Raw genomic sequence first — 228,271 nt, forward strand, 5'->3', positions numbered from 1 at the left:
GCGTCGCAGTTGAGCACGGGTTACATCGTCGGTTGCCAGGTGAGCATCGCCGATGACGCGATTTCCGCGGGTGTGTCGGGCAGTGTCAATCTCAGCGGCGCGAGCGCCGGTGGTTCGATCGGTATCAACCTGGGCCCCGGTGAGGTCAAGTTCGTTCAGATCGATTACAAGGACATTCTGAAGCCGGGTGTGTACGCGGTGGAGTATCAGGATGCCGAGATTCAGATCCAGGGTTGCGCGGGTTACGCGCAGGCGCGTTCGTACACGGTCGTCGAGATCATCGGTGATCACTACTCGAAGACCAGCCTTTACGGGATGCCGTTCAGCATCGGCTAACGCCGGTCGGATCCGTCAAATCTCTTTTCGCTGAAGCGAACTCGATTCTTTAGGGGAATTACCGTCATGTTCGATCGTAAAATGCCGGCGCGCGCGGCAGGGCTGTGCGCGTCCGCGGCCATCGCGGTAGGTCTGCTCTCGACGGGTGCGGCGAACGCCGACACCTTCGTCCCGCTGCCGGGCGGGGAGTTGACCAAGACGCTGTCCGACGGCACCGTCGTCACCATTCGCTTGGTCGGTGAGTCGGCGACCATCAACCCGTCCATGGGTGCTACGCCGTTGCACCGCAACGCCTGGGTCTCCGGAAGCGCGCAGGTCGAGCTCTCCGGTGCGGCGGGCGGCAAGATTTTCCCGGGTTACACCGTGGGTTGCCAGGTGAACATCGCCGGTGGCGGTGCGACCGGTGGTGTGGACGGCAATGTCGACTGGAGCGATGGTCAGAACGTCACCGGTGGCGTCGGTGCCAACTCCGGCGGCAACCTCTCGCTCGGCCCCGGCCAGGCGAAGTCGTTCTATGTGCTGGATCTCGAGCAGGCTGATGACTACGGCAACGAGGCGCACAAGACTCGTAATGCGTTCAAGGGCACCAGTGGTTCGGTGACGTGGGCCGATGAGACCATCGGTCTGAACGGTTGCGCGGGCTATGCCCAGGCGCGGGCGTTCGTGAGTGTCGAGGTGGAAACCGACAATGTCATCACCTGGGTGACGTTGTGGGGGCAGCCGTTCAGCCTCGGCTGAATGAACGGCGGGTGAAAAGCCCGTAGCCACTGATGAAATGGACCCCTGCATCGCGGTGGGTCCATTTCGTCATGAATTCATTTGTGCCGCAAGGCCGCGTGATCCTAGTCGGATCCATTACTTCCCGAGACGAATTGCCCGAATTTCCGGAAAAGTCTGGTTGATACCGAATAGCATTGTTTCGTCCGAGATCGCTCGATGACGCGATGGTCGGCGGAACGTCTGGTGGACAACCCATTCCACCGCGTACCGCCGGCTTTGGAGGGACACGTCCCGCCTCGACACCCTGGGGCGGGCGGATGCAACCTGATGAGGAAAAACATGAGCAAGTACCGCATCAACGGTCTGTCTCGAGGCGTCCGCGTCGCGGGCGCCGCCGCTGCGGCGGCCGTAGCCACCGGTCTGTTGTCGACCGGCGCCGCCAATGCCGATGTCTTCGTGCCGTTGCCGGACGGTCACAGGGCAGGACCCGGCGTGAACATCTCCCGCACGGGGGAGCGCGCCCTGATCTCCCCATCCCTTGCCGCGAACGGTGCCGGCCGTGTCGTGTGGGTCTCGGGGAACGCCATCGCCGATGTAGCCGTCACCCCCGAGGGGACGGTCGGGCCGAACAACGGTCCTTCCGGGAACCCGGGAACGAATAACTCGTCCACCCACGGTGCGTCGCAGTTGAGCACGGGTTACATCGTCGGTTGCCAGGTGAGCATCGCCGATGACGCGATTTCCGCGGGTGTGTCGGGCAGTGTCAATCTCAGCGGCGCGAGCGCCGGTGGTTCGATCGGTATCAACCTGGGCCCCGGTGAGGTCAAGTTCGTTCAGATCGATTACAAGGACATTCTGAAGCCGGGTGTGTACGCGGTGGAGTATCAGGATGCCGAGATTCAGATCCAGGGTTGCGCGGGTTACGCGCAGGCGCGTTCGTACACGGTCGTCGAGATCATCGGTGATCACTACTCGAAGACCAGCCTTTACGGGATGCCGTTCAGCATCGGCTAACGCCGGTCGGATCCGTCAAATCTCTTTTCGCTGAAGCGAACTCGATTCTTTAGGGGAATTACCGTCATGTTCGATCGTAAAATGCCGGCGCGCGCGGCAGGGCTGTGCGCGTCCGCGGCCATCGCGGTAGGTCTGCTCTCGACGGGTGCGGCGAACGCCGACACCTTCGTCCCGCTGCCGGGCGGGGAGTTGACCAAGACGCTGTCCGACGGCACCGTCGTCACCATTCGCTTGGTCGGTGAGTCGGCGACCATCAACCCGTCCATGGGTGCTACGCCGTTGCACCGCAACGCCTGGGTCTCCGGAAGCGCGCAGGTCGAGCTCTCCGGTGCGGCGGGCGGCAAGATTTTCCCGGGTTACACCGTGGGTTGCCAGGTGAACATCGCCGGTGGCGGTGCGACCGGTGGTGTGGACGGCAATGTCGACTGGAGCGATGGTCAGAACGTCACCGGTGGCGTCGGTGCCAACTCCGGCGGCAACCTCTCGCTCGGCCCCGGCCAGGCGAAGTCGTTCTATGTGCTGGATCTCGAGCAGGCTGATGACTACGGCAACGAGGCGCACAAGACTCGTAATGCGTTCAAGGGCACCAGTGGTTCGGTGACGTGGGCCGATGAGACCATCGGTCTGAACGGTTGCGCGGGCTATGCCCAGGCGCGGGCGTTCGTGAGTGTCGAGGTGGAAACCGACAATGTCATCACCTGGGTGACGTTGTGGGGGCAGCCGTTCAGCCTCGGCTGAGCGCCGGATCCACACACGATCACGCGAACGGGCTCGTCACCGACGGGCCCGTTTTCGCTTGCGGCACGGTCGGAATCAGAATTCGTGCCTGCCGCCCGAGCTGGTCTGGCCCTCGGCGAGCAGGTCGCGGATCTGGATCAGCACCTCCGAATCGGTGAGCGTGGTGTCGTCGGGCCGGAAGCGCTTCTTCAGGCGGGCGGCGGGCAGCACGAGCACGAAGAACAGCACCGTGGCGATGAGCAGGAAATTGATCACGGCCGTGATGATGGGACCGACCTGCACGAAGGTCGCCGGTTTGTCGGCGACCAACCGGAACCCGAGGCCGATGTCGCCCGGCCCGCCGATGACGGCGAGCAGCGGATTGATGATGCCGTTGGAGATCGCGGTGATGATCGCGACGAACGCGGTACCGATGACCACGGCGACGGCCAGGTCGATCACGTTCCCGCGGAACAGAAAGTCTCTGAACTCTTTGAGCATGGCCGGTGTCTCCTCTGTTTCGTGGAGCTGGGCAGTCGTGCTCGGCGGTACCCGCGCGCCGGTAGGCCCGATGCTAACGAGCCACCGGCGAATATCCGCCGAAGCAGGATCGGCGGGTCAGTGGAAGACGACGGTGAGCGCGGTACGCAGCGACGCGCCCGCCACGGCGGTGGCGTGCTCGGCGTCCATCGCGACCAGGACCACCCGTTCCGCGGCTGCGCGGCCGGTTCCACCGCCGGAGACGAGGACGACGGCGGCGTCGGTGGCGAGGGTACGGGCCGGCCGGGCGCCGGCGCCGCCCGCGTCTTCGGCGCCTATCACGTCGACGCGATCGCCCGCGCGCAGGATGTCGGCGACCGCGGTGTCGGCGAGGCGGACCGGCACGATCCGCGCCTCGCGGGCGCCGGCCGCCGCCGCGGCCAGGCGCGGCCCGACGACGCGCAGGTCGGTGAACATCTCGCCGCGGCGCATCGCGCCGGCCAGCGTCGCGCCGACGATCACGGCGGGGTCGGTGACGGCGCCCGCGGGTAGCGTGCCCGCTTCGCGCGGGGCGGCGCGCAGGTCACCCGATTCGAGGAGTCTTCCTGGCGCGAGGTCGCGTGCCGCGACGAGCACCGTCGTGCGTTCGGTGCCGGGATCGCCACGAAGGAAGAGGAACGCCGCGAGTGCGGTGAGAGCTGCGGCGAGCAGTCGTCGGAGGAGGACGGCGTCGGCCCAGGGCGGGCGCTGCCACCCGGCGGGATTCCAGCCGCCACGGCCGAGATCGGCGAGTGCGCGAGTCATGGCGGCAGCCTATGGCCGGGCTCGCGCCGGCCCGGCCGGGATCACGGCGGGTTGTGGATAGGTGACCGGCTGTGGAGAACCGGGGAATCAGCTGGCTACGGCCGTGCTGGTGGACGCGGTGGACCCGCTCGACGAGCCGGAGTCGGACGCGGAGGACGAAGACGAACTCGAGCCGCTGTCGGACTTGGCGGGCTCGCTGGCGGTGGAGGAGCCACCGCGGCTGTCGGTGCGGTAGAAACCGCTGCCCTTGAACACGATGCCGACCGAGTTGAACAGCTTGCGCAGCTTCCCCGAGCACTCCGAGCACACGGTCAGCGCTTCGTCGGTGAACGACTGAACGATGTCGAAGCGGTTGTCACACTGGGTGCACGCATACGAGTAAGTAGGCACAGGATCCTCCGCGGTGTTCGTCGATCTGGCACTCTACAGCCGACAGTGCCAACACCGCCAATCGGTGTTTCATTCCCCAGGGTAATCGCCGCCCAGTCGGCGCAGTCCGCCGCGCGGCGTCAGCGCCCAACCCATGCGCAGGTCGTGCGTCTCCTCCGGCAGCCGGTCGACCAGTTCATCGTCGCGGACCACCGCCACCAAGCGCGCGTCCGGCCGCGCGGCGGGCAGCGTGCGGTCGTAGTAGCCGGCGCCGCGGCCGAGCCGTACACCGCGCAGATCCACCGCGAGAGCCGGGACGAGAATCAGGTCGGCGCGGGTGATCGCCTCCGGGGGCAGCGCCGCGCCGGTGGGTTCCAGCAATCCGTAGCGGGCCCGGCGCATGGCGCCGGCGCCGGTGTACTCGGCCCAGCTCAGCGGTCCCGGCGGCCCCGTGACCGGAACCAGCACCCGCGCCCCACCGCCGCGCAGCGCGTCCAGCATCGCGGTGGAGCCCGGTTCGCCCGCCACCGGCACATACGCGCAGACCCACCCGCGGACTCCCATCGTGCCGACCGTCGTGGCCAGGGCGAACGCTTCCTTTTCCCGCTCCGTGGCAGGCATCACAGCCCGGCGGGCGAGTAGTTCCGTGCGCCATGCATGTTTATCGCGCTCGCCGGGCATGTTCACAGTGATCACCATAGGCTCACCCCGGGACCGGGTCGGCGACGCCGATCCGGCGGCGTGATGGATGGATAGGGTATGCGTATGACAGCAAAGGCCGGACAGCCCGGTGACGCCGCGGAGGTGTCGTGCTTCCGCACGGCCGTGGTGCCCGCGGCCGGGCTCGGAACACGGTTCCTGCCCGCGACCAAGACGGTGCCCAAGGAACTTCTTCCTGTGGTGGACACACCCGGCATCGAGCTGGTCGCCGCCGAGGCGGCCGGCTCCGGCGCCGAGCGGCTGGTGATCGTCACCTCACCCGGCAAGGACGGCGTGGTCGCGCACTTCGTCGAGGACTTGGTGCTGGAGAGCACGCTGGAGGAGCGCGGCAAGTTCAAGCTGCTGGAGAAGGTGCGCAAGGCGCCGGGACTGCTCGATGTCAGCTCCGTGGTGCAGGAGGAGCCACTCGGGCTCGGGCACGCCGTGGCCCAGGCCGAGCAGGCCCTCGACGACGACGAGGACGTCATCGCCGTCCTGCTGCCCGACGACCTCGTGCTGCCCCGCGGTGTGCTCGACGTGATGTGCCGGGTGCGCCGCAAGCGCGGCGGAACGGTGCTGTGCGCCATCGACGTCCCCAAGGACGAGGTCAGCGCCTACGGCGTGTTCGACGTCGCGCCGGTGCCCGACGCGGTGAATCCGAATGTCCTGCGCGTCAAGGGGATGGTGGAGAAGCCCGCGCTCGCCGACGCGCCGTCGACGTTCGCCGCCGCGGGCCGGTACCTGCTCGATCGCGCGATCTTCGACGCGCTGCGCCGCATCGAGCCCGGCGCGGGCGGCGAATTGCAACTCACCGACGCCATCGCACTGCTGATCGCCGAAGGACATCCGGTTCATGTGGTGGTGCACCGTGGGTCGCGCCACGATTTGGGCAACCCGGGCGGTTATCTTCGTGCTGCGGTCGATTTCGCACTGGAACGAGAGGAATACGGCCCCGCTCTGCGGGAGTGGCTGCAGCATCGGCTGAGCCCGGACTGGGATCCGCAGCTGACGACCGGCGACTGACGGACCCGGCCGGGGTTTCGCCGAGAGTGGACCGTCGGGTACGAATGATGGTTCACCGCGGTGCGCGCGCGAATGCGCTTGCGCCGCGGCGGGATCGCGCGCCCGTGCGGGCGAGCCGGATGGAGTGCGGAGAGGATCAGGAAGGGCTGGATGCGCTCGGTTGAGGATCAGCAGATCAAGGTGACCGCCGCGGCGGTCGCGCCCCGGCCGGTCCGGGTCGCGATCTCCGAGGCCCAGGGCCTGCTGTGCGCCGAGGATGTCGTGACCGAACGGCCGCTGCCCGGCTTCGACCAGGCCGCCATCGACGGCTACGCCGTGCGCAGCGTGGACGTGGCCTCCGCCGGGGCCGACATCAGGGACGAACAAGGCGAACTCGTCGACCTGACCCTTCCTGTGGTCGGCGAGGTGGTCGCCGGTTCCCGGCAGCCGATTCGCTTGCAACCCCGCCAGACCGTCCGGGTGGACACCGGCGCGCCGATGCCGACGCTCGCCGACGCGGTGCTCCCCCTGGACTTCACCGACGGCGGGCGAGCCAGGATCAAGGTGTACGAGCCGGTGCGCTCCGGCGACTACGTGCGGCGGATCGGTGACGATGTGCAGCCGGGCGATGTGGCGGTGCGCGCGGGGACCATCATCGGCCCCGCGCAGGTCGGCCTGCTCGCCGCGGTCGGTCAGGACAAAGTGCTGGTGCACCCGCGTCCGCGACTGTCGGTGCTGTCCGTGGGCGGCGAGCTGATCGATATCGACCGCACGCCGGGCCCAGGCCAGGTCTACGACGTGAACTCCTACGCGCTCGCCGCGGCCGCGCGGGACGCGGGCGCGGACGTCAACCGCGTTGGCATCGTCAGTTCCGATCCGCGCCTGCTGCGCGACGTGGTCGAGGGACAGTTGGTGCGCTCCGAGGTGGTCGTCATCGCGGGCGCGGTGGGCGGCTGGGCCTCCGAGCAGGTCCGGGAGGCGCTGGAAGGGCTCGGCGAACTCGAGATCACCCGCGTCGCCATGCATCCCGGCTCGGTGCAGGGTTTCGGGCGGCTCGGCCGCGACGAGGTGCCGACGTTCCTGCTGCCGTCCAACCCGGTGGGCGCGCTGGTGGTGTTCGAAGTGATGGTGCGGCCGTTGATCCGGATCGCCTTGGGGCGCAGGCATCCCATGCGCCGGATCATCAGCGCGCGGACCATCACGCCGATCAGTTCCATGGAGGGGCGCAAGGGGTACCTGCGCGCGCAGCTCATGCGCGACGAAGCCACCGGGGAGTATCTCGTGCAGCCGCTCGGCAACGGCAATTCGTCCTCGCACCTGCTCGCCACGCTCGCCGAGGCCAACAGCCTGATCGTGATCGACCCCGACGACACCGACATTCGCACCGGTGACGAAGTCCAGGTCGCCTTCCTCGCACAGCGCGGCTGAGACGTGGAAGCCATGAACGTCTTCCGGGCGACGCAGCATCCGGGATGGCCCGCGCGACTGGGTCCGGTCCGGGTCGCCGCCGGACAGGTGACCTTGCGTCCGGTGCGGTTGCGCGACGCGGCGGCCTGGAGCCGGATCCGGTTGCGGGACAGAGCGCATCTCGAGCCGTGGGAGCCGACCGGCCGTGGGTCGTGGGAAGCGCGCAACCACGCCTCCAACTGGCCCTCGCTGTGGTCGAGCCTGAAGGCCGAGGCCAGGCGCGGTGCGATGATCCCGTTGGTGATCGAAGTCGACGGCACGTTCAGCGGGCAGCTGACCGTGGGCAATATCGTGCGCGGCGCACTGCGTTCGGCCTGGATCGGGTATTGGGTGGCCAAGGATCTCAGCGGGCAAGGCGTCGCGACGGCGGCCTTGGCGCTCGGCCTCGACCACTGCTTCGGGCCGGTGGGCCTGCATCGGGTGGAAGCGACCGTCCGGCCCGAGAATCTGGCCAGTCAAGCGGTATTGCGCAATGTCGGTTTCCGGGAGGAGGGGCTGCTGCGGCGCTACCTCGACGTGGACGGCGCCTGGCGGGATCACCTGCTGGTCGGCATCACCGTCGAGGAAGTGGCCGGAACGGCCCTGGACCGGCTGGTGCGAGAGGGGCGCGTCACCCTGCTGTAGAACCGGCCACCGGAGCGCGGTGACATTGGTGGGAATGTGACAGGTGTGGCGGATGTGCACGGCGCGCCTGCCGGAACTTGGTGCTACCCGGAATTAGCCTACGGACGTCGATGGTGCGTCTTGCGCCATCGGCAGTGAGCCTGCGAGGGGATCGGCGTCCGCGCCGTCGCGTCGGACGGGGGCCGACCGAGCGCGGGGCGTGTGACGCGCCGCTGGCGGGCCGAGCCGGAGGAAACCCAGGCGGGACGGAGGTGCTGACGCGATGCCGAATTCGATCCTGTGGATCGGTTTGGTCGTGCTCTGGGTATTCGTCCTGTTCCCGATCCTCGCCGACCGTCACCCCAGAATCCGCCGCACCACCGACGCCGCGCTGGCCACCAGAGTCCTGCACCGCGGCGGAGGCAAGCGACGTCTCAAAAAGGGCCCGGCTGCCGGGCACGAAACCGATCCGAACTGGCGGCCCCGTGGGCGACCCGATGGACGCCGCGTACCGAGAGAGTATTCCCACAGCGATGATGCGGAGGACCGGATGACAACACCGGCCGACGAGCCCGCCACCGAGACCGACGAGGACAGCACACCCGCGGCCGACGACGCCGTGGCGTCCGACATCGCTGACGCCGGAACGGACGACCTCGAGGACAGCGAATTCACCTCCGCCGCACCGGAGGACGAAGCCGACGACGAGACGCGCCACGACGTGCCGGACGACGAGACGGGCCACGACGTGCCGGACGCCGACGAAGGCGCCGAAGTCGCTGCGAAGATCGACGCGGAGACCGATGATGACCGCGTGGGCGCACACCACCCCGAGCCGGTCGCGGCCAGAATCCCGCCTGCGCGCTCCACCGCGCCCGCCCTCGTGGACTACGACGAGTACGACGACTACGACGACGCGGGCCACGACGAGCAGGATTTCGTCCCCAGCCGCCGTGGCCGCGGCGGTTACGACCCCGAGGCCGACGCCATTGCCCGCGCGGCCCGCTACACCTTCCGTCAGCGTGCCGTGCTCGGCCTGCTGCTCACCGCCATCCTCTTCGGCGCCGTCGCGCTCGTGCTCACCCCCCTGTTGTGGTGGGGCTGCGGGCTCGCCGTCACGGTGCTGGTGACCTATCTGGCCTACCTGCGCAAGCAGGTGCGGATGGAGGAGGAGATCCGCCGCAGGCGCGCCGCCCGCCTCAACCGCGGCCACCAGGCCGAAGCCGACCCGCGTGCGCGCCGGGGCCGCGCACCCCGCGGCGCGATGGACCGCGACACCGCGCGCGCGATCCGCCGCCGCTCCACCTTGGTCGATCCCGACGACGAAGACCCCATGTTCGCCCACCTCGACCCCTTCGACCCCGCGACCGCCCGCGCCCTGCGCACCCGCGCCGGCCGCGACATGCGCCGCGCGGCCGGCGCATGACCCGCCCGCATCTTCGCAGGTCAGGGTACCGATTCGGAGACTAGGGGGATGGCCTGATACAGTGTCACAGCGCGGTTCCCCGGAGCCGCACGGGGCTATAGCGCAGTTGGTAGCGCGTCTCGTTCGCATCGAGAAGGTCAGGGGTTCGATTCCCCTTAGCTCCACAAAACGGCGAAGCCGCAGGTCAACGACCTGCGGCTTCGCTATTGCGTGACATTGTGCGAACACATCGCGGTGATTCAGCGCCGCTTGTTTCGAGCCAGGGCCTTCAAGGCCCGACACACTCGGGCAGTTGGGGTAACGCTCGCTCAGCCGTCTGCCCATTCTGGGGGACGGTCAGAGTGCGTCGGCACCATCTCCGCAGTCGACTCAGGTTTGGGGTGGATCACCTCCCGAGTCGCGGCAGGACGAGTTGTCTCCAACTGCGCTCCGTAGCGTTGCGCGCCATCTTCTGTCGACGATCTTCGATATCGAAACCTGTCTGCGTCAGCAGCAGTCGTGTGCCACCACCCTGCGGCTGCAGCGTCCAGTCGACAGTGCACCGGGCGCGATGCTCAGGCTGCGGGTACATCCAGCTGTACGTCAACTGCTTGCACGGCGGGGCCGCTAGCACCTCGCAAATGATCTCGTTGCGTCGGGGATTTTCTAGAAGTACGGCAACGCCCATATTCGGTGCGGCGTCGACCTGTGACTCGAAACGGGAGGAGGCGGGCCGAGTAGGCACCGGCCTGTAGTCCGGCCACGCTCATTCGATCGGTACTTCCGGCTCGCATTGACGATATCGGCGTTCCCGCGGAAACGCTCGGCTGGGATACCCCAGCCGAGCGCCCGGCCGAGTTCGTGTGCACTGTCGACCGGCAGCGGTGTCGCGCCCGGAAGCTCTTTGGCGACTGGTAGGGAACTACGCGGCGATGGTGGTGATGCGCAGGTGGGCCTCGATGTCGGTGGGTGAGCCGGTGTAGTGGAGAGTGCGCAGGCCGAGGGTTGCGGCGGCTCGGCAGTTGTCGGCGCGGTCGTCGATGAACAGGACGCGGGTGGGGTCGCTGGCTCCGGTGGCGGCGAGTGCGTTTCGGTAGGTGTCGGGGTGGGGTTTGTTCATGCCGAGGCGGGCGGAGTAGAGGGCGTCGGTCATCAGTGTGCGCCAGTCGGAGGCGTCGAGGGCATCGCTGACGGGGTGGGGGGCGTTGGACAGCAGCACCATCGGGAGAGCGGACCGGCGGGCATGGTGCAGCAGTGCGACGACGCGGTCGTCGGTCCGGGTCCACAGCGAGGTGTCGACGGCGCGCAACTGGGTGAGCAGTTCCGGGGCCGGGCGGTGGCCGAGCACGGCGGTCCAGAAATCCGCGTCGTCGAGTTCGCCGGAATCGTAGGGTTCGCGGGCGCTCCAGAACGCGTTCTGGAAGGGGCCGAGCTGGTCTGTGGGCCATCCGGCGAGTTCGGCGAGCCTGCTCCACATCGGAATGGTGGGCTGCAGGCCGATGACGCCGTTGTAGTCGAAGATGACCGCGTCGAGTTCCGCGGGCTGGTGAGGTAGGGCGATTGTCACCGGATCTCCAAGGCTTGATGGGCAGGACAGCCACGCCTGCGGCGAGCAGGGCGGGCGACATGGGGGCGGACGGCGGCGATAAGTCGCGCGCGTTCCGAATTCGGCGCGATGGTGCGTGTGGAAAAGCTCCATGCGCCATGGATTTCACCGTCGTGAACGAAATCGGCTGCGTGGGTGTGACGATTCCCGCCTGTTCCATGACGAAGCAGGCGCACAAATGTGGATCGAAGGAACGTTTCGCGTGTCGAAGACTGAAGGTGCGGCGCGACGCTGCGCGAACAAGCCGAAACCTACCAAGGGGTACGGCGCGTCACCACTCGGAACGGGCGTTGGTGATACGCTCCACAAAGTGCGGCTCCAAGGTCTCACCGGCGTCGTAGCCGAGATCGCCCGCCGAGGTCGGGCGGCGCGGACCGCCAGGCAGCCTCGCCGTATGACTCGGCACAGCTCGGCATTCGCCTGGCGCAGGAGAAGCACTGCTGCTCAGAGAGTTACGCTGGTCGGTCGTCCCGTTGATCCGGCGGAAACTGCTGTCGGGTGATCTACTTCTCGCGGTGTCGCGGGTAGTCCGCCGCCGGATCGGTCTGCCGAGAAGCGGTGAAGCCGCAGGGTGCCCGCCGCGGACTACACTGACCTCGCCGTCGTGGCGGGCGCATGTTTCATCAGCCGAGCAACAGAACGGCCGGGCGCTGTCACGTTGCCGCGCACTGTCCTGTCGTCGCCGACGCGGCCGTCCGGTCCGGACACACATAAATGCCCATGACATGCATCAATGCGTCTTTCCGCCTCGCATGTGATTGCCATCAGGCGTGCAGTCGGCCTAGGTTCGCCTTATCGGAAATTTGGATCGAGCGAGGGTATCTCGGTTCGCGGGAAGAGTACTGGGTGGCGGAAAGGTGATTGTCTAGCCTGCGGATTTATGAACGCGTAGTTCGGGGGGCGGTATTCGGCGTGGTAGTCGCCTATTCGCGCGGATCGGAATAGTCCGACCGGGCGGAGCGTCACGGAGTGATCCCACTTCGACTTCGACGAAGACTTCTCCGGTGGAACCGGATTCGCGTGTAGTCGATGGGATGGGCAGGGATCGCTAGCCGATTTCGCAGTCATATCTGGCTTTCGGCATCCGGGGATCATATCGAGGACGAGATAGTCCAGTTCAAGAAAGGCTTTGGGGGGTCACATGATCCTGACTGGCAGTGAAATCGAGTCACAGGTGGCGCAGGGTCGGATCATCATCGACCCCTTCCAGCCCGAGCAACTGAACCCGAACAGTTACAACTTCCGTCTCGGAAACGTTCTGAAGGTCTACAGCGAGGCCGTGCTCGATGTACGCAAGCCGAATCCGGTGCAGACAGTGTATCTTCCGGAGGACGGTATGGTCCTACAGCCTGATCGCATCTACCTCGGCTCCACCGTGGAAGTGATGGGCAGTGACCACTATGTCCCCATCATCCGCGCTCGATCGGGCGTGGCGCGGCTCGGGCTTTTCATCCACATCACGGCCGACCTCATCGACATCGGATCCGTGAACCAATGGACGCTCCAACTGCACGCGGTTCAACCGCTGCGGATCTACCCGGGGATGCTGCTCGGTCAAGTCACCTTCTGGCGTACCGAGGGCCCCGTGACTCTTTACTCGGGCAAGTACCAGGGCAGTATGGGGCCGCAGGAATCCGCTATTCATCTGGACTTCGACAAGTCTCCCCGCGAAGCGATGGCGGGGCTTTGAAATGGCGAAGCAAGTGCGATTGGCACTGTTCGGAGCATCCGGCGCCGGCAAGTCGACGACGTGCCGACTGATCTTGGACGCCGTCCAGCGGCAGGGACGCACCGGTGCCGTAGTGAAACTGGCGGAGCCACTGTACGACCTGCAACGCCTCATCTACTCGTTGTGCGGTCAGCCGATCGCCGAACCGTACCGGCAGGACGGCATGCTGCTGAGTTCGCTGGCAGACAATTTCCGGCGCATCGATCCCGAATCGCTGACCCGTCTGTTCGCGGCACGTGTCGCCGACGCCGAGAACTCGAATGCCGAGGTCGTCATCTGTGACGACGTACGTCGGCCGGACTACGAGGCCCTGCGGAAGATGGGGTTCCGGTTCGTACGGATTTCCGCACCTGACGAACTGCGAATCCGCAGGCGGGCGGAGCGCGGTGATCTCGCACCGGTCTCCGATCAGCATGTCGCAGAGGTTCCCATATCCCTGGCGCCGGACTTCGAGGTGCTCAACGACTCCACCATCGAGCACCTCGCCAGACAGGTTCAGGCCCTGACCGACGTCGTCGCAGGCACTTGGCAATCGGGGCTGGTCGCCGAGTCTCCCACCACGGCCGGTTCGATCGCGGGCGGCGCGCAGTGACCACAGCCGACCAGGTCCGCACCGGCTCGTCGCACGCCGGCCTCGGCCGCGGACCTTCCACGGATGCCTCCGGAGGCGGTGCTGGCGAACACGGAAGCAATTTGCCCACCACCGTCGGCCAGGCCGTGACCGACGCGCTGGCATGTCTGCTGGAAGGCGGTCAGCTGGTCCAGACATCGGGCGGCAAAGCATGGCGAGAGTTGCTGGGGTTCAGTACGGGAATGAGCCGGCCGCGCTGCCGAATCTTCATACCGGCCACGGGAAGTTTCGACCTCATCGGTGCGGTCAGCAGGTTTGTCTGGATGATGCGCGGTGACGAGGCCACTTCGACCATCGCCTACTACGTGCCTCCGGCCGCGAACTATTCGCCCGACGGGTTGACGCTGCCCGGCTCGAATTATGGGCACCGGTTGCGCCGGAGCCTGCCCGGCGTCGACCAGATAGACGGCGTCATCGCGAGATTGCGGGAATCGCCGCAGACGCGTCAGGCGGGCACGGTGATCTGGAACCCGATGGATGCCGTCCGCGAGGCGATCGACGTTCCGTGTGCGATGGGCACCTTGTATCACGCGCGTGTCGACGGCCTGATCGCGACGACGATGATGCGATCGAACAAGCCGCTGACCCTCATGCCGTTCAACTTCTTCGAATTCTCGATGCTGGGGGAAATGATCGCGGCCGAGACCGGAACTCCGTTCGACTCGTATCGACATTGGATCGCGGCGATGCAACTGCCCGAGCCGGATGTCGCGAGAGCCGGAGCGCTTCTCGGCGGCGAATCCTACAGCGTCGAGATGCCGGTGATGCCGACCGATCCGGCGCCGCTGCAGCAGGTCCGGCAATTGTGCCTTGCGGAAGAGCAAGTACGGACCGCTTCGTCGTTGTCCGAAATGATGACGTGCCTGGCACGCGCGGAGGACCTCTTGCACCCGTACTGGATGGCGCTGCTCGGCGTGCTGTCCGTGCGTTGGCTCGACAGACACGGCGAACACCAGCACGCCCAGCGGGTACTGAGCGGGCTACCGAACCATTTCGGTGACCCGCTCACGGTCGCACGCGCTCGGAGGCTGTTGGCCGATGCGGGAAAGGCGGGACGATGATCCGCGAGGACGCGAGCGCGCTCGAGGAGGTCGCCCGCTCCCTGATCGCGCGGGCCGATCAGCTCATTCGGCGACACTATCTCGAAGAGCGCCACCAGATCGGCGCCGTGGTACTCGATCCGGACGGCCACTATCACGACGGAATCCATCTCGAAGCGATGATCGGCCGTGCTTCGACATGTGCAGAAGCATGCGCACTGGCGAATGCGATCATGGCGGGCGCCCGCGGTCTGTCGATGGTCGTGGCGGTCCGGCATCCGAAGCCGTCGGAACCGGAACAGGTACCGAAGATCGTGCCGCCGTGCGGCCTTTGTCGCGAACTCTTGCTCGACTACGCGCCGGACATCCTCGTTGTACTCCCTGATGCGCAAGCATTTCAGATCGTATCCCTCGGCGAAATGCTGCCGCACAAATACATCGGGACCAAGTGGAAGCACGAAGGTGCGACTACTGGGTTGCGGCGGTCCGACGCACGAGCTGTGCCCGCAGGGAGGGGCGCATGAGTGCGGAGGTCGGTGGCCGATGGTGGGAAGACGCGCTCACTCATGTGCGCCGGGTCTGCGGGTTGGCCGACCATGAGGTTCGCATGGCCGAGATCGGTCATTGCGCGAGCTTCGCGGTGCCCGATCGCGCATTGTTCGTTCGTATCGGCCGAGTGGGCAGCGAGGCCCAGGCCATCAATGCCGTTCGGTTCGCGAAGACGTGCTCGGATATCCCCGGAATCATCGAGCCGGCGGCAATGGCCTTCGAGCAGCCGTTATCGACCCCGAGCGGCCCGGTCACCTTCTGGCCGTTGTTGGATTCGGTCGGAGGCGACATCGATTACGCGTGGTTCGGCGCCACCCTACGCGGCATTCACGACCGGGACGACGCGCCGATAGTGAACGAGCACCGACAAACAAACCCGAACCTTGCGGCCGCGCGGTTGCAACGATTGCGGCGGGCATCGTATGCCGGCGACGAAGTCGTCGCGCACTGCGCCGACATGATGGCGCGGATCCAAACACTGCGAGAGCGGCTCCTGCCTGGTCTGCGCACCGGGCTGATCCACGGTGACGCATACGCGGCCAACGTGGTCAACACGCCGCACTGCCCGTTCCTGGTCGACTATGACACTGCCGGGCGCGGACCGCTGTACTGGGATCTTGCCCCGATCGTGGTCTCGCATCGCCGCTTCGGCACTCCTGCGGCGGCTGTGGACGAGATGTTTGCCGCGTACGGCCGAGACCCTCGCAGCGATCCGGCGTTCTGGGACGTCGTGCGCGTTCGTGAGTGGGGTGCGATCACCTACCTCATCGACCTCGCGGCGGCCGACGAGAGCTACTACCGCGAGCTCGTGCGGCGACTACGGACCGGCGACGGAACCGGGGTCTGGCGAGGCCTCGATGAACTTCGCGCCGAGCGCACTCTGCCCGCAGGCATCAGATAAGGAGAAACCGCATGACCAGCTTCGGTGACCCGCACTTGGACAAACTAGCTGAAAAAGTAATTCCGACAACGCATTTCGAATTCGATCCCGCACTTCTTCGTGACTCCATCTTCAATACCGACCGGATGCTCGTCGTCAAACAGCGGATCTTCGAGCAGTACCGCGTCTCCGGTACGCCGCTGGCCGAGCACCTCCTGTCCTGCCTCCAGTTGACCGGCGACGAGGCACTACTGGATCTCGGCTGCGGTAACGGGGTGCAGTTGGAGATGGTCGGGCGACACCTGTTGAGCGGACGCATCGTTGGCTTGGATATCGCGCGGGGAGTGCTGGCCGCCGCCCATGCGCGCCTGTCACGGATCGGGTTGGATTGCGAGCTCATCGAATCCAGCGCAGACAACTTGACGATGTTCGCTACCGACAGTTTCGACCGCGTCATGGCCAACTATATGCTGCATTACGTGCCGGACCTCGGGCACTGCATCGCCGAGGTGCGCCGCATTCTGCGTCGCGGCGGCAGGTTCGTAGTGACCACGAACAGCACGCGTTCGATGGTCGAAATGTACGACTTGCACTTCGAGGCACTGCGTCGTATCGGCGCGCCGGAGTATTTGTTCAAGGCCAGCCCGAAAGGCCGGATATCCCTGGAGAACGGCGAAGACATGTTGTCGGCGCAGTTCGATCGGGTGGAGTTGCGCCGCCGACCGGACATTCTGGAATTCCGAACTGTCGATCCGTTCCTGGAATTCTATGCGATCGGCCACAACTATTGCTCGGCGGCGTCGCGACCGGATCCGATGCTGGACGAGGCCTTCTTCGCCCGGTTGCACGGCGAGATCCGATACCTGGCCGAGCGCACGATCAGGACCGAAGGACGGCTCACGATCACGAAACTCACCGGCAGTTTCGTCTGCGAGTGACATGCACACCACTTTTCCGTCCGCAGTGCTGTTCGACCTCTACGGCACGCTGATTCCTGCGCCGGATCCACGTCTGCGACTCCGACGGCGCCGGGAACTCGCTCATCGTCTCGATTGCGACGCGGAGGCCTTCGTGGACGCGTACGCGTCCACGAAGGAGACGCGGTTGGCAGGGAGATTCGGCTCGGTCCGCGAGGCGCTCGGCGCGATCGCGGAACTCGCCGGCGGCCGCCCAGCCGATACGGCCCTGTCCGAAGCCGAATGCGAGTTGCTGCGGTGGACGCGTTCGGATCTGTCGCTGGGGCCCGCGCACAGTCGATTCCTCGCCGGTCTGCGATCGTCGGGGATGCGGCTCGGCTTGGTCAGCGACTGCGAGGCCGAGGTCGCCACGGTGTTGTTCGACCTGCCGCTGGCCCGCTACTTCGACGCGGTGACGTTGTCCTGCACGACCGGTGTCCGTAAACCGGCGGCCACCCAGTACGAGCATTGTGCTGTCCAGTTGGGCGTCGAGGTGGCGCAATGCGTGTTCATCGGTGACGGAGGCAGCCGCGAACTATGGGGTGCCGAGCGTGCGGGAGCGACGCCGATCCACTTCTGCGACGACGGACTGAACCCGTCGATGGGCCGGGGGGAGTGGCCCGGCCTCTGGGCGGACTCGCTGGACGCCCTTTCGACGACGATCAAATTGTGTTCGATGGGAGCGCCATAAATGGGGAGAAAGACGAAAAGTTTGTGGGGACCCGCCCCCGCGCGGTATTACGCACTCCTACGCCGCGTCGCGCGGACGGTGCACGGCAGGCCGCCCACCGCCGCGATTCTCGGCTGCGCCGACGGCAAGTTCGTGCTGCCCGCCGCGCGGCGTGGATTCGACGTCGTCGCGGTCGATATCGATGAGGTCGCGCTCTACGGTGGCATGACGAAAGCGGCGGACGGCACGCCGATCGAGATGCCCGGACTGCAATGGCGGCTCGAGACCGAGCAGCTCGAACAGCGCGTGACCATTGTCCGCGGTGACCTCGCGTCGGTGCGGATCGCGCCCTGCGACTTCGTGTTCATCAGTGGGGCGCTGCAGTATTCTTACAACCTCAAGCACCGGCTTGTGGACACTATGTCGCACGTGCGATCCCTCGTTGCGCCGGGCGGTTTGGTCGCTATCGAGTACATGCTGCCGGTTACCGAGGCTCATTCGATGCTGGACACACATCCGAGCGCCGACCATTGGCCGTCGTTCTTTCCCACGCCCGAGTGGACCGTGCTCGCCAACCGGGTGGCCGATCCGGGGCCCGAACGCAGGCCAGGGGCGAGTGTCCTGGGCACACACCAATTTTTGCAGTGGGGCTACATCACGGCCCAGAAAGGGGGGTTCGTCGCATGAAGGTGGCGGCCGCAAGCATCTTCTTCCCGCGTGGAGGCTCCGCGCAGGTTCTGCGGTATCTGGCGCCGCGTCTGCGAGACCTCGGTGTGGATTACTCACTCACCGCCGGTTCGACCAGCGCGGTCGCGAACGGCGACGCCGTCGCGTTCTACGGGCAGCATGTCCGGCACGTCGTCGACTACGACGATGCTTTCGATGCGTACGTACGGGGCGTCGATCCCATGCTGGTCGCGCAGCCGGTTCACCCCTCCTACGAGGACAAGGATGGCGTCCCCGATCGCTCCTTCGGTCGTGTCTCACCGCAGGCGACCGCTCATCTGGAGGCCTGCTGGTCCGAGCGGTTTCGCGAATTCCATTTCGGCTCCGCCGATGTCGTGCATCTGAATCACCTCACTCCGATGCAGGGAGGGATGGCCCTCGCGTACCCCGACATACCCGTCGTCGCGACGATGCACGGCACCGAGATCAAGTTCTGGCTGAGCCTCCTGGCCGAAGCGGATGACAACCCGGCGGCCGGGCGTCTCGAGTACGCGAAGTTCTGGCGGGACGCGATGGCCGGCTACGCCAAGCTGTGCGAGCGAATCGTCGTCATCTCGAGTGTCGACAAGGCCACCATGACCGATCGCTTCGGCGTCGACAGTGCCAAGGTGCGCTACATTCCACACGGCGTCGATACCGTGCGCTTCAAGCCTGCCGAGTTCACTCCGGCCGACGATGCCGCGCTGTGGCAAGAACTTCTCGTCGACGACTGCCGCGCCGCGGAGGTGGGGGGCGAACCGGGTTCACTCTCCTACCGCCACGCCGACTTGGCACGACTGCATTTCTCTGACCGGAGCAAGAGCATCCGCCTGATGTGGTTGGGCCGCTTTCTTACACAGAAACGGCTCAACCAGCTGTTGCACGCGTTCGAGCGGCTGACGCGACAGCGGACGGAAGATGTCAGCCTCGTCGTCTGGGGCGGTTTCCCCGGCGAACACGAGGGCGTCCACCCGCTGGAGCTGGTACGGGAACTCCGAGTGGATGACCGTGTGTTCTTCGTGGGTTGGCGTGGACACGATGATCTCGCCAGGGCACTGCCCGCCGTGGACGCCTTGGTGGTCCCTGCCGTGAACGAGTCGTTCGGCCTGATGTACCTCGAGGCGATGGCTAGTGGCATCCCGGTACTCGCGACCGAGACCGGCGGCCCGCTCGATTTCGTCGTGCCCGCGGGGGACGATGCCAACGGATGGCTGGTGCCGCCTGACGACGACGATGCCCTCCTGGCAAGGTTGACCGAGATCGTCGCGAATCCGGTGGAACGGCGCAGGCGCGGCAGGAATGCGCTCGAACGCGCGGTGAACGACTTCGCCTGGAGTTCGGTAGCGCGGCGCTATCGAGAGCTGTTCGCCGAGGTGCGAGCTCCACAGGTCGCTCGGGTCCGGTCCACCGCTGGGAGCGACCGATGACCGACCGACCTCATGTCATCTCCGTAGGCTTCTCCCAGGCGCACCGGGCTTCGTACGACTTCGATCGGTACCGGATCAGCGTGCTCCTGCACGAGAAAGCGGTACCGGGTCTGCCGTCGGATCTGCTGTCGCAGTTCGCGGATCTCGCGATCATCGACGCGAGCGGTCCGAGCAGTGCCGATCTGGCCGGATACGACCGAGCCGCCGATCAGATCCTGGCTTCCTGCGAGGATCTGGTCGCACGGCACGGGGTCCCCGCCGGTGTTCTCGGGCTCTTCGAGAACTCGGTGATTCCCGCCGCCATGATCAGGGATCGGTGGCGCGTCCCCGGCGTGAACGCGGCGACCGCCCGCCGGTTCCGTGACAAGATCACCATGAAGGAGGCGCTGCGCGGCACGGGCATTCGACTGCCGCGTTTCTGGAAGGTCGGCCCGGAAACCCCGTCGGAACTCATCGATGACATCGTGGCCACTCTGCCGGGCAAGGTCGTGATGAAGCCGATCGACCAGGCCGCGAGCGTCGGGGTGCAAATCTTCGCCGATGGCGCGGAGTTCGCCCGGTATGTCCGTGCGGAGGGGCTGGCCGAGGATGTCGACGTGGAGGAGTTCATCGAAGGACAGATCTGCATGTTCGACGGTGTCGTCCGCGACGGCGTCATTCGCTTCTTCAGCGCTTCCAAATACCTCAACAGCGTCTTCGACTACCGAACTGCCAGCGCGCCGGTCGCGGTGGTGACGCTCGACGATCCGGACGTGATCGAGCGATCCATGAGCTTCACCCACCGGGTGTTGAGTGCTCTTGGCCTTCGCGACAGCTCGTTCCACCTGGAGGCGTTTGTCACCGACGACGACGAATTCGTCTTTCTCGAGGTGGCATGCAGGTTCGGCGGCGCCGGCATCAGCGCCCAACTGAAATCCGTATACGGCGTCGATATCGTGGATGAATCGATCCGTGCCTGCCTCGGCGAACCCTCGCAGCTGACGGGGCCGCCGACAATGCTCGATAAGGCGGGTGTCGGAGCATCCGGTTTCATCTGGTTGGCGCTGGCCGAGCAACGTCCCTGCGTGGTCAAGCGGATACGGGGATTGGATACGTGCCCGGACAGTGTGCTCAGCTCGGAGATTCCCAACATAGGTCAGATGCTGAACGGAAGCCTCGGAGTCTGGCCGTCATCCGGCAAGTTCATGCTCGCCGGACCGAGCACGTCCGCAGTGGAGGCCGACATGATCACGATTGCGGACTCCTACCGCCTCGACTTGGCTATCACTTAGCCGCTTCGGGCACGTCACTCGGTCGGTCGGCTGTCACTGGGTACAGGGAAGGCGCTTGCCGGGTTCACAGTGCTGGACTATCACCATGCTGGGTGTCATCGGTGGCGCGATATCGCCGTCGATGACACCGGCCGACCACGGCATGTAGTGCGACAACAAAACGTCAACGGCTCAAACACGTTGAGCGGAAACCTTTCTTGTGATTTGCCGTCCGATGCTGCTGGTGCAAGAGTGAAGCCGAGCATTGGACACGTCGAACCGACGAAACCGCCGGCCGCTTCCGCATCGAGTCGCCAAGCGCTAGCCTGAGACCGCTTACGCTGACCTGGTGTGAAAGTGATCCGCAACCTCAGCCGATAGGTTCATCCACCAAGGAGCACGCCGACTCATGACCGTTCGCAAGGCAGTCATCGCAGCCGCTGGATTGGGTACACGCATGTACCCGATCACGAAGACGATCGACAAGGCGATGTTGCCCCTTGGTCGTCGGCCGGCGATCGACTACATGATCCGCGAGTGCGCGCGGGCTGGTGTCGAGCAGATCGCCATCGTTGTCCGCGAGGGAAGCACTCAGATCCAGCACTACTACGGGTGCGACAGCGATCTCAGGGAGTTGCTTGCCTTGCGCGGCTGGGAAGACAAGGCGACGGCGCTCGACGAGACGGCGAGCGTGCCCGAGTTGGTTTTCCTCGAGCAGTCGCTGAAAGAAGGATACGGCACGGCCATTCCCGTGTTGCTGGCTCGCGAATTCGTCGGCGACGACAGCTTCTTCTACCTGTCCAGCGACGACCTCCTCGCCGACGAATCAGGTGCGTCGACCCTCGCTTCCCTCGCCGAGACTGCAGGCGATTCCTACGGGATCGTCGGCCAACCGGCGACGCCCGAGAATCTGGGCCGGTACGGTCTGCTTGCGACCGAAGAGATCGGTGGAGCGCTGTACCTGCGTGGCATAGCGGAGAAGGCGAAGGAGATTCCGGACGACGGACGACCGTTGCTGATCAATATCAGCCGCTACGTCTTTCCGGCGACGTTCTTCGCGACGCTGGCGTCGGTCGAAACGGACCCGGGTTCCGGCGAGATCTACCTCACCGACGGCCTTGCGGCGGTCTCGAGTGCGGATCCGGAAGCGGTTCGCGTGCAGCGTTCACACGGCGACTATTTCGACCTCGGCAGCGTGGACGGGCTTGTCGCCGCCGTCAACTACTTCTCGACAGCCGAGCGCGAGGCCGAGAATTCCTCGATGTTGAGCCCGGTGTAAGGCCTCGATCAGTCCGGGACGACCTCGACCACGTGCGGGCTGCACGTGGTCGGGTTCAGTAGCACCGTTCATCCCGGGACGACAGGGGCGGGTAGCTGCCGTCAGGGCGGCCCCGGAGCCTTCCCTCGCGCCGCGGTGGTCAGTTCAGCTGGCCGGGGCGGGGCAGGACCGCCTCGGAGTAGCTGCCGAAGTATCCCTCGTAGGTGGTCGTCCGGTCGCCCGTAGGCATCCAGAACGAAACCTGACCGACCGTCATACCGGCGTACAGACGGACAGGCTGGCACACGACGATCTCCAACGTCCACTGGTGGACAACGCCCAGGTTGCCGAGATCCGCCGATATCTGCAGGAACACTCCCAGCCGACCCATCGACGATCGGCCGATCAGCGAGGGGACGTACCTGTCGCTTCCGATGACCTCGACAGTCGTACCGAGGTAGACCCGTCCTGGTTGCAGCACCAATCCTTCATCCGGTATCGGATGCTCCGCGTATTCGGTCTTCCCGCGGGCGTCCACGACCTCGGACTCGAGGGTGCGTAGCGTTGCGCCGAGACGGTAGTTATAGCTGTTCGGATTCACCGCGGCTTCATCGAAGGGATTGATTACTATTTCCCCCTTGCGAACAGCTTCGATGATTTTCCGGCCCGTCAGCACCATGCGATTTTCCTCCCCGAATCGAAATCTTGCAGCACTCGGCGTCGACGAGTCTTCTGTCGCGAAACGGCGTCATTCAAAGTGTGTCCGTCGACAGCTGCCATCCGGCGGCACGGTCGGTGACAATGCTGCGCCAGAACGCGGTCGAGTATAGCTCTGTGCTCGGCAAAAGTGCCAGCGGTGTATTTCTACCGGCTATGCGGCACCGATCCGGCGTCCGGTCCGGACAAGATTATCCTGCCGGTGACATGCGCCTATGTATCCGTGGAGTCCGGGCGCCATTGCAGATCAATGATCGATCGACATAGTGTTCAGATGCGCGATATCGCCTCCAGGGGTACTCGCAAGCGAAACGATCAGAGGGGGAATCATCAACGCTGATATGCCAACGGGGGTTGTGCTCTGACTGGCAGGCGATGATGTCGCACCATCGAGCAGGTGCGTGAACCGACGTACACAGTTTTACGTCGATAACGCTCCGGGTAGCGATGTCGAAGCCTTGTGTCCGAATGAGGTCATGAATGCGATAGCGCCGTGGCCGAACATTGTGCGCGTGCGGTTCGAGCAGGCGGAATCAATCAACCGCCTGCGTCGTGAAGAAATCACACTCGTGCGCACGTCGCACTCCCCAGGTCTTCGCGAAAAGATCGCGGAGTTAAATGAAGAGGAGTATCACATGAAGACCGAGACGAAGCAGAAGGCCGCCGTTGCGCTGATCGCCGGCGCTGCCACCGTCATGATCGGCGGTCAGGTCGCGCAAGCGGCCACGCTGCACAGCGAGCGTTCTGCTTCCGACACTGCGGTGGTCGCCGTGTCGGATCAGGTGGTCCGCCCCGGCGTTGCTCTGTGGTGACAGCTGAACCGCTGGCCTAGGGACCCGGGCTTGGGGCAGGTGCGGCCTGCCCCAAGCCCGGACACAGAATAGGAGGGTTTCGTGTCTCGGGACCACGAAGCGTCGGCCGCTCCGATGAAAACGCGAGTCGTGATCTTCGGCGACACGCCCAGCGTCGTGCGCGAATTCTTGCACGATCATGCCGATATTTTCGATCCGATGGTCTTCGATTCGGTCGGTGACATAGCGAACCGACCCGCCGAAGTAGCTGGGGCAGTGATCGCCCCACCAGCGTACTTGGATTTCGATCGTCTCAGTGATGTCGTCTTCGCGTGCGCCGAAGCGGAGTCGGAGATCGGATTCATCGCGACCTGGATGGGTGAGACGACCACCCGTGCCCAGTTGTCGAAGTTGCTCCAGGACAGCCCGGTAGCTCATCCGATGAGGCCTGCTCTCATATCGAGCCAGTTCGGCTTTTCGCAGTTTCCGCTGCAATCGACAGATCGGGTGGAGGTGATCGAGTTCGGGTCCGCGGCCCTCCTCGAGGCTGTCGGCGCCGCTCGTGACATCGTCGCCGTCGTCAGTCATGCCAACGGTATGAACGCGCCACTCGGCGGCGCCGTCCTGTGTTCCACCCTGGATCAGGACTACCATTCGGAAGGCCCCGGGTCATTGCCGTGCGCTGACGGCGGACCTTGTGCCCGCGGGGTCAGGACTGAAAAGGCGCATGTACCGCCTACCCGAAGTCGGCCGGATATCTTTCATGCGGAAATTCTCCTCTGGCAGGTCTGTAACGGCAGCATGGCTTCGAATGGCATGTTCTCACCGAAGGTTTCGCTCGGCCAGCGTCTTCTAGCCTCTGATTCGTTGCGTAACCTGCTGACGACGTACGAGCCGCTCATCGGTGACGACAGGGTCGCTCTGCGTGGTGTCGGACTGTTGATGGCTGGAGAATCGCTCGGTCGGACAGCCGTGGAACTGAACAGGTTGTCCTTGCGTGAGTTCGGTGCGGCTCCATGGGTGCTCTACGGACTACCCGGACGTCGTATTCGTGCAGCTGCGGAGTCAGGGGCGCCTACGAACTCGAACGCGTGGGAGGTTCCCGCCGGGGAGATCAGATCGTTCGAGGTCGATCTGGACGGGAGGGATCTTCGATACTTCCGATTCGACTCGGATAATTGCGTGGGATCGGTGCACTCCAAAGGTGGCGTGGTCACCGTGTTCAACCATGGCACCGAGCCGATTCGGGAACCCGTACTGTTCTATGAGCCGCCTGACGTGCCACCGCAGGTCACGGAAGTGGTCGATTACTGGCAGAGCGCGCCGAGCCTCGGCTTCACCAGGATGATGCTCGACACGGTCGTGAAACATGTGGCGGGCACTGATCCCGGAGCGCTGGACGAACCGCTTGCCCTGTATCAATCCGTGGTCAACGAGATCGCCCGTATCACCGGGCTGCTGGAGAATTCGGGCGTTGATCGTGCGATTCCTCTGCCGGGCAGTCTGTCGCGACTGGCGGATATCGCGGCGGACGAGACAGCGCGGTGGCAAGCGATGAGTAAATCGATCGCGGAGGTGTTCTACAAGGCGATGGCGGCAGGACCTCGGAGGATGACCCATGTCGATGTCGGCGGGGTGCGGGTCCGAGAGTACTACAGGAATCGTGATAATCGTTGTCCCTATTGCGGGTCGGTGCTGAATTCTGCCCGCTGCACATATTGGCTGTCCGAAGTGACGCGAATCGACCGGACATGTCATCGCTGCGGGACGATCTACGACGTCGGTCATCCGGTAACTGCACTGTCCATCGCGGGGCCGGACAGCGTCGCCCGTGGAGCCTCCGTCCGCTATACAACAGAAGTCTCCATAGACAAAGAGAACCAGAGCACAGTGTTTCTTGCCGGCATGGTGCATCTGGAATGGCAGCCCTGGGATACAGGGGCCGGGACCGAAGTGCGCTACCTCGCCGCGCAAAGTCATACTTCGGAGGCATCCTTGGTCAACGGGATGTTGCATATACCGGAGAACTTACCCCGCGGCAGGCACAGCCTGAGGGCGATTGTTGTTGTGAACGGATGTCCGTGGTTTGCGACAAGGCCGATAGACATCATATGAGTCAGCAGGAACATAGCTGTCGCCACCACTGCATCTTTCAGTCGTGCGGCCCGGAAGGGCGAGGGGCCGCCGAGCTGCTGTAGTAGCTGCATTGCGCCCGCTGTGACGGCCCTGCCTGACGCTCTGCCCGCCCATACCTACCGGGCAGTCCCCTCATACCCTGCTCCGGTAGTCGGCACCGCCGCTGCCTCCGACCGACGAATTCCCAGTCCCGGCGAGGCGGCGGCGGTCGCCGTGTCGGTATCCGAAGGTTTTCCCGCGCTTGGATTCACGCGCGCGGAGGTGCGGTTTCGGATTGTCCGGACCGGTCACCTCGTAACCCTTTCCGACCTGGTGAAATACAGAAAATCATCGGTTCGCCATTGTGATCGGCGGCGGTGCCGACTCATACTCGATAGCGGCCGAAAAGGTCTGATAATAAACGACAAGCAGACAGGAGATCTGTTATGTTTCTGGTGAATATTTTCCGCCCTGGCCCCGATCATAGCCTGTGCGACATCCTGGTTCCTCCTCCGTTCTACTGCCCGTCGCTGTAGCCGAGGATTTATCGGCGCCAACAGACACCGGCGTGGCTATCTGTCAGCCGTTCGTCCGACTCGATTCGCGGATCAACGCGGCGCCTTGCGTCTCTGAAATCGGCCGTTTCGTAGAACCGCCCGCGGGCGGTTCGAGGGCGAGTCGGTCGAACGGCGGACACCGGAACGCTGCCCGTTGTGACGATTCATGCCGAGTCTTGCCGAGGTGGCTGCCGCGTCGATTTGGGAGAGAGGGATGACCTCGCTGGGACCGATGTCGGAGTTCCTTGTGGGCCTCACGCGGTCGCATCCGGCCCCTTCTGCGACTCGATCAGCGCCGACTCGGACCAGTTGGTGACCCGCTTCGGCCGCTGGACCGCCCAAGGCTCGACGGCTGTGATGCCCGGACCCACGCCAGTAGGCGACCAGCATGGAATCCGCCCTCTTCCGCCGTCTCGGTCGACGGTGGTTCGCGGCGGTTTCCCAGTGCCGGGGATGATCAATACTTGAAGCGGGCAGCTGCGGACTGGGCCGCGCAGTGGCCTCACAGTCCTGTAGTGAGCAGAGGATGCGATGGCGGTACCTGAGATGCGGATTCCTCGATGACGGAGCGGTACGAAGTGCCCAAGATGCCGTATCCCGAGGGGGCGTCGGAGGGGCTGAAGCACTTCATCGAGTGGGGCAGGTCGGCGATCCAGTCGCTGGTGGAAGTACTCGGCTCGGGGGACACGACTATTCCCGACTACGCGAAGCAATTGGAAGGTGACGGCAAGGTCGTCGACATCGACGAGGAATCCGGCTCCGTGATGGTCAAGGACTACAAGGCCTTGGCGAATACGGTGGACGCCGCGAAAAAGAAGATACACATCAGCGATCGAGGCGTCGACACCTCCGCTTTCGCGACATCCAAGATCGTTTCCAACGCGTTCGGCGACATCAAGGACTATGTCGCTGAACTCAAAACGACGTTGGAGAACGCGCCCGAGCCGATCCGGCCCAAGGCGACGAAAGAGAATCCGCACCCTGCCCCGTACTTGTCGCCGGACGCCAACGCGTCTCTCATGTCGGCCGTGTCCAAGGCTGTCGACCAGACCCACGACGAGGTCGTGGACGCGCACGACAAGATCCAGCAGCAGGCCGAGAAGATCGGCGGCTCGGCTCCCACCTACAAGGGCAGCGGCGCTCCGACGAATACCGGCTACAGCGGCCCCAGCTACAACGGCTCCGGCTACAACGGCTCCGGCCCCGGCTCGGCCGACTACTCCAATTACGTCGGTTCCGCCGCGAATGCCGAGCCGATCAGCAGCGGGCAGAAGGCGAAGGCGGAGGAAATCTATCGCTACCTCCGGGACAAGTACGGCCTGACACACAACGAAGCGGTGGCGATCCTCGGCAATATGCAAATCGAATCCAGCTTCAACACCGGGGCCTACAATTCCGCGGAAGGCGCCATCGGCTTGATCCAGTGGGAAGGCGGCCGGGACGACGCGCTGCGAGCCTACGCGGGCAAGAATGTCGGCAGCTGGAAGAAGCAAGTCGACTTCATGATGCATGAAATGAACACCAGCGAATCGTCGGCTTACGCGAAATTCAAGGCAGCCGCCGCGAGATCGCCTTCAGCGGGCGCCGCGGCCTTCGATCAGTACTACGAAAGAAGCGCCGGTACGAGTCGGCAGAAACGTATGGATGCTGCGGAGGCGTTCGCGGACTCCATTCCCGATACTTCGAAGACCTCCGTGTCGGCGTAGTTCGCCTATCAGCCCAGGCGTGCCGGACTCGCGAACCCGCTGCCTGATCCGCGAACGCTCAGGCGGTGGCGGTGCGCAGGGCGAACCAGCCCCGGCCAGGATCCGCGAAACCGTGGTACATCAAGCGGATTCGCTGATCGACCTCGAACAGGCGATAGACCGCGAGCATGGCGCGGGCGGTCGCTACTTGCTGGAAGTCGTCGATCCGGCGGTAGCCGATCGAGTGTTCGGGCAGCAGTGCCAGGCGGGTGAGTTCGGTGGGGTCGCCGACGTCCAGGCCCATCGGGGCGACGTCGGTGATGTGGTGGTCGTGCAGGATGTCGTGCACTTGGTGCGGATCGGGGCGGCCGGGACGGAATTCGTGGACCTCGGTGCGCAGTGCTGGACCGGTGGGCTCGGTCTCGACCAGACCGATCAGCTCGGGATCGACGCCGGGTGCGCCGGTGTCATCGGCGATCGGGGTTTGTTCGACCAGGTGCAGCATGTTGCCGCCCGGAATCAGTGGCTCGGGTGCGAGGAATACGGTGACCGTCGGGCAGACGCAGCCCTGGCCGAGCAGACAGACGCGCATGTGGAACGAGTCGGGCATGCGGCCCTCCTCCATCGGGACGGGCCGCGGTAGGCGGCCCTTGCTGATCGGGACATCTGGTTTTGCCGATCGCGGAAAATGCCGTGGCATTTCCTGCGGTCGACCGCGCCGCAGTTCTCCAGTCTAGGAGCCGGGCAATGCCCGCGCACCGGCGCTATGTGGATCGGCGGAAAGTCAGGACATCGGGTCGCATGCATGCGGTGAGGGCGGAGAAGTTGTGCGCAGGATGGCGGTCAGCCGGGCAGATGACAGAGTCCGAGGGTTTTGCTGCGCAGGGCGCCGAGGCTGACCTTGTCGCCGTCGGCGCCGGTGGCCCGTAGGGGCTCGATGTCGGCGAATCCGGCATGAGAGGCGTTGTCGTTCAGGGCGTAGACGGCGCCGTCCGGGCCGATGAACACGGCCAGGTCACCGGGGCGGCATTCCAGAGTGCCCCGATCGACGGTGAGCGGCCACAGGTAGCCCAGGTTCTCGCTGCTTATCGCCTGGCTGCTGGAAGTAGGCGCCGGGAGGGGCGACGGTGTGGGGTGCGCGGGATGCTTCGGGCCTGATCCGCCGCCACATGCCGAGGTCGCCAATGCACCGGCGATGGCGCAGGCGGCCAGTATTCGCGCGACATATCCTGCGCGACTCTCGAGAGCGGTGCGTTCCTTTGACACGGTCATCCGTGCTCCCCCCTTTTTGTTGCGCCGTCCCCAGGCGCTCCGCAGGCAGCTTACTGGTCGAAACCCTCTCGGCGCGAGCGATATCGAGATCGGGTGAGGTGATTGGGAGATTGGGCACTGGTTCCCAGCAGCAGATGTCGCCGAAGGTGTGGATCACTCCGCGAGCACTCTCGGACGGCCACCCTGCCTCGTTCGTGCCGGTCGCGGTTCGATTCCAGGCACGTCGTCGTATGCCGACCGGGCCCGCGACCGGTGCGCGGATGCTTAGCATCGGAACGTGGAGCGAGGATCGTTGCTGAAGGCGCGGGCGGGCGGGAAACTGCACGGCGGCAATCACGGGATCGCGCCGGAAGAGGTGGTGGCCGCGCAGCGGTCGCGCATGCTGGTGGCGATGATCGAGGCGGCCGCGGACAAGGGCTACGCCGCGGCGACGGTGGCGGACGTGCTGAAGCGGGCCGAGGTGTCCAGGATGACCTTCTACCAGCACTTCGCCAACAAGGAGGCGTGTTTCCTGGCCGCCTACGACATGGCCGTGGAGATCGTGATGACCAGGATCGCGGGCGCACTCGCGGCTGACGGTGCGCCGCTGGAGCGCATCGACCGGGCGCTCGACGCGTATTTCTCCACCCTCGCGCAGGAGCCCCAGGTCGCGCGGGTCTTCTTGGTGGAGGTGTACGCGGCGGGAAGGCCGGTGCTGGAGCGGCGGCTGGCCACCCAGGCGGCTCTGGTGGACGGATTCGCCGCCGCCCTCGGCGCGACCCGCCCGCATCAGCGGCTTGCGGGTGAAGCGGTGATCGGCGCGGTGGTCGCGCTGGCGACCAACCGTGTGGTCGCGGGCGACTTCGCCGCGCTGCCCGGCCTGCGCGAGCCGCTGATGTCCTCGCTGATCAGGAATCTGGTGTGAGGCCGGACAGCCGTCCGGCGACCGCGGGCAGCCGATCCAGCATCGCCACGGTGAAATCGGCCAGCAATGCGATAAGACCGTTCCGATCCACGTCGAGACCCCCGTCCAGCCAGACCAAGACCAGCTCGGCCGCGCCGCCGGTGATCAGCTGGGAGGTCGCGGCGATCGCGGTGTCCTGTCCCTCCGGCAACTCGAGCACCAGGCGGGTCTGCTCGATGATGACGTCGGCGACCTGGCGCATGCCCGCGAACCGGCTGCGCATGAGCGCCTCGTCGCCATAGGTCTGGGCGAACGCCACTTTCGCGCGCCGCGGATCGTCGGTGAGTTCGACGATGAGGGCCGCGACCCCGGCGCGGATGCGGTCGGCGGGCGTGCCCTGGGTCTCGGCGATCGCGGCCTTCGCCCGATCCAGCGCCGCCTGCTGGATTTCTATCAGCACGCCGGAGGCGAGCGCGTCGCGATCGGGGAACGCTTCGTAGAAGAACCGCGGACCGACCTTGGCGTGTTCACACACCCCGCGCACGGTCAACGCCGACAGCCCCTGGGTGCCGATGATGTCGAGCGCGGCGTCGAGCAACCGCCTGCGCCGGTCCTCGCGGCGCTCGGCCGTCGACGCCCCGCGGTAGGTGCCGCTGACGGTTCGGGTCACCAGGTCAGCTTGGCACAGCCAAAATTGGGAAACAAATGTTTACGGAAACGGTCGTTTCCTCTATCGTCGGACTATCGCAGTGTCGCGAAGGGAAAGACGGTCATGAGTCTGCTTGTGCCCCAGTCGCTCGACGAAGTCTCCGGCACGATCCGCCAGGCGCGGACCACGTGGGCCTGGCACGCGCAGCGCGCCGCCGCGCGGGCGGTCGCGCATTACCCCGCTCCGGTGCGTCCGCTCGCCGATCCGCCGCCGGGCAGCGGCCTGAAACCGGTGCCGGGCGACTTCGGGCTCCCCGGGATCGGGTACACCGTGCACGCGCTGGCCGATCCGATCGGATTCGCGCGAGCGCGATTCGATCGACTCGGACCAGTGCAGTGGATGGGCATGCTCGGTCGCCGGATGGTCACCTTCGGCAGTCCGGAGGGGTACGAGGCGGTGATGCTCGACCGGAACAAGGTGCTGTCGGCGCAGCGCGGCTGGGAGTGGCTGATCGGCCCGTTCTTCCGCGGCGGCTTGTTGCTGCGGGACTTCGACGACCACCTCTTCCATCGGCGTGTCATGCAGCAGGCCTTCACCCGGCCACGGTTGATCGGCTACCTCGACATGACCACGCCTCGGATCACCAGCGCCATCGCGCGGTGGGAGCCCGCCGAGGACTTCCGCGTCTACCGGGCGATCAAGAAGCTGCTGCTCCAGCAGGCCACCGAGGTCTTCGCGGGCGCGGAACCCAGCGCGGACGCCGCACGCCTGGAACGCGCTTTCGAGGACGCGGTGCGCGGCGGAGCGGCCCTGATCCGGGCGAACGTGCCGGGCGGGGTGTGGGCGCGCGGCGTGCGCGGGCGCCGGGTGCTCGAGGAACACTTCCGCCGCGAGTTGCCCGCCAAGCGCGCCGGTGACGGCAACGACCTGTTCAGCGTGCTGTGCCGGGCCGGCACCGCCGACGGCGAGAGCTTCACCGACGCCGAGGTGGTCGAGCACATGATCTTCGTGATGATGGCCGCCCACGACACCAGCACCATCGCGGCCTCCATGCTCGCCTACGAGCTCGGCAGGCATCCCGAATGGCAGGAGCGGCTGCGCGCCGAATCCGTCGCGCTGGGCAAGCCGGCGCTGGACTACGACGATCTCGACCGCCTGCCCTCGCTCGACCTCGCGTTCAAGGAGGCGCTGCGGGTCTATTCGCCGGTGGCTCAGCAGGTCCGCGAAACCATCGCAGACACCGACATTCTCGGCTACTACCTGCCGAAGGGAACGTTCATCCTCTGTGGCACGTACGGGCTCATGCGCAACGCGGAGTACTGGCACGATCCCGACACCTTCGACCCGGAGCGTTTCGCCGAGCATCGTCGCGAGGACCGATCGCACCGCTTCGCGTGGGCGCCTTTCGGCGGCGGGGCGCACAAGTGCATCGGCCTCTACTTCGGCGGCATGACGGTGAAAGCGGTGATGCACCAGATGCTGCTGCGGTATCGCTGGAGCGTGCCGGACGGCTATCAGCTGCCGCTGGTCGCGGGGACCGGGCCGGTGCCCGCCGACGGCCTGCCCATCCGGTTGGAGCGGATCGGCCGATGAGGATCATCGCCGACCGCGCCGTGTGCGCCGGTCACGGCATGTGTGAAGCGCTGGCGCCGGACCTGTTCCAGGTCGGCGCGGACGGAGTCGTCGTCGCGGCCGACACCGAAGGGGCCGACCGGGAGTTGCTCGAGCTCGTCGTGGACAGCTGCCCGGTCGGAGCTCTGCGCTTGGGCTGAGGTCTTCCGGATCGTTTCGCGCGCACGGCACTGGGTACCGCGAACTGCGATGCTCGAGCCCATCGACGCGAGAGGACCACAGCTCATGGCCACCTGCGACACCTGCGGAAACGAGTACGACAAGACGTTCACCATCACCCGTGACGGCCAGTCCGCCACCTTCGACAGCTTCGAATGCGCGATCACCGCCATGGCCCCGACGTGCACGCACTGTTCCTGCCGGATCGTCGGTCACGGCGTCGAGGCGCGCGGGGACTACTTCTGCTGCGCGCACTGCGCCCATGAAGCAGGTCATCCGGCCCTGGTCGATCACGTCTGAACCCGCTGCCGAGCGGCGATGCGCGCCCGGTCATCCGCGCGGCGCGTGGCTGCGCCGCACCTCGAGCCCCGCGGCCAGCGCCGCTTCGGCCAGCACCGCTTCCAGCATGGCCGGGGTGAGTCGTCCGGTGAAGGTGTTCTGCTGACTGACGTGGTAGCAGCCGAACAAGTGCAGCGGAGCGCGGCCCGCCTCGGACGCCGCCAGTTCGACGTGCGCGCCGTGGCCGAATTTCGGTCGCGGGCGCGGCACGGCCCAGCCGGCGCCCGCCAGCACCGGAAGCAGGGCTTGCCAGCCGAACGCGCCGAGCACCACCACCGCGCGGACGGTGGGCGTCAGCAGGCGCAATTCGGTTTTCAGCCAGTGACCGCAGCGATCCCGCTCGGCCGGTGTCGGCTTGTTGTCCGGCGGCGCGCAGTGCACCGGGGCGGTGACGCGCACGCCGTGCAGCCGCAGACCGTCGTCGGCGCTGACCGCCGTCGGCTGGTTGGCCAGACCCACCGCGTGCAGCGCCGCGAAGAGCACGTCGCCGCTGCGGTCGCCCGTGAACATGCGGCCGGTGCGGTTGCCGCCGTGTGCGGCGGGTGCGAGGCCGACGAGCAGCATCCGCGCGTCCGCCGGACCGAAGCCGGGTACCGGGCGGCCCCAATAGGTCTGGTCGCGGAAGGCGGCGCGTTTGTCTCGCGCGACGAGTTCACGCCACGCGACCAGTCTGGGGCAGGCGAAGCAGTCGGCGACCGCCGCGTCGAGTTCGGCGATGGTCCGGCACACGTCAGTGGCCGTCCGGGGTGGTTCCGGCGCGACTCCCGGGCGCCGGGATCGGCCGAAGATCGGCGTCTCGTGCATCAGAACTCCGTTCGGTGCTGCCACGGGAGGGACGAACCGGACGATCGCGCTTCGAGGCGACCGGCCGGTGCCGTTGCCCGTTGATCGGTCCCGTCCGGACCGTACCGCTTCGGACATCCGTCCAGTTCAGCGGGGTGATCGAGCGGTCACCGACGGTGATATGTGATCGGTACCACCCGGTCCGGGTTGGTAGCATGGCGGTTCCGACCGACCGGATGCGGTGGTTCACCTCCGGCTTCTTTCGAAAGAGTCTTTCCATGCAGTTTGAGATCGTCGAGCGGGACGAGACGTGGGTTGCCGGGCTGCCGGTACGCAGCCCCAAACGCGCGCTCGGGGAACTGCGTGACCGCGATCTGGAGGCCGCCTGGGCCGCGGTGCTGCACCAGGAACTCGGCGGCCCGCTGGCCAGCGCCTACACCGATTACACCGGTGAGCTGGGCACGTACAACACCCAGATCGTCGGGTATCAGTGCGCGTCCTTCGGTGAAGTCACCCGCGGTCACCTGGTGGCCCGGCTGCCGCGCGGCGCCTACGCCCGGTTCTCCTCGGTGGGCAACTTCCCGCAGGTGATGACCGACCTGTGGACGCAGATCGCCTACGCCGAGGAACACAACCAGATCAAACGGACCTACACCGGCGATTTCGAGTGCTATCCGCACGCCTACAAGATCGATCTGTACCTGGCGGTCGACGCGCGATGAGCTATGCGATCGTGGTGCGGGCCGAGGCGATCTACGGCGGGCTGGTCGTCCCGCGGGTGCGCCCGAGCTTCAAGGTCAGCAACAGCGACCTCATCGAGTTCCTCAAGGACCGGCTGCGCGACCGGGACGGTGCCGACCGTCCGATGTACACGGTGTACGTGCCGGACCCGGCCGGGAACTACAACGCGGTGGTGTGTTTCGAGTATCCCGCGCCGGACGCCGTGCCGGTGGGCGACGTCTTGGTACGCGTCCCCAAAGGCGTCTATGCCCGATTCGCGCCGAACGGCGACTATCACGATCCGGTGGAGGACGTCTGGGCGCAGGTCGACGACGCGACGGCATCCGCGGAGATCACGCGGGCCTACCGTGAAGAGATCGAGATCTGGCACGGCCCGGAATCGGTCGAGTTGTTCATTTCCATCCTCGTTTAGCTTGCTGATAAGTAACTAACCCCGAACCAACTGGTCTCCATGTTATTTCCGATATGGAATACATTCGGTTTGACCTGCGAAGATATCGCGTGTACCGGAGAGTTTTCGGAAGATTAGCCGGACGGCTGGTCAATTCCTGTCCGATGACGGATACTGCCCTGGGCAACTTCGTCTCGGCTCGGGCCGTGGGGGGCTGCATCGGGCTGGACTATCGCGCATGGCAGCGCGGCGATGGAGTAGGAACAACATGACTGTGGATCTGATTGCAGTCGTGCCGAGGAACTCCCGTGGGCGGGGAGTGCGACGGTATTACGACGCGCAATCCGAGTGTGCGTTCTTTGTCTCCGAACCGGACGTGCAACCGGAACTCTGGCGCCGGTATCTGCACGGGGCGCGGGAGGTCTACCGGCGTTTCGGTGTCGAACAGGCGCTCGAATACGAATCGGTCGCCGACGGGGCGTCGTCGTCGCTGTTCTTCGTCGCGCTCGACGCCGGCGGCGAGATGGTCGCGGGGGTGCGGATGCAGGGCCCGTACACCGACGCGCGGCAGGCGCACGCGCTGGTCGAGTGGGCCGGTCAGCCGGGCGCGGACGACCTGCGGCGGATGATTGCCGACCGGATACCGCAGGGCGTGGTCGAGGCCAAAGGCGCGTGGGTCGCTCGTGACGCCGCCCACCGGGGCGAACTCAGTGCCGCGATCTCACGCACCGTGCTGCACGGCGCGCGCCTGCTCGGCGCCCGCTACGGTTTCGCGACGGTGGCCTCCTTCACCGTGGCCCGCCACGAGGCCTGCGGCGCCGTCGCGGCCGAACACATCCGCGCGGTGCCGTATCCGGACGAGCGCTACCGGACCGTTCCATTGTGGTGGGACACCCGCGGCCACGCCGCGATAGCCGAGGAGTCGCAGCGATTCCTGACGCGACGCGAACAGGACGAGCTCGGCCTGCCTGCCGAGCATCCGGCCGACCTGCGATGCGGAATCGGGCGGGCGACGGAGGGCCGGCGCGGACATGGGCGATGACCGCAGCCGAGCGGCGGATCACCGGCCACTGATCCTCGACCCCGCCGAACCCGAGGACGCGCGGACACTCGCCGCGCTACGCGCCGACCCGCATATCGTATTCCGCGACCTGCGCGCGTCCTTGCGGTCCGAACACGACAGAATGGTGGCCGCGCCGGATTTCACGGAGGGGCCGGAAGCGGATCGCTGGATCTACTATCCCTGGCGCGCCGCGGTGGTCGCATTGCCGGGGCCGCACACTTTCCGGATGATCCGGCTCGATCGCAATCGCAACAAACTGACCAGGGCCGAACAGGAACGTCTCGCCGGACGCGCCATCGGGATCATCGGACAAAGCGCAGGGCACGCGATCGCGCATCTGCTCGCACTGGAGGGCGTTTGCGGGGAACTGCGGTTGGCCGACCTGGACGATATCGAGTTGTCGAATCTGAACCGGGTCCCTGGAACGCTGTTCGACATCGGCGTCAACAAAGCGGTGGTAACCGCGCGCCGGATCGCCGAGTTGGACCCTTATCTCCCGGTGCGGATCTTCGAGACCGGAGTCGATGAGAATTCGGTGGACGAGTTCGTGGACGGTCTCGCGATAGTGGTCGAGGAATGCGATTCACTGGATATGAAACTCGTGGTTCGCGAGGCGGCGGCGCGGCACCGTGTTCCCGTACTGATGGAAACCAGCGACCGCGGTTTGCTGGACGTCGAGCGTTTCGATCTCGAACCGGGACGCCCCGCGTTTCACGGATTACTCGGCGAGGTCAGCGCGCAGGATCTGCGCGGGCTGACCTCGCGCGAGAAGGCGCCGTTCGTGGTGCAGCTGCTCGGCGCCGCCGGGCTGTCGCCGCGGCTGGGGGCGAGCCTGGTCGAAGTCGGCGAGACGGTGAACAGCTGGCCGCAGCTGGCCGGTGACGTCGCCCTCGGGGCCGCGAGCGTGGCCGCCGCGGTGCGCCGCATCGGTCTGGGCATGAAGCTGGATTCCGGCCGTGTCCGCATCGATGTGGAAGGGCATCTCGACGAGCTGGCCGACCCGCCGCCGAACGACGAGCCGGTGTGGGCCGACGCGCCGCCGGAGCCCGCCTGCGGGCCCGTCGAAAGCGTCCTCGCCTGCGCGCAACGGGCTCCTTCCGGGGGAAACATGCAGCCGTGGTCGTTGCGCGCCGGGCCCGACGACATCTCCATCGAGCTGGCGCCGGAGTACAGCACGGCGATGGACATCGGCTATCGCGGCAGCGCGGTGGCGCTCGGCGCGGCCGTGTACAACGCCCGGGTCGCCGCGGCCGCGCACGGCATCCTCGGCCCGCACGAGTTCGTCGAGGGCGCCCCTGGGTCCGGTCGTCTCCTCGCCCGCCTGCGGCTGGGGAACGATCGCAATGCCGAGCTGGCGGCCGACTATCCCGCTGTGCTGCGCCGCGAGACCAACCGCAGGGCCGGTACCGGGGCCAGGCTGGCCGACGGCGTGCTGGATGAGCTCACGGCTGTCGCCGAAGCGGCCGGTGCGCATCTGCGCGCGGTCGTGGAACCGGAGGACATCGAAGAAGCTGCGCGTTTGCTGGGGGATTCCGATCGCATTCGCTATCTCACGCCCCGTTTATACGAGGAAATGCTCGCCGAAGTCCGCTGGGCCCACGACGACCCGGAGACCGGAATCGACGCGCGCAGCCTGGAACTGACCGGCGACGAGCGAGCGGCGTTCGAGATCACCGCCCGCGCCGACGTCATGGCGCAGGTGCGGTCCTGGTCGGGTGGTTCGGCGCTGGGGAAATACACCGGTGACCGGGTGCGGTCCAGTTCCGCCATTCTGGCGGTGACCTTCGACGCGATCGACCCGCGATTGACCGACTACGCGGCGGCGGGCGCTGCGGTCGCGCGGGTTTGGGTGCGGGCCGAGCGCCTCGGATTGTGCGTGCAGCCGATTTCGCCGGTATACCTCTACGCCCGACGCCATGGCGAACTTGCTGCGATTTCCCCCGACTTCGCGGATACACTAGCGTCACTTCAGGGCCGTTTCCTGGACCTGCTGGAAGTGCCTGAGCATGAGACCATGGCGTTGGTGCTTCGCCTGAGCTACGCCTCCGCCGCCACCGTACGCAGCAGGCGGCGTCCGGTGCTCGGTGTGGACACCAGTAGTTAGCGCGATCGGAGACAATGTGCCACGGCGGACACTCGACTCGTTGGTGACCCAGGTCGCCTCTGAGCTCATGGGTGTGGACGCCACGACCATGGTCGCCGCCACCGAGCGGGTGCTCGCACAACTGGTCGAGTACTTCGACGTGGATTTCAGCTACGTGCGCCACACCGACCGCGAACGCCGGGCAACCGTGCTCATCGCCGAGTGGCCGCACCGCCAGAACATTCCCGATCCCGATCCGCTCGGCGTCATCTATTTCGACGGCGCCGACCCGGTGTTCCGCGCCCTGGAGAACGCGACCGAGCCGATGGTCGCGCGCCCGACCCCGGAATTCGCCGATTACCAGGAGACCGTTCGCCGCGGCTCCGGCATCGTCGGGGTGACCTCGGCGGCGGTCCCGCTGCTGTCGCGCGGCGAGCCGACCGGCGTGCTCGGGTTCGTGAAGTCGGGTGATCGCGAGTGGAGCAATCGCGAACTCAACGTGCTCAAAGCCATCGCGGCTCTGTTCGCGCAACTGCAAGCGCGGGTGGTCGCGGAGGAACGTCTGCGATATATCGCGCTGCACGACGACCTGACCGGGCTGGCGAACCGGCGTGCGCTGCTCGAGCACATGGAGGAGCGATTACGCGCGGGCAGTCCCGGCCCGGTGGCCGCGTTCTTCCTTGACCTGGATCGCTTGAAAGCGCTCAACGATTTCCTCGGCCACACCGCGGGGGACAACTTCATCCGCACCTTGTCGACGCGATTGCGGGAGAACCTGGACCCGAACGACATGATCGCGCGACTAGGGGGCGACGAATTCGTCATCGTCCCCGCCAAGCCGATGGACGCGGTGGCCGCCGAGTACGAGGCGAACCGCATCCAGCAGTTGATCGCCCGGCGCGTCACCGTGGGCGGCGAGTCGGTCAGCCGGGGCGCCAGCGTCGGCGTCGCGCTCGGCTTCCCTGGGGAGACCACGGTCGCCGATGTGCTGCGCCGCGCCGATCACGCCCTGTTGTCGGCGAAATCCGGCGGCGGCAACGGCGTTGCGGTGTTCACCGACACCATGCGCGCGCAGTTCGAACTCCAGGACGACGTGGAGCTCAACCTGCGCGGCGCGGTGTCGGACGGCTCGCTGCTGCTGCACTACCAGCCCGAGGTGGATCTGCGCACCGGCCGCATCGTCGCGTTGGAGGCGCTGGTCCGCTGGCTGCACCCGACCAGGGGGTTGCTGCCGCCCGCCGCGTTCGTCACCGTCGCCGAGGCGACGAACCTGGCCGGTGAACTGGGGCGCTGGGTGATCCGGTCGGCCTGTGCGCAATTCGCCGAATGGCGCAGGCGCGGCCTTGCGGGCAATGTCGTGATGCGGATCAACGTCTCGCCGGTGCAGTTGGTGAGCCTCGATTTCGTCGAGCGCATCGAGGACATCCTGCGCCTGTTCGGCATCGACGGCAGCTCGGTGTGCCTGGAGATCACCGAGCACGTCGTGGTCCAGGACCTGGCCAGGACCCAGGTCACGCTGCGCGGGCTCAAGCGGATGGGCGTGCAGATCGCCATCGACGATTTCGGCACCGGCTACAGCTCGCTGTCGCATCTGAAGGCGCTGCCGGTGGACGCGGTGAAGATCGACCGGGGTTTCGTGCAGCGGCTCGGCGCCAGCACCGACGATCTGGCCATCGTGAAATCCATCATCGGTCTGGCCGGCTCGTTCGGGCTGGGCGTGGTCGGTGAGGGCGTCGAGACGGCGGTGGCCGCGCGCACCCTGGTCGGCCTCGGCTGCTACCGCGCGCAGGGCTTCCTGATCGCGAAGCCGATGCCGGCCGAGCAGGTCGAGACGCATCTCGCCGCGGGCCGGATTCCGCTGGATCTCGATCTGCCGCGGGCCGGTCGCGGGCTGCCCGCGCACTGAGATCACGGCCTCCGCCGCCGGTTATCCCGTTCTTTCACGGCAGTTCATGCGGCGTTGGGCGCGGGTAACCCGATCCGCTGCACGATCGGCGACGTGCGCATAGTTCAGCTTGCGAACTTCTACGGCCCGCGGTCGGGTGGGTTGCGCACGGCGCTGCACCACCTGGGCGAGGGTTACGTCGCCGCCGGACACGACGTGGTGCTGATCGTGCCGGGCCCGCACCGGTCGGAGGAGATCCTGCCCACCGGGGTCGTGCGGATCACGCTGCCGGCGTTGGCCATTCCGTGGACCGGCGGTTACCGTGCCGCCGATCCACGCCGGGTGGCCGACGTCCTGGACGGATTGCGGCCGGACGTGCTCGAGGTCTCCGACCGGTTGACGCTGCGCGGCTTCGGTCGCTGGGCGCGGCGGCGCGGCGTGACCGGCGTGATGATCTCCCACGAGCGGCTCGACCGCCTGCTCGGTCAGGTGCTGCCCGGTCCGATGGCGCGGCGGTGCGCCGACGTGGCCAACCGGCACACCGCCACCGATTACGACATCGTCGTGTGCACCACCCGCTTCGCGCGGGAGGAGTTCTCGCGCATCGGCGCGGAGAACGTCGAGCTGGTCCCGCTCGGCGTCGACCTGGAGCTGTTCAATCCGCACCGGCGTGATCGCGGGCTGCGGGCCGATCTGGGGGTCCCGGGTCATCCGCTGCTGGTGCACTGCGGCCGGTTGTCGGTCGAGAAACGGGTGGATCGCAGCATCGAGGCGGTCGGCGCGTTGCGGGAAGCAGGCATCGAGGCGCGGTTGGTCGTCGCCGGGGACGGTCCGCGCCGGGAGGCGTTGCGGCGGCGGGCCCGCGCGCTGGCCCCGCTGCCCGGCGGGGTGCCCGCCGTGCACTTCACCGGTTTCATCGCCGAGCGCGCGATGGTCGCCACCCTGCTCGCCACCGCCGACGTCTCGCTGGCGCCGGGCCCGCACGAGACCTTCGGCCTCGCGGCGCTGGAGGCGCTCGCGGCGGGCACGCCCGTGGTGGCGAGCCGATCCTCCGCGCTGGCCGACATCGTGACCGCCGACTGCGGCGCGGTGGCCGCCGACCATCCCTCCGCGTTCGCGCGGGCGGTCAGCGACGTGCTCGCCATGCCGCAGGCCCGTCGGCGCAGCGCCGCGCGCAGTCGCGCCGAGCAGTTCACCTGGCCGCGCGCCGTCGCGGGCATGCTGGAGGTACTGGGTCGTTGACGGCGTCCCGGTCGGCGGCCGTCCGCTGGACTACCCTGCGGAGAACCGATTCGGCGATTCGAGATGGGATGCGCAGTTGCTGGGTAGAGGTCGCGGGCGAGCGGGTCGAACGACGGTGCGCGATGCGAAGGTGCTGGTCACGGGTGCGGCGAGCGGCATAGGCCGGGCCACCGCGCTGGCCGCCGTCGCGCAGGGGGCGCATCTGGTGCTCACCGACATCAACGCCGAGGGCTTGGACGCCACGGTGGCGGACATCCGCGCGGCGGGCGGGGACGTCGCCGCGGCGCGAGCGCTGGACATCACCGACTACGACGCCGTGCGCGCCTTCGCCGACCGGGTGCACGCGGACCTCGGCAGCCTGGACGTCGTGATGAACATCGCGGGCACGTCGGTCTGGGGGACGGTGGAGAACCTGGAGCACAAGCACTGGCGGCGCATGGTCGAGGTCAACCTGATGGGGCCGATCCACGTCATCGAGACGTTCGTGCCGCCCATGGTGCGCGCGGGCAATGGCGGTGCGCTGGTGAACGTGTCGTCGGCGGCGGGCCTGCTCGCGTTGCCGTGGCACGCGGCCTACAGCGCGGGCAAATTCGGCATTCGCGGCGTGTCCGAGGTCCTGCGGGTGGATCTGGCGCAGCACGGCATCTCGGTGCACTTGGTGGCGCCCGGCGCGGTGAACACTCCGCTGGTGCACAGCGTCGAGCTGGTCGGGGTGAACAAAGAGGACCCGAAGATCAAGCGGCTCACCGCGGCGTTCACCGCGCACGCGGTGCCGCCGGAGCGGGTGGCCACGGCGATACTGCGCGGGATCGAACGCAACCGGTTCCTGATCTACAGCTCGTTCGACATCCGTTTCGGTTACTGGTGGAAGCGCAAGTTCGCCTTTCCCTACGAGTTCCTGATGCGGCGCACCAGCGCGCGGTTCAGCAGGCTGCTGGCTTCGACGGGCAGTTGAGCTGCACGTCGAGCACCCGCGCGCCGGGGCCTTCGGCGCCGAGCCGGTCGTGCTCGTTGACCAGGCGGCAGGTGCCGAGGGACAGGCAGCCGCAGCCGATGCAGCCGGTGAGGCTGTCGCGCAGCCGGATCAGCTGGGTGATCCGGTCGTCGAGGTCGGCGCGCCAGGTGGTGGACAGGGTCTCCCAGTCGCGCCGGGTGGGCGTGCGGCCTTCCGGCAGTTGATCGAGGGCGGCGCGGATCTCGCTCAGCGGTATGCCGACGCGCTGGGAGATGCGGATGAACGCCACGCGGCGCAAGGTCTCGCGGGCATATCTGCGCTGATTCCCGCTGGTGCGTCTGCTCGTGATGAGCCCTTCGCGTTCGTAGAAGTGCAACGCGGAGACCGCGACTCCACTACGCTCGGAGAGCTGCCCGGGGGTCAGCTCTTTCGCCCGCCAATCGGCTGCTGTCGACATGCACGCTCCTCCCAATCACCTCAACAATACTTGAGGTTAGGGTGTGCCGGACCGGATTCGCCGATCGCATGGCGATCCGCACGCCGAAGCCGGAATTTCCGTGCTCTCCCGGCCGCGGCGCACTACGGTTCGATCATGGGAGCAGATGCTGTGTCCGCGCGGGAGGGCGCGCGTTTGGCCGTGACATCCGAAGTCGGCACGCTGCGTACGGTGCTGTTGCACCGGCCTGGCAACGAACTGCGCAGGCTGACCCCGCGCAACAACGATCAGTTGCTGTTCGACGGCATCCCGTGGGTGGAGCGCGCACAGCAGGAGCACGACACGTTCGCCGACGTCCTGCGCGGCCGCGGCACCGAGGTGCTGTTGCTGTCGGACCTGCTCGCCGAGACCATCGAGGTCAGCGGCGCGGCGCGGATCCAGGGCATCTCGGCCGCCGTCGACGCGCGCAGGCTGGGACACACGCTGGCCGACGAACTGGCCGCCTACCTGCGCGGCGTGCCCGCGCGGGAACTGGCCGAGATCCTGATGGCGGGGATGACCTTCGACGAGTTGCCGTTCGGGCCCGACGCCACCTCGCTGGTGCGCCGCATGCACCACGGCGGCGACTTCGTCATCGATCCGCTGCCCAATCTGCTGTTCACCCGGGATTCCTCGTTCTGGGTGGGGCCGCGCGTCGCGATCACCTCGCTGGCGCTGCCCGCCCGGGCCAGGGAGACCTCGCTGACCGATCTGATCTACGCGTTCCATCCCCGCTTCCTGGGCGTGCGCCGGGCGTACGAATCGCACACCGCTCCGATCGAAGGGGGCGACGTGCTGCTGCTGTCGGACGGTGTGGTCGCGGTGGGCGTCGGCGAGCGCACCTCGCCCGCGGGGGCGGAAGCGTTGGCGCGCAGCCTGTTCGACGACGACCTCGCTCACACCGTGCTGGTGGTGCCGATCGCGCAGACCCGAGCGACCATGCATTTGGACACGGTGTGCACGATGGTCGACGCCGACGCCATCGTGATGTATCCGGCGGTGCGTGAATCGCTGTGCGCCTTCACCATCCGCAAGGCCGACGACTACGGCGGACGGCTCGGCAGCGGCCGGGTCGACATCAGCGGCCCCGATCCGTTCCTGCCCGCGGCCGCCGAGGCGATGGGCATCGGCAAGCTGCGGGTGATCGACACGGGGCTGGACGGCGTCACCGCCGAACGGGAGCAGTGGGACGACGGCAACAACACCCTCGCGCTCGCTCCTGGCGTGGTCGTCGCCTACGAGCGCAACGAGATGACCAACGCCAGACTGGAGGACGAAGGCATCGAGGTGCTGCGCATCCCCGGCTCGGAACTCGGCTCCGGCCGCGGCGGCCCGCGCTGCCTGTCCTGCCCGCTGTCGCGCGACGAGCTGTGAGCGCGGGCATGTTCACCATCACGGTCTCGCACGACTCCGCTGTGCCGCCCTATGAGCAGCTACGCCTCGGCATCATCGCCCAGGTGCGCTCCGGCGAGCTGACCGCGGGCACCAAGATCCCCACCGTCCGCGCCCTTGCGGCCCAACTCGGCCTCGCCCCCAACACGGTGGCACGCGCCTACCGCGAGCTGGAGGCGGACGGGGTGGTCGAAACCCGGGGCAGGCAAGGTTCGTTCATCGCCTCCTCAGGAGACCCGACCCGCGACGTGGCGGGCCGCGCGGCCACGGCGTACGTCGCGACCGTGCGCAGACTGGGTTTGGACGACGCCACCGCCCTCCGCTACGTGCAGGCGGCGCTGGAAGGTTGAGGTGTCCGGCCGTCTGCCCGGGCTGATCGCCGTCTTCGCGACGGGCTGGTCACACCTCTCACCTCCAGCTGGGCAGCCAGAGGTGGTCGTGCCAGTTGGCCGGGGTGATCGGTAGCGCGGTGAGAATCGGCCACAGCCAGATGAAATTGGCGATCACCAGGCCCAGGTAGAGGCAGACCGCGAGGAGGCCGAGGCTGCGGCGTTCGTTCGGGGGAGCGGGCAGGTAAGTCCCGGCGGGGCTGCGTGGGATGGTGCTCGCCCGCGCGGGGCCGAGCACGTCGCCGAGCACCAGCGCCACGCCCATCGCCAGGAACGGAGCCATCGGGACGGCGTAGAAGTAGTACATCTGGCGGTCGAGGGTGGCGAACCAGGGCAGCAGCGCGGCGCCGTAGCCGACCAGCACCGCGCCGTGGCGCCAGTCGCGCCGGACCACGGCGCGCCACAGCATCCAGGCCAGCACCGGGAAGGCCACCCACCAGATGGCGGGCGTCCCGATCAGCATCACGGCCTTCACGCATTGGGTCTGCCCGCACCCGGTGACGCCGCTGTCGGCGTAGTAGTACAGCATCGGGCGCAAGCCCATCGGCCAGGTCCACGGCTTGGATTCCCAGGGGTGATGGTTGCCCGCCGAATTGGTCAGTTCCGTGTGGAATTCCAGCGATCTGGCATTGAAATACCAGAGCGAACGCAGTGCGCCCGGCACCACGTGCGACCAGAATCCTCCGGTGCCGATCGGATCCGTCGGCGCGGACGGATTGCCCGGCATGTACCGGTACACGCCGGTCTCGCTCGCGAACCAGGCCCAGTAGCTGGCCAGATAGACGCCGAGCGGCACGAGCACCAGCGCGTACAGCGCGGGCCCGATGTCGCGCAGCGCGACCCCGAGCCAGGGACGGCGCACGCCGTAGAGCCGCCGCGCCGAGAGGTCGAAGTAGACGCTCATCAAGCCGAAGGCGGCGATGAAATAGATCCCGGACCATTTGGTCCCGCAGGCCAGCCCGAGCAGCACGCCGGCGCCGAAGCGCCACCAGCGCACCCCGAGGCGCGGCCCCCAGTCGGTCACGCCGATCCGGCCCTCCGCGTCGGCGCGCGCGAACCGGGCGCGCTCCTCGTCGCGGTCGACGATCAGGCAGCCGAAGGCGGCGGTGACGAACAGCGCCATGAAGATGTCCAGCATGCCGATGCGCGAGGAGACGAAGGTCAGCCCGTCGGCGATCAGCAGGATGCCCGCGATCGCGCCGATCAGCGTCGACCGCGTCATCCGCCGCGTGATCCGGATGACCAGCAGCACCAGCAGTGTTCCGGCGAGCGCGGCGGTGAACCGCCAGCCCCAGCCGTTGTAGCCGAACATCGCCTCGCCGATCGCGATGAACTGCTTGCCGACCGGGGGATGCACCACCAGCCCGTAACCGGGGTTGTCCTCCACCCAGCCGCCGGTGAGCATCTGCCAGGCCTGCGGGGCGTAGTGCTTCTCGTCGAACACGGGGGTGCCCGCGTCGGTCGGGTAATTGAGCATGGTGAAGCGCGTCACCGCCGCGATCGCGGTGAGGAACGCCGTCACCAGCCAGCCGCGCGCGCGGTCGGTCGGCCCGAAGTCGCGTGGCGGCCGCAGCGGTCCCGGGCTCGACCAGGAGGGCACGGACGTGAACCGTGCGGTCGCGCGCTGGTCGGTCACCTGGGTCACGCCTCCGATCGTATGCGGCCTCGCCTCTGCGGGTCTTCAGGCCGTACCGGTTGGGTGGCGCCGGACGGGTTGCCGGTGCGCCTGCCCCTCGTTGCCGCCGGTATCTGCCCGGGTCGCGTCGGTGGATAGGCTGCGGGTGGGGCGGTTACATGATGCGGACAGGAGTGCGGTGGTCAACGAGACGGCGGGCGGGCTGGTGCTCGCGGCGACGCCGATGGGCGATGTCGGTGACGCCTCGCAGCGGCTGCGCGATGCGCTGTCCACGGCCGATGTCGTCGCCGCCGAGGACACCCGTCGCACCAGGTCGCTGGCGAAGGCGCTGGGCGTGGAGATCTCCGGCCGGGTGGTCAGTTTCTACGATCACGTCGAGACCGCGCGGATCCCGATGTTGCTCGACGAGATCGCCGACGGCCGCACGGTCCTGCTGGTGACCGACGCGGGCATGCCGTCGGTGAGCGATCCCGGCTACCGCATGGTGGCGGCGTGCGTGGAGCGGGACCTGCCGGTGACCTGTCTGCCGGGGCCATCGGCGGTGACCACGGCGCTGGCCCTGTCGGCCCTGCCGGTGGAGCGGTTCTGCTTCGACGGTTTCCCGCCGCGCAAATCCGGCCAGCGCCGGGAATGGTTGCGCAGCTTGGTCGCCGAACCGCGCGCCTGCGTCTTCTTCGAGGCGCCGCATCGGCTCGCCGACTGCCTGGCCGACGCGGTCGAGATCCTCGGCGCCGACCGCCGCGCCGCCGTGTGCCGTGAGCTGACCAAGACCTACGAGGAAGTGATCCGGGGGACGCTGGCCGAACTGGCCGAGTGGGCCGTCGAGGGCGCACGCGGCGAGATCACCGTGGTGCTCGCAGGCGCCAAGCCCGCTGCCGTGGACCCGGCCGACCTGGTGGACGCCGTCGAATCCCGCGCCGCGACGGGCCTGCGCCTGAAGGACGCCTGCGCCGAGGTCGCCGCCGCGCACGCCGTCTCCCGGCGCGAGCTCTACGACGCGGTCCTCGCCGCGCGCCGCACCTCCTAGCCGCCGCGGATTCCTCCGCGCGGGGTGGTCGACCCGGAGCGCGGGCGGCGGGCATGATCATCGGTATGACTTCTCTGGAGAGCAAGGCCACGACGTTTCTCGGGTTGCACGTGCCGGGTGATCCGGGCGTCTTCCCGACGGTGTGGGATGCCTGGTCCGCGAAAGTCGCCGTGGCGGCGGGCTTTCCGGCCTTGACGGTCGGCAGTCATCCGCTGGCCGATTCGATCGGCCGCTCGGACGGGGAAGGGATGACCTTCGACGAGTCGCTGACCCGGGTCCGGCAGATCACGGCGGCGGTGGACGTTCCGGTGTCGGTCGACATCGAGTCGGGCTACGGGCAGGAGCCGGCGCGACTGGTCGACGGCCTGCTCGAGGCGGGCGCGATCGGACTGAACATCGAGGACACCGTGCACAGCGAGGGCAAGCGCCTGCGCACGGGCGAGGAACACGCCGCCCTCGTGCACGGACTGCGCGAGGCCGCCGACGCCGCGGGCGTGCACCTGGTGATCAACGCGCGCACCGACCTGCTCCTGCGCCAGGACGGGGACGAGGCCGACCGGGTGGACCGCGCGATCGAGCGGCTGAGGCTGGCCGCCGAGGCGGGCGCGGACGTGTTGTTCCCGGTGGGCAGGCACGCCGACGCCGACATGCGCCGCTTGACCGGTGAACTGCCGCTGCCGATCAGCGCGACCGTACTCCCCGATCAGGCCGACAAGGCCGCCCTCGCCGACCAAGGCGTCGCGCGGATCACCTTCGGCCCGTTCTTGCAGGCCGCGCTGACGAGGGAGATCAATACCCTGCTCGACCGCTGGAAGTGAGAAACGCTCTCGCGATGAGCCCCACCGGGCGACCGGTGGGGCGGGCGGCGCACCGGCCGAGCGCACACGCCGTCTCGATCAGGACGGAACGGGCAGTCCGAGCGCGCTCATGACGAACTGGACGAACAGCGGCGCCAGATCCGGGACGCGCGCCGGTCCGTCGGAGACGATCACTCGCCGCGTCCGCTCGCCGATCGCGTCCGGGATGAGGGCGATCAGGCCGTCGGACAGCTCGGGCAGCGCCGGGTCCGTCGCGCGCGCCTCGTCGTAGAACACCCGGTACAGCTGAGCGAAGCGGTCGACGGCCAGATCGCGATAGCCGACGGCCTCCTGGTTCACCTTGAACGACTCCACGAGCACCAGCCTGGCGAAATCCGGCTCGGTGGCGACGGTCTGGCAGAAGGTGACGACGATGGATTCGATCTTCGCGTAGGCGTCCGCGTCCGGCGGCAGCTGGGCCAGCTCGTCGGCGATCCTGGTCGCCATGATGTCGACGCCGGTGTGCACGGCCTCGGCGAAGCACTCCTCTTTGTTCGCGAAGTGGTCGTAGAAGGTCGTCCGCGAAACCCTGGCTCTGGCAACGATGTCGGTGAGGGTGGTGGCCGGATAGCCCTTGTTGTCGACCGACTCCACCATGGCCTCGACCAGCCTGCCGCGCTGCGACGTGAGCACGGCCTCGCGTGCCGCCCGATGCCGTTCGGCGAAACCGGACCGGTGAACGGATGCCGTCGCGTGCTGCTGGCCCATAAGTGCCCTCTCTGTGCCGGAACCGATTCCGAACGGAACGTCGTCGTACCGATCGCACACGGTCCGGGGCGTCGCCAGGCCGCGAACCGGTGTTTCATTATCCGACAACGCATTCCACGGCGGGAAGGCAGGTGGATCCACCCGTGGGCATGCCGTCGCGGAACACCGGAAAGCGTTGTGCGCGTTGCCGTTACGGCAGGCGAAAAGGGGTCAGTCCTTCGGTTCGACGTACTTCGGGAACACCGGTTCCGGCGCGGGCAGCGTCAGCCCCGGCTCGATCGGCGTCGCGATGTCGGCGAACGTGCGGCTCTGCTGCCCCAGCTGGTCGAGGATGCGGCCCGCCGATCCCGGCATCACCGGCTGGACCAGGATGGCGACGATGCGCAGCACCTCCAGCGTCACGTACAGCACGGTGGCCTCGCGGGCGAGATCCTCCGGGGTGCCCGACTTCGCCAGCGCCCACGGCGCCTGCGCGGAGAAGTACCGGTTGGTCTCGCCCAGGGTCAGCCAGATCGCCTCCAGGGCGAGATGCATCTGCTGCGCGTCGAATTCGGTCCGGCAGCGCTCCAGCAGGCCGCCCGCCAGATCCAGCAGGGCGCGGTCGTCGTCGGTGAACTCGCCCGGCGTCGGCACCACGCCGCCGCAGTCGCGCGCGACCAGCTTGGTGCTGCGCTGCACCAGGTTGCCGAACTCGTTGGCCAGGTCGCTGTTGATCCGGCTCACGATGGCCTCGTGGCTGTAGCTGCCGTCCTGGCCGTAGGAAATCTCGCGCAGCAGGAAGAAGCGCACCGCGTCCAAGCCGTAGTTCTCCACCAGCTCCAGCGGGTCGACCACGTTGCCGACGGACTTGGACATCTTCTCGCCCTTGTTGTACAGGAACCCGTGCACGAACACGCGTTTCGGCAGCTCCACTCCGGCCGAGAGCAGGAACGCGGGCCAGTACACGGTGTGGAACCGGGTGATGTCCTTGCCGATGATGTGCACGTCGGCGGGCCAGAACTTGCCGAAGGCGGCGGAGGAGGTGTCCGGGAAGCCGACGCCGGTGAGGTAGTTGGTGAGCGCGTCCACCCACACGTACATGACGTGGTCGGGATGGCCGGGCACCGGCACGCCCCAGTCGAAGGTGGTGCGCGAGATGGACAGGTCCTTCAGGCCGGCCTTGACGTAGCTGACGATCTCGTTGCGCCGGGTGGCCGGCGCGATGAACTCCGGATGCTCCTCGTAGAGCGCCAGCAGCTTGTCCTGGTAGGCCGACAGCCGGAAGAAGTAGTTCGACTCCTCGGTCCAGGTGACCGGCGTCTTGGACTCGGTGGAGATGCGGGTGCCGTCCTCCAGCACCGTGGTCTCCTCGTCGGTGTAGAACGCCTCGTCCCGCACCGAATACCAGCCGGAGTAGTTGCCGAGGTAGATGTCGCCGTTGGCCAGCATCCGCTCCCAGATGGCGACGCTGGCCTCTTGGTGGTCGGCGTCGGTGGTGCGGATGAAGCGGTCGAAGGAGATGTCGAGCGTCTTGTCCAGCGCCTCGAACACGTCGGAGTTGCGCGCCGCGAGCTCTTCCACCGGAATGCCCTCGGCGGCCGCGGCCTGCTGCATCTTCTGGCCGTGCTCGTCGGTGCCGGTCATGAAGAACACGTCGTAACCGTCGAGGCGCTTGAAGCGGGCGATGGCGTCGGCCGAGATGTACTCGTACGCATGCCCGATGTGCGGCGCGCCGTTCGGGTAGGCGATGGCCGTGGTGATGTAGAAGGCGGGGCGGTCAGCTGCGCTCATGGTGTGTCTACTGTAATGCGCGTGCATTCTTTCGCTCGCGTGAATATGCCCGTCGCCGCTTCGCGCGTCCCACCGTCCGTGTGGCGGGGTGGCCGCCGATGAGCGCGAAACGCGCCGCGCCGGAGCTGCCCGAGCCGCTGTCGCCGATCGTGGACGCGCACACCCACCTGGACGCCTGCGGCGCGACCGACGCGGCGTCCACCGCGGCGATCGTCGACCGGGCCGCCTCGGTCGGCGTCGGCCGGGTGGTCACCGTCGCCGACGACCTGGATGCCGCGCGGTGGGCGGTGCGGGCCGCGCAGTGGGACGATCGCGTGTTCGCCGCCGTAGCGCTGCATCCGACCAGGGCGAACGCGCTCGACGACGACGCGAAGGCCGAGCTGGAGCGCCTGGCCGACGACCCGAGGGTGGTCGCCGTCGGCGAGACCGGCTTGGACTACTACTGGCCGGGCAAGCTGGAGGGCTGCGCCGACATCGAGACCCAGATCGAGGGTTTCCGCTGGCACATCGACCTGGCCAAGCGGGTGCGCAAGCCGCTGATGATCCACAACCGCGAAGCCGATCACGATCTGCTGACCGTGCTGCTGGACGAGGGCGCGCCGGAGCGGGTGATCTTCCACTGCTTCTCCTCGGACACGAACATGGCGCTGTCGTGCGTGGCCGAGGGCTACATCCTGAGCTTCTCCGGGACGGTGAGCTTCAAGAACGCGCACGAATTGCGCGAAGCGGCCAAGGTGGTGCCCGACGACCAGATCCTGGTGGAGACCGACGCCCCGTATCTGACCCCGCACCCCTTCCGCGGGGCGCCGAACGAGCCGTATTGCCTGCCGTACACCGTGCGCGCGCTGGCCGAGTTGCGCGAACAGGATCCGCTGGAATTGGCGAAGATCACCACCGCCAACGCGCGGCGCGTCTACCGGATCTGAGCGGGACGCCCGCCGAGTCACACGCGTCCGCGTGGGGCGTCACGGATGCCCGTAATGCATCGGTGTACACGAAATGTGTCCTATGTCACTTTCGGCGTTCCGTTTCGTGATTTACCTGCGGGGTCGATATTCGATCGTGATATTGAAAAGGCGCTGTTCCGGAGCTTGCTGTTGTCGGCGCCCTACCCCCTCGTTATCGTGCTGTGACCATGTCCCCCTTCACGCGGATCAACCAGTCGCGTTCGCCGCTGCTGCACATCGCGGTCGGCGCGCTGCTGCTGACGCTGATCGTCGGCGCCGGCCTCGCGATCGTGAATCGCAAGACGGTGACCGTCGTCGTGGACGGCGAGAAGCTCTTCCAGACCACGATGTCGCGCGACGTGCGCGGCGTGCTGAAGGCCGCGGGCTTCGCCGTGACCGACCGGGACAAGGTGGCGCCGGCCCTGGCCGCGCACATCGCCGACGGCGCGACCATCACGCTCAACCGCGCGCGTGAGGTCGATCTGTCGGTCGACGGGTTGACGCAGAAGGTCTGGACCACCGGAGTGACCGCGGGGGAGGCGCTCGAGCAGCTGAAGATCCCGAAAGAGGTCTACGTCTCGCCCGGCCGCGACGAGCGGCTCCCGCTGCAGGGCGCGTCGTTGACGATCGCGACGCCGCGGGTGGTCTCGCTGGTGGACGGCATCGGCAACCCGGTGGACGTGCGCGCCGCCGCACCCACCGTCGGCAAGTTCCTCGAGGTGACCGGCATCCCGCTGATCGAGCAGGACTCCGTGGAACCGGCCGCGTCCACGCCGCTGACGAACGGCCTGCGCGTCACCGTGACGCGCAAGCGGGTCGAACAGCGCACCGAGACGCTTCCGCTGGATCCGCCGGAGAACGTCATCGAGGACCCGACCATGAACATGAGCCGCACGGTGGTGGAGTCCCCCGGCGCTCCCGGCGTGCAGAACGTCACGTTCGCGGTCACCATGGTCAACGGTCAGGAAGTCGACCGGCAGGCCGTCGGTTCGACGGTGACCGTGGCGGCGCAGCCGAAGACGGTCCGCAAGGGAGCCAAGCCGGGCACCGAGGTGCCCCCGGTGCGGGACGGCGACATCTGGGACGCGCTGGCCCGCTGCGAGTCCACCGGCAACTGGTCGATCAACACCGGCAACGGCTACTACGGCGGCGTGCAGTTCGATCAGGGCACCTGGGAGCGTCAGGGCGGGCTGCGCTACGCCCCCCGCGCGGACCTGGCCACCCGGGAAGAGCAGATCGCCATCGCGGAGATCACCCGGCAGCGGCAGGGCTGGGGCGCCTGGCCCGCGTGCACCGGTCGCCTCGGCATCGGCTGACGCGGGGGAGACGCCGCGCTGCCGGTTGATAGATTCTCGAGGTGTCCGAACCTGATATTTCCGCTCGTGGGAGTGCGGCGCTGCTCGGGCCCGCCGAAGTGCGGGTGCTCGCCGAGCGGTTCGGGGTGCGGCCGACCAAGCAGCTCGGGCAGAACTTCGTGCACGACGCGAACACGGTGCGGCGGATCGTCGCGGCCGCGGGCGTCGGGCGCGGCGATGTGGTGCTCGAGGTCGGGCCAGGTCTCGGTTCGCTGACCCTCGCGCTGCTGGACGTGGTGGACTCGGTGGTCGCCGTGGAAATCGACCCCGTGCTGGCGAGCCACCTTCCGGTGACCGTCGCGGACCGGGCGCCGGAACTCGCGTCGCGCCTGTCGGTGGTCGTGGCGGACGCGCTGCGCGTCACCGCCGCGGACCTGCCCGCCGCGCCGACCGCGCTGGTCGCCAATCTCCCGTACAACGTGGCCGTGCCGGTGCTGTTGCATCTGCTCGCCGAACTGCCCGGCATCGCGGTCGCCCTGGTGATGGTGCAGGCCGAGGTGGCCGATCGCCTTGCCGCCGAGCCCGGCGGCCGTATCTATGGCGTGCCCAGCGTGAAGGCGGGCTTCTTCGGGAAGGTCCGGCGGGCCGGGGCGGTGGGCACCCAAGTGTTCTGGCCGGTCCCGCGAGTCGAGTCCGGTCTGGTCCGGATCGACCGCTTCGCCGAGCCGCCGTGGCCGATGGACGACGAGCATCGCCGCCGTGTTTTCGAGGTCGTCGACGCCGCCTTCGCGCAACGCCGCAAGACGCTGCGCGCGGCGCTCGCCACTTGGGCCGGGTCGCCCGCCGAAGCCGAGCGCCGCCTGCTCGCAGCCGGCATCGCTCCGACCGCGCGCGGCGAAACCCTCGACACCGCCGCGTTCGTCCGGCTGGCAGCCCAGGCGTAGCGCTGTGGGCACGGCAGCGGCCCCGCTACCGGCCTGGGCCGGTGCGCGGAGCCGCTGGGTGCGACCGGGTCAGACGGCGACTTCGTAGCCCGCTTCGTCCACGGCGGCGACGATATCGGCGTCGGCGATCGGCGCTGTGCTGTCGACGCGGACGGCGCCGCTGGCGAGATCCACCTCGACTCCGGTCACGCCGTCGATCTTGCCGATCTCGGTCTTGACGGAGCTGACGCAGTGCCCGCAGGTCATCCCGGTGACGGTGTAGGTGGTGGTGGGCATGTCCGACTCCTTCGCATCCAGTTCTTCATACGGCCGGGGGGTACCCGACACTCGAAAGATACCCCCTGAGGGTATATGCGGGCAAGGGTGCCCGCGCGGGCTCCGGAGTGGCACATCCCTTCCTGAGCCCCGGTCCTGCTGGGCGAGCCGAGGCTCACACGCCGTCGGCCAGTTCCAGCCAGCGCTCTTCGGCCGTTTCCTTCTCCGCGAGCACCTGCTTGAGCTCCGCGCCGAGGGTGACCAGCTTGTCCGGGTCGGTGGCGGCGTCGGCCAGCGCGACGTGCAAGCGCTGCTCGCGCTCGGACAGCTTGTCGATGGCGCGTTCCAGCCGGGTCAGCTCCTTGCGGGCCGCGCGGTAGGCCGCGGAGTCGGTGGCCGGGGCGTCGGCGGGCTTGGCCTCCGGTGCGGCGGCGCGGGCCTGGTTCGCGGCGAGGGCCGCGCGCTTGGTCAGATACTCCTCGATGCCGCCGGGCAGGTTGGTGAGCTTGCCGTCGCCGAACAGCGCCCAGGTCGAGTCGCAGATCCGCTCGATGAGGTACCGGTCGTGACTGATCACCACCAGCGTGCCCGCCCAGTTGTCGAGCAGGTCCTCCAGTTGTTGCAGGGTGTCGATGTCCAGGTCGTTGGTCGGCTCGTCGAGCAGCAGCACGTTCGGTTCCGACATGAGGATGCGGGTCAGCTGCAGGCGCCGCCGCTCGCCGCCGGACAGGTCGCCGACCGGCGTGCGCTGGCGGGCGGGGGTGAAGCCGAGCCGCTCGGCCAGCTGTCCGGCGGAGATCTCCTTGTCGCCCAGCATGATTCGCTGCGCGATCTGCTGCACCGCTTCCAGCACGCGCAGGTCGGTCGGCAGGTCGTCGAGTTCCTGGCGCAGCCAGCCGATCTGGACGGTCTGGCCTTGAATGCGCTTGCCCGCGGCCAAGGTCGCGCCGGTGTCTCCCCCCAGGGTGCGCAACAGCGTCGTCTTGCCCGAGCCGTTGACGCCGACCAGGCCGACGCGCTCGCCCGGCGCCAGCCGCCAGGTCAGGTCGCGGACCAGTTCCCGGCCGTCCGGCGTGGTGAGCGTGACGTCCTCGAGTTCGACGACAACGCGCCCGAGGCGTTTGCGCGCGAAGGCCGCCAGCGAGACGTTGTCGCGCGGCGGCGGCACGTCGGCGATCAGGGCTTCGGCGGCCTCGACCCGGTAGCGCGGCTTGGAGGTGCGCGCCTGCGGGCCGCGCCGCAGCCAGGCCAGTTCCTTACGAGCCAGATTGCGCCGCCGGGCCTCCGACGCGTCCGCCTGGCGGGCGCGCTCGGCCCTGGCGAAGATCCAGTCGCCGTAGCCGCCCTCGTAGCTTTCCACCTTGCCGCCGACCACCTCCCAGGTGCTGGTGGCGACGGTGTCGAGGAACCAGCGGTCGTGGGTCACAACGACCAGCGCGCTGCGGCGGCCCAGCAGGTGCGCGGCCAGCCACTGCACGCCCTCGACGTCCAGGTGATTGGTCGGCTCGTCGAGCACGAGCAGGTCGAGTTCGCGCACCAGCGCGGCGGCGAGCGCGACCCGGCGACGCTCACCGCCGGAGAGGTTGTCCACCGAGGTGTCCATGCCGAGGCCCGCGATGCCGATGCCGTCCATCACCGAGCGGATGCGCGGGTCGGCGGCCCATTCGTGTTCGGCGACCTCGTCGGTCATCGCGTCGTCGGCCAGCCCGGCCAGCACCACCGAACCGACCGTCGCGCCCGCGGGCAGCGTGCCGCGCTGGGTCACCACCGCCATGCGCAGGCCGCCTAGCCTGCTGACCCGGCCGCTGTCGGGTTCCTCGATGCCGGTGAGCACCTCGAGCAGGGTGGTCTTGCCGCCGCCGTTGAGGCCGACGACTCCGATCCGTTCGCCGGCGTGCACGCCGAGCGAGACGTTCTCCAGCAGCGGCTTGATCCCGAAGCTCTTGTGGACCTGTTCGAGATTGATCAGGTTGGACATGGATCCTTCCGTGTCTTGCGGGGGCGGTCCGATAACGCCCCGGGCCAGCGTACCGACCTGGGTGGACCGTCTGCCGTCCCGGCGAACGACGGCGAGCTTGCGTCGACGAACGGTGTTCGTCTAGATTGGCCGGTAGAACGAACGCTGTTCGTTCGATGACACCGAATCGGCGCTCCCCAGAAGTACAGCCGCAGAGTGGGACGCCCGCCTCGAGCAGAGGCGTCGGCGGGCGGCTCCATCCCATTCCGCATGTTCTCTGGAGGATTCCCATGCACGTCGGCCTCGGCCTGCCCATTTCCGATCCCGCCGCGCTGCTCGACTGGGCCCGGCGCGCCGACGCGGGCCCGTTCCGCACGCTCGGCCTGCTCGATCGGCTGGTCTACGACAATCCCGAGCCGCTGATCGCGCTGGCCGCGATCGCGGGTGCGACCAGCCGCGTCCGCGTTCAGACCGAAGTGCTGCTCGCGCCGCTGCGCGACCCGGTGCTGCTCGCCAAACAGGCCGCCACCCTGGACCGGATGTCCGGCGGACGGTTCGTGCTCGGTCTCGGTGTCGGCGGTCGCGCCGACGACCACTCGGCCTCCGGTACCGACCTGCGCACCAGGGGCCGCCGCCTGGACGAACAGCTCGCGCTCATGCGCCGCCTGTGGGCCGGTGAGCCCTACGGCGACGAGTGTGGGCCGATCGGCCCTGCGCCGCTGCGCCCGGAGGGGCCCGAGATCCTGTTCGGCGGTTTCCAGCCCGCGGCGCTCGAGCGCGTCGGTCGTTGGGGCGGTGGGTTTCTCGCCGCCGCCCCGCCCTCGTGGGCGGGCAAACTCTTCGACACCGTCCGCCTTTCCTGGAAGAACCACGGCAGACCGGGCGAACCCAGGATCGTCGCCCAAGTCAACGTGGCCCTCGGTCCGGACGACGTGATCGAGGACGCCCGCGCATCGATGGGCGCTTACTACGAGTTCAGCGGCTATACCGAGGGCATCCTCGCCGGCCTGCTCACCACACCCGCGCAGATCCGCGCCGCGCTGGCCGAATTCGATGATCTCGGCGCGGACGAGGTGATGTTCTATTGCTACGGGCGCGACGCCGATCAAATCGATCGGCTGGCCGACCTGCTGCCCTGAGCAAGGCCGCGCATCGGCCGTGCGGGGCGCTCGGTGATGCCGAGCGTTCCCGCTGGATCGGCTCGGCCTGCGTCGTGTGCGGGTCGAGCCCTTCCGTGATGCCGAGTATTCCCGCCGCGTATCGGCGGCAGGCCACGGATATTCGTGCGCGCCGCAGTGTCATCGCAGCATCGTGCAGTGGACACCCCATCGGAACTCGAGCCGTTCGGCCGCGCCCGCCCGGATCGTACGGCGCGGCCGACAATACGCGGAACCGATGCGTTGGGCCGCGCGGTGGACGAACGCGTTCGCGACTGCGGTGTAGTTGCCGGCACCGTGGTGCTGCGCGCTTCGGCCGGGGCGCGCTCGGGTGGCACTCGGCGACTTCCCGCGCCGGAAGCCGCATCTGTCCGCGGCCTCCGGCGGTCAGTGCTTTCCCGGCGCGTCGCCGCTGAGGACGCGCGCGCCCGGCACGGGTCCGCTGGCCGTCCGCACGCTGCGGCAGACGCCCGCGCCCGCGAGTTCGGCGGCCACCGCGATCGCCGATTCCTCGCTCTCGCACAGGAACGCGCAGGTGGGTCCGGAACCGGAGACGAGTCCGGCCAGCGCGCCCGCGCTGACGCCCGCGCGCAGCGTGCGGCGCAGTTCCGGTTTCAGCGACACCGCGGCGGCCTGCAGATCGTTGCCGAGCAGCGGGGCGAGTTGCCGAGGGTCGCCGGAGGCCAGCGCCTGCATCAACTGCTGCGGCTCGCCGAGCCGGGGCGGTTCGCCGTGCTCGCGCAACCGGTCGAGTTCGGCGAACACCGCAGGCGTGGACAATCCGCCTTTGGCGAAGGCGAGCACCCAGTGAAACGTATTGCGCGACAGCACCGGTAACAGGCGCTCGCCGCGTCCTGTGCCGAGCGCGGTGCCGCCGTGCAGGGCGAACGGAACATCGCTGCCGAGTTCGGCGGCCACCGCGCTCAGTTCCTCCCTGGACAGTCCCAGATCCCACAACTCGTTCAGCCCGACCAGCGCCGCGGCGGCGTCGGCGCTGCCGCCTGCCATGCCGCCGGCCACCGGAATGCCTTTCGTGATGGCGATTTCCACCAGGGGAGCGCGGCCGCCGAGATGCGCGAGCCGGACGGCGGCTTTCCACACCAGATTCGTCCGGTCGGTCGGCACCTCCGCGGCGCCTTCTCCGGTGACCCGGACGGCCAGCGAGCCGGCCGGCGCGATCTCCAGATCGTCGCTCAGGGACAGCGCTTGGAACACCGTGGTCAGGTCGTGGTAGCCGTCGGCCCGCAGGTCGCCCACTCCGAGATGGAGGTTCACCTTCGACGGCGCCCGCACGGTGACGGGACTCGGCACAACTGACAGCACGGTGCTCAAGCGTAATGGGTGCGGTCGGACGGAGTCCGTCTTCAGCCTGCGCACGGAGTCCGTCTTCAGCCTGCGCATGGCCGGAGCGAAGGCGGAGGTACGCCTGATGGGTGCGGTCGGACGGAGTCCGTCTTCAGCCCGCGCATGGCCGGAGCGAAGGCGGAGGTACGCCTGATGGGTGCGGTCGGACGGAGTCCGTCTTCAGTCCGCGCACGGCCGGAGCGAAGGCGGAGGTACGCCTTATAGCAGCGCGCCGCCGGTGGCATCGATCCATTGCCCGGTCACCCAGCGTGCGTCGTCGGAGGCGAGGAACCCGACGACGTCGGCGACGTCGGCGGCCTGCCCCACGCGCCGGAGCGGGGACATCGTCGCCACCGAGGCCTGCGCTTCGGCGTTGCGCAGCCAATTCGCGTTCATGTCGGTGTCGATGATGCCGGGCGCCACCGCGTTCACGGTGATGCCGCGCGCGCCGACCTCCTTGGCCAGCACGCTGGTGAAACTGTCGATCGCGGCCTTGGTCATGGTGTAGGCGATCAGTTGCGGCATGTGTGCGCCGTGGGTCAGTCCGGTGGAGATGTTGATGATGCGCCCGCCCGTGCGCAGGCGGTCCAGGCCGAGGCGGGTGATGAAGAACGGGGCTTTGGCGTTGACCGCGAAGACCCGGTCGAACGCCGCTTCGTCGGTCCCGGCGATCGGCTCCCTGATGCCGTCGATGCCCGCGTTGTTCACCAGGATGTCCAGTCCGTCGGCGTGCGCGTCGAACGCCGCCCACAGCGCCTCCGCGTCGCCGGGCACGCCCAGTTCGGCGCGAATCGCGAACGCCGCGCCGCCCGCGGCCTCGATCGCGGCGACGGTCTCCTTCGCGGCCTGTTCGTCGCGGTGGTAGTGCACCGCGACGCGCGCGCCGTCGCGTCCCAGTCGTTCGGCGATAGCCCGTCCGATGCCCCGGCTGCCTCCGGTGACCAGTGCCGTCTTGCCCGTCAGTGCGCCCATGACGCCTTCCTTTCTCTAGCGACCGCTACAGAAAGCAAGGTAGCACATTATCTAGTGAGCGCTATAGAATTGCGCCATGAGCACGACGACCCGAGGGCGGCCGCGGTCTTTCGATCGGGACGCGGCGCTGGAGAAGGCCATGCGGCTGTTCTGGGCCCGCGGGTACGAGGCCACCTCGATCGGCGACCTGACCGCGGCCATGGGCATCGGCGCGCCAAGCCTGTACGCGGCGTTCGGCGACAAGAAGACGTTGTTCACCGAGGTGGTGGCGAATTTCGGCGCGCGCTACGGCGGATTCGTCGCGCGGGCGCTGGCCGAGGAGGACACCGCGGACGCGGCGGTCCGGCGGATCCTGCGCGAGGCCGCGACGGAGTACACCCGGCCGGAATGTCCGCACGGCTGCCTGGTGATCAGCGCGGGCGTGAACACCACCAGCCCCGAGATCGCCGATTTCCTGCGCGAGCTGCGCAATCGGAACATCGACACGTTCGCCGCACGCATCCAGGCCGACATCGACGCGGGCGTGCTGCCCGGCCATCTCGACGCGCGCGCACTGGCCCGCTACGTCGGCACGGTGATGCAGGGCATGTCCCAGGCGGCGCGGGACGGGGCGAGTCGCGCCGAACTCCAGCGCGTCGCCGAGATGGCGCTGCGCGGCTGGGCCACCTAGTGGCCCGAGGCGCGTCCGTCCTGCACGACCACCGGCAGGCAGGTGCGCACGAAGTCCGCGCCGAAATCGGTGAGCACGACGCTGCGGTAGATCACCTTGGTGCCGAAGCCGGAGCGCTTCAGCATCTCGCGCACCGGTGACTGCGCCTCCAGCAGCTGATACCGGTTCGGGTTGCCGACCGGCTCGCGCGCGTGCTCGATCAAGCCGAGCCTGCGCAGGTTGGTCAGATACTGCTGGATCCGGTTCGGAAAGCGCAGGCCGGCGTGCTCGCCGATCAGCGTGAGCATCGAGCCGAGGCGTTCGGAGCCGAGCGCGCGCGGGCGGCCGGTGCGGATGTCGATCGAGGGCTGCGGCCCGTCCAGATGCAGGAAGCGCAGGATGCGCGCCTCATCCGGGGTCAGCTCGCCGAGCATGCCCGCGAAGGCCGGGTGGTTGTCGTCCTCGCCGTGCGGACTGGCCGACAACCGCAGCAGCGCGGCGCCCTGTTCACGCAGCGTCGGCACCGCCTCCTGCGCGGCCGGTTCCGTGGCCGCGGGCATCCCGAGCGCCTTGCGCATCGCGTCGCGAACCTCGGACTCGGCTTCGGCCAGCACTTCTCGCGGCGGGGCTCCCTCGATGCTGCGCCGCACGACGGTCGAGGTGACGCCGACCGCGGTGCCGACGCCCCAGGACGTCACCCCCGTGACCGCCGTCCACGCGACCCGTGCCACACCCGTGGCGGCGCGCACCGTGGCCAGGGGAACCGTTACCCGTCTTGATGATTCGTCGGTGTGCGCGATATCCGAAGCCGGCCGCCGGGCGATCTCCTGCGATGGCTCGGCATCCGCCGTCGCCGCGCCGAGGTGCTCGACGGCCTCGATATCGCCGTCGTCCGGACCCGCTACAGCCATGATGTCGCCACTCCCGTTCCGAAGATCAGGATATGAGCGTATCCGGCGAACAGCCCCAACACGCCGCCATGGACGAAAAGGAGCCATTCGTCCTGCTTGATGGCCGCGCGCAGCATGTCGACGAAGTCCGGCGGCGACAGCATCGCCATCTGCCGCGCGATGTACTCGTTGATCTGCCTGCCCTGGCGGACGTTGAATTCCGGGTCGGCGAACGCGATCGGCGCGATGGCCATGGCTTCGCTGGTGAAGGTCGACTGCAGCGAGTCGTATTCGCGGCTGCCGAGCATGAACTTGACCGCGGGGCGCGCCGGCCCGAGCGCGCGGTCGGCGGCCGGGCGCAGCGTGTCCTCCAGCATCTGCATGGTGCGGTCCGAACGCGGGCCGTTGAGCAACTCGTCGCCGATATTCGCCACGGTGATCACCTGGCTGGAAACCAATTCCGCGTATCCGTCGGTGATTTCGGACTTCCGTTTGATCAGCAGGCCCTGCCGCCACGGGACCCACCACTTCGGATATGCGGGCGCGAAGATCATATTGATGCCGATCCAGTTGACCACCCAGCCGATGATGACGCCGCCGATCGGCAGCACCGCCAGACTGGGCCAGCCGGTCAGATGCAGGACTGCGACCAGCAACACGCCCATCGGCGCGCCGAAGTAGAAACCGAAGTTCTGCATGAAACGCAGTTCCTTCGCGCCGAGCACCTGGAACAGCGTGTTGAGCAGATGCGGCCTGGCCTGGAAGTAGCGGATCACCATCTGCTTCACGTCGAGCAGCTGATCGATATTCGCGCCCAATTCCTCGGTCAGCTCGCGCAGGATCTCCGGCAGCTGCTGGCGCACCCTGGCGTGCACCATGTCGCGCACCTGGGCGGGCAGGTTGTACCAGAGTTGCGGGTGCTCGCGGCGCAGGATGTCCTCGACGATGTCCTTGATCTGCACGTCGGCGATGCTCGCGAGATGCTCGGCCAGCTTGTCGGGCTCGAGCTCCCGGTAGAAGTCCGAGACGCTGCCCAGTTTGGCCAGGCCCTTGTCGACCGCGATGCTGGCCATCTTGTCCGCGCGGGACGGGACGATGCCCTGCCACCCGAACCGGCCGTCGTAGCTGAGCAGCGGCAGGACCTGAATTCGCTTGGGAAGGAAGGGATACAGCGCGCGCAGGCCGGGAACACGGACGCCGTGGAAGGCGACCGGCTTGAACAGCATGAGCACGCCGGTCCAGTTGGTGATGTAGCCGATCACTCCGGTGAAAAGCGGTATGGTCACGAGCTCGAGGAGGATCGTCGGGTGGATTCCGAAAACACTCTCTAACACGACACCCTCCTGCCGATACACCGGTGATCGCCGCCTCACCGGCACCCAAAACTAGCACCCCCTCGGCGAAGAAACCTTATTGCGCGCCGTGTGCCGGTCGCACTGTCCGAGTCAGACGGTGCGAATGCCCCGCCACCCAAGGGGAAGTAATCTGTGGGACGGATTCGTTCCCCCGGCGATATCGGAGAAAACGTGGCAGACGACAGGACCGGACAGGACGTGGCGCGGCCAGGTTCCCGCGCCGTCGAGCGCAGTTCGGATGTCGAACAGCGGCAGATCAGCAATGAGGCCCGGCTGATCCGCGGCGTGTTCCGCGCGGCCGGAGTGGCCGCGGGCACCGTCGTGCGCGGGAGCCAATGGGCGGTCGGCACGACCTATGAGGTCACCAAGGAGATCACCCAGGCCGCTCTGGACGGGGAGTCCTCGGCGGAGATCGCCGAGCGGACCGGGAACGCGTTGCGCTCCATCGCCCGTAGCGCGCTCGGCGTCACCGAGGGATCGGTCCGGGAGATCGTCAGCTATGTCCCCACGTCCAACGGACCCACCTCGCAGCAAGCGCTGGCCGTCGGGCCGTACCTGCGCTCGGCGAGCACGGAGGAGTTGCGCCGCCGCGGCGACGCGCTGCTGGCCAGGTCCGCCGACGTCTACTTCACCGAGGACGTGCACCCCGCCTACGACCGCATCCTCGACGAACTCGCGCCCGACGAGGCGCGCATTCTGCGCTTCATGGCGCTCAACGGCCCGCAGCCGTCGGTCGACGTGCGTACCAACCGTCCACTCGGCATCGGTTCGGAACTGGTGCAGGGCGATCTGACCTCCGTGCCCGAGCAGGCGGGGGTGCGCTACCCGGACCGGGCGCGGTCCTACCTGATCAACCTCAACCGCCTCGGGCTGACGCTGACCTCGGACGACCCGGTGGTGCTGAGCCGGTACATGGTGCTCGAGGTGCAGCCCGTGGTGGAGGCGGCGCTGAAGAAGGCGGGCCGGGCGCCGAAGATCGTCCGCAAGAGTCTCCGGTTGACCGAGTTCGGCGAGGACTTCTGCCGCACCTGCTTCACGATCAACAGCTGACGTCCCCGAAGTTGATCTTCACGGGAATGTTGCGGCTCGTCGTGATAGCAATCTGATACAACTCTCCCAATCCGGCACTCGGGATGGGATTGTTGAGAGTATGGATCAGCGAACCGGCGGGCAGGGGCGCGGCGACCCAGGGTTGGGCATCGCCGGGCAAACGCGTAACGACCGGGGCAAGGGTCCCGGTAATCCGCAGCGCGACGACTCGGGATTTCCCCCGGGCCGCCAGGAGCGCGGCGGGGTGGACATAGATTCGAGCGGGCCGGAGCCCGAGGAGCGAGACATCGATCCGGCCGCTTCCGGGCCGAGCCGCGGTCAGCGGGCGGCGAGCACCGGCGAACGCGATCCGGGCGACCGGCGTTCCGACGACCGGCCGCGCTTCGACGCGGGGCCGATCGACTTCGGGCGGGTGCGAGACGATCCGCGGTCGGCCCGCGGTCGCGACGAGGGCCGCGAGCCCGACGACGTATCGGCGATCTCGCGGCTGAAGTACCGGTATCTGCGCACCCTCGACACCAAATCGTGGGATGACTTCGCCGACACCATGGTGCCCGAGGCGACCGCCACCTACAGCGAATACCTCCAGTTCGAATCGCGCGAGGCGTTCATCGCGTTCATGCGCAACACGCTCGGGCCGCACGTGATCACCGAGCACCGCTGTGATCACCCCGAGATCGATGTCGACGGCGACACCGCCACCGGCACCTGGTACCTCGCCGACACGGTGCTCATTCCGGGCCACAACATGCTGCTGCGCGGCGCGGCGTTCTACACCGACCGCTACGTGCGCTGCGACGACGGGCGGTGGCGGATCTCGCACACCGGCTACGAACGCACCTATGAAGTGGTGCTGTCCCTCAGCGATCTGCCGAGCCTTCGCCTGACTTCCAGCCGTTGGGGCCTGATCGCCAAAGAGGACGGCATCTCATCGATCGAACGCGACCCCGGCACCGCGCCGCCGCGACCGGAGTCCGAGGCCGGCTGACTCAGTCGGCGGTAGCGACTAGGGGCTCCAAGGTGAGCGCCGGGTGCTCCTTCTCGATGTATTGCAGCCGCCACTTGTCGCTGAACAACGCCAGCAGCGCACCGTCTGAGCGAGTGAACACCTCCACCCCGCGCTGGCGCCCGAGTTCGTCCGCCGACGCGGCGTCGGTGCGCCGGGCCAGCGTGTACCCGAGGTGCTCCATCGTGGTCTCGACGTTGAACTCCGCGAGCATGCGCGCGGTCACCACTTCGAACTGCATCGGGCCGACCGCGGCCAGCACGGGGGAGGCGTCGCCGCGGATGTCGTTGCGCAGCACCTGCACGACGCCTTCGGAATCGAGCTGGTCGACGGCCTTGCGGAACTGCTTGTACTTGCCCGCGCTGCGTGCACGCAGCACCGCGAAATGCTCCGGGGCGAACGACGGGATCGGCGGGAACTCCACCTTCTTGTCCACGAACAACGTGTGCCCTGGAGCCAGCGCCGTCGCGTTGACCAGGCCGACGACGTCACCCGGGTAGGCGGTGTCGACGGTGGCGCGCTCACGGCCGAACACGGTCAGCGCGTACTTGGTGGCGAACGGTCGCCCGGTCTGCGCGTGGGTGACCACCATGCCGCGTTCGAATTCGCCGGACACGATCCGCATGAACGCCAGGCGGTCGCGGTGGGCGGCGTCCATGCCCGCCTGCACCTTGAACACCACCGCGCTGAACGGGTCACCGGTCTCGCGCGGCTTGCCGTCGATGTCGCGCCGAGGACCCGGCGCCGGCGCGAGCGCCACCAAGGTCTCCAGCAGCTGCCGCACGCCGAAGTTCAGCATCGCCGAGGCGTAGATGACCGGCGATGTCTGTCCGGCCAGGAACAATTCCTGGTCGTGGTCCTGGCCGGTGGCCGAGAGCAGCTCGCTCTCCTCCGCGGCGGTGCTCCACGCTTCTCCTTCGCGCGCCTCGGCGGCTTCGGGCGTGAGCGACTCCTCCGGCGCGATGGTGGCGCCGCCCGCGGTACGGGTGAAGTGGATGTATTCCAGCGCGGCGCCTTCCGGGCCGCGGCGCAGGAGGCCGCGGAAGTCCCCCGCGATACCGACCGGCAGGAACAAGGGGGTGGGGGTGAGCCCGATCCGCTCACTGATCTCGTCGAGCAGTTCCAGCGGCGCGCGGCCCGGCCGGTCCCACTTGTTGATCACGGTGATCACCGGGATGCCGCGGTGGCGGCAGACCTGGAACAGCTTCAGCGTCTGCGGCTCCAGGCCCTTGGCCGCGTCGATCAGCATCACCGCGGCGTCGACGGCGGTGAGCACCCGGTAGGTGTCCTCGGAGAAATCGGAGTGGCCGGGAGTGTCCACCAGGTTGATGACGCTGTCCACGTCGGAGCCCGCGGCACGGTAGTTGAACTGCAGTGCGGTGGAGCTGACCGAGATGCCGCGCGCCTTCTCCATCTCCATCCAGTCCGAGACGGTGGACTTGCGCCCGGCCTTGCCGTGGATCGCGCCCGCCTCGGAGATCATCCTGGCGTGCAGGGCCAGCGCCTCGGTGAGCGTTGACTTGCCCGCGTCGGGATGGGAGATCACCGCGAACGTGCGCCGGCGGGCTACCTCGGCGGATAACCCACGGGATGCGGGCGCGACAACACCCTCAGGGGAGGCGCTCAACGCAAGACAACCTTTCGCAGACGACCGATCGGCAACCACGCCAGCGTACGCGACGCGCTCGAGCGCGAGCCGAACCGCCGGTGACCACCCGATTCAAAGAGCGCCTCTGCGCTGGGGTATGGTGTTCGGGTTGTCTCGGCGAGGGTGACCGCAGACCAGTTTTGCGACACCGTGATCGACGCGGCGCGGCTTCCGGCCGTCCCTGTTCGGTCTTCGCCCCGACGAATAGACCATCCGTCAGGTGTGCAGCACCCCTGACGTGTAACTGACAGCCCGGAAGAGCCGTAGGAGTAGATCCAGTCATGTCCGACGTCAACCTTCTCGAAGCAGCCGTACGCACGGAGTTCGGCAAGGGCGCCGCGCGCCGCACCCGCCGTGCGGGCAACGTCCCCGCCGTGCTGTACGGCCACCAGTCCGACCCGCAGCATCTCTCGGTGAACGCCCAGGCCTTTGCCGCCATCCTGCGTGAGCACGGCACCAACGCGGTGCTGAACCTGGTCATCGACGGCAAGAAGCAGCTCGCGCTGACCAAGTCCGTCGTGGTGCACCCGATCCGCCGCTACATCGAGCACGCCGACCTGCTGATCATCAAGCGCGGCGAGAAGGTCACCGCCGACGTGAACGTCACCGTCACCGGCGACGCCGCCCCCGGCACCTTGGTCACCCAGGAAGCCACCACCGTCTCCGTCGAGGCCGACGCGCTGAACCTGCCCGAGGCCATCGAGGTCTCCGTCGAGGGCGGCGAGGCGGGCACCCAGATCACCGCGGGCGAGCTGCGGCTGCCCGAGGGCGTCAGCCTGGCCGCCGATGCCGAGACCCTGATCGTCAACGTCATCGCCGCCCCGGCCGCCGAGCCCGTCGAGGGCGAGGGTGCGGCCGAGGCCGAGGGCGAGAGCGCTGAGTAGTACCGAATCGTCCGCCGGGCCCGCGCTCGTCGTCGGACTGGGCAACCCCGGTCCCGAGTACGAGCGCACCCGGCACAATGTCGGTTTCCTGGTCGCCGACGTGCTCGCCGAGCGCGTCGGCGGCCGTTTCGCTGTGCACAAGAAATCCGGCGCCGACCTGCTGCAGGCGCGGCTGGACGGGCGTCAGGTGCTGATCGCCAAGCCGCGGTCGTTCATGAACCTGTCCGGCAGGCCGGTGGCCGCGCTGGCGAAATTCTTCTCCGTGCCGCCGACCGAGGTGATCGTCGTGCACGACGAACTCGACCTGCCGTTCGGCGCGATCCGCCTCAAGCGCGGCGGAGGTGAGGGCGGGCACAACGGTCTTCGCTCCGTTTCCAGCGCCCTGACCACCAAGGACTACCTGCGCACCCGGATCGGCATCGGCCGCCCGCCGGGCCGCCAGGACCCGGCCGATTACGTGCTGAAGCCGTTCTCGGCGCCGGAGCGCAAGGAAGTCCCCGTGATCGTCGAGCAGGCCGCCGACGCGGTGGAACTGCTGCTGCGCGTGGGGCTGGAGACCGCGCAGAACCAAGTGCACTGAGCCGGGAACGAGCCGGCCTTCGCCAACGCTCGCCGTGGGGGAGCGATCGCGCTGCGGCGTCCCGGCCGCCCAACCCGTCGGACGGGCGGGGCGACGCCAGGGCGGCCGCTGACAAGCGGTTCGGCGACCGGTGCTCCGGATCCGTTCACAGATGGATCGCGGTCGCCGCCCTGCGCAGTTTGCCGGAGGACGTCTTCGGCAGCGCCCCCGGGCCGAGCACGGCGACGGTGCGCGGCCGTGCGCCGACCTCGGCGAAGACCGCGTGCACGATCTCGCGCTCGATGCGCTTGACCTCTTCGGGATCCTGGTGGGAGCCGCTCTCCACCACGACCGCGAAACTCTCCCGCTTCTGGCCCGCGTCCAGGCGCACCGCCACCGCGTTGCCGGGCCGCACGCCGTCCACCCTGGCCGCCGCGCGCTCGATATCGGTGGGGTAGATGTTGCGGCCACCCATGATGATCACGTCTTTGATCCGGCCGCACACCACGATCAGTCCCTCGTCGGTGAAGTAGCCGATGTCGCCGGTGTCCAGCCAGCCGTCTTCGTCCTGGGCCGATTGGAATCCGTCCACCGTCAGGTACCCCGAAGTGACTGCGGGACCGCGCAATTCGATCACACCCACCGAACGGGCCGGGAGCGGTTGACGTTCGCTGTCGACGATCCTGCCCTCCAAGTTGTCGACCAGGTAGCCGAGGGTGGGCAATCGCCGGATGTTCGCCGGTTGGCCGTGTTCCTCCGGAACCGGCACCGCCTTGCCGATCGCCTCGAGCAGGTCGGCGTCGATCACGTCGAGCACCTGTCCGTGTCCGGGATCGGGGATCGACACGGCGAGCGTGGTCTCGGCCATGCCGTAGACCGGGGTGAGCGCCATCGGGTTGAGGCCGAAGCGCTTTCCGGCGTCGGCCAGCGCCTCCATGGTGTCCGGGTCCACCGGTTCGGCGCCGTTCCACATGTACCGCACACTGCTGAGGTCGAACGCGCCGTCGTCGGCCTGCCGCAGCCGCCTGGCCAGCAGCGAGTAGGCGAAGTTCGGTGCGGCGGTGACGGTTCCGCGGTACTTGCTGATCAGCTCGGCCCACAGCAGCGGCCTGGTGAGGAAGTCCAGCGGCGTCACGCACACCACTTCGGCGCCGATTTGCATGGGGACACTGAGGAATCCGACCATGCCCATGTCGTGGAACAGCGGCAGCCAGCTGACCATCACGTCGTCGTCGAGCTGGAATTTCACCCGATCGAACATGGCGTAGGCGTTGACGAAGAAGTTCTGGTGCGTGATCCGCACCGCCTTGGGCGAGCCGGTCGAGCCGGAAGTCAACTGCTGCAAGGCGATATCGTCCTCGGCGGTGGGCACCGGGTCGATATCGGGGCCGTCGGGCAGCTGGTCGATGCGCACGACGGTGATGCCGCGTTCGCGCAACAGCGGCTCGGCCGCCTCGAACGGCGCGCCGAGCACGACCGCGCGCGCCTGGATCATGGTCAGCACGGTTTCGGTGTCGCGCGCCCAGACCACCAGGTCGGTGCGCGGAGTCGGCTGATGCAGCATGGTGATCGACGCGCCGCGCATCCAGACGGCCTGGCAGGCGGGCGCGATGTCGACCGGCATGCCCGCGAGCACGCCGACCGCGTCACCGTGCCCGATGCCTGCTTCGGCCAGCCCGCCCGCCATGCGCCGGGCGATTCGGTGGATCTCGGCCCACGTGCGCCGCAGCGGGGCGCCGGGCTCGCCGGTCACCAGTCCGCGCTCGGAGGTCTGTGCGGTCGCGTACATCTCGTCGGTGAATCTGCTCAAAGTCCCAACTCCTCCATCACCCACCGTTGCCGGGGACCGGCCTCCCCCAACTATCACGCCATAGTGGCTCAGCGTTAACCCCATTTCCAGGGGCGCAGGTCAGGGGCGCGAAACAGCCGCCGGAAAGGTTGCGGCGTAACGATCGACGTAGCAGCGTCCCGAGCGGGCGGCCAGTTCGCGCATCAACTCGTCGGTCGCGGCGCGCACCTGGTGACGCTGCGCGGCGGGGGGATAACGGCGCTGCGCGCCGAACGCGATGCGCACCTTGCCGAAACGCAGCAGGCGGCTGCCGCGCGGATTCACCCGATCGGTGCCGGAGATGGTCACCGGAACGACGGGCGCGCCGGTGGCCATGGCGACCCGCAGCGCGCCGGTGCGGCCGCGATAGATCCGCCCGTCGGGTGAACGGGTGCCTTCGGGATGAATCGCCCAGACCCCGCCGTCGGCCAGGATGCGAGTGGCGGCGGCCAGCGCGGCGGCGGCCGCGTCACCGCCGGTCCGATCGACCGGCACCTGTCCGGAGACCGAGTAGAACCAGCGGTTGATCCGGCCGCGCAGACCTTTTCCGGTGAAGTACTCCTGTTTCGCCAGGAACGTGACGCGCCGTGGCACGACCAGCGCGAGGTAGAGCGAGTCGATGACGGCGAGGTGGTTGGCCGCGATGATCACCGGCCCGGTGCGCGGAATGTTGTCCAGTCCTTCGACCACGGGCCTGCCGAGCAGCCGCAGCAGCGGACCGAGCAGGACGTACTTGAACAGCGGGTACCACACGACGAAGACCTCCAGGAGAGTAAGCGTAGACATTGTCTACCCGATCTCGTAGACAGTGTCTACGCCCGGGTGCGGTGGCGCGGCGGCAGCTGTGGACAATGTCCACATGGCCGAGAGCGAGTCGCTGCGAGATCGACTGGTCGACGTCGGCGTCGATCTGCTCGAAGAGGTCGGCGCCGCCGGGCTGGGACTGCGGGCGATCACCAGGGCCGCGGGCGTTTCACATGGTGCGCCGCGGCGGTATTTCCCCACCCATCGCGCACTGCTGGCCGCCATCGCCGCGCGCGGGTTCGCCGACCTCGCGGACCGGTTCGCCGCGGTGGACGCCGGGGCGGCGCGCGACCGTCTCGCCGGGATGAGCGCCGAGTACATCGAGTTCGCGGCGCGGCGGCCGGAGATGTTCACCTTGATGTTCCGCCACGACCTGCTCGAAGGCTCCGGCGAGAATCTGCGGTCGGTCAGCCTGCCGCTGTTCGCGCGGTTCGCCGAGCTGGTCGGCGCGGCGGCGGGATCGAGCGCGATCGACCCGCGCCACCGTGCGATCGCCCTGTGGACCAATGTGCACGGAATCGCCACCGCCCGGGCCAATCGCAGCCTGCGTTTGGTCGATCCGGAAGCGGACGCCGCGGCTCTGGTGGCCAGGGCACTGGCCGTGCACCTGGCCTGAGGTTCCCGGCGGCTCAGGCTCGCAGCCGCGCCACCGCGTCGACGAAGCGGTCGAGTTCGTCGAAACCGACGAAGCAGTGCGGCGAGGCGCGCACGACGGAGGCGAGGCCGCGGCCGGTCATGTCGAGCAGGGTGGAACTCGCGTGACTGACCGTGACGGTGATGTCCTGCGCCAGCAGCCGGTCGCGCACCGCGACGGGCTCCACGCCGTCGACGGTGAACGACACGATGCCGCTGTGCCGGATGCCGAGATCGCGCACGGTGACGCCGGGAATCTCCGGCAGCGCCTTGCGCAGGTGCTCGGCGCGGGCCGCGATCGCGGCGTAGACGTTCTCCGGGCCCAGCTCGAGCAGATAGCGCACGGCGGCGCCGAGGCCGAGGCGGGCGGCGACGTCGCATTCCCAGAACTCGAAGCGACTGGCGTCCGGCGCGAGCCGGTAGTCGTGCGGGCCGGTCCATTCCGCGCTGTGCAGGTCGAGCCGTCCTGGTTGCATCGAACGCGCCAACTCCGGCCGCACATACAGGAAACCGGTGCCGCGCGGGCCACGCAGCCACTTGCGGCCCGTGGCCGACAGGGCGTCCACACCCAGCTCGGCCACGTCCAAGGGCAGCTGCCCGGCGGACTGACAGGCGTCCAGCAGCACCAGCGAGCCGACCGAGTGCGCGATCCTGGTCGCCTCGGCGGCCGGGTTGACCAGTCCGCCGTTGGTCGGCGCGTGCAGCACCGAGACCAGCTTGACCCGTTCGTCGACCAGCGCGGCCAGGGCGTCGAGGTCGATCTGCCCGCTGCCGTCGCTGGGGATCCTCTCCACCGTGGCGCCGGTGGCGCGGGCGCGCTGCAGGGCGGCGATGGCATTGCTGGCGTAGTCCGCCTCGGAGACCAGGATGCGGTCGCCCGGCGCGAGCGGGACCGAGTAGAAGAAGTCCGCCCAGGACCGGGTGGCGCTGTCGCTGAGCGCGATGCTTTCCGGCTCGGCGTTGATCAGCGCACCGATCGCGGTCTTGACGTCGGCGAGGTCGTCGAGCCGCTCGTTCGCGGCGCGGTAGCCACCGATCTCCGCTTCGCGCCGCAGATGCGCGACGACGGTGTCGGTGACGACCCGAGGCGGCAGCGACGATCCGGCGCTGTCGAGGAAAACGGGTCCGGGTTCCGGCCCGGATGAGCATCCGGGAGTGTCGGCTCGTACGCGGGCGTCATCCAGCATGGAGCCGACCTTATCGGGTGAATTGTTCGGCTTCATGTCGGTTTCTTGTCGGTCGCCATGGCTACGCTGGATGGATCGCCGCATCGGAATTCCGGCCGGGGAGTGGAATACCACCGCGCCGAATGGCGATAACCAAGAACAGCGGACAACGTCCCGACGCCCACTGGAGGTTGGCATGGCGGTCACGCTCGAGAGTCCTGAGTCGGCCGGTTGTGCCACCGAGCAGGGGGAACTGTCCTCCCGCGCGGCGGCGGAAGCCTATATCGGCGGAGTGTGCTTCAAGCTCGGGCCACCCGCGCTGATCGGCGCCGAACTCGAATGGCTCACGGTGCAGGGTGAGTGTTCGGCGTCGGGTCCTTCGGCGGCTCCCCGCCCCCAGCTGTCCGCGTTGGCGGACGCACTCGGACCGTACGCACCACGGTCCATCGCCCCTGATTCGCAGGCGCTCACGTTGCCCGGGGGCAGCCGGGTCACTCTGGAACCCGGGGGTCAGATCGAACTCTCCAGCGCTCCCTACGACGCTGCCGCCCAGCTGTGTGATCGCCTGGGCGACGATGCCCGCCTGTTGCGGGAACTTCTCCAATCCCGGTCCATCCGCACCGTTTCCGTCGCCGCCGACGCGGACCGCCGTCCCAAACGCTTGCTTCAGCTGCCGCGCTATCGCGCGATGGAGCGCTCCTTCAGCGGCATCGGGCCGTTCGGCAAGCTGATGATGTGCAATACCGCGGCCACCCAGGTCAGCGTCGACGCGGGCGCCGATCGCGCGGAGGTCACCGCGCGGTGGACCGCCCTGTACGCCGTCGGCCCCGCGCTGCTGGCCGCCTTCGCCTGTTCACCCGCCCTGCGTGGCGCGCCGCCGGGGTCGTGGGCCTCCCAGCGCATGCGAGCCTGGCTGCGGCTGGACAACACGCGCACCCGTCCGCCGGTGCTGGACTGGACCGACCCGGTGGCCGCGTATGGCAGATGGGCGCTGGACGTGCCGCTGCTGTGCGTGCGCGGGCCCGGCGGCGAAGGGGAATGCGGCGACGGCGCGGAGTGGTCGGCGCCGCCGGGGGCCACCTTCGCGGACTGGCTGTGCGGCGCGCTGGACGACGAGGTGGGCCGCCGCCCCGATACCGGCGATCTCGACTACCACCTCACCACGCTGTTTCCGCCGGTGCGCGCGTCCGGCCACCTCGAGGTCCGCTACATCGACGCGCAGCCCGGTGACGCGTGGACCGTTCCGGTGCAGGTGTTCGACGCGCTCATGTCCAGCCCCTCGGTGGTCGCGGAGGCGACCTCGATCGCGGCGCCGCAGGCCGGGCGCTGGGTCGATGCCGCCCGCTACGGATTGGCCGATCCGGACATCCGGGCCTGCGCCGTCGCGCTGCTGCGCCTCGCGGCCGAGCACACCGCGACCGACGAGGCGGCGCGCGCCGTCGCATCCGCCGCCGAACGATGTCGCCGTGGTCGCACGCCGACCGAGGACACCACCGAGCACGACCTCGATCCGCAGCCTCCGGAGGCCGTCACGTGACCAGCGTGAAGCCGCGCTTTCCCGATGGCGACCCGGTCCACCGGACCGGCGTGCGCCCCATCGGCGGCCGCACCGAAGCCGGCCGCGCCGACGCCGATCAGCACGAATCTCGGAGACGTTTCCCGTGACCACTTTCCATCCCGCCCCCACCGACAACTCCGGCACCGAACAGCTCAGGGACCGGATCGCCGACGTTCTCACCCGCGCCAGGCAGCGAACTCTCACGCTGACCGACTGCCTCGACGAAGCCGAACTCGTGGCCCAGCATTCCCGGCTGATGAGCCCACTGGTGTGGGATCTGGCGCACATCGGCAATCAGGAGGAACTCTGGCTCGTGCGCGACGTCGGCGGACGCGAACCGGTGCGTTCCGACATCGACGAACTCTACGACGCCTTCAAACACGCTCGCGCGAACCGGCCCGCGCTGCCACTGCTCGATCCCGCCCAGGCGCGCGACTATGTCGGCACCGTGCGCGACAAGGTCTTCGACGTGCTCGAGCGCAGCGACCTGCGCGGCCGTCCGCTCATCGACGGCGGATTCGCCTTCGGCATGATCGCCCAGCACGAGCAGCAGCACGACGAGACCATGCTGGCCACCCACCAGTTGCGCACGGGCGCCGCCGTGCTCTCCGCGGCGGACGCGCCGTCCGCCGCGGCGACGGTCGGCGGGGAAGTCGTCATCCCGGCGGGGGAGTTCACCATGGGCACCTCGACCGACCCGTGGGCGCTGGACAACGAGCGCCCCGCCCATCCGGTCCAGGTGGCCGGTTTCGCGATCGACGCCGCGCCGGTGACCAATGAGCAGTACCTCGCCTTCGTCGACGACGGCGGCTACGAGCGCCCCGAACTCTGGTCCGAGCGCGGCTGGGCGCATCGCGTCGAGGCGGGTCTGGTCGCGCCGCAGTTCTGGGAGCGCGATCCGTCGGGGCGCTGGTGGCGGCGGGTTTTCGGGGTGATGACCCCGCTGCGTCCTCGGCAGCCGGTCGTGCACGTGTGCTGGTTCGAGGCCGAGGCCTACGCGAACTGGGCGGGCAAGCGCCTGCCCACCGAAGCGGAATGGGAGAAGGCGGCCAGATTCGATCCGGCCACCGGCGCGTCGCGCCGATTCCCTTGGGGCGACGCCGATCCCGATGACGCCACCGCGAACCTGGGGCAGCGGCACCTGGAACCCGCCGAGGTCGGCGCCTATCCGGCCGGTGCGTCGCCCGCGGGCGTGCACCAGCTGATCGGGGACGTGTGGGAATGGACCGCTTCGGGTTTCGAGGCGTACCCGGGGTTCCGCGCGTTCCCGTACCGGGAGTACTCCGAGGTGTTCTTCGGCGGTGACTACCGCGTGTTGCGCGGCGGTTCGTTCGGCACCGATCCGGTGGCCTGCCGCGGCACCTTCCGCAACTGGGACCACCCCATCCGCCGCCAGATCTTCGCCGGATTCCGCCTGGCGCGCGATCTGCGACCGGGAGAAGGGGAGTGAGCGACGCCGGTCGCGCCGGGCGATGGTGCGTGGTGGTCGGCCCGCGCCCGGCGACGGCGGGTGCGGATGTGTAGACACCTGGGCTACGTCGGCCCTCCGGTGCGGGTGGGTGACATGGTGACCCTCGGTTCCCATTCACTGCGCACCCAGGCGTGGGCGCCGCGCGACATGCGGCACGGCGGCACCATCAACGCCGACGGTTTCGGCGTCGCCTGGTGGCGCGGCTCGGAACACGACACGGTCACCGCCAGCCGTTACCGCAACGCCGCGCCGATCTGGACCGACCCGGCCGTGGAGGAGGTACTGCCGCAACTGGAGTCGGCCGCGGTGCTGGCGGCGGTGCGCTCGGCCACGGTCGGCATGCCGGTCGAGCGATCGGCGTGCGCGCCGTTCACCCGGGACCGCTGGGCGTTCAGCCACAACGGCGTGGTGCCCGACTGGCGGCGCACCCTCACCGGCGTGGCGGCCGAGTTCGCCGTGGTTGCGAGCGAACTCGGCGCCGCGGACCTGTTCACTCCGGCGCGGCTGCTGGAGGCGGAATCGGCCACCGACGCGGCCACGCTCTGGGTGCTGCTGTGCGATCTGCTGTCCACCGGAGCACCCGACGGCGAGTGGTCGGCGGCTCCGGCGGCGCTGCGGCTGCTCGTGTCCGCGATCCTCGACCGGGAGCCGCAAGCGCGCCTGAACCTCCTGCTCTCCGATGGTGCGCAACTGTGGGCGACCACCTGCCACCACTCTTTGTCGGTGCTGGTCACCGATGATTTCGCCCTGGTGTCCTCCGAACCGTTCGACGACGACCCCCGCTGGCAGTCGATCCCGGACCGCAGCCTGGTGAGCGCCAAGCCCGGTGTGCTGTCCGTCGACCCCCTCCTCTGAAAGGCCGGTGCCATGACCGCAGTCACGCTGGACATCCACCTGACCGAAGACGACCTGAACACCGCGCTGCGCTCGGACGCCGAGCTCGGCCTGACCTCGAACCCGAAATGGTTGCCGCCCAAGTGGTTCTACGACGCCAAGGGCAGCGAGCTGTTCGAGCGCATCACCGAGCTGCCCGAGTACTACCCGACGCGCACCGAGCGCGCGCTGCTCGAGCGGGTGGTCGACGAGATCGCCGACGCCGCCCAGGCCGAGGTGCTGGTCGAACTCGGCGCGGGCTCGGCGGCGAAGACCCGCCTGCTGCTGACCGCTCTGAGCGCGCGCGGTCCGTTGAAGAAGTATGTGCCGCAGGATGTCTCCTCCACGGCGCTGCGCGCGGCCGCCGATCAGGTCGCGGTCGAATTCCCCGGCCTCGGGGTGCACGGTGTGGTCAGCGATTTCACCGACACACTGGACAATCTGCCGCGCGGCGGACGCCGGATGATCGCGTTCCTCGGCGGCACCATCGGCAACCTCGTCCCCGAGGAACGGGCGGAATTCCTCAGCAGGATCCACGACGTGCTCGAGCCGGGGGAGCAACTGCTGCTCGGCGCCGGGCTGGTCACCGACCCGGCGGTACTCGTTCCCGCCTACGACGACGCCGCTGGCGTCACGGCCGAGTTCAACCGGAACGTGCTGCATGTGCTGAACGCTCGCCTGCGCGCCGACTTCGCGCCGGAGAAATTCCGGCATGTCGCGGTCTGGGACGCCGAACGGGAGTGGATCGAAATGCGGCTGGAGGCGGGCGAGGACATGACCGTCACGGTCGGCGAACTCGGCCTCACCGTGCGCTTCGGCCGCGGCGAACAGATGCGCACCGAGATCTCCGCCAAGTTCCGGGTCGACAGCCTCGCGGCCGAACTCGCCGCCGCTGGCTTCGCCACCGGACACGTGTGGACCGATCCGGACGATCGCTTCGCACTGCTGCTCGCCGGGCGGCGCTGACCGCGGACCTCCCGGCGGCGCTCACCACGATGGAGCGCCGCCGACCACCGCGCCGAGCCACTCGACCAGCGGCCGCATCGTCTCCCAGGCGGCGCGCACCTCCTTCGCGGTGCGCGGCGTGTCCAGCCAGGCGGGCGCGCCGAATTCCCGGCCGCACGTGATGGACTTGTGCCGCAGCAGGTCGATGCGGGGGTGGTCGGCGTCGTATCCCTTGGGTTTGGTCTTCAGCTTCTCGCCGCCGATCGTGAAGCCCGCGTCGGTGAGGTCCGCCAGGATCGCCGCCAGCTCGGGTCCGCGCACCTCGTCATCGATGGTGGCGCGCAGCTGCGCGAGTTGCTCGGGCGAGCCCTGGTAGAAACCGCCGCCGACGAACAGGCCCGCGGCGTTGATCTGGACGTACCAGCCGACTCCCGCCGCGGCGCGCACCACAGCGCCCTGCGCGGTCTTGTACGGGGATTTGTCCTTGGCGAAGCGCACGTCGCGGTAGGGCCGGAAGATCTTGGCCGTCCCGAAGTCCGGCTCCAGCTCCGCGACGAGCGCCTTCATGGGCGCGAGCACCGACTCGTCGTAGATCTTCTTGTGCGCGGTCCAGAACGCCTTGGAGTTGTCGGCCTCCAGGTCCTCGTAGAAGTCCAGCCCAGCCAGCGGAAAACCCGCGAATCCGGTCATGCCCGCACACCCGCCGCGCTGATGTCACCCGATTGACGCATACCGAAAACCTACGTGGTGATGTCTCCGCCGAACACCGCGAATCCCACGATGAGGCCGATCACCATCCCGACGGCCGCCGCGATCGCTGCCCATTTGCCGAGCGATTCGCCCTTGTTGCGTCCGATCAACCCGAGGATTATCCCGGCCGGACCGAACAGGATCGGGCAGAACAGCACCGCGGTGATCGCGCAGACGAATCCGATGATCGAGTACACCTGGCTGCCCGGCTGCTTCGGCGGGGTGCCGTAGGGCTCGTATCCCTGCGGCGGATAGGGCGGGTACCCGTACTGCGGCTGCTGTGGGCCGGACGCCGGATAGCCGTAGCCACCACCCGGCGGGTACTGCGGCTGCCCGGTCGGCGGATAGGGCGGTTGTCCGCCCGACCCGTACTCCGCGTGCTCGTCCGGCGTGAACCGGTTCGTCGGTTCGTCGGCCGGCGACTGCGGCTCGAAAGCCGACGAGGGCGTCCCGGGCGCGGCGGGCTCGGCGCCCCACGACTGCTGTTCACCACCGCCGTTGGCGCCCCACGGGCGGGGTTCGGCGGGTTGGCCGCTGGGCTCGGCGCCCCACTGGCCGCCCAGCGGTCCGGTGGACGCCGGGCCGCCGGACTGCCACCATTGATCGGCCGCGCCCGGCTCGTGCTCCTGCGGTCGTGCGGCGGCGGGATCGTGCTCGGTGGGCTGCCCGGCGCCGGTCGCGGGCTCGGCGGGCTTGTCACCGGAGGTCTCCCTGGTCGGCTCCGATGACGACGCCGGCGGCCGTTGCTCGTCGTCGGTGTGGTCCGGATCCTTCGGCGTGCTCATCGCACCCTCCTCGTGTCGTCCCGGTCACGCAACCTATGCCTACCACGGCGAACGCCCGGCCATAGCCGATTGCTACAGGCGCGTCGGGAACGGAGCGGGCTCAGAGGTCATCGTCGTCGACGATCTCGATCGCGGCCACCTCGGCGGACCGGTCGTCCGCTTGGTCCTCGGCGCGCGTGTCACGGGCCGTCCACTCCTGATCCAGCTCGTCCTCGATGCCGATCGCGCCGTCGTCCTCGTCCTCGTGGTAGCGAATGCGCAGGTCGTCGGGCGGATCCTCGATGTTGCGCCGGTACTCGCGGATCTCGTCGTCCTGGTCGTCGTCGCCCATGTCGGTCTCCAACGGGTCACGGTTCATACCCTCGGTATCCCCATTGCTCGCCTGGGCTAACGCGGCCACGAAAACGGCGGCCCCGGCCGAAGCCGGAGCCGCCGTTCGCGCGCTAGGAGTCCTATGCGTTGCCGTTGAAAAGACCGGTCACCGAGCCGTTTTCGAAGACCTCGCGGATGGTGCGGGCCAGCAGCGGCGCGATGGAGAGCACGGTCAGCTGCGGGAACTTCTTCTCCTCGGTCAGCGGCAGGGTGTTGGTCACCACGACCTCCTTGGCGCCGCAGTTGGCGAGGCGCTCGGCGGCCGGCTCGCTCAGCACGCCGTGGGTCGCGGCGATGACCACGTCACCCGCGCCCGCGTCCTTGAGCACCTTGACCGCGCCCGCGATGGTGCCGCCGGTGTCGATCATGTCGTCGATCAGAATGCAGGTGCGGCCCTCGACCTCGCCGACCACGCGGTTGGACTTGACCTGGTTGGGCACCAGCGGGTCGCGGGTCTTGTGGATGAAGGCCAGCGGCGAGCCGCCCAGCGAGTCGGCCCACTTCTCGGCGACGCGCACCCGGCCGGAGTCGGGGGAGACGACGGTGATGTGCTCGAGGCTGTAGTTGGTGCGGACGTACTCCGCCAGCTGCACCTGCGCGTGCATGTGGTCGACCGGGCCGTCGAAGAAGCCCTGGATCTGGTCGGTGTGCAGGTCGACGGTGATGATCCGGTTGGCGCCCGCGGTCTTCAGCAGGTCGGCGACCAGTCGGGCCGAAATGGGTTCGCGGCCGCGGTGCTTCTTGTCCTGGCGGGCGTACGGGTAGAACGGCAGCACCGCGGTGATCCGCTTGGCCGAGCCGCGCTTGAGCGCGTCGATCATGATGAGCTGTTCCATCAGCCACTGGTTCAGCGGAGCGGGGAAGCTCTGCAGGACGAAGGCGTCGGAGCCGCGCACCGACTCCTCGAACCGGACGAAGATCTCGCCGTTGGCGAAGTCTCGCGCGACCTGCGGGGTGACGTGGACGTCGAGTTCCTTGGCGACCTGCTCGGCCAGCTCAGGATGGGCGCGTCCCGAGAAGAGCATCAGGTTCTTCTGGTTGTCGATCCATGACGCGGTCACTGCTGATTGCCATCCTTTTGCTCTATTGCCTGACCCGACATCTCCTTGGCCGCGATGGCTTCCGCCGCCGCGCGCGCCGCGTCCGTCCCTGGACGGTGTCGCTGCACCCAGCCCTCGATGTTCTTCTGCGGTCCACCGGACACCGCGAGAGCTCCGGGCGGAACGTTTCTGCGCAGTACAGTACCCGCCGCCGTATAGGCCCCGTCACCCACCGTCACCGGCGCGACGAACATGGTGTCGCTGCCGGTGCGCACGTGCGACCCGACTACGGTGTGGTGCTTGCTGACGCCGTCGTAGTTGACGAAGACGCTGGACGCGCCGATGTTGCTGTACTCGCCGATGGTGGCGTCGCCGACGTAGGTCAGGTGCGGGACCTTCGAATGCGCGCCGATCGAGGCGTTCTTGGTCTCGACGAACGCGCCGAGCTTGCCCGCGTCGCCCACGATGGTGCCGGGACGCAGGTAGGCGAACGGGCCGATGGTGGCCTTCGGGCCGATGGTGGCGCCCTCGCCGTGGGTGCGGACGACCTTCGCCCCGTCGCCGACGATCACGTCGGTGAGCGTGCTGTCCGGCCCGACCTCCGCGTCCTCGCCGACAACCGTGTTGCCGAGCAGCTGCACGCCGGGCCGGATCACCGCGTCCCTTCCGATGCGCACGCTGGCGTCCACCCAGGTGGAAGCCGGATCCATGATCGTGATGCCCGCGCGCATGTGACGTTCCAGGATGTAGCGGTTGAGCGTGCGTGCCGCCGAGGCCAGCTGCACCCGGTCGTTGACCCCGGTGACCTTGGCCGCGTCGACCAAGCGCGCGCCGTGCACGGGGTGACCGGCTTCCCTGGCCAGGCGCAGCACGTCGGTCAGGTACAGCTCGTGCTGGGCGTTGGCGGTGGAAAGGCGGCTGATCATGGTGCGCAGCACCGCGGCGTCGAACGCGTACACGCCGGAATTGACCTCGGTGATCGCGGCCTGTTCCGGGGTGGCGTCGGCGTGCTCGACGATCTCGGCGAGCTGGCCTTCCGCGTCGCGGACGATGCGGCCGTAGCCGTTGGGGTCCGGCGGCACGAAGGTCAGCACGGTGACCGCGGGGCGTTCGGCGTAGCTGCGGTGCTCGTCGAGCAGCGCGGCCAAGGTGTGCCCGTCCAGCAGCGGCACGTCGGCGGAGGTGACCAGCACGTCGCCGGTGAAGCCCACCGGAAGGGCGGCCAGCGCGCACTGCACCGCGTGACCCGTGCCGAGCTGCTGTTCCTGGATCGCCGGGGTGATCTCCCTGGCGAGGTCGTCGGCCACCGCGGCCACCGCCGCGCCGACCTGTTCGCGATCGTGCCCCACCACGGTGATGAGGTACGCGGGGTCGATCTCGTTCGCCGCATGCAGCGCGTGCGCGAGCATGCTCCGTCCGGCCAGCGAATGCAGGACCTTGGGGGTCTTCGACCGCATTCGTGTCCCGGCACCGGCTGCGAGAACGACGACGGCGGTCTGCTGTGGCATGGATCTCCCTCGGCTGCCTGTCCTCGTGCTGGGCGTCGTCGTGCTTGGTCAGCGATGTGCGGGCCAACGATAAGTCATCGTGCTCTCGAGCTCCGCCGCCAGGACTCGAACCTGAACTCTCTGAACCAAAATCAGATGTGCTGCCATTACACCACGGCGGATTGCCACATCGGCGGTTGGCGAAACCCCCGCCGGTGTGCCACGGCACGGGATGAATCCTCGCATACTCGGCCGCCTCCCCGCGAATTGTTCTCCGCGTCGCATCTGGTATTCGCGCCCGACCAGCGGAGGAGCGCCGGCGTCCTCCGACCGGGCAGCTCGGATCGCGGATCGCCGGAGACCGCCGACTCCGGCGGAGCTCGCCCCACGCTGGTCGGTCGCCGCAGCCGCCGGCCGAGCGCTGCCCGCCGAGCACTGCTTGCGGCGACCACAGCCGGGCGCTCGACGGCTGGATTCCGGCAATCAACCGATCCGTCAGGTGACCCCCTGATTCCGCTCGGACATGGGTAACTCACCGGAACGTCCGAAAGCCGAGCGGCACCTCACGTAGGACCTGCACGCGAATCGCGCGCTCGCCACCTGGTACGGCCCGCAATACGCGGCGAGGCGGTCTGCCGGAATACACGGAGAGGCGGTCTGCGCGCAGAGGCGATCTGCGCGAGCCCCGGAGAGGCGGACCGCCGACCGGTCTGGGACAGTGGTATCCGAATGTCGGTGTCGTGCGTCGGAGCCGATGCGACGGCTGACTCGGCACGCACGAGGGCAATCCGCCGGGCCCCGGCTGCGACTGTCGGCTCGGAGGGACCGTCGCGGCACTCACAACCGGCAACAACGCGGGAAGGGCGGAGGAGCAGGGGTGTCTTCGGGTGAGTCGCATCGAGTGTCCCGGCCGCGGATGACCGGCACCCAGCGGCGTCAGCAGCTGATCGAGATCGGGCGCGCGCTGTTCGCCGAACGCGGTTACGACGCGACCTCCATCGAGGAGATCGCGCAACGCGCCCAGGTCTCCAAACCCGTGGTGTACGAACACTTCGGCGGCAAAGAAGGGCTGTACGCGGTCGTCGTCGATCGGGAGATGTCCATGCTGCTGGACATGATCACCTCCTCGCTCACCCGCAACCGCTCGCGCATCCGGCTCGAACAGGTCGCGCTGGCGCTGCTGACCTATATCGAAGAACGTACTGACGGGTTTCGAATTCTGGTGCGCGATCAGCCCGCCGCCGCCGCCGAGGGCAGGTACTCCAGTTTGCTCAACGAGGCGACCAATCAGGTGGCGCACATCCTGGCCGGGGATTTCGAGCGGCGCGGGTTCGACACCAGTCTGTCGACCTTGTACGCGCAGGCGCTCGTCGGGCAGGTCGCCACCGCCGCGACCTGGTGGCTGGACGAGCGCAAACCGTCGAAAGAGGTTGTGGCGGCCCACTTGGTGAACCTGTGCTGGAACGGGCTGAGCCATCTCGAGGCCGATCCGCAGCTGAGTTCGGAATGGCGCGCGGGCGCCGGTGAGTGACCCGGATTGTTAACCAGCAAATTGCGCGGCGGGTCTCGCCGAATGCTCGAATTGGCTGCCGGGCGCGCGCCTGGTGGTACGGTTCACCCATCCTTTGGGTGCTGTTCGGGCGGTAAGTCGGTCAACTTCGGGATGTCGGTCTACTTCAGGATGGCTGGTTTTTGGGATGACAGGCGGATCTGATGGCTAGGCAAGCGCGCGCGGAGATCACCCGCGACTCCGTCCTGGCAGGCGCTGCCGATGTCTTTCTGCGCTTGGGGTATGCGAACGCGAGCCTGAGCGAGATCATCGCGCAGTCCAACGTGACCAAGGGCGCCTTGTATTTTCACTTCGGCTCCAAGGAAGAGTTGGCGCGCGCCGTGGTCGACCAGGGCAACGAGCGGCTCACCAGCTCGTGTCAGGGCTTCTTCGATCCCAGGGTGCCCGCGCTGGAGGCGTGCATCGGCATCACCTATGTCGTCGCCGATCTATCGATGAACGACCCGATGGTCGGCGCGATGCTGAAGCTCAACCACCAGATCGGCGACTACCGCGGCGCCCAAGGCGACAACATCGCCAAGAACTGGGGCGACACCTACCGGCTGCTCGCCGAGCGGGCTATCGCCCAGGGCGACCTGATCGCCGACCTGGACGCGGAGGTCATCGGCCTGCTGTGGCAGGAGATGGCCGCGGGCGTGCACATCATCGCCGTCGGCACCGAATCCATCGACCAGATGGCGGTCCGGATGGAACGTGCCTGGTACTTCCTGCTCCCGGCCATCGTTCCGGCCGAAAAACTGTCGTACTTCCGGGAATTCGCGGCAAGGCGGTTGCGGCGCTACGTGCCGTAACTTTGGCCGCGACTTCGTCGCGGCGTGTTCGCGGCCCTCTTGTGGCTCGCGTGTGCGCGACCGCCGCTTGCTCCTTCGTCGCGTACGCGGCGGCCGCGCACACGCGAGCCGGGCCGCGAACGGCGGATGCTCGGTCTCGCTTCGCTCGAAAGTCGTGGTTGTGGTGCGCTGGGCACGTTGGTGACCAAGCTCGCTACCCGGGTACGCAATTGCGCGTGGGCAGCTGTCGGGCCGCCCGAGCGACCGCCGCTTGATCCCTCGTCGCCTACACGTTCGCGGCGCGCACGCGCGAGCCGGGCCGCGGAACAGGCTCGGTCTTGCTTCGCCCGAAACTGGGCGCTGAGGTGCGCTGGGTGCGACGGTTGCCGAGCTCGGCATAGGGCGCGCGTTGGTCGGTGGTCGCTCTGTGTGGGCGGTGGACGTGGGAATGTGGGCGGGCGCGAATGGCGCTTGGTTCATTTCGCTAAACGCCGAGGGTTCGGTTTGTGTGGGTTGCGCTGGTGCCCGTGTCGGGGCAACGTTCGGCTGTCGAGTCACGGGGCCGGGCCCGAGGGATGGGTAATCTCGCGGCATGCATCTGCATCGGACCTTCCACAATCCTCCGGCTCTGCCGCATGAGGTGGTGATCGCGGTATTGGAGCGGGCGCTCGGAGACCGGGCGTACGAGGGCGAGGCGGCGGATGCTCTGGTGGGCAGCGCCTTGAACGACGACGATCGGGAGTTCGTCGAGCATTGGTGCGTGCAGGTCGGAACGCGAGCTGTTTCCGGAAGCCCTCTGCTCGGGCTGGCCGGGCTGTGCCTGGGACATACCGCTCGGCGGTTCGGGCGGCTCAGCGATGAGTCCGTCGCGTTGGCGCGCTCCTTGGCGGCACGTGCCGAGGCGGATCCGTCGGATGTGGACGGGCGGGCACTCGACGGCCTCGATGACGTCCGGAGTTTTCTGCACCTCTGGTGAAGCAGGCCCCCGCAGTGTGGGTCGGGCGAGGTCTTGGGGGCTCGCTTTACCGCCGGCGGGAGCCGGAGGGCGGCCGTGTCGGCGACGAAATCGGTCGCGGATGGTCGCTCCGGCGCAGGGCAGGGGCGGCAGTCTCCTCGCGGCGGCGCGGGCGCTGGAGAAACGGGATGCGCGCTTCACTAGACTCGGTTGGCCGCTCGAAACGTGTCGCCTGCGCTCAGGAGTTGTCGATGTCCACCCACCGCCCCCCGTTGGCGGGACTGGCCGCCGCGGCCGGTGCCGATGCCTCGCTGCGGACCGTCGCGGAGCTGATCGGCACCTCGTCGGTCGAGTTGGTCGCGCCGTCGGCGGTGCGGCCGTTCGTCGCGTCCCGTATGGCCGCCGAGCGGCCGTTGGTGGTGGTCACGGCCACGGGGCGGGAGGCAGACGACCTGACCGTCGAGCTGGTGGAGATGCTCGGCCCCGCGGTCGCGCAGTTCCCGTCCTGGGAGACGCTGCCGCACGAGCGGCTCTCGCCGGGCGCGGACACGGTGGGACGCAGGCTCGAAGTGCTGCGCAGGATCGCGCACCCCGACGACCCGCATTTCCCCGCGCCGCTGCGCGTGGTGGTGACCACGGTGCGGTCGCTGATGCAGCCGATGGCGGGCGGGCTCGGCGATATCGAGCCGGTCGTGCTGCGCGTCGGCGCCGAGCTGGACTTCGACGAACTGCTCACGCGACTGGTCGAATTCGCCTACACCCGCGTCGACATGGTGGGCAAACGCGGCGAGTTCGCGGTGCGCGGCGGCATCCTGGACGTCTTCCCGCCCACCGCCGACCATCCGGTGCGCGTGGAGTTCTGGGGCGACGAGATCACCGAGCTGCGACCGTTCTCCGTCGCCGACCAGCGCTCGCTGCCCGACGTCGCGGTGGACGTCGTGGTCGCCACGCCGTGCCGGGAACTGCTGCTCACCCCCGAGGTGCGCGAGCGCGCCGCCGAGGTCGCCGTCGCCAACGCGGCCGACGCGGCGCTGGTGGAGATGCTGGAGAAGCTGGCGCAGGGCATCCCGGTCGAGGGCATGGAAGCGCTGCTGCCTGTGCTGCAACCCGGACAGTTGTGCCTGCTCACCGAGGTGCTGCCGGAGGGAACCCACATACTGCTGTGCGATCCGGAAAAGATCCGGACCCGCGCGGCCGACCTGGTGCGCACCGGCGAAGAATTCCTGGAGGCCTCCTGGACCGCGGCCTCGTTCGGCGGCGCCGCGCCGCTCGGCGGGCATGGGCTCGACCTGGCCGCCTCGGCTTACCGCCCGCTGCCCGAGGTGCACGCCGACGCCGACCGGCAAAGTCTGCCTTGGTGGACGCTGAGCCCGCTCGCTTCAGGGGATGCGTCGGAGGTCGTGCTGCCCGTCCTGCCCGGCCCGGCCGCGCGCGGGTCCGACGAACTGGTGGCGACCATGTTCGCCTCGTTGCGCGCCCACGTGCTCACCGGCGGCAAGGCGGTGGTGGTCGTCGCCGGTCACGGCACGGCGCAGCGCATCATGGAACGGCTGGCGGAGGCGGAAGTGCCCGCCGCCGCGCTGGACGCCGGCGCGGAACCGAACGAGGGCGTGGTGGGCGTGCTGTGCGGTTCGCTGCACGACGGCCTGGTCTTCGAGGGCGCGGGTCTGGTGGTTGTCGCCGAATCCGACCTCACCGGCAACCGCGTCACCGCGCCCACCGAGGGCAAGCGGATGCCCGCGAAACGCCGCAACCAGGTCGATCCGCTGGCGTTGAGCGCAGGTGACATGGTGGTGCACGACCAGCACGGCATCGGCAAGTTCGTGGAGATGATCGAGCGCACCGTCGGCGGCGCGCGCCGCGAGTACCTGGTGATCGAGTACGCGCCGAGTAAACGCGGCCAGCCCGGCGACCGGCTGTTCGTGCCGATGGAGTCGCTGGACCAGCTGTCCCGCTACGTCGGCGGCGAGATGCCCAGCCTGTCCAAGCTCGGCGGCTCGGACTGGGCCAACACCAAACGCAAGGCGCGCAAGGCCGTTCGCGAGATCGCGGGCGAGCTCGTGCAGCTGTACGCCGCACGCCAGGCGGCGCCCGGCCACGCCTTCGGGCCGGACACGCCGTGGCAGAAGGAGATGGAGGACGCGTTCGCGTTCACCGAGACCGTCGATCAGATGACCGCCATCGCCGAGGTGAAGGCGGACATGGAGAAGCCGGTCCCGATGGACCGCGTGGTCTGCGGCGACGTCGGCTACGGCAAGACCGAGATCGCGGTGCGCGCGGCTTTCAAGGCGGTGCAGGACGGCAAGCAGGTCGTCGTGCTGGTGCCGACCACGCTGCTCGCCCAGCAGCACTTGCAGACCTTCACCGAGCGCGTCGCGGGTTTCCCGATCACCGTGAAGGGCCTGTCCCGCTTCACCGACCCGGCCGAGGCCCGCGCGGTGCTGGAAGGCATGGCCGACGGCAGCGTCGACATCGTGGTCGGCACGCACCGGCTGTTGCAGACCGGCGTGCGCTGGAAGGACCTCGGTCTCGTCGTGGTCGACGAGGAACAGCGGTTCGGCGTCGAACACAAGGAGCACATCAAGGCGCTGCGCACGCACGTCGACGTGCTCACCATGTCGGCCACCCCGATCCCGCGCACCCTGGAGATGAGCCTGGCCGGAATCCGCGAGATGTCGACCATCCTCACCCCGCCGGAGGAGCGTCATCCCGTGCTCACCTACGTGGGCGCCTACAACGACAAGCAGGTCACCGCCGCGATCCGGCGCGAACTGCTGCGCGACGGCCAGGTGTTCTACGTGCACAACCGGGTGTCGTCGATCGACAAGGCCGCCAAGCGGATTCGCGATCTGGTGCCCGAGGCACGCGTGGTGGTCGCGCACGGCCAGATGAACGAGGACGCGTTGGAGTCCACCGTGCAGGGCTTCTGGCAGCGCGAATACGACGTGCTGGTGTGCACCACGATCATCGAGACCGGCCTGGACATCTCCAACGCCAACACCCTGATCGTGGAACGCGCCGACGCGCTGGGCCTTTCGCAGTTGCATCAGCTGCGCGGCCGGGTCGGGCGCAGCCGGGAACGCGGCTACGCGTATTTCCTGTATCCGCCGGAGAAGCCGCTCACCGAGACCGCCTACGACCGGCTGGCCACCATCTCGCAGAACTCCGATCTCGGCGCGGGCATGGCGGTCGCGATGAAGGACCTGGAGATCCGCGGCGCGGGCAACGTGCTCGGCGCCGAACAGTCCGGTCACGTCGCCGGCGTCGGTTTCGACCTCTACGTGCGGTTGGTCGGGGAGGCCGTCGAGGCGTATCGCGCCGCGGCGGACGGCAAGCCGATCACCACCGAAGAGGTCAAGGAGGTGCGCATCGACCTGCCCGTCGACGCGCATATCCCGCCCGACTACATCGCCAGCGACCGACTGCGCTTGGAGGCATACCGCAAACTCGCCGCCGCGCAGGATGATTCGGCACTGGCGCAGGTCGTGGAGGAACTCGTCGACCGGTACGGCCCGTTGCCGGTGGAGGTGGGCCGCCTGGTGTCGGTGGCCAAGTTGCGGCTGCTCGCCCGCGAGTACGAGGTCACCGAGATCGCGGTCACCGGGACCACCTTGAAGATCTCGCCGCTGCACCTGCCCGATTCCAAGCAGTTGCGCCTCAAGCGGCTCTATCCGAGCGCGGGTTACCGGGCCGCGTCCGGGGTGGTGCAGCTTCCGCTGCCGCGCGTGCAGGACAGCGTCGGGGCGGAGCGCGTGCGCGATGTCGTGCTGCTGCAATTCGTCGCTGATCTGTTGCTGGCGCTGGACGGGAAGGCGCAGGGAGCGGTCGATCTCACCGTCGCCGCCGAGATGGCGCCGCGATGAGTTCGATCCGCGACGAGTCCGTCCTGCGGGCTGCCCGTCATCGCGCGGCGCACGACGGGGAATCGGAGCCGCGCACCGACACGGCGGTGGTCGCGGCGGGGCTGGCCGGAGCGGTCGAGGTCATGGACCGCCTCTGGCATTTCGGCGGCTGGGAGGTCACCCAGACCCACGACTCGCTGCGCCCCTACCTGCTCGAGGAGACCTACGAACTGCTCGACGCCATCCAGCACGAGGATGCCGAGACGATCAAGGAAGAACTCGGCGACCTGCTGCTGCAAGTGCTGTTCCACTCCCGGATCGCTGAGGCCGCAGGCGAATTCACCGTCGATGACGTCGCGGCCGCGCTGGTCGCCAAGCTGGTCAACCGCAGCCCGCACCTGGTGGACTCCGCGATCGATCCCGACGCCTCGGCGGCCGAGAAGATCGCCGCCCAGGAGCGTGCTTGGGAAGAGCGCAAATCCGCCGAGAAATCCCGCCGCTCCTGCCTGGACGGCATAGCCATGGCTCAACCTGCTTTGGCTCTCGCCGAGAAGGTCGTCTCCCGCAGCACCAAAGCGGGCCTCCCACCCGACCTGGTTCCCGAAGCCCTCCGCGTCGTCCATCTCGGCGGCCCGGAAAGCGCCGAAGAACGCCTCCGCAAAGCGACGCTGACCTTCGCCGCCGCCATCCGAGCGGCCGAGGATGCCGCGGAAAAGGAACGCGGCGAACGTCTTCCGCTCACCGCGGAGGATTGGCGCGCCTTCTGGGAGTAGGAACCCGCCTGCGGTCACATCCGCGCGGTCGTCCGTACCAGGGGACACTGGAAGAATGCCGTATCCCGAACTGAACGCCCGACCACAATGGCAATCAACCGGCAACGGCAAATTCCCCGTCGCCGCCCACGTAGACGGCCAATGGTGGGTCCTGCGAATCAACGGCTTCCCCGACCACCCACTATGGACCCTGTTCATCGACGGCGCCCCCCGCTTCGACATCGACGACGTCCCATCCACCTGGGACCGCCCGAGCCCCCGATCCGCCCCACCCCTCGACCCCGCCACCACCGGCCGAATCCTGAGCCCGATCCAGCACTTCAGCGCCTACGGCAGCGAAGCAGGCGCCCCCTGCAACGACCCGTTCTGCTGCGGTTGAGCGAACCGATCGGTGAACCAGCACCCCACTGGCCCGACCATTCAGCGATCCTGCGGTGGGATCTCACCGAATCTACTCCGAAGCCGCAGACGCGATGCCACGCTGATCTGTTTGTTCCCTGGGCAATACACGGCAGGAGTGTGAGACATGACCGATGAGGGCGGCTCGACCCTCACCAAGCGCCAGCTCGGCAGGTATCTGCGTGACGGGCGCAGTGAACTCGGCGCGACGCTGGAGGAAGTCGCGGCCATGATGCAGTGGAGTAAGAGCAAACTCTCGCGCATCGAGAAGGGCGAGAGCGGCGGTGTCCTACGTGAGTTGGATATCCGGGAGTTGTCGCGTATCTACGGGTTCGATGACGACAAAACCACGGCGATGGTCGGCTTGGCTCGGCAGACGGATGCGAAGTGCTGGTGGCACACCTTCGACGACGTGATCCGAAAAAGCTTCAACATGTACGTCGGGCTCGAATTCGCCGCAACGTCCTTGACGATGTTCCGCCCGAATCTGGTTCCGGGAATTCTTCAGACCCCTGACTACTCCAGAGCGCTCGATCGCATCTACTTCCCCGACGATACGGACCAGGAACTGGACCGGCGAGTGCAGTTGCGGATCAAGCGACAGGCAGTCATTACCCGACGTGTGCGTCCGATAACGCTGAAAGTGATTTTGCAGGAAGCTGCCCTGAGGACGTTGGTGGGAAGCCGGAAGACGATGGCAGCGCAGCACCGGCACATCGCGGACATGAGTACTCGCGACAACGTGGAGGTGCGGATACTTCCGTTCGCAGCGGGATTTCCCGTCGGTCTGTACGTCGGGCCGTACGTGATCCTGGACTTCGGCTTCGACTCGAAAGGGGAGAAGGTAGCGCCGTCGGTTGTCTTCCTCGAAGGCTACGCGGGCGACATGTACCTTGAACGAGCGCAGGATGAGCGGATGTACCGAAAGGCGTTCGCTGCCACCGAGAGCGCGGCGTTGGACCCGGTGCAGAGCAGGCACCTGCTCCGGCAGGTAGCGAGGGAGTTTGCGGTATGAAGGTCGATCTATCCACGGCTGAGTGGTTCAAGAGCACGCGCAGCGCCGGTGGCTCGGAATGCGTCGAGGTCGCGTTCCTCGACGGCGGTGTCGGTGTCCGCGACTCGAAGAATCCCGCTGGCCCAGCGCTGATCTTTTCTCCGACCGAATGGGATGCGTTCACCGCCGGAGTTGCCGAGGGCAAGTTCTCCCGGTCGGTGGCGCGATAGCGACATCTTAGCGCTCTGGCTGGGTCGGTCGCAGGTGCCCAACGTTACGCGCGGGTCCTCCGGTTCTCGGTGCCGATAGGTCACCGGCCGGAAGACCCTTGCGGCGAAACAGGATCGAACGCTCAGACGTTGACGCCGTAGTCCCTGGCGATGCCCGCGAGGCCGGAGGCGTAGCCCTGGCCGATGGCGCGGAACTTCCACTCGTTGTTGTGGCGGTAGAGCTCGCCGAAGATCATGGCCGTTTCGGTGGAGGCGTCTTCGGTGAGATCGTAGCGGGCCAGTTCTACGCCGGTGGCGGCGTCGACGACGCGGATGAAGGCGTTGCGGATCTGGCCGAACGACTGGCCGCGGGCGTCGGCGTCGTGGATGGACACCGGGAAGAAGATGTTGGTGATGCTCGGGGGAGCGGCGGTGAGGTCGACGTTGATCACCTCGTCGTCTCCTTCGCCCGCGCCGGTGAGGTTGTCGCCGGTGTGCTCGATGGAGCCGTCGGGCGAGCGCAGGTTGTTGTAGAAGACGAAATGCTGATCGGACAGCACCTTCAGGTTCGGTCCGCAGGCGAGCGCGCTGGCGTCGAGGTCGTAGTCGGCGCCGGTGGTGGTGCGCACGTCCCAGCCGAGCCCCACCGACACCTTGGTGAGATTAGCGGCCTGCTTCGACAGCGAGACGTTGCCGCCTTTGGCCAGAGTGACGCTCATGATCCCCTTCCGCGCGGCACGGCCGGTGCCGCCTCTTCTCTGCTCCCGGGAACGCCGGGCCGATTCAGTTCTGGTGGTCTGCCCAGGAACGCAGGGTGTCGACCCGGCCGCGCAGCGCGCGCAGTTCGCTCTCGTCGTCCAGCACGGTGCGCTGGATGCCTTGCACGACCGCGAAAGCCGACTGGCGGTGATCATCGATGACGTCGACGTCGATGCGGACGGCGACGTAGTCGTCGGCGTCGGGCATCCGCTCGGCGACCACGTGCGCGGTGCCCCTGGCGCACATCGCCACGTTGCCGCCGCCGAGGATCAGCAGCGCCACCTCGGGCTGCTCGCGCAGCCGCGCCAGCGAGCCGCGGTCGTGCTTCAGGCTGATCAAGATGCGCCGGTCACCGGCCCGCACGGGCCAGGACACCGGAATCGCGTGCGGCGCAGGGTCGGTGGTCACCAGCACGCCGATCGTCTCCAGCGGCCATTCCGGCAGTACGTCCAGCTCGGGATGATCTGTCGAGTTGTGCTGACGTTGGGCGGGGCTCGCTCCGGCTGCCATCTTCGTCACCTCATGGATCGTCGAGCGCGGCGGGCTGTACCGCGCTTGATAGCAGTCTAAGACGCTGTGCCCCTTGTGCGCTGGCGCTGGGCGCTTTGTCCGGACCGCTTTCCGGTGCCCGTGGGGCCGTGCCCGGATCCGGTCAGGCCGCGACCAGGGCGGGAATGTCCAGCGCCGCCGCCCATTTTCGGGCCATGTCCCGGACGCGGACCTCCGTCGACGCGTCGTGTCGCGCGTGCTCGCCCACCTGGACGGCGCCGCGTGCGGTCAGCTTCTCGGCGATGATCTCGCCGCCACGGTTGAATGTGTCGCCGTACACGATGTCGCCGAGCCCGAAGACGGCGAAGCGCAGGCCGCTGAGATCCGGGGTGTCGCGGTCGAGCGCGTCGGCGAAGGGTTCGGCGCCGGTCGGCAGCTCGCCGTCGCCGTAGGTCGAGCACACGACGACGTGGAAGTCGCGGACGTCCAGATCCGCGATGTCGAAGTCCGTCATGTCGTGCACCGAGACGTCGTGCGCCTCGCGCAGTTGCTCGGCGATGCTGTCGGCCGCGGACTCCGCGGTGCCCATCTCGGTTCCGAACAGAATGACGACGCGCACCGGCACAACCCTTCCTCTTGTATTGGTGAGGCTATCCTAACCGCATTGCGGAGTGTGTGCTACGCCCGGGTAGGAGCCACAGCTGCACTGATTGACGGAATGTCGAACGCGTTGCATCATTCGTAGAGGTGCCCGGAGTTTCCTGGGCAGACCAATTCAGCCGGCCGATGACCGTCCGGCGTGCGACTGCCGCCCGTGCCCTTCGATCGTTCCCGCACGAGTGCAGCGCTTCCATTGACGACGCCATGCGCGTCCGGCCGTGAGTGAGGTGAAACGAAATGGTCTACCAGTCGTCTGCATACCGGGTGATCAATTCGTACCCGCGCTTCGGCAGCCTCCCCCACTTCTGAATGTCACCGCGCCAGGCGCGCGGTCCGCGCACGTCGATGCCACGGCATCGACGGATCGCCGCTCGGCGCGGTGCCCCGGACGGAACGACAGACCGGCGGTTCGACGGAAGTGAGGCAGTCATGATGGACAGGGGAGCAGTGAATTCGGGGGCGGTGGAGATGGTCACGCGGCCCATGGCGAGCAATCTCGCCGTGTCCGCCGCGATGATCGAGGATCTGGCCTATCTGCGCGCGGAGCTGGCCGCGGCGGAGGTGCCGTTCCTGCTCGTGCGCGACAGCGGGCACCGGCTGGTGCTCGCGGCCGACGCGGCGCACCGCCTGATGGTGCGCCGGGTGACCGCCACGGCCGTGTCGGCGGGATTCTCCTGTGCCGAGGTGCAGCAGAACGTCTTCCGGCTCGGGCGCGACCACGATCCGGCCCATCACGTCGAGCTGGAACTGTGGGAGTACCACGGCGACACGGTGACCTGTCCGCGCCCGAACGCGCTGACCCGCACCGTTTTCGACCTCGCCGACGTCCAGCGAACCCAGGTGCGGCTGTTCGACCGGACCTGGCCCACCCTGGCCGACATGTTCGCGCCACAGACCGGTGACGTCGGCTTCGACATCGACCTGGTGTTCTCCTGGGTGGACGGCTCCGATCCGGAATTCCGCGCCCGCCGCGCCGGGATGCTCGCCCAGGTCGTGGTCGGCGAGGGCGACGACGCGGACGCCAGGATCCGCCAGATCGACGAACTGAAGTACGCCCTGCGGTCGGTGCACAAGAACGCGCCGTGGATCCGCAGGATCTTCATCGCGACCGACTCCACGCCCCCGGAGTGGCTGACCGCGCACCCGAAGGTGACCGTGGTGCGGGCGGTGGACCACTTCCGCGACGTCAGCGGCTTGCCGGTGTTCAACTCGCACGCGGTGGAGTGCCAGTTGCAGCACATCGATGGGCTCAGCGAGCACTTCCTGTACTCCAACGACGACATGTTCTTCGCGCGTCCGGTGCGCCCGTCGATGTTCTTCACGCCGGGCGGGGTGAGCCGCTTCATCGAAGCGGACACGAGGATCGGGCCCGGTCGCAACAACGAGCGGCGCAGCGGTTTCGAGAACGCCGCGCGGGTGAACCGGGCGCTGCTGGCGGAGCGCTTCGGTTACGTCATCACGCGGCACCTGGAGCACACGCCGGTGCCGTTGCGGCGCAGCGTGCTCATGGAGATGGAAGAGGAGTTCGCCGCGGATTTCGCGCGCACGAGCGCGAGCCGGTTCCGCGCGGCCACCGACATCTCGGTCACCAATTCGCTGTATCACTACTACGCGCTGTTCACCGGGCGCGCGGTGCCGCAGGAGGCGGCGAAGGTGCGGTACGTCGACACCACGAGCTACGGCGGGCTGGCCCTGCTCGACGGGCTGGCGCGTCATCGCGACGTCGACTTCTTCTGCCTCAACGACGGCAGTTTCCCCGAGGTCGCCGAATCCGAACGGGTGCGGATCGTGTCGGAGTTCCTCGCCAGGTACTACCCGGAACCGGGACCGTGGGAACGGCTCAGCACACCGCCTCGTCATCCGCTTCCGGAGTCGACGCAGGGCGCCGCATGACGTGCGGAATGCGCGCGGCCGGCGGGATCACGATGCCTTCCTCCGTCAGCCGCTGCCGCGCCTGCTCCGGCGTGGCGGGCGCGCCGACCGTGCGACCGCGCTCGATGGGCACCACCGAGTGCACCACGGTGTCCGGATAGATGTGCACGTAGTTGAAGGCCTGCGCGCCGTCCCGGCCGCGCAGGCCGCCCTGCGCCACGCCGAGATCCTGGCTGTAGCAGGTGGCCGACGCCACCGAGACGGGGATGCCCGCGAACGTGGCGTTGGTGGAGAAGTGCAGGTGCCCGGCGAGGATGGCACGCACGTCGGTGCCGTCCAGCACGTCGGCCAGGCGGCGCTGATCCCGCAGTTCCACGGTGACGGCCAGGTCGACCACGCAGGGCACCGGCGGATGGTGCATGGCCAGGATGGTGCCGAATGGCGCGGGTTCGGCCAGGACCGAGCGCAGCCATTCCAGCTGGCCGTCGGAGATCTCCCCGTAGTGGTGCCCCGGCACCGAGGTGTCCAAGGCGACGATGCGCAGCCCGTCGATCAGGTGCACCCGGTCCAGCGGGGAAGTCGTGGGGTACTCGCCGAGCAGGCGGGCGCGCAGAGCGGCGCGGTCGTCGTGGTTGCCGGTCACCCAGACGAGGGAGGTCTGCAAACTTCTAGCGAACGGCTCGACGATCGACTTCAGCTTGGCGTACGCGGCGGGCTCGCCTCGGTCGGTGAGATCGCCGGTGAACACCACCGCGGTCGGGCGGATACGGCTCGCCGCCGCCTGTTCGAGTAGCTGCCGTAATCGCAGGTCGGGGTCGACATCGCCGTACAAGGGGTCGTCGCCCGCGATGAGATGTGTGTCGCTGAAGTGGAACAACACGTGATCCGGACGCGGATACTCCGCGACTCTGGTGATGGACACCGGACCGAATCCCTCCCGGCGGGTTGCCCGCCATTGGCTTGACTCCGTCGCCACGATAGCGCCGGTTACGGACAGGTTTCCCGGCATTCGGTGAAGACTCGCCGTCGGGAGGGTTAGGTTTCGGTGTCGAACGCTGGGCGAACGCAGCAGATGTGGGATTGGTCACTGGCCGATGGCATCTGCGGCGCGCAGGGCCTCCACGACCATCGCGACGTTCACGGTGAAGGGTTCGTTGTGGATCGTCTCGCCCGGAGCGGTCGCGCGGCGCGCGATGGCCCGCAGCGTCTCGTCGTCGGCGTCGGGCAGTCCGAGGGCGGCCAGCGTGGTCGGCAAGCCGACCTCGGCGCAGAAACCGAGCACCGTGCCGATCTCGGACGCGGGCGCACCCTCCAGCACCAATTGCGTGAGGGTGCCGAAGGCGACCTTCTCGCCGTGCAGGAACGGGCGCGTTCCCGCGGCGGCGGTGAGGCCGTTGTGCACGGCATGGGCCGCGGCCAGTCCCGACGATTCGAAGCCGAGCCCGGACAGCAACGTGTTGGCCTCGACGACGCGCTCCAGCGCCGGTGTGACGCTGTGCGTGCGGACCGCGGCCAGCGCTTGCGCCCCGTCGGCGAGCAAGGTGCGGTAGCAGAGCTCGGCCAACGCGGTGGCGCTGCGCGTCGAAGCGCCGCCGCGCATGTTGCGCACCTGGGCGGCACTGCACGTGCGCGCCTCGAACCAGGTCGCCAGCGCGTCGCCCATGCCCGCCGCGAGCAGCCGGGGCGGGGCCTGCGCGACGACCGAGGTGTCCACCAGCACCAGTGCCGGATTGCGCCGCACCAGCTGATAAGCCTCGAACTCGCCCGAGTCGGTGTAGATCACCGACAGCGCGCTGCACGGCGCGTCGCTGGAGGCGGTGCTGGGGCAGCTGATCATCGGCAGATCCAGGTCGTCGGCGACCGCGCGCGCCGCGTCGAGCACCTTGCCGCCGCCCGCGCCGAGGACGACCGTGCTGCCGGATTCCTCGACGGCGTGGGCGATGCGGGCGATCTCCGCCCGGCTGCATTCACCGCCGGACAGATGGATCGAATAGGCGATCTTCGCGTCCGTCAGCGAGCGTTCCCAGGTGGCCGCGAGCAGCCGGAAGGCGCTGGAACCGGCCACGATGAGCACCGGCCCGCCGATCCCGAGGCGGGTCATCTCCGCGCCGAGCGCGGCGGTCGCGTCCCGGCCCTGCACGTAGTGCCCCGGTGAGGAGAACACGCTGAGCATCCGGCACCTCCCGCTCCCGGCCGCAACCGTCATGAGCCCGGCCGACGACGACGTTTCAACGCTACGCGACGCTTCCGTCGCCACGGCCGTGGTCGACGGAACTCGCCGCGCGCTCCACGGCGCGTCGCTTCGTGCTGCGGTGCCGGTGCGGGTTCGGCCCTCCGGCGCTTCCGGCGGGCCCGGAGCGCGTGGTCCGCGCCGCGCTCGGAACGTCTTCCCCAGCCGCGACGATCCCGCGAGCGCGAGGACCTGCTCAGCTCTGGGTCGTCAATGTTTCCGGCAGCAGGTGCGGCCGTTCGCGTTCCTTCTCGTCGAGCAGGGCGAAGTAGCGGCGCAGCATCAGAACGGCCGTGGTGGCCAGGCCCGCGGTGAGTCCCCACCAGACGCCGGCGGCGCCGAGGCCGGCCGGGTAGGCCAGGAGCAGGGCGACGGGCAGGCCGACGCCCCAGTAGCCGATCAGCGAGAGCCGGAAGCCCGCGTTGGTCGCCTTCAGGCCGCGCAGCAGGCCGGTGCCGATGTTCTGAGCGGCGTCGAAGAACTGCAGCACGATGCCGATCAGCAGCAAGGTGTGCGCCACGCGGATGGTGTCGGTGTCCGAGGAGTCCAGGAAGGGGCGCAGCACCAGGTCGGGAGCCACCACGTACACCGCGCCCGTCAGCGCGGCGATCACCGCGGCGTGCCGCAGCGCCAGCCAGGCCAGCGCGCGGGCGTGCGCGTGCTCGTCGCGCGCGACCGCGTGGCTGACCAGGATCGACGCGCCGTGCGAGAGGCCGATCGCCACCTGGAACACGATGTAGATGATCTGGTAGACGACGTTGTGCGCGGCCAGCGCCGCCGGGCCGATGCTGCCCATGACCAGCGCGAGCACCGAGAACATCCCGGCCTCCGAGCCGTAGGTGAGCGCGATCGGCGTGCCGAGTCGCAACTCGGCGCGCACGGTGGACAGGCGCACCGGCAGCGGCGTCATGGGCAGCGTTCGCCCGAGTTCGTCGTCGCGCCACACCATCGCCCAGAACACGCCGAAGGTGATCAGGAAGACCAGCGAGGTCGAGACCCCGATACCGGTGAGCCCGAGTTCGGGCAGTCCGCCCTTGCCGTGGATGAAGCCGAGGGCGAGCGCCAGATTCAGCACCACCGAGCCGAGGGTCACCAGCAACAGCGCCTGCGGGCGTTGCATGCCGACCGTGTACTGGCGCAGCACCTGGAACCACAGGCACGGCAGCAGCCCCGGCGCGAGCGCCACCATCAGCGGACGGGCGTCGGCGAGCACTCCCGGGTCCTGCCCGAGCCAGGGCAGCACCCAGCCGAGCCCGATCAGCACCGCGCCGCCGAGCACACCGGCGACCGTGGCGATCGCGAAGCTGGAGCGCAGCAGATCGCGGATCTCCGGGTCCGGCGACTCACCGCGCTTGCCCGCCGCGCTCACCGCGGTGGCGATCTGGTTGCCGCTGGCGGTGATCAGTCCGACGCACATGGTGCGGATCTGGTTGAACAGCACGATCGCCAGACCGCCCGCGGCCACCTGCCGCACGCCGAGGGTGCCCATCAGCGCGATGTTGGTGGTGGACACCGCGATCTGGGCGAGCTGGGTCAGCGCGATCGGCGTCGCGAGCGCGGTGAGCCGCCCGCCGTCGCCGCGGAAACTCGTCACGATCACCGGTTCTCCTTCGCAGAGGGCGGGAGAGTTGTCCCGCGCGGGGGCAGCGTCACACCGTACGGCCGACCGGACTTCACCGCGCTTCCACCAACGTGGTCCTGGCGGCGGGCGTGTAGCGCCGCAGCAGCAGCGCCACCTCGCGTTCGGTGCCTGCGTCCAGCAGGTCGCGCTCGTTCATCCACTCGTCGTCGAACACCGTGTCCAAGTACTTCTCCCCGCCGTCGCACACGATGGTGACCACGGTGGAGCCCGGTGGGAACTCCTCGAGCCGGGTGAGCGCGGCGTACACCGAACCGCCCGCAGACCCGCCGATCATCAGGCCCAGCTCGGCCGCCACCGCGCGGGCGGTCGCGAAGGCCGCCACGTCGGTGACCTTCACGCCCTCGTCCAGCAGCGAATAGTCGACGGCGGTGCCGATGGTGGCGCCGGGCGGGGTGCCGGTGCCCGACTGCCAGTACGGCCCGCCCGGCCCGCCGAAGGCGATCGAGCCGACCGGTTCGACCCCGATGACGTACGGCGTGCAGCCGAGCTGGCGCAGGCGGGTGGCGGTGCCGAACAGCGAGCCTCCGGTGCCCACGGCGGACAGCAGGATGTCGACGCGCTCGACGTCTTCGAGCAATTCCTCGGCCACCGGGTAGTAGCCCACCGCGTTGGCGTCGTTGTTGTGCTGCTCGGTGAAGTAGGCGTCGTCCCGCTCGGCCGCCATCGCCTCGGCGAGGTCCTCCCGTGCCGAGGTGGCCAGGTTGTCGTCGCCCTCGTCGGCGACGAACACCAGTTCCGCACCCATTGCCCGCATCGCGCGCAGTTTGTCCTTACATGCGTGATGGTCGACCACTGCGGTGAAGCGATACCCACGTTCCGCCGCGACTACCGCCAGGCCCAGCCCGGTGTTCCCGGACGTGGACTCGATGATATGTCCGCCACTGCGCAGCAAACCGCGCCGCTCGGCGTCGAGCACCATCTCGCGCGCCATCCTGATCTTGGCCGCGCCGGTCGGGTTGAACTGCTCCAGTTTCAGTAGCAGGCGAGTGCCCGTCGCGGTGGCCGCGAGCTCGAACAGCGGCGTGCGGCCGATCAGATCCGTCACGCGCGTGACGAGCGGCATTGATGTCTCCTGGTTCTGTCGGGTGGTCGGGTCAGTTGCCGTCGCGTGTCCAGCGGAAGCGCTCGCCGGGTGCGTCGTGCAGGACGACTTTCGGTGGGATGGGCAGTTCATGGAAGGCGGACTCGTTCGAATCCATCTGGTAGCCGGCGGTATTGGGATAGATCAGCAGATCGCCGACCTCGGCGGGGCGGGGCAGCGGCACCCGCCGCCAGCTCAGCATGTCGGAATCCAGACAGGTGGCCGCGCCGACGCTGGTCGGTGTCACGGCGCCGGGGCGCGCGGGCCACAGGACCGGATCGGGCAGGTACTCGCTGTCGAACCATTGCTCCGAGAGACTGAGGCTGGTGCCGTCGACGGTGAGCAAGCGGTAGGGCTCGCCGTGCGCGTGCCTGACCTTGCTGCCCTGGACGCGGAAGACGGTGCAGCCCGCGTGCGCGAGCAGCGCGCGTCCCGGCTCGATGGCCAGCCGCACGGCGTTGTCGCGCAGCCGCCCGGCGAGATCGGCGTGGTCGAGGATCTGGGCGAGCATGGCCGCGCCGGGCACCGGAAAGTGGTACGGATAGTACGAATCGAAGGACTTCCCGGAGTGGAACCACTGCCTGTCCACTCGCGCGGTGAACTCCATCGCGGCCTCCGCCGGGACGTAGTCGACACCGAAGCCGCCGCCGATCGACACGGTGGTGGCCGGATGGCCCAGGGTGCGCGCGTGCAGGCAGCGGGCGATCAGCTCGCCCGCCAGTTCCGCGCGTGCCACCGCGTCGTAGCCGGACAGGTGGAAACTGAAGCCTTCCAGTCGAATCGACTCGTGTGCGCCGCACAGCGCGACGGCGGCATCGATTTCGCCGGAGGTCATGCCGAACCGGCTGGCCGATGCCGCGGGCAGCACGCGGATCAGCACGCGGGCGGGCTCGTCGGGGAACGCCAGCCCGGCGAGCCGTTCGAGTTCCCCGAGATCGTCCACGGCGATCAGCGCGCCGTGCCGGGCGGCCAGCCACAGCAATTCGTCGGCCTTGGCCGGGCCGGTCACCATGAGTTCGTCACCGCGCACGCCCTGTGCCAGCGCGGCGGTCAATTCACCGACGCTGGCGACGTCGACGCCGGCGCCGTGTTCCGCGCACGCCCGCGCGACGCACGCGGCCTTGTTCGCCTTCTTGCCGTAGTAGATGGCGCCGTGCACCCCGGCGTGCGCGAACGCGGCGCGGAACGCCCGGATGTTCTGCCCGACCCGCGCCGGATACATCACGTGGAACGGGCCGCCCAGCGCGAAAGCCAGGTCGCCGAGCAGATCCGGATCGGCGAGCAGGCGGCGCTCCCACGGATCGAGATGCGCGGGCATCGGCGCGGCGCTGATCGAATCGCGCTCCGCCGCCTCGTTCCCCGGCTCCACGGTGACACTCACGTGTTCTAGTCCCACAGCGGCACCTCCGTGCCACGGCCTTCCGCGATCGCCCGCTCCGCCAGCGCGTGGGCCACCGCGATGTCGGTCAGCACCAGCCCGCTGTTGTAGACGAAAATGCGCTCGTCGTCGGAGCGGCGCGCGACCGCGCGGCGATTCAGGATCTGCGGCAGCTCGGCGTCGACCGTGCGCAGCGTGCCGTCGGGTCCGGCCATGTCGGTGCCGGTCAGCGCCATCTGCTCGGCGCTGGTCGCGATCACGCGGTCGGCGTCGATCAGCGTCGACGGCGCGAGCCCGTAGCCGACCAGCACGGCCACCGAACCCGCTGCCAGATCGTCGGATTCGAGCGCAACCTCGGTCCCCGGGCCCGCCGTCGCGAGCACGACATCGGCGGTGGCCGCCGCGGCGCGTGGATCGGTGACGGTCTCGAGCAGCGCGTGCGGATGGTGTTCGGCGAGCCCGCGGTGCACGGCCGCCAAGCCCTCGGGGTGCGTTCCGTAGACCATCAGCTTGCGCAGCTGCGGGTTCGCCGCGAGCAGGTGCGGCAGGGCGTTGCGCCCCTGGGTGCCGGTGCCGATCAGCAGCACGCTCTGCGCGCCGCGCCGGATCGTCTCGCGCACCAGCAGGGCCGACACCGCGGGCGTGCGCAGCGCGCCGACCCGCGCGCAGTCCATCATCGCGATCGGCGCGCCGGTGCTGTCGTCGTAGAGCGTGATGGTGGTGTAGTACCGCTTCGTGCTGCGATCGTGGCCGGGGTCGAACTTGTAGGAGGTCTTCATCGCCACCACGCGCCTGCGGCCGTCCCGGCCGAGCATGGCGTAGGCAACCGACCAGCCGTCCGGGTTCGCGACGCTGAGCTTGCGCGGGTTGTCCGAATCGCCTGCCGCCAGCGCCAGATACGCCTCTTCCACCGCGCGCACCACCGCGGCCGGTGTGATCGGCACGTCGGCGAGGTCGCTGCGGCTCAACACCCGCAGGGGTGTGCTTCGGTCACGCGTGCTCAAGGGGTCCTCGATCATGTCGTACTGCATCCCGCTCCTGAGTGCCGCTCTCGACCGGCGGGGTGACCGCCGCTCGGAACGGGGCTACGGTTTGTTGCCCGTAGCCATTCTCGTCGGCTTCCTCGGCGCGCCGCCGCCGTTCGGGAAGCCGGATGTTCACTCGCTTGAGCCACCGGTCGGTGCCGTCGTATCGCGCGGTGAACGGCACCCGGCCGTGCACGGCGACGTCGTTGTCCACGAGCAACAGCTCGCCGGGGGACAGGGCGGCGGTCACGCAGACGCGTTCGAGTTCGGCGGCGAGGTGTTCGTAGGCCGCGCGGAACTCCGGGTCGGCGTCGGCGAGCGGGGTGTACGCCGGGTCGTAGCGCAGGGTCTGCTGCTCGGGGCCTGCGGCGCTCCACAGCGTTGGAACCGGTGTGGCCGTGTGAAATTCGTGGCCGTCGCCGTAGGAGACGTCCGGCAGGATCGGCAGTGTGGGAGTGCTGAGCAGTTCGCGCTGGGCGGTGGACAGCTCGATCCGGCGCACCGACGACACGGTGGTGCCGACCAGATCCGGGTTGCGCAGGCAACCGAGCATCAGCAGGTTGGCCCGCCGCGGATGGAAGGCGTCCTCGGTGTGCGGGCTCAGCAGCACTTTGCTGCTGGCCCCGGACTGCTCGTGCTCGTGACCGGCCGCGGGCACGATGTTGTTGACCAATCGCCCGTCCTGCTGGCCCTGCCAGCCGAACGGCTCGCCCGCACTGCGCGCCAGCAGCAGCATCACCAGGTCGAGTTCGAACGAATGCGCGCGCCGCCGCGGATCGCCGCTCCAGCGCGCCGCCTCCCGCCAGTTCGGCGGTGTCGGGCCGAACTCGTTGTCGGCCAGCGGAAGACGGCCGACGACGGCGGCGCCCGCGGCGGTGGCGGGCGGGCGCATGGCGTGACGGACCTCGTCGGGCAGACGCGCGGCGCCGGCATCGATCCGTTCGATGAGCGCCGGGTCCGTGAGGGTCCGGGCGGCGGCGGCCGGATCGGTGAGCGCGAGATCGAGTGTGGCGGAGATCTCTCTGGCCAGAGCGCGCACCGCACGGCCTGCCTCCGGGGAGAGCTCACGTCGTTCGAGATCTTGGGGGTGAAGCGTCTTACGTTCGGAGAGAACGCTTTTCACCGGGCTTCCCTTCTTCGCATCGGTGGGAAAAGCAGGGTTCACGATTAGTATGGGAAGGTAGCCCTTCGCACGTAGTGAAGCAAGGCTTACCTAAGCGAGTCGGGGAAAAAATAGCCAAATCGTATAACTTCGGCTCGGGGGTGGTGGGCTCGGCTTGCCCGAGCCGAGGTTTGCGGGAGATGCGCCCTAGCGCTGCCGTTTTGATGCCGGTATCGGTGAGTCGCGCAACGCATTAGGCTAGCCTGTCCTGATCGAAGCGCTGTGCGCGGTACCGCCGCGGGTTCGGTCAGGAAGAGGGACAGCACAATGGTTTTGAATCGACGGGACCTGCTGCGGTCGAGTCTCGGGGTGGGGGCGGTGCTGCTGGCGGCCGCCTGTTCCGATGACGCCGACACGTCCGGACCGGCGCGGCGTGGCGGCACCCTGCGGGTCGGCGCGCTCGGCACCGTCGCGCGCATCGAACGCGACCCGCATGCCAACCTCAGCAACGACAGCGACTTCCTCGTCACCTCTCTGGTCTACGACGCCCTCACCGTGCCGGGCGGCAACCCGAATGTCCTGCCGCGCTTGGCCGCCCGGTGGGAGCCGGACGCGGACCGGCGGCGCTGGAGCTTCACCCTGGCCGAGAACGCGACCTTCCACGACGGAAGCCCGGTGACCTCCGAGGACGTGGTGTGGTCGCTGCGCAGGCTGCGCACGGTCGGCGGCGCGTCGAAGATGCCCGTGGCCGTGGAGGACATCACCGCCGACGGGCCGAATCGAGTGGTGCTGGCCGTGCCGGAACCGAATACCCAGCTGCCGCTGCTGGTCCGGTTGATGACGTTCACGGTGAAGAAGGACACCACCGACTTCACCAGGGCCATCGGCACCGGGCCGTTCCGGTTGGAGTCCTATCAGGGCGGCAACGCCAGGCTGGTGCGCAACGAGCAGTGGCACGGCGGCCCGCCGCTGCTGGACGCCATCGAGGTCACCATGTTCGAAAGCGTGACCGCGCTGGGCAACGCGGTGCTCGGCGGGCAGATCGACCTGGCCTCCAACGTCGGCGCGATCGCGGGCCGCACCGCCGAGGGACGTGGTGACCTGACGGTCGTGCGGCGCTCGAACGACACCGTGGTCGGCGTCGCCATGCGCACCTCCGACGGTCCGTTCGCCGACGTGCGGGTCCGCACCGCCGTCCGGCTGGGCGTCGACCGCAAAGCCTTGGTCAACCAGGTGCATTCCGGATACGGGACGGTGGCCAACGATGTTCTCGGCACGGCCGATCCGCTCTACGACACCTCGCTCGCCCAGCGCACCCGCGACGTCGAACGGGCGAAAGCGCTGTTGCGCGAGGCGAATTTCGACACCGGGCGCAGCTACCCGATCGTCACCAAGGCGGAGGCGCCCGGTGAAGTGGAATCGGCGAAGGTGATCGCCACCCAGCTCGCCGAGATCGGCATCCGGCTCGACGTGGTCACCCAGGAGCCGAACGCCTTCTACGACCAGACCTGGCTGAAGGCGCCGCTGTACACCATCTCGTGGGGCACCAACGATTCCACGCTCTTCTTCGCGAGCAAATTGCTGTCGAGCGGATCGAACCGCAACGAAACGAACTTCAAAGACGCGGCATTCGACGCCGCGACCGCGAAAGCCCTCGCCGCGCACACCGACGCGGAGTACCGGCAGGCCGCTCAGGAGTTGCAGCGCATCCAGTACGAGCGCGGCGGCTACCTGGTCTGGGGCATGGCCGACGGCGTCGACATCGCCGCCTCCCGGGTGCGCGACCTGCCCACGCTCGGCGGCTTCGCCCGCGTCCAGCTGGAAAAGGCCTGGCTGGCCGGGTGATGTTCTTCGCGCGATTGCTGCTGCGGCGCGTCATCCTGCTGGTGACGCTGCTGGCCTGCGTCTTCGTCGCCGTGGACCTGCTGCCGGGCGACTCCGCCCGCGCGGTCCTCGGCCGGGAGGCCACCCCGGAGCAGATCGCGGCCAAGGAACGCGAACTCGGACTGGACCGGCCGCTGTGGGTGCGGTTCTGGAACTGGATATCGGGCGTGGTCACCGGCGATTTCGGGCGCACCGCACGCGGCAGGCCGGTGAACGACCTGCTCGCCGACAAATTCCCGCCGACGCTGCTGCTCGGTGGCCTCGCCCTCGCGGTGACCGTGCTCGCGTCGCTCGCACTCGGCGCGTGGTGGGCGACGCGGCCTGGCAGCGTGGCCGCGCGCGTGCTCCAGCCGGCGACGACCACCGCGGTGGCCGTACCCGAGTTCGTGATCGCCACGGTGCTGATCCTGGTGTTCGCGCTGGCGCTGGGCTGGCTGCCCGCGGTCACCGTCACCGGCCGGTCGGGGATGCCGGCCGGTCCGGAGATGCTGGTGCTGCCGGTGCTCGCGCTGGCGCTGCCCCAGATCGGGTGGAACACCAGGGTGGTGCGCGCCGCCCTCTCCGACGCCGCGCTCGCTCCCCACGTGGAAAGCGCCGTGCTGGACGGTGTTGCGGGCCGGGCCGTGCTGGCGCGGCACGTGCTGCCGTTCGCGTTGCCGACGATCGTCGCCAGCTTCGCCACCACGGTCGGGATGCTGCTCGGCGGTGCCCTCGTGGTGGAGACCGTGTTCAACTATCCCGGTCTCGGCGCGGTCCTGGCCGGTTCGGTGGCCGATCGCGACACCTCGGTGGTCGCCGCGGTGGTGGCGTTGTCCGGAGTGTCGATCATGGTCGTGCTCGCCGTCGCCGACGGCATCCGCGCCTGGTCGTTACGGGGGCGGCGATGAAGGTCTCCGCCGCGGCCGCCCGGCCGGTGCGACGGCTCGGCCGTCTGGCCGTCGCGCCCGCCCTGCTGGTCACGCTGCTGGCGGCGCTCGGGCCGTCGCTGGCGCCGCACCCGGCGGAGGAAGCGATCGGCATCCCGTTCGGCGACCCCGGCGCCGGCGCGCCGCTGGGCACCGACCGCCTCGGCCGCGACGTGCTCAGCCAATTGCTCTACGGCGGCTGGGGATTGCTGCTGGTGGCCGCGATCATCGCGGTGCTGGTGACCGGCTCGTCGTGTGTCCTCGGCGCGGTGGCGGCGCTGCGCCCGCGGATCGGCGAGTGGATCGAACTCGGCACCGACCTGTTCATCCTGCTGCCCGCGGTGCTGGGCATCCTGCTCGTGCTGACCTCGTGGCCGGACGCGGGCCCCATGGGGCTGATCGTTCTCGCGCTGCTGTTCGGCGTCCCTTATTGCGCCAGGATCTTCACGGCCGCCGCCGCCGGGGTCGCGGCCTCCGGATACGTGGAGAGCGCGCGGGCCGCCGGTGAGTCGCTCGCGCACTTGGTGTTGCGCGAAGTGATCCCGAACCTGCGCGCGGTCTCGACGACTCAGCTCGGGTTGCGTTTCGTCGCGGCGGTCTATCTGGTGAGCACGGCGTCGTTCCTGCAACTGCCCACCACGCTCGGTGCGAGCAACTGGGCGGTCATGGTGCGCGAGAACGCCTCCGGCATGCTGCTCAACCCTTTGGCCGTGCTCGCCCCGAGCCTGGCCATCGCGATCGTCGCGGTGAGCGTGAACCTGGCGGTGTCGGCATTCGGCGGAGGGGAGCGGGAATGAACGCGAACGTCACCACGAGCGCGCGCCGGACGGCCGAAGCGGACGGAAAGGTCCGGGCCGATCTCGTCGCGGTCGACGGCTTGACCGTGCTCGGTCCGGACGGGCGCGAATTGGCCGGTCCCGCGACCTTCCGGATACCGGCGGGCACGGTCACCGCGCTCACCGGTCCGTCCGGGTCGGGCAAGACCACCGTGATGCGCGCGCTGCTCGGACAGCTGCCGTCGGCCGCGGCGCGTGCGACGGGAACGGCCTCGGTCGCCGGACATGATGTGCTCACGCTGGATCGCTGCGCGCTGCACCGGTTCCGGCGCAGGAACATCGCCTACGTCGGGCAGGACCCCGGCTCGGCGCTGAACCCGCTGCTGCGCGTGCGCGCCCTGCTGCGCGAAGTCGCGCCGGACGCGTCCGATGCCACGCTGACCGACACGCTCGCGCTGGTCGGCCTGTCGCCGGAATACCTGCGCCGCCGCCCCGGCGAGCTCTCCGGCGGCCAGCAGCGGCGTGTCGCCCTGGCCAGGGCGCTGATCCGCCGCACCGGCGTGCTGGTGCTCGACGAACCGCTCGCCGGGCTGCACGGGGCGCTGCGCACCGACATCGCCGGACAACTCGCTGCGCTCGCCCGCGAACGATCGGCGGCGATCCTGCTGTCCGGGCACGACACCGCGCTGGTGCATTCCATCGCCGATGACATCGTCGAACTCGGTGCCGTCCGCCCGGAGACCTCGCATCCGGTTCGGGTGAGTGGTCAGCCGGACCGAACCCTCGGCGCGGCAGTGCGTTCGCCGGTCGCGTCCGGCGGCACGGCGTCCGCCGATTCGGGCGAGGAACCGGGAGATTCCGAGGAGCACCGCTTCGGTATCGACCCGGCGCGGAACGGATTCGCAGGTGCGCGTGCCGTGCCGGGCCACGGTCCGGCGTCCACTGACCGGGACGAGCCTGCGGCGGCGCGAGCGCGCAACGGGCACAAGCCTGCGGACGACCGGCCCCGGGACATCGTGCTGCGGGCCGAGGGAATCGCCGCCTCGATCGACGGACACCAGGTGCTCGCCGACATCGACCTCGCGCTCGCGGCGGGCTCGGCGCTCGCGGTGGTGGGTGCGTCGGGCGCGGGCAAGACCACCTTGGCGCGCGTGATCGCGGGGCTGCACCACTCGGCGACCGGATCGCTCGAGCTGCGTGGCGAGCCGATCGCCGTCGGCGCGAACCGGCGCATCCCGCGCGGCGCGGGCGGTATTCAACTGGTCACCCAGAATCCCCGGTCCGCGCTCAACCCGCGCCGCACCGTGGCGCAAACGCTCGGCCGCCCCCTGCGGCGGATCGGGCGCGTCGCACGCCGGGACCTTCCGCGGCGGATCGCGGAACTCCTCGCCGCCGTCGAGCTGACCGCTGATCTGGCCGCCCGCTATCCGCACGAGTTGTCCGGCGGACAGCGCCAGCGGGTCGCGCTGGCCCGCGCGCTCGCCGCCGAACCCGCCGTGCTGCTGTGCGACGAGATCACCTCGGCGCTGGACCACACCACCGCGGCGGCGATCATGGCGCTGCTGGACCGGATCCGGATCGAACGCGGCACCGCCCTGCTGGTCATCACCCACGACCTGGCGCTGGTCGCCGAATACTGTCACAAGCTGCTGGTTCTGGACCACGGGCGCATCGTCGAATCCGGGCATACCGCCACGGTTCTCGCGGCGCCCGCGCACAACGCGACCAGCCGACTGCTCGTCTGACCAGCCGCAGGCGGGTCATGCCAGCCCCCGACACGCAGTGGACTCCGTCACCGGCTCGGCCCGGGCACGCGCCGTCATCTGGATCATGGAAGGTGTGTTGCGAAAGACCGGCGTCTGCGCCGCCGTCCTGGTGTTTCTCGGGCTCGCCGGTTGCGGGGGCGACCGCACCCCGATCCCGGAGGGCATCCCGCCCGGACCGGGCACCCCGCTGCCCGTGATCGACCTGGACGCTCCCGGCCGCACGGCCGTCCAGTTGCACGGCTGGGCCGACGAGCAGGCCGACCGGCTCGGCATCCCGCCGATCGCGCTGGAGGCCTACGGCTACGCGGCGGCCGTGATGACCAGGGCTCGCCCCGACTGCGGCATCGCGTGGACGACGCTGGCGGGCATCGCGAGCGTGGAGAGCAAGCACGGCACCCACCGCGGCGCACGGGTCGGCGAGGACGGCTCGGTCCGCCCGCCGATCATCGGCGTCCCGCTGGACGGCTCACCCGGCGTCGCCCGGGTCGATGACACCGACGGCGGCGCGCTCGACGGCGACCCGGTGCACGATCGCGCCGTCGGCCCGCTCCAATTCATCCCGGAGACCTGGAAGCGCTGGGGCGTCGACGCCAACGGAGACGGCGTCGCGGACCCGCAGAACATCGACGACGCCGCGCTCACCGCCGCCAGGTACCTGTGCGCCAGCGGCGGCGACCTCACCTCCGAGCACGGCTGGCAGCGGGCGCTGCTCACCTACAACCAGTCGCACAGCTACCTGCTGACGGTGCGCGACCGGGCCGCGACCTACAGCATCGGCCGCCGCGTGTGATGTCCCGGTCCCCGGAGTGCCGGTTACCCGCCGCGCTGACGGGACGATAGGCTCGCAGCGCACGGCCCATCCCGTGAGACCTACCGTGTCAGCAGCCGAAGGAGTGTCGTTTTCGTGGCCATCATCGAACAGGTCGGAGCTCGCGAGATCCTGGATTCCCGCGGTAACCCCACCGTCGAGGTCGAGATCGCTCTCGACGACGGCACCCTGACCCGGGCGGCCGTGCCCTCCGGCGCATCCACCGGCGAGCACGAGGCCGTCGAACTGCGTGACGGCGGCGAGCGCTACGGCGGCAAGGGCGTGCGCAAGGCGGTCGAAGGCGTGCTCGACGAGATCGCGCCTGCCGTCATCGGCCTCGACGCCGTGGAGCAGCGCACCGTCGACCAGGTGCTGCTCGACCTGGACGGCACCCAGGACAAGTCCCGCCTCGGCGCCAACGCCCTGCTCGGCGTCTCGCTGGCCGTGGCCCGCGCCGCCGCCGAGTCCTCCGGCCTGGAGCTGTTCCGCTATCTCGGCGGTCCGAACGCGCACGTGCTGCCGGTCCCGATGATGAACATCCTCAACGGCGGCGCGCACGCCGACACCGGCGTCGACGTGCAGGAATTCATGGTCGCCCCGATCGGAGCGCCCACCTTCAAGGAGTCGCTGCGCTGGGGCGCCGAGGTCTACCACGCGCTGAAGTCGGTGCTCAAGGCCAAGGGCCTGGCCACCGGTCTCGGTGACGAAGGCGGTTTCGCGCCCGACGTGGCCGGCACCAAGGCGGCGCTGGACCTGATCAGCGAGGCCATCGACAAGACCGGCCTGAAGCTGGGCAGCGACGTGGCGCTGGCGCTGGACGTGGCGGCCACCGAGTTCTACACCACCGGCAGCGGCTACAAGTTCGAGGGCGTGGTGCGCTCGGCCGAGGAGATGGCGCAGTTCTACGCCGAGCTGATCGGCGCCTACCCGCTGGTGTCCATCGAGGACCCGCTGTCGGAGGACGACTGGGACGGCTGGGTGAGCCTGACCGACCAGATCGGCGACAAGATCCAGCTCGTCGGCGACGACCTGTTCGTCACCAACCCGGAGCGCCTGGAAGAGGGCATCGCCAAGGGCGCCGCCAACGCGCTGCTGGTCAAGGTGAACCAGATCGGCACGCTCACCGAGACCCTGGACGCGGTGGAGCTGGCGCACCGCAACGGCTACAAGACGATGATGTCGCACCGGTCCGGCGAGACCGAGGACACCACCATCGCCGATCTCGCGGTCGCGGTGGGCAGCGGCCAGATCAAGACCGGCGCCCCCGCGCGCAGCGAGCGGGTCGCCAAGTACAACCAGCTGCTGCGCATCGAGGACGCGCTCGGCGATTCGGCGCGCTACGCGGGAGAAGTCGCTTTTCCCCGCTTCGCGTTCGAAGGCTGAGCTGCGGCACGAGCGAAGGGTCCCGGAGGAGGTAGCGTGCGTGCTCACGCGGAACGCCGGGACTGCCGCGAAGTAGAGACCGAGGCGTGAGATGACGGAGCGACGTGCGCGTGGGACCAGTCCGGCCGGACGCGGGGACCGCCGCACGTCGCGTGCCGCCGGATCGCGCCCGGCCGATGCCGCCGCCAAGCGCGGTCGCAGGCGATCGGAGTCGGCGGAGAAGCCGAAGCCGCGCAAGCACGCCTCCGGTCCGGCCGGTGACCGGCACGAGCACACGTTCCTCGGGCTCTCCACCGGCAAGGCGGTGATCCTGGCGATGGTGGTGTGCGGTCTCGCGCTCACCCTCGCCGTGCCGATGCGCACGTATTTCACCCAGCGCGCGGAGGCCGCGCAGCTGGCGCAGCAGCGCGAAGAGCTCGAGACGGATCTGGCCCGGTTGCGCGATCGTCGTGCCCAGCAGCAGGATCCGGCCTACATCCGCAGCGAGGCGCGCGACCGCCTGCGTCTGGTGATGCCCGGCGAGACGCCGTACATCGTGCAGGTGCCCGGCATCGAGGCGCCCGCGCCGCCGCCCGCTCCCACCAGAGCCAGGCAACCCGAGCCCTGGTACACCGAATTGTGGCGCAGCATCGCCGAGCCGCAGCCGACGCCGGAGGCCGCCGCGCCACTCCCGCAAGCACCGGAAGGACATAGGTGACCGCACCCACCGACCAGGATCTCGCGATCATCGCCGAGCAGCTGGGCCGCGAGCCGCGCGGCGTGCTCGCCATCGCCTACCGCACCCCGGACGGGATCCCGGCCGTTGTGAAGACCGCGCCCAGGTTGCCGGACGGCACCCCCTTCCCGACCCTCTACTACCTCACCGATCCCCGTCTCACCGCGGAGGCGAGCAGGCAGGAATCCGCCGGTGTGATGCGGGAGATGACCGAGCGGCTCGCCGTCGATCAGGAGCTGGCCGCCGCCTACCGCGCCGCGCACGAGAGCTATCTGGCCGAACGCGACGAAATCGAATCGCTGGGCACCGATTTCACCGGCGGCGGGATGCCGGAGCGGGTCAAGTGCCTGCACGTGCTGATCGCCCACGCACTGGCCAAGGGCCCGGGCGTGAATCCGCTCGGCGACGAGGCCGTGGCGCTGGCCGCCGAGCACGGCCTGCGCGGCACCGCGATCCCGGCCGACTGGCCCGCGTCCCGGCCGACTCGAGAGACTGGAGCACAGTGATGAGTGACCGGGTAGCCGCCGTCGATTGCGGCACGAACTCCATCCGCCTGCTGATCGCCGACGTGCGCGGTGACGGACGCCTGGCCGACGTGCACCGCGAGATGCGCATCGTCCGTCTCGGTCAGGGCGTCGACGCGACCGGCTCGCTGGCGCCGGAGGCGATCGAACGCACCCGCGCCGCCTTGGCCGACTACGCGGCGCTGATGCGCGAAGCGGGGGTCGGCCGGGTGCGAATGGTGGCCACGTCCGCCACCAGGGACGCCGCCAACCGGGAGGACTTCTTCGCCATGGCCCGCGCCGAACTCGGCGCCGTGGTCGAGGGCGCGGAAGCCGAGGTGATCACCGGCGACGAGGAGGCGCGCCTGTCGTTCGCCGGAGCCATCGGCGAATTGTCCAGCGCCGCAGGTCCTTTCGTCGTGGTCGATCTGGGCGGCGGCTCCACCGAGCTGGTGTTCGGGGACAGCGAGGGGGTGCGGGCCGCGTTCTCCGCCGATATCGGCTGTGTGCGGATCACCGAACGGTGCCTGGCGGGCAACCCGCCGACCGCCGAGGAGATCGCCGCCGCCCGCGCCTTCGCCACCGAGCGGTTGGCCGAAGCGTTCACGCACGTGCCGGTGGAAGGGGCGCACACCTGGGTCGGCGTGGCGGGCACGATGACCACGCTCGCCGCGGTCGCGCTCGACCTTCCCGAATACGATTCGCAGCGCGTGCATCTCACCCGATTGACTTCCGAGCAGGTGCACCAGGTCTGCGATCGGCTGATCGCCATGGATCACGATCAGCGCGCCGCGCTGGGTCCGATGCATCCCGGCCGGGTGGACGTGATCGGCGGCGGCGCGATCATCACCGAAGTGCTCGCCGAGGAGTTGTCCCGGCGGGCGGGCATTTCCGAGCTGGTCGTCAGCGAGCACGACATTCTCGACGGCATCGCGCTGTCGATCGCCTGAACCGGCCCGGTCGCTGGACGGATACCGGCCCGGTCAGTTCTGCGGGACGTGGCCGTTGAGCTTCACTTCGGCGTGCGCGTCGGCTCCAGGGCGGTCTCCGATGCCGATGCCCCTCCCTCGGCGCGCCTTGCCGACGGCGATATCGGCGAGCCGGGACAGCGATTCCATGTTGCGCGGCACCAGAAGCAGTTCCTGCAGCACGTTGGGCACCAAGGTGCCCAACCCGCGTTCGGAGTGTTCGTACATCCGGATCTGCGTTTCGCCCGGCACGGTTTCCACCAGCTCCAGCCGGATCCACGCGGCGCCGAGCGGCGAGAGCTTGGCCTCCAGCTCCAGCATGTGCGGCGGTTCGGCCGAAACGACCCGCGTGGTGTCGTTGACGGTGAACGGCCACACGCCCGCGCTGTAGTGCAGCACGGAGCCCGGGCCCGGCCACGCTTCGTCGACGTCGCGGATGTGCGTCGCGCCGACCACCCAGGCGGCGAACAGCCATCCGTCGGCCAAGACGTCGAAGACTTGTTCCGGTGTCGTCGGCACGGTGATTTCCACGTGGACCATCAGCTCAACGCTTTCTGGGTGCGGTTTGCCTGTCGATTGCGGGGTGCCCGGTGGTGGGGTGGGCAAACCACGTCTCGGGATTTGATTCGCCGTCGCGCGTGAACAGAACAAACGAATCGTCCCCGGCGTCGTCCGAGATGCGATCTTCTGAGCATGGTCGAACCGGAAACATCGCCTCGGACGCTTCGTCTACTACTAGGCGACCGAGGGCGGTGCGGGCTTGGCCGAGGACACGGCCATCGGCGCCTGCGGCGGCCTGTGCTCCGTGCTGGGCGGCTGGGTCGCCGACCGTTTGCTCAGAATGCGGCGGCCGTGGTTGCGCGGTGTTGACGGCACTGTATTTTTTCTCGGATGGTCTCGGCACATCGATGTCGGGTAGTTTGGCTCGGTTCTATGACCCAGGTCACGAGTTCGCGTACTTCGGTATCACCGAGACGGCCGTGGCGTGTGCGGGGGCTGATCGTCGCCGCCATCGCGCCATGGCTCCGCGAATTCACGGCCGGCGTGCATCCACTCGCCGTGTGGGTACAGAACACAAGCAAGCAGCAAGGATTAAGGAGAACGCGTGACCAACCCCGGGCCACGAGCCGATTCGGCGGGTGATGTCTCGTCTCGATGGGGCGGTCTGTTCCGCACCAAGTCCATCGAACAGTCGATCCGCGACACCGACGAACCCGACTCGAAACTACGCAAGGACCTGACCGCCTGGGATCTCACCATCTTCGGCGTGGCCGTCGTGGTCGGCGCGGGCATCTTCACCCTCACCGCGCGCACCGCGGGCAATGTCGCGGGTCCGTCCGTCTCGCTCGCCTTCGTGTTCGCCGCCATCGCCTGCGGGCTGACCGCGCTGTGCTACGCCGAGTTCGCCTCCACCGTGCCGGTGGCTGGCAGCGCCTACACCTACTCCTACGCCACCTTCGGCGAACTCGTCGCCTGGATCATCGGCTGGGACCTGATCCTGGAGTTCGCGCTCGCCGCCGCCGTCGTGGCGAAGGGCTGGTCGCAGTACCTCGGCGAGGTGATCGGCACCTCCCCGATCGCGCATCTCGGCCCGGTGACCTTCGACTGGGGCGCGGTGCTGCTGATCACGGTGCTCGGCGTGCTGCTCGCGACCGGCACCAAGGTGTCCTCGCGGGTGTCGGCGGTGGCCGTCGCGATCAAGCTGGGTGTGATCGCGCTGGTGCTGGTCGTCGGCCTCACCTATTTCAAGTCCTCGAACCTCACGCCCTACATCCCGCCGTCGCAGCCCGGTGAGCGGGGTGAAGGGCTGCGGCAGTCGCTGTTCTCCTTCCTGACCGGCGCCGGGGCCAGCAACTTCGGCTGGTACGGCCTGCTCGCCGCCGCCAGCCTGGTGTTCTTCGCGTTCATCGGCTTCGACGTGGTCGCCACGACGGCGGAGGAGACCCGCAATCCGCAGAAGGCGGTGCCGCGCGGCATCCTCGGCTCGCTGCTCATCGTGACGGTCCTGTACGTGGCGGTGTCGCTGGTGCTCACCGGCATGGTGCCCTACACCGAGTTGTCGGGTAACGACGCGACGCTGGCCACGGCGTTCGGCATCCACGGGGTGACCTGGGCGAAGAACATCATCTCGATCGGCGCCCTCGCCGGGCTCACCACGGTGGTCATGGTGATGTACCTCGGGCAGACCCGGGTGCTGTTCGCGATGTCGCGCGACGGGCTGATGCCGCGCAAGCTCGCGCACACCGGCAAGAACGGCACGCCGGTGCGGGTCACCGCCATCGTCGGCGTCGCGTGCGCGCTGCTGGCCGGCTTCGTGGACTTCGGCACGCTGGAGGAGATGGTCAACATCGGCACGCTGTTCGCGTTCGTGCTGGTGTCGGTGGGCGTGCTGATCCTGCGGCGCACCCGCCCTGACCTGCCGCGCGGATTCCGGGTGCCCCTCGTGCCGGTGATCCCCGTCCTTGCGGTGCTGTCGTGCCTGTGGCTGATGCTGAATCTCTCGGTGGAGACCTGGCTGCGGTTCCTGGTGTGGATGCTGATCGGGTTCGTCGTCTACTTCGCCTACTCGCGGCGCAACTCCGTGCTCCGGAAGGCTTCCGCCACCTAGTCGCGCGGCCGGAGTTCGGCTGCGGATAGCCTGACGCCGTGTCGCAGCGTGAGTTGGTTGTTCTCGGGACCGCTAGTCAGGTGCCGACGAAACAGCGAAACCACAACGGGTACCTGCTCAGGTGGGACGACGAGGCGATCCTGTTCGATCCCGGTGAGGGCACGCAACGGCAGATGACCTATGCCGGAGTGACCGTCACCGGGCTCACCCGGATCGCCATCACCCATTTCCACGGCGACCACAGTCTCGGGCTGGCCGGAGTGGTGCAGCGGATCAACCTCGACCGGGTGCCGCATCCGGTGGACGTCTGCTTCCCGGCGTCCGGCGCGGCGTACTACGAGCGTCTGGTCAACGCGACGTCCTACTATCACCGCGCCGAGCTGCGCCCCCGTCCGATATTCGGACCAGGCCCCGTGGACCTGCCCGAGGCGCCGTTCACGGTGACGGCGGTCGCGCTCTCGCATCCGGTGGAGGCTTTCGGCTATCGGCTCAGCGAGCCGCCCGGCCGCCGCATCCTGCCGGACCGGCTGCGCGCCCTCGGGCTGCGCGGCCCGGTCATCTCCGAACTGCAACAGCGCGGCAGCGTCGAGTTCGAGGGGCGGACGATCACTTTGGCCGAGATCAGCGAACCGCGATCCGGTCAGAGTTTCGCCTTCGTGATGGACACCCGGCTGTGCCCCGGCATCGCGGAGCTCGCCGCCGATGTCGACATGCTCGTCATCGAGGCCACCTTCCTGGACGCCGACGAACACCTCGCCGTCGAATACGGCCACCTCACCGCGGGCCAAGCCGCGCGGGTGGCCGCCGACGCGGGCGTGCGGACCCTGGTGCTCACCCACTTCTCCCAGCGCTACCGCGACCTCGACGAGCACATGGCCGAAGCGGCGAAGTACTTCACCGGCGAGATCCACATCGCCACCGACCTCGCCCGAATCCCCGTGCCGCCCCGGCGCTGACAGATCCGCCACGCCGAGAACACGCGCGGACGCTAACACCAGCCCGCCGCCGACGATCTAGTTCTCTGGGACGCCTGCCACCCCCGGGCCACGAACAACCGCCACCGGTGCCGGTCACTTGACCGCACCTTCGGCACCCGCCCACGGCCGACGCCCCGCCACCCCGGCGAATTGTCGGAATTCCGGTACAGCCGTACGACTCGGTACGCTGTCCCGGACGCCCCTATAGCCCAATTGGCAGAGGCAGCGGACTTAAAATCCGCCAAGTGTCGGTTCGAGTCCGACTGGGGGCACCTACGAAACCGCAGGTAGATCCTGTTTCCCGGCTTCCGGTGCGACGGCGTCCGCGCCCTCAGTCCGCAGTGAGTCCGCAGCAGCGGCCAGCGCGCCCCGGTTCATTGCGTCCGCGACCGGGTCCAGGTCGTCATCGAACAGATGCCCGTACAGGTCCAAGGTCAGCGTCGCCGTCTTGTGTCCCAGCATCTTCTGCACGACCTTGATGTTCGCCCCCGCGCTGATCGCCAGCGACGCCGCCGTGTGCCGAAGGCCGTGCGGAACCATCCCGTCCAGACCGGTCATAGCTACCGCCTGATCGAAGGCTCAACGGAACTCTCCCAGCGGGAGGTGCCCACCGTTCCGACTCTCGAACACCACCGGTGCACCCTCACGGCCGTCGAGGTCCGCGGCCAACAGCTCAGCCAGGAAGAGTGGCACCGGCACCGACCGTGAGGTGTGATTCTTCTTGTCGGTCTCCACGAGCCCCTCACCAGCGACGTACATTGCCGAACGAGACACCCGAATCCGCCGACGCTCAAGGTCGACATCGCCAGGTCGAAGCGCGGTCGCCTTCCCGAACCGGATACCGGTGTAGGCGAGTGCGGAACCAAAGTTCGGAACCGACCCGCTGCCGACGCCAACTGCCGAACTTGTGCATAGGTCAGGTATTGCTTCTCCGCTGGCGACTTCTGCGGAAGGTCGATCTCCTCTGCGGGGTTCACCGCCAGCCGCTTGGCTTTGATCGCGAACCGCAACACCTGATCGAGCACCTGACACGCCTGAATCACACTGGCGCCGATAAACCCTTGCCTTTGAACCGGTACCCGCCGGACTCCGACAGTGTCACCACCCACGCTTGCACTTCTTCAAATTTTGTGTCGCGCAGTGGCTTTCGTCCCCACACTAGCGGTACAGGAGCGCCCCGGCCGCTTCGCGCCGCCGCCGCGCTGCGACACGCAGCGCGCTCCCAAACTGCGGTCACGCGGTGCGTCGAGCGCGTCGGCGACACTCGGCCGCCAGGGTGCACAGAGTTCCTGTCTGGTCGCCTTTTTTATCAACCGAAGCAGTACTGGGCACTTCGAGAGCCGTACCCGACTTACCTCCCGCAGCCGAGCACGAAGCGGCCAGCACTCTGCCCGGTCCACCGGCTGTGGTCCCGTGGGGTTCCCGGACAAGTGCACCAACGCCCAGCCGCGCTGGCCTCTGTTCATCTCCGGCCGTGGTGGTCAACTCTGTTCGTTCCGGGCGATCACTTTGCGGGCTCGCTCCAAGTCCTTCTCTCGGCAGTAGTCCACCCCGGAGCCTCTGCGCGCGAAGGACAGGCCTTACGGGGCAGACGGTGAACCAGCCCCCAGTGTGTGCAGCCCACCACCCGGCACGGCCAGCCCATGCCCCTGACGTGCCCCAAGGTCCGGGAATCAGCGGTCAACTCCGGCGATTGCCCGCCTCGACGCCGACTGCCGAACAACAGGAAAATCCCCCCGACCAGGTGCTGCGTCGAAGGGATTCAATGGCCAGGGCTGGGATCGAACCGGCGACCTTCCGCTTTCACGCGTGAGCATGTATGGCGGTCAGGGCCGTTTGATAGCAGCGCATGCGAGGAGCGTGCGACTGCCCCGATCTCAGGACCCCGGAGAGTCATCCGGAGCAGGATGTGCTGCAAGCCAGAGAGCTACCATCTCGTCTCCAATATCCTTTATTTGGCGTTTGGTCAAGCCCAGGTCAACAAGGCGCTTTTTCACAGAATCGATTAGCTGCACGTCGGCGGTCCACGGCATGTTTTGCGACTTCGGGGCGTCGCCGTGGACTGGCGTCGTCAGGAGGTCGGCACGAGGGAACATTGTTCGCAGTCCGACCATCCGTTCGGTCGTCATCCCGACGAGGCCGTCGCTGTTGGCCCAGTTTAGAATCTCGTTGTTGGCGCTCTGCTTGACCCGTGATCTGTTGTGAATCACATCATTTCGAATCTTGTTCAGCTCCGCCATGAACTGGCTCTTAATGTCGCTCTTCACGAAGTATTCACCGAGTCGCCGAGAGTACGCATCGGCCAGCCGCGGTCGATACCACTCGTCCCAGATCGCCTGGATGTAAGCGAACCACTGCCCGTACGTCATGATCTGGATCGGGGGGAACCGCTCGTATGTAACCCAACCGCGCTTCATGGATACCGAGTTCATGCCACTGTCCATCGCATTGTTGAGGTCGGCCACATGGATCCTGCCGGGTCCAGCAGTCTTCATGAAGGCGTACCTTCCCACATCGAAGTACTCACCGTCTGCGGGCCGACGGGCCCCTAGTACTTGGGCCAACGTCCTGTGCGCCGACAAGGCAGTAGCCAAAGTTGCGACGTACCGAGTCTCGAACTCCTCGATGACCTGCTCGACCTCTTCATCGTCAGGCATACTGTCGATCGCGGCGATCGCCGTGCCCGCGAGTGAATCGATGTCGTTCAGGCTATCCACCAGCAGTTTTGGGGTCGTAAACGGAGAGTCCAGGAACACTATCACTGCATCGAGGACTGGCTGGACGATCTCCTTCAGTCGAGAGCTGTATATCGCCTTCCGGTCGCGCTCCTCTAACAGATGGGGAAACACCCCCTCCTTCAGTCCCTCCTTGGTTGTTCTCTCGGCTACGCCCTTCGAGTAAGGAGATGCTTCCAGGTTGTCCCGTGCAACCTGGACGAAGAACCTGATCTGACCAAAATGGTGGCGCCACAGCTCAGCCTCATCACTCATTGCGCTCATACTCCTTTGTTCATGCGGTCGACGTTGTTCGTCGCAACGGAGTCCGCGCTCGTTACGTCGGAGAGGATCAAAGGGTTCAGGTTCGAGTCTCGCCCGCCCGCCCGGATAGGGTCCGCATTCAGTCCGCAGTCGGCTCAACCACAGCCATCCACTCCAGCGTTCCAAATCACTGTTTTCGCTGGTCGACTCGCGGATTCCACGCCAGCAAACGATGCTGTGAACTGCAACTTTCCCGACGATAGAACTTAAAATTCGCCAAGTGTCGGTTCGAGTCCGACTGGGGGCACTCATGGTGCCGATAGGCAGGTTGTGGAGTGGGCCGGACCGTCCTCTACTCAACAGAACCAAACCAAACACGCGGTCAGGGTCGGTTCTGCGAGCGGTCTTCGCCTTCGAGGCGCTGGCGTATCGCGTCCACCGTGCGATCTTTGGGGATGCGCTCAGGTCACAGGATGGCGAGTGCCAGCACGACCAGCGGCAGGCCGACAGCGACGATGGAACCCAGTGCGATCACGGCGCCCACCGCGCCATTGTGGGCAGCTCGGACGAAGGTCGGCGGGCTAATTGGAAGTAACAGGGACCGCTTCGGACTGGGTACCGCTGTCCTCCTGCCAGATGAGGTTCGCCGTGATCTGCAACGGCATACCCATATCAAAGCCTACAGACCAGCGAATCCGTTGAAGCGGAGGGAGGTCGAACGGGTCGTTATTCTCGCGGTAGACCGCGCGTTCCCACGGCCCGAGATCAACTTGTAATTCCTTGGAGGTTGTGGTCGTGCTCTTGTTCTCAATGACCACATAAGTTCTCGGCTTCCCACGGTGGTCAACCTCGCGCTCGACATATACCCGAGGAAGCGCATGCTCGCCTTTGCGTACCACAGACGGAGCGCCGAGCCCCATCTGGGCGACGTCCCGTTCAATTGCGCTACGTACCTTGTACGCGAGGTCGGAGGGTGATTGATAGACACCCAGCAAACCTTTCTGTTCCAGCTCCTTCTTAAACGCTCGGAGCCGGGCCAGCTCGTCAAGATCGACGTTATGGTCCAGCGGCTCATTTGAGAACCACACGTGCACTGGCTTTCCCGCGTCAGCAGCACGCTCGATCTCCTCGGCCGTCCCCGACACTGCCGAGGCCGTTGCTTGCCCGAGCCGCGAATCGAACAGCGCGACAACAATATCGGCATCATCGAGCAGCTGAGAGTTGACCACGCTCTGACCCCCGCTCGGGCTCATTTGCGGTACTGCGTCCGTCTTCCAGAACTTCGGTAGCAGAATCGTCTGCGAAGTCTCCGCCCGATCAGCGTTCCAGTCGTGTAGGCCATCACGAACCGCATTGACCTCTTCAGCCGTATCCCCAGGCGTCGAGATGAAGACCTTCAGCACATGCGCATCAAAGACCATGGCAACGATTCTGCCACCGTTCAGCTGACCAGGGTTCGTTACTGCGGACCTGTTTCATCCAGGACCTATTGCCGGTATCCGGGGTGCCCTTCCACGACTGGGACGGCGAGCACCTGCGGGGCGTCATAAGGATTGTCCTTGTTAACGCGCTCAATGATTGCCGGCACCAGCGAGCGCCGGGTGTGTAGCACCACGGCCGCCTCAGCCACGTCTTCCACCGCACCCTGCCACCGATAGATGGACCGGACGCTGGGAAGGATGTTTCCGCAGCAGCCAGCCGGTCTTCCATCAAAGCCTTGTGAACGTTGCGAGTTGATCAATGTCCGGGCCGGTGACGGCGACGTCTACGAGCTCGACTTCAGCCAGCCTGCAATGCTCCCTCGGTCTCGATCAACGATGCAATCAGTTGCTGCATTTGGCTTTCGGTGCGAGCCATCGCGCCCGAACCCCGAACCACCGCTAGGAGGTCGGCCCGTTCCAGGAGAACTCGGTCGACCAGGTGACTCCTGCCGTGTGGTCGGTAAGGAGCAACTCGAAATCCCATGGTGTGTCCGCGATGCCCTCGGGAATCGGGGCCTGGAAGGTTCTGATCGTTCGCGTCGCTGAAGTCGATTCACCGGCCACCACCGCTGAGGTCCCGAAGGTGGTGCGCAGGACGGCGTCGACCTCGTAGTCCCAGATCGATGGTGCGCGCTCGTCGAGCGCGGTCGCGGTGTAGAGGAACTCGATCCCATTGGGGTCGATCGTCACCGGCCCGATCCACGCCTCGATAGGGCCGTCATCTTCGGTGACGAAGGCCGGATCGGTCAGCATGGCCAATCGCCCTCGCGGATCGCCCAGCGGTGCCGAGTAGACGGTGTCGTCCGGCCAAGACAGTCGCCGCACCCAAGGACCGTCGGTGGTGATGTCGTCAATGGTCAGCTCGATATCGACTGATGCCGTATCCGGGTCGAGGTCGGGCAATATGAAGGTGGTCTGGGCGTGGGTGTCGGAGGAACTACTGCCCCAGCCCACATCGGTAGCCACACCGTTGACCAGTGCCGACACCCCGGGCTGGTAACTCTGCAAGGACGGTGCGGCCTCGCCGACCGCTTCCGCCGTGAGGGACAGCCGCAACCCGGTGGGCGTACGGAGCGCTGGTCCAGCCCAACTCAGAATCCCGTTGCTGCCGTCGGACACGAATTCCGGTGGCGCCCACACGGCCAGGACACGATCGGTAGTGCGCTCGCTCGGTGACATCGTCGGCTGTGCTCCTTTTGGATCGCGGTGGTGGACACGGAAAAGATCGATTAGGACTCGGCGATCGGCCCCGATCAACGTAACAGTGACGCGCACGGGCTGCTTCTGTTGTGCGTCGGCTTCCCCTGCAATGGTGGCGATCGGGTGACCGTACGGCCGATCACCCGATCGCATCGAATTAGCCGCGTTATTAGCTGCCCGCCACATCGCCGCAGGGCAGCGAGGCCACCTCCGACGTCCCGGAGGTTGTGTGCTTTCCGGCGCTGATCCAGCCCTTCGCCCGGTATCTGTTGGTGGTGTTCGTCCTGCATCGATCGTTGTGATACTGCAGGACAACCACCTGCTTCCCTTCATCGAAAGCGGGATTGCTCCTGCGTATCACCTGCACCCACGAGTCGCCGACCTGAGTCTCGAGCTGCACGGTGACCTTGTGCGGGTGCCAGTCGTCACCGGTGCACTGGGATGTCAGCCCCCATTCGATGTACCCGTTCACGGCCCTGATCACATGGAAGTTCCCGGCACACGCCCCCGACTCCGCGGCAGCAGTGGCGGGGTTCGTGATCATACCCGCCGCTGTGAACGCGCCGACGGCGAGAGCCGCCACCGCAGACTTGCGAATCTTCATAGTTTCTCCACCCCGAAAAGATCTGTTGAGATGCCCCCACTTCGATGTCCCCCGGTGTTGTGCACCGCTGAGAACCGTGGTGACACAGGATTTGACGCATCGAAGCGCCGACTGGTTCCACCGATTCGCGGAATCTTCCAGTGCCCCAGAGACGTGCTCATGCCCGGCGTGGTGAGCAGACTGGACGTACGTTCCTGCAGACCGCCCGACACCAGGCGGTTAGGGCTTGTTCTGCGAGCGGTCTTCGCCTTCGATGCGTTGGCGTATCGCGTCCACCGAGCGATCTTTGGGGATGCGTTCGGGCCAGAGGATGGCGAATGCCAGCACGACCAGCGGCAGGCCCACAGCGACGATGAAACCCAGTGCGATCACGGCGCCCACCGCGCCGTTGTCGGCAGCGCTGAACCCAGCGGGTATTCCCGCGTGCCGGTGATGAGGTCGGCCATCTCGGTGACGGCCCACCAGGGCGTATCGGATTCCAGTACGCCGAGGTGCGGGATGACCACCGCGTCGGCCATGTGTTCCAGCGCGTACTGGACTGCGATCAGCGCTGCCAACACGGCTTGTGCGTCTGTGTGCACGGTGTAGACGATTCTCAGCACGTGATGCCGCACCAGCGCTTCGAACTCTGTTGGATCGTGGTCGCTGTGGAGTAGAGCCACAGCCCGCCTTGGTACCTGTTGGTCCGTCACTAGCCCCTCCTGGTTCCGGTTTGGTCACACCCGGTATCGAGGGGTCGATCGCCATCACCCCGATACCGGGTGTTGGCGAACAGCCTTTTGAAAGTTCATGCTTCCAAGGGCTAGGTCTGGAATAGCCTTTTACCCTCGGAGTATGAGCCTTTCGACACATGCCGGACAGGCGATCGCGGCCGAACGGAAACTCGCGGGCCTGAGCCAGCGCCAACTGGCCGACCGAGCCAACTACAGCCTGGCCATGGTCAAGGCGGTCGAGCAGGGACGCGAACCGGCAAGCCCGGCGTTTCTGGCCGCTGCCGCGCGAGTGCTGCGTGTGGAACCCGAACGGCTGACCGGTATCCCCTACCGCGATCTCATCGAGAAGGACGGGCCGCTGGAAGGTCTGGCTGAATTGCGAGCTGTGCTCGCCGAAGGTGCGTATGTGCGCCCTGTCGAGCCGACGTCGCTGGCCGCACTCGCCGCTGAGATCGCCGCCGTAGACCTCGCGTATCGGAACGACAAGGGCCGGGTCGCGCTCGCACGTATGCCGGACCTGCTGCGACGACTGTATGGGGCACTGCATAACGCTGCCCACGGAGATCGTGGAGCGGTGTTCTCCCTGTTGTGCGCCGCTTATGTGACTACCGAACGGCTCTGTCGGCGATTCGGATTCATACACCTGGCACCGACCGCACTCGATCGACTCGAATGGGCCGCCGCATCAGCGGACGATCCGCTTTACGCGGCTCAAGCCAAAATCAAACGCGCGCGAATCCTCATGTACCACGACTCCAACGACACCGGCCTTCGGTTGGTAGAGAGCGCGCTCGACGAGATCGCAGGTGATGACGAAGCCGCCAATGCGGTGCGCGGTTATGGGCACCTGTGCGGCGCGATCGTGGCTGCCCGGGGTATCCGTCCGGATATCGCCGCTGAGCACATTGACCATGCGCGGCGCCTCGCCCCGAAAATGCACGGTGAATCCGACCTGTACGGCACACTTTTCGGCCCTGCGAACGTCGGCATCCATTCCACTGCCGTCGCCCTCGAAGCCGGTGACCCCGGCAAAGCGGCGCACGAAGGTTCTGCACTCCAGCTTCCCAAGAAAATCGCACCACCCCGAGCAGGGCACCACTGGCAGGATGTGAGCCGGGCGTGGCTGATGATCGGCAAGCCCGACCAGGCACTCGACGCCCTGAACCGTGCACGCCGCGTCGCTCCACAACAGACCCGATTGCATCCGTCGGTCCGGGAAACGGTCTACGGCATCGCCGCAGCACAGCGCAGGCAGACCAACAGCCTCACCGGATTCGCCTCGTGGCTCGGCGTCCAACTATGAGGGCATCTGACGATCCGGCTCGCCGGTGAATCCTCCAGTCGTTATTGCACCCACAGCGCCCGGCGTGATCAGCGCGAAAGTCCGTGGGCGCGGGCGATGATGCGTTCCATGACGGTGCGGGGCAGTAGGCGGCGGAGGGTGAACATGGCGGGGGCGTTGCTTCCTACCGCGTAGAGGGGTTTGGGGCGGGCGGCTTCGATCGCCTTGACGATCGTGGTGGCTACCTTTTCGGGGGTGATTCCCTTTGACTGGTTTTCGTCGAGTTTCGCCATGAAGGTCGTGAAATCGGCGGTGTGGGGGGAACCTTCGGTGAGGTATTTGGTGCGGCGTTCGCGGAGGCCGGTGTCGATCTGGCCGGGTTCGACGGCGGTGATCCAGACGCCGAAGGGGGATTCCTCGAAGCGGGCGGCGACCGCGAAGCCGCGCAGTGCCGCCTTGGTGGCGACGTAGGAGGACCGGTAGGGCATCGGGAAGCTGGCGAGCATCGAGCCGACCATGACGACGCGGCCGTACCGGCGTTCCCGCATGCCGGGCAGCACCGCTCCGGTCAGGGCGACCGGGCCGAGCACGTTCAGCTGGAACAGTCGCTCGACGGCGTCGGTGGGCAGTTCGGCCAGCGGACCCGCCTGGCTCTCGCCCGCGTTGTTCACCAGCACATCGACGTGGTCCAGACCGGCCGCGAACGTCTCGATCGACGCCGAATCGGTGAGATCCAGCGCCCGGTACTCGACCCCCGGCAGCACGGCGTCCGAACCGATGGAATCGGGATTGCGGCTGGTGCCGATCACGCGATACCCACGCCCGGCCAGCGCGGCTGCGGTGGCCTTCCCGATTCCGGACGACGCACCGGTGACCACAGCGACGCGAGACATAACGCTCCTTTCGACGGCAACATGCTGACGATATCGTCAAGTTCCCGCTTTGTGCTACCCGCAAGTAACTCCTGAGCTTCGCGACGAGTGCGGGGTCCCGGTCCGGCGGCGGTGGGAAACGGGAGTACAACACGTGGTGGCGGCTCGGATATTGCCCATTGAATTCTCCATGGCGGGCTGGAGTCCGAACGGGGCGTCGGCAGGTTCCCGCGGGTGCGGCGCGAGAGTGGCTCGCGGGCCCGTGAGCTGGGCGTACGGGCTCGGGGCCCGATGTGAGAAGCCCACCGCCGCAGCGGAAATCGTTCACCTGTGGGAAATCCGGACGTATGTCGGCGGCCGAACGATGGGGCTAGTGTTGGCCGGCGCGGTGCAGGCCGGAGACGCTGCCGCGCTACCCCCGACGCCGAGGAGATTGTGGTGGTTGTCGATACCGTCCGTGAGGAACAGGCGATCCGTCAGATGACGGAGCGGCTGGTCGAAAACTACACCGAGACATATTCTCCCGAGCATATCGAGAGCGCCGTCGGTGCGGCGCGGCAGAAGTTCGCGGGCCGCCCGGTGCGGCAATTCGTTCCGATTCTGATCGAGCGGGTGGTGCGGCGGGAATTGGAGAAGTCGCCGGAGGCGGAAGTGCAACCCGTCACGGTCCCGCTGGACCAGGAACCGCAGGCCTCCACTCCGGGAAAACTGTCGGAGTTCCGCGAGTTGTGGACCTCGAAGAAGCGTTTCGCTCCGTACGCGCTGGGAGCCGTCGTCATCCTGACGGTTCTCGCCGTGGTTTTCGCCACGCGCCAACCCACTCCCGAGACGCCCGCCGCCGCGCCCGCCGCGCCGCTCACGGTCGTCCACGGTGTGGTCGGCTCGGAGAAGATGCCGTTCTTCCAAGATCCCGAAGTGGTCGACGCGCTAGCGCGCAACGGTGTGCGCGTCGAGGCCGAGCCCGCCGGATCGCGGCAGATCGCCACGTCCATCGATCTCACGAGATTCGATTTCGCCTTCCCGTCCAGTGAGCAGGCGGCCGAGCGAATTCAACGGCAGCGCAACGTGACCGCGAAGTACACGCCGTTCTCCTCGCCGATGGCCATCGCGACGTTCACCCCGATCACCGATCTGCTCACCCGGGCGGGAGCGGTGCGCCCCGGCCAGGTGCCCACCCTGGATCTGCGCCGCTACCTGGAGCTGGTTCGCAACGGCACCCGCTGGGACGAACTGCCCGACAACGCCGCCTATCCGGTGCGCAAGAACATCCTGATCTCCACCACCGACCCGCGCAGCTCCAACTCCGCCGCCATGTACCTGGCCGCGGCGAGCTACGTCGCGAACAACAACACGATCGTGCAGGGGCCCAACGCCGAGCAGGCCGTCCTGCCCGCCGTGTCGCGACTGTTCGTGGGCCAGGGTTACACCGAGAACACCACGGAAGGCCCGTTCAACAACTACCTCGCCACGGGGATGGGTCCCACGCCGTTGGCCTGGATCTACGAGGCGCAGTATGTCGAGGCGACCGTGCGCGGCCAGATCAAGCCAGGGATGACGCTGCTGTACCCGTCACCGACGGTGTTGTCCCGGCACACGCTGGTGCCGTTCGGCGCGACGGGTGACCGGCTCGGTCGGCTGCTGTCCACCGATCCGGAGTTGCAGCGGCTGGCCGCCGAGCACGGCTTCCGCACCAACGACGGCGCCCAGTTCGCGAAGGTCGTCGCCGAACACAACGTCCAGGTGGCCCCCGATCTGCTGGACGTCGTCGCCACCCCGACCTACGACACCCTGGAGCGCCTGCTCGACGGAGTCACCAAGTCCTACAACTGAAACACGGACGCGCTCGCGTTTCGGCGCAGGCGATCCGGGCATCCCTTCCGCATCAGGAACCGGAACGACGGCCGGTATCGCGGCGGGAGGAACAGCAGTGACAGCGGACGAGGGCCCATGGGAGATACCCCCGATCGATGACGCCCCGGATATCGCGCGCGACTCCGCGCCGCCGCCGGGAGCGACGTTGGCCGACGCCAGGAACTGGCCGGGTTACGGGTTGCTGCTGGTCGCCGCGGCGGGCGCGATAGCCGCCGCGGTCCTCGCGGGCTTGGGACTCGGTCGGCTGTCGGTGGTCGCCGCGATCATCACGGTCGTCTTCCTGCTGGTGGGGGTGGGTTTGATCGTGCTGGAGCAGGTGCGGGCCCGCAGGCGCACCGAACAGCCCGCCGAGCGCGCCACCGTGCCGCCGGGGTACTGAGAAACCTCAATCCCGGGGCAGGAAGCCCGACGCGATGAACTCCCGCACGAAGGTGTCCACCACCGTCCGGTCCACTGTGGGGCAGTCCAGGCCCGCGTCCGCGAGCGCGGCGCGGGTGTGCTCGTCGGCCCAGTCGAGATGACCGGCGAGTTCGGCGAAGTTGTGGCTCAGCATGGCCGCGCGCACCAGCGAATCGTCGCCGAGCGCGTCCCGCCGCCGCGCTTCCCTGGCCAGGCCCGCGCGCACCGCGTCCTCCGGCATCGTCGCCACCGGCAACCCGTGCGCGCGCAGACTCGCGAGAATCTCCCCGACCGGTACCGGAGCCCGATTGACCAGGTGATACACAGTTTCCGAGCGCGGGCGAACGGAGATCTCCGCGATGGCGCCCGCCACGTAGCTCACCGGCACCAAGGAGACGGTCGCGTCGCCCACGTCGGGCGCCATGCCGAGCATCGCGGCGGCTCGCACCATGTTCCACAGCGAATCCTGCGGGCTGTTCACGCCGATGTCCGGGCACCCGCAGATGGTGCCAGGCCGGTAGATGGCGATGGGCACGCCCCGCTCGCCTGCCTGGCGGACCAGTTCCTCGGCCGCCCATTTGGACGCGAGGTAGCCGTTGCCGGGCACCTGCCCCGCGCGCAGGCGGACATCCTCGGTGACCACCGGCGAATCCGGCGTCGCGGCGACGGCCGCGCCCATGGTGGAGACCAGATGGAACGGCTTGACCCGCCGCGTCGTCGCCAGCCGCAACAACTCGCGGGTGCCCTCGACGTTGGCTTGCCGCAGCCGCGCGTACGGGTCGACGTGATTGACGCGCGCGCCGTTGTGGTATATCGCGTCGATGCTGTCGGCCAAGCGTTCGTAGTCGGCGGGGTCCAGGCCGAGATGCGGCGCGGTGAGATCGCCCGCGACCACGACGATCCGCTCGGCGGCGGTGGTCCCCGACAGCCGGTAGTGGCTCAGCGCGCCCAGGATGCGGTCGATGCCCTCCTCGGCGTCGGCGGCGCGCACCACGCACCACACCCGGGCCTCGGTGCGATCCAGCAGCGCTTGCAGCAGGTGGACGCCGAGAAAACCGGTCGCGCCGGTCAGCAGGATCTCCTGCGGCGGACCGGTGTGCGCCGGTTCGCATCCGCCGATGCCGATTTCCGGCTCCAGCACGGCGTCGCGTTCCGGTGTCGCGGCCGTGGGCGCGGACCCGCCTGCCAGCCGGGCCGCGAGGCCGCCGACGGTCGGGGCCGCGAGGATCGCCGACATCGGCACGTCCCGGCCGAGCCGCTTCGACAACCGCTGGTGCAACGTGAAGGCGAGCAGCGACGACCCGCCGAGTTCGAAGAAGTCGTCGGCCACCCCGATCGGGGACACCGCGAGCACGTCGGCGAAGACTTCCGCGATCGCGCGCTCCAACGCGGTGCCGGGACGCGCGCCGGTGCGGGCGGCGAACACCGGCTGGGGCAGCGCGGCGCGATCGAGTTTGCCGCTGGTGTTCACCGGGAATGCGTCGAGCGCGAGCACCGCCGAAGGCACCATGTAGCCGGGTAGCACCCGCGCGACCGACTGCCGCACCGCGTCCGGGTCGACGGTGGCCCCCGGCGCGGCGACGACATAGCCGACCAGCCGGTCCCCGGCGTCGGAGCCCTTGACCACCACCGCGGCCCGGCCCACCGCCGGGTCGGCCAGCAAGGCCGCTTCGATCTCGCCGAGTTCGATGCGATGGCCGCGCACCTTCACCTGGAAGTCCGTGCGGCCCAGGTAGTCCAGGGTGCCGGCGCGATTCCATCGCACCAGGTCACCGGTCCGGTACATCCGTTCCCCCGGGTGCAGCGGATCGGCGATGAACCGGGCCGCGGTCAGCCCGGGGGCGCCGTGGTAGCCGCGGGCCAGCTGAACGCCACCCAGATACAGCTCGCCCGCCACGCCCACCGGGACCGGCCGCAAACGGTCGTCGAGCACGTGGCAGCGTGAATTCCATTCCGGCACACCGATGGAAACGCTGGCCGCGGTGCGGTCGGCGGCCGAGACGGCGTGCCGCGTGATGCTCACCGCGGCTTCGGTCGGACCGTACAGATTGTGCAACTCGGCCCCGGACACCGTCGCGAAGGCGCGGGCGGTCTCCGGGGGCAACGCCTCACCGATGACGAAAACGGATCGCAACGAGGACAATTCGTCCGCGGTCGCCTGCTGGGCGAACACGGTGAGCATCGCGGGAACGAAATCGGTGAGCGTCACCCGGTGTGCGGCGATCAGCCGCGCGAGCGCCGCCGGATCGCGATGCTCGTCCGGCCCGGCCAGCACCAGCCGTGCGCCCGCGCGCAACGGCAGGAAATAGCCCCACAACGACACGTCGAAGGTCGCGGGGGTCTTGTGCAGATAGACGTCGGTGGCGTCGACGCCGTATTCCGCCTGCATCCAGGCGAGCTGGTGCACGATCGCCCGATGACTGATCGCCACGCCCTTGGGGCGGCCGGTCGAGCCGGAGGTGTAGATGAGATACGCGGGGTGGTCGGCGTGCCACGGCGTCAGCCGCTCGGCGTCGAGCACGGGTTCCGCGCCGAAACGGTCGAGGTCCATGGCGTCGACGTCGTACGCCGCGACGGCCGTGAAGTCGTCTTCGGCGGTGGTCAGCACGCACCGCGGCTGTGCGGACTCGAGCACGTGCCGGATGCGCTCGGCCGGATGGCCGGGATCGATCGGCACCCAGGCCGCGCCCGCCGCCACGATCGCGTGCAGCGCCACGACCTGCTGGATCGATCGCCGCATCGCCACGGCGACGACGGTCTCCGCGCCGACGCCCTGTTCGATCAGCCAGCGAGCCAGCCGCGCGGACCGCTCGACCAGCCGCGCGTAGGTGATGGTCTCGGACCCGCAGACCACGGCGATCGCGTCGGGCGTCGCCGCGGCTTGCCGCGCCGTCGCGGCGGTGAGCGGCTCGGCTTGCACGCTGTGTTCCGGCCCAGTGCCCCAGGACCGGATCCGCTTGTGCTCGACCGGATCCATGATGTCGATGTCGCCCACCACGGCATCGGGCTCGGCCGCGACCCGGTGCAGGATGCGGATATAACCGTCGAGGAAGCGCTGCACCGTGTGCTCGTCGAACAGGTCGGTGCTGTAGCCGAATCGGATGATGATCTCGCCCGGCTCGCCGTCGTCGTCGCGGGTGTCGACCACACCGATGTGCAGATCGGTTTTCGCCGTGTCGGCGTCCACATCGAGGAACGACACGCTCGGCCCCGACAGGTCGAGGGTGGCCTGCGTGAAGTTCTGGAACGCGAAGCCGACCTGGTAGAGCGGGTGGCGTCCGGGCGAGCGGGTCGGGTCGACCGCGTCGACCACGTGCTCGAACGGCACCTCGGAGTGCGCGAAGTTGACCAGGTCCCGTTCCCTGGTGCGGCGCAGCAGCTCGGTGAAAGTCTCCGCGGGCTCGATCCTGGTGCGGGAGACGGTGGTGTTGACGAACATGCCGACGACGTCCGCGAGCGCGGGCTCGGCCCGGTTGGTCATCGGCACGCCGATCGCGATGTCGTGGCTTCCGGACAGGCGCGCCAGCAGCACGGCGAGCGCCGAGCGCATCACCATGAACAGCGTCGACCGGTGGGCGCGCGCGACGGTGAGCAGGTCGCGGTGCAGACTCGCCCGCGCCGACCGCTGGGTGGCCGAGCCGCGCAGTGTGGCCACCGGCGGGCGCGGCCGGTCGGCGGGCAGATCGAGTTCGTCGGGCAGACCGGCCAGCTCGCCGGTCCAGTACGCCAGCTGCCGAGACAACAGGGAATCGGGGTCGTCGCGGGAACCGAGCAGATCCTGCTGCCACAGGGCGTAGTCGGCGTACTGCACATCCGGTGGCCGCCAGGCCGGTGCGGCGCCCGCGCTGCGTGCGGCGTAGGCCATCGCCACATCGCGGGCCAGCGGCGCCAAGGAGGACCCGTCGGCGCAGATGTGGTGCAGCGCGCAGACCAGGACGTATTCGGTGGGGGTGCGCAGCAGCCGCACGCGCAGCGGCACCTCGGCCGACACGTCGAACCCGTGGCGCAGGATCGCGCGCACCCGGTCGGGAACCGCGTCGTCGGACAGTTCCTCGACCGCGAAATCACCGACCACGTGCTCGGTGTCGAGAATCAGCTGCCGCGGGCCGGTCGCGTCGGCCGGATACTTGGTGCGCAGCGCCTCGTGCCGCTCGACGGTATCGGCGAAGGCCGCGCGCAAGGCGGGAATGTCCAGTTCCGACAGTCGCAGCGCGAAGCCGATGTTGTCCACCGAGGACATGGTGTCGAACTGGTTGCGCAGCCAGAATCGCAGTTGGGCGGGCGAGAGCGGGATGCGCTGCGGCCGGGTTCGCGCGCGCAGCACCGGGCGCGCGGTGTCGAATTGCTGCGAGCGGATGGCTTGGGCCAGGCCTGCGACCGTCGGATGGTCGAACACCAGCCGGGGCGGGATGCGCAGCCGCCATGTTTCGCTCAGGCGCGCGGCCACCTGGGTCGCCAGCAGCGAGTTGCCACCCGCGGCGAAGAAATCGGCGTCGGCGCTGAACCGCTCCCGGCCCAGCACGCGTGCGAAGACTTCGGCGACCGTCTCCTCGCCGAGGTCGACGGCGGGCCGATAGTCGGGCTCGTCCAGGGCGCGCACGCGCAGGGCGGGCCGATCGGCCTTGCCCGTCGGGGTGCGCGGGATTCGTTCCACGACCGTGATGGTGTTGGGCACCATGTATTTCGGCAGCAGCGCGGCCAGCGCGTCGGCCAGAGTGGCGGGATCAGGGACATGGCCCGGTTCGGGCTGGACGAAGGAGGCCAGCGTGGTCTCGCCCGTGGCGGTCTTGCGGTCGACGGTCACGGCCAGCAGGATGCCGGGCTGGGTCGACAGGATGGCGTCGATCTCGCCGAGTTCGATCCGGAAGCCCCTGATCTTGACCTGGTCGTCGGCGCGGCCGAAATAGTCCAGCTCACCGGAGGTCGTGCGCCGGACGAGATCGCCGGTGCGGTACATCCGGGACCCGGGCGGCCCGAATGGGTCGGCGAGAAACCGCTGCCCGGTCAGACCGGGGCGGCCGTGGTAACCCCTGGCCACTCCCGGCCCGGACACATACAGCTCGCCGACGACACCGACGCCGACCGGGCGCAGCCGGTGATCGAGGACCTGGCAGCGCATGCCGGGCACGGCCGATCCGATCGTGACCGGTGCGTCCGGTCCCAAGGCCGGGCTCAGCGTCGCCACGATGGTGGATTCCGTTGGGCCGTAAGCATTGTGAAACAGTCGGTCGTCGGCCGCCCAGTGCCGCGGCAACATCGGCGGGCACGGCTCGCCGCCGACGATGACCGAACGCAGGGCGGGCAATCCGTCCGGCTCGATCGTGGCCAGCGCGGACGGGGTGAGGAACGCGTGGGTGATGGATTGCCGCGCGAGCAATTCCACCAACGCCGTGCCGCCGTACAGGGTCGGCGGGGCGATCACCAGCGTGGCGGCGCGGGAGATCGCGAGCAACAACTCCAGCACCGAGGCGTCGAAACTCGGCGACGCGAAATGCAGCACCCGCGCGTCTTCGTCCAGCGCGTGGCGCGCGGCCAGTTCGGCGCACAGCGGGGCGAGCCCGGCATGAGTGACGGCAACGCCTTTGGGCCGTCCGGTCGATCCCGATGTGTAGATCACGTAGGCCGTGTGGGCGGGGCGAAGTCGAGCGGGCCGCTCGAAGTACGCGATCGGACCCGCGGGGTTCGACGCCACCTGCGCGATGAAATCGGCGTCGTCCAGCGCGAACCAGCGCACGTCGGCCGGCAGCGTCGCCGCGTGTGCGGTCCGGGTCAGACCGAGCGCGGCGCCGCTGTCGGCGACCTGGAAACGTATGCGCGACAAGGGAAGTGCCGGATCGATAGGCACGAACGCGGCGCCGGTCTTCGCGATCGCCCACACGGCGAGCACCGAATCGAGCGAGCGCGCCACCGCCACCGCCACCGCCGTTTCGGGCCTCGCACCCGCCGCGATCAGCGTGCGGGCCAGCCGGGACGACCGGGCGTCGAGGTCGCGATAGGTGATCTCACCGTCCTCGCAGACCACCGCGACGCCGTCGGGATTGTGCTCCGCGGCGGCGGTCAGCAGCGCGGCGAACGTCGGTGCGGCCGACTCCGTCGATCTGCGGCGACGGCCGTTCCGGGCGGGTGGACGAGTATCCCGGATGCCGCTGGTCATGTGATCGTCCCGTTCCGCGTGGCAGTAAACGGCCAGATGCTATAGCCGCACGGCGGGATTCCTCACCGATGAGAAGGCGATACCGCTCCGGTCACCGGCGGCGTGCACGGCGACGCCGTCCAGCACGGCAGCGAGCCCGACGCTGTTGGGCGTGTCACCAACGGTCGCAATGGGTTTCGAGCCCGGCCGCAAGGGATGCCCGCGCAGGCATGGTCGCAGGGCCGGCGCCGGCGACAGGCTGTCGGTACGAACCCGCCGCCGTGGGTGCTGGAGCTGCCCGGCACCGGCATCGTGCTGGTCGTCGACGGAAGCGTGACTGCCGCACCTGTGGCTCGGCGACTGGCAATCCACGCTCGATATCGTCAGCGCCCGGTTCTGCGTGCCGGGCGGTCCGAACCGAAGGCGCGCCGGTCGCGGATCGGTTCGGCGACCCGCTCGGCGTGATGGTGATCGACGCCGCGGGCCGGCCGTGCCGCGCGGGATCGGGGCTCCGCCGGTCGAGGCCCTGACTCGCAACCTGCGTCTGGTGCCGGCCGCCCGCGCCGATCAGCGGGTGCCGTGCCCCTGGCAGGCGGTCATGGCGGTGTTCTTGGTGGCGTTGAACCGGTCGATCGCCGCGTTCAGGGTGTCGGTGTCGGCGCGGCGGGCGAGCGTGTCGGCCAAGGCGTTGGTGTCGTCGCGGTAGGCGCGCAGCGGGGTGGCGACCACGGACGGCACTTCTCTGGTCACGCTCTGGTCCACCGAGCGCGCGTTGTTGCGCAGCGTGGTGACCGCGGTGTCGGCTTTGCCGTTCGTATCGGGGTCGCCGCGGCCCTTCGTGTTGCTGGCATCGATGTAGTCGTTGAACGCCCGCACGGAGCTGCCGTTCGCGGCCAGGAAGGCGTCACAGGCCGATCCGGTGGCGCGTTCGGCTGCGGCGGCCCGGGACGACGAGGCGGCGGCCGAGGAGGAGGTGGCCTCCGAGGCGTAGGCGGCCAGATCGGTCCGGTTGACCTCCGCCGTGCCGGAGATCTGCTGTGCGCATGCGCCGATGGTCAGCGCGCCCGCCGCGGCGGCCGTCGCGGCCGCCAGCAGGCCCGCGCGTTCGAGTCGTCGCATGATCGGTCCCTCGCTCCCCTCGGAAGTCCGGCCGGGACGGATGAACGGAGCCGGACGATCCGACCGTACGTCGCGCGGGCTCACCGCGCGGGCCCGAGCCGATATCGATGGACAACCGATATCGGCGCGGGGCCACGGGTCAGCTCTGGCCGAGCATGGCCCGCATCTGGTTGATCTCGGCCCGCTGAGCGGCGATGATCCGCTCGGCGAGCGCCTTGGCGTCGGCGTTCTCACCCTGGGCCAGCTCGGTCTCGGCCATGGTGATCGCGCCCGCGTGGTGCTCGATCATCATGGTCAGCCACTGGCGGTCGAAGTCGGGACCTGATGCCGCGCCCAGCGCCGCCATCTGTTCGGCGGACATCATGCCGGGCATGTCATGGCCGCCGTGCCCCTCGGTCGCGGTGGGCGCCGGTTGGCCGAAGCTCTGCAAAAGGGTGGTGATCTGCTGCATCTCCGGCGCCTGTGCTTGCTCGATCTGAGTGGCGAGCGCCCGCAACTGCTGGTTGTCGGTATGGCTCGGCACCAGCCGCGCCATTTCCACGGCTTGAGCGTGATGCGGGTACATCATCTGCAGGAACATCACGTCGGCGTCGTTGTGCTCGGCGTGGGCGGGCGTGGTCGTGACGGCCGACGTGGTGGTCGATGGACCGTGCTCGGTGGTGTGTCCGGTGTCGGCGTCGCCGCATCCGGCGAGGCTCACCGCGGCCACGGCGGCGAGCGCGAGGGCCGATCGGGTGCGAGTGATGAACATGGGTCGCTCCTTGCGAAGTGCGGAAGTCTGAGGATGGAGTGGACAGCGCCGCCACCGTGGTTCGGACACACGGCGGCGGCGGACCTGTCAGATCCGCAGAATCGCCAGTTCGGCCAAGGTGAGCACGGTCCATGGCGGCGGCCGTTCCCGCCGCGCCCGCCAGTGCCGCGGGCGCGCCGCGCCACCACCGGGACGATCGACCGCCAACCGGAGAAGCAGCACCAACGCGGCCGATGCGATCGAAGCGACCAAGATGAACACACAGCCGTGCAGTGCGCTGTGCGCGCCGTCGCACCCGCCGTCCGCGCAGGGGGAGATCTTCGCCGTGACGGTCGCCCAGACGGCTTGCGGAGACGAGTCGCCGGAAGTCGCCATCGGCGCGCCGGAGACTTCCTGGTTGTCGCGGTGCGCCCGAGCCTGCGGCGGTAGCGGGTCGCGGGCGGTCGCAGCGGTGCCTGCGGGTGCCTGTGGGCCGTGTGGTGGCAGCGCGTTGTGGGCGGTTGTGGCGTTGTGCGTTGCCGACGGCGGGTTGCGCGGCGGAAGTGGGTCGTGGGCGGTCGCGGCGTCGTCCGTGTGTGGTGGGAGTGGGTTGTGGTCGATTGCGGCGTTGCCCGTGGGCGGCAGTGTCGCGTGCCGATGAGGTGAGCCGGACGCATGCCCTGCGGCGGACGCGGCGACAGTTGGTCCGCCGGGTGCCGCTACGGAAGTGGGCGCGAGGGCGGTGTGTGCGCCTGCCGTGTGGCCGGGAAGTCCGAAGACCGCCGAGTGCATCGCGACGACCCCGGCGAGCAACGCCAGCATCCCGAGGACCCGGGCGAGCCCGGCGGCGGGAAGTACGGTGCGTTCGACCACGAGCACCGAGTCTACCCGTGGGTATACCCGTTGGCGGTACGGGTATTTAGTCAGCGATATCGACGACCAACCGTGTCGGGTTGGAGAGGGTGGTGACGGTGAAGGCGGGCCGGTCGGACTGCACGCCGATGAACGACTGCGTCACGCCCTCGAAGACCGTGGTCCGGTAGACGCCCGCGATGCCGGGGACCGCCGGATCGACGGCGGGGTCGGGGCCCTCGTACGGCGTCACGCCACTGTCGAAGGGGTACGCCGAGCCGAGGATGCGTACTTCCAGGATCGATCGGCCCGCCACGTCCACGGGATTGCCGCTGGCGTCCTGCACCGCGCGGTCGGTGTAGCGGACGATCCAGCCGGGCGTGCCGACCCCGCCCAACTCGTAGACCACGCGATCGAAGCCGGGCTGACGCCCCAAGCGGACGTCGGTCACCGTGAGCGCGGCGTCGCCGGAAGGCTTACCCTCCTTCGGTGCGGCGTCCCCGGTGGCGGGCGCCTGCGCGACCTCCGCGGGCGTAGCGGTGGTCGGCGCGGCCGGAAGACCCGGTGCCGACTCGTCCTCCCCGCAGCCCGCGAGCAGTGCCGTCGCGACCGCGACCATGAGCACCATCCTGTTGCGCATGGCCCGATGCTACTCAGCGGAAGGCCGCGAACGGCGCAACCGGAGAGCGTTGCGGGGCATTCGCCAAAGATTGTCGGTGCCCTCCGCGCGTGGGCGGGAACCGGTGCACCTCGAGTGATCGGCTGTCCAGGCCGGTCAATCGCCAACTGATTGCCATGGCAGGTGAAAGTCCTACCGTCGCCAGTGGAGTGATCATCGGCGGGGGTCGCCCCCGCCGAGAGCGAGTGGATCGGCGCTTCGGATGAATATTGTGTCCCTCTGCGAGCCAAAGGCTTCGGTAGAGCCGCGGTGTGGCCCACACGTCCGTCCGCCGCCGCTCCAGTGCATGGAACGCACCAGGCTGCGGCGGAACCCGTGGCTACCGGGCAGGTCTCCAGGTATACCGAGCGCGTCGATCGAACTTTCGGTGCTCTCCGGGAATCCGGAAGCACGGGCCGCGCGACCGGTGCCGCGCTCCTGCCGTCGAATATCTGTGACCTCGGTTGTCGAACTCGGAATCATTCTTCCCCGTTGTCACGAGGTCGTTCGATTCGCCCGCGAAACCCCTTGCCGCGACGTACTTCCGCGCCCTATCGACCGTGCCGAGAATTCGGCGAGATCGATAGGGCGGGGTGGCCGCAAGTATTCGGCAACGATCTAGCACACTTGAGGTGTGGGAAATGTCGAGGACGTACTTGGCCGGTTGCGGCGGTATCCGGACGTGGAGGCGCTGAACCTCTACGCCGTGGACGCCGCTGACCGGCTGATCCTCGACGTCGCAGCCGACGCCCTCGCGACTGCCGATAGCGGGAAAGTAGCCATTATCGGTGACGCTTATGGCGCACTGACCCTCGGCGCCATCGCGGGGCACGATCTGCGCGACGTCCGGGTGCATCAGGACTTGCTCACCGGCGAACTCGCCCTGGCCAACAACGCCCGCGCGGCCGGCTTGTCGGATCGCTACACGGCACATCCGCTCGGCCCCGGATTGCTGCGTGATGCCCGGGTGGTGCTGCTTCGCCTGCCCCGGATGCTGGCCGGGCTGGCCGAGATCGCCGACGCCATCGCGCGCTACGCGGATCCGGCGGTGGAGGTGTTCGCGGGCGGCCGGGACAAGTATCTGACCAAGTCGATGAACGATGTTCTCGCGCAATCGTTCTCCGAGGTGCGGGCCAGCCGTGGCAGGCAGAAGTCGCGGACCTTGCTCGTGGCGGGACCGAAACCCGTCGCCGAACGGCCGTTCCCCGTGCGCGATCGGCTGGAGGAACTCGGTCTCGACGTGGTCGCGCACGGCGCCGCGTTCTCCGGAGCGCGCCTGGACATCGGCACCAGGTTCCTGCTCGAGCATCTGAAACTCATGAAGCCGGACGCGCGCGACGCCATCGATCTCGGCTGCGGCACCGGCATCCTCGCCGTCGCGCTGGCCACGGCGCGGCCGGGCATCAAGGTGATCGCCACCGATCAGTCCGCCGCCGCGGTCGCCTCGGCGCGGGCCACCACCGAGGCGAACGGCGTCGCCGACCGGGTGTGCGTTGTGCGCGACGACGCCATGTCCTCGGCCGCGGACAACAGCGCGGATCTCGTCCTGTGCAATCCGCCGTTCCATATCGGCGCCGCGGTGCACACCGGATCGGCGATCAAGATGTTCGCCGAGACCGGGCGGGTGTTGCGGCCCGGCGGTGAGCTGTGGACGGTGTACAACTCGCATCTGAACTATCGAGCGGTGGTCGAACGGATGGTGGGCCGGACCGATGTGATGGGCCGGAACCGGAAATTCACCGTCACTCGGTCGGTGCGTGGTCTGCACGACCCACGACAGCGGTAGAGTCCGATTTGTCCGGCTCTGTGCGACTCCCCGGGAACTCGCGACGGATGACAAACGTTGGACAGGGCAGTTGGATATCGAGTGAACCACTCGATGAACAGCGGCAACGACTCCAGAAAGGGACGCCGTTCACATGCGTACCACGAGCAATCCGGTTTTCAGGAACCTGCCAAGGCAGGAGGGCGGTGGATACGCCAGCTTCGGTTCCGGCGTGACTTCCGCGGGCCAGTTCGGCAACCAGTACGGCCAGTACCCGCAGCAGTACGGCCAGTATCCGCAGCCCTACCAGCAGGCTCCCCCCACCACCAGGTCGATGACCATCGACGACGTGGTGACGAAGACGGGCATCACCCTCGCGGTGCTCGCACTGTCCGCCATCGTCTCCTACGGCCTCACCAACGCGAACACCTCGCTCGCGCCGCTGTTCGTGATCGGCGGCGGCCTGGTCGGCCTGGTGCTCGTGCTGATCGCGACCTTCGCGAACAAGATGGACAACCCGGCGATCGTGCTGTCCTACGCCGTGGCCGAGGGCCTTTTCCTCGGCGCGCTGTCGTTCATGTTCACCAATATCGAGTTCGGCGGGGTCGGCGGTAGCGCGCTGATCGGCCAGGCGGTGCTGGGCACCTTCGGTGTCTTCGCGGGCATGCTGGTGGTCTACAAGACCGGCGCCATCCGCGTCACGCCGCGATTCACCAGGATCATCGTCGGCGCCATGATCGGCATCCTGGTCCTGATGCTGGGCAACCTGGTCGCCAGCTTCTTCATCGACGGCGGCCTCGGCCTGCGGGACGGCGGCCCGCTGGCGATCGTGTTCAGCCTGGTGGTCATCGCCATCGCCGCGTTCAGCTTCCTGCTCGACTTCGACGCCGCCGATCAGCTGATCCGCGCGCAGGCTCCGGAGCGGGCGGCCTGGGGCGTCGCCCTCGGCCTCACCGTCACCCTGGTCTGGCTGTACGTCGAGATCCTGCGGCTGCTGAGCTACTTCCAGAACGACTAGCCATACGACGAAGGGGCGGTCGCCGGGATGTCCGGCGACCGCCCCTTCGTGTGTGGGTCAGCTCAAACGTTCGATGACCATCGCCATGCCCTGGCCGCCGCCGACGCACATGGTCTCCAGACCGAACTGCTTGTCGTGGGTCTGCAGGTTGTTGATCAGCGTGGTGGTGATGCGGGCGCCGGTCATGCCGAACGGGTGGCCCAGGGCGATCGCGCCGCCGGAAACGTTCAGCTTGTCCTCATCGATCTTCAGCTCCCGCGCCGAGCCGAGCACCTGCACCGCGAACGCTTCGTTGATCTCGACCAGGTCGATGTCGTCGATGGTCTTGCCCGCCAGCGCCAGCGCCCGCTTGCACGCCTCGATCGGGCCCAGGCCCATGATCTCCGGCGACAGACCGGACACACCGGTGGATACGATCCGCGCCAGCGGCGTCAAACCGAGTTCCTTGGCCTTGGTGTCGGACATGATCACCAAAGCGGCGGCGCCGTCGTTGAGCGGACAACAGTTGCCGGCGGTTACGGTGCCGTCCGGGCGGAACACCGGCTTCAGCGCCGAGACCGCCTCGTAGGTGACCCCGGCGCGCGGGCCGTCGTCCTTGCTGACCACGGTGCCATCCGGCAGCGTCACCGGGGTGATCTCGCGTTCGAAGAAACCGTTCTTGATCGCTTCCTCGGCGCGGTTCTGCGAACGCACGCCCCAGCGGTCCTGATCCTCGCGGGTGATCCCGGTGGAGGTCGCCACGTTCTCGGCGGTCTGGCCCATCGCGATGTAGACATCCGGGATCAGGCCGTCCTCACGCGGATCGTGCCAGATACCCGCGCCGCCCTCTGCGGTCTTCGCGGTACGCGCCTGCGCCTCGGCGAACAGCGGGTTCTGCGTATTGGGCCAGCTGTCGGCCGACCCGTTCACATACCGCGACACCGTCTCCACACCGGCGGAGATGAACACATCACCCTCACCGGCCTTGATCGCGTGGAAGGCCATCCGGGTGGACTGCAGCGAGGAGGCGCAGTAGCGGTGCACGGTGGTGCCGGGCACGAAGTCGTAACCGAGCTGCACGGCGACGACGCGGGCGATGTTGAAGCCCTGCTCACCGCCCGGCGAGCCGCAGCCCAGGATCAGGTCATCGATCTGGGCGGGGTCCAGGGCAGGCACCTTGTCGAGCGCTGCCCGCACAATCTGCGTGGTCAGATCGTCGGGCCGCATATCGACCAGCGAACCCTTACGGGCCCGGCCGATCGGAGAGCGCGCGGTCGAAACGATGACGGCCTCAGGCATGAGGACTCCTTGGGTCGGACGGTTCTGGCGAACCCTTGTTACTCGCGGGTTCTTACCGAATCTACGTCCCGTCGCCGAGTACCGGAAGCGCCCGTCCCACCCAGCGCTTCCAGCAGCACCGGGAGCAATTGCCCGGCGGCCAGCTCGTATCCCGCGGCCGACGGGTGGAAACCGTCGGCGGCGAACAACAGCTCCGGTGCGGCGCGGAACTCGGGAGCGAGCAGGTAGCCCATGCGCACGGGGTGCCCTCCCGCGACCGTCGTCGCGACATCCTGCGCCTTGGCCAGCCGCACGCTCCAGTTCTGCACCACGGTGCGCAGCGGCTGCGGGATGGCCGCGACGGTGCCCAGATTCGGGCAGGTGCCGACCACCACCACCGCGTCCGCACGGCGCAAACGGGCCACCGCGGCGGCGAGCCTGCGCGCGGAGGCACGGATCGAGTGCTTCTTGGTGACGTCGTTGGCGCCGACGAGGATGACCGCGGCATCCGGCGGCGGACCCGCGACGAACATCGCGTCCACCTGCCCGGCCAGGCCCTTGGAAGTGGCGCCGGAGATCGCTTTCGTGCTCAGGCGGATCCGCTGCCCGGTCGCATCGGCGAGTCCCCGGGCCAGGCGCACCCCCGGCACCTCGTCGGCCACGGTGCAGCCGAGGCCCGCCGCGGTGGAATCGCCGAAGATCATCAGATGCAGATCGGCCTGCTTGCCCGCACGCCACGGCTCGGGCTCCGCGCAGCCCGGGGTGTAGATACCGTCCGCTTCGGGTGGCTTCGAAGTGTCCCTGCCGATCACTCCACGCGCTACACCCGCCTGCGCCATGAGCAGGCGGTAGGTCGCCCACCAAGCGGTCCCAGCGCCGGAGCCGGCGAGTACGGCCGCGGCCCCGGTCAGCGCGGCCGTGCGCCAGGGAAACCGAGATGCGCTCACGCCAGGAATTTTACGAGAATCCACCGAGTCGACCAGCGGCGAACGAGCGGGACCGGCAACGGCCCGTGCCGGCTCCAGCGGACGCGGCGACGGACACCACACCGCCGCCTGGGGAGCGTGGCCGGAAGTCGCCAGGATCGCTCACCCGTGCCCGGGTCCGTGCTTCGACGGGCCGGAGTCCGAACGTGCGTCCCGTCCGCAGGGATCAGCCCGGGACCACGAACGTGCCGCGAGCGGGGATGCTCGCCGCATCGGTGGTGACGGTGACTTCCACGAGACCGGGGCCGGTGTCCTGGAACAGCGCGTACTGGATGCTGCCGTAGATGCCGGTGACCACGATGTTGTCGTAGCTGCCCGTCGCGCCGGTGGTGACGTTGCGCCACGCCACGGTGGTGCGGACCTCACACAGCGGCGCCAGCGGGTAGGAACCCGGCCCGATGCCGTTCACGGGGAGCGCCCGGACGTTGAGGATGGCCCGCCCCGGCCATTCCGGGCTGGTATCGGCCCAGGTGCGGATGCTTGTCCAGCACAGACCGCCGCGCGCGAGCGTCGGCACCTGCGGGAATTCCACGGTGGCCGCCTCCGCGTGCGCGCCGGATCCGACCACCAGGGCCACCGCGGATCCGGCCAGAAGCGTTGCGGCGCGGGCAATGTTCGGCTGCCTCATGGCAGCGATCCTAAGGCGGCGGCGGCCGGTTCGCCGGTAGTCCCGGCCCGCTGCACGTGGCGTGCGCGAACTCACAGTTAGTGCGTCTGGAACTATGGGGGCCATGCGCATCGCGGATCATGTCGTGGATCTCATCGGCAACACGCCGCTGGTCCGGTTGAACTCGGTCGTCGGACCGAACGCGGGGCTGGTCGCGGCCAAGATCGAATACCTGAACCCGGGCGGCAGCTCGAAGGACCGGATCGCGGTGAAGATGATCGACGCCGCGGAGCGGTCCGGGAAGCTGCGGCCCGGCGGCACCATCGTCGAGCCCACGTCCGGCAACACCGGCGTCGGCCTCGCCCTGGTCGCCCAGCAGCGCGGCTACAAGTGCGTGTTCGTCTGCCCGGACAAGGTCAGCGAGGACAAGCGCAACGTGCTGCGCGCCTACGGCGCCGACGTGGTGGTCTGCCCGACCGCCGTGCCGCCGGACCACCCGAACAGCTACTACAGCGTCTCCGACCGACTCGTCCGCGAGATCGACGGCGCGTGGAAGCCGGATCAGTACTCCAACCCGGGCGGCCCGGAAAGCCACTACGAGACCACCGGCCCGGAGATCTGGCGCGACACCGACGGCAAGGTCACCCACTTCGTGGCGGGCGTCGGCACCGGCGGCACCATCACCGGCACGGGCCGCTACCTCAAGGAGGTCTCCGGCGGGAAGGTGCGGATCATCGGCGCCGACCCGGAGGGTTCGGTGTACTCCGGCGGCACCGGGCGGCCGTACCTGGTCGAGGGCGTCGGCGAGGACTTCTGGCCGTCGGCTTACGACCCCGCCGTGCCGGACGAGATCATCGCGGTCTCCGACGCGGACTCCTTCGAGATGACCCGCAGGCTGGCCCGCGAGGAAGGCCTGCTGGTCGGCGGCTCCTGCGGCATGGCGGTGGTCGCCGCCGTCGAGGTGGCGCGGCGCGATCCGGACGCGGTGGTCGTGGTGCTGTTGCCCGACGGCGGACGCGGCTACCTGTCGAAGATCTTCAACGACGAGTGGATGAGCTCCTACGGCTTCCTGCGCGAACGGCTGGACGGCACGGCGGAACCGCTCGTGGGCGACGTGCTGCGCGGCAAGTCCGGGGAGCTGCCCGACCTGGTGCACACCCACCCGTCGGAAACCCTGCGCGACGCCATCGAGATCCTGCGCGAGTACGGCGTCTCCCAGATGCCCGTGGTCGGCGCCGAGCCGCCGGTCATGGCGGGTGAGGTCGCGGGCAGCGTGTCCGAGCGCGACCTGCTGTCGGCGGTCTTCGAGGGCAGGGCCAATCTGACCGATTCGGTGGCCCAGCACATGAGCCCGTCGTTCCCGCTGATCGGCTCCGGCGAGCCGATCTCCGCCGCGACGAAGGCGCTCTCGGACACCGACGCGCTGATGGTCGTCGAGGACGGCAAGCCCGTCGGCGTGATCACCCGCCACGACCTGCTCGGCTTCCTCAGCACGGGCAACATCGGGAAGTAGCCGAGGCCGGTTCGCCGCGCCGCACGGATCGGTGCGGCGAGTCCCGCCCGCGCGCCTACGCCGGTCTCCTACCGCGGACCGTTTCGCGCACGCCGCCGGTGATCAGGTCGGTCCATTCGTCGGCCAGCAGCGCCAGCCGGTACCAGGCGGCGTGCACCCGGGCGTCGGACACCTTCTCCGCGGTGTGCAGCAGGTGGCTGGCGTGCACATGGGCGGCGGCCATGCGGTCGACCGTGGCGCCGATGGACTCGCTGCGCAGATGGTCATTTGCCCGCTTGCGCGGCAGCTGGTCGACCACCCACGCATCGATCGCGGCCACCAGTTCGGCGCGGCGGCAATCGATTCCGGCGGCGGCCAGCGGATCGCGATGCCGCTGCCGGTGCAGCGCGGCCAGTGTGCTCGCCCAGCCGATCAGCGGGTGGTCTTCGGCCGACTCGCTCGGGTGGCCCCCGAAAGCGGCGACCAGTTCTCGCTGATCCGGCAGCGGCCGTGTGACGCCGTGCGGGCGCCGCGGCAGATGGTCACGCACGAACATGACCGGCTCCCAGTGCGTTCGGAACGGACCGCCGTGCGTCGCGGTCGATCGGCGAATTGTGCATCGTGCACCTCCGATAGTGTGGGGGTGGAGGCATCGCCCCAATGCCGGGTCCCTTTGAATGATGCGCGCTTTCGCTGGCCTACCGGTGACACCCACATGGCACTTGAATGACAAGACGTAACAATGCGCTGGCCGCCGATTCCACACCCCGGTGAGAACGCTCTTCGCACAGTCCGTTTCGGGTGTTCGGACGTATATCGGTGCGCGGGAGTCAGCCGGGGAGGATGTGGTGGGACATCGCGAAGACGGCCGCACCCGCTCGGGTGTGGTGGCCGGTCTTGGCGCGGATTTCGGCCAGGTGCTGGGTGACGGCGCGTTCGGGCAGCAGCAGTTCGGCGGCGATCTCACGGCCGCAGCGGCCGCGGGCGCGCAGCCGGAGGACGGCGGTCTCGGCTTCGGACAGGCCGTGGGCGGCGGGGAAGGGAGGGGCGTCGTCCGCGGCGGCCCGGACGACGGCGGCACAGGCGTCGCCGTCCAGGCGGCCCGCCGCGACCTCGGCCGCCAGCTGAGCGGCGGCTTCCTCGGGCCGGGCGGCGGGACGATAAGGCCGCGCTTCGGTGCAGGCCGCGAAAACCTCTGCGGCCGCGAGTAATCGGGCGCCGGGTGCGGGGTCGCGTTCGCCCCGCGGACAGCCGCTGCCGTCGAGTCGTTCGTGGCGCCCCGCCGTGAGATCGGCCAGCGCCGCGAGCCCGGGGCAGCGGCGCAGGATGCGATCGGTCCAAAAACGGCGCAGTCGAACGCGTTTCCAATCCCACGATCCGAGCGGACCGCGTCGGTCCCAGACCGCGCTCGACACCGCGGCCCGGCCGAGGTCGTGCAGCAGGGCGGCGGCGCGCAGGGCCTCCCGTTCCCCGGCGGGCACGCCCATCCGGACCGCCGCGGCATCGGCGAGCCCCGCCACGTGCGCCGAATGCCCGAGCAGGTACCGCCCTTTCAAATCGACGAACATGGCCAGCGCCGAGCCGGGCCGATCCCATCGCGCGGACGGGAACGAGGACGGCGTCCCCGGCTCCGCGGCGAGGACGGCGGCCAGCAGGTCGGGGACGTCGAGCACCGCTCGGATGGCATCGGCGTCGCACACGGCGACCAGATCGGGATCGAGATGTCCGCCGGCGCGTCGCCGCAACTCGTCGACAACGACGTCCAGCCGTCTCGCCACGGCGCCGAGAGCGAAGCGTGCCCGGTCGTGCGAGGCGGCCGGGTCCACCGGCTGCGCGTCGCGGTGGCCGGGGACGGTCGCGCGTTCCTCTCCGACCGAGTCGAGCGCGAGTACCGCCTGTTCGGCCACGTGCAGGATCCGGCCGGCGAGCGAGATGGATTCCCCGCGCAGCCGGTTCGGCGCGCCCAGTCCGTCCCAGCGTTCCTCCACCTCGGTCAAGGCGCGAACGGCCGCGTCCGGCAGACTCAACTGCGATCCGAGCGCCTCGACGACCTCGCTCGACGAGCGCAGTGCCTGCGGGGAGCCGGACCGCAACCGGGCGACGAACCGATTGCGCAGCGCCGACTGGGCAGCGGGCGCCCAGCCGCCGAACCGGCGCAGCTGCTCGGTGAAGACGACGGAATCGCCCGGATCCAGCACATGACAGGCGCGCTGGAAGGCGATGTCGTCGGCGTACGCCTGCGCGTTCTCCGAAGCGCGGCCGGTGCATCCGAGGCCGCCGAGCAGCGCGGCATGGAAGACCGCACGGCGCTCGGCTTCCGGCAGCCCGACCCGCTGGGCCAGGCCGGTGGCGACCAGGCAGGTGGCCAGCCCCTTCTCGAACGGCATCCCGGTGGCGAGATCGGTGGTCAGCGACAGTGCCGCGAGAATCTCGGCGGCGCGGATCGACGACATGCACCGACAGTAGTGTCCGTGCGGGTCTCGCGCAGGCCCGAACCTCGTTCCGGCAGAGCGTGATCCGCGCCGCGACGGGCCGGCGTCCGACCGGCTACGGGACGGTGGTCCGGCTCCGAGAGGGCGGACTCGGGCCGATGCGATCAGCGAGCGGCATCCGGCAATCCATCCGCACTCTTCTCGCCGGGGACCCCGGCGTCGTGCTCGGTGCCCCAGCGCGACGCCGGATCGCGCGACGCGGCCGCGGTTGTCAACGGAAGGCGTTGGCGCCGGTCAGTGCCCGGCCGAGCACGAGCTGGTGCACCTCCGCCGTGCCTTCGTAGGTGAGCACCGACTCCAGATTGTTCGCGTGGCGCAGCACCGGGTAGTCGAGCGTGATGCCGTTGGCGCCCAGGATGGTCCGGCACTCGCGGGCGATGGCTATGGCCTCGCGCGTGCTGTTCAGCTTGCCCGCGCTCACCTGCTCCGGCGTGACCACGCCGCGGTCCTTCAGCCGTCCGATGTGCAGCGCGAGCAGCTGGCCCTTGCCGAACTCCAGCGCCATGTCGGCCAGCTTGGCCTGGGTGAGCTGGTAGGCGGCCAGCGGCTTGTCGAACACCTCGCGGGTCCTGGCGTACTCGATGGTGGCCGCCAGGCAGTCTCGCGCGGCGCCGAGCGCGCCGAAGACGATGCCGAAGCGCGCCTCGCTCAGGCAGGCCAGCGGCGCGCCGAGTCCGCGCGACCCCGGCAGCACCGCGTCGGCGGGCAGGCGGACGTCGTCGAGGTCCAGCTCCGCGGTGATCGACGCGCGCAGCGACAGTTTGCGGCGCATCTCCCGCGCCGTGAACCCCGGCGTTCCGGCCGGGACCAGAAATCCCCGGATCACCTGCTTGCCTTCGTCTTCGGTCTGCGCCCAGACCACCGCGACATCGCTCACCGAGCCGTTGGTGATCCACATCTTCGAGCCGCTCAGCACCCAATCGGCGCCGTCGCGCTTGGCCCTGGTGCGCATGCCGCCCGGGTTCGAGCCGAAGTCGGGCTCGGTCAGCCCGAAGCAGCCGATGGCGCGGCCCGCCGCCAGCTCGGGCAGCCACTGCTGCTTCTGTTCCTCCGAGCCGTATTTGTGGATGGCGGTCATCGCCAGCGAACCCTGGACCGAGACCATGCTGCGGATACCGGAGTCCACCGCCTCCAGCTCCTGACAGGCCAGGCCGTAGGTGGTCGCCGACATGCCGGCGCAGCCGTATCCCTCCAGATGCATGCCGAGCAGCCCCAACGCACCCAGCTCAGGGGCGAGCTCGCGGGCCGGGAAGGTGCCCGCCTCGAACCACTCCGCGACATGCGGGCGCAGTCGCTGAGCCGCGAAGGTGGCGACGGTATCCCGGATCTCGCGCTCCTCGTCGGACAGCAACGCGTCGGTGGCGAACAGTTCTTCCACAGTGACCATGGACTCAGCCTAAAGGGGCGGCCGAAGAGTGAGACCGAACTCACGCCCCTTGCCTGACCGCAAGATTTCCGAGCTGGTAGTGCCCTTGACGTAATTCGGTCGAAATCAGAGGCTCGATCTCGTTACGCCGACGCCATTGTCCGTATTCGCCAGATTCGCCTGCGCGCGCCCGCTGTATGCACACACCGGGAAGTTGCCCGGGAATCGCCCCGGATAGGCTGACCACATGAGCGAGCTGGGATTCTCCACACGGGCCGTGCACGCCGGATACGAACCCGATCCGCAGACCGGCGCGGTGAATGTGCCCATCTACGCGAGTTCGACGTTCGCCCAGGACGGCGTGGGCGGGTTGCGCGGCGGTTTCGAATACGCCCGCACCGGCAACCCGACGCGGTCGGTGCTGGAGGCGAACCTCGCCGCGCTGGAATCGGGCCGCTACGGCCGGGCGTTCGCGTCCGGCATGGCCGCGACCGACTGCGCGCTGCGGGCCACGTTGCGTCCGGGCGATCACATCGTGATCCCCGACGACGCCTACGGCGGCACCTTCCGGCTGATCGACAAGGTCTTCAGCCAGTGGGGCATCGAGCACTCGCCCGCCCACGTGTTCAACGTGGACGAGATGCGCGCCGCGATCCGGCCGAACACCAAGCTGGTGTGGATCGAAACCCCGACCAACCCGCTGCTGAGCATCGGCGACATCCCCGCGCTGGCCGACGTCGCGCACGCGGCGGGCGCGAAGCTCGTCGTCGACAACACTTTCGCGACGCCCTACCTGCAGCAGCCGCTGCTGCTCGGCGCCGACATCGTGGTGCACTCCACCACCAAGTACCTCGGCGGACACTCCGACGTCATCGGCGGCGCGCTGATCACCGACGATCCGGAACTCGACGCGGCGTTCGCGTTCCTGCAGAACGGCGCGGGCGCGGTGCCGGGCCCGTTCGACGCGTTCCTCACCCTGCGCGGCGCCAAGACCCTCGCCCTGCGCATGGACCGGCACTGCGACAACGCCGAGACCATCGCGGAGTTCCTGTCCGGGCACCCGTCGATCTCCCAGGTGATCTACCCGGGCCTGCCGGAGCACCCGGGCCATGCGGTCGCGGCCAAGCAGATGCGGCGCTTCGGCGGGATGATCTCGGTGCGTCTGGGCGGCGACGTCGAGGCGGCGCGCAAGTTCTGCGCGCGGACCGAGGTGTTCACCCTGGCCGAGTCCCTGGGCGGCATCGAGTCGCTGATCGAGCATCCGGCCGCGATGACGCACGCCTCCACCGAGGGTTCCGAGCTGGAGGTTCCCGCGGATCTGGTGCGGCTCTCGGTCGGCATCGAGGATGTCAGCGACCTGCTTGCGGACATCGAGCAGGCATTGAGCTAAGTTCACGGACATGAGGAAGCGGCCGCACCCGATGATCGGGCGCGGCCGCTCGTGTCCGCGGGGGTTTCGGCCTGCCGTGGCGGCGCGGCCGAGCGCGTCAGCTGTGGTAGGGCTCGGCGCTGAGCAGGGTGACCTTCATCGTGTTCCCATTGGGCAAGGTGTATTCCCTGGTCTCGCCCACCTTGGCGTCGATGAGCGCGCCGCCGAGCGGGGAGTTCGGCGAGTACGTCTCCAGCTTGGAATCGCGGAGACCCTCCTCGCGGGTGGCGATCAGGAAGGTTTCGGTGTCCGTCTCGTCGCCGTCGTAGTAGACCTTGACGACCGACCCGGGAAGCGCGACGCCGGACTTGGTCGGCGCGACGCCGACCTTGGCGTTGTTCAGCAGCTCCTGCAGCTGGCGAATGCGCGCCTCCTGCTGACCCTGCTCCTCGCGCGCCGCGTGGTACCCGCCGTTCTCCTTGAGGTCGCCCTCTTCCCGGCGTTCGTTGATCTCGGCGGCGATGACCGGACGATTGGCGATGAGCGCGTCGAGTTCGCTCTTGAGCCTGTCGTGCGACTCCGGGGTCAGCCAGGTCACTTGCGTCTCAGTCATCTCGATCACTCCCTAGTAGTTGTTCCCGGCAGGCCGGGATTCCCTGAGCACCGGCGTGTGCTCACCCGAAAGCGGGCACGCGCCAGTCGACGGCTAGAGCGATCCTGGGAAGTTCATCGAACCCCTACAGGCCCTGGTCTCGGGCGAGCTCGCAAGCCCGAACCGTCAGCGCTGGCCGCCAATGCAGCAAACACGGCTCCGAGCTTCGGAACCGTGTATCACGCCATTTTAGCATGATTCACAAATGTGCAGGTCGGAGTTGATTTCGCGGCTAAATCGCGGGTTTATGCGCGGAAATCAGCCAACTCGCAGATAGCTGGGTACCCGATCGCTGCACGCGTACACACTGCCCGACACCGGCCGCGCGGAGGACCGCACGACGGTGGTCAACTCGACCGTTCCGCTGCTCGACGGCTCGATCAGCACCTCGCGGCGGCCGAGTTCGGAACCGTCGCGGGCCATGGCCCGGACGAAGCACACCACCGGCTGCCGCGGGTCGGCGCGGGTGACCTTCAGCCGGATGGTCATGGTCGAGTCGTCGACGACGACGTAGCCGAGTTGCTCGGCCTCGATGTCCTCCGGCCCGTACTTCTGGTAGCCCAGGTAGGCCACGCCGAGCCCGGCGAGCACCACCAGCACGCCGAGCACCGGCACGATCCAGCGGCGCGGCTTGCGCGGCCCGGCGCCGTACCGGTCGGCCGGTGGACCGCTCGCAGCCGCCGCCTTCGCGTCACCGCCGCTGTCGGGCGCTGGCTGGCTCATGGTGGTCGCTCCCGGGGGGTACGTCGGAACAAAAGCGGGTCGAATGGAACTATAGGTAACGAAGCCCCGACACCCGCGACCGAGAGCGACGGAGAACGAGACGTGAGTGGCCTTCGCCTCATGGCGGTGCACGCCCACCCAGACGACGAATCCAGCAAGGGTGCCGCGACGACCGCCCGTTACGCCGACGAAGGACACGACGTCCTCGTCGTGACGCTGACCGGCGGAGAGCGCGGAAGCATCCTCAACCCGGCCATGGACACGCCCGGCGTGCTGGAGCGGATCCACGAGATCCGCCGCGAGGAGATGGCCGCCGCCGCCCGTGCGCTCGGCGTGCGCCAGCACTGGCTCGGTTTCGTCGACTCCGGCCTGCCCGAGGGCGACCCGCTGCCGCCGCTGCCGGAGGGCAGCTTCGCGCTGGTTCCGCTGGAGGAGGCCACCGAGGCGCTGGTGCGGGTGGTGCGCGAGTTCAAGCCGCACGTGATGACCACCTACGACGAGACCGGCGGCTACCCGCACCCCGACCACATCCGCTGCCACGAGGTGTCGGTGGCGGCGTTCGAGGCGGCGGGCGACCCCGAGCGGTTCCCCGACGCGGGTGAGCCGTGGACGCCGCTCAAGCTGTACTACGACCACGGCTTCAGCATGAAGCGGATGGAGATCTTCGCCGCGGAGTACGAGCGGCTCGGCGAGCCGTTCCCGCTGCAGGAGTGGCTGGACCGGATGCGCAAGTACGCCGCCGAGCGCGGCGACGTGTTCTCCCGGATCACCACCCAGATCGACTGCGCCAAGTACTTCCCGCAGCGCGACGACGCCTTGCGCGCGCACGCGACGCAGATCGACCCCAACGGCGCGTTCTTCGCCATCCCGATGGAGATGCAGCAGCGGTTGTGGCCGACCGAGGAGTTCGAGCTGGCCAAGACCCGGGTGCGCACCGAGCTGCCGGAGACCGACCTGTTCGCAGGCATCGAGGACGAGCGGTCGTGACGCTGGTCCTGCTCGCCCAGACACCCGGGACGCCGACCGGCCCCGAGTTCGGCAAGGCGTCGCCGCTCGGCCTGGTCATCGTCCTGATCCTGCTCGCGGGCACCTTCCTGCTGATCCGGTCGATGAACCGGCACATCAAGGGCCTGCCGGCGACCTTCGAGCCCGAGCATCCCGAGCCGGACCAGGAGGCCGACGAGGGCACCGAACACGGCATCACCCGTCGTGCCGAGGAGCCGAAGGGCGCCGACCCCGAAGGCCGCGCCGGGCCGGACTGACCCGGAAACCCCTTTGACCTGCTCGTTGTTACCTTTCCGCGCTCTCTTTCGTCAATGAGGTAGTCGCGGCGCGAACCGCGGCCTCCCGCCGGAGGCCGGCACCCGGATTTCGTTGCGCGCGTCTGCTTCCGAACGCTGAGAGTCAGGACAGAGCAATGACATTCGACGAACTGCGCGCCACGCTGCCCGGCCGCGTGCTGGTGGCCGGTGACGAGGGCTTCGAGACCGCGGCGCGGCCGTGGACGACGACCGTGGACCAGCCGGTGGCCGCCGTGGTGCGGGCCGGGGACGCCGGTGACGTCGCGGCCGTGGTCCGGTACGCGAGCCGCGTGGGCGTGCCGGTGGTCACCCAGCCGACCGGCCACGGCGCGTCCGGCGGGGTGCCCGAGGCGATCCTGCTGCGCACCGGGCTGTTGGACGGCATCGACATCGACCCCGCGCGTCGGGTGGCGCGCGTCGGCGCCGGAGTGCCGTGGGGCCGGGTGCAGGCAGCCTCGGCCCGGCACGGGCTGACCGGCCTTGCGGGCAGCAACCCGGTCGTCGGCGTCACCGGTTACACCCTCGGCGGCGGCATGGGCTGGTTCGGCCGCAAGTACGGCTGGGCTTCCGACGCGGTGCGCGCGTTCGAGATCGTCGACGCCGATGGCGCTCAGCGCCGGGTCACGCCCCAGGACGATCCGGAGCTGTTCTGGGCGCTGCGCGGCGGCGGCGGCGACTTCGCCGTGGTGACGGCGCTCGAGTTCGACCTGTTCCCCGCGCCGGAACTGTTCGGCGGGCGCATGCTGTGGCCGCAAGCGCGGATTCGCGACGTGTTCGACGCCTTCCGGGAGGTCACCGCCGCGGCTCCGGACGAACTGTCGGTGTGGTTCCAGCGTCTGCAGATCCCGGACGCACCGCCGATGGTCGGCGTGGACGCGGTCTACCTGGGTGATCCCGATCGCGGCCGGGCGCTGGTGGCCGCGTTCGACGCCATCGGGGACACCGTTCTCGACAAGCGTGGTGTTTTCGGGCCCGCCGACATCGGCTCCGTGACCGCCGAACCCACCGACCCGAGCCCGTCGCTGTCCCGTGCGGAGCAGCTGACCGATCTGGGCGACGCCGTGGTCAAGACCCTGATCGAGGAACCGGTCGCCCCGCTGGCCAACGTGCAGATCCGCCATCTGGGTGGCGCCTTGGCCGAAGCCGGGCCGAACGGTGGCGCGCGGGGTCCGATCGCGGAGCCGTACCTGCTCTACTGCCTCGGTCTCGGGCTGCCGCACCTGCGCGACGCGGTTCAGGCGCGGCGCACCGCCATCGTCGACGCGGTGAGCGGGCAGATCGGCGGCCGCAAGCCGTATACCTTCCTCACGCCCGGCGAGTCGGCCGAGGCCGCTTTCGATTCGGCGACGCTGACCCGGCTGCGGGAGATCAAACGGGCCCGCGACCCGCACGGCGTCATCCGGGCGAACTACCCGGTGCTGGGGTGAGCCATGAGGGCTCCGGAAGGCCGCGTCGGTCCGGCGGCCGACGGCGTGCTCCGGCAGACTGCGGGGCCGAGACCGCGGAACGGTTTCGGCCCCGGCCGCTCAGAACGGCCAGTCGGCGACGTGGCCCGCTTCCAGCAGCGGGATACCGCCTCGCCGATGGCACCCCGCGCTGTGGATGACCCTGGAAGACGGCGCCACCGAATCGGCCCCCGCACGCCTTTCGGGTTCCCCTACCGCGCCGCTGTGAACGCGCGGATCGCCAGTTCCCCCGTGGAAAGGAGAATTCGCCGGTCGGGCGTTCGAGAAAAGGTGGCGACACTTTTGGGTCCGAAGTAGACGTGGTCGGCACCGGGGCCGGTTCGCGCGTTTCTGGGTCGCGTTGTAGCGCACGCGCATCCGATTCAACCCAGGGGTCACGAGAAGCACACTGTGGGCAACTTTTTCGGCGCAAGCTGGAGTTCGCATTGCCGCGCGCTTGTCGGTGTCCTGTGTTACCAATTCAGCCAAACCGCTCGACCGAAGGATGCTCATGGACAACGTGATCGGACAGATCGACCGCGCACTGGATGCGACCGGAGCGATCGTCGCCGCCGTGGCGGGAGCGGGCCTGACGACGCCGACGCCGTGCCGGGACTGGGATGTCCGTGCCGTTCTCAACCACACGGTGGGCGGTATGCACCTCTTCGCGGCGGCGCTGAGCGGCACGGACGCGGGCGCCGACCACGAATCCGACTGGCTCGGCGGTGATCCGCAGGGTGCGTACGCCGCGGCCGCGGAAGTGGACCGCGCCGCTTGGCACCGGCCCGACGCGCTGGACGGCACGGTGGGCATCTCGCTCGGGGAACTGCCCGGCCCCACGGCCGCGCTGGTGCACCTCACCGAGGTTCTGGTGCACGGGATAGACATCGCGGTCGCCATCGATCGGCCGGATCTGGCCGACGACCAGCTGTGTGGCGAACTGCTCGCCACCATGCAGACCATGGGCGGCATCGATTCCTTCCGCGCCCCCGGCATTTTCGGTCCGGAGGTGCTCGTCGCCGAGGACGAACCGGCACATCGCCGGTTGCTGGCATATGTCGGGCGCGAGGTAATGGCCCGCACGTAGCCCGCTGTTTCCAGAGAGCTGAAAAGTCTGGCAGCTGTCGCCGAGAACATTCTCAATTTCGCCGCGGCCGTATTCCGTCGAGGATGATGTGGGCTATGTGGGCTATGTGGGCAGAACGTGTCTCACTCGTCTCGGCTCCGGCGTGGCGGATCGCGGCGAATGCGCCGGCGAGCAGCGCCATCAGTTCTCGACGGTGACGTCTCGGCGTGCGGCGCCGACGGACTGGGCGCGGTCGAGCAGGCCCGCGACCTGGTGGGTGGCGAGGTCCGGCGCGGCGGTTCGCAAGTCGTATCCGCGGCCTCGAGCGCGGTTTTCACGGTCGCGTTCCGCGCGCCGGAGGCCATCATCCGCGACAACAGAGCCACGTCGGGGGTCCCGGTGGCGGCGATCTGCTTCGCCTCCGCGACCAGTTGCTCGAGCTGATCGATCGCGACGGCCAGATAGAGCGCTTCCTTGGAGGGAAAGTGCCGGTGGACCGTGCCGGTCTGGAGCGACCAGCCGCAGCACGGCGACAACCAGACGCTGGCCGCGCCGGAACTGAGACCAGCCCTTCGGCACGGCGGTGGCCTTCTTCGCCCCGTACGCGGCGCGGCGTGTGCACCTCCGCGTCGTCCCCGGGTCACGGGAGAGTCACGGACAAGGTGCCCGCACGGCGCCGAGAAGGGTCGTACGGTGGAGCCATGAACCGGCTCGGAGAGGCGACGTCCCCGTACCTGCGCCAGCATGCGGACAACCCGGTGCACTGGCGGGAGTGGGACGCGGAGGCACTGGCCGAAGCGCGGGAGCGGGACGTGCCCGTCCTGCTGTCGGTGGGGTACGCGTCCTGTCACTGGTGCCACGTGATGGCACACGAGTCGTTCGAGGACCAGGCCACCGCCGACCAGATGAACGAGAATTTCGTCTGCGTGAAGGTCGACCGGGAGGAGCGGCCGGACCTGGACGCGGTCTACATGAACGCCACGGTCGCGATGACGGGGCAAGGCGGCTGGCCGATGACCTGTTTCCTGACTCCGGACGGCGAACCGTTCTACTGCGGCACCTACTACCCGAAGCTTCCGCGCGGCGGCATGCCGTCGTTCACCCAACTGCTCACCGCGGTCACGGAAACCTGGCAGCACCGGCGTGAGGAGGTGAACCAGGCCTCCGCGCAGGTGGCCGCGGCGCTGCGCGACCAAGCGGGGGGACTGCCCGACGCGGACCTGACGATCACCCCGGAGTTGCTCGCCCACGCCGTCGCCGCCGTGCTGCGCGACGAGGATGCCGAACACGGGGGGTTCGGCGGCGCTCCGAAGTTCCCGCCGTCGGCGCTGTTGGAGGGCCTGCTGCGGCACTGGGAGCGCACCGGCGACCGGGCGGTGTTCGACGTGGTGGCCCGCACGGCCGAAGCCATGGCCCGCGGCGGCATCTACGACCAGCTGCGCGGCGGGTTCGCGCGGTACTCGGTCGATGCCGCCTGGGTGGTGCCGCATTTCGAGAAGATGCTCTACGACAACGCCCAGCTGCTGCGCGCCTACGCGCACCTGGCCCGGCGCAGCACATCGCGGCTTCCGGAGTCGTTGTCGCACCGGGTCACCCGGGAAACCGTGCGGTTCCTGCTCGACGACCTCGGGACCGCACAGGGCGGTTTCGCCTCGGCGCTGGACGCCGACACCCACCTGGAACCCGGCAAGCCCGGCGTCGAAGGCGCGACGTACGTGTGGACGCCCGCCGAACTGGCCGGTGTGCTCGGTCCGATCGACGGGGCGTGGGCAGCCGAATTCTTCGGCGTCACCACCGCGGGCAATTTCGAACAGTGCACCTCGGTGCTGACCAGATACACCGAACCCGCCACGCCGCAGGACGCCGCGCGGCTGGAACACGTCCGCGCGGCGCTGATCGCCGCCCGCGATCGCCGTCCACAGCCGGACCGGGACGACAAAGTGGTCACCGCGTGGAACGGGATGGCGATCACCGCGCTCGCCGAGGCGGCGGGCGCGCTGGACGAGCCGGAATGGACCGCCGCCGCCGTCCGGTGCGCGCGCTTCCTGCTGGCCGAGCACGTGGTGGACGGCAGGCTGCGGCGCGCCTCGCTCGGTGGGGTCGCCGGCGCGGCGCCCGGCATCCTGGAGGACCACGCCTGGCTGGTCACCGGGCTGCTCGCGCTGCACCAGGCCACCGGCGAACTCGGCTGGCTGGACGACGCCCAGCGCTTGCTCGACATCGCGATCGAGCACTTCGCCGACCCCGACCGACCGGGCAGCTGGTTCGACACCGCCGACGACGCCGAAACCCTCGTCGCCCGACCGCGCGACCCGATCGACGGCGCCACCCCCGCCGGCGCCTCCGCACTGGCCGAAGCGCTGCTCACCGCCGCGGCCGCGAGCGACCCGGAACGGGCCGTCCGCTACCGGGAGCTCGCCGACCGCACGCTCGACCGCGGGGCGATCGTGCTGGCGCGCGCGCCGCGCTCGGCGGGCCAGTGGCTCACCGTGGCGGAGGCGGCCCTGCGCGGCCCGCTGCAAGTCGCCATCGCCACCGAAGCGGCGGCCCCTTCCGCCGAGCTGCTCGCCACGGCTCGTTCGGCCGCCCCCGGGGGTTCCGTCGTCCTCGCCGCCGCCCCGAACGCCGTCCCGTTGCTGGCCGATCGGCCCCTTGTCCGCGACGCCGCCGCCGCGTACGTCTGCCGCGGCTCCGTCTGCGACCTCCCGGTCTCCACTCCCGACCAGCTCCGCACGGCACTGCTGCGCACTTAGCGGCCGGGTATCCAGACCGGCCGCACCGGCCCGGCTCGAGTCCGGCCTCCACGGCATCAGACGCCTCTCGGTGGAGCGGCGGCCGAAAGTGAACTCACCGCCCCGGCCGGACCACCGCCGCATGCGAGCCGATCCGGTCGAGTTCCTGCTGTGCGTGCCCCGCACCGCCGTCCACGAGCTCGTCGGCGTGCTGCTCGGTCGGCCGCACCGGCCGCTGGCGGTCCCTCGACGTGCCCGCCGCGATACCCATGCTGGACAGTTGCGCGGTGCCGTCTCGGCCGGGCGGGAAGCTTCACGGAGGCGATCCAGCGTCATCCCGCGGCGCGGCGCGGACGAGGAACGCCGCGAGATTGTTGGGCGCGCCGAGCGGATCAGGCGTCCGCCGGCGGGTGGCGGTCGAACGGTTGGCGCACAGGCGCCGATGATTCCGCTGCCACGGCGACCGCACGGACCTGATCGATCTACCGGCCACCGAGGTCGGCCGGAACGAACTCGGCACAGATCGAGCGGCGTCGATGCGGTGAGCCTGCGGCATCAGCGCTCGATCATGTTGCCGAGGCGGCCGCAGGACTACCGCGATGCCGTGTCCGGCGGGCTCTCCTGGCCGAGGACCCGGTGCGCGCGGCGATCTAACGCCGGTGCGGAGCGTCGAATTCGGCGTCCGGCAGCTCGGTGCCGTCGGGTGGCTCCGCGACCGTGTGGATCTCGATGACCGGGTTGGTGTCGGCGGGCAGGTCGGCGCTGTCGAGTTTCGCGGTGCGGGTCTCGACGCGCTCGGTTCGAGCGCCGGAGGTGTCGATGTCGGTCCAGCAGAACGTCGGGTCCTTCATGCCGCGCAGCACGATGGTGTCGTAGAACGTCCACTTGGCCCGTTCGTCTTCCGTACCGGCCTCGATCACCGCTTGGCTCACCAGGATTCGCCGCGGCACCTCCTTGGCCGCCGTGGTGAGACGGGCGGCCTCGTTGACGGCGTCGCCGATCACCGTGAATTCCAGCCGGGTGTCGGAGCCGACGTCGCCGGCGAAGACCGGGCCGCGCGCGACGCCGATCCCGATGTCGAGCTCTCCGGTGGCGAGCACCTCGTCCCGGATGCGCCGCGCCGCCCGCAACGCCGGGGTCGCGTTGTCGCGCAGGGCGATCGGCGCTCCGAAGACGCACAGCGCCGCGTCGCCCTCGAACTTGTTGACCAGGCCGTTGTTCTCCTCGGTCGCCGCGACGACGATCGCGAGCAGGCGGTTGAGCTTGGCGACGAACTCCTGCGGCGGCAGCCCGGTGGACAGCTCCACCGACCCGGTCACGTCGACGAACAGCGCCGACACCTCGCGCACGTCACCGCTGAGATCCGCCCCGCGGGCCAGGGCGCGCTCGGCCACCTCGGGGCCGACGTGCCTGCCGAAGACCTCCCGCATCCGCTCCCGCTCGCGCAGGTTCGCCGCCAGCTCGTTGACCGAGTGCTCCAAGCGGCCGATCTCGCTGGTGCTGCCGATGGGCACCCGGGCACCGAGATCGCCCTGCGCGATGCGGTCCAGCGCGCGACGCAGGGTGCGCATCGGCGCGGCGACCGCGCGGGCGAGGAACGCCGTGGCCAGCGCGCCCACACCGATCCCGACCGCGGACAGGTAGATGGCCGTGCGCACCCGGTCGGGCGCGGCGGCCACCGGATCGGCCAGCACGACGATCAGCATGAGCAGCGGGAGCGCCGCCGCCACCGCCCAGGTCAGCACGACCCGCACCAGCACGGAGGAACTCCAGTGCATGGTCCAGCCGAGCACCCCGGCGACCACCGGAATCGTCGGCCGGATCAACCGGTCCACGATCAGGAAGGTGACCGCCGCCGACTCGAAGGCGCCGATCGTGAACAGCGCCGCCGTCACGCCGGGATCGTTGTCCGGGCTCAATCGCGCGAAGATGACCGTCGCCACGATCACGCCGGGAATCCACAGCGCGAGCGCGCGCATGCTGATCGCGACGGGTAGGAGCAGCAGGCGCCGCGCCTCCACCTCCGTGGGTTTGCGCCCTGCGTCGAGCCAGCCGAAGTACAACTTGCGATCGCGCACGGCCAGGACGATGCCGGCCACGAACCCCACCGCCGGATAGATGCCGACGAAGGCGAGCGCCCGCACCCAATCCGTGCCCAGCCTGCCGAGGAACCCGTTGAGCCACAGCTGGGTGACGATCACCGCGAGACCGCTGAGATTCGCCGTGGTGACCAGCGCGGCCAGGCCACCCCGCGCTTTGAGCGCCCAGAGGACGAGTTTCGCGATCATCGGATTCGCGATCCCGAGGCCCGACCGGTGCGGGCCCGCTCCGGTGTAGGTGCCGCGCCCGCCATGGACTCCGCACCTGCTGGGGTGATGACCCGCCTTCCGAAGGCGGCGGTCGCAGGGTTCCCGCAGCTGCCCGAGCGCAGCGGCTGGTGCTTCGCGATCCGGGCTGATACCGGAGACTCCGCCGACCGAAGATCACCGAGCGCCCGTCCCGAGGGCGGCAGACGCCGCGCGACCGCCGGAAACGGCAAGGCGATGCCACGCGAGGCGGCGACGGAGAACACGAACGAGCAGCATAGAGCCACGGCGACCGGCACAGGAGTTTTCCCGGTGATCTCCCCGGACCCGCCCGCCGACCAGCCGCACCGCGGCATCGTCGGTCCGTCGTCCGGCAGCGCGGAGCAGGCGATGGGGTGGATCACCGCCCGATCGGGCCTCGGCCCGCCCGCGCACCGGCGCTCGCGGCGCGGATGCCGAATCGCCGCGCGGCTTTCGGACGCACGCTGTTCCATTGCCTGCGCCGCCCCTCTCGTCCGACCTCCCCGTCGACTCTATGCGCTCAGCGCAGGACCACGAGCCACACCGCCGCGTAGTGGGTCAACGCGGCCAGCACCGTGGCCGCGTGGAAGAACTCGTGATGCCCGAAGACGGTGGGCCACGGGTTCGGCCACTTCGTGGCGTAGAGGATCGCGCCGCCGCTGTAGAACAGGCCGCCGATCAGCAGCAGGATCAGCGGCGCGATGCCGATCTGGCCGTTGAGCTGGCCGGCCACCGGCACGATGGCCCAGCCCAGCAGCAAATACAGCGGAACGCCGACCCAGCGGGGCGCGGTGGGCCACAGCAGTTTCAGTGCCACTCCGGCCAGCGCACCGGCCCAGACCACGGCCAGCAGCGTCTGCCCGGTGCGTCCGGGCAGGCCGAGCAGGGCGAAAGGGGTGTAGCTGCCCGCGATGAACAGGAAGATCATCGAGTGGTCCGCTCGCTTCATCCGGATGCGGGCGCGCGCGGTCGGCCAGGTCACCCGGTGATAGACCGCGCTCACGCCGAACAGCCCGCACACGGTGAGCCCGTAGACCAGCGTCGACCACCCCGCGGTCGCGGAGACCCTGGCGGCGGTGGCGATCAGCACGACGGCCGCGATCGCGGCGACGCCGACGGCCCAGGTGTGGATCCAGCCCCGCATGCGCGGTTTGACCAGTGCCCCGGCGAGCGCTTCGCCCGCAGAGGCGGGAACCGGTGTGACCACTGCCGCATCGGCGGCGTCGACCGATTCGGACACGAATACCTCCTAGTGGGGACGGCAGGAGCAGCCTGTCCACGGCCCCACGCCGGACCGAGGACGGACGCGGTAGTTGAACCCGTCAGTAACCTACGCAACCGTAACTTGCGTGCTCCCGGCCACTGTACCGGCGTATCGCGGTCGATGCCGCGTTCGTGTCGCCGAGGCGTAGGGTTGCCCGCGTGGAACTTCCGAGTCAGGTGCGGGGTCTGCCGTATCGCATCTACGAGGCCCGGCTGTCCAGGCAGCTGGCCGGCAAGCAGCATCCCCGGCACGTCGCGGTGATGTGTGACGGCAATCGCCGGTGGGCGCGGGAGAACGGTTTCACCGACGTCAGCCACGGCCATCGGGTCGGCGCGCTGAAGATCGCCGAGCTGGTCGGCTGGTGCGAGGCCGAGGGCATCGAGATGGTGACCGTGTACCTGCTGTCCACCGAGAATCTCCAGCGTGATCCGGACGAGCTGGAGACGCTGTTCGAGGTCATCACCGACGTGGTGGAGGAGCTGTCGGCGCCGGAGCAGAACTGGAGTGTGCGCATCGTCGGCTCGCTCGACGGCTTCCCGGAGCTGATCGCCAAGCGGATGCGCACCGCGGCCGAGCGCACCGACGGCCGCAACGGCGTGCACGTCAACGTCGCGGTCGGCTACGGCGGCAGGCAGGAGATCGCCGACGCGGTGCGCTCGCTGGTCCGTCAGGAGATCGCCGCGGGCGAGACCGGCGAGGACCTGGTGCAGTCGATCACCGTGAACGCCATCGGCCAGCATCTCTACACTTCCGGTCAGCCGGACCCGGACCTGGTCATTCGCACCTCCGGCGAGCAGCGGCTGTCCGGGTTCCTGCTGTGGCAGAGCGCATACTCGGAGATATGGTTCACCGAGGCGTACTGGCCGGAGTTCCGCCGGGTGGATTTCCTGCGGGCGCTGCGCGACTTCGCCGCGCGTCATCGCCGTTTCGGCGTCTGATCCGGGGTCGCGCCGGTGAATCCGGCGCCATCACCACGCTTCTCGCGTACCGTGCGGTCTCATGAGCTCGTTCGATCACCGGCCCGCCGGAGCCGCGCGGGGCGAACCGGACGACTCGATCAGCTATGCGGAGTTCGGTAGACGCTTCCTGGAGTACGCCGCCTCCGAAGCGCGCATCTCGGGCGCGTTCGCCCAGCTGACCGGTAGCGCCTTCGATTTCGGCCCGATCGGGGCCGGGCCGGGCCGACTGGCCAAGGTGACCGCACAGGTGCGGCTCGGCGCGTCCCGGTTGGGCCGTCGCGACGACGAGACCATCGCGTTCGAACTGATCATCCCGCTGGAGGTCGACCTGCTACTGGACTTGGCGGTCGACCGGCACCGGTTCCACGTCGAGGGAACCGTGCATCTGCACCTGACGGTGCACACGGCGGCGCCGCTGCGGGTGGTGATCGATATCGCCGAGCCGCGCCCGGCCGACGTGCGCGTCAGCGTGGCCGCCGCCACCAGGCGCGGGCAAATGCTGCGCGCTCTCGTCGGCGTCGATCACGAGATCAGGCGTTTCGTCGCCCGCTATATCTCCGCCGAGATCCGTAAGCCGCACATCGCCGCGGTGCGGGATATCGATGTCGCGCAGCGCCTCGACGAAGCGTGGAAATTGTAAGCGGAATCACAATTTCCGCAGTCGCAGCCGATTGATGCTGTGATCGGCGTCCTTGCGCAGCACCAGGGTCGCGCGCGGGCGAGTGGGCAGAATGTTCTCCACGAGATTCGGCCGGTTGGTGTTGTTCCAGATCTCCTGCGCCGCGGCGGTCGCCTGCTCGTCGGTGAATCCGGAGTAGTGGTGGAAATGCGCGTTCGGATCGGCGAACGCGGTCTTGCGCAGGGTGAGAAACCTTTGCACGTACCACTTCTCGATGTCCTCGATGCGCGCGTCCACGTAGATCGAGAAGTCGAACAGATCCGACACCATCAGACGCGGACCGGTCTGCAACACGTTCAACCCCTCCACGATCAGAATGTCGGGCTGGCGCACGCAGTGCAGCTTGTCCGGCACGATGTCGTAGGAGATGTGCGAATACACCGGCGCGCAGACCTCGGCCGCGCCTGATTTCACCTCGGTGACGAATCGCAGCAGCTTGCGGCGGTCGTAGCTCTCCGGAAAACCTTTGCGGTGCATGATGCCGCGCCGGGTGAGTTCCGCGGTGGGATAGAGGAATCCGTCGGTGGTGACCAGGTCCACGCGCGGGTGGTGATCCCAGCGCGCCAGCAGGGCTTGCAGTACGCGCGCGGTGGTGGACTTGCCCACCGCGACGCTGCCCGCCACGCCGATCACGAACGGCACCTGCTGGTCGGGATGGGTTTCGCCGAGAAATGTGGCGGTCGCGGCGAACAGTCGCTGCCGCGCGGCCACCTGCAGGTGGATGAGACGAGCGAGCGGGAGATACACCTCCGCGACTTCTTCGAGATCGATCTGTTCCCCGAGGCCGCGCAGGCCGATGAGTTCTTCCTCGGTGAGCACCAGGGGAGTCGATTTACGCAGGGTCCGCCACTGTTTCCGGTCGAATTCCACGTAGGGACTCGGCTCACTCATTCGTGCCATTTACCCGACGCTCCGTTTCGGCAAACACGCACAGTTACCGTGCGGATCCGGTGAGATTCGGTCTAGCTGTCGCCGCATAGGCGAATTCTGCTCCGCGCCGACACGATGAGCCGAGCGGGGTGCCACTACCGGTTGGTAACCGGCTCGATGCCCCAGGTGTGGGCCGCTAATCTCGGCTGGCATGGAAGCGCATCCGCTCGTGACCGAATACCTGCGGCTCGGCCTCGCCTTCGACCGGCTGGAGGAAGGATTCGTCGACGCCTACACCGGTGATCCCGCGCTGCGCAACGAGGTGCGCGCCGCGCCGGCCCCGCAGCCGCGCGAGCTGGCCCGCCGGGCCGCCGAGTTGCGCGGCGCGGTGCCGGAGGCCGGACTGACGCCGCAGCGCGCCGAGTTCCTCGACGTGCACCTGCGCGCGCTGGAGTGCTCCGCACGGAAGTTCGCCGGCGAGGACATCGGCTTCATCGACGAGGTGCGCGCCTACTTCGACGTCGACATCACGCCCGGCGACGTGGACGACTACCGCGAGGCGCACCGGCAGATGGACGAGGTGCTCGCCGGGGACGGTCCGCTGTCCGAGCGGATGGCCGCTCATCGCAAGGCCGACGAGATCCCGCCGGAGCGCCTGGCGGTCTGCGTCGAGGCGTTCTCCGGTGCGCTGCGTGAGCTGGTGCGCGCCCGCTACCCGCTGCCGGACCACGAGCACGTCACCTACGAGGTGGTCGGAGACAAGCCCTGGTCCGGGTTCAACTACTACCTGGGCAACTACCGCTCCCGCGTCGCGATCAACTCCGACCTCGAGCAGCACATGGCGCACCTGCCGCAGCTGATCGCGCACGAGTCCTACCCGGGCCACCACACCGAGCACTGCCGCAAGGAAGCCGGGCTGGTCGCCGCCGGGCAGGCCGAGCAGACGCTGTTCCTGGTCAACACCCCGCAGTGCCTGATGGCCGAGGGCCTCGCCGATCTGGCGTTGCGTTCCATCGTCGGGCCCGGCTGGGGCAAGTGGGCACAGGAGATCTACGCGGATCTCGGGCTGCGCTTCGACGGCGAACGAGCCGAACGCCTTTCGAACGCCTCGGCGAAGCTGCTGGGCGTGCGCCAGGACGCCGCGCTGCTGCTGCACGACCGGGGCCGCTCGCACGACGAGGTGGTGGAGTTCTTGCAGACCTGGAGCCTGACGACGCCGGAGCGGGCGCGCCAGTCGCTGCGCTTCCTGTCCTCGCCGCTGTGGCGCGCCTATATCTCCACCTACGTCGAGGGATACCGGCTGCTGGGTGGCTGGCTCGATCGCGCGGCCGACGCCGAGGACCGGGCCGATCGGTTCCGCAGGCTGCTCGACGAGCCGCTCACGCCGGGCGCGGTGCGCGCGGCGGTGTGAGAATCACTGGATCACCGCACAGCCCTGTCCGCCCGCGGAGAGGCTGCACAGCAGCAACGAAAGGGTGCGCAGCAGCGCCTCGACCGGAGAGGCGGGCACCGAGACCGAGCCGATCATGTCCGTTCCTTCCTGGGTTCGGTGGTCACGCGCCCGCGAAAGTGATGCGCACCGAGATCGGGTCGCTTTCCAGCGCTTTCATGGTGCGTTCGGCGACGGCGGCGGCGACGCGCCCTTTGGCGAACGTGCGGGAGCGTGCCACCACATCGTCCTGCGGCACGAAGGCGGCCGTGCCGGTGCGCCAGTGGCTGCCCTGCCGGAGCCGGACGTGCGGGTCGGCGGCGATGTTGCGGGCCCAGCCGGAACGATAGCCGTGCTGCGAGATCAGCCACGCGCCGGTCTCGTCGATCGACGCGGTGACCGGCACCCGCCGCGGCTGCCCGGATTTCGCTCCGACCGTCTCCAGTTCGGCGATCAGCGACGATCGGATGCCGAGCCGGTCGAGCAGGCCGACGGCCGGGTTGACCAGGTAGCGGCCGATCAGGCGTTCGCGCCGGAATTTGCGTACCGCGGCGCTCGGTGTTCGTCCGGCCATGACAGTGCTCCTCAGGTTCGATGCGGGCGGAAGACGGCGCAGGTGGTGGTGGCGTGCGCGACCAGGCGGCCCTGCTCGTCGACCACCCGCCCCTCCGCGGTCGCGGTGCTGCGCCCGACGTGGATCGTGGTGCCGGTGGCGGTGAGGCGCTGCCCGTCGGTGGGCACGGCGCGGATGTAGTTGATCTTCAGCTCCAGCGTCGTGTATCCCACGCCTGGCTCCAGCGTGGTGTGCACCGCGCAGCCCATCACCGAGTCGAGCAGGGTGGCGCAGATGCCGCCGTGCGTGGTGCCGAGCGGGTTGGCGAAGTCGGGCCTGGTCCGCAGGGCGAAGACCACCTTGCCGTGCTCGAGTTCGTCGACCTCCATGCCGAGCAGGTCGCCGATGAACGGCGGGCGGTCCGTCCTGCTCATCGCGGTGCGCAGGAGCTCGAGGCCGGACAGCTGAGCCGGATCGACGGTGGCTTCGGACATGGGTCCCATCCTTTCGATGAACCGATCGGTCCACATCTGTCATGATTGCAACATGGACCGATCGGTTCACGCAACCCTCGAGCAAGGAACCCGCATGACCACAGGGCCGCGGACCAGGCTGATCGAAACCGCCATCGAACTGGTGCGCGAACAGGGTGTGCACGCCGCGGGGCTCGCGACGCTGCTGGAGCGGAGCAACGCCTCGCGCAACTCGCTCTATCAGCACTTCCCCTCCGGTAAGAGCGAGCTGGTCGAGACCGCGACGCGCGTGGCGGGCGTGCGGATCGGCGAGGTGATCGACAAGGTCACCGCCGCGCCGCCGCGCCGGTGGTTCGATTCGCTCATCGGCTGGTGGGTCGGCGCGTTGCGCAAGACCGGCTACCGCGCCGGGTGCCCGGTCGTCGGGGCGGCGCTGGCCGAGTCGGAACCCCGGGTGCAGGCTGCCGCGGGCGAGGTCTTCGGGGATTGGCACCAACGGCTCGGGGCGGCGCTCACCGCCGCGGGCTTGGACGCCGAGGAAGCGCGCTCGTTCAGCAGTTTCGTGTTCAGCGCGATGGAAGGGGCCATCGTCCAGGCGCGGGCCATGAAATCCACGCAGCCGCTGGAGGACGCGCAGCGGCATCTGGCGGTGCTGTTGGAGACCTATCTGCCGGAAGACGGCGCATCGAGTTGACGGGCCGGCGCGTCACTGCGGATCGCCCGGCGCGCCACCGCTGACCAGGAGGGGTGAACCCCCTGCTCGAGGGCCGGGCATGCGGCCCATAGACTGAGGGTCGTGACGCAGACGACCGCCTCTGTCAATACCCAGTCTCTCGGTGAGCTCGATCCGGAGCTCGCTGCCGCGATGGCAGGCGAGCTCGCCCGCGAACGCGACACGCTCGAGATGATCGCCTCGGAGAACTTCGTGCCGCGCGCGGTGCTGCAGGCGCAGGGCAGCGTGCTGACCAACAAGTACGCCGAGGGCTACCCGGGGCGGCGCTACTACGGCGGTTGCGAGCACGTCGACGTGGTGGAGACCTTGGCCCGCGACCGTGCCAAGGAGCTGTTCGGCGCCGAATTCGCCAATGTCCAGCCGCATTCCGGCGCGCAGGCGAACGCCGCGGTGCTGATGTCGCTGATGGACCCGGGCGACAAGCTGCTCGGTCTCGACCTCGCGCACGGCGGTCACCTGACCCACGGCATGCGCCTGAACTTCTCCGGCAAGCTCTACGAGGTGCACTCCTACGGAGTGAGCAAGGAAGACCACCGCGTCGACATGGACGAGGTGCGCGAGATCGCCTTGCAGGCGCGTCCGAAGGTGATCGTGGCGGGGTGGTCGGCCTACCCGCGCCACCAGGACTTCGCGGCGTTCCGCTCGATCGCCGACGAGGTCGGCGCCTACCTGTGGGTGGACATGGCCCACTTCGCCGGTCTGGTCGCCGCCGGCCTGCACCCCTCGCCGGTGCCCTACGCCGACGTCGTGTCCTCGACCGTGCACAAGACCCTCGGCGGTCCGCGCTCCGGCCTGATCCTAGCCAAGCAGGAGTACGCCAAGAAGCTGAACAGCTCGGTGTTCCCCGGCCAGCAGGGCGGGCCGCTGATGCACGCCATCGCCGCCAAGGCCGTCGCGTTCAAGATCGCCGCGAGCGAGGAGTTCCGCAATCGCCAGGAGCGCACCCTCTCCGGTGCGAAGATCCTGGCCGAGCGGCTCACCGCCGCCGACGTCAAGGACAAGGGCATCAGCGTGCTCACCGGCGGCACCGATGTGCATCTGGTGCTGGTCGACCTGCGCAACTCCGAGCTCGACGGCCAGCAGGGCGAGGATCTGCTGCACGAGATCGGTATCACGGTGAACCGCAACGCCGTTCCGTTCGATCCGCGTCCCCCGATGGTCACCTCCGGCCTGCGCATCGGCACCGCCGCCCTGGCCACCCGCGGCTTCGGCGACACCGAGTTCGCCGAGGTCGCCGACATCATCGCGAGCGCGCTGGCCGGTAGCGCCGACCTGGACGCGCTGCGCGCCCGGGTGAGCAAGCTGGCCAAGGACGTTCCGCTGTACGACGGCTTGGAGGACTGGCGCCTGCTGGGCTGACGCCGGTTCGCTTCGTGCGTCCGGCGCGGCCGGATGCACGAAGCCCGTCGCGGCCGCTTCCTGGATCCACAGTCCTTGCCGACGGGCACGGCGATCCGGGAGCTACCTATCCATCCGCGCCTTCGCTCGCACAATCGATTCGTCCAGGTACCGGGCGATATCGGCGCTGGTGCCGGGGCGGATCATCAGGGCGCGGTTCGCGGGGACCTCGCAGTAGCGGCCGTCGGGCGTGTCGATCCAGCGGAGCCGGCCGGTGCGCAGCGGTTCGGCGTTGCGCGGGCCGAGCAGCACGGTGGCGGTGCCGCGGGTGGCGCACGACTGCCGCCAGAAGCGCCGGTAACGCTCCTTCGCCTGGCTGGCGGGCGCGTTGCCGAAGACGTCGGGGCGATCGTCGTTGAGATCATCGAGCAGGAAGCTCTTCTCACCCACCGTTCCCGCCGTGGCGTCCGGCAGCAGACGCACCACTTCGGTGGCGAGCTGATCGATCCGGCAGCGCCGCAAACGCACTAGTCCGCCGTCCGGCGCGGGCGACTGCGCGGCGAGCACACCGGAACCGCTGCGGGTACCGCAGGCCACCGCGCGAAGTTCGACGCCTCCGCGCGTGTTGTCGTAGCCGAACAGCTCGATGCGCCAGTCCGGAACGGCCAGCGTGGTGATCGCGCCGCGCAGTGGCAGCCGCTCGGCGCGTCCCAGCTCGGCGTTGAACTGCCGCTGATACGCCTGGTACTCGTTGCGGCCGGGGAAGCGGCTGGTGAACCGGAACGGAAAGGGCATGCGGTCCAAGCCCGTCCCGAACCAGGCCGCGGCGAACTGCTCGGCCGACAGCGACCACTGGGTGGTCATTGCTCACCGAGCACGGGCGGCACCGTCGGTTTCACCTCGCCGAGCAGTTCTTTCGCGTGTTCCTCGGTGCGCAGGTACTTCGGCGAGTCGTGCTCGTCGTCGTCCGTGCGCCTGCCGCGCAGTCCCGGCGGCACCATGCCCGAATAACCTGCGGCGCCCGTTGCCCCCGGGCGCCCGGGCGCGGTGGGTTGCCCATTCGCCGCGGCGGGGACGGTGGGCTGGGCGGGCCGAGACGTGCCCGCGCGCGCTTCGTTGTCCGAGGTGGTCGGGATGCCGGCCGGGCCGGGGGCGCCGCCCGCCCTGCTCGGCGTGCCGGTCGGTCTGCCGGTGAACGAGGTCGGGGTGACGGTGGTGGGTGTCGTCTGCGGCGGCGGTGCGGAGGGGACGATGGGCGCGTACGGTGTGGATGTCTGCGTCCTCGTGATGGATGCCGGAGTGGTCGCCGCGGTGTCCTGGTTCGAGGAAACCGCTTGCGACGGGACAGTTTCCGGCGTGTCCGCAGCGGTTGGATGCACTCCGCTGTCCGGCTCGCCGTCGTCCGCGGAACCGGTGGGGGAGGCGGTGTCCGCAGTGGAAGATGGTTCGCCGGAGGCGGAGTTGTCCGGGGAGCGGGTGAGGGCCACGGCCTGCGAGTCGACGCTCGTGCCGCTTTCCACGCCCGTGCCGGTTCCCGGGTCGGGATTGGTTTCCGAACTGGTGCCGGTTCCCGAACCCACGCCGGGCTGCACACCGGTCGGCGCCGCTGCGGCAGGAGCGACCGGGGGTGGCAGCGTCGGGATACCCGGAGCGGTGGCCCCGTACGGCTGGATGTACTGGGTGTTCATCTCGTCGCGGGCCTGTTCCTCCCGCGAGTTGCGCTGTGCCGGATCGGCCGTCGCACCCGAGGCGTCCAGCAGCTCCGGCACCGACATCTTGAACTTGGCCGCCGCGTCGGCCGCCGCCGACAGCGGCAGACTCTGCGCGCCGATGGCTTCCCCGAGTTCGCCCACCCGCGCCGCGTACTCTCGCACGCCGCGGACCGCGCTGTCGGCCGCCGCGCCCTCCCAATGCTGTTCTACCGCGTTCTTGATCGCGTCCTCGAATCGCTGGCCCGCGTTCGTCACCGCCGCGGCGATGGCCGACCACGCGGCGAACGCGCCGTCGAGCGCGGCGGGATTCATCGCGTCGGCGGCTTGCTTGATCTCAGCGTGCGAAAAGCTCTGCGCGTTCTCCGGGTTGGTGATCGCGCGGCCGTCGGTCTGTCTCATGATCGCTTCCCCCGGTGGTCAGCTGCCCGCGGGCAGCAACGGTGCGACTGCTGTGGCGATATCGGTGGCGATATCGCAGGCGACGAGGTGTTTGTTTGTCGATGTCTGCGGCACATTCGTCAAGATGTAGAGCGAGCCCGAACGCATCTCGACGTTGATCGTGCAGCCGCCGGGTACGTCCGGACGTGCTTCGTAGCGGACGGCTTTGCGATCGCCCGCCGGGATGTTGACGGCCGCAGGGTATTTGCTGCGTATCTGGTCGATGGTGCCGTTGGTGGTCTCGACGACGAATCCGTACCCGGCCCGTGCGACATACCGGCACCCCTTCCAGGTGAGGCCGCCTTGGCTGTCCTGTTTGGGTTCCGGGGGTCTCGAATCCCACTGGTGCTCAGCGAGAAACTGCGGTGTCAGGGCGGTGCAGGGATCGAACGCGGACTGCGGGTTCGTCTGTGGCGATGCGCTCGAGCTGGAACCGGCCACGCCGGTAGCCGAGACCGCCGGATCGCTCGGTGCCGTCCCGCCGCATCCGGAGAGCAGGACAAGGCCGGCCGCTGCGGCGACGAATCCGGTTGTTCGAATGCCTGTGCCGGCTTTCATGCGCTGAGCTTCCGCATCGCGGCCGCGAATTCCGTATCGGTCCGAATGTAGCCGTCGCGGATGGTCGCGAACATGGATTTGATCTCTTGCGCCACGGAGATGTACTCGGTGAGCGTATCGAAGGCGTTGTTCGGGCCGCCGAATGCTTTCTCTCTGAACAGTCGCACCAGTTCCACAGCGGAGGTCAGCTTCGGATCGTCTTCACCCAGCCCCCACTGCTGCCGCTCGCCGAGTTCGCGCGCGTCGGTTTGAGCCGCGACGAGCGTGTCGATCAACTCCTGGCACGCCTGATCGATCTCCACGAACGCCTGCGGGTCCATCCGCACTCGCAACGCCCCGGTTTTCGCAGCTTCGATGTACCCGGGAAACGGGCTGTCCGCCATCGCCGCCCCTTCCGTCAGTGCCGTCTGACCTTATAGACGCGCCCCGTCTCGCTCCGGTTCCATCGAAACACAGCCGAATCCTCCGGTCGCCCCGTCCCGCCGGTCGTCGCCGGCCGCGCACGGCTCTCACCTGGGATGTTGTGCCGCGCAGCGACCGGTGCGGCGACCTCGATCGCTGTCAAGGCTGCTGACGAGCGCTCAGCGCGCATTCGCCGCCGCGACCAGAGCGGGGTAGTCCTGCAAGTCGATGTCGTTGGCGGCGTTGTCGCTGTATTTCGTCATCAGCGCGAACATCCGGGAACCGAGGAACCAGTTGCGCGTCTTGATGCCGCGCGCGGTCTTCGGGGCCAGGAAGCGACCGGCATTGCTGTTGCCCGCGATCTTCGCGTATCGCTTCATGAGCTCGTCGTAGCGAGCGAAGGCGACGGTGTGATCGCCGTCGGCCAAGGCCAGCTCACCCGCGATGACGTACGCACCGACCACGGCCAGCCCGGTGCCGAAGCCGCCGAGGGTGTTCCCGTAGCCGGAGTCGCCGACCAGCGCGACACGGCCCTTGGTGTACCCGTGGGGCATCCGGACCCGGCCGATCGAATCCATGTAGAAATCATCGAATTCGGGCAGTTCGGCGAGCATTCGCGGCACGTCCCAACCGACCTCGGCGAAGGTCTCGGCGAGGATGCGCCGCTGGGCCGCGCTGTCGTCGCGGGCGTAATCCAGTTCGGGGGAGGCGAACATGTACATCTGCTGCGCCTTGGGGCCGCCGCTGATCGCGAGGCGGCCGGGCGCGTTGTGGCCGTACGCGACCACCCGCTCGCGCGTCCCGGCGGAGGTGCCGCTCCACGGGCCGACCCCCGCGACGGCGTAGTAGTAGCCGAGGTGCTTCACGAAGTCGCGCTCGGGACCGAAGGCGAGTCTGCGGACCCGGGAATGGATGCCGTCGGCGCCGAAGACGAGGTCGAAGGTGCGGGCGGGGGCGTGCTCGAATTCGACGTGGACGCCGGCCGAGGTCTCGGTGAGCGCGGTGATCGAATCGCCGAACAGGTAGTCGCAACGGTCGGCGGTGCGCCGGTACAGGATCTCGGACAGATCGCCGCGCAGGATCTCCACATCGCCGCCGGTGAACTCACCCGACATCAGCGCCAGCTCGTCGCCCCGCTCGTCCACGAAGACGGTGTCGGTGGTGCCCGTCCTGCGCTGCTCGATGTCCGCCAGCACGCCCATCCGTTCCAGCACCGTGCGGTGGGTGCGGCCCTTGAAGTCGATCGCCTGACCGCCGGGGCGCAGCGCCGCGGCCCGCTCCACGACGGTGACCGCGAAGCCGTAGCGGTGCAGCCAGTAGGCCAGCGCGGGTCCGGCGATGCTCGCGCCGGAGATGAGAACGGTGGTGTTGCGCATGAGATTCTCCTCGTAAAATCTGCGTCCTACGGAAACTGTATCCGATGGACGCTGATTAGCGTATGGTAGACACAGTTACACGTCAAGGCGATCTCCGGAAGGATCTCGGGCATGCCGACACCGACCACACTGGAACTGCTCTGGGGTACCGGTCCGCGGCCCAAACGCGGGCCGAAACCCGCGCTGTCGCTGGAGCGGATAGTCGCCGAGGCCATCGCGCTGGCCGACGCGGAAGGGCTGGCGAACCTGTCCATGCAGCGGCTGGCCGAGCGCTTGGGTTTCACGAAGATGTCGCTGTACCGCTATGTGCCGGGCAAGGCGGAACTCGTCGCGCTGATGCTGGACACCGCACTCGGCCTGCCGCCGGAACTGAGCGCGGAGGCGCCGGAGGACGGATGGCGCGAGCCGCTGCGCGTGTGGTGCGAGACGATCTACGCGCGCTTCAGCGCCCACCCGTGGTCACTGGAGGTGTCGGTGGGTCTGCGGCCGGTCGGCCCGAACGAGCTGGCATGGATGGAGGCCGCACTCGGCGCGCTCGCCGGAACCGGGCTCACCACGGCCGAACGGCTGGACACGATCGTGCTGCTGACCGGGCACGCCCGCAGTTTGGCCACGCAGGTGCGGGTGGCCGACGCCGACGCGTTCGAAAGGCAGATCGCGGGTCAGTTCGCCGAAATGGTGGCCGCCGCGGCCGACCGGTATCCGGCCGCGGCCGCCGCGTTCGCCGAAGGCGGCGCGGTGGCGGGCGGCGAGGGCGCGCTGCGATTCGGCATCGAGCGGATTCTCGACGGACTGGCCGTGCTCATCGCGCGCCGCGGGTGACCGGCGCGGCCTACGCTCGGACCATGACCGACGAACCCGATCTGAAACAGGACTCGATCACCACCGTGCGGGAGTTCTTCGCCGCGCTGGAGATGGGCGCCGCCGAGGAGGCGATCGACCTGCTGCACCCGGACATCGTCTGGAAGAACACCTCGCTGCCCGATGTGAAGGGCGTCCGCCGGGTCGGCGGCGTGCTGCGCGGCCTGCGTCGCGACTGGCTCGGCTTCGGGGTCGACCTGCACCACATCGCCGCCGACGGCGACGTCGTGCTCACCGACCGCACCGACTATCTGCGCTTCGGCCCGGTGCGCACCGGCTTCTGGGTGACCGGCACCTTCGAACTGCGTGACGGCCGAATCATCTTGTGGCACGACCACTTCAGCTGGGAGAACTTCCTGCGCGGCACGGCTGTCGGACTCTGGCGCGCGGCGCTCGCCCGGCGCTGACCGGCCTCAGGAGTGCTGGGCCAGGTAGTCCAGATACACCGGGCGCAACACCTCGGCGACCGCGCCGTCACCCGCGTGGACGTAGTCGTCGAGCATGGGCAGCACGTACTTGATGTCCGCCTCGCTTTCGCCGACGTTGCCCGCGGCGGCCTCCGCGGCCGGGATCGACGTGAGCAGCCGCCACAGGAACTTCACATCCCCACGCCGCACGGCGAGCTTCATCGCCCGGTCGTGCAGCTCCTTCGACGACAGCTTCTCCAAATCCTCGTTACCGGACATACCAGCGACTCTATCCGTCGAATCGGGCGACAGCGACCGCGTGGCGAAGTCCGTCGCGGCCCGCACGCCGTGCTGCGATGACTGCTATGACACCGCAACCTGGACCCGGCTTCCGGATCAAGCGCGTCTACGACGACTCCGACCCCGACGACGGCACCCGGGTGCTGGTCGACCGGCTCTGGCCGAGGGGCATCACCAAAGCGCAAGCGCGGGTCGATCGCTGGCCCAAGGCGATCACTCCGACCACCGAATTGCGGCGCTGGTTCCACGCCGATCGCGACGCGCGCGGCCCGGAATTCGCCGACCGATACCGCGCCGAACTCGCCGCGCCGGAGGTTCAGCAAGATTTGCGGGATTTGCGCGCCCTGGCCGCCGAAGGTCCGGTCACATTGCTCACGGCCGTACAGGATCCGGCGCACAGCCATGTTCCGGTATTGCTCGACGTGCTCCGGTGAACCCGTGTGACGTGCGGGTTTACCACAAATTCACGGACACGCCTCGCGGTCCCTGAGCGCGGACACCGTGATCGGAGGTAGCGTCGGGTGTGCGGGCCGCGGCGGTGTGGCTCGTACGGGAGGTCCTGACCGTGACTGAGCTACTCAGTACGAGGGGGCCGGCGCCCGGCCCTCGTGGCATCTGACGGCAACGTCGGGTCCATCAGGACGGACCGGTCCAGCGAGATCGTTCGTGCGAGTACCGCACGAACACAGAGGAGCCCACCGTGACTGCTGCACGCTCCGTTTCCGCTCCCTCGGCGAACTCCAGCTCCGCGAAAGGCGGAGCCGCCGCGAAGGGGGCCCGCCCCTCGCAATTACTCGGCAAAACCTTCGTCATCGATACGTCCGTCCTGCTGTCGGATCCCTGGTCCTTCACGCGGTTCGGCGAACACGACGTGGTGTTACCCCTGGTGGTCATCAGTGAACTCGAAGCCAAACGGCACCATCACGAGCTGGGCTGGTTCGCGCGAGAAGCTCTGCGCAACCTCGACGATCTGCGCCTGCAGCACGGCAGGCTGGATCAGCAGGTGCCGATCGGCACCGAGGGCGGAACGTTGCAGGTGGAACTGAACCACACCGATCCCGCGGTCCTTCCGGTCGGCTTCCGCACCGACACCAACGACTCCCGGATCCTGGCCTGTGCGCTCAACCTCGCGGCCGAGGGCCGCGAAGTGGTGTTGGTGTCCAAGGACATTCCGCTGCGGGTCAAGGCCAGCGCGGTGGGCTTGCACGCCGACGAGTATCACGCCCAGGACGTGGTGACCTCGGGCTGGTCCGGCATGGTGGAACTCGATGTCAGCACCGCGCGCATCGATCAGCTCTACGCCGAGTCGGTGATCGACTTGGACGAAGCGCGAGAGCTGCCCTGCCACACCGGTGTTCGGCTGCTCGGCGTCAGCTCCAGCGCGCTGGGGCGCGTGACGCCGGACAAGCGGGTGCAGCTGGTGCGCGAGCGCGAGGCGTTCGGTCTGCACGGCCGTTCCGCCGAGCAGCGCATCGCGCTCGACCTGCTGCTGGACGAGAGCGTCGGCATCGTCTCCCTCGGCGGCCGGGCCGGTACCGGCAAGTCGGCGCTCGCGTTGACCGCGGGCCTGGAGGCGGTGCTGGAACGGCGCGCGCAACGCAAGGTGGTGGTCTTCCGTCCGCTCTACGCGGTGGGCGGCCAGGAGCTGGGCTATCTGCCCGGCACCGAGAGCGAGAAGATGGGCCCGTGGGCGCAGGCGGTCTTCGACACGCTCGACGGGCTGGCCAGCCGTGAGGTGATGGAAGAGGTGCTCAGCCGCGACATGCTGGAGGTGTTGCCGCTGACCCACATTCGCGGGCGGTCGCTGCACGACTCCTTCGTCATCGTGGACGAAGCACAGTCGCTGGAGCGGAACGTGCTGCTCACGGTGCTCAGCAGGCTGGGAACCGGCTCGCGGGTGGTGCTCACCCACGACGTGGCCCAGCGCGACAACCTGCGCGTCGGCAGGCACGACGGGGTCGCGGCGGTGGTCGAGAAACTCAAAGGTCATCCGCTCTTCGCGCACATCACGCTGACCCGTAGCGAGCGCTCGCCGATCGCGGCGCTGGTCACCGAGATGCTGGAGGAGTACGGCCCCAACGCCTGAGTTCGCGACGCCGTTCAGCGGCGGGTTTCACCGCAGGTCCGGTGGGTATCACCCGCCGCGATAGCAGTTGAGTATGACCCGGTGGCCGCTCGTCGGTCACCGGGTCATTGCCTGACAATCGGCCGAGGCTGCGCGCGGCGTCGTCATGGAGTCGTGGTGCGCCCGCAGCCCCCAGCGAGAGGATGGACATGCACCACTTCGCTCGACGAACGGCTGGATTCACCGCAGTGCTCGCCGCGGCAGGACTGGTCTTGGCCGCCTGCGGCGACAATGACGACAAAGGCGACAGCGCCAAGACCGGTATGGCCAGTATGACCGGCATGGTCACCTCGATGATGAGCCCCGGCGCCGCGACCACCACGCACGCCGAGGGGAGCGCCACGCACACCGAGGGGAGCGCGACCAAGACCTCCGGCGCGGCAGCCGCCGAGGGGACCAAGATCGCCACGCCCGGTGGCGAGATCAGCGTCGACGGCGACATCTACAAGAAGTACGAACAGCTCGGGGGACCGACGGGCACGCTCGGCCTTCCGCTGCAGGCCGAGGAGCAGGGCCCCGACGACGGGGAGTACCAGGACTTCGCCGGCGGCACCATCTACGAGGCCAAGGACGGCGAACCGCACGTCGTCTGGGGCGAGATCCGCAAGGCGTGGGAAGACAACGGCGGCGCGCAGGGGCAGCTGGGGTACCCGGTCAGCGACGAGAAGGACATCCCCGGCGGCAAGCAGAGCGACTTCTCCGGCGGCACCATCACGTGGGTGAACGGTACTATCACCGTCACGCCGAAATAGGAGCCAGATATTCGGCGTCCGGGATCGCGGCGCGGTCTCGGTTGCCTGTGAATCCCATCCATCCGTCCCCGCTCCGCGGGCCAAGCCGCTAGGTTATCTCGGTGCAAACTCTCCTGACCGATCGCGAATTGCTCGAATCGCTCGCGGTGGACGTAGAACTGCTGCTGCGTAAGCACGTGGATGTCGCCGACGGGTGGCAGCCGCACGACTTCGTGCCGTGGGACGACGGGCGCAACTTCGCCTTCCTCGGCGGCGCCGACTGGGCGCCTGAGCAGTCCGAACTCAGCGAGACCGCCAAACTGGCGTTGACCGTCTCGGTGCTGATCGCCGACAACTTGCCCTCGTATCACCGCGAGATCGGCAAGTACCTGCGCACCGGCGCGTGGTGGCGCTGGGTCGGCCGCTGGACGGCCGAGGAGAACCGCCACGAGATCACCATCCGCAACTACCTCATGGTGACCAGGTCCGTCGATCCGGTGGAGCTGGAGCGGCTGCGCATGGAGCACATGACCAAGGGCTTCCGCCGCCCTGCGATGCACTTGCTCGATGTACTGGCCAACTGCGCGTTCGAGGAGGCCGCCAGCGCGGTCCGGCATCGCAACACCGCGGCGCTCGGGGAGAACCCACTGGTCACAGCCATCGCCGAGCGCATTGCGCTGGACGATGAACTGCAGTCGGTGTTCTTCGCCGACCTGGTGGCCGCCGCGCTGGATCTGGCGCCGGACCAGACCGTGCGGGCCATCGCCGACCGGGTCGCCGGCTTCGAGGTCCCGACGGTGACGCTGCCGGACGGCCGCAGCAGCGACGTGGTGCTCGCCGAGGCGGGCATCTACGACCGGGCCAAGGAGGGCGAACTGGTGTTCGCCCCGCTGCTGAAGCGGTGGAACATTTTCGGCCGCACCGATTTCGGCCCGGACGGGGAGTCGGCGCGCGAGGAACTCGCGCACCTGCGCGACTGAACCGCGGCCCGGCACAGCGATCGAACGCCACCTCGGCTACCGGGGTGGCGTTCGTTTCGCCGGTCAGTCCCGCTTCTTCACCTTCGCCATGGCCAGCACGTCGAGGCGGCGGTCGAGCTCGTCCTCGGTCAGCTTCTCGTCGAGCAGGCCGCGGTCGATGACCGTCTGGCGGATGGTCTTCTTCTCCTTCAGCGCTTCCTTCGCGACGGCCGCCGCCTCCTCGTAGCCGATCGCCGAGTTCAGCGGCGTCACGATGGAAGGGGAGGACTCGGCGAGGGTGCGCAAGTGCTCGACATTGGCGACCAAGCCGCGCACGCACTTGTCGGCGAACAGCCGGGAGACGTTGGCCAGCAGACGGATCGACTCCAGCAGGTTGCGCGCCATCACCGGGATGTACACGTTCAGCTCGAAAGCGCCGTTCGCGCCCGCGAACGCCACCGCGGCGTCGTTGCCGATCACCTGCGCGCCGACCTGGGTCACCGCCTCCGGCAGCACCGGGTTCACCTTGCCGGGCATGATCGAGCTGCCCGGCTGCAGGTCCGGCAGCTGGATCTCGGCCAGGCCGGTGAGCGGGCCCGAGCCCATCCAGCGGATGTCGTTGGCGATCTTGGTCAGGCTCACCGCGATGGTGCGCAGCGCGCCGGACGCCTCCACCAGGCCGTCGCGCGCGGCCTGCGCCTCGAAGTGGTCCTCGGCCTCGCGCAGCGCGTCGATGCCGGTGGCCCGCACCAGTTCGGCGACCACCTTCGCGCCGAAGCCGTCGGGCGCGTTCAACCCGGTGCCGACCGCCGTGCCGCCGATGGGCAGCTCGCCGAGCCGCGGCAGCGTCGCCATGATGCGGTCGATGCCCGCGGCGACCTGCCGGGTGTAGCCGCCGAACTCCTGCCCGAGCGTCACCGGGACGGCGTCCATGAGGTGGGTGCGACCGGACTTCACCACGGTGCGCCATTCCGTCGACTTGTCCAGCAGCGCCAGCCGCAGATGCTCCAGCGCGGGGACCAGATCGGTGATGACCGCTTCGGTGGCCGCGAGATGCGTTGCGGTGGGGAAGGTGTCGTTGGACGACTGGGACATGTTCACGTCGTCGTTCGGGTGGACGGTGACGCCGTTGGCCTTGGCCAGCGAGGCGATCACCTCGTTGGCGTTCATGTTCGAGCTGGTGCCGGAACCGGTCTGGAAGACGTCGATCGGGAACTGATCGTCGTGTTCGCCGCGCGCGATCTCGTTCGCCGCGGCGATGATGGCGTCGGCCTTCACGGGATCGAGCAGCCCCAGGTCGCGGTTCACCGTCGCACACGCGGCCTTGAGCAGGCCGAGCGCGCGAATCTGCGCCCGCTCCAAGCCGCGTCCGCTGATCGGGAAGTTCTCCACGGCGCGCTGGGTCTGCGCCCGCCACAAAGCGTCCACCGGAACCCGGACCTCGCCCATGGTGTCGTGCTCGATGCGGTACTGCGTCTGCTCGCTCATGATCCCGACCCTATGCCGCGACAGCGGCCCGTGGGGCAGGCACGCCTGAGGTCATTCGCACACCTCGGCGGGCCTTCGCCCGGGAATACGAACCGTTCTCTCGAGCGCCCGCGCCCGGGTGCGCCGAAGCCGCGCCCGCCTCGACCCAGGTTCCCTCCGCGCTCTCTCACTCTCACTGTCCCCGGTGGCGCGCTGCCGCATGAATCGTCGCGACCGAGACAACAGATCGACGGCCGCGCGACACGTGGCCGTGATCGAGCGGTGTGGAAAAAGGTTTCCTGGGTGCCGCGGCCTGCCCTGCGCGAGCGTTGAGCCTCGGCTCGAGGTACCGGCCGAATCGAAATCAGCGAGCGTCACGCACCCTGGCCGCCGACGTGCGGCGGCAATCCCGCCTATTCGATCGCCGTGGGTGGAAAGCGACCGAGGCACCATGAACGGCGCACATCGGGTGCGGCGGTTTGCCCCCTGCGGAACCACCGACCCCCACTCCCGGTTCCGAGCGAAGCGAGACCGAGCATCCGCCGTTCGCGGCCCGGCTCGCGTTTGCGCGGCCGCCGCGTTCGCGACGAAGTCGCCAGCGGTGGTTGCGCAAACGTAAGCCACGAGGGGGCCGCGAACACCCAGCGTCGCAGGCGCTGGAAAAAAATTACGGCAGCGGCGGGACCGCGTGTTCGTCGCCGATGAAATCGACCGAGGAGTATTCGCGCAGCTTGGTCAGGCGGTGGTAGGCGTCGATCATGCGGACCGTGCCGGACTTCGAGCGCATCACGATCGACTGGGTGGACGCGCCGCCGCCGTAGTAGCGCACGCCGCGCAGCAGGTCGCCGTCGGTCACGCCGGTGGCGCAGAAGAAGACGTTCTCACCGGAGACCAGGTCTTCGGTGGTCAGGACGCGGTCGAGGTCGTGGCCCGCGTCGATGGCCTTCTGCCGTTCCTCGTCGTCCTTCGGCGCGAGCATGCCCTGGAGCTCACCGCCCATACAGCGCATCGCGGCGGCGGCGATGATGCCCTCGGGGGTGCCGCCGATGCCGACCAGGATGTCGGTGCCGGAGTCGGGGCGGGCCGCGGCGATCGCGCCTGCGACGTCGCCGTCGGAGATCAGGCGGATGCGCGCGCCCGCGTCACGCACCTGCTGGATCAGCTCGGCGTGCCGGGGGCGGTCCAGGATGCAGACGGTCAGGTCGGACTTCGCGGAGTTCTTGGCCTTGGCGACCCGGCTGATGTTCTCCGCGATCGGGGCGGAGATATCGATCACGTCGGCGGCGTCGGGGCCGACGGCGATCTTGTGCATGTAGAACACCGCGGACGGGTCGAACATGGCGCCGCGCTCGGCGACGGCGAGCACCGAGATCGCGCCGGGCACGCCCTTGGACATCAGCGTGGTGCCGTCGATCGGGTCGACCGCGAAGTCGACTTCCGGGCCGGTGCCGTCGCCGACGGCCTCGCCGTTGTACAGCATGGGCGCTTCGTCCTTCTCGCCCTCGCCGATGACGACGATGCCGCGCATGGACACCGAGCTGACCAGCTGCCGCATGGCGTCGACGGCGGCGCCGTCGCCCCCTTCCTTGTCGCCGCGTCCGACCCACCGGCCCGCGGCCATCGCCCCTGCCTCGGTCACGCGGACCAGCTCGAGTGCGAGGTTGCGGTCGGGCGCCTCGCGGCGGCTAGGTGTGGGGGAAGTTGCCGTCATTGCGGGGTGCCTCCTGTGCGTCGGTACGTACCGGTCAATTGTCTCATTCGATGTGGCACGGGCGTACACCCCTGCTCGTGGTGTCCGGGGTGCGGGCGGCGGCGTCGCCGCGCGAGTGGATACTGGGAGCGTGTCGTACCAAAAGCCGCGCATCTTGAACGACTACCGGGATCTGTTCTGGTCGCTGATCCCGTTGGTCCTGATCGCGCTGGTGTTCGCCGGGCTGGCCAGCCAGTGCAGTTTCGCCGCGAACGGTCCGACGCAGGGTCAGATCCCGCATTTCGACGCGCGCGCTGCGCTCACCGCCGACGCTCGTTCGCTGCCGTTCCCGATCCGCAACCCCGACCTGCCCGCGGACTGGACGCCGAACTCCGGCAGCCGCGAATCCATCGGCGGCAACGGCGGCGGGCCGGTCAGCACGGTCGGCTACATCACGCCGCAGGGCACCTACATGCGCTTCACCCAGAGCAACGCCACCGAGGAGGCGCTGGCCAGGTTCGTGCTCGGGTCCCGGTACGCCAGCGGCACCGAGCAGGTCGGCGACCGGAAGTGGATCGTCTACGCCGAGCAGGGCTCGGAGACCGCGTGGATCACCGACCTCGGCCAGTCGCGGGTGCTGATCACCGGCGCGGGCGACCACGCGGCGTTCACCACGCTCGCCCAGGCGATCGCGGCGGCGCAACCCCTGAAGCCCTGAGAATTCGCTTGTCTTCGGCGGCGCGCGTCCGTTAGGTTTCGCCGCGGTACGAGACACGTGCCGAACCGGTCTTCGGAGGTCGATGAATATGGCTGCGCTCAGCCCTATTTCGCATGCCCTTCGCCGGTTCGCGCGCCACTGATCTCCCGCAGACGCGGACCGGTCTCTTCGATGACCAGGAGTGTCACGTGTCTGTTTCCCATTCCCCCGATCTGCGCACCGACCGGCTGATCCTGCGGTCGTGGACCGCCGGTGCGGCGGCCGCAGTGCTCGACGACCGCCGTGACGCCGAGTGGGCGGCGGATTTCCCGGCCGACGGCGATCGCGTCATCGCGGGCCTGCTCGCGGCGCATCCGGACTGGCTCGGGCCGTTCGGGCACCGGCTCGTCGTCGAGCGCTCGAGCGGGCTGGTCGTCGGCTCGATCGGGCTGTTCTGGCCGCCCGCCGACGGGGAGCTGGAGATCGGGTACGGCATCGTCGCCTCGCGGCGGGGTCGCGGTTACGCGACCGAGGCCACCGTCGCGCTGACTGCGCACGCGTTCACCGCGGCGGGCGTTCGCGCGGTGCGCGCCGAGGTGGAGCTGTCGAACCCGTCGTCGGCGCGGGTGCTGGAGAAAGCCGGTTTCGAGCGGGTGAGCAGCGCGGACGGCGTCGCCCGGTTCCGAGCCTCGTCGCGCTGACGCAGCCGGGCCGTCGTCAGCGGTGGCTCACCACGTTGACGACGGTCCCGCTCGGGTCGCGGACGAAGAAGCGGCGTACCCCCCACGGCTCGTCGCGCAAGGGGTAGACGACCTCGGCGCCGGCGGCGGTCACCGCCGCGTGCACGGCGTCGACGTCGTCCACCTCCACGCTCATATCCGGCTGGAGCTGCTCGGCGTCCGGGCCGACGAGCAGGACCTGGGCGGTCGGGTTGGACGGCGAGGCCATCGTCATGACCCAGCCGAGGTCCATCGCCTCCTGGAAGCCGAGCAGCCGGTAGAAATCGCGGCTGGCGGCCAGGTCGGTGGTGCGGATGTCGGGCGTGGCGCGGCGGATGGTCATTCCTGCTTCTCCAGGTCGGTGCGGTGCAGCGCGTCCTCGACGCGTTTGCGCGCGCCGGCCAGGTGTTCTTCACAGCGATTGGCCAGCGCCTCGCCGCGTTCCCAGAGGGCGAGGGATTCGTCCAGGTCCAGGCCGCCTTGCTCGAGGATCTTGACGACGTTGACCAGTTCGTCGCGCGCGCGTTCGTAGCCGAAACCGGCGATCTCGGCGGCGTCGTCGGCCGGGTCGGCGCCGGTTTCGGTGGACTTGCCGGACTCGGCCAAGTCAGTTCCTCCCTGTGTCGGTGTTCTTAGCCCCGAGGGCCTGGGCGCCGAGCGCGGCGGCTGTGACGGCCCCGTCGGCGACCCGGATGCGCAACTGGCTGCCCGCGGGCGCGTCCTCGATCGAACGCACCACCTCGCGCTCCTTACCGGTGACGCGCTGCACGACAGCGTAGCCACGGGCCAGCGTGGCGGCCGGGCCGACGGCGGTGAGTTTCTCGCGCAGATGCCGGGTTGTCGTGGCTTCGGTCCGGATGAACTGCTCGGCGCAGCGGCGCGCCGCCGTGCGCTGGCGTTCTATCTCTTCTCGGCGGCGCTCGATCTCGCGCAGCGGGTCGGCCAGTACGGGCCGCGAACGCAGTTGGGCGAGCGCCTTGGTCTCGCGGTCCACCCAGCCCCGCAGGGCGGCGGCGGTGCGTTCGCGCAGTTCACGAATGCAAGCCAGTTCGGCGGCGGCGTCGGGGACGATGCGTTTGGCGGCGTCGGTCGGCGTTGCCGCACGCAGGTCCGCGACGAGGTCGCTGAGTGGATTGTCCGGCTCGTGGCCGATCGCGCTGACGATCGGCGTGGTCGCGGCGACGATGGCGCGGCACAGCGCCTCGTCGGAGAACGGCAGCAGGTCTTCCACGCTGCCGCCGCCGCGCGCGAGCACGATCACCTCGACGTCCGGATGCCGATCGAGTTCGGCCAGCGCGGTGAGCATCTGCGAGACCGCGGTCGGTCCCTGCACGGCCGTGTTGCGGATCTCGAAACGCACCGCGGGCCAGCGATTGCGAGCGACGCTCAGCACATCGCGCTCCGCGGCGCTCGCGCGGCCGGTGATCAGGCCGATGGTTCCGGGGAGGAAGGGGATCGGGCGCTTGAGCCGGGGATCGAACAGGCCTTCGGCGTCCAGCAGCGCCTTCAGTCGTTCGATGCGGGCCAGCAGTTCACCGATACCGACGGGCCGGATCTCGAGCACGCGCAGCGAGATCGTGCCGCGTCCGGTGAAGAAGGACAGCTTGCCGTAGACGACCACCCGGCTGCCCTCTTGCAAGGGGACGGGCGATTTGCGGATGAGGTCGGGATCGCAGGTCACCGACAGCGACATGTCGGCGGACGGGTCGCGCAGCACCAGGAACGCGGTGCGGGTGCCGGGCCGGAGGTTGATCTGGGTGATCTGACCTTCCACCCAGATGCTGCCGAGCCGGTCGATCCACTGGGCGACCTTGATGGAGACCGAACGCACCGGCCAGGGGTGCTCGGCGGAGTTGGCCGGTGCGGCGGCGGGTTGGCCGGAGGTGTCCCGGCCAGCCGTCGGCGAGGAGGGTGTCCGTGGTTCGGTCACTGGGCCTGCACAGTGGCGATCCGGTTCGTGAGCATGGTCACGAACGGCGCCCTGGCACGGGTGTGCTGCTCGTACTCCAGCAGCGCGGTGAGGTCGTCGAGCGTCAGCAGGCGCAGGCGGGCGCGCAGCTGGGCCAGGGTCATGTTGGCGTAGTCGTAGCGGGCGGCGACTTCCGGTTCGACGATCGCGGTCGTTTCGGCGGGATCGGGATCGGTGTCCGAGTCAGTCGGCGCCGGGTCGTCGTCCGGGTCCTCGGCCGGTGGCTCGCCGATCGGCGTCACCGAGGCGACATGACCGTTGGTCGAGCCGGTGTCGTCGGCGGCGAAGGGGTCGGGCGCTCGGAACGGCTCGGGATCATCGGCGGTGTAGAGATCGAAGCGGCTGGTGCGCGACGTGCCGGGGTTCGGGTCGTCGGCGAGGTCCTCGTCGAAGGTGGCCCACTCCGGCTGGTCGACCGGGCGGTTGGACAAACGGTCGAAAACCGCGTCGCCCTTCAGGGCCAGACTGGTGACGAACTGCTGGACGTGCATCGTCGTCTGCAGTACCTGACTGATGGCCGTGATCGGCAAATTCATTGCCGCCGTTGGTAGCCGACGGGATTCCTCGAGGGCGTATACGGCCGCGCCTGCGGCGACCCGGGCCAGAAAGGGTGGTCGAAACATGGTCCTAGCCTGCCCGAAATGGTGTGTTATGCAAAGAAGTGGCGCGCGTCGTCCGGTCGTCCGCCGGCCGCGGCGCACCGCCGATCGGCGGGAATCGCGTGGCGGTGTGCTCATAGTGCGGAGAATAGACCCAGGTCCCGGCTTTAAGTGTCCGAGACAATCGCGACACCCGGTCGTCGGCGCGAGCCGCGCCCGTCTTCCCGCCGCTCGGCGCCTGCGCTGCCCCGGTGTGACGGGCAACTCCCGCACGTGGCGCGAACCCGGGCCGCACGTATCCTGTGGGCATGTCTTCGGCCATTCCCTTGAACGTCGGAATCGCCCGATCGGCAGGTGCGGGAAGCGCCGTCGCCGACGGCGGAAAACGCGTGTTGCTCGCGGAGCCGCGCGGGTACTGCGCCGGCGTCGACCGGGCGGTCGAAACCGTCGAGAAGGCGCTGGAGAAGCACGGTGCGCCCATCTACGTGCGCAAGGAGATCGTGCACAACCGGCACGTCGTGGAGACGCTGCGCGAGCGCGGCGTGATCTTCGTCGACGAGACCGACCAAGTGCCCGAGGGCGCGGTCGTCGTGTTCTCCGCGCACGGCGTGTCCCCCGCTGTGCACGCGTCGGCCGCCGAGCGCGGCCTGCACACCATCGATGCCACCTGCCCGCTGGTGACCAAGGTGCACCAAGAGGCGAAGCGGTTCGCCCGCGACGACTACGACATCCTGCTGATCGGTCACGAGGGCCACGAGGAGGTCGAGGGCACCGCGGGCGAGGCGCCCGAGCACGTCCAGCTGGTCGACGGGCCCGGCGCGGTGGACCAGGTCAGCGTGCGCGACGAGTCGAAGGTGATCTGGCTCTCGCAGACCACGTTGAGCGTGGACGAGACGATGGAGACGGTGCAGCGGCTGCGTGAGCGCTTCCCCGCCCTGCAGGACCCGCCGAGCGACGACATCTGTTACGCCACGCAGAACCGCCAGGTCGCGGTGAAGGCGATGGCGCCGGAATGCGATCTGGTGATCGTGGTCGGATCGCGCAACTCGTCGAACTCGGTGCGCCTGGTGGAGGTCGCGCTCGGTGCGGGCGCCAAGGCCGCGTACCTGGTCGACTTCGCTCGCGAGATCGACCCGGCCTGGCTCGACGGCGTCGGCACGATCGGCATCACCTCCGGCGCCTCGGTGCCCGAGATCCTGGTCCGCGGCGTGCTGGACCGGCTGGCCGAGTACGGCTACGGCGATGTCCAGCCGGTCACCACGGCCAACGAGACCCTCGTCTTCGCCCTTCCGCGCGAACTGCGCGACGCCAGGCGCTGAGGCCCCGGCCCCACGCCGATGGTGCGGGGCGGCTACAGATTCTCCGGCCTGCGCCGTTCCGGGCGGCCCGATTCGCGGTAGCGGACGTTGGGCTGAGGGTGCGGCGGCATGTCGCGGCGGCGGCCCGCGCCGCGCGGTGGTTCGCCTTCCGGCCGCGGCATGGCGGCGGTCGGGCGAGTGGCGCCACGGGCGGGAGCCCGTCCTTCGCGCGGACGGGAGGGGGCGACACGCGGCGGGGTGTCGGCGACCTGCGCCGCCGGTCGGCGGGCCGGCCGCGCGGCGGGCTGGTCCGCGTCGGCCGATTCCGGCTCGGCGGGCTCGCCCTTCGGGCGGCGGGTTTTGCGGCGCGCCAGCTCCGCGGACCCGCGGGACGAACGGCCGGGCTTGCTCTGCTTCCCCGGTGACTTGCCCCAGCTGTCGCGCTTGCGTGACGACGACGGCTGGTCGGCTCCCTCCTCCTTGCGGTGCAGATAGATCCGTGCGCCACCGATCAGCAGCACGACCACCGTGGCCAGCATCATCGTGGGGAACCGGTTCACCAGCGGAATCGCCAGGTTCAGCAGGATGTCCTTCATCGAGGTGGCGCCACGGCCGGTGAGTTGCTGGTAGGCCAGCGGCACGGCGACGAACAGCAGCAGCGGCGGCAGCACCATCGTGCTGAACAAGCCCCGGTAGCGAACGGCGGCGACGGCCGCGACACAGCCCACGACGTACAGCGCGGCGAACGTGCCGGTCAGCTCGGCGCCGCCGCCGCTGGCATCGATCAGAAATCCCAGAAACGTGCAGGCAACCGCGATCAGGATCGCCGCGCCGACCGGGATCCCCGGCACCGACGGCAGGATCGAGCGTTGCGGCGCGGGCACCCGGGATCGCACACGTTCGGAAGCAGCCACGATATGCACACTAGTTGCCGCCGCTCCCGGCGGCGTGGCGGCACGGCCATACTCCCCGGTTACTCGCCCGCGTCGGCGAAGCTCACCGCGCGCGGCCGGGAATCCACGCGTCCGATCTCGGGCACTCCCTGTTCGGCTATCTCCAGCTCGTGCAGTTTGCGCGCGGTGACCATCACCCGCGACTCCACCGAGGCCACCGTGTCGTTGAAAGCCTCTACGGCTCTGCCGAGTTGCGCCCCCAGCCGATCCAGGTGTCTTCCCGTGGTGCCGAGACGTTGATACAGCTCGCGGCCGAGACGCTGGACGGTGGCCATGTCCTTGGACAGCGCCTCCTGCCGCCAGCCGAAGGCGATGGTGCGCAGCAACGCGATCAAGGTGGTGGGAGTAGCGAGGATCACATCGCGGCCGAACGAGTACTCCAGCAGCTCGGAGTCGGTGGTCAGGGCGGCGTCCAGGAACGGATCGCCGGGCACGAACAACACCACGAATTCCGGCGCCGGGTCGAAGGCGGCCCAGTACGCCTTGTCCGACAGCTGGTCGACATGCGCGCGCAGATGTTTGGCGTGCCTGGCGAGCAGATCGGCGCGCACGTCGGGGTCGTCGGTGCCGCAGGCGTCCAGATAGGCGGCGAACGGCACCTTCGCGTCCACCACGATGTGCCTGCCGCCCGCCAGGCGCACCACCAGATCGGGTCGCACCGTGCGGTCGTCCGCGCCGCGACCGGTGCGGCTCACCTGGGTCCGGAAATCGCAGTGCCTGGTCATCCCGGCCAGCTCGACCACCCGCTCCAGCTGGATCTCGCCCCATCGGCCGCGTACCTGAGGGGCGCGCAGCGCCGCGACCAGCTGACCGGTCTGCCCGGTGAGCTGGTGCGAGGTGCGCTGCATGCTCGCGACCTGCTCGCGCAGGCTGGAATACGCGGAGAGCCGTTGCCGCTCGACCTGCTGGATGTGCTCGTCGAGCGCCCCGACCGCCGCGCGCAGCGGTTCCACCAGCGCGCCGACGGCGTGCGAATGCCTCCGCGCGGCATCCTCGTTGGCCGCGGTGAGCGACTGCCGCAACAGTCGTTCGTTGTCCGCGACCGCCGCCAGCCGCGCCTCGGCCGCCGCAGCGCGATGCCCGGTTCGCGCGGCGCGGCCGAGCCAGCCGAGGCCGAAACCGGCGGCGAACACCAAGAGCAGGGCGACGAGCACGGGTGCGGTCATGGCGCTGATAGTGCCGTAGGACACCGACAAGAACGCGCATCTGGCAACTGTCCGGCATCGTGCCGGAAATGGGGCTCGGCCAGCGCATTGCCGCGGACTCCGCATAGCTGTTCGGGTTCTGGCATCCGGTGTCGTCCACGTCGTGGGATTCGGGAGGGCAAGAGGTGCGTGAGGTTTCGGTCTGTCGGTGATCGGCGACCGGCCGACTCGCCGGGCCGGTGGACACGCCGGGCCCTGGCCTGGCGAACCCGGCACAACGGGCGGGTCGATTGAAGTCTGTCGGTGCCGTGCCCTACGGTTTCGCGGCATGCGGATGCTGCACACCTCGGACTGGCACATCGGTCGCACGTTCCACGGGGTCGATCTGCTTGCCGACCAGGCTCGTTCACTGACCGCCGTCGCGGAGTTGGTGGCCGAGGAATCGGTCGACGTGGTGGTGCTGCCGGGTGACGTATACGACCGGTCGATCCCCAGCGCCGACGCGATCGCGGTGTGCAACCGGGGATTCGAGGCGATCCGCGCCGCGGGGGCCCGGATCGTCGCCACCTCGGGCAACCACGATTCGCCCGCCCGGCTGGGTGCGGGCGCGAGCTTCGCCGCGGCGGGCGGGCTGCATCTGCGCACCACCGTGGCCGACGCCGACCGGCCCGTGCTGCTGGAGGACGAGCACGGGCCGGTGGCGTTCTACGGCATCCCGTACTTGGAACCGGAGATCACCCGCGCCGAACTGGAAGTGCCGCAGGCACGCTCGCACGCCGAGATCCTGGACGCGGCCATGGCCCGGGTGCGTGCCGACATCGCGCGGCGGCCGGGGGTGCGAACGGTCGTGCTGGCGCACGCCTTCGTGGTCGGCGGGGAAGCCACCGGATCGGAGCGCTCCATCTCGGTCGGCGGCGTGGAGACGGTGCCGCTCGCCGCTTTCGACGGCATCGATTACGTGGCCCTCGGTCACCTGCACTCACCCCAGACTCTCACGGACGCGGTGCGTTACTCCGGCTCGCCGCTGCCGTACTCGTTCGGCGAGAGCGCGCATCGCAAAGCGGTATGGATCGTCGACTTGGACGCTTCCGGCCTGCATGCCGTGCGCCGCAGGGACCTGCCGACCGTCCGGGGCCTGAGCAAGCTGACCGGCACGCTGGACGAACTGCTGAGCGGCGCGGAATTCGGCGCGGCCGAACAGCACTATGTGTCCGCCGTGCTCACCGACGTCGCGCGCCCGGTCGACGCCATGCGCAAACTGCGCGAGCGGTTCCCGTACGCGGTGCACGTCGAATGGGCGCGGCCCGAGGGCAGCCCGGAACTGCGCTACCGTGAGCGGGTGCACGGCCGCCGCGACATCGAAGTAGCCCACAGCTTCCTCACCGACGTCCGCGGCGCACCGAGCCCGAGCGAGATGGCCTGGCTGGAGCGGGCGCTGTCGGCCGCCGTGGCGGAACCGGAGCAGGTGGCCGTAGCCGCCGCCGAGGAACTGACCGCATGAGCACGTCGCCGAGGCCGGGCGTGGGCGCGGCGGCATGAGGCTGCACAAGCTGGAGATGACCGCTTTCGGCCCGTTCGCCGCCACCACGGTCGTCGATTTCGACGCGCTCGGCGCCGACGGGTTGTTCCTGCTGCACGGCCAGACCGGCGCGGGCAAGACCACGGTGCTGGACGCCATCGCGTTCGCGCTCTACGGCCGGGTTCCCGGCGCGCGCGGGGAGAGCAAGCGGCTGCACTCCGATCACGCGCCGGAGCAGACGCCGCCACAGGTGGTGCTGGAGGCCACCTTGGGCGGGCGGCGGCTGCGCCTGACCAGGAGCCCCGAGTTCCAGCGCCCCAAGCGCGACGGCACCGGTATGCGCACCATCAACCCGAAGGCGACCCTGACCTGGCTGGACGGCAGAGGCGAGAACCTGTCCCGGATACCGGATATCGGCGAGGAGGTGCTGCGCCTGCTCGGGATGAGCGCCGACCAGTTCTTCCAGGTGGTGCTGCTGCCCCAGGGCGATTTCGCCCGTTTCCTGCGAGCGGACAACGAAGACCGCGAGAAACTGCTCGAAAAACTCTTCGACACCAGGCGTTTCGGCACGGCGGAGCAGTGGCTCGCCGACAAACGCCGCGCCGCCGAAGCGGATCTGGATGCTCGCACCGACGGTATCAAGCGGCTGATCACACAGGTGGGCATGGCCGCGGGAGTGACGGATTCGGTCGGTACGGCCGAGTGCGTCGGATGGTCGCAGGATCTGCTGGCCACCGCGCGTGCCGATCTGACCGCCGCCGTTGCGGAAGTCGAACGTTGCCAAGCGGAATCGGCCCGGGTCCGGGAGCAGGCAGAACAGCAGCGTCGGCTGCACGAATTGCGCCGCCGCATGAGCGCGGCCCGCGCGCAACTCGACGAGTACGCCGCCGGGGCCGATCGACGCGCGGCATTGCAAGCCGAACTCGACCTCGCTCGCCGAGCCGAGCCGGTCGCCGCCGCCATCGTCGAAGCGCGTTCGGCGGTGCAGAACCAGCGCAGGCGCGACAGCGAAAAGGACTCGGCGGCGCAGCGGCTGGCGGACCGCTTGCTGGAACCGGCCAGCGCCGAACTCGGCGGAACGGAACTGGTCGACGGCAGCCGGATTCGCGACGACGCCGACATCGACGCCGCGGTCCAGCGATGGAGCGCGCAGATCGGCGCACTGGACGAAGTGCAAGCCGACGCCGCCACCGCCACCGAACTCGGCGGTGAACTCGACGCTCTGCGCGCCGAGGACGCGACGCTGGCCTGGCGCGTCACCGAACTCACCGCGCGACGCGACCAACTGCCCGCCGCGCTCACCGCGGCCGAGGCCAGGCTGCGCGAGGCCACCGAAGCGGTCGCCGCCCTGCCCGGCATCACCGCGGAGACCGAGCGATTGCAGGCCGCCGCCGCGGCCGCGGTCGAGCTGGCGGCGCGGCGCACCGCGCTCGACCACGCCCGCGTCGAGCTCGACGCCGCCCGCGCCGCGCACCTCGACGCCAAGGAGCTGGTGCTTGATCTGCGTGAGCGCAGGCTGAGCGGAATGGCCGCCGAACTGGCAGGCGAGCTGGTCGACGGAAGTCCGTGCGCGGTCTGCGGTTCGGTGCGGCATCCCGCACCGGCCCAGCCGACCGACGACGCGGTGTCCAAGGATGAGGAGGAGACCGCGGCGGCGGCCGAGCGCGCCGCGGAGGACACCCGCGACCGTGCGCTGGCCCGCATCACCGGCCTGGAGCGCGAGATCGAAGCGCTGGTCGCTCGCGGCGGCGACACCGACCGGGTCGAACTCGCCGCGGCTCTGCGCGCCGCGACCCTCCGCTACGAGGACACCTCGGAGCTGGCCGCCAACGCCGACGGGCTGGAAGCCGAACTCACACGCCTGCGCGGCGACGAGGCGCGCCTGCACGACGAGCTGCGCGCATCCGAGGCGCGCCGCAGCGCGGTCGCGGCCACCGCCGCCTCCGCCGAGAAGCGTCTCGCCGAACTCACCGACCGGCTGCGCGGCGCCGCAGGCGCCGACCAGACCATCGACCGCCGCCGCGCCAGGCTCGTGGCTCTCGTCGCCGAGGCGACCGCGCTGCGCGATGCCCGCGCCGAGGCGATGGCAGCGCGTGAACAGGTGTCCCTGATCGCCGATCGGGTTGAGAATCTGGCGCGCGCAGCGGGTTTCGTGCCTGAGGGTGAGTACGGCGGTCCGGTGTCGGTTCTCGGGTCCGCGTCTGCCGCCACCGAGAATGCGGCTCGGTCCGGGGAAGGTTCGGCTTCATCCGGGGAAAGTCCGGCTCCGTCCAGGGACGGTTCGGCTCAGCCGACGGAATCCGGCGAGACCGCCTCCGCTCCGGCTCCCGGCGGCGGGGCGGAACCGGCGCAGCTCGACACCGGCGCTCGCGCCACGGTGGCAGACGATGTCGCACGCTTGACCGCCTACGCGAAAGTCGTCAACGCCGCGTCGCGCGACTCCCGGCGGCAGGCCGAGATCGAAGCGGAACTCGTGGCCGCCGACCGCGCCCGCGCCGCCGCCGAAGCGGTGCTGGCCGAACCGGAGATCCGAGCGGCGTCGGAGCGCGAGCCCGGCGATGAGGCCGAGCTCGACGCGCTGGTGACGGCCGCGCAGACCGCGCTCAACACGGCGGTGGCCGCTCATGCCGAGGCGAGCAGGCGAGCAGGCCAGCTCGAGGAGCTGGGCGGTCAGCTCTGGGCTGCCGTGGACCGGATCGCACCGGCGCAACGAGCGTTCGAAGAACTCGACGGCCTCGCCGACCTGGTCGCCGGGCGCGGTGCGAACAACCGCCGCATGTCCCTGCACTCCTACGTCCTGGCCGCTCGCCTGGAAGAAGTCGCCCAGGCGGGATCGCTGCGGCTGCGCCGGATGTCCGGCGGCCGTTACGAATTCGTCCACTCGGACAAGGCAGGGCCGCGCGGTCGCCGAGGCGGGCTGGGCCTGGACATCCGTGACGATTACACCGGAGCCATCCGCCCGGCCAAGACGCTGTCGGGCGGCGAGACCTTCATGGCCTCCCTTTCGCTGGCACTCGGGCTCGCCGACACCGTCGCCGCCGAATCCGGTGGTCTGGTGCTCGACACCCTGTTCATCGACGAAGGATTCGGCGGCCTGGACGCCGACACCCTGGACGCCGTGATGGGCGTCCTCGACGAACTCCGCACCGGCGGACGGGTGGTCGGCGTGGTCAGCCACGTGGACGAGATGCGCCAGCGCATCCCCAGCCGCCTGCACGTCGTGCGCGGCCGCGACGGCTCCCACCTTCGAGCCACCATCGCCTGAGCGCGTTTCGCCAAGCGGCCTTCTCCGCTCACCTCTCGTGGTCGAGCAGCCACCGTTTCACCGGCAGCCCCCAGCGGAAGCCGCCGAGTGCGCCGCCGATGCGGAGGATGCGGTGGCAGGGCACGAAGAGGGCGGCGGCGTTGCGGGCGCAGGCGTTGGCCGCGGCGCGAGTGGCGTCGGGGCGGCCGGCGCGGGCGGCGAATTCGGTGTAGGTCAGCGGGCCGCCCGCCGGGACGGCGCGCAGTACTTCCCAGGCGTGCAGGAGGAATTCACCGGAGTGCTGGCGAACCGGAATCGGGTCGATCGCGGTGAGATCGCCTTCGTGGTAGGCGGTGACGGCGGCGGTCACCTCGCCCAAGGCATCCCGCTGTCGCAGTCCGGCGGGCCGCAGGGTGGGGTGGATCAAACCGCGCAGGTTCTCCGCGTCGGATGTCCAACCGGAGGCCAGTACCGCGCCGTCGGAGTCGACGAGGGTGGTGAACGGGCCGAGCGGTGTCTCGCTGACGGCGTAATCCGCTGTGGCGGTCCGGGTGCCGCCGACCTCGGTGCGGACGGCGATGCTGGCGTTCATGATTGGACACTGCCTTTCGTGGTAGTGAGCGCTGGGCTGTCGGAAGGGGTGATGCGGCTGGTCAGCGCCGCTTTCCACAAGTGCATGGACAGGTATGACCGCCACGGAGCCCAGCGCGCGGTATCGGCCGGATCGATGCCGAGCAGGCTCGCGCCGCGGCGGACGACCAGATCCGTGCTGAGCAGGACGTCCGGATCGGCGAGCAGGCGCATGGTGACGTAGTCGGCCGTCCACGGCCCGACGCCGTCCAGCGCGAGCAGATCGCGGCGCAGATCGGCGGCGGTGCGCCCCTGGTGCAGCGCCAGCTCGCCGGAGGCGAGCGCCTCGGCCGCCGCGATGATGGAACGGATGCGCCGCGCCGGCCCGGTCAAGACCTCGGCGCCACGCTCGGCGATCACCTCCGGGGAGGGGAACAGCAGCGGGATCGGTCCGTCAACCCGTTCCCCGAGCGCCTCGACCAGCCGAGCGGTGTGCGTGGCCGCGGCCGACACCGAGATCTGCTGCCCGATCATGGTGCGCAGCAGCAGTTCGGCGCCGTCCACGGACCCGGGCACGCGGATACCGGGGGTGAACGACGGGCGATCCGCGTCGAGCGGCTCCAGCTCGGGCACCGCTTCGGGCTCGGCCGGCGACCCCGCTCCCGCGTCGGGCAGATACTCGGCGGCCTGTTCCGGCGGCCGTAGCACGGAGCCGGGCGCCGCGGACCCGACGCCGAGCGCTTCATCGATCCCGACGGGGTCGGCATCCAGGTCGAGCAGGTGCCGCAGCCTGGTCACCGTCGGCGCGAGGTCGCGCATGTCGTGCAGGGACAGTTCCGCCCGCACATGGTCGCGCTGGAAGCTGAGCCGGGCGGTGGCGTGCCCGTGCGGAGTGCGCAAGTTCCTGGTGTAGGTGCGGTCCTCCCACAGCTCCATGCCCGCCACTACATGCGCGGACAGGAACCATTCCAGCCAAGCCCGGTCGAGCGGCTCCCGGTAGGGCAGCCGCAGGGTGAGCGATCCGCTGCCGAGCGGCGCCGAACGCGCGGGCGCGCCGGTCTTCGCGCGCTGCGCTTCGAGGCGCATGGTGGTGGGGCTGACCGCGAACACCTCACGCACCGTGTCGTTGAACTGGCGGATCGAGGCGAAACCGGCCGCGAACGCGATATCGGACATGGGCATCGCGGTGGTCTGGATCAGCAGCCGCGCCGTGTGCGCCCGATGCGCCCTGGCCAGCGCCAGCGGTCCAGCGCCCAGTTCGGTGGTCAGCACCCGGGTGAGCTGGCGCTGGGAGTAGCCCAGGGTGGCGGCCAACCCCGGGACGCCGGCCCGCTCGACCACGCCGTCACCGATCAGCCGCATCGCCCGCGCGGCCAGATCCGCCCTCGTGTTCCACAGCGGCGAGCCGGGCGCGGCGTCGGGCAGGCAGCGGCGGCAGGCGCGGTAGCCCGCCTGCTGCGCCGCGGCGGCGGTCGGCAGGAACGACACGTTGGCACGCTTCGGCGTGATCGCCGGACACGAAGGGCGGCAATAGATTCCAGTGGTGCGCACCGCGGTGAAGAATTGCCCGTCGAATCGCGAGTCCCGGGTCGACACCGCCCGGTAGCAACGTTCGAAATCCAATGCCGTGATCGTCACGCCCACCACAATGGCAGCTGCGGCGAACCCGCGCTAGCGGGAATCGGCCACCACTGCTGGTGGTGGTCGCGACCTCGCACGACGGGTATGACATCGCACAGCCGCTGCCCGGGCAGCGGCTGTGGCAACTACCAAATCGGCCTGCGGCGACGCGCGCCGAGAATTCTTTCGCTCAGCAGCACCGGTTGGCCGGATTGCGATCCGCCTCGGCATGCCGCTGCCGCCAGTACTCCCGCTCGGTCGGGATGGCGCGGCCGGGATGCCTGCGCCGCAGGTGCTCGACGTAGCGCTGGTAGTCCTGTCCGCCCAGGATCGAGTTGAACCACCAGAGGCCCGCGCGGACACCGCCGCCGCAGGCGCGGGCCACGGCGCGCAGCCGCGCGCCGACCGGTCGCGCGGACCGATCGGCACCCGGCTGCGCGGAGTCGCTCATTGCGCGTGGACGTGGGCCGCGCCGGAGGGGCGCACCTTCCCGGCCGCGATCAACTCGTCCCACTGCTTCTGGACTTCCTTCTCCGCGGCGGTGGCGACGAACCCGCTGGGCGCGAAGATCTTCGACGGCTCCTCCGGCGTCTCGGTGGTCGTCGTCTCCCCGGAGCGCCAGGCGCGGAAGGCCACCAGCGCGCCGACCACCGCCACGATCAGCACCAGCACCGCGAACACGATCGACAGCGTGCCCTGGATGAAAGTGTTACGCACGATCGCGTTCATATCGTCCTGGGTCTTCGCCGTCAGGCACAGCTTCCCGGCGTCCTGCGCGGCCTGGCAGATGCTGTGCTGCTTCCAGTAGCCCAGCTTCGGGTCGGCGGAGAAGATCTTCTGCCAGGAGGCGGTCATGGTCACCAGCAGATCCCAGACCAGCGGGATCGCCGGAATCCAAGCCCATTTCGCGAGGCCCTTCTTCACCACGATCACCAGCACCACGGTCAACGCGATGGCCGCGAGCAGCTGGTTGGCGATGCCGAACAGCGGGAACAGCGTGTTGATGCCGCCCAGCGGATCGGTGACGCCCATCAGCAGGATCGAGCCCCACGCGCCGACCACGACGGCCGAGCACAGCCACGCGCCAACCCGCCAGGACGGATCACGGAACTTCCGCGCCGCACCGCCGAAGTTGCCCAGCGCGTCGGAGAGCATGAACCGCGCCACCCGGGTGCCCGCGTCGATCGTGGTGAGGATGAACAGCGCCTCGAACATGATCGCGAAGTGGTACCAGAACGACTTCATGCTCGCGCCGCCCAGGAACTGGTGGAACACCTCGGAGATGCCGATCGCCAGCGTCGGCGCGCCGCCCGTGCGGGAGATGATCGATGACTCGCCCACATCGCTCGCGGCCTGGCTCAGTTCCGCCGGGGTGATCGCAGGACCGCTGAGTCCGAGGCCGTTGGTGTAGGCCGCGGCCTTCTCCGCGGTGCCGCCGGTGAGACCGAGCGGCGCGTTCATCGCGAAGTACAGGTGCTGGTCGATGATCGAAGCGGTGATGATCGCCATGACCGCGACGAACGACTCCATCAGCATGCCGCCGTAGCCGATCATCCGCGCGTGGGATTCCTTCTCCAGCAACTTCGGGGTGGTGCCGGAGGAGACCAGCGCGTGGAAGCCGCTCAGCGCGCCGCAAGCGATGGTGATGAACAGGAACGGGAACAGCGAACCCGCGAAGGCCGGCCCCGTGCCGCTGGAGGCGAAAGACGAGACGGCGGGCGCGTGCAGCACCGGCAGCGTGACCAGGATGCCGACCGCGAGCAGCACGATCGTGCCGACCTTCATGAACGTCGACAGGTAGTCGCGCGGGGCCAGCAGCAGCCACACCGGAAGCACCGAGGCGACGAAACCGTAGGCGATCAGCAGCCAGGAGATGGTCACCGGCGAGAGCGTGAACCAGTCCGCGCCCCACTCGGTTTCCGACACCCAGCCGCCGCCCACGATGGACAGCAGCAGCAGGGCGAACCCGATCACGGAGACCTCGCCGACCTTGCCCGGCCGCAGGAACCGCAGGTACACACCCATGAACAGGGCGATCGGAATGGTCATGCCGATCGAGAAGACGCCCCACGGGCTGTGCGCGAGCGCGTTGACGACCACCAGCGCGAGCACCGCGAGCAGGATCATCATGATCACCAGCACGCCGACGATGGCCGACCAGCCGCCGATCACGCCCAGCTCGTCGCGGGCCATCTGACCCAGGCTGCGCCCGCGCCGCTTCATCGAGACCCACAGCACCAGGTAGTCCTGCACGGCGCCGGCCAGCGCCACGCCGACCACGATCCAGATGGTCCCCGGCAGGTAGCCCATCTGCGCGGCCAGCACCGGACCGACCAGCGGACCCGCGCCCGCGATGGCGGCGAAGTGGTGCCCGTAGAGCACCCGCCGGTCCATCGGCATGTAGTCCTTGCCGTTCTCCAGGATTTCGGCGGGCGTGGCCAGGTCGTCGCGCGGTTTGACGATCTTGCGTTCGATGAACCTGGCGTAGAACCGATACGCGATGATGTAGGTGCACACCGCCGCGATCACGATCCACACCGCGTTCACCGATTCGCCGCGCGAGATGGCGAGCACCGCCCACGCTATGGCGCCGAGAACGGCGATCCCCGCGAAGATCAATTTCTTGGCCGGTGTGATCGGGGACTTGTCGACCACGCCGACGGGCGGCAGATCGGGATCGGTCCGCAGATATTCGATTGTCGCCATCTGCCTACTCTCCTGTAAAACGCGCAGGATCTTGCTCAAACACGTGACAACGTAACCGATCGGCGATCGCCGTCGTGCCGATTCCGGACGCCGGACGAGCACCGTGAAATATTGTTCATGTGTCGGCCGTCACCACCTGATTGCCGAACGTATGCTGCCATGCGGTTCGATGAGCTCCACATCCGCCCCGGAGGAGGGCTGTGTTGCGTGCGAATCCCGTCGCCCGGCTCCGTCGCCGGACGCTGCTCGGCTCGGCGCTGGCCGCGCCGCTGCTGGCCTGCGGCGGCTGCGGCTCCGATGACGACGCGCTGACCTTCTTCTTCCAGGCCAGGCCGGAAGAGGCGCGGGTGCGGCTGAAGATCATCGACGAGTTCCGGAAGCGCCGCCCCGACATCAGGATTCGCACCATCATGTCGGGGCCTGACCCGCTGCAGCAGATGCTCACCTACTGCGCGGGCGGCAAATGCCCGGACGTGCTGATGGCGTGGGAACTGACCTACGCGGGGCTGGCCGAGCGCGGCGTGCTGCTGGATCTGAACACGCTGCTCGCCCGCGATCCGCGATACGCCGCCGAACTGCGCGCCGACAGCTACCCGGCGCTGTACGACACCTTCACGTACGCGGGCGGGCAGTACGCCCTGCCAGAGCAGTGGTCAGGAGTGTTCCTGTACTACAACCGGGCACTGTTCGACGAAGCCGGGATCACCGCGCCCGCGCGCTGGCGCGACGCCTGGTCGTTCGACGAGTTCCTGGCCGCGGCCGAGGCGTTGACCAGGCACGACTCGGCTCGGACCCGATGGGGCTTCGCGGACGCCTGGGTGCCGTACTTCTCAGCGGCCTGTTTCGGCATGAACAACGGCGCCGAATGGTTCTCGCCCTCGGTGAACCCGACCAGGACCAATCTGGGCGATCCTCGGTTCGCCGAAGGCTTCCAGTTCTACGCCGACCTCGCCGTACGCCATCGCGTGGCGCCGAAGGCCGCCGACACGATCTCCGTCTCGGCCCCCGACCTGTTCCGGCGCGGCCGGGCGGCAATGGCGCTGGGCGGGCACTGGTTGTATTCGGAGTTCGCCGGGCACGCCGATCTCCCGATCGACGTCACGGTGCTGCCGGTCGGCCCGCACGGCGGTCCAGGCGCCATCACCGATGTCGGCAGTACCGGGCTGGCCATCGCCGCGGACAGCCCGCGCGTCGAACAGGCTTGGGAGTTCGTCAAATTCGCGACCGGACCAGTGGGGCAGGCGATCATCGCCGCGTCCGGGCTGTTCGTCCCGGTGCTGCAGTCCGCGATGAACTCCCCAGGTTTCGCCGCCGCGCACCGCGAGATCCGCAATCTCGAGGTGTTCACCTCCGGTCCGGCCAATTCCCGTCCGTTGCCGGTCACCCCGGCTTGGGGAAAGGTCTCCGCCCTGCTCGAACGCGGTTCCAACCGAGTGCTTCGCGGCGCCGCCACCGCCGCGTCCTTGGACGGGCGTTTCGCCTCCGACGTCGACGCGCTGCTGGAGACGCCATGACAGGAGCGCGGCAATCGCAAACACCGGGCAAAGCGGGAGTCGCGTCCGGATTGGCGCGGCGGCGGGAACGGGCCGGTTGGGCATTCGTCGCGCCGAATGTGGCGGCCGTCGCGGTTTTCTTGTTGTTCCCGTTGGCCTATTCGCTCTATCTGAGTTTTCATTCGTGGGACCTGTTCGGCCCCATGCGATTTGTCGGTGTGGACAACTACCGGCGGCTGTTCAGGTCGGACCCTCTGTTTCTCATCGCATTACGTAACACGGCCGTATTCACGCTGCTGACCTTGGTGCCAACGGTGGTGATCGGACTCGCGGTCGCCGCCGCGCTGAATCGAAAGCTGGCCGGTATCGGCCTATTCCGCACCATCGCTTTCCTGCCGCTGGTCGCCTCGGCGGTCGCCATGGCCGTGGTGTGGCGGTTCCTGTTCACCGATGACGGGCTGCTGAACGTCGCGCTCGGCTGGATCGGCATCGACGCGGTGCCCTGGCTGACCGACCCGGACTGGGCGCTGGTCTCGCTCAGCATCGTCACCGTGTGGAAGAGCGTGCCGTTCGCGACGGTCATCCTGCTCGCCGCCATGCAGGGCGTGCCGGAGACGCTCTACGAGGCCGCGAAGATCGATGGGGCCGGGGCGCTGCGGCGCTTCTTCGCGATCACCGTGCCGCTGATCCGTGGGCCGCTGTCGTTCGTCTTCATCATCACGATCATCAATTCGGTGCAGGCCTTCGACCAGGCCTACGCGCTGACCGGCGGCAACGGAGGACCGGAGACGGGCACCTACCTGCTGGGGATCATGCTGTTCCAGAACGCCTTCGGCTTCTACGAGGTCGGGTACGCCTCCGCGCTCGCCTGGGTGATCTTCGCGATCCTGTTCCTGCTGACACTGGTGCAACTGCGGATGGCCCGGCGTTCGGAGGTGGAACAGTGAACACCTACCAGATGGTGCGGCGCGCGCTGCCGGTGCGGCGCGACCGGGTGTCCGTCGCGGCCGGTCGGGTCGATCGGGCGATCGTGCGGCGAGTCGTGCGCGGGACCACGATATACGCGGTGCTGGTCGGCATCGCGTGGTGCGCCCTGTTGCCGATCCTGTGGGCGGTGTCCGGCTCGCTGAAGCGGGACGGCGAGATGGCCGACGCGACGTTCCTTCCGCACCGGCCGCAGTGGTCGAACTACGGGAAGGTCTTCGAACTGCTGCCGATGGGGCGGATGCTGCTCAACACCACGGTCTACGCGTTGTGCGTGACGGCGGGGCAGGTCTTCTTCTGCTCGCTGGCCGGTTACGCCTTCGCCCGCTTGCGTTTTCGCGGGCGGGATGTGCTGTTCCTCGCCTATCTCGCGACGCTGATGGTGCCGTTGACCGTGACGGTGATCCCGCAGTTCCTGCTGATGCGGGCATTCGGCTGGGTGGACACCCCGTGGGCGATGATCGTGCCCGGCCTGTTCGGCAGCGCGTTCGGCACCTATCTGATGCGGCAGTTCTTCCGCACGCTGCCCGAGGAACTCGAGGAGGCCGCCATCCTCGACGGCTGCTCCACCTGGCAGGTCTATTGGCGGGTCTTGTTGCCGCACACCCGTCCGGCCCTGATGGTGCTCGCCGTGCTCACCTGGATCACCGTGTGGAACGACTTCCTCTGGCCGCTGGTCATGATCCAGCGCGAGGACGTCGCCACCGCGACACTGGGCCTGATCCGCCTGCAAGGCCAGTACCACACCCAGTGGCCGATCCTGATGGCCGCCGCCATCGTCATCCTGCTGCCGTTGCTGCTGATCTATGCGATAGCCCAGCGCGCGTTCATCCGCGGCATCGCGATGTCGGGGTTCGGTGGGCGGTGAGCGGGTGGCTTCGGTTCGTTGCGTCCAGGCGCGAGGTCGCGAACGACGTCTCATCGGCGCGGTGCCGCGGCCGGGCGAAGGTCGTCGCCAGGCCGCGGCCGCGCGGTGCAAGGGGATGCCGCCGCGATCAAGCGCCCCAATAGGTGCCGAAGCTCCAGAGGTTGCCTTCCGGGTCGCGCACCGTGAAGCCGCGTGAGCCGTAATCTTCGTCGCGCAGGCCACGGACGACTTCGGCGCCTGCGGCAGTGGCGCGGGCGAACAGCGCGTCGGGGTCCTCGCAGACGAGGTAGACCGAGTCGGTGCCGGTCGGGCGGGTGCTGAACGGGCTGTCGTCCTTGCCCGCGGAGCCGAACATCACTCCGCCGCCCAGGGGCCAGCGCAGTTCCGCGTGCTCGATGATCGACGGATCGTCCTCGCGAGGGTAGATCGCGGCCTCCCGGAAGCCGAACGCCTCGACCAGGAAGGTGGCCATCGCGCGGGCATCGCGGAAGGTGAGCGTGGGCCAGACGGCGGTGCGGGTGCTGGTTTCTGTCGGATTCGTCATGCGTTCATCGTCATCCGGCGGACTCGTCCGGGGCTTGGACGGATGTAACCTCTTCGGCCAGCCACGCGGTCGGGCTCGTCCCGGCGAGATCGGCGAAGTCGCGATCCAGATGAGCCTGGTCGTAATACCCGCAGGCGGCGGCCACCTGGGCGATGGTGACGTAGGACGGCGTGTGGGCGAGCATCCGGCGCGCCCGCTCGAAACGGGTGATCCGGGCCGCCAGCTTGGGGCTGAGGCCGAACTCGCGATGGAACCGGCGCGTCAGATGCTGTCTGGTCCAGCCGATCTCATCGGCCAGCGAACCGACCGCGATCCCGCCGCCGGAACCGACCACCGCACGCCACGCCCGGGTGAGTTCGGGACCGACCGCGCGGTCCGGGTCGGCCAGCGCCGAGAGCACCCGATCGCAGACACCGAAACGCTCCGGCCAGCTCGGCGCGTACTGCAATCGCTCCCACAGCTCCGATCCGACCGGTCCCACCACGTCGGCGAACTCGACCGACGTGTCCCACAGTGCCGCCGCGGGCATGCCGAACAAGATGCGGCAACCGAGCGGCGTGAGCGATACGGCCACGCCTTCCTGATAACCGCCGTGCGCGATCAGTGCCGTGCTCGCTTGCAGGCCGCTCAGCACGCACCGGTAATTCTGCGGCGACTGACGCGGATCGGTCTGTTCGACCACGTCGATCGTCGGCCCGATCGCGACGATGAAGGTCATGTGCCGCGACGGCAACCCCCGATGGATCCCCGCCGAGAATCCGGCCATGCGATAACCGAGGTACCGGTCGATGAACCCCGCGAGCGCGGGCGCCGGACGCGCCGTCATCACCTCCGTGGTCGGCTCCATGCGGTCACGCTACGCCGGGGGACCGACAGATGAAGCGGCGTCGATCAGTTCGCGACGTTCACGTGCTTGCGGATCGCTGATCCGTCGGTGACCGAGTCGAGCAAACAGGCGGCCAGGTCGTCGCGGGTGACGCGGACGCCGAACAGCACGTTGCGTTCCACCGCGGTGCGGTAGGAGCCCTTCGCCGCGTTGTCGGTGAGCTGCGGTGCGCGCACGATCGTCCAGTCCAGCGCCGAGTCGCGGACCACGCGCTCGGCTGCGGCCATGTCGGCCAGGCTGTGGCGCAACAGCGGGCGCAGGATGAGTGGCTTCACCAGGAAACGGGTGAACCAGTCGTCGCCGGGTCCGGCGATTCGGGCACTGTTGCTGACGATGACCAGCCGCTTCACCCCGGCGGTCGCCATAGCGTCCGCGATGGAGCGGGCGGCGTCGGCGCAGACGGAAGTGGCGCCCTTTTCCCGCGAACCGATGGTGTCGATCACGGCATCCGCGCCGTGCAGCGCCGCGACGATGTCGGCTGGCTTCATGACGTCGGCTACGACCACACGCAGTGCGGGGTGGTCGGGCAGTGATTGCGGACCACGTGTCACCGCCGTGACTTCGTGCCCTGCTGCCAGTGCCCGCGTGACGACGCGCGCGCCGGTGTTGCCCGTCGCCCCGAAAACAGTCAGGTGCATAGCTTCTCCAAGTTGGTGAGTACTTACTAACCTAGGATGGTGAGTAATCACTAACCTGTCAACCGGGAGCCGGAATGGGAACGCGCGATCGAATACTCGACGCGGCCGCGGAGATCATGCGCGACCGCGGTGTCGTCCACGCCACGACGAAGGAGATCGCCAAAGTCGCCGGCTACTCGGAGGCGGCGTTGTACAAGCACTTCAGCGACAAGGAGGACATCATTCTGAATGTCCTCCGGCATCGGATGCCCGATCCGGCGGCGGCGCGGCCCGAGCCAGGACAGTCCACCGTGGAAGACAACCTCACGGCCATGGCCCGCGATGCATTGAGCTTCTACCAGCAATCCCTCCCGTTGCTCGGGGGCTTGCTGGCGCAGCCGCAGCGGATGGCGGCCCACCGCGACTCTATGCGCCGCCATGGTGCGGGACCCGGCCACGCCATCGCGAACATCGCCGAGTATCTGCGTGCCGAGCGCGACCTCGGCCGCGTCGCTGCCGACGCCGACGTGCTGACGGCGGCCTCCATGCTCGACGGCACCTGCTTCCATCAGGCGTTTCTGCGCTACTACGAGTCCGGTGCAGGCGCGGCGCCTGCTCCGGACGACCTCGCTCGCGGATTGGCGCGGACGTTGATTTCTGGTCTCGGCTCGTGTGCTGATGATGTCTCCGGCTGAAGTGCGATTGCCTGCGGAGCGGGCCGAACTTGACTCGGCGCGGTTGCGCTCCGTGGTCTCGGCGCGTCCGCCGATTTTTCTTCGATCCGGCGCGGACCAGTGGTCACGTCGGCTGCGCGAGTGTCGCGCCGGACGAACGGTGTCGAATTCTGTCCCCCTGTGCGCCGCTGGGGCTGGACGGAACTCGTTCCCGCGGCTCTCCTCTGGTGACGAACTCTTCGGCGGATCGGTGCGGGTTGGTCCTGGTGCGCCGGTGGGGCTGGACCGAATCCGACCCGGAAGCTCTCCGCCGGTTCCGAGCAGCGGTGAGATGTACCACTACAGCGTGTAGTTGACTGTGATCACCTGCCGCGATCCGGATACCGTTGCGCCTTCTGACGGAAATCTGGAGGTGTGATGCGGCGGGTGCAGTACGAGCGCAGCGGTGGTCCCGAGGTGCTCGAGCTCGTCTCGGTCGAAGTGCCGACGCCGGGGCCGGGTGAGCTCCTGGTTCGCGTCGAGGCGGTCGGGGTGACCCTGCCGGTGGTGCGGAAGGTGCGCGAGCAGCGCGAACCGATCGCGTTGGGCGGCGAGGTCGCGGGTGAGGTAGTCGCGGTGGGCGAGGGCGTCGATCGATACACGCCCGGCTATCGCGTGACCGGTCTCGTGTTCGGTCACGGCTACGCCGACTACGCCCTGCTCTCGGCGGCCATGGCGTCGCCGATTCCGGACGGGGCGTCGGCCGTCGACGCGGTCGCGCTGGTGCGTAGCGGCCTGGTCGCGCTCGGCGCGCTCAGTGCCGCAAACCCGCGGGAAGGCGAATCCGCCCTGATCACCGCCGCCGCGAGTGGCGTCGGCCACCTCGCGGTCCAGTTGGCGCGGGTGCGCGGTGCGGCGCGGGTGGTCGGCGCGGTGTCGGATCTGGCGAAGGCGGAGTTCGTGCAGAAACTCGGCGCCGACGAGGTAGTCGAGTACGGCCAGGAATCCTGGGGCGCCCCCGTCGACTACGTGCTCGACGCCGTCGGCGGCGACTTGCTTTCCCCCGCCCTCGCCGCGCTGGCCCCCGGCGGCCGTTTGGTCGCCTACAGCTCCGGCGGCGGCGTCATCCAGGCCTACGACCTGCTCGCCGGCGCGAAATCCGTCATCGGCTTCCAAATGGCCCGCATCGCGAGAACCCAGCCGGACACCTACGACCACTGGCGCCAAGAACTCTGGCAGTACTTCGCCTCCGGCCAACTACGCCCCGCCGTGCACGCCGCGTACCCCCTCGAAGACGCCGCCACCGCCCACGCCACCATCGAAGCCCACGCCAACCTCGGCAAAGTCGTCCTCATCCCCTGAGACCGGCCGCGAGTGGCACATGGCTGCGGCGAAGTGCGAGTAGCCGCTCCACCATGTGCCACTCGCGGGGGAGCGGGGTTTGGGTGCCGCGTAGACTCTGTTCCTCGTGAGTCTCACCTTGGGAATTGTCGGTCTGCCGAACGTCGGAAAGTCGACGCTGTTCAATGCGTTGACGAAGAATGACGTGCTCGCCGCGAACTACCCGTTCGCGACCATCGAGCCGAACGTCGGCGTTGTCCCGCTGCCCGATCCGAGGCTGAACAAGCTGGCCGAGATCTTCTCCTCCGAGCGGATCGTGCCCGCCACCGTGTCGTTCGTCGACATCGCCGGCATCGTGAAGGGCGCCTCCGAGGGTGCGGGCCTGGGCAACAAATTCCTCGCCAACATCCGCGAGGCCGACGCCATCTGCCAGGTGGTGCGGGTGTTCGCCGACGACGACGTGGTGCACGTCGACGGCCGCGTCGACCCTGGCGCCGACATCGAGGTGATCGAGACCGAACTCATCCTCGCCGACCTGCAGACCCTGGAGAAGGCGGTCGTGCGGCTGGAGAAGGAAGCCAAGGTCAAGAAGGACCGCAAGCCGGTCGCCGACGCCGCCAAGGCCGCGCAGGAGATCCTCGACAACGGCACCACCCTGTTCGCCGCGGCCGACAAGGTGGACACCGAGCTGCTGAAAGAGCTCTCGCTGCTCACCACCAAGCCCTTCCTCTACGTCTTCAACGCCGACGAGTCCGTGCTCACCGACGAGGCGAAGGTCGCCGAGCTGAAAGCCTCCGTCGCCCCCGCCGACGCCGTCTTCCTCGATGCCAAGGTGGAAGCCGAACTGCTCGAACTCGACGAGGAATCCGCCACCGAACTCCTCGAATCCATCGGCCAGACCGAACCCGGCTTGCACGCCTTGGCCCGCGCCGGCTTCCACACCCTCGGCCTGCAGACCTACCTCACCGCAGGCCCGAAAGAAGCCCGCGCCTGGACCATCCACCAGGGCGACACCGCCCCGAAGGCCGCAGGCGTCATCCACACCGACTTCGAACGCGGCTTCATCAAGGCCGAAGTCGTCGCCTTCGACGACCTCGTCGAAGCGGGCTCCATGGCCGCCGCCAAGGCCGCGGGCAAGGTCCGCATGGAGGGCAAGGACTACGTCATGGCCGACGGCGACGTGGTCGAGTTCCGCTTCAACGTGTAGCCCGGCTCCGGTTCACCCTCGGTGCGACACAGACACGTACTCGAAGCTTGGAGACAGCTAAGTGCCCCAGCGGCGTAATCTGCAATGGACCAGAGGCCGATCTGAGGCACTGCTAGGAGTGTAGCGCTTGGCTGTTGTTGAGCGTAGTAGGCAGCTTCGTATTCGGCCGGGGTCAAACAGTCCAGGCGGAATGCAGGCGGGCGTTGTTGTACCAGTCGCACCATTCCATGAGCGCGAATTCGACCTCCGTGAGAGGCTTGAACGGGCTGTGCCCGTTGATCACCTCGGTCTTGAACAGGCCGGTGATCGACTCGGCGAGTGCGTTGTCGTAGGCATCGCCGACCAATCGGACCCGAAGTCGACAAGCTTTGCAAAACAAGCGATTCGGTGAACTTTACCGATACGTATCGACTGCCTGCGTCGGTACGAGATATCAGGCCGGGCTCGACCGGGTATCCGTAGCGATCACGCCTCCACACGGCCACGTTGAGAGCCTCGGACACCAACGCGGTCGTCTTCGTGGCTGCGCCCTCCAGCCGACGATCGCATGGGAGTGAGCATCGAACACGAACGCAACATAGGCCTATCCCGACCACGTCGAGACATAGGTGAAGTCCGCGACGCACACGAGGTTCGGAGCTGCGGCGGTGAAGTCGGGGTTGAGCTTGTCGGTGGCGCGCACGCCGTCCTTGGCAGGGATGGTGGTGCGATGCTTGCGGCCCTGCACGACATCGTTGAGGCCGAGTTCACGCATGATCCGGTCGACGGTGCAGAGCGCCAAGTCACGGCCCTGGCGACGCAGATGGCGGGTCATCTTGCGGCGCCCGTACATCTGCGGGCCTGCCCTCGAGATCTCGTAACGCGTTCTCCACGTAGGCCTCGGCGATATCGCGGGGGCGAGGGCGGCCGACGGCGGGCCTCGCGGTAGGTCCTCGGCGCGATCTGCACTCCGTGTGCGCGCAACGAACGACAGATCGATTCGCCACCGCAGACCCGACGGTATTCGCCGATTAACCCGACAATCACCAGTGTCGCGGCTTGAGTTCCCGCGCAAAAAAGCCGACGCCAGTTTCGCGTCTCGTTGGCCCGCGGATGTTTCGGACCTCTCTGCGCAGCTTCGCCAACTCCTTGCGCTCGGCCGAAGACAGGCCTGGGCCGGGCTGCCCGCCCGGCCGCGGCCCCTCGGCCAGAGCCTTCTTGACCCAGATCCGCAGCGTCTCGAAATGGGCATCGACCAAGGGCACGAGAGCCTGGGCGGCAGCATACGGAGTCCCGTACTCATCGAGACGCTCGAGAGCCAGACGCACAGCCTTCTCACGGACCTCGGGCGGGTAACGTTTCGACATGATGGCGACCATCTTCCTCTAGAAAGAAGCGGCCCCCAACCCGTGACGGTGCAAACTGCCCGCTGGCTCTGAAAAGTATTGGACTCAGCCCAACTTAAGCCGTGAGTACCGTTAGGATCTGGCAGAGAAGTAGCGGATGATCAGTCTGGTCTCGCGATTAGGTTGTGTGAGTAGTCACTGGCCGGGCTCGGCCGGTGACGCTTGCTCGGCGTGGCCGCTGGTATGTCTCACCGAGAGGGGCGGTCGAGTGCTCGACGAAACAGGCGTGACTGACTCGCTGGCAGCTGAAGAGTGGAGAGATATAGAAGAAGCGTCGGAAGGAGCTCAGATTGACGAGTACGATCTTACCACCTCGCCAAACGATTTCAATATCTCGACAATCTATAGCTTTATCCAATCCGGCGCCGTGCTCATACCTGGCTTCCAGCGCAATTATGTTTGGGATATTAAGCGGGCATCGCGATTAATCGAATCGCTTATAATCGGGCTTCCTGTGCCGCAAGTGTTTCTCTACGAAGAAGGTCGTAATCGATTTTTGGTAATAGACGGTCAACAGCGTCTGATGACGATCTATTACTTTATGGCGGGACGATTTCCACGGCGCGAGAAGCGGTCGGAAATACGCGAAATATTCAATCAGCAGGGGATGGTTCCGGATAAAATTCTTCATGATGACGCCTATTTTGAACAATTCAACTTGTCCCTCTCCGAAGTGACTCCGGGAGTGAAGAATAAATTCAACAAGCTAAACTATAGAACGCTTGGGGACTATAGGATTCAGTTTGAATTGCGTACAATTCGAAATATGATCGTGAAGCAAGTTCGGCCTAGCGACGACGCTTCTTCAGTTTATGAGATGTTTAATCGATTGAACACCGGGGGTGTTAATCTAACACCCCAGGAGATAAGGTCAAGTCTTTATCACTCGCCCTTCTATGATGCACTCTTTAAGTGGAACATGGACGATCGTTGGCGTAGGTTGATCGGGCAGGAGACTACCGACCTGCACATGCGAGACATTGAGATCCTCCTGCGGGCATTTGCGATGGCGTCTGAAGTAAAATCGTATACGCCCTCTATGGTTAGATTCCTAAATAGATTCTCAAACTCTGCACGACAAGCCGGCCCGGATATTATCGATAAATATCACCGGCAACTGAATTGGTTCTTAGAAGAGATCGAGGATGTTTCACGAAATTCCTGGTTGTCCAGGCAGCAAAAATTTCAAGTAAACTTGTTTGAAAGTGTATTCGCGGCAGCGGTCCAAGCGAACGAAGCCGGGAGAAGGGTCGAGCTGTCATCCGAGGTAATAGCAGCTATTAGAGACTCGAAGGAGTTCTTGAAACACTCTCAGGAAAGGACCACAGACACGGCAAATGTAAAGGGGCGCTTCCGTGTAGCCCGTGCAAAGTTGGTGCGATGAGTGCAAGGATAGACGAGTCAGTTTTCGACGATGTGATTAATTCTATGCACAGAGAGCATCAGGAGCTACTAGCTTACCTGCGGAATGCGGGAGAGATATCCTTTGCGGCCGCCCTGGAGCAAAGTTTTCCAAAAGTAATACTTCTTGCCGCCGCCAGCAACTTGGAGCATCACACCACGGCGGTGCTCATAGACTTAGTAACGGAAATGGCCAGTGGATCTGCCGAGGTCGTGCACTTTTTGAAAAACAAGGCCATTTCGCGCCAATACCATTCCTTGTTCGACTGGGATGCCAATAATGCGAACAAGTTCTTCGGATTATTCGGTTCCGAATTTAAGCAAAGAATGGGCGACCTAGTGCGAGGGGATTTGAAGTTTGCGCAGGCTGTTCGCGACTTTCTGGATATTGGGAGTCAACGCAACAATCTTATTCATGGGAACTTTGGTTCCTTTGCGTACGAGAAAACTTCGGCCGATGTGATCGAACAGTATAGAAGTGCTTGTACATTTGTGTCGATGCTTAGGGAAAACCTCATGCAGACTGGCGCAGTCTAGAAGTCTAATATCTGCCCCAGTTGGTGCCTGGCCCGTGAGGGAAAGATAGCTATGCGACGGCGGTAAGGCGTCGTCAGCGACATCGCGTTTTCATGGGTGATCGTAAGTAAGGCCCGTATCCTGGGGTTGGCGGCGGTTACTCTTCCGCCACGGTAGAGCCTCTGCAGAAGGCTGCAGTGGTTGTCATCGCGTCGCCCGTCGTTCTTTGAGGGCATCGTGAACCGGCTGAGACAGCAGGTACAGTTGGCTCGTGATTGCCGCAGTTGTCTTTGATGTCGGAGAGACGCTGGTCGACGAGACTCGGGAGTATGGAACCTGGGCGGACTGGCTTGGCGTGCCCAGGCATACGTTCGCGGCGGCGTTCGGAGCTGTTATCGCAACCGGTCTCGACTACCGCGAGACGTTCCAAATCTTCCGTCCTGGGTTCGATCTGGACGAGGAACGGCAAGCACGAGCTGACGCGGGGCAGGCTGAGTGGTTCGGTGAGGATGACCTCTATCCCGATGTGCGGCCCGCGTTGTCGAAGCTGCGCGAGATGGGAGTTTTGGTTGGGATCGCCGGGAATCAAACAGTGCGCGCGGGGACTTTGCTCCGGGGGCTGGACCTGCCCGCTGACTTCATCGCTACCTCGGACGACTGGGGTGTGCAAAAGCCTTCGCTCGAGTTTTTCGCCAAGGTCGTCGAGGCGGCGGGCCGACCTGCGGAAGAGATCATCTACGTGGGTGACCGCATCGACAACGATGTGGCTCCCGCGAAACGAGCCGGAATGCGGACGGCCTACCTCTTGAGGGGTCCTTGGGGGTGGATCTACCGCGACAAGAAGGAAGTCGCTGATCTGTCCGATTGGCAGATCAGCGACCTCAACGAACTGGCGAATATCGTGGTGGCAGAGAATTCCGCCGGTTAGCCGACCAGAGAATTGACGGTCGTGTGCCAGTCGTACAATCGGGCATCGAGGTCTCGGACCGAGGGCAAGGAATCCCACTGTGTGAGCGTTTGACGCACGGCCTTGATTCGATCCAGCGCAGTCGCATACCAGTTGCTCGCGAGTAGATCCAACGCTTCCTCGAGGTATCGGCACGCCAGCTCGGGGTTCTTCTCCAGCACGGCTGCGGCGGCCGCGTCGGCGAGATAGATCGACCTTTGCTTCGCATCCGCATCGGGTAGGGCGCTGAGTACTTCCTCCAGGGTCTCGCGAGCTTCACGGCCTCGGCCGGCGAGGATCAGCGTGTTTCCTTTGAAGCCTGCGAGCCTGACTGGAGAAAACCAGTCGAACCACTCAGGTGACGGATCTGAGCTGCTGTCGTGTTCGCTGTAGATCTTCTCGGCGTGATGGATCAGGGCAAGCGCCCGGCGTGGATCACCGAGCCGAGTCTCGACCTCCGCCTCGACAGCGTCCAGCCAAGCCATCGTCTCGGAGTTCGCGTTGCCCCTGCAAGCAAAAGCCCTTGCGGCACGCAGTCGTTCCCGAGCCTCCTCGGCGCGAGATTGGTCGCCAGAGAACGCTGGGGCGAATGCCATGTGCGCGAGCGCGGCCGCGCCGAGAAGCGAATCTCCGGCTTCGTGCGCAGCTTGAAGGGCGAGTACGAGACTCGGATGCGCGAGTTCGGGCTGTTGTAGATCGAAGAATCCCAAGCGCCCGGCCAGAAGACTCGATTCCGAGACGGCCCGTGCCAGAACCGTCTTGGTCGTGCCCGATATTCGCGGCAAGAGTTCGAGGCCGAACTGAGCATGATCGGCGACCAGACGGTGCAGGCGGGCCGCTGGGGTCGACCAGTACAGGTGGCGATGGGACGCTGTGATCGCGGCGAATTCCTTCGCGACCGAAGCTGGCAGGAGTGATGCGGCTGTGCCGAAACCTCTGTGCGCAAACGGAAATGCGTGCCTCTCCGCGAGCCTCTGACCTGCACGTGAATCGCTTTCCGCTTCCGTCCACGGTGGTGAGAACCCCAACTCGGTAACCGGCCGCTTGAAGAGTGCTTCCAGTGCCGCCGCGTGGTCGGGATGTGGCCACGGCGGATTCGCGGACTCCCACCTACGGACCGTCCGGCTGGCGACCTCGATGCGTAGTCCGATCTGACGCGCAGCTTCCGTCACAGCTTCCGCGAGTGCTGTTTGAGATCGGAAGCCAAGCGCCTGCCTGGCCGCACGGAGTGAAGCGTTCCCTGTCGATGCCATGGGGGCGTCGGGCTACCCGCTTCGCCTTCGGACCCGAGACCCAGCGGCGAAGCGAGCGGCTTGATCGGGGAGATCGGCATCCACCACGCCCATCACCGGGGGCAGTAAGCGGCACATTTCGCGTGACCGCCCAGCGGTGCGACGCCGATCCGGTTCTTCATGCTGCCGAGAACTTCGAGATGTGGGCGTGCCGATGGCGCAGGTCGATCGGCAGGCCGTCGTCGGGGGTGGGGCCGGTGCCCCAGGTGAGCGGTACCTGGTAGTCGGCGGGGACGGTCCATTCGTACCGCAGCAGCATTCGGTGCATGATCGACTTCACGGTCATACCTCCGAAGTGCAGGCCGATGCACTTGTGCGCGCCGCCGCCGAAGGGCGACCAGGCGTACCGGTGAATTCGGTCCTCGCGCCGGTGCTCGGCGAAGCGTTCCGGATCGAATTCGTCCGGGCGGGGCCACCAGCGGGCCAGCCGCATGGAGGGGTATGCGCCGATGATGATGTCGGTGTCGGCCGGAATGTAGCGGCCCAGGATTTCGGTGTCCGCGAGCGTGCGGCGCATCAGCACGCCCGCGGGCGCGTACATGCGCAACGTTTCCTTGAACGCCAGGTCCAGCGACGGCAGCCGGTCCAGGTCTTCGTAGTCGAGGTGATCCTTGCCCAGCGCGATCGCCTCCGTGCGCAGCCGCTGCTGCCAGTGCGGATTCTTGCCGAGCAGATAGGTGAGCATGGACAGTGCGACGGCGCTGGTGTCGTGGGCCGCCATCAGGACGAAGATCATGTGGTTGACCACGTCGTCGTCGGTGAAGGTCTCGCCGGTGTCGCTGGTGGCGTGGCACAGCACGCTGAACAGATCGGAGCCTTCGCGCGCTCGTTTGGTCGGCAGCTGGGCGCGGAAGTACTGTTCCAGCACTTTCCGGCCGTGCAGACCGCGTGACCATTTGCCGCCTGGCGCCGAGGTCCGGATCAGGGCCTGCCCGCCGACCACGGTGCGCTCGAACGCGTGCTCCAACCGCTGCGCCTCCGGCCCGAGCTTCGCGCCGACGAAGACCTCGGTCGCGAGGTGCAGCAGCATCTGTTTCACGTTGTCGTACAAGCGGAATGCAGACCCGGGGCGCCAAGAGTCGAGTTCCCGCTCGATTCCCGGTCGCATCAGGTCGAGGTAACTGATCAGCCGCGGTCGCGTGAACGCCTGCTGCATGATGCGCCTGTGATGCAGGTGCTCATCGAAATCGAGCAGCATGATCCCGCGCCGGAAGAACGGCCCGATCCAGTACTCCCAGCCCTTCTCGCTGGAGAAGACCTTGTCCTTGTTGCTCCAGACCACCTCCAGCGCGGCGGGGCCGAGCACACTGACCGCGCGACGGCCGTAGATGCTCGTCCAGGACACCTCGCCGTACTTCTCGAATGCGTTGCGCGCCCACAGGAGTGGGTCGTTATAGACGCGCAGTGAATGTCCGATCAACGGCGCCCCCGGATCTCCCAGCACCGCGAGCAGGCCGCTCCCCGGCGGGGGCTCGGCGAGCGCTGTCGTCCGGGCTGGATAGCGATCCGCCAGGTCGGCGGCGTACTGCTCGAACCTGCGGCGGAGTGCTGCGTTCATGTGGTGTCCTTTCGCGGCGCTGCGAAGGTTCGCGAGATCCGGCTCGCCATCAATTGGTGACGATCTGTCACCAATTGACGCGCACCGCGCGCGGGCTTGTCAAGATGGAGTCATGACCAGCGCATCGACCTGGGGCGGCCGGACCGTCGAGGCGCGGCGCGCCGCGCGCCGGGAACGGCTGATCGACGCCGCGATCGATATCTGGGCCGACAGTGGCTGGGCGGCGGTCAGCCTGCGCAGCGTTTGCGCGCGGGCGGGCTTGAACGATCGGTACTTCCGCGAAAGTTTCGCCGATCGGGAGGAATTGCTCGCCGCGGCCTGGGACCACGTGCGGGACGAGACGACCGACACCCTGACCGCCGCGATCGGCGACCGCCGCGATTCACCGCCGCTGGAGATACTGCATCGCGCGGTCGAGGCGGTGGTGCTGCGCTTCGCCGAGGATCCTCGGCGCAGCCAGGTTCTGTTCGGTGATCACGCAGGCAGCGCGATACTCGAACGTCGCCGCCACGACCTGGTACTACTCGCTGCCGACTTGCTGGCGACGGGCCTCGAGCCGTATCTGCGCGCCGGTGTCGACCGCGAGGAGTTCCATCGCACGGCATTGATGGCTGTCGGCGGGTTCGTGGAACTGACGAGCGCGTGGCGGGCGGGCGCAGTCGCGATCGATATTCCCGGTCTCATCGATCAGACCATCCGTCTCGGTGACATCCTCGCCGCACACTATCTCGCCGACCACACCCCTTAGTGAGCACTCGACGGTGGCTGTCCTGCTGGCGTTCGCGAGGTATCTCGCGGTCGTCAGGTCACCGGAGAGCAGGCGTCACGGGCTGCACGCTGCGATGTGCAGTCGCTGTGTCGGCGATGAGGACACCGCGTCGCCGTTCGAGTCGGCCGGGATAAGCCGGGATGTGGCCTGGGAGATCGCCGATCGGCGGTAGCACGGCGCGTATGGCCGGTGCCGGGAACAGGCTGCGGCGGGTGGTTGGCTCGGCCAATACGTGCAAGAGATAGATCCTCAATCGGAGGTGCAAGCTGCGTCCCATCGACCTCGCCCGGGAACACGGGCTGTCGGCACAGGCGATCCGCAATTACGACGACGCGGGCATCCTTCCGCCGACCGAACGCAGCGAGACCGGCTACCGGCGCTATACGCTTCTGCACGCCCAGGCCTTACGGGCCTTTCTCGCGTTGCGCGGCGGACACGGGCACCAGCAGGCGATGGAAATCATGCGCGCGGCCAACCGCGGCGACACCGAGTCGGTCTACCGGCTGATCGACGCCGCGCACGTCGCATTGCTCGCCGAACGTGACACCCGCACCGAGGTCGCGCAGGCGCTGGGCAGCCTGTCCACCGCGACACCGGCTCCTCTCCAGGGTCGGCCGCTGACCGTGGGCGAACTCGCGCGCCGCATCCGCGTGCACCCGGCGACCTTGCGCACGTGGGAGACCCATCGGATCCTGCGCCCCGAACGCGATCGGGCGACGGGTTACCGCCAATACGGACCGGACTGCGTTCGCGATGCCGAGATCGCACGTCAGTTGCGCCGAGGCGGCTACCGGCTCTCCCAGGTCGCGCGATTCATCGAGGCACTGCGCGAGGCGGGCGGCGCGGACCCGTTGCGCGCTTTTCTGGACTCCTGGCAGTCTCGGTTGACCGCGCGCAGCCGCAACCTTCTCGCCGGTGCGGCCCAGCTCGACGCCTACCTCACCATGCTCGATCAGGCGCAGGAGTGATGACTGCGCCGGGCCGAGTCTCAGCTCTTCCGAGACGATCCACAGCAATTCGCCGCCCCTCTCGATCGTGCGGAAGGTCATCGAGCACTGGCGGCAGCTCGGCCGAGCGCGGACGGTAACTCGGCCGTCGTTCTCAGCCCGCGTTGCGGATCTGGGTCAGGAATTCCGGGTTCGTTCCGGTCTGCCGGAGACCGGTCAACAGCAGTTCGAGCGCTTGCTGCGGGTCGCGGCCCGCGAGGGTCTTGCGCAGGGATCGCGTGGCGGTGAGCTCGTCGGCGGTGAGCAGCAATTCCTCCTTGCGCGTGCTCGAGCGGTCGATGTCGATCGCGGGGAACAGGCGCCGGTCGGCCAGGTGCCGATCGAGCTTCAGTTCGGCGTTTCCGGTGCCCTTGTATTCCTCGAAGATCACGGTGTCGGCGAGTGAGCCGGTCTCGACCAGGGCGGTGGCGATGATCGTGAGTGAGCCGCCGTGCTCGATATTGCGGGCGGCGCCGAGGAATTTCTTCGGTGGCGCGAGCGCCCCGGCGTCGACACCACCGGAGAGGATGCGGCCGGACCCGGCGGCGGCCAGGTTGTAGGCGCGGGCGAGCCGGGTCAGCGAGTCCAGCAGAACAACGACGTCATGGCCCATTTCGACGAGGCGTTTGGCGTGCTCGATGGCCAGTTCGGCGAGCGCGATGTGCTCGTGGGCGGGCTGGTCGAACGTCGCGGCGGCGACCTCGGCAGGCACCGCGCGGGACAGATCGGTCACCTCTTCCGGGCGTTCCCCGACCAGTACCAGCATGAGCTGGCATTCGGGATGGTTCTTGGCGATGGCGTGCGCAATGGATTGCAGCACGGAGGTTTTACCCGCCTTGGGCGGTGCGACGACCAAGGCGCGCTGGCCTTTGCCGATCGGCATGACCAGATCGGTGACGCGCGTGGTGAGTTCGTGCGGCTCGGTCTCCAGCCGTAGCCGGTCCTGCGGATAGATGGGAACCAAGTCGGCGAAGTGCGGTCGCGCCTCGGCATTGCGCGGTGGCAGGCCGTTGATCTGGTCGACTCGGACCAGCGGTGCGAGTTCGGCGCCCTCACGTTTGGGTCCGACTACGCCGGTGACGGTATCGCCGCGACGCAGGCCGTACTCGCGGACCAGTCGCGTCGGCACATGAGCGTCGTGCGGGCCGGGCAGATATCCGTCGACGTGCAGTGTGGCGTGGTTGTGGTTGATGTCGAGGATGCCGGTGACCGGCGTTGTGCGGTTCGCCCTGGTTGGGTTGTCTTCGGTGTGATTCGTGTTGCGCTGCATGGGGTTTCTCCTGGGAAGGTTATGGATGTGGCGGGTCGCCGTGGAATGCCGCCTGCTGGGAATGGCGCTCGGTGCATGCGCAGAGGTGTGCTGGAGCCATCCGGTGCGCACATGCTGTGGTTACGAGATCGCCGTGGCGAATGTGGACTCTTGCGGGAGGGAAGTGTCACCTACATCCACAAGATGAAGACCGCACCAACAGTAGCGGCATCAGGCACAACACGCAATAGCTTCCGTTTGTTCCCACGGCATGTCGCCTGAATCGCTGCGACAGGCATGGTGCGACGACGCTCTGCCGCACCGTGGCGCGCGAGCGCGCTCGCCCAGTCGTCTACTGCCCGTCCAGACATTCATTTCGTTGTGGAAGGAATCGTATTGCGGCAGTCGAGCATTGCGGGAGCGTGTTGTGAATCAATTGGAATATCGTCGAATTCGGCATGTTGAATCTCCGATCGGCGGACCGCTACCTCGGCATCGAACACGGAATATCAGAACCAGGCGGAGTGAGACCTCGCGTACACCGGTTCGGTGGTCGCATCGGCAAGCTCCGTATCCAAATCCCGGATTCGGCACTTTTCTGCGTACGACAAGGCGGGCCGCTGGGGGAATGCCTGGTCAGCCTTCTGTCGCCCGCACCTGTTCGCGCTGGTCACGCGGCATTTTCGGGATGGTAGGGCGCGCACCGCGGAAGATCGAGGTGCGCGCGACTATTGCGGTGACCGTGCCGCGCGGTCGTATACTCCCTTTATGGCGGATGGTTCTTCCTCCACCGAAGTCCCCGAGCCGGTTCTCGTGGTGCAGACGCGAGAACGCGTCTATCGGCTCCGCGCCGGGGGCGCATATAACGTCGGTCGCGATCCGGCGGCCGATATCGTCGTCTCGGATCCGCGGGTCTCCTCCTTGCACGCCGTTCTGGAGCGTGGCGCGGACGGTTGGAAAATCGAGGACGCGCACAGTCTCAACGGCACATTCTTCGACGGTCACCGCGTCGATCGAATGGTGATCGATCACGACGAAACGTTCCAGCTCGGGCACGCCGTCGACGGCGAGAAATTGGCCTGTTCGGTGGAGACGCCACCCGGCCAAGAGCCCGATGGCGATGCCGGCGGCGACACGATGATCGTGCCGAATCCCGGCTACGACCTCGACGACGAAGCCACGGTTACGAAGTTCGACCCGCGCCTGTCGCGGCGGGTGTCGCGCTCCGCGCCCCCGGCGCACCACCCCAGCGCGGTGGTCCGGATAACGTCGCCGACGCTGCGGATCGGACGCTCCGCCGACAACGACATCGTCGCGCACGATCTGATGGTCTCCCGCCGGCACGCCGAGTTGCGGACGATCGGCGCGGGCAGATACCGGATCGTCGACCTCGACAGCCACAACGGCACCTACGTCAACGGCGCCCGTGTCGATACCGCCGATCTGTCCGAGAACGACTTGATCGGGATGGGGCATACGACCTTCCGGCTGGTCGGCGACGAACTGCGCGAGTTTGTCGACACCGGTGACGTATCGGTCTCGGTGCAGAACCTCACCGTGCGGACACCGGAGGGCAAAGTGCTGCTCGACGGTGTGGGCTTCCCCATCCCGGAGCGCTCGCTCGTCGGCGTCATCGGACCGAGCGGCGCGGGTAAGTCGACGCTGCTCGGCGCGGTGACGGGATTGCGGCCCGCCACGGAGGGGACGGTCCGCTACGACGGCCGCGACCTGTACGCGAATTACGACGAGCTGCGCCACCGCATCGGGTTGGTCCCGCAGGAGGACATCCTGCACAACCAGCTTCCCACCCGCCGCGCCCTGCTCTACGCGGCCGAGCTGCGCTTCCCCGGCGACACGCGCCCCGAGGAGCGCGAACAGCGGGTCGACGAGGTGCTCGAGGAACTGGGTCTCGCGCGGCATGCCGATACCCGCATCGACCAGCTCTCGGGTGGCCAGCGCAAACGCGTGAGCGTCGCGCTGGAGTTGCTGACCAAACCGTCGCTGCTGTTCCTCGACGAGCCGACTTCCGGCCTGGACCCCGGCCTGGACAAGACGGTCATGGAGATGCTGTCCGAGCTGGCGCACGACGGGAGGACGGTCATCGTCGTCACCCACAGCGTGGCGAATCTCGACGCCTGCGACCGTCTGCTGGTCCTGGTGCCCGGTGGCAGGCTGGCCTACTACGGGCCGCCAGCGGAAGGATTGCAGCAGTTCGCCGCGGGGAACTGGGCCGAGGTGTTCCAGGCGTTCGATCGCGAGCACGACCGGGACTGGGCCGGTGAGTTCGAGGCGTCGCCACGCTTCGAGCGCTACGTGGCGGTCGGTCTCACCGATGACGTCGGCCCGGCGCAAGTGCACACCCCGGCGCCACCGCCTGCGCCGCAGTCCGAACTCAGCCAGCTCAGCACGCTGTGCCGGCGCTACCTGGCGGTGATCGCGTCCGACCGGAGCTATCTGGCATTGCTCGGCGTGCTGCCGCTGCTGCTGGGCGGTTTGATCGCCGCGGTGCCTTCGGGCGCGGGATTCACCGGGCCGCCGGGCACGAACGTCGATGCCCCGACCAAGCTCATGGTCCTGGCCTTCGCCGCGTGCTTCGTCGGCACCGGCAACTCGATCCGCGAGATCGTCAAGGAACAGACGATCTATCGCAGAGAACGCGCGGCAGGGTTGTCGGCGGGGGTCTACCTGATGTCGAAACTGCTGGTGCTGGGCGTGATCACCACACTGCAGGCGGCGGTGTTGGTGTTGATCGGCACCATCGGCGTGAGTATGCCGCCCAAAGGGCTGTTCACCTCGGTCGAGTTGGAGCTGATCGTGGCGATGGCGCTGCTCGGCATCGCGTCGCTGGCACTGGGGCTGCTGGTGTCGGTCACCGTGAACACGTCGGAGAAGACGCTGCCGCTGCTGATCGTGCTGTCCATGGCGCAACTGGTGCTCACGGGCGGGCTGGTACGGCTGCCGGGCACTCCCGTTCTGGAGCAGCTGGCATACATAGCACCGGCCCGCTGGGGGTTCGGCGCGGGAGCCGCGACTCTCGACCTCGACACTCTCGCGCCGCATGACGGCGGGCCCGACCCGCTGTGGAAGCACACCATCGGCACCTGGCTGCTCGATATGGGCGTCGTCGCCGGTTTGGGAGCGATATTCCTGGCGCTGGCCTGGTATCGCCTGTATCAGCTGCGTCCGCGGCGCCGCGGCGCCCGCCGCGCGAGGATCTGACGCTTCCGCCGGAGACCGCGTCCAGGGGACTTACCCGGCCGTCTCTGAGTGCCTTTCCCTGCCGCGTGACGGGACCGCCGCTTGCATTCCCGACGGGCGCCGCCGGTTCGAACATCCGCCTGGACGGCACGGCGTCTCCGGCCACGACCTGCGGGCGACGGTGCAGCAAGCGGCGCCGAACGGTTCGCCGGAAGGCTACTGAGTGCCGGTCGGAAACGACTGTCCGCACGGCGGCCAGGGTTCTGTCTCGGGTGATTCGTCCCGCTGTCCCCGAGCAGCCATGATTGCTCGTCGGGTCGAACGGATTTCGATGACGAGTTATCTTTTCGTTCTCGGCCGAGTCGGTCGTCCGGTTCGGCGCGGCCGAAGCAGCTATGGCGCGTTGCGTCTGGAACACTCGACCGTCGGAAAGGTTCTTTGCTGATGTTCCGTCGTTTCACGACCAACGCGCCCGCCGGGGCGCCGCCGGTGGATGATCTGGTGGCAGGCGCGCTGCCGGACCGGGTGCAGATCGCGCACGAGCGGTTGGCCCACCAGGACGATCCGGCGCTGCTCGAAGCACTATCGGAGCGTGAGCTCGCCGCCTCCCGCGAGTTGGCCGAGCTCGTGCGTGACTATGAACGCCACGAGAAACGCGCGCGCATCCAGGCGGCCGCTGACGCCGCTGAGCGGGTGCGTCGCACGGCCGCCGAACTGGCCGAACGGGAAGCCGCCGACCTGCTGCGCGCCGCGCAGGCGATCGGTGAGCAGCGCCACAGCAGCAGCCCGCACGCGAAAGTCGCTCGCTTGCATCAGCGCAAGCCGCGGGTGCTGGGCCTGCTGGCCGGAGTCGTAGCGTTCTCGATGCTGTTCTCCGCGGTCACGGTGCAGCAGAACATCGCGCCGACCGGAGGCGCGACCAATCCGATGTTCTGGCTGTCCTACGGCTTGGAGGCGCTGATCAGCGCGGTGCTGGTCGCGCTGATGCTGTCCACGGGTGACACCGCCGAATGGGGCGTGATCGATCGGTTGTGGCAGGTCTACACCGTCGAGGGCGTCTTGCTGACGGCGAGTATCGCGTTGAACACGTTCCCGTACTTCCGGTCGGGCGACATGGCAGGCATCGGCATCCACGCGATCGCGCCGATCATGATCGGCGTCGCGCTCGTCACCCACCGGCTCGTCGCCGAGCGTTACGGGCGCGCGATCGAGCAAGCGACCGCCGCCGTGCCCGACCATGAGGATCTCCAGGAACGGCTGGCGGCGCTCACCCAGGTCGGTGGCGCGGGGAACCAGATTCTGCCGAGCATCCTCATGGAGCCGACGACGACCGCTCGCCGCGAGAGCGAACCCGCGAGCGCCGAAGCGCCCGCGCCCGGCGCGGAGGGTGCGGCCGGACCGCAGACCGAACAGCACGCCGCGTCGGAGCAGCCCGCCCCTGCGGCCGAAGTCGCCACGCGCCCTGTTCCCGCGCCCGAACTTACCGAACTGTGGTTCGCTACGACGCCGCTGCCCGCGGTCGAACGGGTTGCTGCCGGCGGTCCCGAAGCGCCCGTGGAAGCCAGTCCGGACGAGGCCGTCCTCGACGCGCGTCTTGCTGCGGCGGTGCGACAGACGCTCAACCGGATCCGGTCGGTCAAGCAGCCCGAGCCGGGCGAGCAGCCGGTGCAGCCTCCGGCCGCGCCCCAGCCGAGTGCACCCGCAGTCGCGGAGGTTGCCGACGGGCATGACGCGCGCGGCGAGGCCCATCGGACGGGTCCCGCGCCGACGGCTGACGGCACGGTCGTCGAGCACGACCCGCGTTTCCAGGCCGCCGAGGCGAACCCCCAGCCCGACGATCGTGACGTGATGGCTGGGGTCACCGAGCACGCCGCGCGCGCGGAGGCCGCCGATCGTGACGCGGTGGCGGGTGCCACCGAGCACGTCGTGCGCGCGGAGGCCGCCGAGCTGCATCCGGAATCGAATGGCGCCGCGCTGGAACCGCTCGGTGCCATGGCCCAGCACTATGGGCCCGGCGCCGCGGGCAACGATCAAGCGCCGCGGATGGAACACGTGGCACCGATCGCCGCCGTGCACTCGGCTCCGATCCAGGCGGCGGACGCCGCCGCACCGCACGCGGCCAACGAACCTCAGCTCACCACTCGGTGAGCGGAGCGGCACGGCGATTCGGTTCGACCACAGCCTGTTCAGCGGAACGCGGCTCGATGCGCTGGTTCGCATGTCCCGCTCCGATTGCGCAGGCGCGGGAGGACGCTGCCATACCGCGCGGCCGACGAACCTCAGCTCACCACTCGGTGAGCTGAGCGGCGTCGGATTGTCGCTGGGCGCAGCGAGTCACCGGTCATCCGCCGTGGCGAATTCGCGCACCAGCGGTCGCGCGGGGCTGCCGTGCCCCGGTGCGTCTACCTGAGCACGGACGGCCCGCTCGAGTGCGAACATCGAGGCGCGGTCCGGCGTACCGAGCGCGGTGCCTCGGCGTGGCGGGCCCTCAGCCCTGTGCCTGCAGGCTCCAGGTGCGTCCGTCGGGATCGCGCACCGTCATTTCCTTTGTGCCGTAATGGGTCGCCTCGAACGGCGCCACCACGTCGATGTCTTCGTTCGGACGGAACGCGTCGGCGTCGGTGACGGTGAGGACCAGTTGGGTGCGCGGCGTCTGATTGTTCGGGATCTCCGCGATGAAGACGTAGGGTCCGTCGCCGTTGCGGAACAACCCGGAGCTGTGGTCGGTGGTGAATTCCGGCTCGTAGCCGAGGGCTTGGAAGAATCTCGCCGTCTTGCCCCAGTTGTGCGTCTCGACGTGCACGCCCTCGATGCCCTTGGTCGTCATATCGCTCTCCTTCGGTTGCTTCAGTTGTCGGTGGTGTCGTCGAGATAGGCGCGCAACGCGTCCGCGACCAGCGCGGACAGGGACGTGCCCGACTCGATGGCGCGAAATTTCACCTGCTTGATCAGACCGATCGGCAAGTACACGTTGAACTGCTTCACTTCCTCGTCACCCACGCGGCGATGCTAGCATGCTAGCAAGCTAGCGTGCATCCGGTTTGTTTCGGTCGACCCGATGGCGGAATGGACGTAGCGTCGAATTCGTGAAAGTTCCCGAACACCTGCCCACGACCGCGGGCGAACTACGTTCGGCCGGCTATCTGCCGCGTGGCGTGAAGACCGAGATCCGCGAGAACCTCTTGGCGCTGCTGAGTTCCGGCGGCGACCCGTGGCCCGGCATCGTCGGGTTCGACCGGACGGTCGTGCCGCAGCTGGAACGCGCCCTGCTGGCGGGACACGACGTCGTGCTGCTCGGCGAGCGCGGCCAGGGCAAGACCCGGCTGCTGCGTACCCTGGCCGGCCTGCTGGACGAATGGACGCCCGTGATCGCGGGGGCCGAGCTGGGCGAGCATCCGCTCGACCCGATCAGCCCGGCCGGGCGCAGGCTGGCCGCCGAACTCGGCGACGATCTGCCCGTCGCGTGGCGGCATCGGTCGCAGCGGTACGCCGAGAAGCTCGCCACGCCGGACACCTCCGTCGGCGACCTGATCGGCGACGTCGATCCGGTGAAGGTGGCCGAGGGCCGCAGCCTCGGCGACCCGGAGACCATCCACTTCGGACTCGTTCCGCGCGCGCATCGCGGCATCGTGGCGATCAACGAGCTGCCCGACCTCGCCGAACGCATCCAGGTCGCGCTGCTGAACGTCATGGAGGAGCGCGATATCCAGGTCCGCGGCTACACCCTGCGGCTGCCGCTGGACGTGCTGCTCGTCGCCACCGCCAACCCGGAGGACTACACCAACCGCGGCCGGATCATCACGCCGCTGAAAGACCGTTTCGGCGCGGAGATCCGCACCCACTACCCGCTCAGCGTGGAAGCGGAGGTGGCGCTGGTGCGCCAGGAGGCGGAGCTGGTGGCCGAGGTGGGCGATCCGCTGATCGAGGTGCTCGCGCGGTTCGTGCGGCAATTGCGCGAGTCGCCCGCGATCGACCAGCGGTCCGGCGTATCCGCGCGTTTCGCGGTGGCCGCCGCCGAGACGGTCGCCGCGGCGGCCTTGCGCAGATCCGCGGTGACGGGGGAGAGCCCCGCCGTCGCGCGTCCGGTCGATCTGGAATCCGTTCCCGCGGTATTGCGCGGCAAGCTGGAGTTCGAGTCCGGCGAGGAGGGGCGCGAGCAGGAACATCTCACCCACCTGCTGCGCCGGTCGTTCTCCGAGACGGCGCGTGCGCTGCTCGGCGGACTGAACCTGCGGCCGCTGGCCGACGCGGTCGGCGACGGGCACCTGGTCACCACCGGGGAACGCGTGCCGGGTGCGCAGGTCCTCTCCGCGCTGCCCGAGCTGCCCGTCCTGCACGAAGTCGCCGGACGGCTCGGCGTCGACGCGGCCGATCCGCCGCCGCGGATCGCCTCGGCCGTCGAGTTCGCGTTGGAGGCGCTCTACCTGGCCCGGCAGATCGCGAAGGATTCCGACGACGGGTCGGCGGTGTACGGCCGATGACCGCCGCTGTTCCCGGCGAGGCATCGTGACCACCCCCGATCGCTACTCCTACGGCCCGTATCACGACGGACCGGACCCGTTGGCGCCTCCGCTCGACCTGCGGGAAGCGCTGGACCGGATCGGGCGCGACGTGATGGAGGGCAGCTCCCCGCGCAACGCCATGCAAGAGCTCCTGCGGCGCGGCACCCGCACCATGCCAGGACTGGAGGAGCTGACTCGCCGGTTGTGGCAGCGCCGCGCCGAGATCGCCCGCAGCCACCGCCTCGACGGCACGCTGCAGCAGGTCCGGGCCTTGCTGGAAGAGGCGCTGGAAGCCGAGCGCGGCGCGCTGTTCCCCGACCCCTCCGACGACGCCAGGTTCGCCGAAGCGCAACTGGACGCCCTGCCGTCGAGCACCGCCGCCGCCGTCACCGAACTCGCCGACTACCCCTGGCGATCGGAGACCGGCCGGGAGAACTACCAGAAGATTCGCGACCTGCTCGGCCGCGAACTACTGGAGTCGCGCTTCCAGGGCATGAAAGAGGCCTTGCGGAACACCACCCCGCAGGACGTCGAGCGGGTCAGGCGGATGATGTCCGATCTCAACGACCTGCTCGCCGCCCACGCCAGAGGCGAGGACACCGAGCAGCGGTTCGCCGAGTTCATGGCCGAGCACGGCGAGTTCTTCCCGGAGAACCCGCGCGACACCGAGGAATTGATCGACGCGCTCGCCGCCCGCGCCGCCGCCGCGCAGCGCATGATGAACTCGATGTCCGAGCAGCAGCGTGCGGAGTTGTCCGAGCTGATCGGCCAGGCGTTCGGTGATCCGGCGATCGCGCAGCAGGTCGCCGCGCTGGACGCGAACCTGCGTGCGCTGCGTCCTGGCGAGGATTGGAACTCCGCGCGGCGCTTCCGCGGCGAGGACCCGCTCGGCCTGGGCGCGGGCGCGCAAGCGCTGCAGGACCTCGCCGAACTCGACGCGCTCGCCGAGCAACTCGGCCAGTCCTACGCGGGCGCGCGGCTGGAGGACATCGACTTGGACGCGCTGGAGCGCCACCTCGGCGCGGACGCGAGCGTGGACGCCGCGCGGCTGGCCGAGCTGGAACGTGAATTGCGCAGGCAAGGCATCTTCGAGCGCGCGCAGGACGGGTCGTTGCGGTTGACGCCGAAGGCTCTGCGCAGGCTGGGCGAGACGGCGCTGCGAGATGTCGTCGGGCGCTTGCGTTCCCGGCGCGGAGAGCGGGATACGGCCCTGGCCGGGGCCGCGGGTGAGCCGACCGGTGGCTCCAGGGCCTGGCGCTTCGGCGACACCGAGCCGTGGGACGTCTCGCGGACCGTGCGCAACGCCGTGCTGCGGTCGGCGTCGACGGGGGATCGGCGGGTGCGGCTGGACGTGTCCGACGTCGAGATCATGGAGACCGAGCAGCGCTCCAGGGCCGCCGTCGCGCTGTGTGTGGACACCTCATGGTCGATGGTGCAGGACGGCAGATGGGTGCCGATGAAGCGCACCGCGCTCGCGCTGCACCATCTGATCGGCACCCGGTTCCGCTCCGACGCGCTGAGCGTGATCACCTTCGGCAGGCACGCGACGACCGTGGACATCGGCGAACTCACGGCGCTGGAAGGGGTGTGGGAGCAGGGCACCAACCTGCATCACGCACTGCTGCTGGCCGCGGCGCACCTGCGCAGGCACCCCGACGCGGTGCCGGTCGTGCTCGTCGTCACCGACGGTGAACCGACCGCCCACCTCGAGCCGGACGGGGAGACCTACTTCAACTGGCCCCCAGCGCAACGCACGCTGGCCGTGACGATGGCGCAGGTCGACGCCTTGGCCGAATTGGGTGCGTCGGTGACGGTGTTCATGCTCGGCGAGGACCCGCGCCTGGCCGCCTTCGTCGATCTGATGGCCCGCCGCAGCGGCGGCCGCGTGGTGGCGCCCGACCTCGACGGCTTGGGCGCCGCCGTGGTCAGCGACTACCTGCGCGGCAGGCGCTGATGTCGCGCCTCGCCGGGTCGATCTTGTAATTGCTGCGAGATCACTGCTGGCCTGTCCATCGTTCCGAACCGCTCCTGCCGTCGGGCGCAGGGTACGGCGGGAGACCTCCTGCGGCCGTGCCGTTGCGGTCGTGCACGTTCGTGCGTGCGCGGTCGCAGGCGTGTCGTGGAAGTGGCACGGCGGCAGTCGAGCGGGCGTATCGAGGATTTATTGTGTCCGGCTCGGCGTGTCCCGAACGAAAACCGAAGGGTATTGAATACCAATAGGTATTGAATACCGAAAGGTATTTATCACGTATTTCCAGGGGCGATGTTTTTTACCGGAAATTTCTCACCGATTTGCTGTACAGCGCGCGGTGCCCGTGTGTAGCGTCTGGAACCCGTAAACCCCTCCCATGACAAGTGGTGGCGTGTGAACGGAATCGACGGCTGTCTGAAACGCATCATGGATATTCCCGGTGCGCGCAGCGTGACGCTGGTTGACGGAGCGAGCGGTCTGGCGATCGCGGCGGACGGCAGGCACGACCTGGTTGACGAGCACGAAGACGCCGCGGCCACAACGGATGTGGTGCGCGCGGTGCTCGCCTGCCCGGCATTGTCGACCGACGGCGACGACGTCACCGAGATCATCGTCTGCGGCACTCGGGGATATCACCTGTTGAACCTGGTGAACGGCGATTTCGACGGACGGCTTTTCGTGCACGTGCTGTTCGACGCGGACGCCGGAAATCTCGCGATGGCGCGATACCAACTGCGCGGAATTCTCGACGAATCGGCCGAGGACGCTCATGAGCCCTGAACTCGCGGTCGAATTGCGGCGGCTGGAGCAGGAAGGACGGACGGGGGTGCTGCGCGCGGGCGACGGTGCGTTCCATCTCGCCGAGGGCGCGATCGTTTCCGCCGACTGCCGCCGCACCACCGGGTTGGACCGGCTGGTCGTCGAAGCGGGCGTGGCGACCGCCGAGGACTGGCGGCGCGCCGACGCGGGCGATCCCGGCCGTGTGCTGGGGCGGCCACGGCTGGAGACCCTCGCGATGCTGTCGGTGTTCGATGCCGCCTATTTCCTGCTCGCCTCGCCCGCCGTCCCTGAGTTCCGCCCGGCCCCGCCGCACTGGCTGGCCCCGGTCTGCCACATCACGCCCCGTGCTCTCGTGCAGGAGTGCGCGCGGCGCGGCGATCCCGGCACCGGACCATGGCCCGCCGACCTGGTCGATCGCGTTCCGGTCGTGCCGGTGCGGCGGGTGCGGCGCAGGCGCCTGGTACTCACCGGGGGACAGGCCGAGGTGCTGGCCGCCGCCGATGGCAGGCGCAGCGTCGCCGGCATCGGGCGGGAACTCGGTCGCACCACCTACGGATGCCTGATGGCGGTGCGGGATCTGACCGCGGCGGGTCTGATCGAGCCGCCCGTCGCGGCGCGGGTCCCCGTGGCGGCCGGGCCGGTCGCGCCCGAGCCGGTGCGCAGCGAGCCCGCGCCCGTGCTCGCCGAGCCGGGGCGGCTTCCCCGCCGTCGCGGCAGGCATTCGGCGCCACCCGCCCCGGTCACCGATCCGTTGGAGCCGCCGGATCGAGACCTGCTCGTCCGCCTGCAAGCGGCTTTGGAGGAGCTCGCGTGACCGCGCGGAAGAAACTGCTCGGCGATTGGATGGGAAGAAGGTTGACGAAGGTGGCGATGTCCGGACCCGAACCGAACGCGGCGGTGCTCGACGAGCTGAAGGCGCTGCGCGATCGGGTTCCACGGCTGACCGGCGCGCTGGTCGCGTCGAACGACGGGCTGCTCGTCGCCCACGATCTGCCCCCGCAGATCGAGCCGAACGGGATGGCCGCCATGGCCGCTTCGCAGCTGTCGCTGTCGCATCGGCTGGCCACCACCGCGCACGGCGGCGGCTTCA

214 protein-coding genes, 3 tRNA genes and 1 pseudogene (1 of these 218 cut by a window edge) are annotated in these 228,271 nt (G+C 68.4%); 119 read left to right on the top strand and 99 right to left on the bottom strand.

What is annotated here, in order from left to right; translation table 11 throughout:
* From U3653_RS24655 to U3653_RS24670, 4 genes are all read left to right on the top strand, one after another.
* Nucleotides 1-336, top strand: a 336-nt coding sequence (locus U3653_RS24655) for an MspA family porin (RefSeq protein WP_324722476.1), incomplete at its 5' end; no start/stop codon positions are given.
* A 66-nt stretch (nt 337-402) separates the two neighbouring features.
* A complete protein-coding gene (locus tag U3653_RS24660) occupies nt 403-1,074 on the top strand; it encodes an MspA family porin (protein ID WP_324722477.1) in 672 nt (223 codons plus the stop codon).
* A gap of 321 nt (nt 1,075-1,395) precedes the next feature.
* Entirely contained in the window at nt 1,396-2,070 is a 675-nt protein-coding gene (locus tag U3653_RS24665; protein WP_324722478.1) for an MspA family porin, read from the top strand.
* A gap of 66 nt (nt 2,071-2,136) precedes the next feature.
* Complete coding sequence (locus U3653_RS24670; protein ID WP_324722477.1) at nt 2,137-2,808, top strand: MspA family porin; 672 nt, start codon at nt 2,137-2,139, stop codon at nt 2,806-2,808.
* 75 nt (nt 2,809-2,883) lie between these two features.
* Here U3653_RS24670 and mscL read toward each other — a convergent pair whose 3' ends face one another.
* The 4 genes from mscL to U3653_RS24690 form a co-directional block, all read right to left on the bottom strand.
* Nucleotides 2,884-3,288, bottom strand: a complete 405-nt coding sequence (mscL, locus tag U3653_RS24675) for a large conductance mechanosensitive channel protein MscL (protein ID WP_195082419.1) — start codon at nt 3,286-3,288, stop codon at nt 2,884-2,886.
* A gap of 117 nt (nt 3,289-3,405) precedes the next feature.
* Nucleotides 3,406-4,071 carry an SAF domain-containing protein gene (locus U3653_RS24680; RefSeq protein WP_195082420.1) on the bottom strand — a complete coding sequence of 222 codons (666 nt, stop codon included), beginning with the start codon at nt 4,069-4,071 and terminating at the stop codon, nt 3,406-3,408.
* 87 nt (nt 4,072-4,158) lie between these two features.
* Nucleotides 4,159-4,461 (bottom strand): FmdB family zinc ribbon protein, encoded by a 303-nt coding sequence (locus U3653_RS24685; RefSeq protein WP_195082421.1) that lies wholly within the window; start codon nt 4,459-4,461, stop codon nt 4,159-4,161.
* A 69-nt stretch (nt 4,462-4,530) separates the two neighbouring features.
* Complete coding sequence (locus tag U3653_RS24690; protein ID WP_195082422.1) at nt 4,531-5,139, bottom strand: 5-formyltetrahydrofolate cyclo-ligase; 609 nt, start codon at nt 5,137-5,139, stop codon at nt 4,531-4,533.
* Between the two features lie 66 nt (nt 5,140-5,205).
* Between U3653_RS24690 and U3653_RS24695 the strand changes: the two genes are divergently transcribed.
* The 5 genes from U3653_RS24695 to U3653_RS24715 all read left to right on the top strand — a co-directional run bounded on the left by U3653_RS24695 (nt 5,206) and on the right by U3653_RS24715 (nt 9,801).
* Complete coding sequence (locus U3653_RS24695) at nt 5,206-6,162, top strand: UTP--glucose-1-phosphate uridylyltransferase (RefSeq protein WP_195082423.1); 957 nt, start codon at nt 5,206-5,208, stop codon at nt 6,160-6,162.
* Between the two features lie 150 nt (nt 6,163-6,312).
* Complete coding sequence (gene glp, locus U3653_RS24700; RefSeq protein WP_195082424.1) at nt 6,313-7,569, top strand: molybdotransferase-like divisome protein Glp; 1,257 nt, start codon at nt 6,313-6,315, stop codon at nt 7,567-7,569.
* A gap of 12 nt (nt 7,570-7,581) precedes the next feature.
* Nucleotides 7,582-8,232 (top strand): GNAT family N-acetyltransferase, encoded by a 651-nt coding sequence (locus tag U3653_RS24705; RefSeq protein ID WP_195082425.1) that lies wholly within the window; start codon nt 7,582-7,584, stop codon nt 8,230-8,232.
* A 262-nt stretch (nt 8,233-8,494) separates the two neighbouring features.
* Complete coding sequence (gene sepX / locus U3653_RS24710; RefSeq protein ID WP_195082426.1) at nt 8,495-9,637, top strand: divisome protein SepX/GlpR; 1,143 nt, start codon at nt 8,495-8,497, stop codon at nt 9,635-9,637.
* 91 nt (nt 9,638-9,728) lie between these two features.
* Nucleotides 9,729-9,801 (top strand) — tRNA-Ala (locus tag U3653_RS24715).
* 221 nt (nt 9,802-10,022) lie between these two features.
* On the opposite strand, the gene U3653_RS24720 is transcribed toward U3653_RS24715, so the two are convergent.
* Together U3653_RS24720 and U3653_RS24725 are read right to left on the bottom strand one after the other, a co-directional pair.
* Nucleotides 10,023-10,304, bottom strand: coding sequence for an SRPBCC family protein (locus tag U3653_RS24720; RefSeq protein WP_195082643.1), 282 nt, complete (start codon nt 10,302-10,304; stop codon nt 10,023-10,025).
* A gap of 234 nt (nt 10,305-10,538) precedes the next feature.
* Nucleotides 10,539-11,183, bottom strand: coding sequence for an HAD family hydrolase (locus U3653_RS24725; protein ID WP_323124152.1), 645 nt, complete (start codon nt 11,181-11,183; stop codon nt 10,539-10,541).
* 1,180 nt (nt 11,184-12,363) lie between these two features.
* Between U3653_RS24725 and dcd the strand changes: the two genes are divergently transcribed.
* The 11 genes from dcd (at nt 12,364) to U3653_RS24780 (ending at nt 22,338) form a co-directional block, all read left to right on the top strand.
* Nucleotides 12,364-12,912 (top strand): dCTP deaminase, encoded by a 549-nt coding sequence (gene dcd / locus U3653_RS24730; RefSeq protein WP_195082428.1) that lies wholly within the window; start codon nt 12,364-12,366, stop codon nt 12,910-12,912.
* 112 nt (nt 12,913-13,024) lie between these two features.
* Entirely contained in the window at nt 13,025-13,543 is a 519-nt protein-coding gene (locus U3653_RS24735) for a nucleoside/nucleotide kinase family protein (RefSeq protein ID WP_323124153.1), read from the top strand.
* Nucleotides 13,544-13,668: 125 nt separating this feature from the next.
* Entirely contained in the window at nt 13,669-14,643 is a 975-nt protein-coding gene (locus tag U3653_RS24740) for a thymidylate synthase (RefSeq protein ID WP_195082430.1), read from the top strand.
* Nucleotides 14,640-15,146, top strand: coding sequence for a cytidine deaminase (locus tag U3653_RS24745; RefSeq protein WP_195082431.1), 507 nt, complete (start codon nt 14,640-14,642; stop codon nt 15,144-15,146). The genes U3653_RS24740 and U3653_RS24745 overlap by 4 nt, the downstream gene beginning before the upstream one ends.
* Complete coding sequence (locus U3653_RS24750) at nt 15,143-16,072, top strand: phosphotransferase (protein WP_195082432.1); 930 nt, start codon at nt 15,143-15,145, stop codon at nt 16,070-16,072. Before U3653_RS24745 ends, U3653_RS24750 begins: the two co-directional genes overlap by 4 nt.
* A gap of 11 nt (nt 16,073-16,083) precedes the next feature.
* Nucleotides 16,084-16,989: a class I SAM-dependent methyltransferase gene (locus U3653_RS24755; RefSeq protein ID WP_195082433.1), complete on the top strand. Its 906-nt coding sequence runs from the start codon at nt 16,084-16,086 to the stop codon at nt 16,987-16,989.
* Between the two features lies 1 nt (nt 16,990).
* Nucleotides 16,991-17,698, top strand: a complete 708-nt coding sequence (locus U3653_RS24760) for an HAD family hydrolase (RefSeq protein WP_195082434.1) — start codon at nt 16,991-16,993, stop codon at nt 17,696-17,698.
* A 78-nt stretch (nt 17,699-17,776) separates the two neighbouring features.
* Entirely contained in the window at nt 17,777-18,364 is a 588-nt protein-coding gene (locus U3653_RS24765; RefSeq protein ID WP_195082435.1) for a class I SAM-dependent methyltransferase, read from the top strand.
* Complete coding sequence (locus U3653_RS24770) at nt 18,361-19,809, top strand: glycosyltransferase family 4 protein (protein WP_195082436.1); 1,449 nt, start codon at nt 18,361-18,363, stop codon at nt 19,807-19,809. Before U3653_RS24765 ends, U3653_RS24770 begins: the two co-directional genes overlap by 4 nt.
* A 287-nt stretch (nt 19,810-20,096) precedes the next feature.
* Complete coding sequence (locus U3653_RS24775) at nt 20,097-21,080, top strand: ATP-grasp domain-containing protein (RefSeq protein WP_195082437.1); 984 nt, start codon at nt 20,097-20,099, stop codon at nt 21,078-21,080.
* A gap of 388 nt (nt 21,081-21,468) precedes the next feature.
* Nucleotides 21,469-22,338 carry a sugar phosphate nucleotidyltransferase gene (locus U3653_RS24780; protein WP_195082438.1) on the top strand — a complete coding sequence of 290 codons (870 nt, stop codon included), beginning with the start codon at nt 21,469-21,471 and terminating at the stop codon, nt 22,336-22,338.
* A 139-nt stretch (nt 22,339-22,477) separates the two neighbouring features.
* Here the strand turns inward: U3653_RS24780 and U3653_RS24785 are convergent, their stop codons facing one another.
* On the bottom strand, nt 22,478-22,996 hold the full coding sequence (locus tag U3653_RS24785; RefSeq protein WP_195082439.1) for a dCTP deaminase: 519 nt from the start codon (nt 22,994-22,996) through the stop codon (nt 22,478-22,480).
* A 439-nt stretch (nt 22,997-23,435) separates the two neighbouring features.
* Between U3653_RS24785 and U3653_RS24790 the strand changes: the two genes are divergently transcribed.
* The 3 genes from U3653_RS24790 (at nt 23,436) to U3653_RS24800 (ending at nt 28,203) form a co-directional block, all read left to right on the top strand.
* Entirely contained in the window at nt 23,436-23,846 is a 411-nt protein-coding gene (locus U3653_RS24790; protein WP_195082440.1) for a hypothetical protein, read from the top strand.
* Between the two features lie 81 nt (nt 23,847-23,927).
* Nucleotides 23,928-25,940 (top strand): hypothetical protein, encoded by a 2,013-nt coding sequence (locus U3653_RS24795; RefSeq protein WP_195082441.1) that lies wholly within the window; start codon nt 23,928-23,930, stop codon nt 25,938-25,940.
* 1,117 nt (nt 25,941-27,057) lie between these two features.
* On the top strand, nt 27,058-28,203 hold the full coding sequence (locus U3653_RS24800; protein WP_195082442.1) for a phage tail tip lysozyme: 1,146 nt from the start codon (nt 27,058-27,060) through the stop codon (nt 28,201-28,203).
* A 58-nt stretch (nt 28,204-28,261) separates the two neighbouring features.
* On the opposite strand, the gene U3653_RS24805 is transcribed toward U3653_RS24800, so the two are convergent.
* Nucleotides 28,262-28,792 (bottom strand): hypothetical protein, encoded by a 531-nt coding sequence (locus U3653_RS24805; protein WP_195082443.1) that lies wholly within the window; start codon nt 28,790-28,792, stop codon nt 28,262-28,264.
* A 233-nt stretch (nt 28,793-29,025) separates the two neighbouring features.
* The gene (locus U3653_RS24810; RefSeq protein ID WP_323124154.1) at nt 29,026-29,454 is read right to left on the bottom strand and encodes a DUF2511 domain-containing protein; all 429 of its coding nucleotides are present in this window, start codon (nt 29,452-29,454) and stop codon (nt 29,026-29,028) included.
* Between the two features lie 277 nt (nt 29,455-29,731).
* Here U3653_RS24810 and U3653_RS24815 point away from each other — a divergent pair, with 277 nt between their 5' ends.
* Nucleotides 29,732-30,358: a TetR/AcrR family transcriptional regulator gene (locus U3653_RS24815; RefSeq protein WP_195082444.1), complete on the top strand. Its 627-nt coding sequence runs from the start codon at nt 29,732-29,734 to the stop codon at nt 30,356-30,358.
* On the opposite strand, the gene U3653_RS24820 is transcribed toward U3653_RS24815, so the two are convergent.
* Nucleotides 30,342-31,007 (bottom strand): TetR/AcrR family transcriptional regulator, encoded by a 666-nt coding sequence (locus U3653_RS24820; RefSeq protein WP_195082445.1) that lies wholly within the window; start codon nt 31,005-31,007, stop codon nt 30,342-30,344. The genes U3653_RS24815 and U3653_RS24820 overlap by 17 nt on opposite strands.
* Nucleotides 31,008-31,109: 102 nt before the next feature.
* Here U3653_RS24820 and U3653_RS24825 point away from each other — a divergent pair, with 102 nt between their 5' ends.
* From U3653_RS24825 to U3653_RS24835, 3 genes are all read left to right on the top strand, one after another.
* Complete coding sequence (locus U3653_RS24825; protein ID WP_195082446.1) at nt 31,110-32,579, top strand: cytochrome P450; 1,470 nt, start codon at nt 31,110-31,112, stop codon at nt 32,577-32,579.
* A complete protein-coding gene (locus U3653_RS24830; RefSeq protein ID WP_195082447.1) occupies nt 32,576-32,758 on the top strand; it encodes a ferredoxin in 183 nt (60 codons plus the stop codon). Before U3653_RS24825 ends, U3653_RS24830 begins: the two co-directional genes overlap by 4 nt.
* 85 nt (nt 32,759-32,843) lie before the next feature.
* Nucleotides 32,844-33,077, top strand: a complete 234-nt coding sequence (locus U3653_RS24835) for a metallothionein (protein ID WP_039801014.1) — start codon at nt 32,844-32,846, stop codon at nt 33,075-33,077.
* A gap of 30 nt (nt 33,078-33,107) precedes the next feature.
* Here the strand turns inward: U3653_RS24835 and U3653_RS24840 are convergent, their stop codons facing one another.
* Nucleotides 33,108-33,920, bottom strand: a complete 813-nt coding sequence (locus U3653_RS24840; protein WP_195082448.1) for a uracil-DNA glycosylase — start codon at nt 33,918-33,920, stop codon at nt 33,108-33,110.
* A 257-nt stretch (nt 33,921-34,177) separates the two neighbouring features.
* Between U3653_RS24840 and U3653_RS24845 the strand changes: the two genes are divergently transcribed.
* From U3653_RS24845 to U3653_RS24875, 7 genes are all read left to right on the top strand, one after another.
* Nucleotides 34,178-34,621: a GyrI-like domain-containing protein gene (locus U3653_RS24845; protein ID WP_195082449.1), complete on the top strand. Its 444-nt coding sequence runs from the start codon at nt 34,178-34,180 to the stop codon at nt 34,619-34,621.
* Nucleotides 34,618-35,052 carry an effector binding domain-containing protein gene (locus U3653_RS24850; protein WP_039801008.1) on the top strand — a complete coding sequence of 145 codons (435 nt, stop codon included), beginning with the start codon at nt 34,618-34,620 and terminating at the stop codon, nt 35,050-35,052. Before U3653_RS24845 ends, U3653_RS24850 begins: the two co-directional genes overlap by 4 nt.
* A 355-nt stretch (nt 35,053-35,407) precedes the next feature.
* Entirely contained in the window at nt 35,408-36,073 is a 666-nt protein-coding gene (locus U3653_RS24855) for a hypothetical protein (protein WP_195082450.1), read from the top strand.
* Nucleotides 36,063-38,198, top strand: a complete 2,136-nt coding sequence (locus tag U3653_RS24860) for an Rv1355c family protein (RefSeq protein WP_195082451.1) — start codon at nt 36,063-36,065, stop codon at nt 38,196-38,198. The genes U3653_RS24855 and U3653_RS24860 overlap by 11 nt, the downstream gene beginning before the upstream one ends.
* A 43-nt stretch (nt 38,199-38,241) precedes the next feature.
* Complete coding sequence (locus U3653_RS24865; protein ID WP_323124167.1) at nt 38,242-40,083, top strand: putative bifunctional diguanylate cyclase/phosphodiesterase; 1,842 nt, start codon at nt 38,242-38,244, stop codon at nt 40,081-40,083.
* 93 nt (nt 40,084-40,176) lie between these two features.
* Nucleotides 40,177-41,304 (top strand): glycosyltransferase, encoded by a 1,128-nt coding sequence (locus U3653_RS24870; RefSeq protein WP_195082452.1) that lies wholly within the window; start codon nt 40,177-40,179, stop codon nt 41,302-41,304.
* A 115-nt stretch (nt 41,305-41,419) separates the two neighbouring features.
* Entirely contained in the window at nt 41,420-42,259 is an 840-nt protein-coding gene (locus U3653_RS24875; protein WP_195082453.1) for an SDR family oxidoreductase, read from the top strand.
* Here U3653_RS24875 and soxR read toward each other — a convergent pair.
* Entirely contained in the window at nt 42,228-42,716 is a 489-nt protein-coding gene (gene soxR / locus U3653_RS24880) for a redox-sensitive transcriptional activator SoxR (protein ID WP_067795363.1), read from the bottom strand. The two genes, U3653_RS24875 and soxR, sit on opposite strands and share 32 nt — an antisense overlap.
* 135 nt (nt 42,717-42,851) lie before the next feature.
* Between soxR and arcA the strand changes: the two genes are divergently transcribed.
* Both arcA and U3653_RS24890 read left to right on the top strand, forming a co-directional pair.
* Nucleotides 42,852-44,108, top strand: coding sequence for an arginine deiminase (gene arcA / locus U3653_RS24885; protein ID WP_195082454.1), 1,257 nt, complete (start codon nt 42,852-42,854; stop codon nt 44,106-44,108).
* 8 nt (nt 44,109-44,116) lie between these two features.
* A complete protein-coding gene (locus tag U3653_RS24890) occupies nt 44,117-44,476 on the top strand; it encodes a GntR family transcriptional regulator (protein ID WP_195044206.1) in 360 nt (119 codons plus the stop codon).
* Between the two features lie 58 nt (nt 44,477-44,534).
* Here the strand turns inward: U3653_RS24890 and U3653_RS24895 are convergent, their stop codons facing one another.
* Nucleotides 44,535-46,160: a dolichyl-phosphate-mannose--protein mannosyltransferase gene (locus tag U3653_RS24895; protein ID WP_195082455.1), complete on the bottom strand. Its 1,626-nt coding sequence runs from the start codon at nt 46,158-46,160 to the stop codon at nt 44,535-44,537.
* A 169-nt stretch (nt 46,161-46,329) separates the two neighbouring features.
* Here U3653_RS24895 and rsmI point away from each other — a divergent pair, with 169 nt between their 5' ends.
* Nucleotides 46,330-47,178 carry a 16S rRNA (cytidine(1402)-2'-O)-methyltransferase gene (rsmI, locus tag U3653_RS24900; protein ID WP_323124155.1) on the top strand — a complete coding sequence of 283 codons (849 nt, stop codon included), beginning with the start codon at nt 46,330-46,332 and terminating at the stop codon, nt 47,176-47,178.
* Nucleotides 47,179-47,243: 65 nt separating this feature from the next.
* The gene (locus tag U3653_RS24905; RefSeq protein WP_195082456.1) at nt 47,244-47,996 is read left to right on the top strand and encodes an isocitrate lyase/PEP mutase family protein; all 753 of its coding nucleotides are present in this window, start codon (nt 47,244-47,246) and stop codon (nt 47,994-47,996) included.
* A 78-nt stretch (nt 47,997-48,074) separates the two neighbouring features.
* On the opposite strand, the gene U3653_RS24910 is transcribed toward U3653_RS24905, so the two are convergent.
* Entirely contained in the window at nt 48,075-48,743 is a 669-nt protein-coding gene (locus U3653_RS24910) for a TetR/AcrR family transcriptional regulator (RefSeq protein WP_195082457.1), read from the bottom strand.
* Between the two features lie 210 nt (nt 48,744-48,953).
* Nucleotides 48,954-50,540, bottom strand: a complete 1,587-nt coding sequence (gene metG, locus U3653_RS24915) for a methionine--tRNA ligase (RefSeq protein WP_323124156.1) — start codon at nt 50,538-50,540, stop codon at nt 48,954-48,956.
* 71 nt (nt 50,541-50,611) lie between these two features.
* Here metG and U3653_RS24920 point away from each other — a divergent pair, with 71 nt between their 5' ends.
* From U3653_RS24920 to rsmA, 3 genes are all read left to right on the top strand, one after another.
* A complete protein-coding gene (locus U3653_RS24920) occupies nt 50,612-51,439 on the top strand; it encodes a TatD family hydrolase (RefSeq protein WP_195082459.1) in 828 nt (275 codons plus the stop codon).
* Nucleotides 51,440-51,648: 209 nt separating this feature from the next.
* Nucleotides 51,649-52,776: a resuscitation-promoting factor gene (locus tag U3653_RS24925; protein WP_323124157.1), complete on the top strand. Its 1,128-nt coding sequence runs from the start codon at nt 51,649-51,651 to the stop codon at nt 52,774-52,776.
* A gap of 41 nt (nt 52,777-52,817) precedes the next feature.
* A complete protein-coding gene (gene rsmA / locus U3653_RS24930) occupies nt 52,818-53,699 on the top strand; it encodes a 16S rRNA (adenine(1518)-N(6)/adenine(1519)-N(6))-dimethyltransferase RsmA (protein ID WP_195082460.1) in 882 nt (293 codons plus the stop codon).
* 69 nt (nt 53,700-53,768) lie between these two features.
* On the opposite strand, the gene U3653_RS24935 is transcribed toward rsmA, so the two are convergent.
* Together U3653_RS24935 and U3653_RS24940 are read right to left on the bottom strand one after the other, a co-directional pair.
* Nucleotides 53,769-53,975, bottom strand: coding sequence for a heavy-metal-associated domain-containing protein (locus U3653_RS24935; RefSeq protein ID WP_195082461.1), 207 nt, complete (start codon nt 53,973-53,975; stop codon nt 53,769-53,771).
* 154 nt (nt 53,976-54,129) lie between these two features.
* Complete coding sequence (locus U3653_RS24940) at nt 54,130-55,932, bottom strand: ABC-F family ATP-binding cassette domain-containing protein (protein WP_195082462.1); 1,803 nt, start codon at nt 55,930-55,932, stop codon at nt 54,130-54,132.
* Nucleotides 55,933-56,201: 269 nt separating this feature from the next.
* On the opposite strand from U3653_RS24940, the gene U3653_RS24945 reads away from it, so the two are divergent.
* Nucleotides 56,202-57,050, top strand: coding sequence for an LLM class flavin-dependent oxidoreductase (locus U3653_RS24945; protein WP_195082463.1), 849 nt, complete (start codon nt 56,202-56,204; stop codon nt 57,048-57,050).
* Nucleotides 57,051-57,455: 405 nt separating this feature from the next.
* On the opposite strand, the gene U3653_RS24950 is transcribed toward U3653_RS24945, so the two are convergent.
* Both U3653_RS24950 and U3653_RS24955 read right to left on the bottom strand, forming a co-directional pair.
* Nucleotides 57,456-58,391: a 4-(cytidine 5'-diphospho)-2-C-methyl-D-erythritol kinase gene (locus U3653_RS24950; RefSeq protein ID WP_195082464.1), complete on the bottom strand. Its 936-nt coding sequence runs from the start codon at nt 58,389-58,391 to the stop codon at nt 57,456-57,458.
* A gap of 240 nt (nt 58,392-58,631) precedes the next feature.
* A complete protein-coding gene (locus U3653_RS24955) occupies nt 58,632-59,384 on the bottom strand; it encodes an SDR family oxidoreductase (RefSeq protein ID WP_195082465.1) in 753 nt (250 codons plus the stop codon).
* A 76-nt stretch (nt 59,385-59,460) separates the two neighbouring features.
* Here U3653_RS24955 and U3653_RS24960 point away from each other — a divergent pair, with 76 nt between their 5' ends.
* The gene (locus tag U3653_RS24960) at nt 59,461-60,054 is read left to right on the top strand and encodes a TetR/AcrR family transcriptional regulator (protein ID WP_195082466.1); all 594 of its coding nucleotides are present in this window, start codon (nt 59,461-59,463) and stop codon (nt 60,052-60,054) included.
* Here the strand turns inward: U3653_RS24960 and U3653_RS24965 are convergent.
* Both U3653_RS24965 and U3653_RS24970 read right to left on the bottom strand, forming a co-directional pair.
* Nucleotides 60,051-60,944, bottom strand: a complete 894-nt coding sequence (locus U3653_RS24965; RefSeq protein WP_195082467.1) for an Abi-alpha family protein — start codon at nt 60,942-60,944, stop codon at nt 60,051-60,053. The genes U3653_RS24960 and U3653_RS24965 overlap by 4 nt on opposite strands.
* Nucleotides 60,935-62,209, bottom strand: coding sequence for a DUF445 domain-containing protein (locus tag U3653_RS24970; RefSeq protein WP_244891732.1), 1,275 nt, complete (start codon nt 62,207-62,209; stop codon nt 60,935-60,937). The genes U3653_RS24965 and U3653_RS24970 overlap by 10 nt, the downstream gene beginning before the upstream one ends.
* Before the next feature lie 240 nt (nt 62,210-62,449).
* Here U3653_RS24970 and U3653_RS24975 point away from each other — a divergent pair, with 240 nt between their 5' ends.
* Together U3653_RS24975 and U3653_RS24980 are read left to right on the top strand one after the other, a co-directional pair.
* Nucleotides 62,450-63,328, top strand: coding sequence for an Abi-alpha family protein (locus U3653_RS24975; RefSeq protein WP_323124158.1), 879 nt, complete (start codon nt 62,450-62,452; stop codon nt 63,326-63,328).
* Nucleotides 63,329-63,740: 412 nt separating this feature from the next.
* Entirely contained in the window at nt 63,741-64,316 is a 576-nt protein-coding gene (locus tag U3653_RS24980; RefSeq protein WP_323124169.1) for a nuclear transport factor 2 family protein, read from the top strand.
* A 1-nt stretch (nt 64,317) separates the two neighbouring features.
* Here U3653_RS24980 and U3653_RS24985 read toward each other — a convergent pair whose 3' ends face one another.
* Nucleotides 64,318-65,961 carry a peptide chain release factor 3 gene (locus U3653_RS24985; protein WP_195082468.1) on the bottom strand — a complete coding sequence of 548 codons (1,644 nt, stop codon included), beginning with the start codon at nt 65,959-65,961 and terminating at the stop codon, nt 64,318-64,320.
* A gap of 302 nt (nt 65,962-66,263) precedes the next feature.
* Here U3653_RS24985 and U3653_RS24990 point away from each other — a divergent pair, with 302 nt between their 5' ends.
* Together U3653_RS24990 and pth are read left to right on the top strand one after the other, a co-directional pair.
* Entirely contained in the window at nt 66,264-66,866 is a 603-nt protein-coding gene (locus tag U3653_RS24990) for a 50S ribosomal protein L25/general stress protein Ctc (protein WP_195082469.1), read from the top strand.
* Nucleotides 66,832-67,446: an aminoacyl-tRNA hydrolase gene (pth, locus tag U3653_RS24995; protein WP_323124159.1), complete on the top strand. Its 615-nt coding sequence runs from the start codon at nt 66,832-66,834 to the stop codon at nt 67,444-67,446. The genes U3653_RS24990 and pth overlap by 35 nt, the downstream gene beginning before the upstream one ends.
* Before the next feature lie 145 nt (nt 67,447-67,591).
* On the opposite strand, the gene U3653_RS25000 is transcribed toward pth, so the two are convergent.
* Nucleotides 67,592-69,235, bottom strand: coding sequence for a fatty acyl-AMP ligase (locus tag U3653_RS25000; RefSeq protein ID WP_195082470.1), 1,644 nt, complete (start codon nt 69,233-69,235; stop codon nt 67,592-67,594).
* Nucleotides 69,236-69,334: 99 nt separating this feature from the next.
* The gene (locus U3653_RS25005; protein ID WP_195082651.1) at nt 69,335-70,006 is read right to left on the bottom strand and encodes a lysophospholipid acyltransferase family protein; all 672 of its coding nucleotides are present in this window, start codon (nt 70,004-70,006) and stop codon (nt 69,335-69,337) included.
* Nucleotides 70,007-70,112: 106 nt separating this feature from the next.
* Between U3653_RS25005 and U3653_RS25010 the strand changes: the two genes are divergently transcribed.
* On the top strand, nt 70,113-70,673 hold the full coding sequence (locus U3653_RS25010; protein ID WP_195082471.1) for a TetR/AcrR family transcriptional regulator: 561 nt from the start codon (nt 70,113-70,115) through the stop codon (nt 70,671-70,673).
* A gap of 13 nt (nt 70,674-70,686) precedes the next feature.
* Here U3653_RS25010 and U3653_RS25015 read toward each other — a convergent pair whose 3' ends face one another.
* Nucleotides 70,687-71,877, bottom strand: coding sequence for an aminotransferase class V-fold PLP-dependent enzyme (locus tag U3653_RS25015; RefSeq protein WP_195082472.1), 1,191 nt, complete (start codon nt 71,875-71,877; stop codon nt 70,687-70,689).
* 175 nt (nt 71,878-72,052) lie between these two features.
* Here U3653_RS25015 and egtA point away from each other — a divergent pair, with 175 nt between their 5' ends.
* The 4 genes from egtA to egtD all read left to right on the top strand — a co-directional run bounded on the left by egtA (nt 72,053) and on the right by egtD (nt 76,724).
* A complete protein-coding gene (gene egtA, locus U3653_RS25020; protein WP_195082473.1) occupies nt 72,053-73,393 on the top strand; it encodes an ergothioneine biosynthesis glutamate--cysteine ligase EgtA in 1,341 nt (446 codons plus the stop codon).
* A gap of 124 nt (nt 73,394-73,517) precedes the next feature.
* Nucleotides 73,518-74,864, top strand: a complete 1,347-nt coding sequence (gene egtB, locus U3653_RS25025) for an ergothioneine biosynthesis protein EgtB (protein WP_195082474.1) — start codon at nt 73,518-73,520, stop codon at nt 74,862-74,864.
* Between the two features lie 66 nt (nt 74,865-74,930).
* Nucleotides 74,931-75,740 (top strand): ergothioneine biosynthesis protein EgtC, encoded by an 810-nt coding sequence (gene egtC / locus U3653_RS25030; protein WP_195082475.1) that lies wholly within the window; start codon nt 74,931-74,933, stop codon nt 75,738-75,740.
* 12 nt (nt 75,741-75,752) lie between these two features.
* A complete protein-coding gene (gene egtD, locus U3653_RS25035; protein ID WP_195082476.1) occupies nt 75,753-76,724 on the top strand; it encodes an L-histidine N(alpha)-methyltransferase in 972 nt (323 codons plus the stop codon).
* A gap of 21 nt (nt 76,725-76,745) precedes the next feature.
* Here egtD and U3653_RS25040 read toward each other — a convergent pair whose 3' ends face one another.
* The 6 genes from U3653_RS25040 to U3653_RS25065 form a co-directional block, all read right to left on the bottom strand.
* Nucleotides 76,746-77,393, bottom strand: coding sequence for a DUF2461 domain-containing protein (locus U3653_RS25040; RefSeq protein WP_195082477.1), 648 nt, complete (start codon nt 77,391-77,393; stop codon nt 76,746-76,748).
* Nucleotides 77,394-77,443: 50 nt separating this feature from the next.
* On the bottom strand, nt 77,444-78,238 hold the full coding sequence (locus U3653_RS25045; protein WP_195082478.1) for a hypothetical protein: 795 nt from the start codon (nt 78,236-78,238) through the stop codon (nt 77,444-77,446).
* Between the two features lie 100 nt (nt 78,239-78,338).
* On the bottom strand, nt 78,339-78,596 hold the full coding sequence (locus U3653_RS25050; RefSeq protein ID WP_195082479.1) for a hypothetical protein: 258 nt from the start codon (nt 78,594-78,596) through the stop codon (nt 78,339-78,341).
* A gap of 94 nt (nt 78,597-78,690) precedes the next feature.
* Complete coding sequence (locus tag U3653_RS25055) at nt 78,691-79,671, bottom strand: ribose-phosphate diphosphokinase (RefSeq protein ID WP_195082480.1); 981 nt, start codon at nt 79,669-79,671, stop codon at nt 78,691-78,693.
* On the bottom strand, nt 79,668-81,158 hold the full coding sequence (glmU, locus tag U3653_RS25060; RefSeq protein ID WP_195082481.1) for a bifunctional UDP-N-acetylglucosamine diphosphorylase/glucosamine-1-phosphate N-acetyltransferase GlmU: 1,491 nt from the start codon (nt 81,156-81,158) through the stop codon (nt 79,668-79,670). Before glmU ends, U3653_RS25055 begins: the two co-directional genes overlap by 4 nt.
* 90 nt (nt 81,159-81,248) lie before the next feature.
* Nucleotides 81,249-81,319: transfer RNA gene (locus U3653_RS25065), tRNA-Gln, on the bottom strand.
* A 734-nt stretch (nt 81,320-82,053) separates the two neighbouring features.
* On the opposite strand from U3653_RS25065, the gene U3653_RS25070 reads away from it, so the two are divergent.
* The 8 genes from U3653_RS25070 to U3653_RS25105 all read left to right on the top strand — a co-directional run bounded on the left by U3653_RS25070 (nt 82,054) and on the right by U3653_RS25105 (nt 90,670).
* Nucleotides 82,054-82,668, top strand: a complete 615-nt coding sequence (locus U3653_RS25070; RefSeq protein WP_067795280.1) for a TetR/AcrR family transcriptional regulator — start codon at nt 82,054-82,056, stop codon at nt 82,666-82,668.
* A gap of 182 nt (nt 82,669-82,850) precedes the next feature.
* Nucleotides 82,851-83,498, top strand: coding sequence for a TetR family transcriptional regulator (locus U3653_RS25075; protein WP_067795276.1), 648 nt, complete (start codon nt 82,851-82,853; stop codon nt 83,496-83,498).
* Nucleotides 83,499-84,069: 571 nt separating this feature from the next.
* Nucleotides 84,070-84,453: a hypothetical protein gene (locus tag U3653_RS25080; RefSeq protein WP_323124605.1), complete on the top strand. Its 384-nt coding sequence runs from the start codon at nt 84,070-84,072 to the stop codon at nt 84,451-84,453.
* A gap of 230 nt (nt 84,454-84,683) precedes the next feature.
* Nucleotides 84,684-88,295: a transcription-repair coupling factor gene (mfd, locus tag U3653_RS25085; RefSeq protein ID WP_195082482.1), complete on the top strand. Its 3,612-nt coding sequence runs from the start codon at nt 84,684-84,686 to the stop codon at nt 88,293-88,295.
* On the top strand, nt 88,292-89,047 hold the full coding sequence (locus U3653_RS25090; RefSeq protein WP_195082483.1) for a nucleoside triphosphate pyrophosphohydrolase: 756 nt from the start codon (nt 88,292-88,294) through the stop codon (nt 89,045-89,047). The genes mfd and U3653_RS25090 overlap by 4 nt, the downstream gene beginning before the upstream one ends.
* 55 nt (nt 89,048-89,102) lie before the next feature.
* A complete protein-coding gene (locus U3653_RS25095) occupies nt 89,103-89,426 on the top strand; it encodes a hypothetical protein (RefSeq protein WP_195082484.1) in 324 nt (107 codons plus the stop codon).
* A gap of 147 nt (nt 89,427-89,573) precedes the next feature.
* A complete protein-coding gene (locus U3653_RS25100; RefSeq protein WP_195082485.1) occupies nt 89,574-90,461 on the top strand; it encodes a helix-turn-helix domain-containing protein in 888 nt (295 codons plus the stop codon).
* On the top strand, nt 90,458-90,670 hold the full coding sequence (locus U3653_RS25105) for a DUF397 domain-containing protein (RefSeq protein WP_195082486.1): 213 nt from the start codon (nt 90,458-90,460) through the stop codon (nt 90,668-90,670). Before U3653_RS25100 ends, U3653_RS25105 begins: the two co-directional genes overlap by 4 nt.
* Before the next feature lie 122 nt (nt 90,671-90,792).
* Here the strand turns inward: U3653_RS25105 and U3653_RS25110 are convergent, their stop codons facing one another.
* The 3 genes from U3653_RS25110 to U3653_RS25120 all read right to left on the bottom strand — a co-directional run bounded on the left by U3653_RS25110 (nt 90,793) and on the right by U3653_RS25120 (nt 92,516).
* Entirely contained in the window at nt 90,793-91,368 is a 576-nt protein-coding gene (locus U3653_RS25110; RefSeq protein ID WP_195082487.1) for a TerD family protein, read from the bottom strand.
* A gap of 64 nt (nt 91,369-91,432) precedes the next feature.
* On the bottom strand, nt 91,433-91,918 hold the full coding sequence (locus tag U3653_RS25115) for a pyridoxamine 5'-phosphate oxidase family protein (RefSeq protein WP_195082652.1): 486 nt from the start codon (nt 91,916-91,918) through the stop codon (nt 91,433-91,435).
* A gap of 142 nt (nt 91,919-92,060) precedes the next feature.
* Nucleotides 92,061-92,516, bottom strand: a complete 456-nt coding sequence (locus tag U3653_RS25120) for a flavodoxin domain-containing protein (RefSeq protein ID WP_195082488.1) — start codon at nt 92,514-92,516, stop codon at nt 92,061-92,063.
* A 470-nt stretch (nt 92,517-92,986) separates the two neighbouring features.
* Between U3653_RS25120 and U3653_RS25125 the strand changes: the two genes are divergently transcribed.
* On the top strand, nt 92,987-94,450 hold the full coding sequence (locus U3653_RS25125) for a stealth family protein (protein ID WP_195082489.1): 1,464 nt from the start codon (nt 92,987-92,989) through the stop codon (nt 94,448-94,450).
* Here the strand turns inward: U3653_RS25125 and U3653_RS25130 are convergent.
* The 7 genes from U3653_RS25130 to U3653_RS25160 all read right to left on the bottom strand — a co-directional run bounded on the left by U3653_RS25130 (nt 94,398) and on the right by U3653_RS25160 (nt 102,908).
* Nucleotides 94,398-95,351: a phosphodiesterase gene (locus tag U3653_RS25130; RefSeq protein ID WP_195082490.1), complete on the bottom strand. Its 954-nt coding sequence runs from the start codon at nt 95,349-95,351 to the stop codon at nt 94,398-94,400. The two genes, U3653_RS25125 and U3653_RS25130, sit on opposite strands and share 53 nt — an antisense overlap.
* A 162-nt stretch (nt 95,352-95,513) precedes the next feature.
* On the bottom strand, nt 95,514-96,602 hold the full coding sequence (locus U3653_RS25135) for a glycerol dehydrogenase (protein ID WP_195082491.1): 1,089 nt from the start codon (nt 96,600-96,602) through the stop codon (nt 95,514-95,516).
* 253 nt (nt 96,603-96,855) lie between these two features.
* Entirely contained in the window at nt 96,856-98,253 is a 1,398-nt protein-coding gene (locus U3653_RS25140) for an MATE family efflux transporter (RefSeq protein WP_397071415.1), read from the bottom strand.
* Nucleotides 98,254-98,332: 79 nt separating this feature from the next.
* Complete coding sequence (locus tag U3653_RS25145) at nt 98,333-99,364, bottom strand: PLP-dependent cysteine synthase family protein (RefSeq protein ID WP_195082493.1); 1,032 nt, start codon at nt 99,362-99,364, stop codon at nt 98,333-98,335.
* Nucleotides 99,365-99,395: 31 nt separating this feature from the next.
* Nucleotides 99,396-100,700: an alanine racemase gene (locus tag U3653_RS25150; RefSeq protein ID WP_195082653.1), complete on the bottom strand. Its 1,305-nt coding sequence runs from the start codon at nt 100,698-100,700 to the stop codon at nt 99,396-99,398.
* A gap of 68 nt (nt 100,701-100,768) precedes the next feature.
* Nucleotides 100,769-101,779: an ornithine cyclodeaminase family protein gene (locus U3653_RS25155; protein ID WP_195082654.1), complete on the bottom strand. Its 1,011-nt coding sequence runs from the start codon at nt 101,777-101,779 to the stop codon at nt 100,769-100,771.
* Nucleotides 101,751-102,908 (bottom strand): TauD/TfdA family dioxygenase, encoded by a 1,158-nt coding sequence (locus tag U3653_RS25160; RefSeq protein ID WP_195082494.1) that lies wholly within the window; start codon nt 102,906-102,908, stop codon nt 101,751-101,753. The genes U3653_RS25155 and U3653_RS25160 overlap by 29 nt, the downstream gene beginning before the upstream one ends.
* A gap of 306 nt (nt 102,909-103,214) precedes the next feature.
* Between U3653_RS25160 and U3653_RS25165 the strand changes: the two genes are divergently transcribed.
* The 9 genes from U3653_RS25165 to U3653_RS25205 all read left to right on the top strand — a co-directional run bounded on the left by U3653_RS25165 (nt 103,215) and on the right by U3653_RS25205 (nt 112,577).
* On the top strand, nt 103,215-104,732 hold the full coding sequence (locus tag U3653_RS25165; RefSeq protein ID WP_195082495.1) for an ABC transporter substrate-binding protein: 1,518 nt from the start codon (nt 103,215-103,217) through the stop codon (nt 104,730-104,732).
* A complete protein-coding gene (locus tag U3653_RS25170; RefSeq protein WP_195082655.1) occupies nt 104,732-105,658 on the top strand; it encodes an ABC transporter permease in 927 nt (308 codons plus the stop codon). Before U3653_RS25165 ends, U3653_RS25170 begins: the two co-directional genes overlap by 1 nt.
* Nucleotides 105,655-106,473 carry an ABC transporter permease gene (locus U3653_RS25175; RefSeq protein WP_195082496.1) on the top strand — a complete coding sequence of 273 codons (819 nt, stop codon included), beginning with the start codon at nt 105,655-105,657 and terminating at the stop codon, nt 106,471-106,473. Before U3653_RS25170 ends, U3653_RS25175 begins: the two co-directional genes overlap by 4 nt.
* Entirely contained in the window at nt 106,470-108,197 is a 1,728-nt protein-coding gene (locus U3653_RS25180; RefSeq protein WP_195082497.1) for an ABC transporter ATP-binding protein, read from the top strand. The genes U3653_RS25175 and U3653_RS25180 overlap by 4 nt, the downstream gene beginning before the upstream one ends.
* A gap of 85 nt (nt 108,198-108,282) precedes the next feature.
* Nucleotides 108,283-109,008: a lytic transglycosylase domain-containing protein gene (locus tag U3653_RS25185; protein ID WP_195082498.1), complete on the top strand. Its 726-nt coding sequence runs from the start codon at nt 108,283-108,285 to the stop codon at nt 109,006-109,008.
* A 114-nt stretch (nt 109,009-109,122) separates the two neighbouring features.
* Complete coding sequence (eno, locus tag U3653_RS25190; protein WP_195082499.1) at nt 109,123-110,409, top strand: phosphopyruvate hydratase; 1,287 nt, start codon at nt 109,123-109,125, stop codon at nt 110,407-110,409.
* 91 nt (nt 110,410-110,500) lie between these two features.
* A complete protein-coding gene (locus U3653_RS25195; RefSeq protein WP_195082500.1) occupies nt 110,501-111,106 on the top strand; it encodes an FtsB family cell division protein in 606 nt (201 codons plus the stop codon).
* Nucleotides 111,103-111,630 (top strand): DUF501 domain-containing protein, encoded by a 528-nt coding sequence (locus U3653_RS25200; RefSeq protein ID WP_195082501.1) that lies wholly within the window; start codon nt 111,103-111,105, stop codon nt 111,628-111,630. Before U3653_RS25195 ends, U3653_RS25200 begins: the two co-directional genes overlap by 4 nt.
* Nucleotides 111,630-112,577, top strand: coding sequence for a Ppx/GppA phosphatase family protein (locus U3653_RS25205; RefSeq protein ID WP_323124603.1), 948 nt, complete (start codon nt 111,630-111,632; stop codon nt 112,575-112,577). The genes U3653_RS25200 and U3653_RS25205 overlap by 1 nt, the downstream gene beginning before the upstream one ends.
* A 33-nt stretch (nt 112,578-112,610) precedes the next feature.
* Here the strand turns inward: U3653_RS25205 and U3653_RS25210 are convergent, their stop codons facing one another.
* The gene (locus U3653_RS25210; protein ID WP_195082503.1) at nt 112,611-113,135 is read right to left on the bottom strand and encodes an SRPBCC family protein; all 525 of its coding nucleotides are present in this window, start codon (nt 113,133-113,135) and stop codon (nt 112,611-112,613) included.
* A 565-nt stretch (nt 113,136-113,700) separates the two neighbouring features.
* Here U3653_RS25210 and U3653_RS25220 point away from each other — a divergent pair.
* From U3653_RS25220 to U3653_RS25230, 3 genes are all read left to right on the top strand, one after another.
* Nucleotides 113,701-115,203 carry an amino acid permease gene (locus U3653_RS25220; RefSeq protein WP_323124602.1) on the top strand — a complete coding sequence of 501 codons (1,503 nt, stop codon included), beginning with the start codon at nt 113,701-113,703 and terminating at the stop codon, nt 115,201-115,203.
* Between the two features lie 38 nt (nt 115,204-115,241).
* Entirely contained in the window at nt 115,242-116,159 is a 918-nt protein-coding gene (locus U3653_RS25225) for a ribonuclease Z (RefSeq protein ID WP_195082504.1), read from the top strand.
* A gap of 219 nt (nt 116,160-116,378) precedes the next feature.
* A tRNA-Leu gene (locus U3653_RS25230) sits at nt 116,379-116,452 on the top strand.
* 1 nt (nt 116,453) lies between these two features.
* Here U3653_RS25230 and U3653_RS25235 read toward each other — a convergent pair.
* From U3653_RS25235 to U3653_RS25270, 8 genes are all read right to left on the bottom strand, one after another.
* Nucleotides 116,454-116,738, bottom strand: coding sequence for a tyrosine-type recombinase/integrase (locus tag U3653_RS25235; RefSeq protein WP_323124601.1), 285 nt, complete (start codon nt 116,736-116,738; stop codon nt 116,454-116,456).
* A 1,319-nt stretch (nt 116,739-118,057) separates the two neighbouring features.
* Nucleotides 118,058-119,170 (bottom strand): hypothetical protein, encoded by a 1,113-nt coding sequence (locus U3653_RS25240; RefSeq protein ID WP_195082505.1) that lies wholly within the window; start codon nt 119,168-119,170, stop codon nt 118,058-118,060.
* 569 nt (nt 119,171-119,739) lie between these two features.
* A complete protein-coding gene (locus U3653_RS25245) occupies nt 119,740-120,579 on the bottom strand; it encodes a DUF4062 domain-containing protein (RefSeq protein ID WP_195082506.1) in 840 nt (279 codons plus the stop codon).
* Nucleotides 120,580-120,644: 65 nt separating this feature from the next.
* Nucleotides 120,645-120,797 carry a divalent cation tolerance protein CutA gene (gene cutA, locus U3653_RS25250; RefSeq protein WP_323124600.1) on the bottom strand — a complete coding sequence of 51 codons (153 nt, stop codon included), beginning with the start codon at nt 120,795-120,797 and terminating at the stop codon, nt 120,645-120,647.
* A gap of 241 nt (nt 120,798-121,038) precedes the next feature.
* Nucleotides 121,039-122,025 (bottom strand): hypothetical protein, encoded by a 987-nt coding sequence (locus U3653_RS25255; RefSeq protein ID WP_195082507.1) that lies wholly within the window; start codon nt 122,023-122,025, stop codon nt 121,039-121,041.
* Nucleotides 122,009-122,443, bottom strand: a complete 435-nt coding sequence (locus U3653_RS25260) for a hypothetical protein (RefSeq protein WP_195082508.1) — start codon at nt 122,441-122,443, stop codon at nt 122,009-122,011. The genes U3653_RS25255 and U3653_RS25260 overlap by 17 nt, the downstream gene beginning before the upstream one ends.
* Before the next feature lie 219 nt (nt 122,444-122,662).
* Complete coding sequence (locus tag U3653_RS25265; protein ID WP_195082509.1) at nt 122,663-122,815, bottom strand: hypothetical protein; 153 nt, start codon at nt 122,813-122,815, stop codon at nt 122,663-122,665.
* Nucleotides 122,812-123,105: a hypothetical protein gene (locus tag U3653_RS25270; protein WP_195082510.1), complete on the bottom strand. Its 294-nt coding sequence runs from the start codon at nt 123,103-123,105 to the stop codon at nt 122,812-122,814. Before U3653_RS25270 ends, U3653_RS25265 begins: the two co-directional genes overlap by 4 nt.
* Before the next feature lie 172 nt (nt 123,106-123,277).
* Between U3653_RS25270 and U3653_RS25275 the strand changes: the two genes are divergently transcribed.
* Entirely contained in the window at nt 123,278-124,459 is a 1,182-nt protein-coding gene (locus U3653_RS25275; protein ID WP_195082511.1) for a helix-turn-helix domain-containing protein, read from the top strand.
* A 68-nt stretch (nt 124,460-124,527) separates the two neighbouring features.
* Here U3653_RS25275 and U3653_RS25280 read toward each other — a convergent pair whose 3' ends face one another.
* A complete protein-coding gene (locus U3653_RS25280) occupies nt 124,528-125,331 on the bottom strand; it encodes an SDR family oxidoreductase (RefSeq protein WP_195082512.1) in 804 nt (267 codons plus the stop codon).
* Nucleotides 125,332-125,748: 417 nt separating this feature from the next.
* On the opposite strand from U3653_RS25280, the gene U3653_RS25285 reads away from it, so the two are divergent.
* Together U3653_RS25285 and U3653_RS25290 are read left to right on the top strand one after the other, a co-directional pair.
* On the top strand, nt 125,749-127,140 hold the full coding sequence (locus tag U3653_RS25285) for a three-helix bundle dimerization domain-containing protein (protein ID WP_323124598.1): 1,392 nt from the start codon (nt 125,749-125,751) through the stop codon (nt 127,138-127,140).
* 97 nt (nt 127,141-127,237) lie between these two features.
* Nucleotides 127,238-127,561, top strand: a complete 324-nt coding sequence (locus tag U3653_RS25290) for a hypothetical protein (protein WP_195082514.1) — start codon at nt 127,238-127,240, stop codon at nt 127,559-127,561.
* Nucleotides 127,562-127,567: 6 nt separating this feature from the next.
* Here the strand turns inward: U3653_RS25290 and U3653_RS25295 are convergent, their stop codons facing one another.
* From U3653_RS25295 to U3653_RS25315, 5 genes are all read right to left on the bottom strand, one after another.
* Nucleotides 127,568-133,735, bottom strand: coding sequence for a non-ribosomal peptide synthetase (locus tag U3653_RS25295; protein ID WP_195082515.1), 6,168 nt, complete (start codon nt 133,733-133,735; stop codon nt 127,568-127,570).
* Between the two features lie 546 nt (nt 133,736-134,281).
* The gene (locus U3653_RS25300; protein ID WP_195082516.1) at nt 134,282-134,833 is read right to left on the bottom strand and encodes an Rv2240c family protein; all 552 of its coding nucleotides are present in this window, start codon (nt 134,831-134,833) and stop codon (nt 134,282-134,284) included.
* 139 nt (nt 134,834-134,972) lie between these two features.
* Entirely contained in the window at nt 134,973-135,584 is a 612-nt protein-coding gene (locus U3653_RS25305) for a DUF305 domain-containing protein (protein ID WP_195082517.1), read from the bottom strand.
* 87 nt (nt 135,585-135,671) lie between these two features.
* The gene (locus U3653_RS25310; protein ID WP_195082518.1) at nt 135,672-136,436 is read right to left on the bottom strand and encodes a hypothetical protein; all 765 of its coding nucleotides are present in this window, start codon (nt 136,434-136,436) and stop codon (nt 135,672-135,674) included.
* Between the two features lie 46 nt (nt 136,437-136,482).
* Entirely contained in the window at nt 136,483-137,055 is a 573-nt protein-coding gene (locus U3653_RS25315) for an AMIN-like domain-containing (lipo)protein (protein ID WP_195082519.1), read from the bottom strand.
* Nucleotides 137,056-137,707: 652 nt separating this feature from the next.
* On the opposite strand from U3653_RS25315, the gene U3653_RS25320 reads away from it, so the two are divergent.
* Nucleotides 137,708-138,859 (top strand): class I SAM-dependent methyltransferase, encoded by a 1,152-nt coding sequence (locus tag U3653_RS25320; RefSeq protein ID WP_195082520.1) that lies wholly within the window; start codon nt 137,708-137,710, stop codon nt 138,857-138,859.
* 133 nt (nt 138,860-138,992) lie between these two features.
* Complete coding sequence (locus U3653_RS25325; protein WP_067809325.1) at nt 138,993-139,856, top strand: Bax inhibitor-1/YccA family protein; 864 nt, start codon at nt 138,993-138,995, stop codon at nt 139,854-139,856.
* Between the two features lie 57 nt (nt 139,857-139,913).
* Here the strand turns inward: U3653_RS25325 and U3653_RS25330 are convergent, their stop codons facing one another.
* The 3 genes from U3653_RS25330 to U3653_RS25340 all read right to left on the bottom strand — a co-directional run bounded on the left by U3653_RS25330 (nt 139,914) and on the right by U3653_RS25340 (nt 142,727).
* The gene (locus U3653_RS25330; RefSeq protein ID WP_195082521.1) at nt 139,914-141,134 is read right to left on the bottom strand and encodes an acetyl-CoA C-acetyltransferase; all 1,221 of its coding nucleotides are present in this window, start codon (nt 141,132-141,134) and stop codon (nt 139,914-139,916) included.
* Between the two features lie 38 nt (nt 141,135-141,172).
* Entirely contained in the window at nt 141,173-142,060 is an 888-nt protein-coding gene (locus tag U3653_RS25335) for an SGNH/GDSL hydrolase family protein (protein WP_195082522.1), read from the bottom strand.
* Between the two features lie 205 nt (nt 142,061-142,265).
* A complete protein-coding gene (locus tag U3653_RS25340) occupies nt 142,266-142,727 on the bottom strand; it encodes a hypothetical protein (protein WP_195082523.1) in 462 nt (153 codons plus the stop codon).
* A 103-nt stretch (nt 142,728-142,830) separates the two neighbouring features.
* Between U3653_RS25340 and U3653_RS25345 the strand changes: the two genes are divergently transcribed.
* Nucleotides 142,831-144,219, top strand: a complete 1,389-nt coding sequence (locus U3653_RS25345; protein ID WP_195082524.1) for a cystathionine beta-synthase — start codon at nt 142,831-142,833, stop codon at nt 144,217-144,219.
* Between the two features lie 55 nt (nt 144,220-144,274).
* Here the strand turns inward: U3653_RS25345 and U3653_RS25350 are convergent, their stop codons facing one another.
* The 3 genes from U3653_RS25350 to U3653_RS25360 all read right to left on the bottom strand — a co-directional run bounded on the left by U3653_RS25350 (nt 144,275) and on the right by U3653_RS25360 (nt 148,077).
* Nucleotides 144,275-144,754 carry a DUF4254 domain-containing protein gene (locus tag U3653_RS25350; protein WP_195082525.1) on the bottom strand — a complete coding sequence of 160 codons (480 nt, stop codon included), beginning with the start codon at nt 144,752-144,754 and terminating at the stop codon, nt 144,275-144,277.
* Between the two features lie 274 nt (nt 144,755-145,028).
* Nucleotides 145,029-146,651: an HD domain-containing phosphohydrolase gene (locus U3653_RS25355; protein ID WP_195082526.1), complete on the bottom strand. Its 1,623-nt coding sequence runs from the start codon at nt 146,649-146,651 to the stop codon at nt 145,029-145,031.
* A gap of 250 nt (nt 146,652-146,901) precedes the next feature.
* On the bottom strand, nt 146,902-148,077 hold the full coding sequence (locus U3653_RS25360) for an acyl-CoA dehydrogenase family protein (RefSeq protein ID WP_195082527.1): 1,176 nt from the start codon (nt 148,075-148,077) through the stop codon (nt 146,902-146,904).
* A 226-nt stretch (nt 148,078-148,303) separates the two neighbouring features.
* On the opposite strand from U3653_RS25360, the gene U3653_RS25365 reads away from it, so the two are divergent.
* Complete coding sequence (locus U3653_RS25365) at nt 148,304-149,446, top strand: cystathionine gamma-synthase (protein WP_195082528.1); 1,143 nt, start codon at nt 148,304-148,306, stop codon at nt 149,444-149,446.
* Between the two features lie 97 nt (nt 149,447-149,543).
* On the opposite strand, the gene greA is transcribed toward U3653_RS25365, so the two are convergent.
* Together greA and U3653_RS25375 are read right to left on the bottom strand one after the other, a co-directional pair.
* Nucleotides 149,544-150,038 (bottom strand): transcription elongation factor GreA, encoded by a 495-nt coding sequence (gene greA, locus U3653_RS25370; protein ID WP_028477722.1) that lies wholly within the window; start codon nt 150,036-150,038, stop codon nt 149,544-149,546.
* 297 nt (nt 150,039-150,335) lie between these two features.
* Nucleotides 150,336-150,800 carry a DUF4307 domain-containing protein gene (locus tag U3653_RS25375; protein WP_195082529.1) on the bottom strand — a complete coding sequence of 155 codons (465 nt, stop codon included), beginning with the start codon at nt 150,798-150,800 and terminating at the stop codon, nt 150,336-150,338.
* Between the two features lie 120 nt (nt 150,801-150,920).
* Between U3653_RS25375 and mca the strand changes: the two genes are divergently transcribed.
* The 5 genes from mca to U3653_RS25400 all read left to right on the top strand — a co-directional run bounded on the left by mca (nt 150,921) and on the right by U3653_RS25400 (nt 157,365).
* Entirely contained in the window at nt 150,921-151,787 is an 867-nt protein-coding gene (mca, locus tag U3653_RS25380) for a mycothiol conjugate amidase Mca (protein WP_195082657.1), read from the top strand.
* Nucleotides 151,784-152,062, top strand: a complete 279-nt coding sequence (locus U3653_RS25385) for a hypothetical protein (protein ID WP_195082530.1) — start codon at nt 151,784-151,786, stop codon at nt 152,060-152,062. The genes mca and U3653_RS25385 overlap by 4 nt, the downstream gene beginning before the upstream one ends.
* Nucleotides 152,063-152,217: 155 nt before the next feature.
* Nucleotides 152,218-153,528 carry an FAD-binding oxidoreductase gene (locus U3653_RS25390; RefSeq protein WP_195082531.1) on the top strand — a complete coding sequence of 437 codons (1,311 nt, stop codon included), beginning with the start codon at nt 152,218-152,220 and terminating at the stop codon, nt 153,526-153,528.
* A gap of 529 nt (nt 153,529-154,057) precedes the next feature.
* Nucleotides 154,058-154,633, top strand: a complete 576-nt coding sequence (locus tag U3653_RS25395) for a TIGR03086 family metal-binding protein (RefSeq protein WP_195082532.1) — start codon at nt 154,058-154,060, stop codon at nt 154,631-154,633.
* Between the two features lie 680 nt (nt 154,634-155,313).
* Nucleotides 155,314-157,365 (top strand): thioredoxin domain-containing protein, encoded by a 2,052-nt coding sequence (locus tag U3653_RS25400; protein ID WP_195082533.1) that lies wholly within the window; start codon nt 155,314-155,316, stop codon nt 157,363-157,365.
* 94 nt (nt 157,366-157,459) lie between these two features.
* Here U3653_RS25400 and U3653_RS25405 read toward each other — a convergent pair whose 3' ends face one another.
* The 3 genes from U3653_RS25405 to trhA all read right to left on the bottom strand — a co-directional run bounded on the left by U3653_RS25405 (nt 157,460) and on the right by trhA (nt 160,815).
* Nucleotides 157,460-157,615: a hypothetical protein gene (locus U3653_RS25405; RefSeq protein ID WP_195082534.1), complete on the bottom strand. Its 156-nt coding sequence runs from the start codon at nt 157,613-157,615 to the stop codon at nt 157,460-157,462.
* A gap of 379 nt (nt 157,616-157,994) precedes the next feature.
* Nucleotides 157,995-159,632 (bottom strand): adenylate/guanylate cyclase domain-containing protein, encoded by a 1,638-nt coding sequence (locus tag U3653_RS25410; RefSeq protein ID WP_195082535.1) that lies wholly within the window; start codon nt 159,630-159,632, stop codon nt 157,995-157,997.
* Nucleotides 159,633-160,191: 559 nt separating this feature from the next.
* Nucleotides 160,192-160,815, bottom strand: coding sequence for a PAQR family membrane homeostasis protein TrhA (gene trhA, locus U3653_RS25415; protein ID WP_067809364.1), 624 nt, complete (start codon nt 160,813-160,815; stop codon nt 160,192-160,194).
* Nucleotides 160,816-161,093: 278 nt separating this feature from the next.
* Between trhA and U3653_RS25420 the strand changes: the two genes are divergently transcribed.
* Both U3653_RS25420 and U3653_RS25425 read left to right on the top strand, forming a co-directional pair.
* Nucleotides 161,094-161,873 (top strand): isoprenyl transferase, encoded by a 780-nt coding sequence (locus U3653_RS25420; RefSeq protein ID WP_067809301.1) that lies wholly within the window; start codon nt 161,094-161,096, stop codon nt 161,871-161,873.
* Nucleotides 161,874-161,934: 61 nt separating this feature from the next.
* Nucleotides 161,935-162,534 carry a hypothetical protein gene (locus U3653_RS25425; protein ID WP_195082536.1) on the top strand — a complete coding sequence of 200 codons (600 nt, stop codon included), beginning with the start codon at nt 161,935-161,937 and terminating at the stop codon, nt 162,532-162,534.
* Between the two features lie 6 nt (nt 162,535-162,540).
* Here the strand turns inward: U3653_RS25425 and coaA are convergent, their stop codons facing one another.
* Complete coding sequence (gene coaA, locus U3653_RS25430; RefSeq protein ID WP_195082537.1) at nt 162,541-163,473, bottom strand: type I pantothenate kinase; 933 nt, start codon at nt 163,471-163,473, stop codon at nt 162,541-162,543.
* Nucleotides 163,474-163,654: 181 nt separating this feature from the next.
* Between coaA and U3653_RS25435 the strand changes: the two genes are divergently transcribed.
* On the top strand, nt 163,655-164,854 hold the full coding sequence (locus tag U3653_RS25435; protein WP_195082538.1) for a DUF885 domain-containing protein: 1,200 nt from the start codon (nt 163,655-163,657) through the stop codon (nt 164,852-164,854).
* A gap of 142 nt (nt 164,855-164,996) precedes the next feature.
* Here the strand turns inward: U3653_RS25435 and U3653_RS25440 are convergent, their stop codons facing one another.
* Nucleotides 164,997-165,446 carry a nitroreductase family deazaflavin-dependent oxidoreductase gene (locus U3653_RS25440; protein ID WP_195082539.1) on the bottom strand — a complete coding sequence of 150 codons (450 nt, stop codon included), beginning with the start codon at nt 165,444-165,446 and terminating at the stop codon, nt 164,997-164,999.
* 11 nt (nt 165,447-165,457) lie between these two features.
* Nucleotides 165,458-165,919 carry a PaaI family thioesterase gene (locus tag U3653_RS25445; protein ID WP_397071381.1) on the bottom strand — a complete coding sequence of 154 codons (462 nt, stop codon included), beginning with the start codon at nt 165,917-165,919 and terminating at the stop codon, nt 165,458-165,460.
* A gap of 94 nt (nt 165,920-166,013) precedes the next feature.
* Here U3653_RS25445 and U3653_RS25450 point away from each other — a divergent pair, with 94 nt between their 5' ends.
* Together U3653_RS25450 and glyA are read left to right on the top strand one after the other, a co-directional pair.
* Nucleotides 166,014-166,592, top strand: a complete 579-nt coding sequence (locus tag U3653_RS25450; RefSeq protein ID WP_195082541.1) for a TetR/AcrR family transcriptional regulator — start codon at nt 166,014-166,016, stop codon at nt 166,590-166,592.
* 102 nt (nt 166,593-166,694) lie between these two features.
* Nucleotides 166,695-167,990, top strand: a complete 1,296-nt coding sequence (gene glyA / locus U3653_RS25455) for a serine hydroxymethyltransferase (RefSeq protein ID WP_195082542.1) — start codon at nt 166,695-166,697, stop codon at nt 167,988-167,990.
* Nucleotides 167,991-168,092: 102 nt separating this feature from the next.
* Here the strand turns inward: glyA and U3653_RS25460 are convergent, their stop codons facing one another.
* The 5 genes from U3653_RS25460 to U3653_RS25480 form a co-directional block, all read right to left on the bottom strand.
* Complete coding sequence (locus U3653_RS25460) at nt 168,093-168,833, bottom strand: ESX secretion-associated protein EspG (protein ID WP_195082543.1); 741 nt, start codon at nt 168,831-168,833, stop codon at nt 168,093-168,095.
* Nucleotides 168,830-170,080, bottom strand: coding sequence for a hypothetical protein (locus U3653_RS25465; protein ID WP_195082544.1), 1,251 nt, complete (start codon nt 170,078-170,080; stop codon nt 168,830-168,832). The genes U3653_RS25460 and U3653_RS25465 overlap by 4 nt, the downstream gene beginning before the upstream one ends.
* An 18-nt stretch (nt 170,081-170,098) precedes the next feature.
* The gene (locus U3653_RS25470; RefSeq protein ID WP_195082545.1) at nt 170,099-170,677 is read right to left on the bottom strand and encodes a DUF3558 domain-containing protein; all 579 of its coding nucleotides are present in this window, start codon (nt 170,675-170,677) and stop codon (nt 170,099-170,101) included.
* Nucleotides 170,674-171,060 carry a hypothetical protein gene (locus U3653_RS25475; protein ID WP_195082546.1) on the bottom strand — a complete coding sequence of 129 codons (387 nt, stop codon included), beginning with the start codon at nt 171,058-171,060 and terminating at the stop codon, nt 170,674-170,676. The genes U3653_RS25470 and U3653_RS25475 overlap by 4 nt, the downstream gene beginning before the upstream one ends.
* Before the next feature lie 198 nt (nt 171,061-171,258).
* Complete coding sequence (locus U3653_RS25480) at nt 171,259-172,455, bottom strand: FAD-dependent monooxygenase (protein WP_195082547.1); 1,197 nt, start codon at nt 172,453-172,455, stop codon at nt 171,259-171,261.
* Between the two features lie 111 nt (nt 172,456-172,566).
* Here U3653_RS25480 and U3653_RS25485 point away from each other — a divergent pair, with 111 nt between their 5' ends.
* Both U3653_RS25485 and U3653_RS25490 read left to right on the top strand, forming a co-directional pair.
* The gene (locus U3653_RS25485; protein WP_195082548.1) at nt 172,567-173,277 is read left to right on the top strand and encodes a TetR/AcrR family transcriptional regulator; all 711 of its coding nucleotides are present in this window, start codon (nt 172,567-172,569) and stop codon (nt 173,275-173,277) included.
* Nucleotides 173,278-173,300: 23 nt separating this feature from the next.
* The gene (locus tag U3653_RS25490; protein ID WP_195082549.1) at nt 173,301-173,723 is read left to right on the top strand and encodes a limonene-1,2-epoxide hydrolase family protein; all 423 of its coding nucleotides are present in this window, start codon (nt 173,301-173,303) and stop codon (nt 173,721-173,723) included.
* Nucleotides 173,724-173,729: 6 nt separating this feature from the next.
* Here the strand turns inward: U3653_RS25490 and U3653_RS25495 are convergent, their stop codons facing one another.
* Nucleotides 173,730-174,002 carry a hypothetical protein gene (locus U3653_RS25495; RefSeq protein ID WP_039800723.1) on the bottom strand — a complete coding sequence of 91 codons (273 nt, stop codon included), beginning with the start codon at nt 174,000-174,002 and terminating at the stop codon, nt 173,730-173,732.
* 86 nt (nt 174,003-174,088) lie between these two features.
* On the opposite strand from U3653_RS25495, the gene U3653_RS25500 reads away from it, so the two are divergent.
* The 4 genes from U3653_RS25500 to U3653_RS25515 all read left to right on the top strand — a co-directional run bounded on the left by U3653_RS25500 (nt 174,089) and on the right by U3653_RS25515 (nt 177,859).
* Nucleotides 174,089-174,457, top strand: coding sequence for a DUF488 domain-containing protein (locus U3653_RS25500; protein ID WP_195082550.1), 369 nt, complete (start codon nt 174,089-174,091; stop codon nt 174,455-174,457).
* Nucleotides 174,458-174,723: 266 nt separating this feature from the next.
* Nucleotides 174,724-176,109 (top strand): RNA 5'-3' helicase PhoH2, encoded by a 1,386-nt coding sequence (phoH2, locus tag U3653_RS25505; RefSeq protein ID WP_195082551.1) that lies wholly within the window; start codon nt 174,724-174,726, stop codon nt 176,107-176,109.
* A 188-nt stretch (nt 176,110-176,297) separates the two neighbouring features.
* Entirely contained in the window at nt 176,298-176,900 is a 603-nt protein-coding gene (locus tag U3653_RS25510) for an LGFP repeat-containing protein (protein WP_195082552.1), read from the top strand.
* 101 nt (nt 176,901-177,001) lie between these two features.
* The gene (locus U3653_RS25515) at nt 177,002-177,859 is read left to right on the top strand and encodes an acyl-ACP desaturase (protein WP_195082553.1); all 858 of its coding nucleotides are present in this window, start codon (nt 177,002-177,004) and stop codon (nt 177,857-177,859) included.
* Between the two features lie 63 nt (nt 177,860-177,922).
* Here the strand turns inward: U3653_RS25515 and U3653_RS25520 are convergent, their stop codons facing one another.
* Nucleotides 177,923-179,326 (bottom strand): class II fumarate hydratase, encoded by a 1,404-nt coding sequence (locus tag U3653_RS25520; RefSeq protein WP_195082554.1) that lies wholly within the window; start codon nt 179,324-179,326, stop codon nt 177,923-177,925.
* A 646-nt stretch (nt 179,327-179,972) separates the two neighbouring features.
* Nucleotides 179,973-181,016, bottom strand: a complete 1,044-nt coding sequence (glpX, locus tag U3653_RS25525; RefSeq protein ID WP_067809270.1) for a class II fructose-bisphosphatase — start codon at nt 181,014-181,016, stop codon at nt 179,973-179,975.
* A gap of 130 nt (nt 181,017-181,146) precedes the next feature.
* Here glpX and U3653_RS25530 point away from each other — a divergent pair, with 130 nt between their 5' ends.
* Together U3653_RS25530 and U3653_RS25535 are read left to right on the top strand one after the other, a co-directional pair.
* On the top strand, nt 181,147-181,713 hold the full coding sequence (locus U3653_RS25530; RefSeq protein WP_195082555.1) for a DUF4245 domain-containing protein: 567 nt from the start codon (nt 181,147-181,149) through the stop codon (nt 181,711-181,713).
* A gap of 188 nt (nt 181,714-181,901) precedes the next feature.
* A complete protein-coding gene (locus U3653_RS25535) occupies nt 181,902-182,393 on the top strand; it encodes a GNAT family N-acetyltransferase (RefSeq protein WP_323124596.1) in 492 nt (163 codons plus the stop codon).
* 16 nt (nt 182,394-182,409) lie between these two features.
* Here the strand turns inward: U3653_RS25535 and U3653_RS25540 are convergent, their stop codons facing one another.
* Genes U3653_RS25540 through U3653_RS25555 form a run of 4 tightly spaced genes read right to left on the bottom strand, consistent with a single transcriptional unit; the run spans nt 182,410 to nt 185,003 of the window.
* Nucleotides 182,410-182,754, bottom strand: a complete 345-nt coding sequence (locus U3653_RS25540) for a VOC family protein (RefSeq protein ID WP_195082557.1) — start codon at nt 182,752-182,754, stop codon at nt 182,410-182,412.
* A complete protein-coding gene (locus U3653_RS25545) occupies nt 182,751-183,017 on the bottom strand; it encodes an exodeoxyribonuclease VII small subunit (protein ID WP_195082558.1) in 267 nt (88 codons plus the stop codon). The genes U3653_RS25540 and U3653_RS25545 overlap by 4 nt, the downstream gene beginning before the upstream one ends.
* A 1-nt stretch (nt 183,018) precedes the next feature.
* Entirely contained in the window at nt 183,019-184,341 is a 1,323-nt protein-coding gene (xseA, locus tag U3653_RS25550) for an exodeoxyribonuclease VII large subunit (RefSeq protein ID WP_195082559.1), read from the bottom strand.
* Nucleotides 184,338-185,003, bottom strand: a complete 666-nt coding sequence (locus tag U3653_RS25555) for a lipid droplet-associated protein (RefSeq protein ID WP_195082560.1) — start codon at nt 185,001-185,003, stop codon at nt 184,338-184,340. Before U3653_RS25555 ends, xseA begins: the two co-directional genes overlap by 4 nt.
* 284 nt (nt 185,004-185,287) lie before the next feature.
* On the opposite strand from U3653_RS25555, the gene U3653_RS25560 reads away from it, so the two are divergent.
* Nucleotides 185,288-186,298, top strand: coding sequence for a 4-hydroxy-3-methylbut-2-enyl diphosphate reductase (locus U3653_RS25560; protein WP_195082561.1), 1,011 nt, complete (start codon nt 185,288-185,290; stop codon nt 186,296-186,298).
* A 32-nt stretch (nt 186,299-186,330) separates the two neighbouring features.
* Here U3653_RS25560 and U3653_RS25565 read toward each other — a convergent pair whose 3' ends face one another.
* Nucleotides 186,331-187,191: a DUF6542 domain-containing protein gene (locus tag U3653_RS25565; RefSeq protein ID WP_195082562.1), complete on the bottom strand. Its 861-nt coding sequence runs from the start codon at nt 187,189-187,191 to the stop codon at nt 186,331-186,333.
* A gap of 59 nt (nt 187,192-187,250) precedes the next feature.
* Entirely contained in the window at nt 187,251-188,396 is a 1,146-nt protein-coding gene (locus U3653_RS25570) for a DNA recombination protein RmuC (RefSeq protein WP_195082563.1), read from the bottom strand.
* Between the two features lie 307 nt (nt 188,397-188,703).
* Between U3653_RS25570 and U3653_RS25575 the strand changes: the two genes are divergently transcribed.
* Nucleotides 188,704-189,876 (top strand): exonuclease SbcCD subunit D, encoded by a 1,173-nt coding sequence (locus U3653_RS25575; RefSeq protein WP_195082564.1) that lies wholly within the window; start codon nt 188,704-188,706, stop codon nt 189,874-189,876.
* A 34-nt stretch (nt 189,877-189,910) separates the two neighbouring features.
* Nucleotides 189,911-193,159: an AAA family ATPase gene (locus U3653_RS25580; protein WP_195082565.1), complete on the top strand. Its 3,249-nt coding sequence runs from the start codon at nt 189,911-189,913 to the stop codon at nt 193,157-193,159.
* 28 nt (nt 193,160-193,187) lie between these two features.
* Here U3653_RS25580 and U3653_RS25585 read toward each other — a convergent pair whose 3' ends face one another.
* The 4 genes from U3653_RS25585 to U3653_RS25600 all read right to left on the bottom strand — a co-directional run bounded on the left by U3653_RS25585 (nt 193,188) and on the right by U3653_RS25600 (nt 198,034).
* Nucleotides 193,188-193,730: a methylated-DNA--[protein]-cysteine S-methyltransferase gene (locus U3653_RS25585; RefSeq protein ID WP_195082566.1), complete on the bottom strand. Its 543-nt coding sequence runs from the start codon at nt 193,728-193,730 to the stop codon at nt 193,188-193,190.
* A complete protein-coding gene (locus U3653_RS25590) occupies nt 193,727-195,346 on the bottom strand; it encodes a DNA-3-methyladenine glycosylase 2 family protein (protein WP_397071367.1) in 1,620 nt (539 codons plus the stop codon). The genes U3653_RS25585 and U3653_RS25590 overlap by 4 nt, the downstream gene beginning before the upstream one ends.
* Nucleotides 195,347-195,518: 172 nt before the next feature.
* Nucleotides 195,519-195,713 (bottom strand): YbdD/YjiX family protein, encoded by a 195-nt coding sequence (locus tag U3653_RS25595; protein ID WP_323124607.1) that lies wholly within the window; start codon nt 195,711-195,713, stop codon nt 195,519-195,521.
* A 62-nt stretch (nt 195,714-195,775) separates the two neighbouring features.
* A complete protein-coding gene (locus U3653_RS25600; RefSeq protein ID WP_195082569.1) occupies nt 195,776-198,034 on the bottom strand; it encodes a carbon starvation CstA family protein in 2,259 nt (752 codons plus the stop codon).
* Nucleotides 198,035-198,237: 203 nt separating this feature from the next.
* Between U3653_RS25600 and U3653_RS25605 the strand changes: the two genes are divergently transcribed.
* Genes U3653_RS25605 through U3653_RS25615 form a run of 3 tightly spaced genes read left to right on the top strand, consistent with a single transcriptional unit; the run spans nt 198,238 to nt 201,379 of the window.
* Nucleotides 198,238-199,548: an ABC transporter substrate-binding protein gene (locus tag U3653_RS25605; protein ID WP_195082570.1), complete on the top strand. Its 1,311-nt coding sequence runs from the start codon at nt 198,238-198,240 to the stop codon at nt 199,546-199,548.
* Nucleotides 199,549-199,598: 50 nt separating this feature from the next.
* A complete protein-coding gene (locus U3653_RS25610) occupies nt 199,599-200,474 on the top strand; it encodes a carbohydrate ABC transporter permease (RefSeq protein WP_323124606.1) in 876 nt (291 codons plus the stop codon).
* Between the two features lie 11 nt (nt 200,475-200,485).
* Nucleotides 200,486-201,379 (top strand): carbohydrate ABC transporter permease, encoded by an 894-nt coding sequence (locus U3653_RS25615; RefSeq protein ID WP_195082658.1) that lies wholly within the window; start codon nt 200,486-200,488, stop codon nt 201,377-201,379.
* A 127-nt stretch (nt 201,380-201,506) separates the two neighbouring features.
* Here U3653_RS25615 and U3653_RS25620 read toward each other — a convergent pair whose 3' ends face one another.
* Genes U3653_RS25620 through U3653_RS25630 form a run of 3 tightly spaced genes read right to left on the bottom strand, consistent with a single transcriptional unit; the run spans nt 201,507 to nt 203,447 of the window.
* Nucleotides 201,507-201,923 carry a VOC family protein gene (locus U3653_RS25620; RefSeq protein WP_195082572.1) on the bottom strand — a complete coding sequence of 139 codons (417 nt, stop codon included), beginning with the start codon at nt 201,921-201,923 and terminating at the stop codon, nt 201,507-201,509.
* A 10-nt stretch (nt 201,924-201,933) separates the two neighbouring features.
* Nucleotides 201,934-202,770 (bottom strand): AraC family transcriptional regulator, encoded by an 837-nt coding sequence (locus U3653_RS25625; protein WP_195082573.1) that lies wholly within the window; start codon nt 202,768-202,770, stop codon nt 201,934-201,936.
* Between the two features lie 44 nt (nt 202,771-202,814).
* Nucleotides 202,815-203,447: an NAD(P)-dependent oxidoreductase gene (locus tag U3653_RS25630; RefSeq protein ID WP_195082574.1), complete on the bottom strand. Its 633-nt coding sequence runs from the start codon at nt 203,445-203,447 to the stop codon at nt 202,815-202,817.
* 74 nt (nt 203,448-203,521) lie between these two features.
* On the opposite strand from U3653_RS25630, the gene U3653_RS25635 reads away from it, so the two are divergent.
* The 3 genes from U3653_RS25635 (at nt 203,522) to ychF (ending at nt 206,627) form a co-directional block, all read left to right on the top strand.
* A complete protein-coding gene (locus tag U3653_RS25635) occupies nt 203,522-204,121 on the top strand; it encodes a TetR/AcrR family transcriptional regulator (RefSeq protein WP_195082575.1) in 600 nt (199 codons plus the stop codon).
* Between the two features lie 396 nt (nt 204,122-204,517).
* Nucleotides 204,518-205,441: a quinone oxidoreductase family protein gene (locus U3653_RS25640; RefSeq protein WP_195082576.1), complete on the top strand. Its 924-nt coding sequence runs from the start codon at nt 204,518-204,520 to the stop codon at nt 205,439-205,441.
* A 106-nt stretch (nt 205,442-205,547) separates the two neighbouring features.
* Nucleotides 205,548-206,627, top strand: a complete 1,080-nt coding sequence (ychF, locus tag U3653_RS25645) for a redox-regulated ATPase YchF (protein ID WP_195082577.1) — start codon at nt 205,548-205,550, stop codon at nt 206,625-206,627.
* A gap of 172 nt (nt 206,628-206,799) precedes the next feature.
* On the opposite strand, the gene U3653_RS25650 is transcribed toward ychF, so the two are convergent.
* The 3 genes from U3653_RS25650 to U3653_RS25660 form a co-directional block, all read right to left on the bottom strand.
* Nucleotides 206,800-206,973: an integrase core domain-containing protein gene (locus U3653_RS25650; RefSeq protein ID WP_195082578.1), complete on the bottom strand. Its 174-nt coding sequence runs from the start codon at nt 206,971-206,973 to the stop codon at nt 206,800-206,802.
* 237 nt (nt 206,974-207,210) lie between these two features.
* Nucleotides 207,211-207,681: an IS3 family transposase gene (locus U3653_RS25655; protein ID WP_323124595.1), complete on the bottom strand. Its 471-nt coding sequence runs from the start codon at nt 207,679-207,681 to the stop codon at nt 207,211-207,213.
* Complete coding sequence (locus tag U3653_RS25660; RefSeq protein ID WP_195082580.1) at nt 207,650-207,973, bottom strand: hypothetical protein; 324 nt, start codon at nt 207,971-207,973, stop codon at nt 207,650-207,652. Before U3653_RS25660 ends, U3653_RS25655 begins: the two co-directional genes overlap by 32 nt.
* Before the next feature lie 136 nt (nt 207,974-208,109).
* Between U3653_RS25660 and U3653_RS25665 the strand changes: the two genes are divergently transcribed.
* The 3 genes from U3653_RS25665 to U3653_RS25675 all read left to right on the top strand — a co-directional run bounded on the left by U3653_RS25665 (nt 208,110) and on the right by U3653_RS25675 (nt 210,857).
* On the top strand, nt 208,110-209,396 hold the full coding sequence (locus U3653_RS25665) for a DUF262 domain-containing protein (protein WP_195082581.1): 1,287 nt from the start codon (nt 208,110-208,112) through the stop codon (nt 209,394-209,396).
* Nucleotides 209,393-209,950, top strand: a complete 558-nt coding sequence (locus tag U3653_RS25670; RefSeq protein WP_195082582.1) for a HEPN domain-containing protein — start codon at nt 209,393-209,395, stop codon at nt 209,948-209,950. The genes U3653_RS25665 and U3653_RS25670 overlap by 4 nt, the downstream gene beginning before the upstream one ends.
* Before the next feature lie 250 nt (nt 209,951-210,200).
* Nucleotides 210,201-210,857, top strand: coding sequence for an HAD family hydrolase (locus U3653_RS25675; protein ID WP_195082583.1), 657 nt, complete (start codon nt 210,201-210,203; stop codon nt 210,855-210,857).
* Here the strand turns inward: U3653_RS25675 and U3653_RS25680 are convergent.
* Complete coding sequence (locus U3653_RS25680) at nt 210,854-212,128, bottom strand: NsdA family TPR-like regulatory protein (RefSeq protein ID WP_195082584.1); 1,275 nt, start codon at nt 212,126-212,128, stop codon at nt 210,854-210,856. The two genes, U3653_RS25675 and U3653_RS25680, sit on opposite strands and share 4 nt — an antisense overlap.
* Nucleotides 212,129-212,285: 157 nt before the next feature.
* On the bottom strand, nt 212,286-213,725 hold the full coding sequence (locus U3653_RS25685; protein ID WP_195082585.1) for a cytochrome P450: 1,440 nt from the start codon (nt 213,723-213,725) through the stop codon (nt 212,286-212,288).
* Between the two features lie 112 nt (nt 213,726-213,837).
* Between U3653_RS25685 and U3653_RS25690 the strand changes: the two genes are divergently transcribed.
* A complete protein-coding gene (locus tag U3653_RS25690) occupies nt 213,838-214,473 on the top strand; it encodes a TetR/AcrR family transcriptional regulator (RefSeq protein ID WP_195082586.1) in 636 nt (211 codons plus the stop codon).
* Between the two features lie 287 nt (nt 214,474-214,760).
* Nucleotides 214,761-215,462: a MerR family transcriptional regulator gene (locus tag U3653_RS25695; RefSeq protein ID WP_195082659.1), complete on the top strand. Its 702-nt coding sequence runs from the start codon at nt 214,761-214,763 to the stop codon at nt 215,460-215,462.
* Nucleotides 215,463-215,595: 133 nt separating this feature from the next.
* Here U3653_RS25695 and U3653_RS25700 read toward each other — a convergent pair.
* A pseudogene (locus tag U3653_RS25700) lies at nt 215,596-216,762 on the bottom strand (transcription termination factor Rho, short form); the annotation flags it as partial.
* A 735-nt stretch (nt 216,763-217,497) separates the two neighbouring features.
* Here U3653_RS25700 and U3653_RS25705 point away from each other — a divergent pair.
* Together U3653_RS25705 and U3653_RS25710 are read left to right on the top strand one after the other, a co-directional pair.
* Nucleotides 217,498-219,948 carry an FHA domain-containing protein gene (locus U3653_RS25705; protein ID WP_195082588.1) on the top strand — a complete coding sequence of 817 codons (2,451 nt, stop codon included), beginning with the start codon at nt 217,498-217,500 and terminating at the stop codon, nt 219,946-219,948.
* A gap of 423 nt (nt 219,949-220,371) precedes the next feature.
* Complete coding sequence (locus tag U3653_RS25710; RefSeq protein WP_195082589.1) at nt 220,372-222,075, top strand: hypothetical protein; 1,704 nt, start codon at nt 220,372-220,374, stop codon at nt 222,073-222,075.
* A gap of 340 nt (nt 222,076-222,415) precedes the next feature.
* Here U3653_RS25710 and U3653_RS25715 read toward each other — a convergent pair whose 3' ends face one another.
* Nucleotides 222,416-222,754 carry a VOC family protein gene (locus tag U3653_RS25715; protein WP_195082590.1) on the bottom strand — a complete coding sequence of 113 codons (339 nt, stop codon included), beginning with the start codon at nt 222,752-222,754 and terminating at the stop codon, nt 222,416-222,418.
* A 20-nt stretch (nt 222,755-222,774) separates the two neighbouring features.
* A complete protein-coding gene (locus tag U3653_RS25720; protein ID WP_195082591.1) occupies nt 222,775-222,927 on the bottom strand; it encodes a CopG family transcriptional regulator in 153 nt (50 codons plus the stop codon).
* A gap of 86 nt (nt 222,928-223,013) precedes the next feature.
* Here U3653_RS25720 and U3653_RS25725 point away from each other — a divergent pair, with 86 nt between their 5' ends.
* From U3653_RS25725 to U3653_RS25745, 5 genes are all read left to right on the top strand, one after another.
* A complete protein-coding gene (locus U3653_RS25725) occupies nt 223,014-224,408 on the top strand; it encodes an ATP-binding protein (RefSeq protein WP_195082592.1) in 1,395 nt (464 codons plus the stop codon).
* A 25-nt stretch (nt 224,409-224,433) separates the two neighbouring features.
* Nucleotides 224,434-226,383 carry a vWA domain-containing protein gene (locus U3653_RS25730; RefSeq protein WP_323124592.1) on the top strand — a complete coding sequence of 650 codons (1,950 nt, stop codon included), beginning with the start codon at nt 224,434-224,436 and terminating at the stop codon, nt 226,381-226,383.
* Between the two features lie 411 nt (nt 226,384-226,794).
* Nucleotides 226,795-227,181, top strand: a complete 387-nt coding sequence (locus U3653_RS25735; protein ID WP_195082593.1) for a roadblock/LC7 domain-containing protein — start codon at nt 226,795-226,797, stop codon at nt 227,179-227,181.
* Nucleotides 227,171-227,995, top strand: coding sequence for a hypothetical protein (locus U3653_RS25740; protein WP_195082594.1), 825 nt, complete (start codon nt 227,171-227,173; stop codon nt 227,993-227,995). The genes U3653_RS25735 and U3653_RS25740 overlap by 11 nt, the downstream gene beginning before the upstream one ends.
* Nucleotides 227,992-228,271: the 5' portion of a roadblock/LC7 domain-containing protein gene (locus U3653_RS25745; protein ID WP_323124591.1), read on the top strand. Its footprint extends 200 nt past the window's final position; only the first 280 of its 480 coding nucleotides appear in the window; it begins with the start codon at nt 227,992-227,994; its stop codon lies off the right edge, out of view. The genes U3653_RS25740 and U3653_RS25745 overlap by 4 nt, the downstream gene beginning before the upstream one ends.

Source organism: Nocardia implantans (assembly GCF_035544775.1).
GTDB lineage: Bacteria > Actinomycetota > Actinomycetes > Mycobacteriales > Mycobacteriaceae > Nocardia > Nocardia implantans.

Excerpts from the sequence above, each read along its gene's own strand:
- U3653_RS24660 (WP_324722477.1), top strand. The coding sequence starts at position 403 with ATGTTCGATCGTAAAATGCCGGCGCGCGCGGCAGGGCTGTGCGCGTCC.
- U3653_RS24665 (WP_324722478.1), top strand. The coding sequence starts at position 1,396 with ATGAGCAAGTACCGCATCAACGGTCTGTCTCGAGGCGTCCGCGTCGCG.
- U3653_RS24670 (WP_324722477.1), top strand. The coding sequence starts at position 2,137 with ATGTTCGATCGTAAAATGCCGGCGCGCGCGGCAGGGCTGTGCGCGTCC.
- mscL (WP_195082419.1), bottom strand. The coding sequence starts at position 3,288 with ATGCTCAAAGAGTTCAGAGACTTTCTGTTCCGCGGGAACGTGATCGAC.
- U3653_RS24680 (WP_195082420.1), bottom strand. The coding sequence starts at position 4,071 with ATGACTCGCGCACTCGCCGATCTCGGCCGTGGCGGCTGGAATCCCGCC.
- U3653_RS24690 (WP_195082422.1), bottom strand. The coding sequence starts at position 5,139 with ATGGTGATCACTGTGAACATGCCCGGCGAGCGCGATAAACATGCATGG.
- U3653_RS24695 (WP_195082423.1), top strand. The coding sequence starts at position 5,206 with ATGACAGCAAAGGCCGGACAGCCCGGTGACGCCGCGGAGGTGTCGTGC.
- glp (WP_195082424.1), top strand. The coding sequence starts at position 6,313 with ATGCGCTCGGTTGAGGATCAGCAGATCAAGGTGACCGCCGCGGCGGTC.
- U3653_RS24705 (WP_195082425.1), top strand. The coding sequence starts at position 7,582 with ATGAACGTCTTCCGGGCGACGCAGCATCCGGGATGGCCCGCGCGACTG.
- sepX (WP_195082426.1), top strand. The coding sequence starts at position 8,495 with ATGCCGAATTCGATCCTGTGGATCGGTTTGGTCGTGCTCTGGGTATTC.
- U3653_RS24720 (WP_195082643.1), bottom strand. The coding sequence starts at position 10,304 with ATGGGCGTTGCCGTACTTCTAGAAAATCCCCGACGCAACGAGATCATT.
- dcd (WP_195082428.1), top strand. The coding sequence starts at position 12,364 with ATGATCCTGACTGGCAGTGAAATCGAGTCACAGGTGGCGCAGGGTCGG.
- U3653_RS24745 (WP_195082431.1), top strand. The coding sequence starts at position 14,640 with ATGATCCGCGAGGACGCGAGCGCGCTCGAGGAGGTCGCCCGCTCCCTG.
- U3653_RS24750 (WP_195082432.1), top strand. The coding sequence starts at position 15,143 with ATGAGTGCGGAGGTCGGTGGCCGATGGTGGGAAGACGCGCTCACTCAT.
- U3653_RS24755 (WP_195082433.1), top strand. The coding sequence starts at position 16,084 with ATGACCAGCTTCGGTGACCCGCACTTGGACAAACTAGCTGAAAAAGTA.
- U3653_RS24760 (WP_195082434.1), top strand. The coding sequence starts at position 16,991 with ATGCACACCACTTTTCCGTCCGCAGTGCTGTTCGACCTCTACGGCACG.
- U3653_RS24770 (WP_195082436.1), top strand. The coding sequence starts at position 18,361 with ATGAAGGTGGCGGCCGCAAGCATCTTCTTCCCGCGTGGAGGCTCCGCG.
- U3653_RS24780 (WP_195082438.1), top strand. The coding sequence starts at position 21,469 with ATGACCGTTCGCAAGGCAGTCATCGCAGCCGCTGGATTGGGTACACGC.
- U3653_RS24785 (WP_195082439.1), bottom strand. The coding sequence starts at position 22,996 with ATGGTGCTGACGGGCCGGAAAATCATCGAAGCTGTTCGCAAGGGGGAA.
- U3653_RS24800 (WP_195082442.1), top strand. The coding sequence starts at position 27,058 with ATGACGGAGCGGTACGAAGTGCCCAAGATGCCGTATCCCGAGGGGGCG.
- U3653_RS24805 (WP_195082443.1), bottom strand. The coding sequence starts at position 28,792 with ATGCCCGACTCGTTCCACATGCGCGTCTGTCTGCTCGGCCAGGGCTGC.
- U3653_RS24810 (WP_323124154.1), bottom strand. The coding sequence starts at position 29,454 with ATGACCGTGTCAAAGGAACGCACCGCTCTCGAGAGTCGCGCAGGATAT.
- U3653_RS24825 (WP_195082446.1), top strand. The coding sequence starts at position 31,110 with ATGAGTCTGCTTGTGCCCCAGTCGCTCGACGAAGTCTCCGGCACGATC.
- U3653_RS24830 (WP_195082447.1), top strand. The coding sequence starts at position 32,576 with ATGAGGATCATCGCCGACCGCGCCGTGTGCGCCGGTCACGGCATGTGT.
- U3653_RS24835 (WP_039801014.1), top strand. The coding sequence starts at position 32,844 with ATGGCCACCTGCGACACCTGCGGAAACGAGTACGACAAGACGTTCACC.
- U3653_RS24840 (WP_195082448.1), bottom strand. The coding sequence starts at position 33,920 with ATGCACGAGACGCCGATCTTCGGCCGATCCCGGCGCCCGGGAGTCGCG.
- U3653_RS24845 (WP_195082449.1), top strand. The coding sequence starts at position 34,178 with ATGCAGTTTGAGATCGTCGAGCGGGACGAGACGTGGGTTGCCGGGCTG.
- U3653_RS24850 (WP_039801008.1), top strand. The coding sequence starts at position 34,618 with ATGAGCTATGCGATCGTGGTGCGGGCCGAGGCGATCTACGGCGGGCTG.
- U3653_RS24860 (WP_195082451.1), top strand. The coding sequence starts at position 36,063 with ATGGGCGATGACCGCAGCCGAGCGGCGGATCACCGGCCACTGATCCTC.
- soxR (WP_067795363.1), bottom strand. The coding sequence starts at position 42,716 with ATGTCGACAGCAGCCGATTGGCGGGCGAAAGAGCTGACCCCCGGGCAG.
- arcA (WP_195082454.1), top strand. The coding sequence starts at position 42,852 with ATGGGAGCAGATGCTGTGTCCGCGCGGGAGGGCGCGCGTTTGGCCGTG.
- U3653_RS24890 (WP_195044206.1), top strand. The coding sequence starts at position 44,117 with ATGTTCACCATCACGGTCTCGCACGACTCCGCTGTGCCGCCCTATGAG.
- U3653_RS24905 (WP_195082456.1), top strand. The coding sequence starts at position 47,244 with ATGACTTCTCTGGAGAGCAAGGCCACGACGTTTCTCGGGTTGCACGTG.
- U3653_RS24910 (WP_195082457.1), bottom strand. The coding sequence starts at position 48,743 with ATGGGCCAGCAGCACGCGACGGCATCCGTTCACCGGTCCGGTTTCGCC.
- metG (WP_323124156.1), bottom strand. The coding sequence starts at position 50,540 with ATGCACGCGCATTACAGTAGACACACCATGAGCGCAGCTGACCGCCCC.
- U3653_RS24920 (WP_195082459.1), top strand. The coding sequence starts at position 50,612 with ATGAGCGCGAAACGCGCCGCGCCGGAGCTGCCCGAGCCGCTGTCGCCG.
- U3653_RS24925 (WP_323124157.1), top strand. The coding sequence starts at position 51,649 with ATGTCCCCCTTCACGCGGATCAACCAGTCGCGTTCGCCGCTGCTGCAC.
- U3653_RS24935 (WP_195082461.1), bottom strand. The coding sequence starts at position 53,975 with ATGCCCACCACCACCTACACCGTCACCGGGATGACCTGCGGGCACTGC.
- U3653_RS24940 (WP_195082462.1), bottom strand. The coding sequence starts at position 55,932 with ATGTCCAACCTGATCAATCTCGAACAGGTCCACAAGAGCTTCGGGATC.
- U3653_RS24945 (WP_195082463.1), top strand. The coding sequence starts at position 56,202 with ATGCACGTCGGCCTCGGCCTGCCCATTTCCGATCCCGCCGCGCTGCTC.
- U3653_RS24955 (WP_195082465.1), bottom strand. The coding sequence starts at position 59,384 with ATGGGCGCACTGACGGGCAAGACGGCACTGGTCACCGGAGGCAGCCGG.
- U3653_RS24960 (WP_195082466.1), top strand. The coding sequence starts at position 59,461 with ATGAGCACGACGACCCGAGGGCGGCCGCGGTCTTTCGATCGGGACGCG.
- U3653_RS24965 (WP_195082467.1), bottom strand. The coding sequence starts at position 60,944 with ATGGCTGTAGCGGGTCCGGACGACGGCGATATCGAGGCCGTCGAGCAC.
- U3653_RS24990 (WP_195082469.1), top strand. The coding sequence starts at position 66,264 with ATGTCCGACGTCAACCTTCTCGAAGCAGCCGTACGCACGGAGTTCGGC.
- U3653_RS25010 (WP_195082471.1), top strand. The coding sequence starts at position 70,113 with ATGGCCGAGAGCGAGTCGCTGCGAGATCGACTGGTCGACGTCGGCGTC.
- U3653_RS25015 (WP_195082472.1), bottom strand. The coding sequence starts at position 71,877 with ATGCTGGATGACGCCCGCGTACGAGCCGACACTCCCGGATGCTCATCC.
- egtA (WP_195082473.1), top strand. The coding sequence starts at position 72,053 with ATGGCGGTCACGCTCGAGAGTCCTGAGTCGGCCGGTTGTGCCACCGAG.
- egtC (WP_195082475.1), top strand. The coding sequence starts at position 74,931 with ATGTGTAGACACCTGGGCTACGTCGGCCCTCCGGTGCGGGTGGGTGAC.
- egtD (WP_195082476.1), top strand. The coding sequence starts at position 75,753 with ATGACCGCAGTCACGCTGGACATCCACCTGACCGAAGACGACCTGAAC.
- U3653_RS25040 (WP_195082477.1), bottom strand. The coding sequence starts at position 77,393 with ATGACCGGATTCGCGGGTTTTCCGCTGGCTGGGCTGGACTTCTACGAG.
- U3653_RS25045 (WP_195082478.1), bottom strand. The coding sequence starts at position 78,238 with ATGAGCACGCCGAAGGATCCGGACCACACCGACGACGAGCAACGGCCG.
- U3653_RS25050 (WP_195082479.1), bottom strand. The coding sequence starts at position 78,596 with ATGAACCGTGACCCGTTGGAGACCGACATGGGCGACGACGACCAGGAC.
- glmU (WP_195082481.1), bottom strand. The coding sequence starts at position 81,158 with ATGCCACAGCAGACCGCCGTCGTCGTTCTCGCAGCCGGTGCCGGGACA.
- U3653_RS25070 (WP_067795280.1), top strand. The coding sequence starts at position 82,054 with ATGACCGGCACCCAGCGGCGTCAGCAGCTGATCGAGATCGGGCGCGCG.
- U3653_RS25075 (WP_067795276.1), top strand. The coding sequence starts at position 82,851 with ATGGCTAGGCAAGCGCGCGCGGAGATCACCCGCGACTCCGTCCTGGCA.
- U3653_RS25080 (WP_323124605.1), top strand. The coding sequence starts at position 84,070 with ATGCATCTGCATCGGACCTTCCACAATCCTCCGGCTCTGCCGCATGAG.
- mfd (WP_195082482.1), top strand. The coding sequence starts at position 84,684 with ATGTCCACCCACCGCCCCCCGTTGGCGGGACTGGCCGCCGCGGCCGGT.
- U3653_RS25090 (WP_195082483.1), top strand. The coding sequence starts at position 88,292 with ATGAGTTCGATCCGCGACGAGTCCGTCCTGCGGGCTGCCCGTCATCGC.
- U3653_RS25095 (WP_195082484.1), top strand. The coding sequence starts at position 89,103 with ATGCCGTATCCCGAACTGAACGCCCGACCACAATGGCAATCAACCGGC.
- U3653_RS25100 (WP_195082485.1), top strand. The coding sequence starts at position 89,574 with ATGACCGATGAGGGCGGCTCGACCCTCACCAAGCGCCAGCTCGGCAGG.
- U3653_RS25105 (WP_195082486.1), top strand. The coding sequence starts at position 90,458 with ATGAAGGTCGATCTATCCACGGCTGAGTGGTTCAAGAGCACGCGCAGC.
- U3653_RS25110 (WP_195082487.1), bottom strand. The coding sequence starts at position 91,368 with ATGAGCGTCACTCTGGCCAAAGGCGGCAACGTCTCGCTGTCGAAGCAG.
- U3653_RS25115 (WP_195082652.1), bottom strand. The coding sequence starts at position 91,918 with ATGGCAGCCGGAGCGAGCCCCGCCCAACGTCAGCACAACTCGACAGAT.
- U3653_RS25125 (WP_195082489.1), top strand. The coding sequence starts at position 92,987 with ATGATGGACAGGGGAGCAGTGAATTCGGGGGCGGTGGAGATGGTCACG.
- U3653_RS25135 (WP_195082491.1), bottom strand. The coding sequence starts at position 96,602 with ATGCTCAGCGTGTTCTCCTCACCGGGGCACTACGTGCAGGGCCGGGAC.
- U3653_RS25145 (WP_195082493.1), bottom strand. The coding sequence starts at position 99,364 with ATGCCGCTCGTCACGCGCGTGACGGATCTGATCGGCCGCACGCCGCTG.
- U3653_RS25150 (WP_195082653.1), bottom strand. The coding sequence starts at position 100,700 with ATGCCCGCGCATCTCGATCCGTGGGAGCGCCGCCTGCTCGCCGATCCG.
- U3653_RS25155 (WP_195082654.1), bottom strand. The coding sequence starts at position 101,779 with ATGATCGAGGACCCCTTGAGCACGCGTGACCGAAGCACACCCCTGCGG.
- U3653_RS25165 (WP_195082495.1), top strand. The coding sequence starts at position 103,215 with ATGGTTTTGAATCGACGGGACCTGCTGCGGTCGAGTCTCGGGGTGGGG.
- U3653_RS25170 (WP_195082655.1), top strand. The coding sequence starts at position 104,732 with ATGTTCTTCGCGCGATTGCTGCTGCGGCGCGTCATCCTGCTGGTGACG.
- U3653_RS25175 (WP_195082496.1), top strand. The coding sequence starts at position 105,655 with ATGAAGGTCTCCGCCGCGGCCGCCCGGCCGGTGCGACGGCTCGGCCGT.
- U3653_RS25180 (WP_195082497.1), top strand. The coding sequence starts at position 106,470 with ATGAACGCGAACGTCACCACGAGCGCGCGCCGGACGGCCGAAGCGGAC.
- U3653_RS25185 (WP_195082498.1), top strand. The coding sequence starts at position 108,283 with ATGGAAGGTGTGTTGCGAAAGACCGGCGTCTGCGCCGCCGTCCTGGTG.
- U3653_RS25195 (WP_195082500.1), top strand. The coding sequence starts at position 110,501 with ATGACGGAGCGACGTGCGCGTGGGACCAGTCCGGCCGGACGCGGGGAC.
- U3653_RS25205 (WP_323124603.1), top strand. The coding sequence starts at position 111,630 with ATGAGTGACCGGGTAGCCGCCGTCGATTGCGGCACGAACTCCATCCGC.
- U3653_RS25210 (WP_195082503.1), bottom strand. The coding sequence starts at position 113,135 with ATGGTCCACGTGGAAATCACCGTGCCGACGACACCGGAACAAGTCTTC.
- U3653_RS25235 (WP_323124601.1), bottom strand. The coding sequence starts at position 116,738 with ATGACCGGTCTGGACGGGATGGTTCCGCACGGCCTTCGGCACACGGCG.
- U3653_RS25240 (WP_195082505.1), bottom strand. The coding sequence starts at position 119,170 with ATGAGTGATGAGGCTGAGCTGTGGCGCCACCATTTTGGTCAGATCAGG.
- U3653_RS25245 (WP_195082506.1), bottom strand. The coding sequence starts at position 120,579 with ATGGTCTTTGATGCGCATGTGCTGAAGGTCTTCATCTCGACGCCTGGG.
- U3653_RS25255 (WP_195082507.1), bottom strand. The coding sequence starts at position 122,025 with ATGTGGCGGGCAGCTAATAACGCGGCTAATTCGATGCGATCGGGTGAT.
- U3653_RS25260 (WP_195082508.1), bottom strand. The coding sequence starts at position 122,443 with ATGAAGATTCGCAAGTCTGCGGTGGCGGCTCTCGCCGTCGGCGCGTTC.
- U3653_RS25275 (WP_195082511.1), top strand. The coding sequence starts at position 123,278 with ATGAGCCTTTCGACACATGCCGGACAGGCGATCGCGGCCGAACGGAAA.
- U3653_RS25280 (WP_195082512.1), bottom strand. The coding sequence starts at position 125,331 with ATGTCTCGCGTCGCTGTGGTCACCGGTGCGTCGTCCGGAATCGGGAAG.
- U3653_RS25295 (WP_195082515.1), bottom strand. The coding sequence starts at position 133,735 with ATGACCAGCGGCATCCGGGATACTCGTCCACCCGCCCGGAACGGCCGT.
- U3653_RS25300 (WP_195082516.1), bottom strand. The coding sequence starts at position 134,833 with ATGCGACGACTCGAACGCGCGGGCCTGCTGGCGGCCGCGACGGCCGCC.
- U3653_RS25305 (WP_195082517.1), bottom strand. The coding sequence starts at position 135,584 with ATGTTCATCACTCGCACCCGATCGGCCCTCGCGCTCGCCGCCGTGGCC.
- U3653_RS25315 (WP_195082519.1), bottom strand. The coding sequence starts at position 137,055 with ATGCGCAACAGGATGGTGCTCATGGTCGCGGTCGCGACGGCACTGCTC.
- U3653_RS25325 (WP_067809325.1), top strand. The coding sequence starts at position 138,993 with ATGCGTACCACGAGCAATCCGGTTTTCAGGAACCTGCCAAGGCAGGAG.
- U3653_RS25330 (WP_195082521.1), bottom strand. The coding sequence starts at position 141,134 with ATGCCTGAGGCCGTCATCGTTTCGACCGCGCGCTCTCCGATCGGCCGG.
- U3653_RS25340 (WP_195082523.1), bottom strand. The coding sequence starts at position 142,727 with ATGAGGCAGCCGAACATTGCCCGCGCCGCAACGCTTCTGGCCGGATCC.
- U3653_RS25345 (WP_195082524.1), top strand. The coding sequence starts at position 142,831 with ATGCGCATCGCGGATCATGTCGTGGATCTCATCGGCAACACGCCGCTG.
- U3653_RS25350 (WP_195082525.1), bottom strand. The coding sequence starts at position 144,754 with ATGTTCGTGCGTGACCATCTGCCGCGGCGCCCGCACGGCGTCACACGG.
- U3653_RS25355 (WP_195082526.1), bottom strand. The coding sequence starts at position 146,651 with ATGTCGTCGATCCGCGCCGCCGAGATTCTCGCGGCACTGTCGCTGACC.
- U3653_RS25360 (WP_195082527.1), bottom strand. The coding sequence starts at position 148,077 with ATGGTCACTGTGGAAGAACTGTTCGCCACCGACGCGTTGCTGTCCGAC.
- U3653_RS25365 (WP_195082528.1), top strand. The coding sequence starts at position 148,304 with ATGAGCGAGCTGGGATTCTCCACACGGGCCGTGCACGCCGGATACGAA.
- greA (WP_028477722.1), bottom strand. The coding sequence starts at position 150,038 with ATGACTGAGACGCAAGTGACCTGGCTGACCCCGGAGTCGCACGACAGG.
- U3653_RS25375 (WP_195082529.1), bottom strand. The coding sequence starts at position 150,800 with ATGAGCCAGCCAGCGCCCGACAGCGGCGGTGACGCGAAGGCGGCGGCT.
- mca (WP_195082657.1), top strand. The coding sequence starts at position 150,921 with ATGGCGGTGCACGCCCACCCAGACGACGAATCCAGCAAGGGTGCCGCG.
- U3653_RS25390 (WP_195082531.1), top strand. The coding sequence starts at position 152,218 with ATGACATTCGACGAACTGCGCGCCACGCTGCCCGGCCGCGTGCTGGTG.
- U3653_RS25395 (WP_195082532.1), top strand. The coding sequence starts at position 154,058 with ATGGACAACGTGATCGGACAGATCGACCGCGCACTGGATGCGACCGGA.
- U3653_RS25400 (WP_195082533.1), top strand. The coding sequence starts at position 155,314 with ATGAACCGGCTCGGAGAGGCGACGTCCCCGTACCTGCGCCAGCATGCG.
- U3653_RS25405 (WP_195082534.1), bottom strand. The coding sequence starts at position 157,615 with ATGGGTATCGCGGCGGGCACGTCGAGGGACCGCCAGCGGCCGGTGCGG.
- U3653_RS25410 (WP_195082535.1), bottom strand. The coding sequence starts at position 159,632 with ATGATCGCGAAACTCGTCCTCTGGGCGCTCAAAGCGCGGGGTGGCCTG.
- trhA (WP_067809364.1), bottom strand. The coding sequence starts at position 160,815 with ATGCGGGGCTGGATCCACACCTGGGCCGTCGGCGTCGCCGCGATCGCG.
- U3653_RS25425 (WP_195082536.1), top strand. The coding sequence starts at position 161,935 with ATGAGCTCGTTCGATCACCGGCCCGCCGGAGCCGCGCGGGGCGAACCG.
- coaA (WP_195082537.1), bottom strand. The coding sequence starts at position 163,473 with ATGGCACGAATGAGTGAGCCGAGTCCCTACGTGGAATTCGACCGGAAA.
- U3653_RS25435 (WP_195082538.1), top strand. The coding sequence starts at position 163,655 with ATGGAAGCGCATCCGCTCGTGACCGAATACCTGCGGCTCGGCCTCGCC.
- U3653_RS25440 (WP_195082539.1), bottom strand. The coding sequence starts at position 165,446 with ATGGCCGGACGAACACCGAGCGCCGCGGTACGCAAATTCCGGCGCGAA.
- U3653_RS25445 (WP_397071381.1), bottom strand. The coding sequence starts at position 165,919 with ATGTCCGAAGCCACCGTCGATCCGGCTCAGCTGTCCGGCCTCGAGCTC.
- U3653_RS25450 (WP_195082541.1), top strand. The coding sequence starts at position 166,014 with ATGACCACAGGGCCGCGGACCAGGCTGATCGAAACCGCCATCGAACTG.
- U3653_RS25460 (WP_195082543.1), bottom strand. The coding sequence starts at position 168,833 with ATGACCACCCAGTGGTCGCTGTCGGCCGAGCAGTTCGCCGCGGCCTGG.
- U3653_RS25465 (WP_195082544.1), bottom strand. The coding sequence starts at position 170,080 with ATGAGACAGACCGACGGCCGCGCGATCACCAACCCGGAGAACGCGCAG.
- U3653_RS25470 (WP_195082545.1), bottom strand. The coding sequence starts at position 170,677 with ATGAAAGCCGGCACAGGCATTCGAACAACCGGATTCGTCGCCGCAGCG.
- U3653_RS25475 (WP_195082546.1), bottom strand. The coding sequence starts at position 171,060 with ATGGCGGACAGCCCGTTTCCCGGGTACATCGAAGCTGCGAAAACCGGG.
- U3653_RS25480 (WP_195082547.1), bottom strand. The coding sequence starts at position 172,455 with ATGCGCAACACCACCGTTCTCATCTCCGGCGCGAGCATCGCCGGACCC.
- U3653_RS25485 (WP_195082548.1), top strand. The coding sequence starts at position 172,567 with ATGCCGACACCGACCACACTGGAACTGCTCTGGGGTACCGGTCCGCGG.
- U3653_RS25490 (WP_195082549.1), top strand. The coding sequence starts at position 173,301 with ATGACCGACGAACCCGATCTGAAACAGGACTCGATCACCACCGTGCGG.
- U3653_RS25495 (WP_039800723.1), bottom strand. The coding sequence starts at position 174,002 with ATGTCCGGTAACGAGGATTTGGAGAAGCTGTCGTCGAAGGAGCTGCAC.
- U3653_RS25500 (WP_195082550.1), top strand. The coding sequence starts at position 174,089 with ATGACACCGCAACCTGGACCCGGCTTCCGGATCAAGCGCGTCTACGAC.
- U3653_RS25510 (WP_195082552.1), top strand. The coding sequence starts at position 176,298 with ATGCACCACTTCGCTCGACGAACGGCTGGATTCACCGCAGTGCTCGCC.
- U3653_RS25520 (WP_195082554.1), bottom strand. The coding sequence starts at position 179,326 with ATGAGCGAGCAGACGCAGTACCGCATCGAGCACGACACCATGGGCGAG.
- glpX (WP_067809270.1), bottom strand. The coding sequence starts at position 181,016 with ATGACGGCAACTTCCCCCACACCTAGCCGCCGCGAGGCGCCCGACCGC.
- U3653_RS25540 (WP_195082557.1), bottom strand. The coding sequence starts at position 182,754 with ATGACCATCCGCCGCGCCACGCCCGACATCCGCACCACCGACCTGGCC.
- U3653_RS25555 (WP_195082560.1), bottom strand. The coding sequence starts at position 185,003 with ATGTTTCGACCACCCTTTCTGGCCCGGGTCGCCGCAGGCGCGGCCGTA.
- U3653_RS25560 (WP_195082561.1), top strand. The coding sequence starts at position 185,288 with ATGTCTTCGGCCATTCCCTTGAACGTCGGAATCGCCCGATCGGCAGGT.
- U3653_RS25570 (WP_195082563.1), bottom strand. The coding sequence starts at position 188,396 with ATGACCGCACCCGTGCTCGTCGCCCTGCTCTTGGTGTTCGCCGCCGGT.
- U3653_RS25575 (WP_195082564.1), top strand. The coding sequence starts at position 188,704 with ATGCGGATGCTGCACACCTCGGACTGGCACATCGGTCGCACGTTCCAC.
- U3653_RS25580 (WP_195082565.1), top strand. The coding sequence starts at position 189,911 with ATGAGGCTGCACAAGCTGGAGATGACCGCTTTCGGCCCGTTCGCCGCC.
- U3653_RS25585 (WP_195082566.1), bottom strand. The coding sequence starts at position 193,730 with ATGAACGCCAGCATCGCCGTCCGCACCGAGGTCGGCGGCACCCGGACC.
- U3653_RS25600 (WP_195082569.1), bottom strand. The coding sequence starts at position 198,034 with ATGGCGACAATCGAATATCTGCGGACCGATCCCGATCTGCCGCCCGTC.
- U3653_RS25615 (WP_195082658.1), top strand. The coding sequence starts at position 200,486 with ATGGTGCGGCGCGCGCTGCCGGTGCGGCGCGACCGGGTGTCCGTCGCG.
- U3653_RS25620 (WP_195082572.1), bottom strand. The coding sequence starts at position 201,923 with ATGACGAATCCGACAGAAACCAGCACCCGCACCGCCGTCTGGCCCACG.
- U3653_RS25625 (WP_195082573.1), bottom strand. The coding sequence starts at position 202,770 with ATGGAGCCGACCACGGAGGTGATGACGGCGCGTCCGGCGCCCGCGCTC.
- U3653_RS25630 (WP_195082574.1), bottom strand. The coding sequence starts at position 203,447 with ATGCACCTGACTGTTTTCGGGGCGACGGGCAACACCGGCGCGCGCGTC.
- U3653_RS25635 (WP_195082575.1), top strand. The coding sequence starts at position 203,522 with ATGGGAACGCGCGATCGAATACTCGACGCGGCCGCGGAGATCATGCGC.
- U3653_RS25640 (WP_195082576.1), top strand. The coding sequence starts at position 204,518 with ATGCGGCGGGTGCAGTACGAGCGCAGCGGTGGTCCCGAGGTGCTCGAG.
- U3653_RS25660 (WP_195082580.1), bottom strand. The coding sequence starts at position 207,973 with ATGTCGAAACGTTACCCGCCCGAGGTCCGTGAGAAGGCTGTGCGTCTG.
- U3653_RS25665 (WP_195082581.1), top strand. The coding sequence starts at position 208,110 with ATGATCAGTCTGGTCTCGCGATTAGGTTGTGTGAGTAGTCACTGGCCG.
- U3653_RS25670 (WP_195082582.1), top strand. The coding sequence starts at position 209,393 with ATGAGTGCAAGGATAGACGAGTCAGTTTTCGACGATGTGATTAATTCT.
- U3653_RS25680 (WP_195082584.1), bottom strand. The coding sequence starts at position 212,128 with ATGGCATCGACAGGGAACGCTTCACTCCGTGCGGCCAGGCAGGCGCTT.
- U3653_RS25685 (WP_195082585.1), bottom strand. The coding sequence starts at position 213,725 with ATGAACGCAGCACTCCGCCGCAGGTTCGAGCAGTACGCCGCCGACCTG.
- U3653_RS25690 (WP_195082586.1), top strand. The coding sequence starts at position 213,838 with ATGACCAGCGCATCGACCTGGGGCGGCCGGACCGTCGAGGCGCGGCGC.
- U3653_RS25705 (WP_195082588.1), top strand. The coding sequence starts at position 217,498 with ATGGCGGATGGTTCTTCCTCCACCGAAGTCCCCGAGCCGGTTCTCGTG.
- U3653_RS25710 (WP_195082589.1), top strand. The coding sequence starts at position 220,372 with ATGTTCCGTCGTTTCACGACCAACGCGCCCGCCGGGGCGCCGCCGGTG.
- U3653_RS25715 (WP_195082590.1), bottom strand. The coding sequence starts at position 222,754 with ATGACGACCAAGGGCATCGAGGGCGTGCACGTCGAGACGCACAACTGG.
- U3653_RS25740 (WP_195082594.1), top strand. The coding sequence starts at position 227,171 with ATGAGCCCTGAACTCGCGGTCGAATTGCGGCGGCTGGAGCAGGAAGGA.